The 181,675-nt window shown below is 42.3% G+C and carries 164 protein-coding genes, 1 tRNA gene and 1 pseudogene; 83 read left to right on the top strand and 83 right to left on the bottom strand.

Going from position 1 to position 181,675, the window contains the following annotated elements; all coding sequences use genetic code 11:
• Positions 1-111: 111 nt before the first annotated feature.
• Entirely contained in the window at positions 112-978 is an 867-nt protein-coding gene (locus VB775_RS01630) for a response regulator (RefSeq protein WP_281008547.1), read from the bottom strand.
• A 214-nt stretch (positions 979-1,192) separates the two neighbouring features.
• Between VB775_RS01630 and VB775_RS01625 the strand changes: the two genes are divergently transcribed.
• From VB775_RS01625 to smc, 4 genes are all read left to right on the top strand, one after another.
• The gene (locus VB775_RS01625; RefSeq protein WP_281008546.1) at positions 1,193-1,945 is read left to right on the top strand and encodes a glycosyltransferase; all 753 of its coding nucleotides are present in this window, start codon (positions 1,193-1,195) and stop codon (positions 1,943-1,945) included.
• 252 nt (positions 1,946-2,197) lie between these two features.
• Positions 2,198-3,298, top strand: coding sequence for a murein transglycosylase A (locus tag VB775_RS01620; RefSeq protein ID WP_407072972.1), 1,101 nt, complete (start codon positions 2,198-2,200; stop codon positions 3,296-3,298).
• Between the two features lie 70 nt (positions 3,299-3,368).
• Positions 3,369-3,629: a hypothetical protein gene (locus VB775_RS01615; RefSeq protein WP_281008544.1), complete on the top strand. Its 261-nt coding sequence runs from the start codon at positions 3,369-3,371 to the stop codon at positions 3,627-3,629.
• A 156-nt stretch (positions 3,630-3,785) separates the two neighbouring features.
• The gene (gene smc, locus VB775_RS01610) at positions 3,786-7,397 is read left to right on the top strand and encodes a chromosome segregation protein SMC (RefSeq protein WP_281008543.1); all 3,612 of its coding nucleotides are present in this window, start codon (positions 3,786-3,788) and stop codon (positions 7,395-7,397) included.
• Positions 7,398-7,601: 204 nt separating this feature from the next.
• On the opposite strand, the gene VB775_RS01605 is transcribed toward smc, so the two are convergent.
• Together VB775_RS01605 and VB775_RS01600 are read right to left on the bottom strand one after the other, a co-directional pair.
• A complete protein-coding gene (locus VB775_RS01605) occupies positions 7,602-10,817 on the bottom strand; it encodes an efflux RND transporter permease subunit (protein WP_281008542.1) in 3,216 nt (1,071 codons plus the stop codon).
• A gap of 158 nt (positions 10,818-10,975) precedes the next feature.
• Positions 10,976-12,319, bottom strand: a complete 1,344-nt coding sequence (locus tag VB775_RS01600) for an efflux RND transporter periplasmic adaptor subunit (RefSeq protein ID WP_281008541.1) — start codon at positions 12,317-12,319, stop codon at positions 10,976-10,978.
• Positions 12,320-12,646: 327 nt separating this feature from the next.
• Here VB775_RS01600 and VB775_RS01595 point away from each other — a divergent pair, with 327 nt between their 5' ends.
• The 3 genes from VB775_RS01595 to VB775_RS01585 all read left to right on the top strand — a co-directional run bounded on the left by VB775_RS01595 (position 12,647) and on the right by VB775_RS01585 (position 14,254).
• Positions 12,647-13,483 carry a zinc-dependent peptidase gene (locus VB775_RS01595; RefSeq protein ID WP_281008540.1) on the top strand — a complete coding sequence of 279 codons (837 nt, stop codon included), beginning with the start codon at positions 12,647-12,649 and terminating at the stop codon, positions 13,481-13,483.
• A 61-nt stretch (positions 13,484-13,544) separates the two neighbouring features.
• Complete coding sequence (locus tag VB775_RS01590) at positions 13,545-13,931, top strand: element excision factor XisH family protein (RefSeq protein ID WP_281008539.1); 387 nt, start codon at positions 13,545-13,547, stop codon at positions 13,929-13,931.
• Positions 13,919-14,254 carry a XisI protein gene (locus tag VB775_RS01585; RefSeq protein WP_281008538.1) on the top strand — a complete coding sequence of 112 codons (336 nt, stop codon included), beginning with the start codon at positions 13,919-13,921 and terminating at the stop codon, positions 14,252-14,254. Before VB775_RS01590 ends, VB775_RS01585 begins: the two co-directional genes overlap by 13 nt.
• Positions 14,255-14,471: 217 nt before the next feature.
• On the opposite strand, the gene recQ is transcribed toward VB775_RS01585, so the two are convergent.
• From recQ to VB775_RS01565, 4 genes are all read right to left on the bottom strand, one after another.
• A complete protein-coding gene (recQ, locus tag VB775_RS01580) occupies positions 14,472-16,697 on the bottom strand; it encodes a DNA helicase RecQ (RefSeq protein ID WP_281008537.1) in 2,226 nt (741 codons plus the stop codon).
• Positions 16,698-16,700: 3 nt separating this feature from the next.
• Positions 16,701-17,387 carry a Uma2 family endonuclease gene (locus VB775_RS01575; RefSeq protein ID WP_281008536.1) on the bottom strand — a complete coding sequence of 229 codons (687 nt, stop codon included), beginning with the start codon at positions 17,385-17,387 and terminating at the stop codon, positions 16,701-16,703.
• A 178-nt stretch (positions 17,388-17,565) separates the two neighbouring features.
• Positions 17,566-18,645: a hypothetical protein gene (locus VB775_RS01570; RefSeq protein WP_407072946.1), complete on the bottom strand. Its 1,080-nt coding sequence runs from the start codon at positions 18,643-18,645 to the stop codon at positions 17,566-17,568.
• A 395-nt stretch (positions 18,646-19,040) separates the two neighbouring features.
• The gene (locus VB775_RS01565; protein ID WP_281008534.1) at positions 19,041-20,033 is read right to left on the bottom strand and encodes a permease; all 993 of its coding nucleotides are present in this window, start codon (positions 20,031-20,033) and stop codon (positions 19,041-19,043) included.
• Positions 20,034-20,378: 345 nt separating this feature from the next.
• On the opposite strand from VB775_RS01565, the gene VB775_RS01560 reads away from it, so the two are divergent.
• The 7 genes from VB775_RS01560 (at position 20,379) to VB775_RS01530 (ending at position 26,653) form a co-directional block, all read left to right on the top strand.
• Positions 20,379-21,560, top strand: a complete 1,182-nt coding sequence (locus tag VB775_RS01560) for a HEAT repeat domain-containing protein (protein ID WP_281008533.1) — start codon at positions 20,379-20,381, stop codon at positions 21,558-21,560.
• A 151-nt stretch (positions 21,561-21,711) separates the two neighbouring features.
• Positions 21,712-21,957: a hypothetical protein gene (locus tag VB775_RS01555; RefSeq protein ID WP_281008532.1), complete on the top strand. Its 246-nt coding sequence runs from the start codon at positions 21,712-21,714 to the stop codon at positions 21,955-21,957.
• A gap of 559 nt (positions 21,958-22,516) precedes the next feature.
• Positions 22,517-23,062: a hypothetical protein gene (locus VB775_RS01550; protein WP_281008531.1), complete on the top strand. Its 546-nt coding sequence runs from the start codon at positions 22,517-22,519 to the stop codon at positions 23,060-23,062.
• A 116-nt stretch (positions 23,063-23,178) separates the two neighbouring features.
• Positions 23,179-23,967: a YoaK family protein gene (locus tag VB775_RS01545; protein ID WP_281008530.1), complete on the top strand. Its 789-nt coding sequence runs from the start codon at positions 23,179-23,181 to the stop codon at positions 23,965-23,967.
• A 57-nt stretch (positions 23,968-24,024) separates the two neighbouring features.
• Positions 24,025-24,690, top strand: coding sequence for a hypothetical protein (locus tag VB775_RS01540; RefSeq protein WP_281008529.1), 666 nt, complete (start codon positions 24,025-24,027; stop codon positions 24,688-24,690).
• A 2-nt stretch (positions 24,691-24,692) separates the two neighbouring features.
• Positions 24,693-24,926 (top strand): hypothetical protein, encoded by a 234-nt coding sequence (locus tag VB775_RS01535; RefSeq protein ID WP_281008528.1) that lies wholly within the window; start codon positions 24,693-24,695, stop codon positions 24,924-24,926.
• 293 nt (positions 24,927-25,219) lie between these two features.
• The gene (locus VB775_RS01530) at positions 25,220-26,653 is read left to right on the top strand and encodes a uracil-xanthine permease family protein (RefSeq protein ID WP_281008527.1); all 1,434 of its coding nucleotides are present in this window, start codon (positions 25,220-25,222) and stop codon (positions 26,651-26,653) included.
• A gap of 171 nt (positions 26,654-26,824) precedes the next feature.
• On the opposite strand, the gene VB775_RS01525 is transcribed toward VB775_RS01530, so the two are convergent.
• From VB775_RS01525 to VB775_RS01520, 3 genes are all read right to left on the bottom strand, one after another.
• A complete protein-coding gene (locus VB775_RS01525; RefSeq protein WP_281008526.1) occupies positions 26,825-27,514 on the bottom strand; it encodes a hypothetical protein in 690 nt (229 codons plus the stop codon).
• Between the two features lie 165 nt (positions 27,515-27,679).
• Positions 27,680-27,838: a histidine kinase dimerization/phospho-acceptor domain-containing protein gene (locus VB775_RS26315; protein WP_407072971.1), complete on the bottom strand. Its 159-nt coding sequence runs from the start codon at positions 27,836-27,838 to the stop codon at positions 27,680-27,682.
• A 213-nt stretch (positions 27,839-28,051) separates the two neighbouring features.
• Positions 28,052-28,375, bottom strand: a complete 324-nt coding sequence (locus VB775_RS01520; protein WP_281008525.1) for a thioredoxin family protein — start codon at positions 28,373-28,375, stop codon at positions 28,052-28,054.
• Positions 28,376-28,551: 176 nt separating this feature from the next.
• Between VB775_RS01520 and VB775_RS01515 the strand changes: the two genes are divergently transcribed.
• The 3 genes from VB775_RS01515 to VB775_RS01505 all read left to right on the top strand — a co-directional run bounded on the left by VB775_RS01515 (position 28,552) and on the right by VB775_RS01505 (position 31,060).
• Positions 28,552-28,938 carry a recombinase family protein gene (locus VB775_RS01515; protein ID WP_281008524.1) on the top strand — a complete coding sequence of 129 codons (387 nt, stop codon included), beginning with the start codon at positions 28,552-28,554 and terminating at the stop codon, positions 28,936-28,938.
• Positions 28,939-29,241: 303 nt separating this feature from the next.
• A complete protein-coding gene (locus VB775_RS01510) occupies positions 29,242-30,492 on the top strand; it encodes a CBS domain-containing protein (RefSeq protein WP_281008523.1) in 1,251 nt (416 codons plus the stop codon).
• A 109-nt stretch (positions 30,493-30,601) separates the two neighbouring features.
• Positions 30,602-31,060 carry a pentapeptide repeat-containing protein gene (locus VB775_RS01505; RefSeq protein WP_281008522.1) on the top strand — a complete coding sequence of 153 codons (459 nt, stop codon included), beginning with the start codon at positions 30,602-30,604 and terminating at the stop codon, positions 31,058-31,060.
• On the opposite strand, the gene VB775_RS26310 is transcribed toward VB775_RS01505, so the two are convergent.
• The 3 genes from VB775_RS26310 to VB775_RS01495 form a co-directional block, all read right to left on the bottom strand.
• Positions 31,057-31,173, bottom strand: coding sequence for a DUF6760 family protein (locus tag VB775_RS26310; protein WP_342593574.1), 117 nt, complete (start codon positions 31,171-31,173; stop codon positions 31,057-31,059). The two genes, VB775_RS01505 and VB775_RS26310, sit on opposite strands and share 4 nt — an antisense overlap.
• 17 nt (positions 31,174-31,190) lie before the next feature.
• Positions 31,191-31,499, bottom strand: coding sequence for a phage tail assembly protein (locus tag VB775_RS01500; protein WP_281008521.1), 309 nt, complete (start codon positions 31,497-31,499; stop codon positions 31,191-31,193).
• 128 nt (positions 31,500-31,627) lie between these two features.
• Complete coding sequence (locus tag VB775_RS01495; RefSeq protein ID WP_281008520.1) at positions 31,628-34,528, bottom strand: hypothetical protein; 2,901 nt, start codon at positions 34,526-34,528, stop codon at positions 31,628-31,630.
• Positions 34,529-34,793: 265 nt separating this feature from the next.
• Here VB775_RS01495 and VB775_RS01490 point away from each other — a divergent pair, with 265 nt between their 5' ends.
• Genes VB775_RS01490 through VB775_RS01480 form a run of 3 tightly spaced genes read left to right on the top strand, consistent with a single transcriptional unit; the run spans position 34,794 to position 38,334 of the window.
• Positions 34,794-35,015 carry a hypothetical protein gene (locus VB775_RS01490; RefSeq protein ID WP_281008519.1) on the top strand — a complete coding sequence of 74 codons (222 nt, stop codon included), beginning with the start codon at positions 34,794-34,796 and terminating at the stop codon, positions 35,013-35,015.
• Positions 35,016-35,020: 5 nt separating this feature from the next.
• Entirely contained in the window at positions 35,021-37,021 is a 2,001-nt protein-coding gene (locus tag VB775_RS01485; protein ID WP_281008518.1) for an ATP-binding protein, read from the top strand.
• On the top strand, positions 37,012-38,334 hold the full coding sequence (locus VB775_RS01480; protein ID WP_281008517.1) for a pentapeptide repeat-containing protein: 1,323 nt from the start codon (positions 37,012-37,014) through the stop codon (positions 38,332-38,334). The genes VB775_RS01485 and VB775_RS01480 overlap by 10 nt, the downstream gene beginning before the upstream one ends.
• A gap of 63 nt (positions 38,335-38,397) precedes the next feature.
• Here the strand turns inward: VB775_RS01480 and VB775_RS01475 are convergent, their stop codons facing one another.
• The 3 genes from VB775_RS01475 to VB775_RS01465 all read right to left on the bottom strand — a co-directional run bounded on the left by VB775_RS01475 (position 38,398) and on the right by VB775_RS01465 (position 44,137).
• Positions 38,398-40,815: a CHASE2 domain-containing protein gene (locus VB775_RS01475; protein WP_281008516.1), complete on the bottom strand. Its 2,418-nt coding sequence runs from the start codon at positions 40,813-40,815 to the stop codon at positions 38,398-38,400.
• A gap of 169 nt (positions 40,816-40,984) precedes the next feature.
• Complete coding sequence (locus VB775_RS01470) at positions 40,985-43,303, bottom strand: ATP-dependent helicase (protein WP_281008515.1); 2,319 nt, start codon at positions 43,301-43,303, stop codon at positions 40,985-40,987.
• A 90-nt stretch (positions 43,304-43,393) separates the two neighbouring features.
• On the bottom strand, positions 43,394-44,137 hold the full coding sequence (locus VB775_RS01465) for a tRNA1(Val) (adenine(37)-N6)-methyltransferase (RefSeq protein ID WP_281008514.1): 744 nt from the start codon (positions 44,135-44,137) through the stop codon (positions 43,394-43,396).
• 170 nt (positions 44,138-44,307) lie between these two features.
• Between VB775_RS01465 and VB775_RS01460 the strand changes: the two genes are divergently transcribed.
• From VB775_RS01460 to VB775_RS01445, 4 genes are all read left to right on the top strand, one after another.
• Positions 44,308-45,366: a pentapeptide repeat-containing protein gene (locus VB775_RS01460; protein WP_281008513.1), complete on the top strand. Its 1,059-nt coding sequence runs from the start codon at positions 44,308-44,310 to the stop codon at positions 45,364-45,366.
• Between the two features lie 325 nt (positions 45,367-45,691).
• The gene (locus tag VB775_RS01455) at positions 45,692-48,349 is read left to right on the top strand and encodes a CHAT domain-containing protein (protein ID WP_281008512.1); all 2,658 of its coding nucleotides are present in this window, start codon (positions 45,692-45,694) and stop codon (positions 48,347-48,349) included.
• Positions 48,350-48,649: 300 nt separating this feature from the next.
• Positions 48,650-48,898: a hypothetical protein gene (locus tag VB775_RS01450; protein ID WP_323216618.1), complete on the top strand. Its 249-nt coding sequence runs from the start codon at positions 48,650-48,652 to the stop codon at positions 48,896-48,898.
• 26 nt (positions 48,899-48,924) lie between these two features.
• Positions 48,925-51,357: a CHAT domain-containing protein gene (locus VB775_RS01445; protein ID WP_281008511.1), complete on the top strand. Its 2,433-nt coding sequence runs from the start codon at positions 48,925-48,927 to the stop codon at positions 51,355-51,357.
• Between the two features lie 212 nt (positions 51,358-51,569).
• Here VB775_RS01445 and VB775_RS01440 read toward each other — a convergent pair whose 3' ends face one another.
• Positions 51,570-52,478 (bottom strand): RDD family protein, encoded by a 909-nt coding sequence (locus tag VB775_RS01440; protein ID WP_281008510.1) that lies wholly within the window; start codon positions 52,476-52,478, stop codon positions 51,570-51,572.
• A 296-nt stretch (positions 52,479-52,774) separates the two neighbouring features.
• Here VB775_RS01440 and VB775_RS01435 point away from each other — a divergent pair, with 296 nt between their 5' ends.
• From VB775_RS01435 to VB775_RS01420, 4 genes are read left to right on the top strand one after another with little or no spacing between them, the layout of a single operon-like run.
• Positions 52,775-53,245: a DUF29 domain-containing protein gene (locus tag VB775_RS01435; protein ID WP_281008509.1), complete on the top strand. Its 471-nt coding sequence runs from the start codon at positions 52,775-52,777 to the stop codon at positions 53,243-53,245.
• Positions 53,238-53,972: a type III pantothenate kinase gene (locus VB775_RS01430; protein WP_281008508.1), complete on the top strand. Its 735-nt coding sequence runs from the start codon at positions 53,238-53,240 to the stop codon at positions 53,970-53,972. The genes VB775_RS01435 and VB775_RS01430 overlap by 8 nt, the downstream gene beginning before the upstream one ends.
• Positions 53,941-55,356: an AAA family ATPase gene (locus VB775_RS01425; protein ID WP_281008507.1), complete on the top strand. Its 1,416-nt coding sequence runs from the start codon at positions 53,941-53,943 to the stop codon at positions 55,354-55,356. Before VB775_RS01430 ends, VB775_RS01425 begins: the two co-directional genes overlap by 32 nt.
• Positions 55,353-56,258 (top strand): hypothetical protein, encoded by a 906-nt coding sequence (locus VB775_RS01420; protein ID WP_281008506.1) that lies wholly within the window; start codon positions 55,353-55,355, stop codon positions 56,256-56,258. Before VB775_RS01425 ends, VB775_RS01420 begins: the two co-directional genes overlap by 4 nt.
• Positions 56,259-56,361: 103 nt before the next feature.
• Here the strand turns inward: VB775_RS01420 and VB775_RS01415 are convergent.
• Both VB775_RS01415 and VB775_RS01410 read right to left on the bottom strand, forming a co-directional pair.
• Positions 56,362-56,444, bottom strand: a tRNA-Leu gene (locus tag VB775_RS01415).
• Between the two features lie 220 nt (positions 56,445-56,664).
• Complete coding sequence (locus tag VB775_RS01410; RefSeq protein ID WP_281008505.1) at positions 56,665-57,003, bottom strand: hypothetical protein; 339 nt, start codon at positions 57,001-57,003, stop codon at positions 56,665-56,667.
• 686 nt (positions 57,004-57,689) lie between these two features.
• Between VB775_RS01410 and VB775_RS01405 the strand changes: the two genes are divergently transcribed.
• Positions 57,690-57,905: a Nif11-like leader peptide family natural product precursor gene (locus VB775_RS01405; protein ID WP_009624972.1), complete on the top strand. Its 216-nt coding sequence runs from the start codon at positions 57,690-57,692 to the stop codon at positions 57,903-57,905.
• A gap of 96 nt (positions 57,906-58,001) precedes the next feature.
• Here VB775_RS01405 and VB775_RS01400 read toward each other — a convergent pair whose 3' ends face one another.
• The 7 genes from VB775_RS01400 to VB775_RS01370 form a co-directional block, all read right to left on the bottom strand.
• Positions 58,002-58,190, bottom strand: a complete 189-nt coding sequence (locus VB775_RS01400) for a hypothetical protein (protein WP_281008503.1) — start codon at positions 58,188-58,190, stop codon at positions 58,002-58,004.
• Between the two features lie 45 nt (positions 58,191-58,235).
• On the bottom strand, positions 58,236-58,649 hold the full coding sequence (locus tag VB775_RS01395; protein WP_281008502.1) for a DUF6713 family protein: 414 nt from the start codon (positions 58,647-58,649) through the stop codon (positions 58,236-58,238).
• 7 nt (positions 58,650-58,656) lie between these two features.
• Complete coding sequence (locus tag VB775_RS01390) at positions 58,657-59,205, bottom strand: hypothetical protein (RefSeq protein WP_281008501.1); 549 nt, start codon at positions 59,203-59,205, stop codon at positions 58,657-58,659.
• Positions 59,202-59,753 carry a restriction endonuclease gene (locus VB775_RS01385; protein WP_281008500.1) on the bottom strand — a complete coding sequence of 184 codons (552 nt, stop codon included), beginning with the start codon at positions 59,751-59,753 and terminating at the stop codon, positions 59,202-59,204. The genes VB775_RS01390 and VB775_RS01385 overlap by 4 nt, the downstream gene beginning before the upstream one ends.
• Before the next feature lie 31 nt (positions 59,754-59,784).
• Complete coding sequence (locus VB775_RS01380; protein WP_281008499.1) at positions 59,785-60,747, bottom strand: ParA family protein; 963 nt, start codon at positions 60,745-60,747, stop codon at positions 59,785-59,787.
• A gap of 211 nt (positions 60,748-60,958) precedes the next feature.
• Complete coding sequence (locus tag VB775_RS01375; RefSeq protein ID WP_281008498.1) at positions 60,959-61,513, bottom strand: hypothetical protein; 555 nt, start codon at positions 61,511-61,513, stop codon at positions 60,959-60,961.
• Between the two features lie 51 nt (positions 61,514-61,564).
• Complete coding sequence (locus tag VB775_RS01370) at positions 61,565-62,236, bottom strand: cytochrome b/b6 domain-containing protein (RefSeq protein WP_190575301.1); 672 nt, start codon at positions 62,234-62,236, stop codon at positions 61,565-61,567.
• A 272-nt stretch (positions 62,237-62,508) separates the two neighbouring features.
• Between VB775_RS01370 and VB775_RS01365 the strand changes: the two genes are divergently transcribed.
• The 6 genes from VB775_RS01365 to VB775_RS01340 all read left to right on the top strand — a co-directional run bounded on the left by VB775_RS01365 (position 62,509) and on the right by VB775_RS01340 (position 69,440).
• Entirely contained in the window at positions 62,509-62,694 is a 186-nt protein-coding gene (locus VB775_RS01365) for a hypothetical protein (RefSeq protein ID WP_281008497.1), read from the top strand.
• A 6-nt stretch (positions 62,695-62,700) separates the two neighbouring features.
• Positions 62,701-64,227: a tyrosine-type recombinase/integrase gene (locus VB775_RS01360; RefSeq protein WP_281008496.1), complete on the top strand. Its 1,527-nt coding sequence runs from the start codon at positions 62,701-62,703 to the stop codon at positions 64,225-64,227.
• Between the two features lie 142 nt (positions 64,228-64,369).
• On the top strand, positions 64,370-65,314 hold the full coding sequence (locus tag VB775_RS01355) for a glycosyltransferase family 9 protein (RefSeq protein ID WP_281008495.1): 945 nt from the start codon (positions 64,370-64,372) through the stop codon (positions 65,312-65,314).
• A 201-nt stretch (positions 65,315-65,515) separates the two neighbouring features.
• On the top strand, positions 65,516-66,418 hold the full coding sequence (locus VB775_RS01350) for a hypothetical protein (protein WP_281008494.1): 903 nt from the start codon (positions 65,516-65,518) through the stop codon (positions 66,416-66,418).
• Positions 66,419-66,435: 17 nt separating this feature from the next.
• The gene (locus VB775_RS01345; protein WP_281008493.1) at positions 66,436-67,191 is read left to right on the top strand and encodes a M48 family metallopeptidase; all 756 of its coding nucleotides are present in this window, start codon (positions 66,436-66,438) and stop codon (positions 67,189-67,191) included.
• Positions 67,192-67,688: 497 nt separating this feature from the next.
• Positions 67,689-69,440 carry a DUF3352 domain-containing protein gene (locus VB775_RS01340; RefSeq protein ID WP_281008492.1) on the top strand — a complete coding sequence of 584 codons (1,752 nt, stop codon included), beginning with the start codon at positions 67,689-67,691 and terminating at the stop codon, positions 69,438-69,440.
• A gap of 55 nt (positions 69,441-69,495) precedes the next feature.
• Here the strand turns inward: VB775_RS01340 and VB775_RS01335 are convergent, their stop codons facing one another.
• Positions 69,496-69,876 (bottom strand): winged helix-turn-helix transcriptional regulator, encoded by a 381-nt coding sequence (locus VB775_RS01335; protein WP_190575287.1) that lies wholly within the window; start codon positions 69,874-69,876, stop codon positions 69,496-69,498.
• Between the two features lie 208 nt (positions 69,877-70,084).
• Here VB775_RS01335 and VB775_RS01330 point away from each other — a divergent pair, with 208 nt between their 5' ends.
• Together VB775_RS01330 and VB775_RS01325 are read left to right on the top strand one after the other, a co-directional pair.
• Positions 70,085-70,321 carry a CDGSH iron-sulfur domain-containing protein gene (locus VB775_RS01330; RefSeq protein ID WP_281008491.1) on the top strand — a complete coding sequence of 79 codons (237 nt, stop codon included), beginning with the start codon at positions 70,085-70,087 and terminating at the stop codon, positions 70,319-70,321.
• Between the two features lie 63 nt (positions 70,322-70,384).
• Positions 70,385-71,083 carry a pirin family protein gene (locus VB775_RS01325; protein WP_281008490.1) on the top strand — a complete coding sequence of 233 codons (699 nt, stop codon included), beginning with the start codon at positions 70,385-70,387 and terminating at the stop codon, positions 71,081-71,083.
• 39 nt (positions 71,084-71,122) lie between these two features.
• Here VB775_RS01325 and VB775_RS01320 read toward each other — a convergent pair whose 3' ends face one another.
• Positions 71,123-71,914, bottom strand: coding sequence for a VanW family protein (locus tag VB775_RS01320; protein ID WP_281008489.1), 792 nt, complete (start codon positions 71,912-71,914; stop codon positions 71,123-71,125).
• A 367-nt stretch (positions 71,915-72,281) separates the two neighbouring features.
• Here VB775_RS01320 and VB775_RS01315 point away from each other — a divergent pair, with 367 nt between their 5' ends.
• On the top strand, positions 72,282-73,367 hold the full coding sequence (locus tag VB775_RS01315) for an undecaprenyldiphospho-muramoylpentapeptide beta-N-acetylglucosaminyltransferase (protein ID WP_407072970.1): 1,086 nt from the start codon (positions 72,282-72,284) through the stop codon (positions 73,365-73,367).
• Positions 73,368-73,580: 213 nt separating this feature from the next.
• Here the strand turns inward: VB775_RS01315 and VB775_RS01310 are convergent, their stop codons facing one another.
• The 4 genes from VB775_RS01310 to glpX form a co-directional block, all read right to left on the bottom strand.
• The gene (locus tag VB775_RS01310) at positions 73,581-75,560 is read right to left on the bottom strand and encodes a CHASE2 domain-containing protein (protein ID WP_281008487.1); all 1,980 of its coding nucleotides are present in this window, start codon (positions 75,558-75,560) and stop codon (positions 73,581-73,583) included.
• A 409-nt stretch (positions 75,561-75,969) separates the two neighbouring features.
• The gene (locus tag VB775_RS01305; RefSeq protein ID WP_281008486.1) at positions 75,970-76,404 is read right to left on the bottom strand and encodes an HHL1-like protein; all 435 of its coding nucleotides are present in this window, start codon (positions 76,402-76,404) and stop codon (positions 75,970-75,972) included.
• Positions 76,405-76,631: 227 nt separating this feature from the next.
• The gene (locus VB775_RS01300) at positions 76,632-77,933 is read right to left on the bottom strand and encodes a glutamyl-tRNA reductase (protein WP_281008485.1); all 1,302 of its coding nucleotides are present in this window, start codon (positions 77,931-77,933) and stop codon (positions 76,632-76,634) included.
• A gap of 235 nt (positions 77,934-78,168) precedes the next feature.
• Positions 78,169-79,212, bottom strand: coding sequence for a class II fructose-bisphosphatase (glpX, locus tag VB775_RS01295; RefSeq protein ID WP_281008484.1), 1,044 nt, complete (start codon positions 79,210-79,212; stop codon positions 78,169-78,171).
• A gap of 298 nt (positions 79,213-79,510) precedes the next feature.
• Here glpX and purF point away from each other — a divergent pair, with 298 nt between their 5' ends.
• Together purF and VB775_RS01285 are read left to right on the top strand one after the other, a co-directional pair.
• Entirely contained in the window at positions 79,511-81,034 is a 1,524-nt protein-coding gene (gene purF, locus VB775_RS01290) for an amidophosphoribosyltransferase (protein WP_281008483.1), read from the top strand.
• Positions 81,031-81,492 (top strand): VOC family protein, encoded by a 462-nt coding sequence (locus tag VB775_RS01285; protein WP_281008482.1) that lies wholly within the window; start codon positions 81,031-81,033, stop codon positions 81,490-81,492. The genes purF and VB775_RS01285 overlap by 4 nt, the downstream gene beginning before the upstream one ends.
• Here VB775_RS01285 and VB775_RS01280 read toward each other — a convergent pair.
• Both VB775_RS01280 and VB775_RS01275 read right to left on the bottom strand, forming a co-directional pair.
• Positions 81,489-81,707, bottom strand: a complete 219-nt coding sequence (locus VB775_RS01280; protein ID WP_281008481.1) for a hypothetical protein — start codon at positions 81,705-81,707, stop codon at positions 81,489-81,491. The two genes, VB775_RS01285 and VB775_RS01280, sit on opposite strands and share 4 nt — an antisense overlap.
• Positions 81,708-81,897: 190 nt before the next feature.
• Positions 81,898-82,248, bottom strand: a complete 351-nt coding sequence (locus VB775_RS01275; protein WP_281008480.1) for a Spx/MgsR family RNA polymerase-binding regulatory protein — start codon at positions 82,246-82,248, stop codon at positions 81,898-81,900.
• A 243-nt stretch (positions 82,249-82,491) separates the two neighbouring features.
• On the opposite strand from VB775_RS01275, the gene VB775_RS01270 reads away from it, so the two are divergent.
• The 3 genes from VB775_RS01270 (at position 82,492) to hemH (ending at position 85,051) form a co-directional block, all read left to right on the top strand.
• Entirely contained in the window at positions 82,492-83,457 is a 966-nt protein-coding gene (locus VB775_RS01270) for a DUF362 domain-containing protein (protein WP_281008479.1), read from the top strand.
• Positions 83,444-83,830 carry a response regulator gene (locus tag VB775_RS01265; protein WP_281008478.1) on the top strand — a complete coding sequence of 129 codons (387 nt, stop codon included), beginning with the start codon at positions 83,444-83,446 and terminating at the stop codon, positions 83,828-83,830. The genes VB775_RS01270 and VB775_RS01265 overlap by 14 nt, the downstream gene beginning before the upstream one ends.
• Before the next feature lie 207 nt (positions 83,831-84,037).
• Positions 84,038-85,051, top strand: coding sequence for a ferrochelatase (gene hemH, locus VB775_RS01260; protein ID WP_281008477.1), 1,014 nt, complete (start codon positions 84,038-84,040; stop codon positions 85,049-85,051).
• A 70-nt stretch (positions 85,052-85,121) separates the two neighbouring features.
• Here hemH and VB775_RS01255 read toward each other — a convergent pair whose 3' ends face one another.
• The 4 genes from VB775_RS01255 to VB775_RS01240 form a co-directional block, all read right to left on the bottom strand.
• Positions 85,122-85,673: a DM13 domain-containing protein gene (locus VB775_RS01255; RefSeq protein ID WP_281008476.1), complete on the bottom strand. Its 552-nt coding sequence runs from the start codon at positions 85,671-85,673 to the stop codon at positions 85,122-85,124.
• Between the two features lie 455 nt (positions 85,674-86,128).
• Complete coding sequence (locus VB775_RS01250; protein ID WP_281008475.1) at positions 86,129-86,944, bottom strand: anti-sigma factor; 816 nt, start codon at positions 86,942-86,944, stop codon at positions 86,129-86,131.
• A 5-nt stretch (positions 86,945-86,949) separates the two neighbouring features.
• On the bottom strand, positions 86,950-87,516 hold the full coding sequence (locus VB775_RS01245) for a sigma-70 family RNA polymerase sigma factor (protein ID WP_281008474.1): 567 nt from the start codon (positions 87,514-87,516) through the stop codon (positions 86,950-86,952).
• 105 nt (positions 87,517-87,621) lie between these two features.
• Complete coding sequence (locus VB775_RS01240) at positions 87,622-88,194, bottom strand: Npun_F5749 family FMN-dependent PPOX-type flavoprotein (protein ID WP_281008473.1); 573 nt, start codon at positions 88,192-88,194, stop codon at positions 87,622-87,624.
• A gap of 236 nt (positions 88,195-88,430) precedes the next feature.
• Here VB775_RS01240 and VB775_RS01235 point away from each other — a divergent pair.
• Positions 88,431-88,674 (top strand): annotated as a pseudogene (locus VB775_RS01235) (IS4 family transposase); the annotation flags it as partial.
• A gap of 156 nt (positions 88,675-88,830) precedes the next feature.
• Here VB775_RS01235 and dnaE read toward each other — a convergent pair.
• The 4 genes from dnaE to VB775_RS01215 all read right to left on the bottom strand — a co-directional run bounded on the left by dnaE (position 88,831) and on the right by VB775_RS01215 (position 94,574).
• A complete protein-coding gene (dnaE, locus tag VB775_RS01230; RefSeq protein WP_281008472.1) occupies positions 88,831-91,881 on the bottom strand; it encodes a DNA polymerase III subunit alpha in 3,051 nt (1,016 codons plus the stop codon).
• Positions 91,882-92,010: 129 nt separating this feature from the next.
• The gene (locus VB775_RS01225; protein ID WP_281008471.1) at positions 92,011-93,705 is read right to left on the bottom strand and encodes a CTP synthase; all 1,695 of its coding nucleotides are present in this window, start codon (positions 93,703-93,705) and stop codon (positions 92,011-92,013) included.
• A gap of 391 nt (positions 93,706-94,096) precedes the next feature.
• On the bottom strand, positions 94,097-94,336 hold the full coding sequence (locus VB775_RS01220) for a type II toxin-antitoxin system HicA family toxin (protein WP_190578841.1): 240 nt from the start codon (positions 94,334-94,336) through the stop codon (positions 94,097-94,099).
• The gene (locus tag VB775_RS01215) at positions 94,323-94,574 is read right to left on the bottom strand and encodes a type II toxin-antitoxin system HicB family antitoxin (RefSeq protein ID WP_281008470.1); all 252 of its coding nucleotides are present in this window, start codon (positions 94,572-94,574) and stop codon (positions 94,323-94,325) included. The genes VB775_RS01220 and VB775_RS01215 overlap by 14 nt, the downstream gene beginning before the upstream one ends.
• Positions 94,575-94,906: 332 nt before the next feature.
• On the opposite strand from VB775_RS01215, the gene VB775_RS01210 reads away from it, so the two are divergent.
• Both VB775_RS01210 and VB775_RS01205 read left to right on the top strand, forming a co-directional pair.
• Positions 94,907-96,133 (top strand): ABC transporter permease, encoded by a 1,227-nt coding sequence (locus tag VB775_RS01210; RefSeq protein ID WP_281008469.1) that lies wholly within the window; start codon positions 94,907-94,909, stop codon positions 96,131-96,133.
• Positions 96,134-96,185: 52 nt separating this feature from the next.
• On the top strand, positions 96,186-96,944 hold the full coding sequence (locus VB775_RS01205) for an ABC transporter ATP-binding protein (protein ID WP_281008468.1): 759 nt from the start codon (positions 96,186-96,188) through the stop codon (positions 96,942-96,944).
• Between the two features lie 201 nt (positions 96,945-97,145).
• On the opposite strand, the gene VB775_RS01200 is transcribed toward VB775_RS01205, so the two are convergent.
• Positions 97,146-99,089, bottom strand: coding sequence for a S9 family peptidase (locus tag VB775_RS01200; protein WP_281008467.1), 1,944 nt, complete (start codon positions 99,087-99,089; stop codon positions 97,146-97,148).
• Between the two features lie 332 nt (positions 99,090-99,421).
• Positions 99,422-100,054 (bottom strand): DUF1361 domain-containing protein, encoded by a 633-nt coding sequence (locus VB775_RS01195; RefSeq protein WP_281008466.1) that lies wholly within the window; start codon positions 100,052-100,054, stop codon positions 99,422-99,424.
• Between the two features lie 48 nt (positions 100,055-100,102).
• Between VB775_RS01195 and VB775_RS01190 the strand changes: the two genes are divergently transcribed.
• Together VB775_RS01190 and VB775_RS01185 are read left to right on the top strand one after the other, a co-directional pair.
• Positions 100,103-100,867 (top strand): TIGR00297 family protein, encoded by a 765-nt coding sequence (locus VB775_RS01190; protein WP_281008465.1) that lies wholly within the window; start codon positions 100,103-100,105, stop codon positions 100,865-100,867.
• 196 nt (positions 100,868-101,063) lie between these two features.
• Positions 101,064-101,438, top strand: a complete 375-nt coding sequence (locus VB775_RS01185; RefSeq protein ID WP_281008464.1) for a cyclic nucleotide-binding domain-containing protein — start codon at positions 101,064-101,066, stop codon at positions 101,436-101,438.
• Between the two features lie 205 nt (positions 101,439-101,643).
• Here VB775_RS01185 and VB775_RS01180 read toward each other — a convergent pair whose 3' ends face one another.
• Positions 101,644-103,539 carry a bifunctional serine/threonine-protein kinase/formylglycine-generating enzyme family protein gene (locus VB775_RS01180; RefSeq protein WP_281008463.1) on the bottom strand — a complete coding sequence of 632 codons (1,896 nt, stop codon included), beginning with the start codon at positions 103,537-103,539 and terminating at the stop codon, positions 101,644-101,646.
• Positions 103,540-103,629: 90 nt separating this feature from the next.
• Entirely contained in the window at positions 103,630-104,427 is a 798-nt protein-coding gene (locus tag VB775_RS01175; protein ID WP_281008462.1) for a DUF2993 domain-containing protein, read from the bottom strand.
• A gap of 263 nt (positions 104,428-104,690) precedes the next feature.
• On the opposite strand from VB775_RS01175, the gene VB775_RS01170 reads away from it, so the two are divergent.
• On the top strand, positions 104,691-105,203 hold the full coding sequence (locus tag VB775_RS01170) for a GNAT family N-acetyltransferase (RefSeq protein ID WP_281008461.1): 513 nt from the start codon (positions 104,691-104,693) through the stop codon (positions 105,201-105,203).
• Between the two features lie 75 nt (positions 105,204-105,278).
• Here the strand turns inward: VB775_RS01170 and thiD are convergent, their stop codons facing one another.
• Positions 105,279-106,094: a bifunctional hydroxymethylpyrimidine kinase/phosphomethylpyrimidine kinase gene (thiD, locus tag VB775_RS01165; protein WP_407072969.1), complete on the bottom strand. Its 816-nt coding sequence runs from the start codon at positions 106,092-106,094 to the stop codon at positions 105,279-105,281.
• A 463-nt stretch (positions 106,095-106,557) separates the two neighbouring features.
• On the opposite strand from thiD, the gene rpsN reads away from it, so the two are divergent.
• Positions 106,558-106,863, top strand: a complete 306-nt coding sequence (rpsN, locus tag VB775_RS01160; RefSeq protein ID WP_094531335.1) for a 30S ribosomal protein S14 — start codon at positions 106,558-106,560, stop codon at positions 106,861-106,863.
• 208 nt (positions 106,864-107,071) lie between these two features.
• On the opposite strand, the gene VB775_RS01155 is transcribed toward rpsN, so the two are convergent.
• The 13 genes from VB775_RS01155 to VB775_RS01095 form a co-directional block, all read right to left on the bottom strand.
• The gene (locus VB775_RS01155; RefSeq protein ID WP_281008460.1) at positions 107,072-107,467 is read right to left on the bottom strand and encodes a VOC family protein; all 396 of its coding nucleotides are present in this window, start codon (positions 107,465-107,467) and stop codon (positions 107,072-107,074) included.
• Positions 107,468-107,470: 3 nt separating this feature from the next.
• The gene (locus VB775_RS01150; RefSeq protein ID WP_281008459.1) at positions 107,471-108,232 is read right to left on the bottom strand and encodes a WecB/TagA/CpsF family glycosyltransferase; all 762 of its coding nucleotides are present in this window, start codon (positions 108,230-108,232) and stop codon (positions 107,471-107,473) included.
• A gap of 182 nt (positions 108,233-108,414) precedes the next feature.
• Positions 108,415-109,824 (bottom strand): DUF3370 domain-containing protein, encoded by a 1,410-nt coding sequence (locus tag VB775_RS01145; protein ID WP_281008458.1) that lies wholly within the window; start codon positions 109,822-109,824, stop codon positions 108,415-108,417.
• Positions 109,825-110,022: 198 nt separating this feature from the next.
• The gene (locus VB775_RS01140; RefSeq protein ID WP_281008457.1) at positions 110,023-110,211 is read right to left on the bottom strand and encodes a hypothetical protein; all 189 of its coding nucleotides are present in this window, start codon (positions 110,209-110,211) and stop codon (positions 110,023-110,025) included.
• Positions 110,212-110,397, bottom strand: a complete 186-nt coding sequence (locus VB775_RS01135; protein WP_281008456.1) for a type II toxin-antitoxin system HicB family antitoxin — start codon at positions 110,395-110,397, stop codon at positions 110,212-110,214.
• An 8-nt stretch (positions 110,398-110,405) separates the two neighbouring features.
• Positions 110,406-110,678, bottom strand: a complete 273-nt coding sequence (locus VB775_RS01130; RefSeq protein ID WP_281008455.1) for a type II toxin-antitoxin system RelE family toxin — start codon at positions 110,676-110,678, stop codon at positions 110,406-110,408.
• Entirely contained in the window at positions 110,665-110,877 is a 213-nt protein-coding gene (locus VB775_RS01125; protein ID WP_281008454.1) for a hypothetical protein, read from the bottom strand. The genes VB775_RS01130 and VB775_RS01125 overlap by 14 nt, the downstream gene beginning before the upstream one ends.
• A 98-nt stretch (positions 110,878-110,975) precedes the next feature.
• Positions 110,976-111,311, bottom strand: a complete 336-nt coding sequence (locus tag VB775_RS01120) for a ribulose bisphosphate carboxylase small subunit (RefSeq protein ID WP_281008453.1) — start codon at positions 111,309-111,311, stop codon at positions 110,976-110,978.
• 27 nt (positions 111,312-111,338) lie between these two features.
• Complete coding sequence (locus tag VB775_RS01115) at positions 111,339-111,860, bottom strand: chaperonin family protein RbcX (protein ID WP_281008452.1); 522 nt, start codon at positions 111,858-111,860, stop codon at positions 111,339-111,341.
• Between the two features lie 67 nt (positions 111,861-111,927).
• Positions 111,928-113,358 (bottom strand): form I ribulose bisphosphate carboxylase large subunit, encoded by a 1,431-nt coding sequence (locus tag VB775_RS01110; protein ID WP_103666300.1) that lies wholly within the window; start codon positions 113,356-113,358, stop codon positions 111,928-111,930.
• Between the two features lie 699 nt (positions 113,359-114,057).
• Positions 114,058-114,819 (bottom strand): DUF1350 family protein, encoded by a 762-nt coding sequence (locus VB775_RS01105; RefSeq protein WP_281008451.1) that lies wholly within the window; start codon positions 114,817-114,819, stop codon positions 114,058-114,060.
• A 116-nt stretch (positions 114,820-114,935) separates the two neighbouring features.
• On the bottom strand, positions 114,936-115,553 hold the full coding sequence (locus tag VB775_RS01100) for a DUF3611 family protein (protein WP_281008450.1): 618 nt from the start codon (positions 115,551-115,553) through the stop codon (positions 114,936-114,938).
• 327 nt (positions 115,554-115,880) lie between these two features.
• Entirely contained in the window at positions 115,881-117,377 is a 1,497-nt protein-coding gene (locus VB775_RS01095) for an AAA family ATPase (protein ID WP_281008449.1), read from the bottom strand.
• Positions 117,378-117,487: 110 nt separating this feature from the next.
• Here VB775_RS01095 and VB775_RS01090 point away from each other — a divergent pair, with 110 nt between their 5' ends.
• The 4 genes from VB775_RS01090 (at position 117,488) to VB775_RS01075 (ending at position 121,918) form a co-directional block, all read left to right on the top strand.
• Entirely contained in the window at positions 117,488-117,691 is a 204-nt protein-coding gene (locus tag VB775_RS01090) for a hypothetical protein (protein WP_281008448.1), read from the top strand.
• Complete coding sequence (locus VB775_RS01085; RefSeq protein ID WP_281008447.1) at positions 117,688-118,230, top strand: hypothetical protein; 543 nt, start codon at positions 117,688-117,690, stop codon at positions 118,228-118,230. Before VB775_RS01090 ends, VB775_RS01085 begins: the two co-directional genes overlap by 4 nt.
• A 160-nt stretch (positions 118,231-118,390) precedes the next feature.
• Positions 118,391-120,316: a biosynthetic arginine decarboxylase gene (gene speA / locus VB775_RS01080; protein WP_281008446.1), complete on the top strand. Its 1,926-nt coding sequence runs from the start codon at positions 118,391-118,393 to the stop codon at positions 120,314-120,316.
• A 390-nt stretch (positions 120,317-120,706) separates the two neighbouring features.
• Complete coding sequence (locus tag VB775_RS01075) at positions 120,707-121,918, top strand: lipid-A-disaccharide synthase-related protein (RefSeq protein WP_281008445.1); 1,212 nt, start codon at positions 120,707-120,709, stop codon at positions 121,916-121,918.
• On the opposite strand, the gene VB775_RS01070 is transcribed toward VB775_RS01075, so the two are convergent.
• Positions 121,910-123,043, bottom strand: coding sequence for a hypothetical protein (locus tag VB775_RS01070; protein WP_281008444.1), 1,134 nt, complete (start codon positions 123,041-123,043; stop codon positions 121,910-121,912). The two genes, VB775_RS01075 and VB775_RS01070, sit on opposite strands and share 9 nt — an antisense overlap.
• Positions 123,044-123,129: 86 nt before the next feature.
• The gene (locus VB775_RS01065; RefSeq protein ID WP_281008443.1) at positions 123,130-125,667 is read right to left on the bottom strand and encodes an O-antigen ligase family protein; all 2,538 of its coding nucleotides are present in this window, start codon (positions 125,665-125,667) and stop codon (positions 123,130-123,132) included.
• A 67-nt stretch (positions 125,668-125,734) separates the two neighbouring features.
• On the opposite strand from VB775_RS01065, the gene VB775_RS01060 reads away from it, so the two are divergent.
• Both VB775_RS01060 and VB775_RS01055 read left to right on the top strand, forming a co-directional pair.
• A complete protein-coding gene (locus VB775_RS01060; RefSeq protein ID WP_281008442.1) occupies positions 125,735-125,932 on the top strand; it encodes a hypothetical protein in 198 nt (65 codons plus the stop codon).
• Positions 125,933-125,938: 6 nt separating this feature from the next.
• Positions 125,939-127,123: a GAF domain-containing protein gene (locus VB775_RS01055; protein WP_281008441.1), complete on the top strand. Its 1,185-nt coding sequence runs from the start codon at positions 125,939-125,941 to the stop codon at positions 127,121-127,123.
• 82 nt (positions 127,124-127,205) lie between these two features.
• Here VB775_RS01055 and VB775_RS01050 read toward each other — a convergent pair whose 3' ends face one another.
• Positions 127,206-127,403 (bottom strand): hypothetical protein, encoded by a 198-nt coding sequence (locus tag VB775_RS01050; protein ID WP_281008440.1) that lies wholly within the window; start codon positions 127,401-127,403, stop codon positions 127,206-127,208.
• A gap of 225 nt (positions 127,404-127,628) precedes the next feature.
• Here VB775_RS01050 and pdhA point away from each other — a divergent pair, with 225 nt between their 5' ends.
• The 6 genes from pdhA to ureC all read left to right on the top strand — a co-directional run bounded on the left by pdhA (position 127,629) and on the right by ureC (position 132,805).
• Positions 127,629-128,657: a pyruvate dehydrogenase (acetyl-transferring) E1 component subunit alpha gene (gene pdhA, locus VB775_RS01045; RefSeq protein WP_281008439.1), complete on the top strand. Its 1,029-nt coding sequence runs from the start codon at positions 127,629-127,631 to the stop codon at positions 128,655-128,657.
• Between the two features lie 213 nt (positions 128,658-128,870).
• Complete coding sequence (locus VB775_RS01040) at positions 128,871-129,695, top strand: urease accessory protein UreD (protein WP_281008438.1); 825 nt, start codon at positions 128,871-128,873, stop codon at positions 129,693-129,695.
• Positions 129,696-129,764: 69 nt separating this feature from the next.
• On the top strand, positions 129,765-130,067 hold the full coding sequence (gene ureA, locus VB775_RS01035) for an urease subunit gamma (protein ID WP_281008437.1): 303 nt from the start codon (positions 129,765-129,767) through the stop codon (positions 130,065-130,067).
• Positions 130,068-130,139: 72 nt separating this feature from the next.
• Positions 130,140-130,451, top strand: coding sequence for an urease subunit beta (locus VB775_RS01030; RefSeq protein WP_281008436.1), 312 nt, complete (start codon positions 130,140-130,142; stop codon positions 130,449-130,451).
• A 3-nt stretch (positions 130,452-130,454) separates the two neighbouring features.
• Positions 130,455-131,078 carry a restriction endonuclease subunit R gene (locus VB775_RS01025; protein WP_281008435.1) on the top strand — a complete coding sequence of 208 codons (624 nt, stop codon included), beginning with the start codon at positions 130,455-130,457 and terminating at the stop codon, positions 131,076-131,078.
• Between the two features lie 11 nt (positions 131,079-131,089).
• A complete protein-coding gene (gene ureC / locus VB775_RS01020; RefSeq protein ID WP_281008434.1) occupies positions 131,090-132,805 on the top strand; it encodes an urease subunit alpha in 1,716 nt (571 codons plus the stop codon).
• Positions 132,806-132,919: 114 nt separating this feature from the next.
• Here the strand turns inward: ureC and VB775_RS01015 are convergent, their stop codons facing one another.
• From VB775_RS01015 to VB775_RS01005, 3 genes are all read right to left on the bottom strand, one after another.
• Positions 132,920-133,996 (bottom strand): CobW family GTP-binding protein, encoded by a 1,077-nt coding sequence (locus VB775_RS01015; RefSeq protein WP_281008433.1) that lies wholly within the window; start codon positions 133,994-133,996, stop codon positions 132,920-132,922.
• A gap of 238 nt (positions 133,997-134,234) precedes the next feature.
• Positions 134,235-134,759: a hypothetical protein gene (locus VB775_RS01010; protein WP_323216614.1), complete on the bottom strand. Its 525-nt coding sequence runs from the start codon at positions 134,757-134,759 to the stop codon at positions 134,235-134,237.
• Positions 134,760-134,818: 59 nt separating this feature from the next.
• On the bottom strand, positions 134,819-137,326 hold the full coding sequence (locus VB775_RS01005) for an HAD-IC family P-type ATPase (protein ID WP_281008431.1): 2,508 nt from the start codon (positions 137,324-137,326) through the stop codon (positions 134,819-134,821).
• Between the two features lie 80 nt (positions 137,327-137,406).
• Between VB775_RS01005 and thiS the strand changes: the two genes are divergently transcribed.
• The 4 genes from thiS to VB775_RS00985 all read left to right on the top strand — a co-directional run bounded on the left by thiS (position 137,407) and on the right by VB775_RS00985 (position 141,295).
• Positions 137,407-137,610 carry a sulfur carrier protein ThiS gene (gene thiS, locus VB775_RS01000; RefSeq protein ID WP_281008430.1) on the top strand — a complete coding sequence of 68 codons (204 nt, stop codon included), beginning with the start codon at positions 137,407-137,409 and terminating at the stop codon, positions 137,608-137,610.
• Positions 137,611-137,812: 202 nt separating this feature from the next.
• A complete protein-coding gene (locus VB775_RS00995; RefSeq protein WP_281008429.1) occupies positions 137,813-138,691 on the top strand; it encodes a glycosyltransferase family 2 protein in 879 nt (292 codons plus the stop codon).
• Positions 138,688-139,881: a glycosyltransferase family 4 protein gene (locus tag VB775_RS00990; RefSeq protein ID WP_281008428.1), complete on the top strand. Its 1,194-nt coding sequence runs from the start codon at positions 138,688-138,690 to the stop codon at positions 139,879-139,881. The genes VB775_RS00995 and VB775_RS00990 overlap by 4 nt, the downstream gene beginning before the upstream one ends.
• On the top strand, positions 139,871-141,295 hold the full coding sequence (locus tag VB775_RS00985; RefSeq protein WP_281008427.1) for a hypothetical protein: 1,425 nt from the start codon (positions 139,871-139,873) through the stop codon (positions 141,293-141,295). The genes VB775_RS00990 and VB775_RS00985 overlap by 11 nt, the downstream gene beginning before the upstream one ends.
• A gap of 436 nt (positions 141,296-141,731) precedes the next feature.
• Here the strand turns inward: VB775_RS00985 and ispG are convergent, their stop codons facing one another.
• From ispG to VB775_RS00960, 5 genes are all read right to left on the bottom strand, one after another.
• Positions 141,732-142,994 (bottom strand): (E)-4-hydroxy-3-methylbut-2-enyl-diphosphate synthase, encoded by a 1,263-nt coding sequence (gene ispG / locus VB775_RS00980; protein WP_281008426.1) that lies wholly within the window; start codon positions 142,992-142,994, stop codon positions 141,732-141,734.
• Between the two features lie 153 nt (positions 142,995-143,147).
• On the bottom strand, positions 143,148-143,429 hold the full coding sequence (locus VB775_RS00975; protein ID WP_094534262.1) for a hypothetical protein: 282 nt from the start codon (positions 143,427-143,429) through the stop codon (positions 143,148-143,150).
• Between the two features lie 113 nt (positions 143,430-143,542).
• Positions 143,543-145,255 carry a diflavin flavoprotein gene (locus VB775_RS00970; protein ID WP_281008425.1) on the bottom strand — a complete coding sequence of 571 codons (1,713 nt, stop codon included), beginning with the start codon at positions 145,253-145,255 and terminating at the stop codon, positions 143,543-143,545.
• Positions 145,256-145,603: 348 nt separating this feature from the next.
• A complete protein-coding gene (gene bchI / locus VB775_RS00965) occupies positions 145,604-146,677 on the bottom strand; it encodes a magnesium chelatase ATPase subunit I (protein ID WP_281008424.1) in 1,074 nt (357 codons plus the stop codon).
• A 231-nt stretch (positions 146,678-146,908) separates the two neighbouring features.
• A complete protein-coding gene (locus VB775_RS00960; RefSeq protein WP_407072968.1) occupies positions 146,909-147,556 on the bottom strand; it encodes a DUF938 domain-containing protein in 648 nt (215 codons plus the stop codon).
• 321 nt (positions 147,557-147,877) lie between these two features.
• Between VB775_RS00960 and VB775_RS00955 the strand changes: the two genes are divergently transcribed.
• The 4 genes from VB775_RS00955 (at position 147,878) to VB775_RS00940 (ending at position 151,874) form a co-directional block, all read left to right on the top strand.
• Entirely contained in the window at positions 147,878-148,399 is a 522-nt protein-coding gene (locus VB775_RS00955) for a glyoxalase-like domain protein (protein WP_281008422.1), read from the top strand.
• Between the two features lie 482 nt (positions 148,400-148,881).
• Entirely contained in the window at positions 148,882-149,910 is a 1,029-nt protein-coding gene (locus VB775_RS00950) for an anthranilate phosphoribosyltransferase family protein (RefSeq protein ID WP_281008421.1), read from the top strand.
• Between the two features lie 251 nt (positions 149,911-150,161).
• A complete protein-coding gene (locus VB775_RS00945; protein WP_407072967.1) occupies positions 150,162-151,358 on the top strand; it encodes a pyridoxal phosphate-dependent aminotransferase in 1,197 nt (398 codons plus the stop codon).
• 84 nt (positions 151,359-151,442) lie between these two features.
• A complete protein-coding gene (locus VB775_RS00940) occupies positions 151,443-151,874 on the top strand; it encodes an Hpt domain-containing protein (RefSeq protein ID WP_281008419.1) in 432 nt (143 codons plus the stop codon).
• A gap of 112 nt (positions 151,875-151,986) precedes the next feature.
• Here the strand turns inward: VB775_RS00940 and VB775_RS00935 are convergent, their stop codons facing one another.
• Both VB775_RS00935 and VB775_RS00930 read right to left on the bottom strand, forming a co-directional pair.
• Positions 151,987-152,970: a glycosyltransferase family 2 protein gene (locus VB775_RS00935; protein ID WP_281008418.1), complete on the bottom strand. Its 984-nt coding sequence runs from the start codon at positions 152,968-152,970 to the stop codon at positions 151,987-151,989.
• Between the two features lie 51 nt (positions 152,971-153,021).
• Positions 153,022-154,026: a glycosyltransferase family 2 protein gene (locus VB775_RS00930; protein ID WP_281008417.1), complete on the bottom strand. Its 1,005-nt coding sequence runs from the start codon at positions 154,024-154,026 to the stop codon at positions 153,022-153,024.
• Between the two features lie 397 nt (positions 154,027-154,423).
• Between VB775_RS00930 and tgt the strand changes: the two genes are divergently transcribed.
• From tgt to VB775_RS00880, 10 genes are all read left to right on the top strand, one after another.
• Positions 154,424-155,560 (top strand): tRNA guanosine(34) transglycosylase Tgt, encoded by a 1,137-nt coding sequence (gene tgt / locus VB775_RS00925; RefSeq protein ID WP_281009377.1) that lies wholly within the window; start codon positions 154,424-154,426, stop codon positions 155,558-155,560.
• Positions 155,557-155,925: a LapA family protein gene (locus VB775_RS00920; RefSeq protein ID WP_281008416.1), complete on the top strand. Its 369-nt coding sequence runs from the start codon at positions 155,557-155,559 to the stop codon at positions 155,923-155,925. Before tgt ends, VB775_RS00920 begins: the two co-directional genes overlap by 4 nt.
• A gap of 160 nt (positions 155,926-156,085) precedes the next feature.
• A complete protein-coding gene (locus VB775_RS00915; RefSeq protein WP_281008415.1) occupies positions 156,086-157,816 on the top strand; it encodes an iron uptake porin in 1,731 nt (576 codons plus the stop codon).
• A 202-nt stretch (positions 157,817-158,018) separates the two neighbouring features.
• A complete protein-coding gene (locus VB775_RS00910) occupies positions 158,019-159,203 on the top strand; it encodes a BMP family ABC transporter substrate-binding protein (protein WP_281008414.1) in 1,185 nt (394 codons plus the stop codon).
• A gap of 80 nt (positions 159,204-159,283) precedes the next feature.
• Entirely contained in the window at positions 159,284-160,372 is a 1,089-nt protein-coding gene (locus VB775_RS00905) for an ABC transporter permease (protein ID WP_281008413.1), read from the top strand.
• A 142-nt stretch (positions 160,373-160,514) separates the two neighbouring features.
• Positions 160,515-161,441 carry an ABC transporter permease gene (locus VB775_RS00900; RefSeq protein ID WP_281008412.1) on the top strand — a complete coding sequence of 309 codons (927 nt, stop codon included), beginning with the start codon at positions 160,515-160,517 and terminating at the stop codon, positions 161,439-161,441.
• 392 nt (positions 161,442-161,833) lie between these two features.
• Positions 161,834-163,123: a DNA cytosine methyltransferase gene (locus VB775_RS00895; protein ID WP_281008411.1), complete on the top strand. Its 1,290-nt coding sequence runs from the start codon at positions 161,834-161,836 to the stop codon at positions 163,121-163,123.
• Positions 163,124-163,689: 566 nt separating this feature from the next.
• Positions 163,690-166,329, top strand: a complete 2,640-nt coding sequence (locus tag VB775_RS00890; RefSeq protein WP_281008410.1) for a M1 family metallopeptidase — start codon at positions 163,690-163,692, stop codon at positions 166,327-166,329.
• Positions 166,330-166,551: 222 nt separating this feature from the next.
• Entirely contained in the window at positions 166,552-167,265 is a 714-nt protein-coding gene (locus tag VB775_RS00885) for a Uma2 family endonuclease (RefSeq protein ID WP_281008409.1), read from the top strand.
• Positions 167,266-167,313: 48 nt separating this feature from the next.
• Positions 167,314-168,060: a Uma2 family endonuclease gene (locus VB775_RS00880; RefSeq protein WP_281008408.1), complete on the top strand. Its 747-nt coding sequence runs from the start codon at positions 167,314-167,316 to the stop codon at positions 168,058-168,060.
• Between the two features lie 49 nt (positions 168,061-168,109).
• On the opposite strand, the gene VB775_RS00875 is transcribed toward VB775_RS00880, so the two are convergent.
• From VB775_RS00875 to metK, 4 genes are all read right to left on the bottom strand, one after another.
• Complete coding sequence (locus tag VB775_RS00875; protein ID WP_281008407.1) at positions 168,110-169,921, bottom strand: phosphodiester glycosidase family protein; 1,812 nt, start codon at positions 169,919-169,921, stop codon at positions 168,110-168,112.
• Positions 169,922-169,954: 33 nt separating this feature from the next.
• On the bottom strand, positions 169,955-170,116 hold the full coding sequence (locus tag VB775_RS00870) for a hypothetical protein (RefSeq protein WP_281008406.1): 162 nt from the start codon (positions 170,114-170,116) through the stop codon (positions 169,955-169,957).
• Between the two features lie 116 nt (positions 170,117-170,232).
• Entirely contained in the window at positions 170,233-171,285 is a 1,053-nt protein-coding gene (locus VB775_RS00865) for an NADP(H)-dependent aldo-keto reductase (protein ID WP_281008405.1), read from the bottom strand.
• 85 nt (positions 171,286-171,370) lie between these two features.
• Positions 171,371-172,609 (bottom strand): methionine adenosyltransferase, encoded by a 1,239-nt coding sequence (gene metK, locus VB775_RS00860; RefSeq protein WP_281008404.1) that lies wholly within the window; start codon positions 172,607-172,609, stop codon positions 171,371-171,373.
• A gap of 335 nt (positions 172,610-172,944) precedes the next feature.
• Here metK and VB775_RS00855 point away from each other — a divergent pair, with 335 nt between their 5' ends.
• Together VB775_RS00855 and VB775_RS00850 are read left to right on the top strand one after the other, a co-directional pair.
• A complete protein-coding gene (locus VB775_RS00855) occupies positions 172,945-173,421 on the top strand; it encodes a T3SS (YopN, CesT) and YbjN peptide-binding chaperone 1 (RefSeq protein WP_281008403.1) in 477 nt (158 codons plus the stop codon).
• Between the two features lie 195 nt (positions 173,422-173,616).
• Complete coding sequence (locus VB775_RS00850; protein WP_281008402.1) at positions 173,617-174,783, top strand: homocysteine biosynthesis protein; 1,167 nt, start codon at positions 173,617-173,619, stop codon at positions 174,781-174,783.
• 205 nt (positions 174,784-174,988) lie between these two features.
• Here VB775_RS00850 and VB775_RS00845 read toward each other — a convergent pair whose 3' ends face one another.
• Positions 174,989-176,227 carry a Zn-dependent hydrolase gene (locus VB775_RS00845; protein WP_281008401.1) on the bottom strand — a complete coding sequence of 413 codons (1,239 nt, stop codon included), beginning with the start codon at positions 176,225-176,227 and terminating at the stop codon, positions 174,989-174,991.
• Between the two features lie 552 nt (positions 176,228-176,779).
• On the opposite strand from VB775_RS00845, the gene VB775_RS00840 reads away from it, so the two are divergent.
• The gene (locus VB775_RS00840; protein ID WP_281008400.1) at positions 176,780-177,478 is read left to right on the top strand and encodes a GntR family transcriptional regulator; all 699 of its coding nucleotides are present in this window, start codon (positions 176,780-176,782) and stop codon (positions 177,476-177,478) included.
• Between the two features lie 662 nt (positions 177,479-178,140).
• Here VB775_RS00840 and VB775_RS00835 read toward each other — a convergent pair.
• From VB775_RS00835 to VB775_RS00815, 5 genes are all read right to left on the bottom strand, one after another.
• Entirely contained in the window at positions 178,141-178,593 is a 453-nt protein-coding gene (locus tag VB775_RS00835) for a hypothetical protein (protein ID WP_281008399.1), read from the bottom strand.
• A 31-nt stretch (positions 178,594-178,624) separates the two neighbouring features.
• Entirely contained in the window at positions 178,625-178,831 is a 207-nt protein-coding gene (locus VB775_RS00830; RefSeq protein WP_342593573.1) for a chlorophyll a/b-binding protein, read from the bottom strand.
• Between the two features lie 132 nt (positions 178,832-178,963).
• Entirely contained in the window at positions 178,964-179,419 is a 456-nt protein-coding gene (locus VB775_RS00825; RefSeq protein WP_281008398.1) for a BON domain-containing protein, read from the bottom strand.
• A gap of 115 nt (positions 179,420-179,534) precedes the next feature.
• Positions 179,535-180,146 carry a signal transduction histidine kinase (STHK), LytS gene (locus tag VB775_RS00820; RefSeq protein ID WP_281008397.1) on the bottom strand — a complete coding sequence of 204 codons (612 nt, stop codon included), beginning with the start codon at positions 180,144-180,146 and terminating at the stop codon, positions 179,535-179,537.
• Between the two features lie 193 nt (positions 180,147-180,339).
• Positions 180,340-181,047 (bottom strand): manganese catalase family protein, encoded by a 708-nt coding sequence (locus VB775_RS00815; RefSeq protein WP_281008396.1) that lies wholly within the window; start codon positions 181,045-181,047, stop codon positions 180,340-180,342.
• Between the last annotated feature and the right edge of the window lie 628 nt (positions 181,048-181,675).

Below are 181,675 nucleotides of genomic sequence, written 5' to 3'. Positions count from 1 at the left end.
GAGTAGTTGTTTGACAATCTTAGGGAAGTTAGATAACATTGTTAACATTATTTTTTGTTTTGACGCTTCTAATTTATCAAATTAGAAGCGTGTTTTTCTAGCTTTTTTCTATCATTCAACACTTCTGCTTGAAGATATGTATATAGATGAATTAAGAGTATAGTCTTGGGCAAAAGTCCTTTGCATCTGACGTAGAATTTGACTACAAAAGCTTAAAAGGTCAAATTGAATAAGAGTTAGTTTTGCTTTATTGGTATTACTTCGACTCAGAAATAATACATCTTCCATCAGAGCCGTCATATGCTTAACTTCTGATTGAATTTGATGCAGTTGTTCTACCTGTTCTTGTTTTGTCCATTCGTAATATTCTAGAAGCTCTGATGCACTTTGAATCGTTGTTAGCGGTGTCCGAAATTCATGGGAAACTACGGATATAAAGTCTGTTTTCATTTGACTAAGTTCGCGCTCATGCTTAAGCGATCGCGACAATACCTCCGCCGAAAGTTGTAACTGTTCATTCTGCTCTTGTAGCTTTTTTTGTAATGAACATAGGCGCAAATGGGTTTCGATACGAGCTAAAACTTCAATTAGCTGAAACGGTTTACTAATATAGTCTACCCCACCTACAGAGAATGCTTCTACTTTTTCAGATGGCTCTTCGATTGAGCTAATAAAAATAATTGGGATATCTTTAGTTGCTGGATTAGTTTTTAATCTTGTGCATACTTCATAGCCATTTAAGTCTGGCATCCGAATATCTAGTAAAATTATGTCAGGTAATTGTTCATTAACTTTATCTAATGCTTCTAACCCACTAGTAGCTTGTTGTACTTTATAGCCTTGTCTAATTAACATCAACGATAAAAGTTGGATATTATAAATAGTATCGTCAACGATGAGAATAGAGGCATTACCAACCTGTTGAGAATCTTCAGATTGCTCAATCGATTCGGTTTGCATTAAGTTTTGATTTGTCATAATAAACATCTATTTAACGTTGTTGTTATCATATATATAGCACTCCTAAATGAGTTGTAAGATTTTGAGGGTTGTGAGAGAGCGCCCCTTCGGGGCGCTCTCTCACAACCTATTTAGGATTGCTATAGTGATCACTATATATAAGATTATTCCCCGTTTTTGGCGACAGAATAATCTCGTACTTAATTAGTTTGAGATTTGCTATATAAACTATATGCGCTTGTCCATAATTCTGCCTTGTCTCAATGAAATTCGGCATGGGTATTTAGACCGAATTCTCGACAACTTAGTTAATCAATTAGTTCCCCCAAATTGTGAAAAAGAAATTATTGCAGTGGTCAGTGCCAGTAATGATGGAACTGAGCTAATTTTAGAAAATTATGCAGCCCGATCGCCTGAAATCCAAGTTGTGCGATCGCTTGCCAACAACCGCGCCCAAAGACTAAATGAGGGGATTGCTGTCAGTACAGGGGATATTATTTTGTTACATCATCCTGCAACACTTTTGCCAGAAAGTATAGCTATACAACTAATTGAGCAGAGTTTAGGCTCTGGTGGTGATTGGGGTGCATTTTGTCATAGTTTTGATTTTTCCCATTGGTTACTGCATTTTACGTCTTGGTACTCTAATCATGTGCGTGTTAAGCAAAAAGGGATTGTCTATCTCGATCATTGCCCATTTATTAATCGTCGAGTTTTAGCTGAAATTGGAAATGTCCCTGATCTAGATATTTTTGAGGACACGGTGTTAAGTGATCGCCTCAGCAAATTCTCGAAGCCTGTAATGGCTCAAGGTAAGGTGATTACCTCAGCAAGACGATTTCACCAGAGGGGAATATATCGTCATGCTATGCTCAATCAGTTGCTAAAAATGTGCTATCACTTCAACATTGATCCCAGTTGGCTCAATCGTTTGTATGAACAAAAGGCTAGTATTAACGTCAAGTATGATGAGCAAGTCAAATAAAACCCGAATATTAAATGAGTGCTTTACGCTCATTTAATATTCGGGTTTTGGATTGTTGATTAGCAAAGACTATTTAATGAGGAGTTTTTAAGGGTGATTGGTTCTCATAGTTTCGGCAAAAATAAATATGACCAATTAGGCAAGACCAAGCGATCGCCAAAGCAGAGGTCTTGGAGATCGACCTTATATCGGGGTGGGGATATCTTATTTGCAACTTGGGTCGGGCTGATCTGTGCCGTGCCACCTTGCTATATGCAAGCCCATTTTCAAAGCCCTGCCGAAGCAGCCGAGCTGAAACTTGCCCAAGCCATAGTGCCGATGTCTCCACGGGCGGTTAATCCGCTTACCCTTGATATTACGGACGATCTTTTAGAAAGCGATCGCCAAAATCTGTTGCAAGCGATCGATCACAGCATTCAATATATTCGTACTCCATCGGCTGCTAAACGTTATCCTGTGGCAGGAATTAGTCAAGATCTGATGGAGCGTAGTTTGGTGAGATTTCGCCGCCTCGTGCAGGTATCTCGCACTGCTAAAGATTTACAGCAAGCCGTGAATCGTGAATTTGATCTCTATCAGTCTGTTGGACGTGATGGCAAAGGCAGCGTACAGTTTACGGGCTATTACGAAGCAGTTTACAAGGCGAGTCGTACTCGCACTGAGGAGTTTAAATATCCTCTTTATCGTCTGCCTGCTGACTTTGCTCAATGGCGATCGCCCCATCCCACCCGCGCCATGCTCGAAGGTAGTAAGCGGTTAGCAGGATTGGAAATAGCATGGTTAAGCGATCGCTTTCAGGCTTTCTTAGTACATGTGCAAGGATCGGCGAGATTTGAATTACCCGATGGCAACCTATTGACCGTGGGCTATGCGGGTAAAACTAATCAACCCTATCGCTCTGTTGGGGCTGAGCTAGTCCGTGATGGCAAAATGCGTCTCGAAGATGTGACTTTACAAACCATGCTCGAATATTTCCAAAAAAATCCCCAAGATTTAGTCATGTACCTAAATCGCAATCCTAGTTTTGTCTTTTTTCGCGAGACCAATGGCAGACCAGCAACTGGCAGTATAGGAACGCCCGTCATTACCGAGCGATCAATTGCCACCGACAAAAAGATTTTCCCCTCTGGAGGTATTGCCTTGATCCGTACCGAAATTCCCTTTGAAAATCCCGCCACTGGCAAACTTGAACTCCGACAAGTACAGCGCTTTGTCCTTGATCAAGATACTGGCGGCGCAATTCGGGGAGCGGGGCGTGTGGATATTTTTATGGGTACTGGCGATCGGGCTAAACAAAGGGCTGGACTGATCAAGGGTGACGGTGAGTTGTATTATCTGGTATTAAAAAAATAAGTAATGAAGTGCGGCGCTCCGCGCCACACTTCATTAAAGTATCGCCTGTTATGGATGGATGGAGAATTTTATGCCACAAGTCAATCCTTTTACAATCAGAATGCAAGTTGCAAGAATGTTTGAGCAAGGTCAATCATTATTTGCAGAACTAAAAGTTCAAGACTGGCTCAAAGAGCGCAATCATAATTCTAAGGATTATGTAATTCGCTTCCATCAAAAAATGGCTCCCGTCGGCTCCAATTTTCCAGTAATCATAGAAATAGAACTTACTCGTAAAGATGGTCAGCCAGTTGACGAATGGTTATTACAAGAAATTAATCGTCAGAGCTAAAGCATCTCAAAACCCAAAAGAGTAATGACAACGCGAAGCGTTGTCATTACTCTTTTGGGTTTTGAGAATATCTATGCCATTTTTGCCAAGTTGTGATAACGTATTGGCACTTTCTTTCAGACCAAAACTCGCATATCACTATCGCGTATATTGCATATGTACATTAAAAATGTAGAACTCACCAGATTTAAGTCCTTTGGCTCAACTGTGTCCATCCCATTGATGACTGGGTTTACGGTTGTTTCAGGTCCCAATGGTTCGGGTAAGTCAAATATTCTTGATGCATTGCTGTTTGCGCTAGGACTTGCAGGTTCAAAGGGGATGCGAGCCGATCGCTTACCAGACTTAGTAAACCAAGCCCATAGTAAAAAAGGTCGAATGGTCGAGGCGATCGTTACGGTTACCTTTGCTCTTGAAGAGGCTGAAGTGACGGCTTTACAGGCTGAAGGCGTAGAAATACCTACAGCAGAGGGGCAGTCTGTGGGTGAATGGACGGTGATGCGAAAGTTACGGGTTACTAGTCAGGGGACTTACACTTCTACTTATTACATCAATGGAACTCCTTGTAATTTAAGTGAGTTACATGAACAATTAGCTAAATTCCGTATTTATCCTGAAGGTTATAACGTTGTTTTACAGGGGGATGTAACGGGCATTATCTCGATGAATTCACGAGAGCGTCGAGAAATTATTGACGAATTAGCAGGAGTGGGTGAATTTGATCGCAAAATTGCTACCGCCAAAGATAAGTTGGATGATGTCAAAGCTCAGGAAGAGCGATTTCGGATAGTTGAGCAAGAACTAATTGCCAATAAAGAGAAACTAAAAGGCGATCGCGTTAAAGCTGAAAAATATAAGGCGCTACGACTAGAATACGAACGGATGGAAGCTTCGGAGGCAGTTCTTCAACAGCGTGAGATCCTCTATCAGCAATCGCTTCGCAATGTTGAACTGGTTAATAATAAGGAACAATGCAGCAATTTAGAAAAGTCTCTAGCCGAACTATCGCAGGTGATTGAGACAGGCACTGTCCAACTTAATGAATTAAGCGATCGCGTCCATACTCTCGGTGAAGAAGAATACCTCTCGGTTTCTAGTAACTTATCGGCACAACAGGCGGAACTACGCGGTTTACAACGTCAGCAGCAATCTCTGACTAGCTCCTATCAAAACAATCAAAACCATATTGTCAGCACCCAAGAGGAAATTGATCGACTCTTGCGTGAAGCTGAAGAACTAGAATCACAAAAGCAATTTAAAGAAGAATCGGTAATTACTACCGAAAAATCCCGTGATCAACAGTCATCGATTGTTTCACAATATCGCAAGGAAGTTCAAGCGATCGCCTCGGCTTCATCGGAATGGGTGCGCCAACAAACACAATTGCGTCAGGATGTCGATCAAGCCCAAGCAGAACTCGATCCCCAAAAGCAAGAGCAAACTCGACTTCGAGAAGTTCTTAACCAACGCTCTATTCAATTGGAATCACAGGAGCGTGAACTGCAAGAAGTCATGGCTGGCGAAGGTCGCTATGCAGTTGACATGTTGTCCAACCAGTCCCTTGAAGATGCTCTACGCCTGCAAGAAGTAGAAGTAAGTGGAGCCGAGACTTTAGTACAGACTCTAGCCAAAAATCTTGCCGAGGCTCAATTAGAAGTACAACTTCAAAATGAGACTATTGACCGAATTACTCAAGAACAGCGCGTCAAAACTCGCCAACTTGATAAATTGGAGGCTCAAGTACAGGCTAGCCGCGAAGTACAGGGAACAAAAGCTTCACAGGTAGTAATCGAAGCGGATCTGTCGGGGGTATATGGATTAGTCGCTCAGTTGGGACTGGTGGAACCTCGCTATCAATTGGCTCTAGAAATCTGTGCAGGTGGACGCTTAGGAAACTTGGTGGTTGAAAATGATGCGGTTGCTGCCGAGGCGATCGCACTGCTTAAACGCGAACGCGCAGGTCGAGCTACCTTCTTACCTCTAAACAAATTACAATCCGCTAGGTTTCCTTCGCGTACTGAAGCACAAAAGCTAGGGGCGATCGACTACGCCTTCAATCTGGTCACCTACGAAGATCGCTATCAAGATGTATTCTCCTTCGTATTTGGGAATACCCTTGTATTTGAGCATCTTGACCAAGCGCGATTTCATATCGGTAAATACCGTATGGTGACATTAGAAGGAGAAATTCTGGAAACATCAGGCGCGATGACAGGTGGTAGCGCTCCCCTACATACCAGTCTTCATTTTGGCAATACTAAACCTGCGGAATCTTCGGAAACAAAGCAACTACGCGATCGCCTGTTGGAAATCGATCAGATGTTAGCGCGACTGAACCAACGTTTGCGTGGTGCATTAACGGGAATTGCTAAATATGAAGAGCAATTGCAAGCAGCAAGGACGACTCATCGCGAAGCCCAACTCCAACGCGATCGCATCTACGAACAAATCGAACGCAACAGTCGCGATCGCTCTCGCTTACAAGATCAAATTCAAAAAACCCGCGCCGCCATTGAAATTGGACAGTCCCAATTAAGTACCCTTGATGGCAATATTGCTGAACTAGAAGCAAAACTTTTAGTCAAGCGTGCCGAACTTACGGAACTCGAAAAATCGGGAACCCATACCCGTTGGCTCCAAGCTCAAGATGCTCTACAAGGTCAAGAAGCTCTGCTCAATAGTGCGGAAATTGAACTGCGGACAGCCAAGCAACAGCTAGGAGAATTAGAAAATCAGCATAAATTAGCATTGGAGAAAATGGCGCAACGTCAAACTCGTCTCCAAGAATTACGCAGCACCCAAGCCGAACTAATTAATAGCACTTCACAAATTCAGCATCAAATCAAACAAACTGAAGCAGCGATCGCCTCCTATCAATCTCGCTTGGAAGTTCTCGAACAAACCATTGGCTCCGCCAAACAAGAACGTGATGCCTGTGAGCGATCGCTGCGTACTCAGCAACAACAACAACAACAGCAGCAATGGCAACTCCAAAAAAATCGCGAACGTCAAACTGAACTCGAACAGCAAATTGTTCAATTCACGGAACAACTCGATCAAATAGAACTTCCTGACATTGTTCCTGAAGTTCCTGAAACCATGACTCTCGAACAGTTACAACTAGAGCAACGTCGATTGCTCAAGCGCATTCAGTCCATGGAGCCAGTCAATATGATGGCGATCTCTGAATACGAAGCGACATCCCAACGCCTTGAGGAACTTAGTAACCGTCTGGAAACCCTTAATCAAGAACGTACTGAACTTTTAATCAGAATTGAGAACTTCACAACTTTACGTCAACGCGCTTTCATGCAAGCCTTTGATGCTGTCAATGGTCATTTCAAAGAGATCTTTGCCGAACTTTCCGACGGTGATGGCTATCTGCAACTAGAAAATCCCAATGCGCCTCTGAGTGGTGGGCTGACTCTCGTTGCTCATCCCAAAGGCAAACAAGTTCAGCATCTTGCATCTATGTCTGGAGGCGAAAAGTCTCTCACTGCCCTCAGCTTTATCTTCGCTTTGCAACGCTATCGCCCGTCCCCCTTCTATGCCTTTGATGAGGTAGATATGTTCCTCGATGGCTCGAATGTGGAACGTCTATCGAAGATGGTACGGAAGCAAGCTAACCTCGCCCAATTTATCGTGGTCAGTCTGCGCCGCCCAATGATCGAAGCCTCAGAACGAACTATTGGGGTAACTCAAGCAAGGGGTGAGCATACGCAAGTTTTGGGATTAGAACTGCGATCGCCTTCAATCGCAACTTCATAAGCAAAGCAGAAAATGACTTATCCATTTTCTGCTTTGCTATTGTTATGACTGAAGTCACATAGCAATGCAAGATATAGTGAGTTCGATATTGCCATTTGCGTCGTGCGAAGCACGACGCAAATGGCAATATCGAACTGGCGTTAAGTTAGAAAGAGGGCTTGGAGACCAAGCCCCAATCTCATCTTTTGTCGAACTGACGTTGAATTAATCTCTTGATGAGGTCTTAATTGGTACTAACTTACTCACTTTTGCCCAGCTAAACTCATGCAAAAGCACATAGGAGCAAGGAATTAGAAATAAGGTCAGCACTGTGGCAAGGGCTAAACCTGAGAAAATCACAATTCCTAGAGGTTGCAAAAACTCGCCGCCATCGCCACCCCCTAGAGCTAGCGGAAATGCACCAACTACAGTTGTAATCGTAGTCATCAGGATCGGGCGGAGGCGTGTAGGTGCAGCTTTTAACATGGCTTGAATCCGACTACATTTTTCCTCTTCACGGATTTGGTTCGCCAATTCAACTAGGACGATCGCATTGTTAACCACAATCCCGATCAGCAAGATTACGCCGATGACTACCATCACATTGATCGAGCTATTGGTCACGTATAGACCCACAACACCGCCAGCCAGTGCAAGGGGAATTGTCAGCATGATCACAAGTGGATCGAGCAATGAGTTGTACTGTACTGCCATCACCACAAATACGAGGAATGAGGCAAGTAATCCTAATACTCCAAAGGATTTTGATAAATTTTCATTAGCAGCTTTGGCAGAACTAGGTAATACGGTGACACCATCGGGCAACTTAATTTCCGCGATCGCCTGTTCAGTTTGTTTGAGAGCGTCACTCAGACTTGCGCCGCGCTCCACACTACCGAGAACTAGGTAAACCTGACGTTGGTTAATTCGTTGAATCTCTCCTGGGGCGCGACCTTCCCGCAAAGTTGCCACATCAGCGAGGCGGACTGGACGATTATTGCTGACAAACAAAGGGACTTGCTGCAATTGCGAAGAGTTTTTGCGTAACTCAGGATCAAGCTGTACCCGCACATCGACAAGGCGATCGCCGCGTTGTAATTGCGTTGGGACTGAACCTGTAATTGCAGTTTGCAGAATGGAACCGATCGCTTGGGTGGATAGTCCTAATGCTTGCAGACGTTCCCAATCAGGAACAATTTGGACTTCAGGCTGACGAGCATCGGTATCAGGACGGAAGGTTGCGCCTTTGACTGACTTCTCTAAGGCTCCTAGAACTTCTAAACCTGCTTGCGTCAATATATCTGGATTACTACCTTGCAAAACGACATCAATATCCGTTCTGGGTACAGGGGAATTGTTGACGATAATCCCGCGCACTTGCCCAGGATTAACCCGTACTCTTATGCCTGCGAGATTGAGTTTGGCAATTTCTCGATTAACGTTACGCACAAAGCCAGTCAGGTTAGCTTTTGGCTTAAGTGTAACTGTGCTTCCACTACGCAAAGGATTAGCAGTAACGTTATTGCCAAATGAACCACCACCAATAGTTGCGAATGAGTAGGCTGTTTCAGGTTGCTTGAGCAAAATCTCATCAACTAGCTCCATCACCTTAATGTTCTGGGCAAGGGTTGTCCCTGCTGGAAATTGAGCATTGACACTGACATCACCTGTTTTAACTTGAGGGATGATTTCTTGGGGAAGTTGTCGCGCCATCAAAAAGCCGCCACCGCCAAGGATCGCAAACAATGCAATTACAACCAAGAGACGATAATGGACAATCCTTGCTAAAAATCCTGCATAGCCCAGAGTAGCTGCCGCAAAACGACGCTCAAATCCGCGCATAAACCAAGATTCATTTAAACGACTCGACCAAGGGATTGCTAATAGTCGCGAAGCTAGCATTGGTACAACAGTTACCGCAATCACAATCGAAGCACCTACGGCAAAGCTAATGGTAAGAATTAGTTCATTGAATAGTAGAGAGAGAAATCCACCTAACAGTAAGAATGGGAAAATTACGACAAGGTTGGTGCTAGTAGAAGCAATTAGGGCTGATTCAATTTCTGTACTATTCGCCTGTGATTGGTCAATAATTTCGTCAAAACCAACTTCACCACCATTACGCTTGCGGATTTTGGCAATGCCGACGGTAATGTTCTCTAACATCACAATCGAGTTATCCACGACAATACCCACGCCGAGAGCGAGTCCTCCTAAACTGAATAGGTTCAGAGAGAAACCAAAAATACCCATACAGATGACCGCCGCAAGGGTCGCTAAGGGAATTGCAAGAGAAATAATTAATGTCTGGCGTAACGATCCTAGAAATAAAAATACCGCGATCGCTGCTAAGCCCGCTCCAATAATCCCCGACCAAGCCACGTTGGTGACCGAAGCCCTGATCAGTCTTGACTCATCAATGGTGGCTGTTAGTTCAGCATCACTGGGAATCAAGCCATTTTCCTGAAGTGTGGCAATCTTTTCCTTGACGCGATCAACGACCTCAATCGTATTTGCGTCGGGTTGCTTAGTTACTAGTAGCCGCACCGCTTCCTGTCCATTTAAAGTAGTGAAAACCCTCTGTTCTTCAGTACTATCAATGATTTCCGCAAAGTCTCGCAAATAGACTTGCCTAGGCGGGGTCGTAGCTGTAGGATTACTGACAACAAAGGATAAATTTTCTAGTTCTTTAGCATTTTTAAACTTACCGATCGCCCGAGTCAGTGGCTCCACTGCACCATTGCGTAACCGCCCACCCGAAACATCAATATTGCGATCGCGCAATGCGTTCAAAACATCATTAACGCTGACACCTGCTGACTGTAATCGTGGCAGATCGAGATTCACCTTTACTTCTTCCTTTACCCCACCAACCACGTCAACACCTGCAACCCCAGGTACGATTGCCAGTTCCCGCCCCAACTCCTCATCCGCGAATAGCCGCAACTCTGGCAATGACAAGGAAGGTGATGTGAGTGCAAACTCATAGATCGGAAGTTGGGACGGATCAAATTTAAAAATTCTTTCATTCTCAACCACATCAGGGAGACGACTCCGCCCACGGTTGAAACTAGCAACAGCGTCATTAAGAGCCTGATCAACATCACTACCTGCTTCAAAAAACAAATCAACTCGCACTTGTCCTTCGCGAGTACGCGAAAAAAGCTGATTCACACCTTCAGTAAGGGCCAGCGATTCTTCTAGAGGTTTGGTGACTTCGGTAATGGCGACCTCTGGAGACACCCCCGGAACATCAATCTGTACGCCGATACGGGGATAAACAATTGATGGTAGCAAATCCACTTGTAATCGCGTTACATAAAATGCGCCCATCACAAAAATAGCGATCGTCAGCATCAGCGTCCCGATGTGGCGGCGAATTGCTGTGGCGCTGATACTAAATCCTGTCGGCTTGGGACTGGACGAGTTTTGGTTGCTCATAGTTACCTTCTAAAAATAATGATGTAAGAAACTGTTTAAGAATTACTTCCTATAGTCAAAAGCTCTAAGAGATCCCCCTCAATCCCCCTTGTAAAGGGGGAAGAAGAAAATTCAGTTGATTCTCCCCCCTTTACAAGGGGGGCTGGGGGGGATCTAAATTACTTAGAAGATTCCGATAACACGCTGAGCTTGACAGCATCACCATCCTGTAACTTGCCACCACTCCTAACCACAATGCGATCGCCTTCTTGCAAGCCAGAGAGAATCACAACTTTGCCATCACGGCGATCGCCAAGAGTAACCTTCCGCGCCGCCACTTTTGGCTCTTTCGGATCACCCGTAATCACAAAAACTGAGCCAGTTTTCGGCTTTCCTTTTTCAGCACCATTAGCATTAGACTTGGTATCTGTTTTCGGCCTTGCTTGTTGATTAGGCTGGGTATTTGCATCTTTAGGTGCTTGAGTCGGTCGTCCTGCTGCTTCTAGAGCAGTTTCGGCGATCACAATCTGGCGAGCCTGACTACTTGAAAACTGCACTCTCGCTAATTGACCGCTACCCAGTTTATTGTCACGGTTAGGAACTACAACTTCCACTGGGATGAGACGGGCTACGGGATCAGCTACTGGTGAAATCCTTCTTACTGTTCCTGTAAACTTTTGATTGGGGAATGTGTCAAATCGCACGTCAACCGATTGATTTAAACGAACCTTACTAATTTCCAGTTCCGAAATCAGCACAATTACCTTAACTTGACTAAAATCACCTAATTTTATAACGTCATTCCCTGCGAATAGAAGATTGCCAGTTTCACTTACTCGCTCTAACACAACACCACTAATTGGTGCAGTAATCGTAGTATAGGATTGACGCTCCTGTTCCCTTAATCTGATGGCTTCTTGAGCTAGAACTCTTTGTGAACTTGCTCCCACCGTTTGTTGCTGAAGACTGACTTGCTGCTCCGCCGATCGCAATGATTGCTCGGCAGTTCGCGCACGGGTAATTGCAGTTTCCGCAGTTTGGGAAGATACGGCTCCATCTTTAGCCAATTGGGTGAAGCGATTCGCATCAGCTTGTGCTTGTTGATATTCCAGTCTGGCTCGTTCTACTTGGGCGCGAGCATTTCCCACACCCGCACTTGCTTGCGACACTTCTGCTTCCCTTGCCGCAACTTCTGCTTCAGCTTGTAGCACAGTTGCAGATAGAACTGCATCATCCAATTGGGCGATTGCTTGTCCTGCGGCAACGCGATCGCCGACATCTACATTTAAATCTAGCAAACGCCCTTCCAATCGCGATTTGACCGACACTTCTCTGATTGGTGCAGTTGTGCCTGTGTACTCTGTCCCAGCTTGGAGAGTATCAAACTTAGCGATCGCCACATCTACGGCTGTAGATGGTTTTTGGCTTTGGGTCTGGGCTTGAGTTGCATCTTTAGCTGCACCACAGCTAGTAATTCCAACTGATAAGCCTGTGATCGCCGCTAACATCCAAATAGCTTTCATAGGTGTGATGGCAAATGTTTAGTTTTCTAAAGTCATTCTAAGCGATGTTACTTTATTTTGCGCGAGATTCCCACGATAAATCTTTTAGTTAATAAACGCTTGTTGTCATCAATACCTAGTGACTAGCAGTAAAATAAAGAACTAATTCTTTACCTAGTGACTAGCAGTAAAATAAAGAACTAATTCTTTACCTAGTGACTAGCAGTAAAATAAAGAACTAATTCTTTACCTAGTGACTAGCAGTAAAATAAAGAACTAATTCTTTGTGGCGCGGCTACGCCGCGCCACAAAGAATTAGTTCTTTATTTTTTAACTAATTTCACCTCAGTGGTTCCTCCAAATGTTGTAGCAATTATCTTTTCTATTGTGATCAGTGCGATCGCCATAGGAATTTTGTGCTATCCATTGTTTGTGAAGTGGCAACGCGATCGCCTCATGGCGCAGCAATTTCCTAAGTCATGGTTAAGCATTATCGAAAGTAATCTTTCTATTTATAGGGATTTGACTTCTGAGCAGCAAAAAGAATTACTCGGCTATATACAAGTATTTCTGAAAGAGAAGCAATTTATTGGCTGTCTAGGATTGCAAATTACAGAAGAGATTAAAGTCACGATCGCCGCGATCGCTTGTTTGTTGTTATTTGGCGATCGCAAAACTTACTTCCCCAACCTGCGATCGATTCTCGTATATCCCCATGCTTATATTGTAAATGAGCTAACAATGAATAGCTATGTGGTAGAAGAACGTCGTGTCGCCAGATTAGGAGAGTCATGGACAAGGGATCAATTAGTTCTCTCTTGGGAACAAGTTCAGCAAGATATTCGCAATTGGAAAGATGGACATAACGTGATTTTGCATGAGTTCGCGCATCAGCTTGATCAAGAGGATGGGCAAGCGGAAGGTGTGCCAATTTTAGCGCGAGCATTGGATTATGAGATATGGAAGCAGGTAATGTCGGCGGAATATTTGCAACTATGCGATCGCGTCGAAAATGGTCAAAAGACAATCCTCGATAGTTATGGTGCAACTAATCCTGCGGAGTTTTTTGCAGTGGCAACGGAGACATTCTTCGAGAAGCCAAAACAGTTAAGCCAAAAGCATCCATCTCTTTATGAACTCCTACAAAGATACTATCGCCTCGATCCTCAACAATGGCAGAATTAGAGCTATAATTCCATCTATATACATAGGTTCTAAAGTGGCAAAAAACATTTACCATAGTACTGTGAGAACAGCTTTACAAAAGGATGGTTGGCAGATTACAAACGATCCTCTGACTTTGAAAATTGGTCGTCGGAAAGCTTTAGTAGATTTAGGTGCAGAGAAATTATTAGCAGCCGAACGAGAGGGACAAAAAATTGCTATTGAAATTAAGAGATTCCTTAATCCATCACCACTTCATGATTTAGAACAGGCTGTAGGACAATTTATACTGTATTCCAAAGTTTTAGCTCAGCAAGAACCAGACAGGGTAATATATTTAGCAATAACTCGCCTTGTGTTTAGCGAAATTTTCTCGGAAGAAATTGGTCAGCTTATGCTTAATGAAACTGACTTGAGGCTAGTCATATTTGATTCAGAAAAGGAGGAGATAGTACAATGGAAACTCTAGTTGAATACCAAAATCTTTTAAAAAAGATCCTCGAGCAATATACTCAGATACCCTATCGATATGGAGATATCACAACAACTCTTATTATCAGCGAAGATCACAATCAATTTTTACTAATGGATCAAGGCTGGGAAAAAGGATTAAGAGTGCATGGTTGTTTATTCCATGGACAAATTATCAATGATAAGATCTGGATTCATTATGATGGAATTGAAGATAGTATAACTGAGGAGTTAGTAGCAGCAGGTGTCCCGAAAGACAAGATTGTTTTAGGGTTTTATCCGCCTGATGTAAGGAAGCATACAGGCTATGCTGTTGTGTAGATACTTGGAATAGGGTAACGATTGAAAAATTAATCGTGAGATTGATTGGTTTGTTTTGGAAGATGGAAAATATATTTTGATGCAATCTGATGAGCAGGGAATCTTTCGCAGTCAGGAGGTTGCGGGATTGTGGCTAAATGTAGGGGCTTTATTAGCAGGAGATATGTAAACAGTTTTGAAGACTTTGCAAGAAGGTATGCTTAAAGATGCTTAAGGTCTATAACGGTTCTTTTTCGTTTTGCCAAATGGCGCGAATGATTTTAATTTCATCGTAGGTATATTCCTCGCGCAGGTGATCAAAGAGATTGCGTAAGGAATCCCCACCGATCGCATCTAGTGCTTCATAAATTACAGTTTGACGCTCAGGTGGCACAAGGCGATCGCAGTTAATTGCATAACCAGCTTCAATTAATTGGACGAGATGCGTCCAGACTGTTGCGGGTTTAAGTCCGCGATCGCGAGCTATTTCATCGATATCTAAGCCATTCTCATACATAGCTAGGGTTTCACGCTGTGTACTCGCTTTTGATAGTTTTGATTTTGGTGTAGATTCCTGTTTAACTCTAGATGCAGTTGATTCAGTAGGTTCCGCAGGAGGATATTTGAGATGATGTTCGAGAATAATCGCGATGAAGTCATCAGCATATTGCTCTAGCTTCTTTGCACCAACCCCTGACAATTTAGCGAAATCTTTGCGATCAGTGGGTTGCTGCTCAGCCATTTGATTAAGAGTCGCATTACTAAAAATCACATAGGGCGGTACTTCCTGCTCATCGGCAAGATTTTTGCGTAATAGTCGCAATCTCTCAAAGAGAATATCCACATCAACGGATCTTTCTTTTACGCTTTCGCGATCAGCAACAGATGTAGGCTCAGTATCGCGTTCTATTGGTAACAATACATTCCGCTGGTTTCGCATTACTTCCCAACTGCGATCATTGAGTTTGAGAATGCCATAGCCATCAGTGGTTTGGGTTAATAGCCCTTGATGAATTAGCGATCGCCCTAATTGCCGCCATTCATCAAGACTGCGATCTTTACCAATACCATAGGTTGAGAGGTTCTCATGACCATGCTGCAATACCTTCTCTTTGCGCGAACCTCGCAATACATCAATAATATGCCCTGCGCCAAATCGCTCTTTTGTCCTTGCCACACAGGACAGGAATTTCTGAGATTCCACTGTCCAGTCTTCCATAGGCTTAGGTGTGAGGCAATTATCACAATTAGCACAATCACCTTGAAAATGTTCGCCAAAATAGCGCAGGAGAATTGTACGGCGACAGGCGACACCTTCGGCATAGTCTACAACTTGACGGAGTTGCTGTTGAGCAATTCTCTGTTCTGCTTCTAATGGCTCATTAGTGTGCGGATCGACCTTTTGAGCGATGAGATACTTGATCGTTTCTAGATCTCCATAGCCCAAAAATAAAGTACAGTGAGAATCCTCACCATCACGTCCCGCCCGTCCAGATTCTTGATAATATCCTTCAATATTTCGCGGTAAATCGTAATGAATTACAAACCTTACATCAGGTTTATTGATTCCCATTCCAAAAGCAACAGTTGCGACCATTACCTGTACATCGTCGCGAATCCATCGAGTTTGATTTTCTTCCCGTTCTTTATTTCCCAGTCCTGCGTGATAGGGAATTGCTTCGATACCATCTTCTTGGAGACGGCTAGCTATTTCATCGACGCGCTTGCGACTGAGGCAATAAACTATGCCTGAACCCTGTAGGCGCTTGATTTGACGTAAGAGATTGACATAGGTTTGCTCATTACCTTGCTTCGGAACAACTTCATAATAGAGATTAGACCGATTGAAACTGGCAACATGAATATAGGGATTTTTTAGTTCTAACTGCTGGCTAATATCTTCGCGGACTCTTTCGGTTGCCGTAGCAGTCAATCCAATCATCGGTACATCGGGAAATATTTGCCGAATTCGACTGAGTTGACGGTATTCGGGGCGAAAATCATGTCCCCATTCGGAGACACAATGAGCCTCATCGATCGCAAATCCTGCAATCCCAATTTTGTTTTTAATAATATTCAGAAATTCGAGAAACTGTTCCGCAAATAGACGTTCGGGAGCAACATAAATTAACTTAATCGCTCCATTTAAAATAGCTTGCGATCGCTGATTAGTCTCTCTTCCTGATAAAGTACTATTGAGAAAAGTTGCGCCAATGCCATTTTCTTTGAGCGCCGTAACTTGATCTTGCATTAAAGCAATCAATGGTGAAACGACGATTGTTACACCAGTTTTGAGCAAGGCAGGTAATTGAAAACAAATCGATTTACCGCCACCCGTGGGCATAATTGCCAAAGTGTCGCGCCCCGCCATGCTTGCTTCAATAATCTCGCGCTGCCCTGCCCGAAAAGATTCGTACCCAAAATATTGTTTCAGCGCTTGCTGTAGAGAATCGCTATTTGTCATAGATCAAGATTTGGCAAAAGTCTGAAATATCCATTTTGTAATTGCACCATCATCTTGCACATAACTTAGCTGTAATGCTTCCTCAACTTTAGATATATCTAGCCCTTTGAGAACTCGTGACTCTGTAATTCTACCACTACGACCATCAGCGATCGCAAAAGCAAATACCTCTGATGTACTAGCATTTACTGCCCAGTATTCCTGAATTCCTAAACGTTCGTATAGCAACCTCTTGTAACCTAAATCATCTTGAATAGTTGTAGCGGAAATTTCTACAACTAGACTCGGTAAATCAAACTCATTCACATCAACTATGGCATTATTTCTAGGGGGGATTTTTAACCCATTGCCAAGATAGAAAACCATATCAGGCTGAAATTCAGCATCACCATTTTTCCTGAAACTACAATTTAAATACTCATAAATACAAATATCTGCAAACGATGCAAATATGCTAATTACTTTATAAACAACTCCATTCTCATGAGCGTGAATTGGTCCAACGGGTGACATTTCAATCCTCATTAAATTCTGGTCGTAGTAAAATCGAGCCTTATCTAAGCTTGGATCTTCAGTAAGAGCTAGAAATTTATCCCAAGATGCTTTTAACCAAACATCAGACTCAATTTCTGGCTTGAATTCTACGCTATTTTGGGGATCGTTTGCCTTTGCGCTAACCGTAATAGTCATAATTAACTCAGTTAGGTTTGATTGTTGATGATTTTAACATAGCGGTTTTCAAGAGCGCTTTCGCATTTGGCAATGGCTTAAACAATGCGGTTTTCAACTGAGACTCTGCCAAAGGCAGAGTCTCACACAATTACCTGAAGATTTGATCGAAAAAAGTCGAGAATCTCTATCTCCACATCTATTGATCTTCTTCGGTGATTTGCAAGCGAATTGTGCGCCCTGAGCGATCGCTCCCAATCTGTACCGCGACATTTTGACTAGCTAACGAATCAAGGGAATTAAGTAAATCGATTAAATTGGGTGTGCTTGCACCCGCCTCCACATATAACTGATCGGCCGATGTCGAGACACGCTTCCATGTGCTGTACAGCTTAGCGATCGCCTGTTCCAGTTGTGAGGCTTGGCTAACTAAATCCGAGGCAAGTTTGAGGCATCCCAATCTGAGGGCTTCTTCGAGGGCAAGATCGATATTAACTGAACGGTTAGCGATCGCTTGGACTTGACCAGTATTATTCAAATATTTAGTCAGCCTTTGAGCATCAGCCGTGACAAGTTTAATATTATCCAAATCAGAACCATCAGCGATCGCTTGTTTGAGTGGAGTTTGATAAGCTTCAGGCAGTTTATCGATTTCGCGTACTAGGGGTGCAACGTAGCGAGTGGGAATTGTATGGGCGGCAATTTTTTCTTTTAGCTCATCGGGAAGATGCTCAGAACTCATGGATGTCCATTCATCGGAAAGTTGCCGAACTTCGCGACGAGTAATCTTTTCGCCATTTCTCGCCGCATCAACAATCAATTGCTGTACTTCCGTAGAAGCTTGGGCAGTTTCCAAAAAAGCTCTCTTACTAAATTGACGGATATCATCAGCATCTAGCTGACCATCCGCCATTAAGGTATCGGCACTATTAGCTAGTTGAATCCATGAATAAGCCTGAGACTTGCTAATTTCCCGTTCTTGCAACCATTTTAAAAATCCTGTACCTCGCCCTTCTCCATTTGCTTTTTCGCGATCGCGTACAGTCCGTAAAATTCTGCCGCGCCAAATATCGGTCTGCAAATCAAAGCGATCGCACACTTGCCAAGCCTGATCGACTTCAGCTAAAAATTGACCTTCAGCCAACCCTTCATCATTAGGATCGGGCAAGTTAAGCGAAAAATCTGTTAGATCGAGGCTGGCTAAAGCTTCATTTGGAAAAATTTCACTGGGAATAGAAGCAACGGAGATAGTTTCGAGTACAGATTCGCTCACGGACACAAACAACCTTTGATTTAATAACTTTGGAACAAAAGCAACATAAAAGTTGCCCATCTCATATAGTAACTCACCTTACGCAGAGCGAAGATTTGTCCTCAGCCCCAAGTCCTTTCTCTCTATCACACACATGGCGAACGCCATGCACAGGCTAAGAGCGTGTTTGAGAAGTTTTTACCCCCTCTAACTCCCCCTTGCAAAGGGGGAGGATCTGAGTATCCCCCCTTGCAAAGGGGGGATTAAGGGGGGGAAAAGCAGAAATTTACTCTAAATAAAAGACTTCTCAAACACTCTCTAAGAGCTAAAACCCGTTGAAACGGGTTAAACGGGTTGATTTTGTTCAGTCATCTAAAGATGACTTTAGCTTTTAGCCAAGAACTTGAGTTCTTGGCTTTTCTTTAGCGAATCTGAAAGTTGATGAATAGGCAGCTTAAAAATGTTAGCTGGGCGGTCAGTAAAAATATATAGATCACCGCTCGTTTTTTGAAAATAGTCAAAATCAAGCCGATCGCCTTGAGATCGATGATTGGGCCAAAAACGAGAAATGCAAGCAATGAGCCACCCGTAAAGGTAGCGGCAAAGGATAGAGCAAAAAATGCATCCACCGTTGAGCAGATCGAAACGATCGCTGCTAAAGTCATCATCGCTAAAATCGAACTAACGGGACCCTGACCTAAACCCACAATAATATCGCGTGGAACCCAGACTTGGATAATGGCAGCGATCGCACTACCCATGACTAGGATCGCCCCTAATTCTCTCATTTCTGCAAGGGTATTATCTAATAAAAGATTTAAGCGATCGGGCAAAGACTTTGTGATGATTTGTTGATTGTTTGATGATAGATAACTCGCAAAATCTAAAGGTTGACTGCGATCTTCACCTAAAAAGAATGTCCCCACAGGTACTGCACCTGCTTTTACCTTTGGGGCTGGTAAGGCGATCGCAATGTTTGGTTGCAAAATAGCCCGTACATCCTTTTGAGAGCTAAATACCATCGCCACGATGTTAGCAATCATAAATGACAGCACAACTCGTAAAACTGCGATTTCAGGCTGATCGCGAAAGGCTGTCCAAGTTGCCCAAATCACCACAGGATTAATCGTTGGAGCGGCCATTAAAAAACTTACCGCCACCGAAATTGGCGCACCTTGCGAGATGAGCCGCCTTGCCACAGGTACATTGCCACATTCGCACACAGGAAACATAAATCCCAGTAAACTACCTGCCAATGCACCGAGAAAGGGACTTTTAGGCAAAAGTTCGATGAGTTTGCGCTCATCTACAAATATTAGTAAAGCCCCTGATAGCAAAACCCCCATCAACAAAAATGGTATCGCTTCCACAAGAAGGCTTATAAACAAAGTAAAGGCACTGAGAATTTGATTCATAGTTGCGCTATTTGACATTCCCAGAGATTATTAAGGACGCATACTGTTCCTTTAATTTTTAGGATTTAAGGCGATCGATAAATTATTAACTTTTAGCTTAACAATTATAGAAGCTTATCCAGTCCTTTATAAAATCTCTATAACTATCAAAGTTATCGACGAAACCTCTATAATTGCTGTCTTTTGACGATTCTCTGAGTTTACAATCATCATAAAGCACTAGGCATTTTAAAATTTTTTGGGACTCTTCTCGTAAAATGTAAAGCTAAAGCAGTAAAACTCAAGTTTACTGCTATGGGTAACGGGACTAAACCATGCACCAATGCTTAATAGGACACAGCCACTATGACCGCACCAGATCCGCAACTACCCGCAATCCCTACTCCTTCTAAACTCACTCCACCTAAGTTAGAAGATTATCGGATTCCTGTGTCTCCCGGATATGCGCTTCCCGAAGATCGTTATGTAATGTCTGCGCCTGATTTGGGTGGGGAATCAGCAATTTTGGCTGAGTTTGACGCAGCAGTGCGTTCTGACCAATTTTCATTAGCTTTACAGAAACTGATTCGTTGCCGTGACAATGTTTTACCTGCGTTGCTAGAGCGTCTCGAAAGCGATGAAGTTGCCATATCCAAAAAAGCGGCGATCGCCTTGGGTTATTTGCGATCGCCTGTAGCGATCGCCCCTTTGATTGCTGCCACCAAAAATCCTCATCGGCAAATTCACTGGCAAGCCGCCGCTGCCCTGAGTTGGATTGGTAGTTCAGAAGCCATCAGTGCTTTAGTCCAGTTATTACGTCATCCATCCATTCAAGTTCAAGCAGCTAGCGCCAAAGCTCTTAGTCGAGCAAGTTTACCTGCGGTATCGCCCCTAGTTGAAGCTTTAAAACGTAGTGACGACATGGTAAAAGTTCATGCTGCTCACTCCCTTGGTCAAATTAGCTCTCCCCTCGCTGTTACCGCCTTAATCGAAGCCCTTGAGCATGGTAGTAAATCAGTTCGTTTTGAAGCAGCTTGGGCGCTAGGTCAGATTAAATCCCCTCTATCAGCGAATTCCCTAGCAAAGTTACTCACTGACAATGATATTAGTGTTCAGTCTCAAGCGGTGCAAGCCCTCAAGAATATTGGTGGACCTGCAATTTCGCCTGTAGCAAAAATGCTCAGCAATCCTTCTAGTCATACCCGCAGCGTCGCCGCCCGTACTCTAGGACAAATTGGCATGGAGGAGGTCGTACCGATGCTTGCTCAAGTCCTACGAGATGACGAATATGCATATGTGCGTTGTGACGCAGCACTAGCCTTGGGGGAAATTGGCACTCATGATGCTGTCTTCTATCTTTCTCAATCCCTAAAAGATCGCGATCGCTCAGTTCGCAGCGCTATTTTAAGAGCCTTAGCGCAGGTAAATTCACCTGAAGCACAAGAAATTTTGCATAGTATCAAGCATACAGTTGCTATCCCGAACTATTCCGTCTCTAATCTCAGGGATTTTGGCGACGAGTCAGACTTTACGACAATTCAGTGCTAAACGCACTACCTAACCAAAAAGAATAAAGGCGACGCAAAGCGTCGCCTTTATTCTTTTTGGCTAAATATTGCCATATCAACTTTTTATGTATACAGTATACATAGACTATCTAGGTAAATTATGCCAAAACACAAAATAGCGAAGCCATTTTATGTTTTTAAGATCCTTACTGGGTTTGGGTTTTAACTCACGAAAGTATTGCTACATCTTCGTGAATTGGTATTACTACCTCCTAATTGATAATGGGCAGCTTGAAGCAGCTCTTACTATCAATGCTCTGATTAGACGGATTGGCGACATTTGTGATGATTTCCATTCCTCAGCCTTTGCAGACGATAGAGACATTATTCTTAGTGTTTTTACTTGGCAATTACTTACTGTCTTAAATATTGTGTAGTGAATTTTAGCTCAAATGACAAAACTATCTGGAGATGATAATTCTAATAGCTATTTAGGCTTGAAATGTAGCAGCTTTCAATAATTTATAAAATTGCAATCATTAGATCATTAACATGATTTGTATTTATATCTATCGCAGAAAAAAGTATTTAAGATTAATGAATGCTATTTCAAATTATTGATTAACAAGTAAATCACCTAAAGTTAATCTGTATAAAATCAATTTTCAATAAAATCATAAAAAATCAGTTAATAGCAACTACTTCCAAAAGTCTGCCTGTAAACAAATTTTAAAACGCTAATGTAATTAGTCAATTTAACAAAAAAGTAGTTTAGAATACCAATATTGTGTGGATATACTGTTGTAATAGAATTTGCGTGACAAATCAAGTACATTGATTTAATGTTTTATTTTTGTCATGCAATAAATTTTTAATCTATTTCACATTGACATTTTTTCAACAGTATTAATGTTGGTGAGTAAGTAGTGTAATCGCTACCTTTAGATTGAGTTTATTAGTTAATTTCGGTACTCAAAAAATCAGTGGAGCAAAAGTATGCTTAAAAACAAATTCATGAAGATGTTTAAATCACCTAGTCCTGAACTAATTACTAGATTTAGCAGTCTGTGCTTATCATTAGTTCTGATGTTGAGTGTGTTTTTCGGCAATCCTATTTATGCACAAGCATCTGTAACAAAATCAATTCAATTGACTGAAAATGGTGCTATTTTTGTTGGCTTAGTTGCAGATGCAGTTGTAGAAACTGAAGCAACTGCTGAAACTCCTGAAGCAAAAGCTGCCGCCAAACTGGAAGCAAAAAAAGCAAAAGCTGCCGCCAAACTAGAAGCAAAAAAACTGAAGGAAGCAGCCGATCTAGAAGCAGCAGAGGCTAAAGCTTTGGAAAAAGCCGCTAAGAAAGCCGCTAAGCTAGAAGCTAAGAAAGCCAAGGAATCCGCTAAGCTAGAAGCCAAGAAAGCCAAAGAAGCAGAAAAAGAAGCGGCTGAAGAAGTTGCTGAAGAGAAATTGAAAGAGACTGAAGAAACAGTTACAGAGCCATCAACAGATTCACATGTAGAGAGTGAACCTACTGTTAGCCCTTAGTCTTACAACTGAGTTTTTATTTGCATTCTAAATTGAGTGCTAGGGATAGAAGGACTTACCAGCTTCACCTAGCACTTGATAAATAATCTATTCAGATCTAAATTCAAGGCAAGAAAATGACTTCGGCAATTCCGCGATCGCAATCTAAATTTAACCTTAGTGCTTACTTAATCAGCGACGGACCAGCAGGATTTCTATTGAGTTGGGTAGCTGGTTTCGTTGATACTTCGGCATTTATCATCTTGTTTGGATTGTTCACAGCCCATGTGACTGGCAACATTGCGCTAGCTGGATCTTCGTTTGTTAGTGCTGACACTGAGACAACCATTACTCGTTTGTTAATGCTACCCACATTTGTATTAACTGTCGCTTTAACATCTCTACTAGCTCGGTATTCTCGTCGTCAGCAATGGTGCGTCTTTGGAGTTTTGCTGACTGCTGAGGCGATCGCCCTAGCAATTTTTCTTTCGCTGGGCATGACCCTTTCACCTGCGCTTCTACTCGATGTCCAAGAAGAATTAATCTTGCCCATTGGTATCTCTGGCGTAATTGCTATGGCGATTCAAAATGCCCTGATGAAGGAAGCAAAAGGAGTGTTTAAGAGCTACATTCCCACCACAGTTATGACTGGAAATACTACGCAACTAACCATTGATGTGGTGCAGTTTTTTAGTGCGAAGTTGGCAAAGTCTCAAACAGAAGCTACGGAAACAGAAGCATCGGAATCTTTGGAAAGAATTAGTCGCTTTATTCCCACGATCGCAGGTTTTGCTTTGGGTGGATTACTTGCCGCTTGCTTTGTTTTAGTCTCTGAGTCTTGGTGGAGCCTGTCTCTGCCTTTGGTTATCATTACAGTTTTAGCGATCGCTGCATTTGTCGATCATAGTCGCAGAACTGCATTATAAATTTCAACTAAACCGCTTAGCTTATCGACCAAGCCTTTAGATTCCATAGGAAAAATAATGAAACAACGTCTACTAGCAATTTGTATCACCTTAATAGTTCTTTTAGGATTGTTTACTGGAAATAGTGTCCAAGCTAATCCGCTCTCTTCGCATTTAACAACTCTCATCGCTGTAGCAGATATTTCTGAATCTCCCGCAGAGACTGAAGTATCTGAACCAGTGGCTGAAGTATCTGAACCAGTGGCTGAAGTATCTGAACCTGTGGCTGAAGTTAAAGCTTCTGAACCTGTGGCTGTATCTGCGCCTAAAGTTGTTGATGAATCAACGAACTTACTTAAGCAATTAGAGACTGAGATTTTACCTCAAATTGAGAGTGTCTTGACCCCAGAGCAACAGGAAGAGTTTGCGGCTAAAATTGCCGCAGGAACTAGTTTCCGTAAAGCTTTTAAGGCAATTACTCTCACCCCTGCCCAAAAAACTAAGCTAAGTACTGTATTCAAAGCTATCCCTAAAAAAGATATCTTCGCTACCCTTACCCCTGCTCAAAAGAAACAACTATTTCTGAAAAATAAACAGCTATTTATTCCTAGTTCCGCAGAGATTGGGGCGAAAATAACTGCTGGTATGCAAATGGCAAAGGATAAGTCACCCTTAGCTCCATCGGCTGAGTCAATAGTCGAAAAAGTTACTGCCAAAATGAAGGCTATTGAGGAAAAGGAATAAACATGGATAGCTTTTTGTCACATCGGCTTACCGATTGGCTATTTTTGGTTGCGGCAATAGTTGCCTCTATGGTCATTTTTTCGTCGCTAGAGAAGGTTTCGCGATCGCTGTTCGTTCCATTTGTAGTTATTGCGATCGGGCTTATTGCTGCCAAAGTTGCTTTTGGGCTTACCCCTCAACATCTTTGGCATGAGTCAGTTCATTTAATTCGGAGATTAGGCGCAGGTTTTTATTAGCTTTCATAGCAATGTAAGTTTTGTTGACTCCCCTGCCAGAAAAGGATTAGCGGTATGGTGCAAAGCACCATACCGCTAATCCTTTTTGTGTTTTTAAAAACCTTACTCCGTTTGTTTTTTACAATAATTCCCAAAAGTGTGGTCACACTTTTGGGAATTATTGTAAAAAACGAATATGGATGACATTTATATATTGCGATTCCTCATTTTGTATTGATTCTAGCGGAATTATCTTGAAAGTTTGTATACAGTATACAAACTTTCAAGCAATAAATAAAAATAAGCAGTAAGTTATGGACGCAGATAAAGAATTAAATATAGATATCGATATTGATGAGGCTTCAGTAACAGGCAAATCATCTTTAATCTACGGCTTAAACGATGTTCCTCCGATGGGAGAAGCTATTTTTGTTGCCTTTCAGCATGTTCTTGCTGCGTTTGTGGGGATTATTACCCCTCCGATTATTATTTGTGCCAGCCTAGGATTAGATTCTGAGAATACGAGTTTCTTAATTAGTATGTCGCTCTTTGCATCTGGAGTTTGTACTTTTATTCAATGCAAAAGAATTGGTCCTGTTGGTTCAGGATTACTCAGTCTCCAAGGTACAAGCTTTGCCTTCCTTGGACCAATTCTGGGGATTGGTGCTGCTGTAAAAGCTGGTGGCGGCTCTCCTGAACAAGCTTTAGCACTAATCTTTGGAGTCTGTTTATTTGGTTCATTTGTTGAAATTATTTTGAGCCGTTTTTTGCATCTTCTAGACAAAGTTATTACTCCTGTCGTATCTGGAACAGTTGTAATGATTATTGGTTTAGGCTTAATCAAAACTGGCATGATTAGTTTGGCTGGAGGAGCAGCGGCGCTCGCAAAAAATGACGGTTCCTTCGGGAGTGTTCAAAACCTCGCGCTTGGCGGTACTGTTCTATTAATTGTGGTTATACTTACACTTTCTAAAAATCGTTTTCTGAGAATGGGATCAATTGCGATCGGTCTAGCCGTTGGATTTATTATTTCCCTATTTCTTGGAATCGTTAACTTTAGTTCTTTAGGTCAGCTTCCCTTCTTTAGAGTTCCTATGCCATTCCGTTTTGGTATTAGTTTCGATTTTGCTACTTTTTTACCATTTATCTTGTTGTATGTACTAACAGCAATTGAAACAGTTGGCGACTTGACAGCAACTTCTGCGGTATCTGGAGAACCAGTCAAAGGTGGAGTTTATCTACGCCGTATCAAGGGTGGTGTTTTAGGTGATGGCATTAACTCCTTAATCGCATCAGTTCTAAATACATTTCCAAATACTACCTTTAGTCAAAACAATGGCGTAATTCAAATGACAGGTGTTGGCAGCCGTTATGTTGGCTTCTTTGTTGCTGGTATCTTTGTAATTTTAGGTCTGCTACCTGTAGTTGGTGGTGTATTTCAGGCGCTTCCACAATCTGTCTTAGGTGGTGCAACTCTGGTTATGTTTGGTTCTATAGCTGTAGCTGGGTTAAACATTGTTGTCTCAGCAGGGCTAGATCGACGTTCGATGATTATTGTTGCAGTTTCCCTTGGTCTAGGCTTAGGAGTTGTATTTGCTCCTGAAGTTTTTGCTAATAAGCCTGCAATTTTCAGAAACTTGTTTGGATCAGCAATCTCTACTGGAGGACTAACAGCTATCTTGCTAAGTTGGCTATTACCTCGGATTGATGAACCAGTTGTTACAGTCGCTCAGGAAAGCGCTGTTTAATACAAAAGCACAAAATGGAATAGCCATTTTGTGCTTTTAAAAAACCTGCTTGGTTTGGGTTTCAATTCATAAAAGTGTCCTCACGCTTTTGAGAATTGTGACAAGATTCTCAAAATGCACAAATAAAAAACGACGTAAAACGTCGTTTTTTATTTGTGCATTTTGAGACATTTACTTTGTCAAGCTCAAAATGCCGTTAAAGATGATTAACATTATCCCTAAGCTAGCTAATACTATGACTGCACCCCTTAAATCATTCTTGCGTGGTATCGGTAGATAGGCTGGTTGTAGCCAAAATCTCAAACGTTGAGAGACAAAAGGCATCACAAATAGGCTCAAGATTACCGAGGTAATCAAATTATTGACGATCATTGAGCTAGCAAGTGACCAAGATTGCATGACTCTCAGTGCTGAAAAGAGAATAGTTTGAATCATCACGACAGGATATAGTCCTAAAACAACTGATAGAATCTGTTTCCATCTAGGTGGCCCCAAACCTTGATTTTCTGAAGAACCTGAATGCATCGAGAACCAGCCTTCTAAACCTGTGGTAAAAGATTTGAAGCGATAGGCTGAAAATATTTCCTGACCTGATTCTAATAACTGTGCGCGATCGCCCGACTTCATCCATTGCTCAAGATGCTCAGGCGAATCAAAATGAATAATGTAATACCATTTCACAACTGAATCTTTGCACCTAAGTGGTGGACATAGATCGCAGCGTAGAAAGCCCTCATAGTGTTGGGCAACTTCCACCAGATGATTATGCCATTTCTTAAAAGCGAAGTCACCATCTTTAGGCACAATATATTCAGTAACTAGACTAGAGTAAAAAAGTTGTTCTAAAGGTGATTTTGGCATATTGGCATATTTTCGGGACTAGTCAGTATTTGAGATTGCGATCGCTCTGAGTGTTAGAGTGATTCTAGCCTATCAGGATAAATACTTCTAAAAAACTAGAAGCTGTCCCGCCCGCTATGCGGGCGGGACAGCTTCTAGTTTTTTAGTGTACTTATGCCTAGGTACTTATAAATACCCAGCATCAGCCTTAGAGAAATTTAAAATGTCATTGATTAGTTTTAATAGATGATTTTCTCCATTTTCAATTGTCTGTAAGGCTCTAATCTGTTTTTGATTGAGAGGGCCATATACCTCTTCCTGCAAATTTTCTACTAATCCTAAAATAACGTGAGTTCGATATAGCTATTTGCGTCGTGCGAAGCACGACGCAAATGGCTATATCGAACTCACGTTAAAAAAGTTACAAAGAAGATAAAACGCCAGATATGCAAAAAATACTAAATCTTTTCTAAAAAATACAAGGGGATAAAAACCTTTGTTATGAGCTTTATTTCCCCACAATTAATTTAGGATTGCGATATTGAGAGGGTGGGCAGATTATAGATATTTATCTAAAGTTTTACTAAACTCTTCATAGGTCTTGACTCCAATCATTGTCTCGACCAATTCTCCGTCTTTAAAGAATAAGACGGCAGGGATACTCTTCAGTCCAAATTCCTTTGCCAAGGGTTTATTTGCATCAATGTCTAATTTCATGACTTGAGCGCGATCGCTATAGTTTGCCGCCAGTTGATCGATGAATGGCGCAATTACCTTACAGGGACCACACCAAGTCGCCGTGCAATCTATAACAAGTAGAGATGTCTTAGCACGTAAGATTTCAAATTCAGTTTGGTCTTGAATAAACACTGCTGTATTCATATTGCTTTTAATGGTTTTTAGGAGAAAAATAAATTAAGACAGTTTATTATTGTGTCAAAAAGTGGGTTAAACTGGGATGGAAAGAGGGGGAAATATTGTCTTTAAACGAAAATATTCGTTACAACTATTTTTTTACGAATAAAATAAATTCACTTAGTTATTTGATTTAGGTAGCTATGACAGAAAACGGTTTAGAAGGACTGTCTGTTTGGGAAAGACTAGAACGCGGTAGAAGAGCTAAGGCTGCATTAGGGGGATATGCAGGTTACGGTTCTCCTGCCTTTGGACAACGATCGCTGGATGGAGAGTTGGTGGAAGATCCTGAAGAGGTTCAAGTAGTTGAACTAATTCGCCGCCACCATAAATCAGGCAAGTCGTTACAGAAGATCGCTGACTGGTTAAACCAACAGGGCTATACCACTAAACGAGGACAAACATGGAAGCGTATTTCCGTAAAGCGAGTTTTAGATCGCCTATATGGAAAAACTTCCAGAATTTCTGAAGTCTCAACTCAAACTGATAACCAATCCTGTCAGTCAAACATCGATTCACCACTATCATAATATAAACTATACACAGAAATAAACCCGCCAATTTTATTGTAACATCTGTGAATAATATACCGAGACAGGCTTAAATTCAATATAGCGTTTAACAATCTAGTGAAGTACGGGTTTGTTTCCCCGCCTTCGGCGGGGAAACAAACCTTTGTACCTCGCTTGCTCGAAAAACGCTATATAAACAATGCCCCCAGCATGGTTAAAGCCCCAAACTATCCCTGTGTCAACGTTACAGAAATCTAGATTTTTTAAGGCGTTTACTTAGCTACTTATTTGACAGCCTATCCGATCGCAATTAATTTGATCATGCAATTCGACACTCCCCTTGATTGGATTCCTAGTTTAACTAGCGTAATTGAATACTCTCCTTTGATCGTGACACCGCAGACGCTTCTAGTTGAGGCGATCGCCATGATTAGCCAAGCACACTATCCTAGTTGTTCCCTAATTAATTCAGATATTGCTGAAACTCCATCTAGCCCACTAAATTCATTTTCTCAATTGATGCAACTTGAGGTTAGGACAAGTTGCGTTTTGGTTAAGCAAGATCAAGATTTAGTTGGTATTTTAACGGCGCGAGACGTGGTGAGACTGACTGCCCAAGAAATTGACTTCCAAAATGCTACGGTTGGGGATTTCATGACGACACCAATTGTCACGATGCCACAACGATCCGTAGGAGATATATTTGCTGTACTATTTCTATTTCGCCGCTACCAAATTCGACATTTGCCTTTAGTAGATGATCAAGGTGAATTGATCGGTGTAGTTTCCCATGAGGGTATTCAGCATATTCTCCGTCCTGCCAATCTTCTCCGTTTTCGACGGGTTGCAGATGTGATGACTACTGAGGTAATCTATGCACCTATAGATACTTCCGTTTTAGATCTAGCCTATTTAATGTCAAATCATCGCGTTAGCTGTGTGGTCATCACTCAGATCGATGAAGAAGCCAATCAACGTCCTGTGGGAATTGTTACTGAGCGAGATATTGTCCAGTTCCATGCTTTTCAGATTAATCTAGCCACCACACAGGCGCAAACGGTGATGAGTTCGCCACTTTTTTTGCTCAGTCCCGATGATTCATTGTGGACAGCCCATCAAGAAATGAAAAAACGTCGCGTCGGTCGAATGGTTGTCTCATGGAACTGGGGACAAAGCATAGGAATTGTTACCCAAACGAGTTTATTAAAGATATTTGATCCGATGGAAATGTACGGCGTAATTGAGAATATGCAAAAAACAATTCAACAACTACAAACAGAATCTCCCGAATCTGCGGAAACAGTTCCGCCTATAGTTAACAACCAATCAAAATCTTTGTCTAGTACGTCTGTTGTGAGTTCAGTGGATCGCACTGATTCAGTAATAGCGCGTGTCTATACAACGATTCAACAGTTGATCAATAATTGTGATTTATCAAATGAAGAAATGCGATCGCAACTTAATGCAGTTCTTGATGATCTCCAACCTTTGAGACCATCATCTTTGACTGCTATCCTCGAAAAAGAAACTGAAAAGAGTTTTCCTCCTTTGCAATCTAGTATATTGTTTTAGAAACTCCACCGTAAAACAAGGAACTAATTTTTGATGGCGCGGCGAAGCTGCGCCATCAAAAATTAGTTCCCTATCAAATTGCAGAATCCTAGACTGTGTAGGAATGCCAATGTTACATAATTACTTTTTGTTGGGTGCGATCGCCTTACCCCTATATTTTTCATTAGCTCAAGCAGCGATCGCTGATCCTGTGAGCCAATTACTAGAAACTAGAGCCTGTCCAGAATGTGAGTTAAGTAATGCTAATCTCTCTGAGGCTAAACTTAACGGAGCAAATCTGAGCTTAGCAAAAATGCGAGCCGCAGATTTGCGTAAGGCAAACTTAATTGGGGCAAATCTGATCGGCGCATATTTAAAGGATGCCAATTTTCAGGACGCAAATCTGCGTTGGGCTAACTTCACTAATGCTGACTTAGAGAATGTGGACTTTCGCGGTGCAGACTTACGGGGAGCCAAGTTTAGTGCGGCTTTATTAAAGGATATTAATGCTCAAAAAAGTATTTTTTGTCGCACGATTATGTCTGACGGTAAGCTGAATAATCGCGATTGTCGATTATCTGGTGATTAGCGTAGGCGCATAATCTCATTGACCCAACGCAGGCGTTCGGCATGGGTAAGGTTGAGAATGTCAGCCCTTGACCAATGGAAGTAAAAAGCAATGAAGGCTACCTCCTCGTACAACCGTTCCGAGGGGTAGCCTATAACTCCCCCGATGTATTTATGTTCTGGGGTTGCAAACTCCCAAATAGATTTTGTAAATAGAGAAAGTCGGGCAAAAATAGTTGCTCTAGTTGTTGGGCGGTAACTCTATTTAAAGTACCTAATTTAGCGATCGCTTGAACCAACAATAAAAAGACGAGATCAGTATCGGGATTCTGTCTAGACAGATCCTGCACAATCATCTCATCTTGAGCTGTCAACAGTTTCATCTTGCCCTGATTGTGTACTTCTCCATTGGCATCAATTAATCCTTTGGGCAACGTAAAATCAAATTCTTCAACGATCATAATTAATTAATTTCAAAGATACTATCTACGTTTTAAGGTTTAGATCCCCCCAGCCCCCCTTGTAAAGGGGGGAGAATTTTCTTCTTCCCCCTTTACAAGGGGGATTGAGGGGGATCTTTAGTAGCATTTTATTTTTGGCTTGGTGGAACCTCCGAAGGGGTGAGTATGCCACCAGATCGCTGATTTGGAGATGTGTTTGGAATTAACGGAGAGTCAATCTCAGGAACATCGGGAGGTAAGGCGATCGGAGGAGTTTCTTCAGGTTTAGGAGCAGGTGGTGGCGCGATCGTTTGGATAATGAAGGAGCGCATAATCATCTGTCCATCAGGATTGGTAACTCTTAAGATATAGGTTACTTCTGCGGACTTGGGACTTAAGGGTAAGGCTAACTGTCCGACAGCAGCAACATTTCCAGGAGCAGGAAGTAGATCGATTTTTGCCGCAGCCGAAGCTTCGATTTTCCAAGATAAAGTAATAATGGTGGGAATATCGGGATTGAGATTGAAGGAATATTGCGGTAATGCATCCTGTCCATTTACTTTCAACTCAAGAATCTTGGCAGGATAGGGCGCGATTTTGGTAATCTCAGTTTTTTTAGTGACAGGGACTGCCTTGGGATCTACAGGTGGCTTGCTCGGTACGATCGCTAACTCAAAAATGTAATTACCTGAGGCCTTGGCTTCAGTTGGTACATTTTTACAAATCATTTGATCGTTGGAAATAGTGCAGTAGGGACGTAGCGATCGCGGTAATCCCTCTGTGAGTACAAAACGCAATGGTGGACTCTTGACTTCACCTTCAGGGGATCTGCCTACGAGGGTTAACTCCCTAACTTGGCTAGTGTTAGATATGCTCCAGTTGAGTCGAACTTCGTTATCAAGATCAGGTTTAGGTCTGACTATTCTTGGTTTTGCTGCACCTTGAGCAATCCCCACGGCTGTAAAAAACACCTGTTTTTCCAAAGCGATCGCGATCGAACTTGGCTCAGTGAAATTAGGAGTTGGGGCAACATTTTCAGGTTTAGGAGGGGTTGGTGCAGGAGGCGCAGGCACACTTCCCGTTGGTGCAGCTTGGACAGGTGCTGGGACAATGGTGGGTAAAACTGGCTTGGATTCTGTGTAGAGAGGTTTAGTTGAGGCAAACTCCAAAATCTCAGCCTGTGGAACTGGCTCTACTAAAATCTTGGTAGTTTTAACCAAGGGAATAGTGCGAGTTTTCGGGTTTTTCGATGATAGATTCATCTGAAAAATATACTGACTAGGCTTGCGTGCATCAGTTGGCACGTTTTGACATAGTAATTCGCGATCAATCACACAATAGTCTTTTAATTCTGGAGGAATTCCCTTACTAAAGTTATAAACTACAGGCTGACTGAGGAGTTTTTCATCGGCTGACAGTCCCTCCACTCGGATTTCACTTAACAACTCAGGATAGGTGATCCGCCAACGCAGGCGAATTGCCTCATTAGCTGCTTCTTGATAGGTGGATGACTCGGATGTGAACTCAATCGCCTGCGGCACGTCAGGTGGTCTAAAGAAGAACCACCAAATCAAAAAGATAACGGTTCCAATTAACCCCAAAATTCCAATAATCAGTAAAACAAACTGCCACCATGGACGGGCGGGTAACAACAGACTACCGAGATAGCGATCGTTGGGCAGTAGTGCTCCCTGTCTATCTTCAACTTCGATCATGAAGTTGAGATAGCGATCGCCTAAAAAGCGGGGCTTACATTTTTTTGTAGGTTCGACTTCGATGTTGATCCTTACAGTTCCATAGGGCGCGATTTTAACTTCTTCATTGGTCAAGGTATAGAGCAACAATCCATCTTGCTCAGGGCTACTAGTTCTGAGGATTAATTCACGTGCAATGTTGCCATTACTTTTAAAGCGCATTTCATAAAGGGAAGGTCGTTTGGCTACCCTCGTCAGCAATGTCACTAGTTGAATATCTAGTTGATAGGTTGGCAGAATCTCAAAATAAGCAATATCTAATAAGGTTAAATCTGGATTGTTATCCGAATGAACGCGAATTGTCGGCGCATAAATTCCCGCCCAAACATCCATAGGCGGCTTGAAAATTATCGTGACTTGTCCTTGAGTATCAGGATTAAGTGGTAAACCTTCTGCGGCTTCGACCACACCCACGAGCGCTAAGCCTTCGGGATAGTAAATGGAAACCCATTTCGGATCGAGATCGGGAACTGCAACCCGAAAGCGATCGACCCGTTCGGAACGATTGGAGATGGAAATGAGAACTTGCCATATCTCACCCGATCGCAGGGGATGGGGATTGTCAGATGAAGTGCGCGGCAGAGTGACAAAGGTCGGATCATTAACTCTGACTACTTCTTGGATTGATGGGAGAACAATGACCTTACCTTTGTACTGGATTGGGGTATGTTCTGGATAATGCTGAGGTGCATCAATAATTAAGGTGTAGTTATACTCATCGGGGAAGGTTGTCGGTGGTACTTGAATCAGGAATACCACTTCGCAGCTTTGCCCCACACTCAGTGCCAAGCTCTCTGACGGAAAAGCGCTCCAAGGATAAATCGAGCTAGAGTCTTGATCGAGCGCCACACTAATGACAGCACTGCGATCGCCTTGATTAGTGACTGTGACACACAACTCAAAACTTTCGCCCGTAGTAATTGATACTGTCCCTGATGGGTTGAGGATGATCGATAACGGTCGGATTGCCGATGAGACCGACGACATTGCTTCTAAGGTTTCATTACTTTGTTGCCGACGAAAATCAATTTCGTAGTAGGTAATACCCTGTATCTGGCGTGCTTCAACAAAGCCTTGGCTGATTAAATCTGTAACCTCAGCACGGGTCTCTTCTATTTCCGCTTCAATATAAGCCGCGATCGCTTCCAACGTGGACTGGCGTTGGCGCATAATCCAATTAATAATTTGTTGTTGCCGAGTAGATAGTGTCAGTATATCCACCATACCCATTCCTGCATTCCGCTCGGTGTCGCTATTATCAGCATTTGAGGCAAATATGGCTGGCTCACTCCTCATATTTTATGCAGGTTCTTTTATGAATTATGACAAAGGTTGTACTAAGGATACAACCCAATGTATTCTGAAAAGTTTAAGTAATGACAAATTGTCAAATTGAGTCGAATTGATAGGGTACATAGGCACTAATGATACAACTATATTACAGTTAAACAAAGTCATAATTTGCCATAAGATTATGATGCAAAAATTGAGATTTGCTGACAATCTATTGATCCATATCAAACGAACCACAAGTATTTGGGAAAATTGAGTAGAGACAACCATGAATGAAGATGAACTTAGACAACGCCTAGATCTGGAAATGGAGACGATCAGTGTCAATAAGCTCACAGAATTGGGAAACCTTGCCGTATCCATGGGCTTAATTGCTGGACATGGATTTCATGGGGGTAAATATGAGATTTTGCGACAGGGAGAGGCGATTTTGCTACCAGTTAATGAGGCGGAAACCTATCTGGAGCAAATCATCAAAACGGTAACTTAAGAAGCATGATCGTATCGCCCCATACCACTATCACCACCAAGTGGCTCAAGCAAAGTCAACAGGTTCTATTTTCAGCGATCGCCAAGATCCGCTCAATTTTAGAGCAGAAAATTGCGACAAAAAAAGGTGAGATTTTAGAAGATCCAGTTGCATCTAATCTTCTAAACCGCCAACTTGATAGTCATCTGCGACGACTATGTGAAAATTTTAGTCTTTCGGATTTTGAAAGAGATGTGCTGCTGCTATGTGCAGGCATGGAATTTGATCCAAATTGGGGAATGCTTTGTGCTGAAATTGCCAATGACCCCAAACTAGCCTATCCCACTTTTAGTTTAGCAATGTCACTCCTAGATCATGCCGATTGGTCAGCCCTCTCCCCAGCCGCCAATTTACGTCGATGGCATTTAGTAGAGATTGGGGCAGGGAATGCGCTGACATCTAGTCCCTTGCGAATTAATGAACGGATTTTGCATTGTTTAATGGGAGATCAGCATCTTGATGAACGCTTACTCAGACTGTTAGAACCTGTAGTTGCTAATTCTGTCCAGATTGATTCCCATCAACAAATCCTGAAACAAACGATCGCTACTTGGGTAAATGCTTCTGAGGATGAGAGATTAGAAGTTCTACCAGTTTTGCAACTCTGTGGCGAAGATGTAGCTAGCAAAATGGCGATCGCTGCTAATGTTTGTCTAGATTTAGGACTAAACCTCTATAAAATACCTGCCAGTCTTCTACCCCATGATTTAAGTAATCTTCAGCTTATTGCTCAGCTATGCGATCGCGAATATACGCTGAATGACATGGCGCTATTACTGGACTGCGATCGCGATGAAGCTCCTAATCAAAATCAAGATATGGCGATCGGCTATCTGATCGAAATTCTGCGATGTCCGATGATTATTAGCAGTCAAAGCCGTCGCCGCCAACACCAAAGGACAATCATCACCTTTGATGTGCAATCTCCTTCCATTAATGAGCAGCAAACACTGTGGGAAGAATCTCTCCGCGATCTAGATAGCGACATCAAAGAGTCCCTCAATGGCTCCATTCATGAACTCGTCTCTTATTTCAATCTCTCACCCACGCATATTTACAACGCATCTCTCAAAGCTAAAAGCTCACACAAACTGCAATCTAACCATACCTTTCATCAAACTCTCTGGAACGCCTGTCGCGCTCAATCACGCCCCCGCCTCGATGAACTTGCTCAAAGCGTGGAAACAACTGCAACTTGGGACGATCTGATTTTGCCACCTAAGGAAAAATTTGTACTGCATGACATTGCTGCCCATGTACGTCAACGCTTAACAGTCTACGAAAAATGGGGTTTTGCAGGTAGGAGTCGGCGCGGATTGGGAATTAGCGCTCTGTTTGCAGGTACAAGCGGCACTGGTAAAACGATGGCGGCGGAAGTGTTGGGCAATGAATTACAGCTTGATGTCTATCGGATTGATCTCAGTTCAGTAATCGATAAGTATATTGGTGAAACCGAGAAAAATCTCAAACGTATTTTTGATGCTGCGGAAGGTGGCGGCGTGATTCTGCTCTTTGATGAAGCCGACGCTCTCTTTGGCAAGCGCACCGAGGTCAAGGACAGTCACGATCGCCATGCCAATGTCGGGGTTAGCTATCTGCTGCAAAGAATGGAAGCCTATCGCGGATTAGCTGTACTCACTACTAATTTGAAAAACTCCCTCGATCAAGCGTTTTTAAGGCGGTTACGTTTTGTAATTCAGTTTCCCTTTCCCGATGCGGAGCAACGTGCTGAAATTTGGCGGAGAGCTTTTCCTGAGAAAACACCCATACTGGATCTGGATTATGTGAAACTTGGTAAACTCAGTGTTGCGGGTGGTAATATTCGCAATATTGCCCTTAACTCAGCTTTTATTGCGGCGGATCACAATGAAGCTGTACAGATGAAACATATTTTGCAAGCTGCAAAAATTGAGTATATTAAACTCGAAAAACCAATGATGGATGCGGAGATAAAAGGATGGGTATAGGCAAAAGGGTGATCGCTATTTCTACTCTCATCGTCATTACGACAGCAACATCAGTATTTGCTGCTAATCAGAGCCATGTCGATCAACTGATCAAAACTAAAGAATGTTCAGAATGTGATCTGCCCGATGCCAGACTCGCAGGAGCCGACCTAATCAATGCCAATATTCGGGATGCTGACCTTCGCAAAGCTGATATGCGTGGGGCAAAGTTGGATGGCGCGAAGTTTATGCGAGCAAACATGCTGGGGGCGGATCTACGGTTTGCACTGTTGTCGGGAGCCGATTTTTTAAATGCTAATTTGCTTGAAGCCAAGCTCGAAGGTGCAAATCTATTTAGAGCAAATTTGAAATATGCCAATCTCGAACGCGCTATTCTCAATCAAGCTTCTCTAAAAAATGCAGACTTACAATTTGCGAAACTAATTAGCGCCAAAATCGACGGTGCTAATTTTGAAAATGCCAATTTAGGACTAGCTGATTTGGAAAAAGCCGATCTCACTAATTCGCGTCTCAAACGTGCCAATCTTCGCCGCGCCAACTTTAGTGAAGTTAATTTGACTAGAGCAAATCTAGAAGGAACTAGTTTACAAGGAACAACCTTTGCAGGAGCAAATTTATTCCATACCGATTTGCGATCGAGCAAAATTGATAGTGATACCTTTTTTGATCCTAAGTGGTTTCTGGTTTGGAAAATTGTCAATCAGCGTGTTGATGGTCAAACTCTAGTAGCAGCAGATTTGTCGGGTGGGAATTTTGAGAAGGCGAATCTTGCAGGGGTTAATTTAGAAGATGCGAACTTCACCCAAGCCTATCTATTCATCACGAATCTCAGGCGCAGTAATCTAGTGCGGGTCAAGTTCAATGATGCCAATCTCCGCTATGCCGATTTAACCAAGGCAAATCTCATGGAAGCTGACTTTAAAGGAGCGCAACTTTCCGATGCCAAGCTAGAAGGAGCGAATCTCCGCCTTGCTAATTTGCGAGAAAGCATCATCAATGAAGAAACAATTCTCGATCACAAATGGCGTGTAGTTTGGCAAATCGTCAATCGTGGCGGCGAAGATCGAAATCTCAGAGGCTTTGATCTATCTGGTGCGAATTTACGTTTAGCTAGGTTGCGAGGAGCGCAGTTAGTGGATGCCGATCTCAATCAATCAGACTTACGTGGTGCAGATTTTGTCGGAGCGAATTTACAACGAGCCAATCTCGCAGGTGCTAATCTTACGGGTGCGAATCTGCGGGGCGCGGTATTGCAAGGGGCTAATTTTTGTGGAGCGACGATGCCCGATGGCTCTGTGGGTAAATGTAAATAGGGCGTTGTAAAAGTCTAGTCAAAAACTTTGATATAGATAAAATATTAGGCAGTACAGAAAGCGTTATAAGTTGACTGGTAAAGCGATCGTAAACTTTGTCCCTAAACCAACTTCACTTTCACAGAGAATCGTTCCCTTAAGATTTTGGGTCACAAGATTATAAATAATATGCAATCCTAATCCGCTACCACCCTTATTCCTAGCTGTCGTGTAAAAAGGCTCAAAAATCCTATCTAATCTTTCAGCAGGAATGCCTTTGCCATCATCAGAGTAAGTAATAATCACCTTATCATCTTGTTGAATAAATTCAAATTGCAACTGCCCACCTTTATCTAAATCAGTATAAGCATGAGTCAAAGAATTCATTACTAAATTAGTAACAATTTGGGAAAAAGCACCTGGGTAACCGTATATCACGATCGCACTATCTCCATAGACTTTGATAGTATGAGGTGTAAGTTGAATTTGAGGCGCTAAACTCATCAAAATTGTTTCAATATAATCTTTTACTGGAAAACTGCGATGTTCTAGGCTTGATTGATCGACAGCAACTTGCTTAAAATTTTGAATAAGTTCAGCCGCACGGTGTAAATTGACGAGTAGGATCTCACTACTGCTTTTGGCTTTTTCTAAATAAGCCTGTAAGCTCGACTTTTTGAGTTCGCCACAATCAAAAAATTCCTTAAACTTATTGGTCGCATTATCTAATATGGAAGCTGCCATTAAACTATTGCCAATAGGTGTATTCACTTCATGGGCAACTCCAGCGACCATGCTACCAAGGGCGGCATACTTTTCTGACTCAATCAGTTGCTTTTGAGTCGTTTTCAGTTCATCTAATGTACTAGCTAATTCCGCATTCTTTTTATAAATTGCTAATTCCGCTTGCTTGCGATCGCTAATATTGCGAATCATAAATAGCACTTCATTGCGACCACTCACAACAATACGCACTTCCTCTTCTTGGCAAACATTATTTATACAGATTTGCTGTTCATAAATCTGGAGCTTTCCTGTGGTCAAAGCCTGCCGAATATGATAAAGGTGGCGATCGCTAATTTCGGTCGGTAGCATTTGAGAAAGATGCTTGCCAATATTCTCCAAGTCAGGAATAGCTAACTTGATCGTACTCTCATAGTTAATCAGCCCTAGATAAATACCATCGCCGCTAACATTGAACATCAAATCAGGTATAACTGAAAGAATAGCCCGTCTACGGGCTTCGTTTGCACTGAGGGCTGTATAACCTGTAACTACGATCGACGAGCTAATCAGAGCTAACAAAGACGGTACGACAGGAATCCACCATCCCCATAAAAAAACAATATAGCTTGTGGTGAATAGGCTTGCCCCCAGAAAGATGATCGCTAGAGTCCCCCAAGGTAGGCGCAAAGGAATTTTTGATTGAGTAATTGGTCTCGCATAACGACTATTCCAGCACAATAGACCACCAGCAATCGCAAACATAGCAATCCACAAAATCTCTATGGGTTTTGTCCAAACTTTTAAGGTTGGCAGTCCGTCAATAGCCTTGGCAATTAATTGGCTGGTAATACTAGCATGAAGTTCTACTCCACTAGTGGATGAGAAGGAACCTCTCACAATTGTACTGTTGTATGGAGTGATAAAGTAATCACTAATGCTTTCTGCCGTGATACCAATCAAAACAACGCGATCGCGAAATATATTCCGAGGAATATTTCCATTGAGTACATTAGTTAGTGAAACCCTCTGAAAATCACCCTGAAAATTCCGAAAGTTTGATAATATTTGATAGCCTCCCAAGACTTCGTTTGTATAGCCGCCATCATGTTCCTGAAGGGGTGAAAATATGGCTTTACCTAATTTATATTTCTGTACTTGGGGATCAATAACTTCCAGATTAATATTTCCCTTTTGAAGGTAGCGAATAGCTAAGGCTGCACTCAAACTAGGAATTGTCTTACCTTGCTTATTTTTTAGAGAGAGAAGTATACGGCGAACTTTACCATCACCATCTAACGAAAAGTCGTTGGCAGCTACTTGATTAAGCTTTTCGAGAACTGGAGAAGCAGCTACATCGCTACCATTCTGATTAGCAACTACTTTGCGAATGCCAATCAGATTTGGTGTAGATTCAAATATATTCACTAATTCTTGATATTCAGAGCCATACTTTTTAGGAACTGGTAAATCGCGATAGATATCTAGCCCAATGACTCTGGGTTGTTGCTGCTTAATTAAAGTGAGGAGTCTCGCAAGGGTATCGTCAGGAATAGGAGAACCAAAAGTCTTGATATCTGATTCCTCGATCGCCACAATCACAATGCGTTCGTCAATTGGGTCTGAAGGTCGCCACTGAAAAAATAAATCATATACAGCCAGTTCTAATGGTTGCAGGATTCCCATAAAGCGAATCCACAGTAAAATTCCTGTTGTTGCGGGGATGACGAAAAAGACCCCACGCCATTTCACAATTCGCCTTTTTAGATTGATCCACATAGGTAAATTTTACCGTACATTCTAAAAGAGGTTAGCAACTATTAAAAAATAAATCGATCAAAGCAAAGTCCCACTAAGTACCGAAGCAAACTAAAAACCTAGAAAGCTGTCCCGCCCGCTACGCGGGCAGGACAGCTTCTGGTTTTAGGTTTTAATTATGGTGAGCTACTTACCATGAGACAAATTCAGGAAATTTCTTAGCTAGTTCTGTAATCACAGGACAAATGGCAGCATTTTCAGTGCGATTTTCTAAGGTGTTCCAACTGAAGGGAGCGGATTGAGCCGCCGATAGCCATAATAATCGCTTAGCACGGGTCATGCCAACATAGAGTAAACGAAACTCCTCGGCTTGTTTGAGGTAACTGCATTGTTTCCAAGCCTCTTCCGCATTGGGAAGGCGATCGCTATGGACGATCGCTCTAATTTGCGCCCTTGTCACTTCAGGTAAGCCAAAGTCCCCTAAAAACTTAACCGATTCAGGAATATAAGCTTCCCCCGGACAAATACGTTTATGCAAGAATGGCATGAAGACTACATCCCAATCTAGTCCTTTGGCTTTATGCAGACTGATCAGCGTTACCTGTCCCCCTGTCATATAGCGCCCTTCCAGATTTTCATCTTCGACTGCTTCAAAGTTCTCTGATTCGACGATTTCCCTTAGCGATTCGATTACAGTTTGCATGGAATAGCTGCCTACTAGTTGCTGATTGAGGCGATCGCCTAATTTGTCAGCAGTTGCCAATAGTCCTGCCTCTTCGTCGTAGATAGTAAAGGCGATAAAGGGAATTAGGTTATATAACGGAAGTTCGATTTTGGCGCGTAGTAAACCGATGCATTTAGCTTGGGTTTCTTGTGCAAGGGTTGATAAAGCTGGATCTAGCAAAGTCGGATAGAGAAACTTTTCGGGATTACTGGCGAGGGCATTGAGATCTTGCTGTGATGAGATTTTCTGGCGATCCTTGAGAACTTCTAACGCTGATTTAAGATTGTCGGGGGAGTGGGGACGTTCCATAAACTGCAAAATCGCCAACATATCCATGGGCACTCGCGATCGCCGATCGCTTTGTTCGACATCATAGATTTTAATCTCATGCTCCTTGGTCAGCCACGCAAGAGACTCGGCAACAAAGCGCCCCTGATTATGTTGACGCACCAAAATCGCGATACTCAGTTTGGGATCTTGAGCAAGTAATTGCTTGATGCGATCGCCGATCATCGTCATCTCATGCTCAATATCATCGATAGTATTGGGTAAATAGATTTCTACTCCTTTGCCAATGGGTTCGGGATTAGCATTTTTTTGCGGATCATCAGCATCTACTGGATGGATTCTTTGCTGACGGAACGGCTTCTCAATCTTGGCATATTCGGAATGATTGACCCAATGCAGCATATAGTTTGCAGCTCGCATCACATTTCTGGTACTGCGTCCTGCTTGATCAAGGGTTGAGAGTTGCGAATTAAGACTACAGCGATCGCAAAATTCATTAAAAAAGCGTGGATCAGCAGGGGTAAAAGTGGAGTTAATCGCTTGGTTAGGATCACCAACCCGCATCAGGTTTTTAATACCCTCACCCCCAGCCCCTCTCCCTGAGGGAGAGGGGAGGAAGATTTCTGACTCCCCCTCTCCCTCAGGGAGAGGGGGCTGGGGGGTGAGGGCGAGAATCTCTAACAACTCCGTTTGCAACGGTGAAGAATCCTGTGCTTCATCTTCAAATACAGCAAAAATTCTCTCTTGCCAATATTTGCGAACACCTTCATTTCTTAAGACCCGTAACGCGCCCAAAATCATATCGTCATAGTCGATCGCCTCTTCTTGCCGCAACAGTCGTTCGTAGGTCTCATAAAGTCCCGCCGCGATCGCTAAGATGTCGCCACCATCGGGAGCTTCCGCTTCGCGCAATTCTGTTGCGCTCAAACCTGAACTCTTGGCTGTTGCGATCGCCTCTCTCGCTAAACTGGGCAATACATCGGTGCGTAATACCGTCTGTCGTCGCAAGCGTTCCGTATCTTCTCCGTCAAAGTTTTTCCCTTCTAGCAATAGGTCATACAATTTGGGATTCTCTTTTACCCAGATATTTGTGGCATTGCGAATTAACTTCTGCTTGAGAGATTCCGAAATAATTTTAGTTTCCCCTGCCCCAAATCCTGATAGTTCTCGATGAGTGCTGGCAATGTTATAAGCCAAGCTATGCAACGTACTAACTGTAAAAGAGCTTTGCGGTAAGCGCAGATTTTTGAGATGCTCGGATACTTTTTTGCGAATGTTGCTCACCGCCGATCGCGTAAAGGTGACGATTACTAATTGTTTTTGGCGATGTAGGTTAAAATTGGCGATCGCGATCGCGGCGGCTACCGCCATTCCCGTGGATTTGCCAGCCCCTGGCACTGCGGACACGGCAAGCTCACCACCCTGCCAGTCCGCCATTGTTTGTTGCCCTTTGCGGAGGGTTGTGCGTAATTGATTGAGAGCTTCAGGGGTGACCATGACAACTTTGGCGGATGTACATCACGCATTTTATCGCAAAGCCAAAGAAAAGGAGGGCGGCGCTTCGCGCCGCCCTCCTTTTCTTTGGCTTTATAAATTTAGATAAAAGTCTTTTACTAAAGCAATGTAGTCTTGCGTGTACAGGTGTTTGCTCTCTTCGATGGTGAGCATCGTTGTTTGAGCGGCATATTGAGTGGGGCTTAATTCTAGTAATATCCGTTTGACTGGACTTTGAGGAGTTGGTTTGACTTGAACTTGGCGATCGCAAAATAAATTAAAACTCTGAGCTTTAGCGAGAAAATTATTAGCTAAATCGGTAGGATAAATAACTGCTAAATGTCCATTTGGTTTTAACAATTGTGTTGCGATTTGGAGAAGATCAGTTTGGGAAAGGCTGTCACTATGTCTGGCTAAGGTTCTAGAATTTTGTGAAGGTTTAAAGGCGTTCTCAAAAAATGGCGGATTAGAAATAATCAAGTCATATTGCTGAGAACAAGCGATCGCCCAGTCTTGAATACTGGCATGATCGATATTAATGCGATCGCGCCAAGGCGAACTCTCAATATTCTCTTTAGCCTGTTGATAAGCATCATGATCAATTTCCACTGCATCAATAAATGTATTGGGGAATATATTGGGAAATGTATTTGATGATTGCGATCGCTGCGCCAACATTAGGGCTAGCAAGCCTGTACCTGTGCCAATATCCAGAATTTGAGCATTTTCAGGCAGCTTTGTCCATGCACCCAACAAAATGCCATCTGTTCCTACTTTCATCGCACATTTGTCTTGAGCGATCGCAAATTGTTTAAAGTAAAAACAGGAATTTCGCATTTCTTTATTGCTAACCGCTATGATCTTGCCATACAGCAATTACCATTCAAACGAACCACAATATATGTTTTGAAAGTATTGCAAAGCAATACTTTCAAAACATATATTGGTTTGGGTTTGAGCGCAAAGCGCTGTAATTTATCCCAATTCAACGAAAGTGTAACAACACGATGGATGCAGCACTTACTTCTCAAGATATTTTGCGCCGCTATGCACAGGGCGATCGCGACTTTAGCGGGCTTAATCTGAATGGCATCAAACTTAGCGGTGCAAATCTGAGTCGTACCGATTGGCTAGATGTTAACTTGTCTAAAGCCTATCTCAATAGTACCGTCTTCACCTTTGCTTGCCTGACTCGTGCGAATATGCGCGGAGCCTTAATGGTGGGGGCAAATCTCTGTGGTGCAAATCTTAATCAAGCAAGCATGAGTAATGTCAATCTATCCAATGCGGATTTGCATGGAGCTAGTTTGCAAGGAACGACGTTATTTGGAGCTAATCTTAGTCTTGCTAATTTAATGGATGCAAACTTAATTGATGCGGATATGCGAACCGTGAACTTGAGTGGGGCGAACCTCGTCGGTGCTTGTATGAAAGGTGCAAATCTCAGACAAGAAAGAGCGATCGGCGATCAACATGAAATTGATGCTGGTAAAAAGAAGCGCAGCACTGCGAATCTAACGGGGGCAAATCTATCTGGGGCGGATTTGCGCGGTGCAAATTTATCTGGGGCAGATTTACACAAAGCGGATTTAAGGGGAGCAAATCTGCAAGAAGCAACTCTCAGTGGGGCTAATCTGATTGAAGCGAAGTTAAATAATGCCAATATGCAAGGGGTCTTTCTTTCGGAGGCTAATCTCAGTTGTGCCATGCTTTCAGGTGCGATTTTAAATAATGCCAAACTGGAACGCGCCATCTTAATTGATGCAGACTTTAATGGAGTTTCATTGCGAAGTGCGGTTATGGCAGATATTAAGGCAAGTCGCGTGCAGATGAAAGGAACTGATCTCACGGATGTTAAATTGACTCGAGCCGATCTCAGCCGCGCTAATCTTCATGGGGCAATTATGGTTCGCACTAATCTTATTGAAGCTTATCTGGCGCGGACAAATCTCGCTAATGCTGACCTGACCGACGCGATTCTCAATCGTGCTGAATTAAGTAGCGCTAATCTTGTTGGCGCGATTCTCAAGGGTGCGACCCTTCCTGATGGCAAAGTCCATAAATAAATGGACTTACGCAAAACCAAAACTGCCCTCATCAAGCCTAGTTAAGTCAACAATTAATCGCCCCCTAACCCCCAATTCTGGGGGAACAAGATAATAAAATCCTTTCAAAGTCCCCCAGAATTGGGGGATTTAGGGGGCTTAGATACATTGAAACAAAAACGGAGAGGCTTGTGTTTACACCGTAGCCTACTGGGAGAAGGTCTAGGGGTGAGGGTTTTAGGGATTTATGCGTAAACTCTAAATAAATCTAAACGGTAAGATTAGATGGGCAAAGCCCATCCTAAATATACTAAATATAATTGTTGTAAAACTTGAGGATAAGGTCATGACTTCTCGGTTCTATGCGCTGACGCTTGTATTGACAACTGGGTTTGGTGGAATCTTACTACCACCTGATCCGTCCTTTGTGAACGCTCAAACGCAAACAACTCAAACTCGCAAAGCAGAAGCGGATCGACTGTTGGATTTGGGAACTCAGCAATATAAACTTAGCCAGTTTGAACCCGCATTGCAGTCATGGCAACAAGCCTTAGTCATCTATCAAGAAATCAAAGATCGTCAGAAAGAGGGAATATTACATGGAAATCTAGGCAAAATATATGAATCACTGGGGCGCTACGATCAAGCGATCGCTTCTCATCGCCAGAGTTTAGCGATCGCTCAGGAGCTAGGCGATCGCCGTAGCGAAGGAGAGTCTCTGATCAATCTCGGCGTTGTCTACCGCGCTCTGGGGAACTACTCACAAGCGATCGCCCACCATGAGCAAAGCTTAGTGATTACCCGTGAGACTGGCAATCGCCGTGGTGAAGGATCAGCTTTGGGTAATTTGGGAATGAATTACTATGCTCAGGGCGACTATGTGAAAGCGATCGCATTTCACGAGCAGCGTTTAGCCATTGCCCTCGAAATCAAAGACCGTCAAGGGGAAGGCAATGCTATGGGTAATCTCGGCAATGCCTATCGCGCTCAGGGTAACTTTGCTAAAGCCATTGAGTATCAAGAAAAGCGTTTAGCAATTACCCGTGAGATCAAAGAAATACGCGGAGAAGGACAGGCTCTTGGCTTTTTAGGACTGGTTTATCGCTCCCTTGGGGACTATCCCAAATCGATCAGCTATTACAAGCAGAGCTTAGCGATCGCTACTAAAATCAATGATCGACTGAGCAGAGCCAAGTCCCTCGGTTACTTAGGCAATGCCTACTACGATCAGGGTAACTATCAGGAGGCAGTTAAATATCATCAGTCGAGTTTAGATGCGGCGCGAGAAATTAACGATCGCCGTGGTGAAGGGAAGTCACTGGGATATTTAGGGAATGCTTACGAAGCGCAGGGTAATTATGATGAAGCGATCAGATACTATGCGTCAAGCTTAAAAATTGCCCGTGAAGTCAATGATCGCCGTGGTGAAGGGAAAACACTGGGTTCTATGGGAAGTGCCTATTATGCCCTTGGTAACTATGGGAAAGCGATCGACTACCATAACGCAGGATTAGAAATTGCCCGTAAGATCAAAAACCGTGATGGCGAAAGAATGGCTCTAAATCAGATCGGCTTGACCCTTGAAAAACAAAAACAAACGGATTTGTCCATCGTCTTCTACAAGCAATCAGTCAACATCAGTGAATCGATCCGTAAAGATATTCGTAAACTTGATCGAGATTTACAAAATTCCTATTTAAGTAATGTGGAAGGTTCTTACCGTCGCCTTGCCGACCTATTACTCCAACAAGGTCGAGTCATGGAAGCTCTGCAAGTTCTCGATCTCCTCAAGGTGCAGGAACTAGAGGACTATCTTAAAAACATTAAAGGCAGCGATCGCACTGCTCAAGGGGTAAGGATTTTAGAACCAGAGAAAGCGATTAGCAATAAGCTGTTAGCGGTTAGCTTTGAAAATAGTCCTGAAATTAACGACCTACTTGCTAAGCAGATCCAACAGCTTCCCAAATCAGAAATTAACAAAGTCCCCGACTATCTCCAACAAATCCCACAGGGAACTGTGCTACTTTATCCTCTGATTTTAAGCGATCGCCTTGAAATCATCCTCTTCTCACCCAACACACTCCCCATCAGCCGCACGGTGAAAATTCCCAAGGATAAACTAGAAGCTTTAATTTCTAACTTTAGGGATGGAGTTCGTGATGTTAGTTCCGATGATGTCAAAGATCCTGCCACTGCACTCTATACTCTGCTGATTAAACCCATCGAAACGGAACTTACTCAAGCCAAAGCTCAAACTATCCTCTATGCTCCTGATGGACAACTACGCTATGTTCCCCTCGCCGCTCTCTACAATGGCAGGCAATGGCTAGTGGAGAAATATCGAATTAGCAATCTCATCGCCTATAGCCTTTCTGACTTTTCACTCCAACCCAAAACTAAACCCAGTATCTTAGCAGGAGCATTTGGCGGAAGAGAAGGAGAGCAGAAGTTTGGACAAGTTGCTTTACCTGCGACACTGACCGAGGTCAAAACGATCGCTAACAAATTTCAAAACTCTGTTGCTTTAACTGAAAATGACTTTAGTCGCCAAGCGATCGAATCGAAGTTAAAGAATCATAATATTATTCACCTTGCCACCCATGCAGAATTCAATACGGGTGCGCCAGACAATTCCTTTATTATTTTTGGTAATGGCGACAAAATCCGCCTTCATGAAATCACGGATTGGCAAATTCCCAATGTGGATTTGATCATCTTAAGTGCCTGTCAGACTGGATTAGGTGCTTTCGGTAGTGGCGTAGAAATCTTAGGTTTTGGTTATCAAGTTCAGAAAGCAGGGGCAAAAAATGCGATCGCTTCTCTGTGGTCGGTTAATGATGTGGGGACAGGTTCGCTGATGACTGCTTTTTATGCTGAATTGCAAAAAGAGAATGTGGCGATCGCTGAGTCATTAAGGCGATCTCAAATTGCTTTGATAAATTCCCCAGACTATAACCATCCCTACTTTTGGTCAGCATTTTTTGCGATCGGTAATGGGTTGTAGACATATACTGCTTTAGACGATTCCCATTTGCATCACACAGACAGATCCCCGACTTTTTTTGTGAATTTGCAAATCCCTTCAGCTTGAGCAGAAAAAGTCGGGGATCTCTAGATTGTTGGCTCCCGCCGATCGCTTGTGGCTGCGTTGTGGGGTTTGGGCGAAGCATTACCGTTTGATAATTTGTGGTGATATGCGATAAATGGTGGCGGTAATGCTTCGCCCCTACGAAATTTTTTTGTATTGTGATCATAGATCGCCAACAACAGCCAACAACAGCAAAAAACTGTAGGGGTTTAGCATTTGCGCCACAATATTCAAACTCCTCACAAAAAATCTCGATCTGCAAATGCTAAACCCTCTTTAACTCTCGCCGATCGCTTGTCTCTGCGTTGTGGGGTTTGGGCGAAGCATTACCGTTTGATGATTGGTGTGATATGCGTAAATGGTGGCGGTAATGCTGCGCCCCTAAGAGATTTTTTCCTTTTTCCTTTTAACTTTTTCCTTGATAAAACTGCATATGGTCGGTGGGATGATATGTATGTAGAATAGTAAGCACGCAAATCGGTGATATGGCTATGAATCTACGCTCACGGACGGCTATTTCTCTGGTTGTTTGTCCTTTGTTGGTGTCTGTTGTAACTTTGCCAGAGGGTGTTTTTGGGGCTGAGGTGCAGGAGGGAAGTAGTTATACAAGCTTGATTTCTGCTGGTATAACTACTAAAGAGGAACAAAGTGAGAAGATAGCTAAAAAAATTGCTTATTATGAACGAATTCTTGTAATTTTTAAGAAGCTAGGATATAAGAATATTGAACTAATAGCTCTCAAAAATCTTGGCGAAGTATACGAATTAATCGAAATCAAAAAAGCATTTGATTACTACAAGCAAGCTTTATCTATTGCTGAGCAGCTAGGAGATTTCAAAAGTAAAGATGAAGTAATAATAAGCCTCAATGATATTGCGTGGGAAGCTAGTAGTGCTGGAGATAGTGCTTATAGTTCTCTCAATCTAGCTGAAGCACTAAAATTTCACCATCAAGCTCTAGAAATTTATAAATTTTTGAATAACAAATATCGTGAAAGCTATAACTTAGCTTATCTTGGGAACACCTATGACATACTAGGACAACATACTAAAGCACTTCAATTACTCCTTGAAGCATTAGATATTACGAGAGAGAAAAATTATTCTAGAAACGAATTTCTTATTCTTGGGTTCTTAGGAGAGCTACACCACTATAGCTTAAGACAATATTCTAAAGCACTGGAATATCATCAGCAAGCTTTGGCAATTTCTCAAAAATTAGGATATGACAATATTTCAAGTTTTAACCTTAGTAATATGGGACTCGCCTTTATAGAATTAAATGAACCATCTCGCGCATTAGAATCCTTTCAAAAGGCATTAAATATAACGTCTAATGACTCTGCCAAAAGCTATGCATTGTATGGGCTTGGCATGACTTACTCTAAACTAGGTAGATCCTTAGAAGCCATTAATATCCTGTTACAAAGTATATCTACCAGTAGAAAAGCTAAAAATATTTGGGTTGAAAGAGAATCCCTCTCGACTATTGGAGATTTATTAAATCAACAAAAGCAGATAGAGTTATCAATCATTTTCTACAAAGAAGCTGTAAATACTACAGAAAGAATACGCAAAAACTTACGTGTGTTAAGTCGTGAAGAACAGCAAACTTATACAAAAACAGTTGAAAATACCTACCGCAACCTCGCCGATCGCCTCCTCCAACAAAACCGCATCATCGAAGCTCTCCAAGTCCTCGACCTCCTCAAAGTCCAAGAACTCGAAGACTACCTCAAAAACATCAAAGGCAGCGACAGATCCGCACAGGGAGTCAGACTATTAGCACCAGAATTAGCTATTAGCGATAAGCTGTTAGCTATTAGCCCAGACAATAGCCAAGACATCAACAATCAACTTGCAAATCAAATCCAACAACTTACCAAATCCGAAATCAACAAAGTTCCCGACTATCTCAACCAAATCCCACAGGGAACCGTATTACTCTATCCATTCATCTTAGGCGATCGCCTCGAAATCATCCTCTTTGCCCCCAACAACCTCCCCATCCGCCGCACCACCACAATCTCCAAAGACCAACTAGAAACCCTAATTAGGGACTATAGAGTAGGACTCCTTGATCCTAGTTCCGAAGACTTCAAAGAGCCATCAATCCAACTCTATAACCTCCTGATTAAACCCATCGAAGCCGAACTCGTTCAATTCAACACCAAAACGATTCTCTATGCACCCGATGGACAACTCCGCTACATTCCCATCGCCGCACTCTATGACGGTAAACAATTGTTAGTTGAGAAATACCAGATTAGTAACCTCATCGCCTATACCCTCTCCGACTTTACCCCACAACCCCAAAACGCACCCAACATCCTCGCAGGAGCCTTTGGTGGTAAAGCAGGCGATCGCAAGTTTGGACAAACAGCCTTACCCGCAACCGTCAGAGAAGTCCAAGCGATCGCCAACTCCTTCCAAAACTCAGTCACCCTCATCGAAGAGCAATTTAGTCGTAAAGCGATCGAATCGAAATTTAAAAACCATAATATTCTCCACCTTGCCACCCATGCCGAATTTAATGTTGGCTCTCCCGATCAGTCCTTCATCATCTTCGGCAATGGCGACAAAATCCGTCTCAATGAAATTGCTGATTGGCAAATGCCCAATATCGATTTAATTATCCTAAGTGCCTGTCAGACTGGTTTAGGGATACTCGGCAGTGGTGTAGAAATCCTAGGCTTTGGCTATCAAGTGCAAAAGGCTGGAGCAAAACAGGCGATCGCATCCCTCTGGAAAGTCGATGACAATAAGACAAGTGTACTGATGACAGCATTTTATGCAGAACTGCAAAAGGGAAATGTCACTGCAACTGAGGCGCTACGCCGCGCTCAAGTATCACTGATCAAATCCAAAGACTACAATCACCCCTATTACTGGGCAGCCTTCTTTGCGATCGGTAATGGGTTGTAAATTTTGCTGTATATAAAACCAGAATCAGTGGGGCGGCTCCGCCGCCCCACTGATTCTGGAAAATCTGGATTGGGATCTTATTTTCTTGCAAATACCAATTCACGAAAGTGTGGTCACACTTTTGTGAATTAAAACCCAAACCCAGTAAGGGTTTTCAAAGCAGAAAATGGCGTAGCCATTTTCTGCTTTGGTACAATCTTGTCAAACGATAACTATCTACGTCTAGGACGACGAGCCGATCGCTTAATTGGTGGTTCGTCTTGATATGGCTCTTGATATGAATCTGAGCGATCGCCAAAATCATCACGGTAATCATCTTTATCCCAATTATCAAAACCATCAACATCACCTTTATAAGAATTTTTGGGCGGATCTAAAGGCTCAGCATAGGGATCGTCTTGATAGGAGCGATCAAAATTACTTTCTCGATCAAAATTAAAGTCTTGGGGTGGGCGTGATTTTGTACGGGGTCGGCGCTTAGGTTTGGGACGAGGGGCGCTATATTCATCTTCATATAAATCACGCTCTTGACGACTTTGATAGAGCTTAGTTGCTTGCTGACCTGCTCGATTAAAAAGTTTGCCTAACTTTTCATCGATCGCAAAGCCTTTGCGGGTTTGAATAGAAATTGTGCCGCTAATGCGATCGTGGAAGGCTTGGCGCTTTTCGTTATCAACGATCGCAAAGGCAGCATCGGCAACAAAGGGAATCCATGCAAAGACGATCAGGGTCGTGGTGATGGTTTTAATCAGAAAAATGGAGCAGATAAATACAAATATCTCCCGCTTCATAAATGCACCTAATCCAGCCGTTTTGCCATATTCCGCATCAATCACCCGAATGCTGATCAGCCATCTGCCAAAGCTCTGCCCCTGTGCGCGTGCGGAGATAAATACGCGAAAGACAAACCATGTCGATATGAAGATAAACAGATGCAGGGGATTAGCAGGGTCAATCGATAGGATCGATACGGTTAATTCGGAAATAAACCAACAACTTAAAAAGTCTACGATGAGCGCTCCGAGGCGTTGATTGACCGTAGCAAGGGGATAGCGGCTATAAGCTGGCTCGAAGTCCATTGTAATTGCTTGTTGTAATTGCTTGATTCGTGATGAAGGCACAGAGTTATATTCTATGCCTTTATAACTCACCTTACGCAGATAGAAGACTTACCCTCACCCCCAGCACCCTCTCCCGCAAGGCGAGGGGGTGCAAGATTTAATTATTTTCTTGTTCCCCTCTCCCACAGGAGAGGGGCTAGGGGTGAGGGCTTTGCTAACCTTCTGCGTAACATCAGTTTATAATTACACTTACAGCACGAAGCGCTGAAGCAAAATCCACAGACATTTTTGAAAGAGCCGCTTCGCGGCTCTTTCAAAAATGTCTGTGGGCTTTATAGCAAAGGAGCTACATCAAAATGACACAGGCGATAACTCGTAAATCTCTCAATGCCTCTCTATATGAAACAGACTTTTTGCTATGGACTGAAGAAACTGTAGCCAAGCTCAAGGCTAGGGATTTTGACCATGTAGACTTGGAAAACTTGATAGAGGAGATCGAGAGCTTGGGTAAATCAGATAAAAAAGAAATAAGAAGTCGCCTCACAACCTTGATTGCCCATTTGCTTAAGCGCATATATGTCAATATGCCTCAAGAGTTTAATGGTTGGGAACGGACGATTAGAAATCAAAGAACTGATCTTGAGTTGGCGCTGATGGATTCTCCCAGCTTAAAAACTATATGGAATGATGCTTTTGATGTTGCTTTTCGGCTTGCATTGCGAGATGTTAGGGATGAATATGAGAAAAAAGGCTATCAAATTCCTGAGCAATGGCAGTTTAGCCGCGACATTGAAGCCATGTTGAGCGTTAAGTTTTGGGATGAATAATAATTCAAATAATCATTTAGCGATCGCCATAGGCAACACCAGAATTAAGGCAGTTATTTTTGGTAGCGATCGCCAAATTCTTGAGGAATATGCCTATACCTATGACCAATTACCAATCTTAGAAGCAAAACTTGCGAATCGATATTTTGCAAATATAGCGATCGCCTCAGTTGTCCCTGAGCTAATCACTATCTGGCATGATTTACCACAAACCAAAATTATTAAAACTGCTGATGTGCCTTTGCGTGGTTTGTACGCAACAATGGGATGCGATCGGGCTTTGGCAGCGTATGGTGCAGGGGAGATTTATGACTATCCTGTCTTAGTGATTGATGCGGGGACAGCGATTACTATAACGGGAATTAATGTGAATAAAGCTTTTGTCGGTGGGGCAATTGTGGCTGGCTTGCGATCGCATTTTTCTATTTTGCATCAAAATACGGCGGCGCTACCCGATCTCAATATTCCTGAAGCCTTACCAACTCGATGGGGGACAGATACTCCTAGCTCAATTCAAGGGGGAATTGCTCACATCTTATTAGCAGGTTTGCAAGCTTATATCGATGATTGGCGATCGCGATTTCCCGATAGCAAGGTGATAATTACTGGGGGAGATGGCGAACATTTAGTGAAATGGGGACTACAAGTAGATATAATTGATAAGTATCTAATTTTTTGGGGATTATGGCACTGCTGTGAGTTTCAATCCAAAGCTTTGTCGCAATGAGAGCGAAGTCGAAAGTAAATTAATTGTCCAGTATCTTTTGCCTACACTTGGTTATGACGCTAGTAAATGGCATCAGGAAGTTGCTTTAGGGAGCATTCGCTTAGATTTTTTAGCATTGACTTCTCAGGTATTTCCGAGCATTACTGACTCTGCGCCCAAGGTTTGTGTGGTGATGGAGGCGAAACACCCGAAGCACAATCTTGACTCCCATGTGCGACGGTTGAGTCGTTATTTAACGCGCTTACATGTTGTGTATGGGGTGTTAACCAATGGTAAGGATTTTCGGATTTATGAGCTTGTGGGCGATCAGGTCAAGCTAAATTTTCAATGCCAAGGTACAGAAATTACCGACAATATCGAAAAAATCAAGGATATTATTGGCAGAGATAAATTAGCTGAAATTAAACCTAAAAATGCTAGTTCCGCCGATAAATCCAGTTCACCTCCACAGCAATCAGTTGATATCACGCCGCCACAATCTCTACAAACTACAATTGCTATTCCTAACCCAAAAGTAAGAATCATGAAAACGATCGCGATCTATCACAATAAAGGTGGTGTCGGTAAAACCACGACTACCATTAATCTCGCTGCTGCCATTAGTCGTAAGGGGTTAAAAGTTCTCATTATTGACCTCGACAGTCAGGCGAATACTACCTATGCCGCAGGTTTAATGAAGTTTGATACTGAAGAAGAAGATACGCTCAAAGATAGCAATATTTATAATGTTGTCTTCTATCCCAAATCTAACTATATTCCTGAAATCGCACTCAAGAGTACCTTTACTTATCCCCCAGTCGATGTCATTCCCGCGCATATTAATTTGATTTGGCAAGAGGCTAGATTAGTTGATAAGGATAGTTCTAAAACGCATCTAGTCAAGAAATTGGAACTGGTGAAGGATGACTATGATGTAGTTCTGATTGATACGCCGCCATCTCTAAATCTCTATGCCAAAATTGCACTAATCGCCTGTGATTATTTGATCATTCCCTCCGACCTCAAACCTTTTGCTAATGAAGGTTTACGCAATGTCAAAAACTTTGTTGAGGAAATTGATGAGTTTCGTACTTTCATCAATAAACCTGCGATCTCGATTTTAGGTGTATTACCTTCCAAAATCTTGACCAATGCTAATTACATTAAAGCAACTTTGCCTAAACAAGAAAAAGTTGTCGAAGAGCGTTATGGATTCCCTGTGTTGGAAACCAGAATTTTTCAGCGTGAAGACTTATCAAGGGCTATTGATAATTTTATATTTGAAGGCGATCGCCAAATTCCTGATCCTAAGTCAATTTTTGACTTTAAGCCCGACTCGATATCTGCTGCCGAGTTTGAAGAGTTAGCTAATGAAGTTCTTGAAAAAGTAGGATTAAGTGCATGAGTCTATTAACTTCTTCCATCGATCTCGATACAATCACACCGCCCGCAGTATCTAGTTCTCAATTTCCAGCCCATCAAGTTGAGAATCTTGCTAACTTATTTTTAAAGGCTGGTGATACCGTTAGTCCTATACTTGTCCGCAAAGTTTCACCGATCGCTTTTGAAGTTTTGAAAGGTCATTTTGAATATTACGCAGCAATTAAAGCGCAGGAAATAGATGAGCAGTTTACAGCAATCCGCGCCTATGTCGTACCACCTGATTTAGAGTCAACGATTCTTGAGCAATATAATTTTTTGCGATCGCCAACACCTATTCCCAGTCCTCCACAAGTGAATCATGAAACCTCTCCAGATTTAGCAAAAATCGAAGAAGCGATCGCCAATCGATTAGAGCAAAAACTAACTGCGGCGATCGAGAAAACCATTGAAGAACGAATCAGTGCTAGTTTGCAAACAATTGTAGGTCAAGTGACCAAACAACTGGATGCTCATTTAACCGATTTTCGTCAGTCATTATCCCTTGTTCCTATTCATACAGTCCTTGGCACTAGTAATCAACCTACTAATCTAGTTCCAGAACCGTTACCAGAAAAAATTAGTAAATCTAAGACCACACCCAAATCTAAAACTACTCCTAAATCTAAAACAACAAGTAAAGCTAAAAATATTGACAATACCAATCCAAAAGTCTTACAGGTACTTGATGACTTGAATAACCTTAATTTTGCTGAATTGCAGAATAAGTTAGCAAAATCAGCGAAAACTAATATCAAGTTTGCTCGTCCTATTGATGAACTAAGATTACAGCAACCAAATCAGAAATTTCTGTCAATTCAAGATGTAATTATTAATGTACAGGGACTTGCTGAAAAGACTATGCAGAAAATTATTGATGCATGGTAACTAAATCAAAAAAGAGACTACTGTGCAAAGCACAGTAGTCTCTTTTTTTGATTTAGGAAGTATTGCGAAGCAATACTATTGATCGTAAATCGATCTTATGAAGTGGGGGTAAAGGGACTTGAACCCTTACGACCTTACGATCAACGGATTTTAAGTCCGTAGCGTCTACCATTCCGCCATACCCCCAAAGGGCTTTGCTATTCTAACGCGAAATGGGTGAATTTATGATCATAATTTTAAAATTATTGCGATCGCTCAAAAAAGTGTTGTCACACTTTCGTGAATTAGTATTACTGGCTATAGTTTTTTGAGCAATTACCAATCAAACGAATCATTGGGGATTTTGTGAAAGTCTTGCTTTGCAAGACTTTCACAAAATCCCCAGATTTGCAAGGCGCTGTAAAATTTAGTCGGTTTCCTCGTCGTCCCATTTTTCTGGAGTATAGCCAAGCTGCGTTGCGGCTGCTTGTTCTTCACTGGTCAGATCTTCCCAAAGCTTTTCGGCTGATTCAGGAATGTCATCTTCTCCTTCCCAGCTAGCCTGACTCCAACCGAGGATACCCCACAATTTTTTATCTTCGCTAGACAAGTCATCCCATTCAGGAAAATCCTCCTCCTCATCCCAGCTTTCCTCAGTCCAACCTAATTGAGTCCAGACCGCTTGCTCGTCACTGGTGAGATCAGCCCAGCTTAGCTCACTCCAGAATTCATTTGGGTCACCTGTTACTTCACGAATATCAGCCATGGAAATTTTCTCGCAAATTAGAACTTACATTAGATTTCATCATAGGTTTGTCTAGGTTTGAGAAGCAACAGCTAAAATTTAACCTTTCAAAAGCCAAATAAAAGCGTTGCAATGCACCGCTTTTATTTGATTAAAAGTCTATACCGCCTTTCAAGCAAGCGAGGTACAAAGGTTTGTTTCTCCACCGAAGGCGCAGAAACAAACCTTTGTACCTCATTTCATATTTATTCTTAAGAGAATTTTCTTTACCTAATATTGAGAGTCTGCGTCTTATTTCTAGACCCAATAAAAGACAGAATATCTCACTACTAGACTGATTTTGCTGTCAGGGACAGACAAAAAAATCTTGCTTTTAGGCTTGATGAAATACCCGCAGTGTTGAAGTTGAATTAAAGCTTACGAATTTACTTGAAACCCTTGCTGGATATGTATGCTTACGATAATGGTTATTTACATAAGCTAATCAATTTCGTAATCTTATAACAATGTAACCCTGTAACAAAATAAGTTCTAAGTTCCTAGCCAACAAAAAAGCACCAGTCCCTAATTCGTGGGTTTGGTGCTTGCGTCGAGATAATCATCTTTCCCCCGAATCTTGATAACCTTGTGCTGCTAGTCTTAAAGAATATACTGCTGTTTTTCTTTATATAGCATTTTCAGTCTAGTGAAGTATGGGAATTTTAAATATGGCTTTTGAGCAAATCGAAGCATTTTTAAAGAAAATGCAGTCTGAACCTGAACTTAAAAACGAGGTGGTCGCAGCATCAACCGCAGATGATGTTGCACGAATAGCACTAAAGCTTGGTTTTGAATTTTCAGGTGATGAATTATTGAGAATGTCAGGTCAGAAGGTTGACAGGGTTACTGTTAGAAAAACTGATATTCCTGGAGAGTACAACTAATTGCTTTGCGAGAATCATAATGCATTAAATAAAGATTTGATACTGCGGAGCCTTAAATTTATAAACTCTAGAAAACAGGTGATCGCCTGCTTCTAACTACTCCGCAAAATTATCAGATTCAATTTTTCCTTTCCCATGGCAAAATGAGCAATTTTCTTCTCGCTGAATTTCTCCAGAACAGTCTCGCAGTTCTATGTAGCCTTTGCCTTCACAGTGATGACAAGGTTTCGTTTTTTGTGTAGATGATAGGCGATCGCTTTCTAATTTTTGGATATGATTATGCATAGTTTTAAGGTCATAGTTCAACGAGATAATGTGATGTAGCACTTTTTAATTAACGGAGTCTTGGGTTTCAGATTTTGTGGGGTAAGCAAATCTCTCCCCAATTAGAGCCATTAAGTACAGCAAACCAATTAATCCTGCTCCAAAAATCAAACATTTTGAAATCAGTGAGTTAAAAGTATATAGAGGATGATTTTCGAGGGCTTTATGTAATCCTGCATGAATAATCAAAAACAAGCTAAAGATAATTCTTGCCCACTTCTTAACTTTAGGATTATCGTTAAATCCCAACCCAAAAATAATCGTAAATAATGGAACGTGAAGAACTACAAAAGTGTTTGCTGCAATTTGTTCTGGGAGGTTGTTCAAAATATAGAGAAGATGCCACTCTGACTGAGTAACCGCATCTAACTCATGGGTGGAAAGTGTTGCTAAGCCTAAATTAAAAAGCAGATTTTTCATTGCTTTATTAAACTTTGACAAGTTTATTGACTGACTGAAGAAAATCAATTAGCTCTTGAATAGCAGGATCGTTTCTTAAATAGTTAATATTTTCATTAGCTATTTGGTTAATGATTTGACTCCGATCACAAACTTTTTCAGATTTAGCAAGCAATTGTTCTAATACTTTACGTGGTTGCAAAATTGCCAAGTTAAGCTCTTCCTGAGAAGGGTCATATCCTAACAACCTTGACAGTAATAGAGGATCTCGGAAAAAGATGATTTCTATCTCAGGCACAAAAAGTACTACTTTGACAGGCGTATTAACAGATACACTTTCAACTATGTCGGTAATTTCTCCAATACGCATTTTAACTAATTCTGGTACTGTAGAATCCGAATCAACAACTATTACAACTGGCGTTTGTCTACGAACAACTAGAGAACGTGCAATTGATTTTACAGAAGATATTCCACCACCAACAACAATTTCTACTTGATTTAAAGAAGCTTCTGGTAGAAGAGTTTGTAGTATTCTTTTGTCATCAATTCCTTCACAGATAATATATGCAATCATGGAATATTCCTCGTTGTAATGTTGTAATCAGGTAGTCCATCTTCTATACATACACGATATTTTAAGATTAGTAGTTCACAAAGTTTTTCATTGTCTAACGCATACTCTATCTCGTCGCCATCCCATAGAAGAATTGCTTGTGGCGACAAAAAACGGGAAAGAGTGCGGGCAGGATCTGTAAACCCAGTTCTACTAAATACTAAGCCAACTGTTGCTATGGGACGACGTAAAAGTTGATTACGAAGTTTAGCTATCGGTGCGATATCAACTTTCTTTTCTGTAAAGTCTTTGCTTTCTACAAGACAGGAAAAACCAGCGATGTGGACTGCTCCATCGATCTGCTCAATTTCTTCCTCAAATAGCCTAACTTTATAAGGATATCGTACCTCTGCTCCATCAAGTTCAAATGCCCGTATTACTAAGTATTCAAAAGCCTTGCCAGATTCCCAACTTGGGGTATCACGCTTTGCTATTTCATACCATAGAGATCTTAATCCATCCCATTGCAGCGACTTGATGATACTTTCGTATTCTGCTGCGGTAGCCAACTTTATTCTTTCAACCTCTCTTAACTTAGTATTATTCTAAATCAACTAGACTTAATCTTGAGGTTTGTTCTTTCTTGCCTAGAGAAACTTCTAGCTTTTTCAAAAGCTCGATAGTTACTTCAGCAAAAGCTTTTGCACCGCCTGAATTGGGATTTGCTAAGGAAGCAGGAACGAAATTATCTACAGCTTTAGCGATGTTGACATCATTGGGAATTTTAGTTTTAAAAATCTTGGCGGTGCTAAAGTCCGCCGCCACTCGATCCATTACTTTTTGGTAATATCTGCTCAGGGTAAAGCCAGCCGACATGCTGAACACAATACCTAAGAGTTGAATATTAACCGAATTGTCTTCTCGATAGACTTCACGTAGTCGTTCAATACGTCTTTCTAATAGCTGGATACCGACTACAGACAGAGGCTCAGGTCTGGCGGGCATTATATAAAAGTCACTTGCCACAATACTACTGCGCGTAATTAGGTTATAACCAGGGGCGCAATCGAGAATGATAAAGTCATAACTTTTCAGCGCAGGAGCAAGGATTCCTTTAATTAAAGTCTGCTCGAACTTACTCCAAGTTTGCTGAAAGGTTTGCTTTTCTTCGTATAGGAGCGATCGGTTATAGAGCATTTCCGACACTAGAAACTCATCGTATAGATCGATATCACCAACTAAGAGATCTAAGCCTTGAACTTTGCAAACATGGGGAATTACGAGATCTTTGATTTGGTAGACTTTTTCTTCTGGGTCATTAATCTGGACACCGTAACGCGCGATCGCCTGACTAACTAGATTTCGCAAGGTGCGATTTTCTTTGCGACATTTAGCAAACTCGGCTGGGGAAATCATGCTAAGCGTGGCACTGATTTGGGTATCTAAATCAACGACTAAAACCTTTTTGCGGTGGATTTTCGCCAAGCAGGTGGCAATATTGACAGTTAAGGTGGTTTTACCGACCCCACCTTTCATATTTACTGTTGCTATTACTTTTCCCATTACTTTGAATATCCGCAAAAATATAGTTTTAAAAAGTTTTAAAGTGAGGCTGACTGAGCCTAAAACCTGAGCCTAGACTATGCGTGCCTTTACTTTTCAATCATTTTGAGTGAATTAACAATACACTATTAGACCGCCAAGTAATCGGTAAAAAATCATCACTATATCTAGATTTATTCCCAGAGTTACCTCTATTCGTTTTCTAGTGGTTCTAGTTTAAATTTGGATTAACTACCTGTCCTCTAGTAGGATCAGGAATAAATAAGCCAAGTCGTAGCGATCGCAATACTACTTCCCATACTTGGCGCATCTGTTCTTCGCCTTCCGTCCAATAGTCAAAGGTGAAGAGGACTTGGACATTACCACCAATACCAATCAGGATGCGAGAGGTGGCTTCCCGCTTCTCGGTTGCATCAATGTAGCGCAAATCTGTCCATACGAGCTTCATGCCATCTCGGTTAGCGCTAGTGATTTTACCTTTGGCTAGAATTTCGCGATCGTCATCATCAAGGATTTGTTGCAGGGCTTTTTTGAGGGGAAATGTATTCCAATCGTGAGGAGGTAAGCGATTAAAGGACATTTCTAACGCGCCTGTATCATCAGTTGGCTCAAAGTCATGGAAGCTAACGGACTTTTCTTTAAACTTAACAATCCAATCTTTGGGAAAATCAAATCGTACCGCTCCACGATCAGCAACAAAGATTTTGTAGCCTTCTTCTGACTCCCAGTTATGATCGCTGCGTAAAGTTAAGTCTTTTTTTCTCATGTTTTTGCATAAAAGTAGAGGAGGTCGCATTGCGACCTCCTCTACTTTATTTTATTTTTGGGAGAATGCGGGTAAAACAAAGGCGATCGCAATTCCACCGATAACAAGTATTTCAAAAATTAATAGAATCGTGCTAGATGGTTTGATTTGAAATCCTTTAAACCAAGAATTCGGCATATCTTCAGCACGGACTTTCCAATTGTAGATAGAGAGCAATAGTGGGAATCCACCTACCTTAGCGCTCATCAATAGATGCATTGCTATACCAACAATCATTAATACCCATGAAATCAAATGTCCGATATACCAAGCATGGTTCAATTCTTCACTAGGTAGCCAGATCTCTTGCATCATTCGACCTGTAATCACTGCAAAGGTCGCAGATAGAAGAATAAGAGTATTGGTGAGACGCTGTAGAGATATCCACCAAACTGGTTTACCCACTTCTGCAAGCTGTTTAAGTGATTGCTCCTGAACTAAGCGTCGTGAGCCTAGATGGAAGCAATATATAGCAAAAATTGGTAAGAGAATTAAGAATGTTAAAGCGATCGTACCGTGAATCCCTTGAGTATTAGGGACTATAGGTAAGTTAAGAGTTCCAAACCGCTTATCAAATCGGTCATAGACCATAAAACCTGTAATTAAAGAAGCGAAGACTAAGATGGCGATCGCACTATGCAATAACCGCAAAAGAATGGGCTGGTATGGGGCAGTACGCGACATAAACTTTTTGTTATGATTATGTGTGAATTACAGACAAAGTAGGAATGAATAAAAACCTAACAAGCAAAATTTTAGCCAATTTTAGCCATTGGTTTTACTGATCTTGTATTTAATATTATGATGCGTTTCACCGAGGGCACTGCTATTAGTGGTTCATTCATCGCTCAATCTCTAAAATGCCTGAGTTTTGGTAGTGGTGGGCTAATCACACTGATCTGTATTGCATTTGTAGCGGACTCATTTTTAAAAAGGATTCTTTAGGAGATAGAACGATGCTCAAGTTTATTATGTATTTCACAATGTTTGTAGGGGCGCTGGCGATCGCAGCATGGGTATCCCGTGAGGCTAGCTACTTCTTTAATAGCTTGTTCTATTATGTTCGCTACCATTGGCTGCCTTTTTTAGGCGGTGTAGTTTTAATCGCGATTGCCTACAAAGTCCTTAGCAGCAAGTCATGATCCAACATGGTAGATAACCTAAAGCGAATTCTCATGGCTTGCGATCGCCACACATTAGCAGGTCAACGCGATTATGCAATTTTGCAATTATTGATCGAGAATTCGCTAAAGCGGCAACAGGTAGCGGCAATTAGCATTGGCGATTTGGATTATAGGGGGCGATCGCTTCAGGTTCAGCGTCGCTATAAACGTCAGGGGCAACAAAATCAAGCGGAAATTATTAGTCTTAGTTTGGACACAGCCAACGCACTACAAGACTGGCTAAATTTGATTCATATTGAAGCTGAGAACGAGGAAGATTCTCAAGCACCACTATTTATATCTCTGGATCGTGCGAGTTATGGTCATAGACTGACGGGAACTGCCATCTATGGCATAGTCAAACGCGCCGCAGCTAATGCAGGGCTTAGCGACGCGATCGCTCCCGAACAATTGAGATTTAGCCAAGCAAAACACGCCTTAAATCAAGATTTTGAGACACAAAATAAGACTATAGTTGCGACGCATGAGACTCAGTTGAGATCAAGCAGTGTATTAAGATTAGAATATGAGAATCAAAATAGGACTTATTTAGATACTAGTGAGACTCAAATAAGCAAGGTTCCTTATGCTCTAACAGAATTTAATCCAGACATTCTCACTTCTCTCCTAGCCGACAAACGGAGTCTTAACACCAGACGCGCCTATGAGAAGGATTTGCGCTACTTTTTTCTTGCCGCCTATGGACAGAAGCCCACGGAGCCAGTGATTGCTCAGTTTTTGCAGTTAAATCGATTTGAGGCGATCTCGATCGTGTTGCGATATAAATCCGACTTAATAGCTCAAGGCTTAAAGGAATCGACAATTAACCGTCGCTTGTCTGCTCTCAAGTCCTTGGTAAACTTCGCCGCTAAGTTAGGGAAATGCAATTGGAACCTCGATGATATCCAAACTGAGACAGTCCAAACCTATCGCGATACGACGGGGATTAAGCCCGATGGTATTCGCACAATGCTGTTACAAATAGATAGAACTACTATCAAAGGCATACGTGATTTTGCGATTTTGCGACTACTTTGGGACAATGCCCTACGTCGTAATGAAGTTGTTAGTGCGAATATCGGTGATTTTGATTTTGAAGGGCGATCGCTCCAAATTTTAGGTAAGGGACGTGGCTCTCAAAAGAGTCTCATTAGTCTTAGTATGGGAACGACTAACGCAATTCAAGACTGGTTATCTCAACTTAAGACAAGAAATAGCGATCGCCCCTTATTTCAATCTCTCGATCCAGTCAATCACGGGCATCGATTGACTGGCACAGCGATTTACCAAATTGTCGATCAACTTGCACGAGACTCAGGAATTACTAAAAAAATGTCTCCCCACCGTATCCGCCATTCTGCGATTACAGCAGCCCTTGATGCAACTAACGGCAATGTTCGCAAAGTCCAGAAACTATCCCGACACAAAAAACTTGATACCCTCATGCTCTACGACGACAATCGCACCAATATGCAAGGCGAAGTATCGAGTTTGTTGGGCGATTTGATCTAGCTAAGCGCAATTAAATAAAACCTGTGGCGCACGCTGCGCGTGCGCCACAGGTTTTGGCTTAGAGTTTGTATTAAGGCTATCTGTATCAACTCCCAAAAACAAAGTAATATTACTTACGGTCTTCGTCTAGAGATGTATAAATATGATGCGAATACTGGCCTTGGTTCCTGGTGGAACTGGCGATCAGTTACTATTTTTCCCGACACTGGATACCCTCAAACAACAGTATCCTAATGCCGAGATTGATGTGATAGTCGAGCCTCGCTCAATGGCAGCTTATCGCGTTTGCCAATCTGTGAACCGAGTCCTCAAGTTTGATTTCAAAGATCGCAACTCTTTGGCTGATTTTGGTAACTTGCTTGGGACAATTCGCGATCGCGAATACGATGCAGCAATCATTACTCAGCCTAGTTTCTCAGTCAATATCTTGTTATGGTTAAGCGGTATTCCCAAGCGAATATCGTTTGCGGGACAGGGTGACTTTTTGCTAACGGATATTATTACTGCCGATCCTGAAGAATATGCCGCAGTCCAAAAGCATAACTTGCTAATGGCAATCAATATCCAAAAGCTTTGTCCAACCATTAAGGTTACTTTGCCCAAAAATGATTTGGATTGGGCTGCTAGCGAACAAAAACGTCTTGGCGTTCAACAAAGTGGGTTTATTCTGCTGAATTGCGGTGCTTTTGCCAATTATCCTGCGGAGAGTTGGGCTACGATCGCACTGGATATGCAGACTAAACTACCTAACTTACCAATTGTGGCGATCGATAGCGTTAATAATGCCGATTTACTGAAGAACTTAACTGCTAAGGTTCCTAATCTCTTGATTACTAGTCCGACCGATATCGGCAAACTAACCGCTTTTATTGCTTCGGCAAATCTATTTATTTGTGCTGAAGGCGATGCTATGCAACTGGGAGTTGCAGTTGGTACGGCTCTAGTGGCGATTTTAGGAGCAAATACGATCGCTGGTACATTACTGCCAATCGCTGAAAAGCGGATCAAATATGTGCAGGCGATCGCAGGGCAGCCCCTCAATGCGATTTCACCACAGACAGTCCTAGCCAAAATTTGGGAAGGATAATTAATTCATCAAAAAGGCTCGCAACGCGAGCCTTTTTGATGTTTGCCCAAAAGCTTTAAATTAAGCCCGAAAAAAGTTTGCTCTAGTCATGACAATTCACAGCATATAGTGGTATATCTCAACTATTGAAGACAAATTGGTGGGCAAAAAGGTGATCAAGATGATCAAAATGATCGCTCTAAAGACAATAGGTTTATCAACATGAAACCGTTAAGACTTCCTAGCAGATCTGCATGGGCGATCGCCGCCAATTATGTCGCTAGCACTATTGTTATAACTAGCTTTTCTCTAATAACCGATAGTTTAGGCAATCAATCAATGGTGATCGCCCAAACTATAAATCCTGCAATTACTTGCCCACAGATCACAAATCGACGCTATGTCGTCATGCTGGATCGCCCTGCCAACGCACTGCCCCAGTTGCCAGAATTTCTCGCGATCGCCGCCGTACCATGTAATTATCTCAATGCCTCCATGACTTTTTTTGGAGGTTTTGACAATGCCCAAGCTTCGACATTTCGCGCCAACCAACTACGAGCATTAGGGCTAGATGCAGTTGTACATTCTTTCTCTGCAAAGGTGAAAGACATTCCTGCAAACCTACAGGCGGCTGTGATTTTGGTGGAACTGAACAAAGAGCCAAATATGGCAATTCAACAGGTGCAATCCCTATCTGGAAAGAGTGCAGTTCTTGCCACGTTTAGTAATCGCTCCGTACTTTTAGCAGCTCCACTAGCAAGTCAACAAAGTGCCAATGCGATCGCATCAAAGTTGCGTGGACAAGGATTGGCAGCCCAAGTAATTGGCGCTTCGTTAATTGCCTCTCCTATTGCGTCATCAAATCGTTCTGTCCCTACAAATTCCGTCCCAACTTCCACAACCACTAAGCCCAGTTCTAATGCCACGATTTATCGAGTGCTAGTTCCCAATACAAATGCTAATACCTTAAAACAAGTCCGTGAATTTGCTCCCGACGCTTTCGTAACTATTTTTAAAGGGAGATCCTATGTGCAAGTGCGAACCTATCGAGATCGTGGCAATGCTCATCGTGAACGAAATCGCTTAAATGCTCGCTTTGCAGGAACTATTTTGATTCAAGATTAAAGCTCAAAATTAAACCTATGGCTTCTGGTTCCAAATCTTTAACTAGTAATGATGATTTGCCAGCCTACACTGTACGTGTAAGCGATCGCGCCAAGTCTGTACGTATTTCACTTTCCGTAGAAGCAGGTTTAGAAGTAGTTATTCCTGCTGATTACGATCATCACAAGGTTCCTGAACTGATCCAAAAAAAGCGTGATTGGATTGTTCGCAATCAACTCAAACTTGAGCAGCGTGAAGCTTTTTTTCAGTCACAGGCTCCCCATGAGTTGCCTGATCACATCAATTTGCGATCGCTGGGCGAAGAATGGCAGATTGAGTATCAACAGGTTTCGACAAAATCAAGGGCGATCGCCATCCAAGAAAAGAAATCTGAACTAAAGCTAGTCGTAAAAGGCAATATTACCGATATCGAAGCTTGCAAATTTTTTCTAAAGCAATGGTTGATGCAAAAGGCGGAAAAACATTTATTCAGTTGGTTACGCAAAGTCAGTACCCACGCTAAGTTGCCCTATCGCACTACCGCCGTGCGTAGTCAAAAGACTTTATGGGGTAGCTGCTCTGGCAATCGGAATATTAGTCTCAATTACAAACTACTTTTTCTTGAAGCTAATGTTGTTGAATATGTCCTAATTCATGAGCTATGTCACACAGTTCACATGAATCATTCCGATAAGTTTTGGAAATTGGTCAGTAAATTTGAGCCGAATTATAAAATATTAGATAAATCTCTTAATCAGGCATGGCAAATTATTCCAGCATGGCTAGATTTTTAACCAGCAAAGAATTGCTGGCTTGGGTTTGATTGCCCAAGAATAGGGTTGCGGTGTACATACAAGTTATCAGCTATAGCGTGAGTTACTAATGATCCCCCCCCCAGCCCCCCTTAAAAAGGGGGGAGAATTTAATTCTTCCCCCTTTTTAAGGGGGATTGAGGGGATCTAAACCCTCAATCGTAGACAGAGAAACTTGTGTGTACAAGGTAGATTCTTGGAAAGGAAGGAAGGAGATATTTTTTAAAGTTGCTGAATTTTTAAGACTCATCCTTTAGGGAGATTTTCTATTTATTTACTTTTGATTAGTTGGCGATCAGAATACTTACTTAAAAGTGTCACCCCATAAGTAAATAGGGGATTTGGTTAATGCGCTAAAATGCTCCTTAAATGAGATTGATGTGAGCGAACTCACAATACATAGGTGAATCGTGTCTATGGGGATTTTAAGTTAAGCACTATACTGTCATATTGAAATTGACAAGTGTGAGGTATGCATTATGACTGAAACAAAACCAAATTTACTACCAATTATTGGTGGTGCGGCTGTAGTAGTAGCTGGGGGCGTAGGTGCTTATTTCTTCTTCAATAAGCCGTCGATCCTTCCCACGGCTAGTAGTACATCGGGAACACTTACGGTTGTTCCAAAGCAATCTTTGATGGCTATGTCTATCTCCACCGATGAAGCCGCACTGTCCAAAATAGAGCAGTTCCTGTCTCCAGAAACCAAAAAACTCTACGATCAAGCGATCGCTGAAGTCAGGAAAAATCTCTCCTCAGGTGACGTTGACTACGACAAAGATATTAAGCCTTGGGTCGGTAAAAGTATAACTTTCGCAATTTTACCTTCAGAGAAAACGGCTAGCCTTGTACCAAGAAAATCACAAGCGGCTATTCAAAATCGCTATGTACCGATGAGCGATACAGGTTCGATTCAGTTTGTACAGGACAAAGCTGCTCCTGAAACCCCTGAAGCAAAAACTATTCCTAATATTTTGATCGTGGTTGAGGTTAAAGACAAGGCTGGTGCTGAGAAGTTTTTGACCGAGAAAATCAAAACTAAGGCAGGTGGCAAAGAAAAGCAGTCTGACTATAAAGGTGTGAAGATCACCCAATATGGCGAAGGTAGTCAGGGTAGTGTAACCGCCATGGTTGGTGATTATCTGATTGTTACCCCTCAAGAACAAACAACTCAGAAAGCGATCGATACCTTTAAAGGTGAAGCTTCGTTAGCAAGTGCCGCAAGTGCCGATGATCTCAAAATTCAAAACCCTGTTGCTCAAGTTTACATTCCTAACTTCGGCACATCAATTGTAGAGCTAGCAGCACTAAATCCTGAAGCTCAGACCATTCCCCCAGAGTCACTGGAACAATTGAAGCAGGTCAAATCTGTGAATATGGGATTTGGCATTGATGATGCAGGTATTCGCTTCAAAGCCCTTGGTAAGTTTGATCCTGCGGCAATTGCTGCCCTCAAAAACTCACCTAATAAGGTTATGAGTCAGATTCCTTCCCAAGCGTTTATGGTAACCACGGGCTTTAATATCAAGAGTTCATGGGAGCAATTTGTAAAGTCGGCAGATAAAAATCCTGAAATCAAGAAAGGGCTTGATGAAGTCAGAGCGCAACTGAAGTCTTCTCCATTGGCGATCGATCTCGACAAAGATATCTTTGGATGGATGGATGGCGAGTTTGCCCTAGCTTCTGTAGCTGGTAAGACCGAAGGAATTTTGGCGCAAACTCAAGGGCTTGCACCTTTACTAATGCTGCAAACTACAAACCGTGCTGCTGCTGAATCTTTGTTCAAGAAACTGGATGATTTTGCGAAGCAGAATGGTGCAACGGTAGCCCAAAAAGATGTCGGTGGAGTTTCTGTTACTGAATGGTCTGCGGCTGGGGCTGGTGCGATCATAGCCCATGGTTGGAGTCAGCCAGACACTATCTTCCTAACTGCTTCTCCGATTGTGTCACTGTTTGTACCCAAACCTGCAACTGCACTCGATGCTGATGCTACCTATAAGTCAGTAATTAGTACTTTACCTGCTAACAATGTTGGCTATTTCTATATTGATGCCGATCGCACATGGAGTATTGTTCAAAGCTTCATGCCTGCTGCTGAGAAAGAAAAGACTCCTCCTGAAGCAAAAGCTTTGATCGAGTCTATCCGAGGTATTGCGGCAACTGCGACCTATCCAAATCCAGATACTGCTGAATTTGAAGTGATCTTGGCTCTCAAGAAAGGCGGTAAGTAAATAAAGCACAAAGTGCTTTCTAAGCAATAAAAAAGACGCACTTTGTGCGTCTTTTTTATTGCTGTTCTAAATATTTTTTACCCCAAAGATGCATTGCATCCAATACAGGCTGTAAGGTTTTGCCTAAATCCGTGAGCGAATATTCAACCTTGGGCGGAACTTGCATATATACTTCGCGATGAATTAAACCATCATGCTCCATTTCTCGTAGTTGTTGAGTCAGCATTTTTTGAGTAATGCCACGTAAACTGCGATGCAATTCACCAAAGCGCCTTGTGCCATTAAATAATTCGTGCAAAATCAAAACCTTCCAGCGTCCGCCGATCGCATCAAGGGTAGCCTCCACTGGACAACTAGGGCGATCGCTCTGGTAAGTAGCGATACAATCCACTTCAGATAAGGAATTTAGGGTAAAAGTATCAGAATAATTTTCCATAGTATCTTTTTGGTATGTACCTTACAAAAAAGTGCATACTTTACTTAAAGAGTGTGAGTCAATTATATTTGATTTATAGATGTCGCCACCTAATATTTGGACAAATCAAAACCCAAAAAGGAGGCGATCCTCGCCTCCTTTTTGGGTTTTATGTCCTAACAAACTTGGCGACAGACATATTATTAACCAACGCATTTGGACAGAACTCATGAGTGAACCTAAGATTGCTGACAAGAAACCTGTTGTATTGGAATTAGAGCCTAAAACTTATTACTGGTGTACCTGTGGAGAATCTACCAACCAACCTTACTGTAATGGCGCACATAAAGGAACAGAATTTACCCCTCTTGCCTTTGAAGTGAGCGAAACTAAGAAAGTTGCACTTTGTCTATGCAAACATACAGGCAATGCTCCATTCTGTGATGGAGCGCATACAAAACTTTAATTCATAATTTGCAGCGCCTTTGGCGCTGCAAATTATGAAAAACAACTATCAGAGATAAAAATTATGTTGACTATTCGTAAATCAGAAGAAAGAGGACATGCCAATCACGGTTGGCTCGATAGTTATCACACCTTCTCCTTCGCTAACTATTACGATCCGCAGCATATGGCTTTTCGCTCATTGCGCGTAATTAACCAAGATCAGATTGCTGGTGGCAAAGGCTTTGGAACCCATCCCCATCGCGACATGGAAATCATTACCTATATGCTCGATGGAGCTTTAGAGCATAAGGACAGCATGGGCAATGGCTCAGTGATTCGTGTGGGTGATGTGCAAAGAATGAGCGCAGGCACAGGAATTACCCACAGTGAGTTTAATCCTTCAGCAACAGAATCTGCTCATCTATTACAAATATGGATTTTACCGAATCAAGAAAGTGTCAAGCCCAGCTATGAACAAGTTTTTTTCTCAAGGGAAGAAAAGCTCAATCAGTTAAGGTTGATCGTTTCACCCGATGGACGCGATCGCTCCGTCAAAATCTATCAAGAGGCCTATGTTTATGCTTCCATTCTCGAAGATGGTGCAGAAGTTGTGCATACAGTTAATCAAAATCGCTATCCATGGATACAAGTAGCAAAGGGTAGTGTATTAGTAGGCGATCGCTTGCTAAATGCTGGTGATGCTATTTCAAGCGATCGGGTTGGCGATTTAAAATTGATTGGTAAAGGTGATGCGGAAATTCTAGTTTTTGATTTGGCTTAATCCCATAGGAAGAAAGGCGGCGCTTCGCGCCGCCTTTCGTTATGACTTGACACATGGCTGATAACAGCTAACAGTTTGATAATCACTTTGCCATGTAGATAATGGCTCTAATTCGTTTTTGATATAGCGCGAGGTTTTCACAACCCAACCCGATAGATACTGTGGATTTGGTGGATGTAATTGTTTAATTATTTGGGAATTTACTTTTATTTGCCAAGGTTTTGGTGCAGACCCCCAAAGACTTGACTCAACTTTACCTTCCTCTGCTAATACTTGAAATCGCAGTTGCAAAGGGATTTGGCTATGATTACGAATGATCAGATCCTTATATCCATTTGCGACTGCGGCATCTTGACCTAATTCGTAAAATCTTGATTCTCCATAGGCATCAATACTATGGCAATGCCGTTCTAAAATCTCACATCCTGCGTACAGAAAGGTATTAAAAACATTAGTAGCAATCAGACACAAGCCTCCGCCCACGTCAGTTAGCACCTGACCACGCACAAATACAGGAGCTTCTCGAAACCCATTGGCTCTAGTTGGTTCGCCAATGCGATCGCTAAAACTAAAAATCTTTTGAGGAGCAATATGAAGACAATGAATCCTTTGAGCCGCAAGTCGTAAGTTCCAAATTCGATTAGCACGAATCTCTAATGTGCCGCGATCGGGAATAGGCGTAATAGATTCTATCCATTTATGCTGGTATTGGTCAGCAACATCAGGATTTTGGCAATTAGCATAATGGAATGGATAACCTTTGACTAAAGCTTTGGCATATTTGAGACCATTACGAATTGGCTTTTTGAAATTTTGCCAGACTTGGTTCATGTCCTAAACTCTTTAGATTTGAGTTTTATGTGTCCTAACCAATTTTCACATAAAATCTATTCAAATATTGCAATTATAGAAAAGCAAGTTTTGCTTAGGATATAAAGCCCAAGAAGTGAGTGGCGGCGCGAAGCGCCGCCACTCACTTCTTGGGCTTTGGTAGGGTAGCGCTTTGCGCTCAAATCAAAACCCAGAAATTTTTTAAAAGTGTTGCAAAGCAACACTTTTAAAAAATTTCTGGGTTTTGATTAATCTATAATTGCTATAAAAATCCAATATTCTCAATATCTAGAGACAAATAATAACTGTGGGCGCAAATAATCAGACCAAAGATCAGCCAAACTTACTATCAGATCATCAACAATTAATAAAGAAACCCAAAATTGTATTGACAGGCGGCGGTACTGCTGGTCATGTTAGCCCCAATCTTGCTTTACTTTCGAGTTTGAAAGCTGATGGCTGGGAAGTTATATATATTGGTTCTAATCATGGGATTGAGAAACAACTTGTTGCCGAAGTTGGTATTCCCTATCACGGTATTTCGTCGGGTAAATTGCGCCGCTACTTTTCTTGGCAGAACTTCATCGATCCTTTTAAAGTAATTAAGGGCATATTTGATGCTTTTTTTGCGATCGCCAAAATCAAGCCTCAAGTAGTATTTTCTAAAGGTGGATTTGTCACGGTTCCCGTTATTTTTGCAAGTTGGCTACAACGGATTCCTGTGATTATTCATGAATCAGACTTTTCTTCTGGTTTAGCCAATCGTCTATCAATTCCCTTTGCAACTAAAGTCTGTGTCACTTTTCCTGAAACTGCTAAACATTTAGCAAAGTATGCTCCCAAGGTTACACATACAGGCTTACCAATTCGTCCTGATATTCTCCTAGGAAATGGAGAAAGAGGAAGAGCATTTTGTGGATTTAATGCTGATGATCCAGTTCTATTTGTGGTCGGTGGCAGTACAGGTTCCACAAAAATCAACCAATCTATCCGTGCTGTTTTAGCTGAGCTTACACAAAAGTATCAAGTTGTTCATGCTTGTGGCAAAGGCAATCTTGATATCAATCTCAATGTAAATCCACGCTATCAACAATTTGAGTATTTAGGAACAGAACTTGCCGATATTTTAGCGATCGCTGATTTAGTCGTGTCACGTTCAGGAGCCAATGCTGTATTTGAGTTTCTGACTTTACGCAAACCGAATTTACTAATTCCTCTATCAAAATTATCCAGTCGCGGCGACCAGATCCTCAATGCCAAGTCTTTTCAAGCCCGTGGTTATAGTGCTGTTCTGTTTGAAGAAGATTTGACGAGTGAGAGTTTACTCAAGGCGATCGCTGATCTTGATCAGCGTCGTGATGAATATATTCAGAATATGCACCAAAGCGAAGATGCCAATGCGATCGCTCAAATTGTACAGATTATTAAAAGCGTGGCTTCGCCACGCTTTTAATAATCTGTGATGTTTACGGAACGCTGAGAGTGTGGCTTGGAGACCAAGCCCCTACCTTTACAAATATGTAGGGATTTGGTCTCCAAATCCTCTTTTACAGCCATTTCCGATCAAACGAACCACAAGAATAAATTTGAAAGCGTTGCGAAGCAACGCTTTCAAATTTATTCTTGGTTCGGGTTTGAACGCAAAGCGTTGTAAGGTTAATAATCTTTATTCGCGACGTGTTGGTAACTGACCTTTTTTGAGAATATCGATCACTGCTGTATGGCGCTTAAGATCATTGTGGACTTGTTCATAAATTTTGCGATCGCTACCTTTAAGCCCAATCACACCATATAGCCGTACATTCCCAACTCTACCCTTAAGCGCATGTTCTCCAAAACCAACAACATCGATTTCGTCCTTGACAATTTCGTAAAGCGCTTCTGTAATAACAATATCTGTCTCCAATTCCTTAGTCATACCTTCAACACGACTTGCCACGTTGACCGTATCGCCAATAACCGCATATTCAAGACGACGAGAGGAGCCAATATTGCCGACAGTTACTTCCCCATAGTTAATACCAATCCCATTCGAGAAAGGGATCATATTTTCAGTTTGCCAAACTTTACGCAGTTCCATTAGAGCCAATCGCATATTTAGAGCAGCATTGATCGCATTCATTGCATCGGCTTTCTCTCCTCGCGAAACAGGTGAGCCAAACTCCGCCATAATCGCATCACCAATGAACTTGTCAATTGTGCCTTGATACTCCAAAATCGCATCCACCATACCACCCAGATAAGTATTTAGTTGATGGATTAGCACTTTGGCAGGAAGGCGACTAGATAGCGTCGTAAAGCCACGAATATCGGAAAACAGCACCGCAGCTTTGATTGTGCGCCCCTCTAGAAGATCGCGAAAACTGTCAGGTTGATTGACAATCTCTTCCACAATTGGCGCAGCGACATAACGCTCAAGGGTGCGACGCAGCAAGATTTTATCAAATTGAGCAGCTATCGAACCTGTCGTCAAAAGAGCCACTCCATTTAAGCCGATCGCGATTGCAGGAATTGCTACAGGTAAAATCGTACTGGCGTAAATGAAGCAGACATAACCAATCCCAAACCAAGCGATCGCCATGCCAAAAGCGCCTAATATCTGCATCAGTGGTCGCTTAAATCGGCAGAGAATACCACCTGAGATTCCCACTAGCAAAAGGGTGAAAATACCCTGCTGGATTGGATTAGCAAATAGCCCTGCCATGCTTTTACCTTGCATGAGCGTAGCGATCGCATTGGCATGAATCTCAATTCCCGGCATTCGCCCCATCGCTGAGTTTTGGATATCCTGCTTTGAAGCTGCCGTTGCCCCGATCAAAACAATTTTGTCTTTAAAAAATTTACCACCCTGAAGTTGTTCACTATTCCAATTATATGGATCAACCACATAATAAAATGGAATCTGTTGTTGAGCATTTGTCCATGTATCAGCCCCCCCAAAAAAATAAATCCCATCACCTTTAGGTTTGGGATAACTAATCTGGGCGACATTCAAAATCGCTGCCGCGAAAGTTGGCATAATGGGCAAGCCGCTGTCTAATGGTGGCTGCACACCCAAACGGTGAATATTGCCTGTAACTTCAGGTTGAAAATTAATTAATCCTAGGGTATTTGGTTTTATTTGAAAAATTCCATCAGGTGAGGCAAGTTGCATAATATTTGCTTCACCAATTTGCGTAAATTCATAACTAGCCGCAAATACGGCGCGTTCTCCATACTTAGTGATCGCCGATTGAAATTTGTCATCATCAGCAGTCCCATGGTCGCCGGGAGTCACGAATAAAATATCGAAGGCTACTACTTTTGCGCCAGCTTTAACCAGTTTTTCTAGAACTTGAGCATAGACAATGCGCTTCCATGTAGTTGTGCGAAATGGTTCCAAAAATGGGCGAGTCTGAGGATCGTAAAATTCACCTTGGCGTAGTGAAAGATCATCGATCGCTAGAATCACAATATCCTTGGGAGGAGCGATCGGTCCACGCCAGTTAAAAAATGCCGATTGGGTCTGGCGTTCAAGGTTCTGCACTTCGCTTAGTTCTAAGCCCGTAGCGATCGCGCTGAGTAAGGCGATCGCCCCAACTAATGCATAGCCAACGAACTTAGGACTTGATAATGCTTTGAACTTCTTTTTGATATTGGCTTTCATCACATTTTTTCGATTTACTCACTCAAAATCTTAATACTAATTTTAAAATTGAGGGTAGATCTAAATTGGTTAGTTTTTTTTGATTTTTATAGATATCACATTCCCCTACCCAAAGATCCGTCTCTAAGAAACCATTTAAGCATCTCACCATAATTAAAACTAAAAACTTAGAAAGCTGTCCCGTCCGCATAGCGGACGGGACAGCTTTCTAAGTTTTTAGTTTACTTAGGAACTTTCTAGATCACCATCCCAGATTCCCCCGCAATAAGTTTTGCTTAGCAAAAAGATGAGTGGCGGTGCGAAGCTCCGCCACTCATCTTTTTGGTATTGAAAGATGGAAGAATTTTCTACTTCCACCTTTTTAAGGGGAATTGATAGAGAGCTTTAGTAACTTGCGCTTCTACTTAGACTACTTTTTCTTTGTAATGCTGTTGAAATATTCCTTAGCCTTAGTGAAAGCATACTGAAACTTATCGCCAATAGTAGGCTCTGGAAGTACCGCAACTGTGATTTCCTCATCAGGAAATTCCTTCAAACGATAACCATATTCAAGATTTTCTTTATACTGCCGCAGAATAGGGTAGAGACGAATTGCCCCCTTAAGCAGAGAATCTTCCTGTTGGAAAATGGCGCGACTAATGAGGTTACTGCGTTCCACTGCCATCGAACCCGCAGGAACCCAATCTTTTCCCTTGATGCGAATGTAAATATTGAACTCAGGCAAACCTTTCTCTTTCATCTCGTCGTATTTATTAGCAGCGACTTGATGCTTGTTGGGAGCTTTTTTCTTTAGCTTGGGCTGTCCCGTACTTTTTGCAAATCCAGTCGATTTAGTTACAGACATAGCTTTACCTTTGATTTTTAAAAATAGTTTTTAAGAATTTGATATATGATGCTTTGCAACGCCTATCAAACTTTTATAGTTATTAAGTGTATTTACAAAAGTTTACTTTAGTAGAGGATGTAAGCACAATCATTCTTTAGGCAAACAATTTTCGAGATATTCACCATCGGACAAAAGTGTTGTCACGCTTTCGTTAATAAAAAAGCCGTCCTAGGGCGGCTTTTTTATTACCCTTCTTTCAATTGGCTAGAGGGTGAATCTAGGTCAAAGAGAACTTGTAACATTTGCATGGCGCGGCGGCGCGTCTCGATGTCCTGTTGAGCGCGAAGCTGCACCATTGGATCATGCAAAATTTTATTGATGATGCCGCGAGTCATGCTCTCGATCACATCTTGATGCTTATCAGCAAAATCATTGCCGAGTCGAGATAGCGCTTTTTCCATCTCCTGCTCACGGATGATTTCCATCTTTTGACGCAGCTTGCTGATCGTGGGGACAGTCTCAAGCGATCGCCACCAGCTATCAAACTCCGCCACACAACCTTCCAGCAAAACCTCAGCTTGCATCGCCATTTGACGACGACTTTCTTGATTCTCGGCAACTACGGCTTGCAAATCATCAACGTTGTAGGCTCTGGTATTCGGCAACTCGTTGACATCAGAACTAATATTGCGCGGTACAGAAATATCAACGAGAGTTAAGCCAGTGTGATTTGAAGCGATCGCTTCAAGATTTTTACGACTCAGAATTACCTCTGTAGAAGCAGTACTCGTAAACACAAGATCAGAAATTGCTACACAATCCAGCATTTGATCCAGTGGACGGATATCGAACTCAGCATTGCTAGTTTCAAATTCCTTAAGCATGGCCGCAGCGCGATCGCGCGATCGATTAACGATCGCAATCTTTTGAGCACCCTTAGAAATTAAATGCTTGACTAACAGGCGGGACATCTTGCCAGCGCCAATGATCGTAGTGTGTTTATCCGATAAATTTTGCAGCTTAATTTGAGCGAGTTCTACTGCCGCCGAACTAATTGACACTGCACCCGTACCAATTTCAGTCTCAGTACGGACGCGCTTACCTGCTGAAAGAGCTTGTTTAAAAAGTTGATTAAGAATCCGACCTGCACCATTGTATTGCTGGGCGATACGATGGGTATTTTTGACCTGAGCGAGAATTTGACCTTCACCAAGTACCAGACTATCTAAGCCAGACGCAACCCGCATCAGGTGAGTTACGGCATCTTGGCGGAGCAGAATAAACAGATAACGACGTAGGTACTGTAGAGGTAGTTGGCTAAATTCCGAAAGAAACTGCATAATTTCACGAATACCACCTTCGGCTTCGCTAGTAACTACATACAACTCTAAGCGGTTACAAGTGCTTAAAATTGCAGCTTCTTCAATATTCGGATAGCTCATCAGTTGAGCGATCGCTGCTTCCATGCGATCTTCGGGAATACTCAACTTTTCCCGTACTTCCACAGTCGCCGTTTTATGACTCAAGCCAACAACTGCAATATTCATATCGTAAATGCGTTTCTTATTTAGGACTGGAAATAATTATCTTATTGGATGAGCTTATCAGGAGATAGCTACCAGTGTAGTAGGTACTTATTACTCCTTAACGTTCTGTAATATAGCTGCCGTCATTCTCTAAGCCCCTCAAAAAAGTAAAGGAAAGCGCGAAGCGCTTTCCTTTACTTTTTTGAGGGGCTTAGAATTACTAGCACCATAGATGCTAGTAATTCTAACTAAGTTATTAACGCAAATTAATAGTCTTAGGAGCATCACCAGTCAAGTGAATGGTGTCAACAAAGCGAGCAGTCTTCGATTGAGTTGAGATAACCAAAGACTGAGTACGGCAACCACCACCAAAGAAGCGGACACCTTCCATCAATGTACCTGGGGTAATACCACAGCCAGCAAACAATACATCTTTACCACAAGCTAATTCATTGGCATCATAGACCTTATCGCCATCTTCGATACCCATTTCCTTGAGGCGAGCCAAGTTACCTTCACGAGTCCACTTAGCGCTCTCAGGAGTGTTAACTTCGGCTGGGTCATAAACTAGACGACCTTGGAAATGTCCACCCAAGCAACGCATTGCGGCTGCCGAAATAACACCTTCAGGAGCAGCACCAATACCCATCAGAGCATGGATGTTTGTACCAGCGAAACCACAGCAAATTGCAGCAGATACGTCACCATCACTGATCAAACGGACACGAGCGCCTGCGGCACGGATTTCAGAAATCAAACCCTTGTGACGAGGACGATCCATAACTACGACGACCAATTCTTCGATCGAGCGATTTAAACATTCCGAAAGAATTTTCAGATTTTGGGTAGGTGTTTTGCGGATATCGACGTGACCCTTCGCAGCAGGAGGTGCAGCTAGTTTGTCCATATAAAAGTCAGGAGCGCGGAACAAGCCATTGCGTTCAGAAATAGCCAAAACTGCCATCGAACCATTTTGACCATAGGCGACAAGGTTTGTGCCTTCGCAAGGGTCAACAGCGATATCAATTTCTTGTAATTCTTCGATGGTGCAGAATTCGGCAGCATTTGGCTGTGTGCAGATACCAACTTCTTCACCGATATAGAGCATGGGTGCTTCGTCACGTTCGCCTTCACCGATAACAATGCGTCCACGCATATGAATTTTGTTCATGCGTTCGCGCATTGCTTCAACCGCTGCTTCGTCGGCTTCATCTTTTTTACCCAAGCCCATCCACCGAGAAGATGCGATCGCTGCCTGTTCAACGACCTCAATAATCTCAAGGCTGATTGTATTATCCATGCGTAGGAATCCTTACTTGTCTAAATTTTATAACTATTAAGCCTTTGTTATGCCCCAGAAAATTTCCAGAAACAGAAAACAAAATTAAGTTAGTTGTGACTTACTACACAACCTCGTAATTAAGTTTACAGGGCAGAAGGACAAATTAAAACCCAGAAGGAGGATGGCAACCCAGAGAGCCTACTTCATCCTTCTGGGGTTGCTTTGCTAATTTTGGTTAAGAAATGCTTAACACTGGTACGATCTATAGAGTGGGCTTTTCTCTTCTACCCAAACTAATGTATTGCGTATAACTGCTATGTTGCCAGACCATTCTGACCATTCTGTTTTTGCTGATGAGATGCCTAAGAACCTTATAAATCAACCCGATTTTGATGATCTAGATTTTAACAATGACATTGAGACGGATAAACCACAGGAAGCTTGTGGTGTTTTCGGGGTACTAGCAGCAGAAGGGGATGTTGCTAAACTTGTTTATTTTGGATTGTATGCCTTACAGCATCGTGGGCAGGAATCAGCAGGGATTACTGTCTACGACGATCGCGGCACGACCCATACTCACAAAGCGATGGGACTAGTTGCCCAAGTATTTAATGAAACGATCCTCTCAGAAATGAAAGGAGCTTTAGGGATTGGGCATAACCGCTATTCGACCACAGGTTCGAGTAAGGTTTGTAACGCTCAGCCAATTATCATTAATACGAGATTGGGCGATTTTGCGCTTGCCCACAATGGCAACTTAGTCAATGCTACTGAATTACGTGGCGAACTGTCAGCGCAAGGTCATGCCCTCGAATCAACTACCGATTCTGAAGGAATAGCCTTTGCGGTAAGCGAAGCCGTAGAGGAGGGTAAAAACTGGCAAGGGGCGATCGTTACGGCTCTGAAGCGCTGCCATGGTGCATTCAGCCTAGTGATGGCAACTCCCAATGCGCTTATCGGTGCTAGGGATGCCTATGGTGTCCGTCCTTTGGTGATTGGCAAAACCCCTGATGGCTCCTATGTCTTGTCTTCAGAAACCTGCGGCTTAGATATTATCGGTGCAGAATATGTACGTGAGGTCAAAGCTGGAGAGCTAGTGATCATTACCATGGACAAAGGGATTGAGTCTTGGCAATGGGAAGAATCACAGCCGAAGCTCTGTGTTTTTGAGATGATTTATTTTGCAAGACCCGATAGTGTCATGCATGATGAAAGTCTTTATACATACAGATTGCGAATTGGGCGAGAATTAGCTAAAGAAAATTTTGTGGAAGCCGATATTGTGATTGGCGTGCCAGATTCAGGCATTCCTGCGGCGATCGGGTTTTCACGAGAGTCAGGGATTCCCTACGGAGAGGCTCTGATCAAAAATCGCTATGTGGGGCGAACTTTTATTCAGCCCACCCAAGCCATGCGGGAGTCTGGCATCCGTATGAAGCTGAATACCCTTAAGGATGTTTTGCAGGGTAAACGGGTAATTGTGATCGATGATTCGATCGTAAGAGGAACGACGAGTCGTAAAATAGTAAGAGCATTGCGTGAGGCTGGTGCAACTGAGGTACATATGCGTATTTCTTCGCCTCCTGTTACTCACCCTTGTTTTTATGGTATTGATACGGACTCGCAAGATCATTTGATCGCAGCGCAGAAATCTGTCGATGCGATCGCCAAACAGATTGAGGTTGATACGCTTGCGTATCTCAGTCACGACGCAATGTTAAAGGCGACACAAATTGATACCACGCATTTTTGCACGGCTTGTTTTACAGGAAAATATCCGATTGAAGTTCCTGATAAACTCAAGCGCACCAAACTTATGCTAGAAAATACGGCAACATGACCAAGATCCTCTTTCATCTCGCATTTCCAGTCAAAGATATTGCAAGCACCAAAGCTTTTTATATTGATGGTTTGGGTTGTTTGGCAGGACGCGAGTCAAGTGACTCGCTGATCATGAGTTTGTATGGTCACCAGTTGGTAGCGCACGTTGTTCATGAATCTCTTGAATCGCAACGTGGTATTTATCCGCGCCATTTCGGATTAGTATTTTATTCCGAAAATAACTGGATGGCTTTATTAGAAAAAGTCCATGATAAGCGCCTTAAGTTTTATCAAAAGCCAAAAGTTCGCTTTGTGGATACACCTTTGGAACATCGAACTTTTTTCTTAGCTGATCATTCAGGAAATATTTTAGAGTTCAAGCATTACAAGTTTGAAACTGCCATTTTTGGTGAGACTGATTTTCACGAAGTTGGTGATGCTGACTTTGCTCAGCAGGTTCCTGTAGTTACGCACTAGCCGAAAGGAAGTTGCTTTGCAACTTCCTCTGAAAACCAAAAAGAGATGGCGCTAGCGCCATCTCTTTTTGCTTGGGTATTAATACCTTCTTTTAATTTTTTACGAAGCATTTGCAGTTGTTTTTTCTTTTGGCGTTGGCGTGCTGAGCCACCTTTACCTTTATCATTTCTACCTTCTTTGCGTGGTGATTCCCATCGCTTTAGTCTTTGGCTCATTACTATTTTTACCCATGTGATTGAATTTTTTGGAAATAACTTATCAATTAGTAAATTAAAAATTGATAATTAGTAATTGATAATTACCAGTTCGTAATTACCAATTCAATATACGTTAGCTCACCTAGAAATTACTATCACTCTTTGGAATGAGTATGTGTGGTTGCAAGAAGCATCATTCAAGCTGATTTTAAGCTAATTTTTGTTTGATTTCTTCAGGGTTTCTAAAGCCGATCGCGATCGCCTTACCATCTTTAACAAATAAAGGACGCTTGAGCAGCATCGAATCCTTGGCATAGGCTTCAATCCATTGAATATGTGACCATGTTTCTTTTTCAGAGCCAAGCGATCGGTAGGATTGTCCAGAGGTATTTCGCATTACTCTTTCTCCTAATGCATTTACCCATTCAGCGATCGCCGTGCGAGTTGGGGGATAGTCTTTAGTATTGATAAATTCGTAGGCAATTCCTTGATTGTCTAACCAAGCGATCGCTTTTTTGCAAGTCCCACAATTGGGTATGCCATAGATTTGAATAGACATAAATTTACTCAGATTATGACTTAAAAAAATATAAGAATAAAAAATACAGGAATATGTAAGCCCACTCTTTCAGTTTTTTTGGCTATCTATAGCTATTGTATGGCAAGAAATTATAAACCCCAAATAAATGGCGGCGGCACTTCACACCGCACAACTAATTCTTGAGTGGGAAGGGAGTAAGACATAGTTACTAGGTTATATTTTTAAATAGCTTGCTGACCCACCACCTTCTAGATATAATTCATGAAACCAATCGTCAGTCTTCTACATACCTCTAGCTACGAAACTGCATCCTTGATGACAGCACTAGAGACCGTACTTGCACCCCTAGGAGGTATGTCCAGCATCGTCAAAGCAGGCGATCGCGTTCTCCTCAAGCCCAACTTACTCACAGGCTCACGACCCACCAAAGAATGTACCACTCGCCCCGAATTGGTGTATTGTGTCGCTAAAATGGTACAAGAAGCAGGCGGGAAACCATTTTTAGGAGATAGCCCTGCCTTTGGTAGTGCTAAAGGAATTGCCAAGGCGAATGGCTTATTACCCCTTGCCGAAGAATTGGGCTTACCAATTATCGAGTTTCATGGCAAACGCTACGCAACCGAAGGCGAAGGTGAACTGCAACATTTGCGTCTAAGTAAAGAAGCGATGGATGCAGATGTGGTAATTAACTTACCTAAGGTCAAGTCACATATGCAACTGACCCTAACCCTCGGTGTCAAAAATCTATTTGGTTGCGTCCCAGGCAAGATGAAAGCTTGGTGGCATATGGAAGCTGGTAAAGATGTCGAGCGATTCGCACAAATGCTCATCGAAACAGCAAGAGCAATTAATCCTGAACTGACAATCCTTGATGGTATTGTCGGACATGAAGGGAATGGTCCTAGCGCTGGAGAACCAAAAGAATTAGGGGTTTTAGCGGCTTCCTGTGATGTTTTTGCACTGGATCGCGTTATGGTGGAGATCCTTGGAGTTAAACCTCTCGATGTACCGACAGTTGCCGCCGCGATCCGCACAGGACTTTGTAGCGATCTTGATGCAATTGACATCATCGGCGATCCGATCGCTCAATTGCAAAGCAGAGATTGGAAACTACCAGAAACGATGATGGCGATCGACTTTGGAATGCCCAGAGTCTTGAAATCGACCTTTAAACATCTCTATATCAAGTTCATCAAAGAACCGCTCAGCACCTATGCCCGCACTTAACAGCCCACCGCTAATCTTAGTGGTCGAAGATGCCCCTGACAACCAAGTTTTGGTAGAACAGGTGTTTCTAGATTCAGGCTATCGCGTCACTTGCATCCAAGATGGTCAATCAGCGCTAGATTGGCTAGTAACTAATCATCCTGATCTGATTTTGCTAGATTTATCTTTGCCAGAAATCGATGGATGGGAAGTAGCCCGACAACTCAAAGCGAGCGATCGCACAGCTAATATCCCTATAATTGCGGTCACGGCTCATGCGATGAAAGGAGATAAAGAATCAGCGATCGCTTCTGGTTGTGATGATTATCTGACAAAGCCATTAGACATTGATTTGTTGGAAGCCTGTGTGAAGCGATGGCTAGATAAGCAATAGGGTTAGGGGGTAGCTCTGTGACACACTACCTTATGCATAGGTATCCCAAAACAAAAGCTTATACTTATCAATAACTTAGACTAAGATTTAGACAGCGTTTTAAAATTTCACTTAATAAAATAATCCATTTATTCATCATTGTGAGCGAAGCTTTGCTTCATTCATATTCATTAAATTATCAACTTATCAAATTTAGGAAATTGCTTTATGTCTGGTCGCGTTGGAGTAATGCTATTAAACTTAGGAGGCCCTGAAAAGCTAGAAGATGTCTATCTTTTCTTGTATAACCTATTCGCCGATCCAGAAATCATTCGCCTCCCCTTTCCTTTTTTACAAAAGCCGATCGCCTCATTGATCGCTGCTAGTCGCGCCCCCATCAGTCAAGAAAATTACCGTATGATCGGCGGTGGTTCACCATTGCTCCAAATTACCAAAGAGCAAGGTGAAAATATTGAGAATGTCTTGCAACGACATGGTGTCGATGCAAAGGTCTATGTCGCCATGCGCTATTGGCATCCCTACACCGAAGAAACGATCGCCCAAATCAAACAGGATGGCATTACCAGACTTGTGGTGTTGCCTCTATATCCACAATATTCCATCAGCACCAGTGGTTCGAGCATTAAGCAACTTGATGCACTTTGGGAAAATGACCCCGAACTTCAAGCGATCGAGAAAATTACGATTAAGTCTTGGTATGAGCGCACTGGCTACATTCGCGCCATGAATGATTTAATCAATTCTAAATTGCAAGATTTTGCCGATCCTGAGAATGTGCATATTTTCTTCAGCGCTCACGGTGTCCCTGTGAAATATGTGACCAAATACGGCGATCCCTATCAATCAGAAATGGAAAACTGTGTTGACGGGATTATGAAGGCTTTGCGCCGAGACTATCAACGCTATAACGCGCATACTCTCGCTTATCAGAGTCGTGTTGGTCCCGTCGAATGGCTCCAGCCCTATACTGAGGAAGCAATTAAGAATTTAGCAAAGCGTGGCGTTAACGATCTTTTAGTTGTGCCGATTAGTTTTGTGTCGGAACATATTGAGACTTTGCAAGAAATCGATATTGAGTATCGTGAAGTTGCAGAAGAAGCGGGGATTCACAACTTTGATCGCGTTCCTGCTTTAAATAGTCATCCAATTTTTATCAACGACCTCGCGGAATTGGTAATGGAATCACTCGGTACAACTAAAGCTGCTGCGATCGCTGCTTAGCGAGTTTATATAAGAGAGATGATGATGTGCGTCATCTCTCTTATGGCTACAGCTATAAATCCCCTGAGTCTCAAGACAAAGGAGCAAAACCGAAAGTAGCATTAAACATGCGACACCAGACCGCTATTGATTGGTATTTGTCGATTTGTATATCCTTAGGGATTGCATAGCGTTGCTTGCCATTAAAACTCTTGAGAGGCGCAATCACTGTATAGTCTGCTTCAGCGATCGCATAAGCTGGTGGCTTCGATATATTCAAAATATTAGGCGATCGATGCAAAATCACGAATAGGTCGGGACCATTCTCTGAGGTCTTAAAACCTTCGTCAAGTTCAATAAAATAATTTCCATTTTCCTGTGCAATGCGAGCCTTACCTTTAGTGGGATGCTCTGCACTGATAAAACTTCCAGATCTTGATGTTGTGGGGGCTGACACATTAGCAGATTTGCCATCCTTCATAGCGTCGCCTTTCATAGCATCATTCTTAATCGTGTCAGCAGGCTTGGTTGCAGAGGTAGATGCGGGAGTTGCTTCAGTTGTTGTGGTGGATGTAGCGGAACATGAAATAATTGCCGCAGTCAAAGTCAACCCAGCAATAAGTCCCATAAATCTATAGTTCATTGTTGTAAGCTCTCTTCCCAAAATTGATGTGAAGTAATCCTTTTGAAGTTTACTTATTGGATATACGGATGAGTTGGCACATTGGATGAAGTAATTTTAACGTCAGTTCGACGAAAGCAAAAAATGGTAAGAATCGCTAAGCGATTCTTACCATTTTTTGCCATTTGTGGCGTGCGAAGCACGCCGCAAATGGCTATATCGAACTCACGTTAATTTTATAGCTAAAGTAACTTGTCTTCGGACAAATCAAAAACCAAGAATTGATTGGCGGCGCTCCGCGCCGCCAATCAATTCTTGGTTATTACACTTATAGCGTGTTAGAGAAGTTTTTACCCCCCCTTAATCCCCCCTTTGCAAGGGGGGATTAAGGGGGGGTAAAAGCAGGAATTTACGCTAACTTCTCAAACACGCTCTTAGCGCTTTTACAGCAAACCTTTTATTGCTATGTATAAAAGCTAAACTTCCCCTTTCATGACCATTTCGCCTTTGGGTTCGGGCATATCTTTATTTGGCTCAATCGTAATAATTAATGTTGTAGATTGTTTAAGAGCGCTAGCTAATGGAATCTTCATAAAGACTTTGCCTTGCTCATCAGGACGGAACTGAGCGCAATCAAACTTTTTGCCATCAACGATCGCCCAAAGCCGATAACTATTGTCCTGAGGAATTTGCCTCAGATTCTGAATGCTGATCATCGCAGCTTTTTCAGTTGGCGCAATCATTACACTTCCCGAAGCAGCAGGAATTGCTCCCATGCCTTTGAGCGAGATCATGCGATTGTCGGAACCTTGTAACATCGCAATTGTTGCACGATGTTTTTGTAACTCGATTTGATTAGAGGCGATTTGTTGACGCATTTGGTAATTGTCTAAGCCAAGGGCAATTAGGGCGATCGCACCAATACTACTTAAACCAATTGTGGCTAATTTCCAGAGATTTTTGCGACGAGGAGATCGCTTGGGTGATGCTAAAGGAGCGATTACAGAATCTATGGATGAATCGAGAGGCTCTACTATGAGAGATTCAACATTATTGGGAATAACCACCGCCGCAATGCGATCGCGCAGACTACTAGCTGGATGAGTTTCACTTAAGCCAAGCGGAAGCATCGCTAACGTATCTTGTAGATAATCGATTTCTGTAACTATTTCTGGATGCTCTGCAATCAGTTGATGCATCTCGGTTACTTCTTCAGGATCGAGATCTCCTAAAACATATCCTGCTAATAATTCTTCCCATTCACAGGGATATTTATTTTGTGGTGTTGTCATAATAATCACTCCAAAGCATCTTGCAAACTTTCTCTCAATCGAATCAATCCACTTCTCGCCCAAGACTTTACCGTTCCCAAAGGAGTATCTAGAGCTTTAGCAATTTCAGTTTGGCTAAGTCCATCAAAATATGCCATTTCTAATACTTGGCAATGCTTTTCAGGCAAATTGGCTAGCGCTAATTTTACTTTTTCTGAACGTTCAGTAAGTGACGCATTTTCCATAAGTGATGAGTTTCTGATGTCATGTTCTGAAGAAATGCTCTGTTCCCATTTTTGGAGATGCTGTTGTTGCGATCGCGTTTTACGAATACGATCAATTGCTCGCGATCGGGTCAAAACTGACAAAAAAGTAGTGATTGAACCTCTTTTACTGTCGTAGGTACTATTCCGACTTAGCAAAATAAATATCTCTTGAGTCAGATCTTCCGCTTCTTGGGGGCTACCTAAGATCCTTAATGATATTCGGTAAACCAACTCACCATAGCGATCGTAGAAGATGCCAAAAGCTTGACTGCTTCCCGATCGCCAAGCTTGCAGTATTTCTACATCGGTTTGCTCGGAGAGTTTCATAGCGAGAGTAAATAAGCATCATTACTATACATACGCATCCTAAGCCAGAACGGATGAGTTATCAACCTTAGCCTTGCACTCAAGTGCGGGCTAATCATCCGAAAGTTATGGGTTAACTTCTTGCTCTTTCCAATTTCCTTGCTTATCCCGTAGATAGACCCAGCGATTTTGGGGCGTACCTCGTAATTCAAGGCGATCAACTTCAATGGGTTGTAGCAATAGTAAACAAAAAGAAGTCAGTGGTTGTATAGGATCAGGTGGGGACACTTCGAGAAACTCAACTCGCGGCTCTCTTGGATGCGCCCATGTAAACTGTGTTCTAGCAGGTTCTGAAAGAGCTTGCCACGCCTCTACGCGCACTTGCTGGAGTTCTAAATCTGATTCACTATCAATTAATAGCAGTTTGCCAAGTATCCGAAATTGCGATCGCGTTTTTGTGAAATACCAACTTATCTCCGCCCAAGGGTTTGCAGATATTTGGTCAATCTTTTGACTACGCGCATCGGTCACGATTTTTAAACAGTCTTGAAAGCGATCGCTATTTTCGAGAAACCCACGAAATACGACGGTTCGATTGCGTGGACGCTGCTCCAAATCAATCGTAGCGAGTTGTAAAAATCTTGCTTCGGGTTGGTTGCGGTGCTGATGTAAACTTCGAGCTAGATGCGATCGCCACATAAAAACGTTGCAGAAGTGATGAGAGGGTTAAGTTTGCTAAGCCGCTTGTATAGTCTACCGATGACTAAAACAGGCATCTGATTTAATGACAATCCGATCTAATCCCATAGTTTTCACCTTAGAGGTGCAGAAAAGCCTGAAAAGCGTTACTAGGCATAGAATCTCATCATGAGACAAGATGCAAAAAGGGACAAGAGATGAGATACTCAAGTTCCTCAACAAAAGATCTTAAACAAATGCCCCACTTATATCTTCAGCTACAACAACAACTGCGTCAATGGATCAATCCCAAGGATAAACGACATCTTCAAGGATTTGCAGAGTCTGTAGCCGCGATATTGCAGTCAGGCAGTGCAAGTTTGAGTCATTGGTTGCCCTAGCCATCGAGAGTGCCAAGCCAGAAGCCAGATGGAAAGACTAAGCTACTTTGTGCATAATCCGCATATCATCACCGAAACATTCTATAACCCAATTGATAAATTTCTGCGTGAATGCTATGCCCCTACAGGTTTCTATTAACAATCCAATTTTTCCTTTTTCCTTTTTCCTTGTCACTGGCAGCAGAGATCCCCGACTTTTTCTTTGCTATCAAAGGGAATTGACAAGTTCACAAAAAAAGTCGGGGATCTGGTTACTTTAGTTCCACAATTTTAGATTATTGTAACAGAGCAACTCTAACCCTTTCTCAAAAATCTCATCGATCGCTAGCATCTCACCATCAAGAGTCATGAACTTGTGATCCTTAGTAGCTCTAAGGCGATCGCCATTTTCTAGCTCATATTCAAAGACTTCTTGATTACCGCGATCGTGCCACTGGGCAATGGATTGGGTATAGACAAAGCCATTCTCATCAACACTGTAAACCTGACATTCGATTTGATGCTCTACGATTTTACCGATGGGCATCAAACCATATTCGACAGTTCGCACCAAAGTATCGTAACTGAGACAATACTCTGCAAAAATCACCATCTGATCGAATAGATCATTAGAAATCTCCGACCTAATTCCATTCTTAGCACAACCATCAAGAAAAATAGAACGCTGCTTTTCCATTTCTTCAGGCTTCTTTTTACCCATCGCCCGACGCAATAAATCCGCAGCGCCGAGGGAATATCCTGCCAAATCCTGCGCCATTTTCATAATTTGCTCTTGATAGCAATTATGAGTAACAATTCCATTTGCCAAGAAATAGGGAGCGGTTTGGTCTACCATTTCAATGTCGAAACATTCACTAGTTCCCCAGTCTTCAATAGATGCCACAAATACAGGACGAACATCTTTCAAGGAATTAGAATCTAATTCAAAAAGGAATGATCTATAAGTGATAGTGTCTCCAGTTTCATTTAGAGGTTTTAACTCATGGGCAAACTGATCTCCCTGTGGTGTGAGAAAGCGATGTTCTGGCGTACAGTAAATCTCTGTACCTGTTGATAGCGTGATTTTGACAATGGACTTGATACCACTTTGCCATTGCTTTGCAACCTTTGCTGACCATACGCGCTTACCATCAGACGAGAGAATTACATCACCCTTACGGATATTCTCAATTGGTGTGCTTGTGCCATCAGGTTTCGCAATTAAAGTTCCTTTAGCTAAGCATAATACTCCATAGGTATTATTTAGAATTGGTTCTAAGGTATGGTGCTGATACTCGATCGCTTCTCTGCCATGCTTACGATTAATAAACTTTGGAATTAGCCCAGCATCCAATGGACCAGGACGATAAAGTGCCAGAATTGAAGAAATATCTTCAATATTGGAAGGCTTGAGATCTTTGACGATCTGCTTCATGCCTGAAGATTCTAATTGGAAGACTCCTTCTAGATCACCTTTTTCCAATAGCTTATAGGTTTTTTGATTTGCCTCCGTAGACATGTCGGGGGCGATCGCATCAATATGGAAATTTGGATCTTGATTGTTGCGAATTAGCTTACTCGTATGCTCAATGGTTGTCAGGTTTCGTAGTCCTAAGAAGTCCATTTTTAGCAAGCCAAGGGATTCCAAATCCTCCATCGTGTATTGCGTGACCACTTGACCTTCATTACTACGCTGCAATGGTACAACCTCATCCAATGGAAATGGTGAAATCACCACACCCGCCGCGTGAACACCTGAACTTTTGTTCACCCCTTCGATACGCATCGCCATGTCCAGCCATTCAAATACTTTCGCATCTTGTTTGTAGCGATCGCGAAATTCGGGTGCAGGGGACTCCTCGGAAATCATCACCTTCAGCTTGGCTGGCTTACCGCGAGAAACAGGAATCATCTTCGCCATTTTGTCGGATTCACTGTAGGACACATCTAGTACTCGCGCCACATCCTTGAGAACTGCCTTAGAGGTTAAGCGGTTAAAGGTGACAATTTGAGCAACTCGTTCTTGTCCATAGCGTTGTGTTACATAATCAATCAATTCACTACGGTGATCGATACAGAAGTCCGTATCAATATCAGGCATCGACTTCCGTTCAGGATTGAGAAATCTTTCAAACAGAAGTCCATGATGGATCGGGTCAATATTCGTAATTCCCAAAGAATAGGCAACCAAAGAACCTGCGGCACTACCCCGTCCTGGCCCCACAGGAATCTGCTTGTCTCTTGCGTATTTGATGTAGTCCCAAACCACCAAAAAGTAAGTAGAGAAACCCATCTGCATAATGATGCCTAGCTCAAAACGCAAACGCTCTTGATATTCGGCAGAAATCTCGGCATGGGTCTTGGCATTAAATCTTTGGAGTAAGCCTTGCCATGTCACCTCTTCAAAATAAGTATCGGCAGTATGCCCTTCAGGAATGGGATAATCCGCAGCACGGGGATCGCGCATGAGGTCGTAGGGCTTAACTTTGGCGGCAGCATGGAGAGTATTCGCTAGAGCTTCTTCGATCACATCATCTTCCAAATGATCCCGAAATAACTGCCGCATCTCATCATAGGATTTAAAATATTCCATTCCGCTATAACGCAGACGCTTTTCATCAGAAATTAATTTGCCAGTTTGGATGCAGAGTAATGCATCATGGGCTTCCACATCCATGCAAGAGGTAAAGTGGGAGTCGTTTGTGGCAATTACTCTGATCTCTAGTTCCTTGGCAATCTTGCAAATTTCCACATTTACAACGCGATCTTCAGGATAACCATGATCTTGAATTTCTAGATAATAATCATCGCCAAAATGTTCTTTATACCAAGCCGCCACTTCTCTCGCGAGTTTCGGATCACCATTCATAATTGCTTGAGGAACTTCTCCTGCTAAGCAACCAGAAGTGAGCATTAAGCCTTCTTTATATTGCAGTAAATATTCTTTATTAATGCAAGGACGGGCGAAAATCCCTTTGCCTTGATAGCCTTGCAAATGGGAAATGGTGGTGAGTTTAACCAGATTGCGATAACCCTGCGTATCTTTAGCGAGAACGCATTGGTGATATTTTTTCTTTTTATCTTCTCTTTTATACTGGATGGTAATGTCGCCATTGAGGACATACATTTCATTACCAATGATTGGCTTAATTCCTTTAGATTTGCAGATCTTGATTAGCTCGATCGCTCCATACATCACCCCATGATCGGTTAAGGCGATCGCAGGCATTCCCAGTTCGACGGCGCGATTGACCATATCAGGGATTTGGCTTGCCCCATCAAGCAAACTATATTCAGTATGAACGTGCAGCCCAACAAATCCAGTCATAGTGATCTACAAAATCAAATTCAAACAGTCAGGTTAACATGATCCATCATAAATTTTTAAAAAGTATGGCTTCGCCATACTTTTTAAAAATTTATGATGGTGCGGCTTCTTACAACAAAGCTCTAAGTTTTAGGCAGATGTTGCTGAAGCTAACTCTTGCTTCTGCTCATTAAGTTGTTCAAGAATTGGAGAACTCTCTAACTCAGAGCTGCTGGCAAGACGTTGTTTTTGCAAATCCAGAGCCGCTTTAATTAAGCCTTGGAAAAGTGGATGGGGACGACTTGGGCGAGATTGGAACTCAGGATGGAATTGTGTAGCGATAAAGTATGGATGGCTAGGAAACTCGATCGCTTCGACTAAACGCCCATCGGGAGAAGTACCACTAATCACATAACCTGACTCCAGAAATAGCGATCGATAGGCATTATTAAACTCATAACGATGGCGATGACGTTCATAAATTACTGACTCTTTATAGAGATCACCAACTAGGGTGTTCGGCGCAAGACGACAGGCGTATAGACCTAAACGCATTGTGCCGCCGAGATTAACTACATCTTGCTGTTCGGGTAGGAGGTGAATGACAGGATTTTTGGATTCTGGATCAAACTCGGCACTATTGGCATCGCCTAATTGTCCGACATTTCTCGCCCAATCAATCACCGCACATTGCATTCCTAAACATAATCCTAGGAATGGAATCTGATGATCGCGGGCATATTTCACAGCGGCAACTTTGCCATCAACGCCACGATGACCAAATCCACCAGGAACCACGATCGCATGGACATCTTTGAGGAATTTCTCTGCGCCATAGGCTTCGATGTCTTCGGAGTTGATCCATCGCAAATTCACATTGCTGTTAACGGCGATCGCGCCATGTTTAAGGGCTTCGATCACCGAAAGATAGGCATCGGTTAAGCGCACATACTTACCCACGATCGCTACTTCTACTTGATGCTCAGAGCGATAGAGACGCTCGACAAGGGTTTGCCAACTGCGAAGATCGGGTTGACGTTGTTGCATACCGAGGAGTCGCAATACTTGCTCCGCTAAGCCTTCTCGCTCCATCGCTAGCGGTACTTCGTAGATGCTCTTCACATCTTGTCCTGTCATTACGCATTCTGGCAGGACGTTGCAAAATTCGGAGATTTTATCCTTGATGTTTTGAGGTAAGGGGCGATCGCTACGACAAACTAAAATATCGGGCTGAATCCCTACGGATTGCAATTCCTTAACTGAGTGTTGTGTGGGCTTAGTTTTCATCTCCCCTGCGGAGGCAATCCAAGGCATGAGCGTAACGTGCATGTACACCACATTTTGCCGCCCCACATCCTTACGAAACTGACGAATTGCTTCGATAAATGGTAGGGATTCAATATCGCCAACCGTACCGCCAATTTCGACAATCACGAGATCGGGATTACCATTATTCGCTACCCGATGAATTCGTTCTTTAATTTCATTGGTGATATGGGGGATCACCTGCACCGTGCCACCTTGATAGTCGCCGCGCCGCTCTTTATTGATCACACCTTGATAGATCGCGCCTGTGGTGACATTGCTCAGCTTTGACATCGAAGTATCAGTAAAGCGCTCATAATGTCCCAAATCGAGATCGGTCTCAGCGCCATCTTCGGTAACAAAAACTTCCCCATGTTGAAAAGGACTCATCGTCCCAGGATCAACGTTGATATAGGGATCAAGTTTCAGAATTGCGATCGAATAATCCCTAGATTTAAGTAATCGTCCCAAACTTGCGGCAACGATGCCCTTCCCAATGCTAGAGACAACACCGCCAGTCACAAAGATATACTTAGCCATAAAAATTTCGTTATTAGGGTGCATTGTTTTATCGTTTCGTAAACAATGCTTAACAAAGTGATTATATAGCAGGAGCTTACGCTCAGATATTTGAGAATAAAGCAATCCTAAATGTTTTGTGAGAATGTGTTATGGCTATAGCCAGCCAAGTCAGGACATAAAACCCAAAAGAGAGTTGCGGCGCGAAGCGCCGCAACTCTCTTTTGGGTTTTGGCTTTGTCTTAACATTGATGTCTATAGCTATACTTAGTGGCAGATTCTCACAAAACATTTAATATCACAAATAGATCAGAATTGTAATAGGTATTTCAGAGTACGTAGCGAAATAAGCGTGATACTGCTCTACTTTAATCCCAGAATAGCCTCAAGTTTTAGATCAATGAAGATAAATTTATTCATAGAAGTATGGAAATAATTCTGATTCTAGAATATAGCGAGTAGCTTGACGAAATAGAGCTTGACAAGTACCAGTTGCTAGTTCGCGATGGTTAGGAATAGTTAAAGTTTCTTTGCCAAGAGAAGTGATACGACGCAGTTTAATATGACTACCTCTTTGACTATGAACTTCAAACCCAAATCTCTTAAAAATAGCGATCGCATCTGCGCCAGATAGTCGTTTAAGCTTTGACATATTCAGGTTGTAGTTCAAAGGTAACCAAAATTGATGGATTAGGAACTAAACCGAAATCTTCAGGGTTTTCATCTTCTAAATGTAATCCAACTGCTTCTATGAGATTCTCGACAACTTCATCCAGAGTACTTCCCTGTGTTACTACTGAGATTCCCAAACATTCCGCGACATAGCCACCCTCTAAATTTGAGCGAATAAAAGAATTAATATTTTGCTGAAGTTTAATATGGCTTTTCATTTATCTATGTCTCTTAACCTTTTGGCGGTATTAAATTTAGAAGTTTAGATTAGTTTCATTTCAAGCCCTACACAATTGACTGTAGGCTAACTATTTTTAATTGTATTACAGCTTTTATGACCAATTATACCCATTCCTAAAAGTGTCGCCCCACTCTTGGGAATTAAAACCAATTCTAGTGATGGTTTTAAAAACACAAAATGGTCTAGCCGTTTTGTGTTTTGGGATTACCCCAAATACCGCCCAATGGTTGAAGTCAGGATTTAGTTTTAACCATACAATAGAGTTAAGTTTTGCAAAGTTTAGAGCAGACACATTAGGAAATTTTAAGGATGGATACTTGGGAAAGCTTTCGGATGGCGGGCAAAACCCTTGCGGCTAATCGCTTGCGTAGTACATTAACGATGCTCGGTATCATTATCGGTAATGCTTCCGTAATTTTGATGGTGGGAATTGGGCAAGGGGCGCAAAAGTACGCTGCTGAGCAGTTTCAGTCCCTTGGTACGGATGTCATCTTTGTGATTACTGGTACTGACAATGCGCGTCGGAATGTAATCGCACCGCCCAATCGCCTAGTACTAGCCGATGCCGAGGCGATCGCCACCCAAGTCCCCACCGTTCGCAGTGTTGCACCGCAGATTAACGGCTCGGAGCTAGCGATCGCAGGTAACAATACTAAACGCGCCACGCTAATCGGTACGACCGATACCTATGCGATCGTTCGCAATGCGGAAGTTAGTGTGGGCAGATTTTTTAATGAGGAAGACCTTAAGCGAAATGCAAGGGTAATCACGATTGGGGCAGCGATCGCTAAGGAATTATTTCCACAGGGATCGCCTGTCGGTCAAACAGTACGAATCCGAGGCACTAGCTATGAAGTAATCGGACTCATGTCAGAAAAAGGCGCGTTTCTGGGCACAAACCAAGATGACACGATTTTTCTGCCAATTACGACGATGACTAGCCAACTTACGGGTAAAACTTCTCCCTATGGTGTGGCTGTCGCCGTAATTAATGTGTCAGCGACAAGCAATGCCAATGTGGACGCAGCGCAATTCCAAATTTCTAACCTATTGCGACTGCGTCACCGCACTTCTGATGTGAATGCTGACGATACATTTACAGTGCGTACCCAACAGGATGCTCTAGAAATCGTCGGTAATATTACAGGCGCATTGACGATCATGCTGGCGGCGATCGCAGGGATTTCGCTGCTAGTTGGGGGCATTGGCATTATGAATATTATGCTGGTATCAGTCACCGAGCGCACCAGCGAAATCGGACTCCGCAAAGCGATCGGCGCTTCACCCAGCGATATTCTCACCCAGTTCACGATCGAGGCAGTGATTTTGTCATTGCTAGGAGGAGCGATCGGTACAGGGATTGGGGTTAGTGGCATTTTATTCATCGCCGCAGTTTCACCTTTGCAAGCGGGGGTATCGGTTGCAGCAATTTGTCTAGCCGTCGGTGTTTCGGGTGGAATTGGTTTGTTCTTTGGGATTTTCCCCGCCCGACAAGCATCCAGACTCGATCCCATTGTGGCTTTGAGAAGTATTTAGCAAAAGCATAGGAGGCAGCGCGAAGCGCTGCCTCTCATTAGAAAATAAATTTATGATTACTACCAACGCGATCGCATCTATTCCCGAAATATCTGATGATTCCAGACGAGAAATCGTCCGTCTGAATAATGTCTGTAAATTCTATGGTCAAGACGATACCCTCGTAAAAGCCCTAGATGATGTTAGCTTTGTGATTAAAGAAGGCGAATATTGCGCGATTATGGGTGCTTCTGGTTCAGGCAAATCCACTTGCATGAATATTATTGGCTGTCTGGATAGCAGTACATCGGGGCAATATTTTCTGGATGAACAAGATGTCTCTCATATGGAGGAAGGCGATCTTGCGAGAGTCCGCAATCTCAAAATTGGCTTTATCTTTCAGCAATATCATCTCTTGTCACAACTCACAGCAATGGAGAATGTGATGTTACCGATGGCGTATGCCAATATTCGTCCTAAAGAACAAAAAGAACGAGCGGCGGCGGCTCTAGAACGGGTTGCCATGGGACATCGGTTAAATAATCGACCTAACCAAATGTCAGGTGGACAGCAACAAAGGGTGGCGATCGCGAGGGCGATCGTGAATAATCCTGTGATGTTGCTTGCCGATGAACCTACAGGGGCGCTAGATTCGCATACTACGCAGGAAGTAATGGAGTTATTTGGTGAGTTAAATGCGAGTGGGATTACGGTGGTGATGGTCACCCATGAAGCCGATGTTGCTAGAAGTTCGCGACGGATTATTTGGTTTCGTGATGGTCAAATTATTCATGATCATCTATCTCCCTCGGATTTGAATCATGTTATTTAATAGAAAGGCGGCGCTTCGCGCCGCCTTTCTATTAAATAACTGATATTACGTGAAAGTCTCCAAGACCCTCACCCCTAGCCCCTCTCCCAGAGGGAGAGGGGAACAAGAAAGAATCCATAAACTCTCTTGCTCCCCTTCTCCCAATGGGAGAAGGGGCTGGGGGATGAGGGCAGATCTTTACTCCGAGTAAAGTGCGTTAGATCATTTATTTTCGATCGCGATCGCCTCAATCTCATCGGCAGGTTTAAATCCAAAAATTTGGGAATAGAAATAGAACTCACCATCAAGGGCGCGTTTAATATTCTCGGCTTTACGGAAGCCATGTTGTTCGCCTTCAAAGGGAACATAGGCAACGGGCAAACCTTTTTTGCGTAGAGCATCCACCATCATTTCTGCTTGATTCGGGGGGACGACTTTATCTTCTAAACCTTGGAAGAAGGCGATTGCACAGGATAGCTTATCGGTGAAGTGAATTGGCGATCGCTGGATATAGAGATCCTTTTGTTCAGGATATTTACCAATCAAACTATCGAGATAACGTGACTCAAATTTATGGGTATCCGTCGCAAGAGCTTCAAGATCACAGATTCCATAATGACTTGCACCTGCTTTGAAATCATCGCGAAATGTCAAAGCGCAAAGGGTCGTGTAACCGCCAGCACTGCCTCCCGAAATCGCCAAGCGATCGCCATCTACTAAACCTTTATCGGCGAGAAATTTCGCACCATTAGCGCAGTCATCGACATCGACGATGCCCCAATTACCTTTGAGGCGATCGCGATATTCGCGTCCATAACCAGTGCTGCCGCCGTAGTTGACATCTAGCACCGCAAAGCCGCGACTTGTCCAATATTGAATACCTAGACTCAGGCTTCCTGATGTTGAAGCTGTGGGACCACCATGACTTTTGACCAGCAAAGGTGGTTTTTCAGAGTCATCTGCTTGGAAATCCTTGTTTTTAGGAGGATAAAATAATCCATAGGCTGTTTTCCCATTCTCTGTGGGAAATTCTATGGACTGAGCGGCGGAAATATAGTCTGGGTCAAGTTGTAAATCAGAAGCAACACGGATTTTTTGCCAAGTGCCCGTTTGTAAATCTAGCAAGACGATCGCCGTTGGTTCCGTGGCTGAACCACCATGAAACACAGCGCGATCGCCTTCGCAATGCAATCCTGAAATCGAAGTAAAGGGAGTAGAAATTGATTGTAAACCTGTTCCTAAATTAGCAGGATCGAGAATTGCTAAATGGGATTTGCCATGCTCTGTATAGGAACAGAGGATTTTGCCATCACCTGTAAAGTCATAGTTAGTCATCCCAAATACCCACTGCGGCAACCCAAATTCGGCGGATTTGGGACAGAGCGATTCAATAGTAATAGCTTCTACGGAAGTACGATAAAGATTCCACCAACCAGTGCGATCGCTTACAAAGTAGAGATTGCCATCGGGCGACCATTCTGGCTGAAATATTGACTCTTCAATACCACCTGTGACCAGTTGCGGATTTTGAATTGTGATCACTCCAGTCTCTGATTCCACAAGATCAGCAACCCAAAGTTCGGTTCCATCCCAAGGCATATTGGGGTGATCCCAGCTAATCCATGCGAGTTTATCACCAGTGGCATTTAATCGTGGCGAAGCGTAAAAATCTGCACCTGTAACCAACACATGAATATCTTCACCATTGCTAGTATTTACAGCAACTATGGTATTGATTGGTTCGCCGCCGCCTGTATGATCTTCGCGCACACAGATCAATTTGCCATAAATCCGATTCCAGACAAAATCAGCATAGCGATAGGCACTTTCGGTCGTTAAGGGTTTGCATGAACTACCGCCAATTTTGCGATAAATGCAGCGATCGCTAAAGTTAGAGAAATAAATGCGTCCATCTTCTACTAGATATTCGCCGCCACCATATTCATGGACTAGCGATCGCACGTTGAGGGATGCGGGTGTCATTTCGCGATAATTGCCATCCATGTCATAGCGCATAATCACGTTGCGCCCACCTTCTGTTGGTCTGCCTTCATTCCAATAGACATTCTCCCCATCAATGGCGATCGCGCCGAGGCGAATACTACTAGAAACGATCAAATCAGAACTAATTGGTGATTTCCAAGAACCGTAAGGGGCAGCAGACATAAGTTTATGGTAAGGATTGCAATCTTGATTATATCGCAAGAAAAGATTGGAAAGCGAACCCTGCGGATTCGCTTTCCAATCTTTTCTTGTTACTGATGTTACGTGGAACTAAGATGAAGAATCTCTTGTTGCTAGCACGACAGGGCAACCACGGGGGGATTGCCCCTACCCCAATAATTTAGATTTTGTAGGGACTGTGCCCCCGTGCCAGCCCTAGACTTAGATGATCGTAGGCATTCCATCCACATAACATCAGTTGTTAGACAATTGGTGCGGATAGTAGGGGCTTGGTCTCCAAGCCCAAATTTCTATTTCTATGTAACATTAGTAAGTTATACAGGAACTCGGTTAGAGCGATTTTGCCAATAGAAGAAAATGGCAATATTAATCCATTTGAAAATGTAATAAAGACTAGTAAAGATAACGAAAAATATAACTGTACCTAGGAAAAAATTAGGATTCCCTAGGTTGCGAATGGCATCTTGGATCACACTTTGCGGATTGGTGAACACATCCCAACTATTTAAGCGATTCACTCTTCCCCAATACACGCCGATCGCACAGATAAAGTTTATGCTTACTTCCAGCAAAGTTATCTTTCTAGTCAGTTTGAGCCAATCTACATATTGAACCAGCTTAATTAAAGAAATCACATAGCACTGGAAGCCCATCATTATAAAGGCGATATATTGAGGAATCAGCACAAAAATAAGACCATTGTCAGAAACATCGGAGCGCATATCCCTGACAAAATGAATTATGTCAGTAATCACATAGGGAGCATTGGGCAGAAATAATATAAAAACTACTAGCCCAAACCACCACAGAGGATTAATAGGTAATCGCCTTGGCGATCGCTTGGCAAATAAAATAAAACTAAGTACGCAGGGAATCATTGCTAAGAAAAGATTCCAAGCCATAAAACTATCAAGATTTTGCCAAAACAACTCGATTGCTGCTGCCATTGTTTTTACTCCGTAGTATGTTGATTAAGTTACCTAAGATTAACTTCTATGATAAATAGTTTCCCAATTTCACAGGGCTGGTTAATAGCGATCGTCCTCAATACGATCCTTGGTGCGATCGCTTTACTATTACCTCGCAAAGTCTTAACCACCGCAGGTATTTGCCATGCATGGGCATTAGGAATAACGGTCTGGGGCTGTCTGGGATGGCAAGGTTATCTTGTCATTTTAAGCTATCTGATCGTCGGTTCGGGGGTAACTCGCATCGGTAAGGACATCAAAGAAGCGAAAGGTATTGCCGAGAAACGTGACGGTGCAAGAGGTCCTGAAAATCTTTGGGGTTCGGCTGCTACAGGTGCGGTTTGCGCGATCGGTCAGGTGATCGCTCCCAATCCCTTGTGGTTATTAGCCTATGTCGCTAGTCTCAGCACCAAACTTGCGGATACGACGGCCAGTGAAATTGGCAAGGCTTACGGTAAAAGTACATTTTTGATCACCACACTCAAGCCAGTTGCCGCAGGTACAGAGGGCGCTATTAGCTTAGAAGGCACAATCGCAGGAATTATCGGTTCGCTAGTAATCGCCGCCATTGGTTGGGCAGTGGGATTATTAACTAGTCCTTGGGATCTGCTTTGGTGTGCGATCGCCGCTTTTATTGCCACCAATATCGAAAGCCTAATCGGAGCCACTTTGCAAGAAAAATATGACTGGCTCACCAATGAGCTTGTTAATGGAATTAACACAACAATTGGAGCAGCGATCGCAGTGTTAATTGTACAGTTATTACAAATATTTAATCTTAAGTTAACGTAGATTTAACCTTATTAGTTAAATTACAAATTTGATTTACTAGGTTTGATTTGATTCCCAAAATCCTTTTTGTTAGCGGATATAGCCAATTATTTTCCAGATTTTAACTAATGGCTAAAATTTCTCACTTTGCAATTACAATAAATAACATATTCCCATTTATTGTTTAATTTACTTTTGTATAAAGTGGAGCTTGATCTTGACTACAATTGACTTGTTTAATAACGCAAAAGACTTTGTGATCTTCCCCGCAGGTCAAGTGATCTTTGAAAAGGGTGGACTCGCTGATCATATGTATGCGATCGTGGAAGGGGAAGTAGAAATTTCGATAGATGGTAAGTTGCTAGACACCACGGCTGCTGGCGGAATCGTTGGGGAAATGGCTCTGATTAGTTCCAGTCCAAGAAGCGCCACCGCGATCGCTAAAACTGAATGTAAGCTAGTTCCTGTCGATCACAAGCGATTTACCTTCTTAGTGCAACAAACTCCTAATTTTGCACTTAATGTGATGAAAATCATGGTTGAAAGAATCAGAAAACTAGATGCTCTTGTCTTATCGATTCAACAAGATTAGAACTTGGACTTACCGCAACGCAAGAAATAGCTAAAGCCCCCTCACTTCTTGGGCTTTAGCGCAAAGCGCTGTATGTCCTATCTATCTCTTGCGTTGCTATATAGCGCTCCTAAATGAGTTGTAAGATTTTGAGTGTTGTGAGAGTGCGCCCCTTCGGGGCGCACTCTCACAACCTATTTAGGATTGCTATACAAGGGGAAAAGCTCTATTGGGTGGTTAAAGTAACGGCAACTCGAAAGCCTGTGCAGCGATCGCCTTGATTGGTTGCATTTTTAAAACGCTTTGCTGAGCGACAATAATGGGCAGGATCGCGCCATGAGCCGCCACGCACTACCCGACAACTGCGATCGCCTCCCTGTGTCCATGCAGTACCGTCCCTCGGCAAAAGGTCATAGTCATCATGCCAATAATCCGCGCACCATTCCCACACATTGCCATGCATATCATGCAGCCCAAAGGCATTGGCTGGATAAGTACCGACTTCAGTAGTTGACGAGTTACTGAGTCCTTGAGGCGCGTATTTGTAAGGACTTGCCCCATTGTAATTCGCTAAATTTGCAGCGATTGTTTCGCCAAAGCCAAAAGCAGTTAAAGTCCCAGCTCGACAGGCATATTCCCATTCTGATTCGCTCGGTAATCGATAAGGTTTCCCAGTTCTCTCTACTAATTTCTGACAAAAGGCTTGGGTATCCTCCCATGACACCATTTCCACGGGGCGATCGCCTTTGCCAATAAACATCGCAGGATTATTATCCATTACGACTTTCCATTGCCTCTGAGTAATGGGAAATCGCGACATAAAGAAAGCAGGAATATTCACAATATGGCGGGGAGTTTCTTCATCGCTACGTTCTACTTCACTAACTGGTGAACCAATTTGAAATTTCCCTGCGGGAATAAATACCATTTCTAAGCCAATCGGTTTCCCTTGGACATTACCTAGCGTCTCAATATAGATTCTTCCTGTTTTCTGTCTAGTACTAATTTGCAATTGATGTTTGATGAGTTTGCCAATCCCTAACCGATGAACTGCAACGATCGCCGTTTCAAAGGAAAATTGTGATAACGGCGGTGAGATCGCCTGAATTGGTTGAGCTTTAGGTGTGCCGATCGGTGTAATCTGAGTTTTGGCAGTAGCCTTGGCATAACCCGATCTTTGGAATCTTGGGGTGTAAGCTTGATGGGATGGAGAAGTTAAATTTTTAAGATCATTTAAAACTGCTTGAGCTGTCTGATAGCGCTGACTGGGAGCCACCGCAATCATGCGATCGAGAATCTGACCAAGTGCGGGGCTAACAGAAGTATTTTCTAAAAAATCGCGCCATATCCATGATCCATCCATGTCCATTAACTCGAAAGGAGAGGCACAGGTGAGCAGATGAATGCAGGTCACTCCCAAACTATAGATATCACTGGCAAAAATGGCTTTTCCTCGCACTTGTTCGGGTGCAACATATATGGCACTTCCGATGCGAGTTCCTGTTTCCATTAATGCTGCCGATGTTACAAATTTTGCTGCCCCAAAATCAACTAAAACATGACTGCCAGTTACCACAGAGCCAGATAAAGAACCAGAGATACTTGGCGATCGCCGACGGATAATATTTTCAGGCTTGATGTCGCGATGAATCACATTGCGTTCATGAATAAACTGCAAAACTGGAAGTAGATCCCCCAGCAACATCCGAATCTTGGCTTCACTAAAAGCACCTTGCTCTTGCAGTTCCTTTAACAGATCCTGCCCATCTATAAATTCTTGAATCAGATATTGGCGACCATCATGTTCTAAATGGGCAAATAATGTTGGTATTTGCGGATTTTTCCCCAAATCATCAAGGCGAATTGCTTCCTGTTGAAATAACTCGGCTGCCTTCACCGCACTATTAAGATCGGCAGGAAAGAACTGTTTGATCACACAGTGTGGATGGGAAGGAAGTGCTTCATCTATGCCCATAAAAGCTTTTCCAAATCCACCTTGACCGAGAATGGCGATCGCTCGATAGCGATCGCCAATCTTCAATTTTGACCCACATTGACTACAAAAAATCAGTGCAGGATCGGGGTTTTGGTAATTGCAGTTAGGGTTGAGGCACTGACTCATACAGACTATCTAGATATTATGTAGTACAGAGAAGTTTTAAAAAGCTTGCAAAGCAAGCTTTTTAAAACTTCTCTGGGTTTTGAGTTGCAACTATTGTTCGGGCAGAGCATCCATTTTGGCAAAACCAATGACTTGCATTTTCCCTTCCGTAAGTTCCAATCTGATCACTCGCGCCGTAATACCTTTACTTTCCAATTGACGCAAATCTAGAACTTTATTCAATCCCTCGGTAAAAGCTTTAGCAATTCGCTCAGGGACTGGTGTACCTGACAATTCAATTTTAGGATTAATAATTTGCAGTCTTGTACCACCGATAGTTTTTAGTTCTGCATTTATAGAAACATCAAGTTTGCTGGGGTTGGGCTTAGCAGGAGTCGGTTTCGACTGGAGGGAAGCAGCCAGACGGAGGCGATCGCCTTCCAAAAAAGTTATTTCAGGATCGATCAAATCCAAAATTTCGGGATTTTTATTAGTTCCTGTAATGTCAATGCTGAGATTTTTAAAGGAAGTTTGGACGTTAGGCGATCGCAGGGCTGTATTCACATCTTCAGAGCGCATGACGACGCGCACAGCCGCCTGTAATGGACGACGTAAAACAACTTTGCCCGATTGCAACACGTTGGGATCGATGCTAATCGGATCGGTTTCTAGGTCAATCTGATCAATTCGCAAAAATTCTAAGATGTAAACACCACGACCTGCTACACGAACGCGATCGACGTTCCCTAAAAGGACTTGATAGTTAGGAGCGTTATCAACGCGCACTTCTAGGACATCAGCCCTTACAATTTGCCCACGCAAAAAATCCGTCGCAATTTTATCGATCGCAATTCCGGGCGAGCCTGCCAAACCTAAAACCGTCGTAAGTAAGCCAGCAAATAATTCCATAAAAAGGAGATAACTACCTTACTCATCATAAACCAAAACCCAGAATTAAAAGCAGCGCTACATGCTGCTTTTGTCGCATTTTGAACTGAGATAGAAACCAACACTTTTGTTAAAAGTGTTGCCAAGTAACACTTTTAACAAAAATGTTGTAATTTACTTAGTTGCAAATTACGGTAATGTATGAGTTTTGTTGACACAATTTTGTGTGGCGCGGCTTTGCCGCACAAAACGATTTTGGTGGGACTATTAGGGAGTATTGTTTTATGCAAATTCGGTTGGCATTAGAGGCTGACTTACCCGCAATTATTGAAATTTATAATGCTGCTATTCCCAGCCGTCTTGCCACTGCCGATCTGGAACCTATCTCCGTCGAGAGCCGCCGTGCTTGGTTTCGATCGCATGGCGATCGTTATCCTGTCTGGGTAATAGCAATTGGTAGTCACGATATTCAAAGCGATCAAAACGAGCAGATTCTGGGCTGGCTCAGTTTACAGATGTTTTATGGTCGTCCCGCCTATCATAAAACCGCCGAAGTCAGTATCTATATAGATCCTAAATCTCAAGGCAAGGGTATCGGCAAAAAATTGCTTGGTCATGCGATCGCCCAATGTTCCTCGTTAAATATTTCTAAACTAGTCGGCTTTATATTTGCTCACAATACAGCCAGTCGCAGGTTATTTGAAAACTTTGGTTTTACAGAATGGGGATTTTTGCCTGAAGTTGCCGAATTAGACGGACAAGAGCAAAGTTTAGTAATTTTTGGCAAAATTATTTGAGCCGTCTAAAAGCTGTAGGGGTAGCGCCCCCGTGCCTACCCTCTAGAGATCTGGGCAACCACGGGGGGATTGCCCCTACTTTAACAAGGGAAAGAAATGTCCAACTGGCCCCTGTCCTTTGCCGATCGCTAGGGCATATTTCAAAGCTTCAGTCACATAGTTTTTTGCTTCCTGAACTGCTTGAAAACGTGGTTTTCCTAATGCGAGATTGGCAGCGATCGCGGCTGAGAGTGTGCAACCTGTGCCATGAGTATGGTTTGTATCAATTACCTCAGTCTGCAAAACCTCAAGGCGATCGCCATCAAACCAAACATCAACAGCCTTAAGAGCGCCCGTCATCCCTCCGCCTTTCACCAAAACAGATCGCGTACCTAATTTATAAATATTTTGAGCCGCCGTTTGCATATCTTCGAGAGTGTGAATATCCATATTGGCGAGAATTTGCGCCTCGTAGCGATTGGGCGTAGAGATCGCTGCAAGGGGAATTAATACATCCCGCATCGTTTTTATCGCCTCGTCATCAATTAGCTGCGCCCCAGTCCGCGACACCATCACAGGATCGACCACCACATTCCCAAATCCAAAGGCAACTAGCTTCTTCGCCACAGTTTTAATAATCTCTTGATTGAGCAACATCCCCGTTTTGATGGCTCCAATTCGCATATCAATCATTACGGCTTCAAATTGTGCGGTTACGGATTCAGGCGACATCGCATCTACCCGCGTTACTCCCTGCGTATTCTGGGCGGTGATGCAGGTGAGGACATTAGTTCCATGGACACAATGAAAAGCAAAGGTGCGTAAATCAGCCTGTATGCCTGCGCCACCGCCACTATCAGAACCAGCGATCGTCATAGCGATCGGAATTTGTGAGCTATGGAAATTGGTCATAATATGAGTTAATTCTAAAAACAGGTTTTGCTTTGCCCAAATTTTAGCCCATCCCAATTCACAAAAGTAATACCAATCCGCAAAAGTGTTGTCACACTTTTGCGAATTAAAAGCCCAACCCAGTAAGTGTTTTCCAAACACAAAATGGCTACACTATTTTGTGTTTGGGTATGGTTATAAAGCAATCCTAAATGGGTTGTGAGAGTGCGCCCCGAAGGGGCGCACTCTCACAACCCTCCAAATCTTACAAATCATTTAGGATCGCTATAGTAAGGATAATCGGCTCGAAGCACCGCCCATCCTTACCTATCTATCTCTACCAAAAATCGGTTTCAAAATGAGAATTGCTGACAAAATGAAAAATTATGCTCAATAAAATGGTTATTTAGGTTATGATCGATAACTGTCGCGAATTGTATTAAATTTTTAGACTTTTACCTCTACATCACCTGATAGAACCGCAATGGCTAAGAAAAGCATGATCGAGCGCGAGAAAAAACGCGCTAAGTTAGTTGAAAAATATGCAACTAAGCTCGAAGCACTCAAAGAAAAGTTTGCCAGTCCTGAACTGACACAACAACAAAAAGTTGCCGTACATCGTGAAATCCAACAAATTCCTCGTAACGCCAACCCTACCCGTCACCGTAATCGTTGCTGGGCAACAGGTCGTCCTCGCGGCTATTACAAGGATTTCGGCTTATGCCGCAACGTTTTGCGTGAGATGGCTCACCAAGGCTTGTTGCCAGGTGTAGTTAAATCTAGCTGGTAGTTTTTGGAAAACAAAAAAGCCGTCACCAATTGGTGACGGCTTTTTTGTTACTGTACTTTCTTTCTGATGTGTTAACGTGAGTTCGATATAGCCATTTGCGGCGTGCGAAGCACGCCGCAAATGGCGAAAGATGGTAAGAATCGCTTAGCGATTCTTACCATCTTTCGCTGTCGTCGAACTGACGTTGAGTTAAGACTGCAAAGCAAATTCAATCTTGTCTCTCCATTAGCTCAATTGGCAATCCATCAGGATCAGCGACAAAGGCAACTTGATAGGTGCGATCGCCTATGGTTTGTTCTTGCGGTGGCAATAACAATTTAACTTTTCCTAGTTTATTTACTAGATCTAGCAAAAAAACTTGTAAATTTTCTACATGAAAAGATAGGTGATAGTACCCCACATAATGCTCATCACCAAATGGATTAGATACATTTTTCGGTTCAGGAACCTGCATGAGTTCGAGATTAGTCCCTGCACCCTGCATCCAACAAGCGAGCGTAATTCCTGCCGTAAAGCGCTCAGTCACCTCAAAGCCTAAAGCTTCATAAAAGGCGATCGCCCGAAAAATATCCGCAGTTTTAATCGAAGTGTGGTGATGTTGCATTTCCTACACTTTTTTGGGTCTGAATATAGAATCTTTGGTGACACACCAGACAAAATGCGGTAGGGAAAGCATTCTTCTCCAGCGCCAAGGCTCTTGATAGAGTCGATATAGCCATTCTAAATTGTTATTACCAAACCATTCGGGAGCGCGAGTTTTCAGCCCTGACCAAACATCAAAGCTACCACCTACGCCGATCCACACAGCATTAGGACAAAGATAGCGATATTTTTGAATCCATAGCTCTTGACGTGGTACTCCAAGCCCTACAAGGATTAGATCGGGTTGTGTGCTTTGTAACTGTTCGCAGATTTGCTGTTCGAGCATGTCATCAAAATACCCGTGATGCATTCCTGCGATCGCCATATCTCTCCATTTTTGCTGCCAAATATTGACCACACTATCCACAACATTGGGAGCGCCCCCAATTAAGAAAATGCGCCATTGCTGTTCGGCTGCAACCTGTACAATCTGCTCCGACAGTTCAATTCCTGGGCATCGGTTGATTTTTTGACCCTGCGATCGTAGATAAAGCACAATGCCTGAACCATCTGGCACAACTAACTCAGCCTGCTTAATGACACTTGCCAAGTCAGGATTTTTCCTAGCCTGCATGGTCATTTCTGCATTTATGGTGACTACATGTGTGCCTTGGCTAGACTGTAGTCTTTGAGCTAACCAATCACGATAGTTTTCATGAATATGTACGGGCAGACCAAGCACACCAAACTGACGCAAAATAAACATCTCCAAATACTGCGTAGTCATCAATTTATCATCTTACAGCTGCTTTCATTTTGACTTAGGCAAAATGAAAACCACAAGCCCTTGGTTCTAAGGAACTTGTAAGAAAATAAGATACCAATCCAGATTTTCCAGAATCAATTGGGCGGCGAAGCCCCCCAATTGATTCTGGTTTTATATTTGGTATTTTATTAAGTCGCAAGTTCCTAAGGTGTAGTTGTTACTGTTAACACCTGTGGAGGCGTAGCATCCGCAGGATAGAGGAAATCAAACTGGACGACACGGCGATCGCTTGGTGGCATAGTTAATGTCACCAAAGGTTTACCTCTTTCTCCTCGACGCAACTTTAAATGTACATAGCGCGTTTGTGCTAAGCCCCTGTCATCGCGAAATCTCACTCTTACCGAACCACGGAAAAATACATCATCGGGTAAAGGTTCAAAAAATTGCAACCCGCCAACAGGTTTATCGTATTTGATTGGATTTTGAAATGTGAGAACGACGGTTTGGGTCTCGCTGGTAGGGTTATGCAGAGGCATCGTCAAATTGTACTGCACTCCATAATTGCCGTGAGCAGAATAAGCAGTATCAGGATAGCGAACCTTTAGCGGTGCTGTTTGTACTTGTCCCGTTCCCATCGTGCCATATTGCAACAGACTCAAACCATAGGAATAGGATTCGCCACGTTTGGGAATGGCTAGATCATTACTATCTTTATCGGTCAAATTCCCAAACCATTGGGAACCTAGCTGCACACCAGCTACACGGCTATATTCAAATCTTCCTTCCGTCAAATCAGGTGGCGTAGGCACGACATCGCGAGGTTTAGATAACTCTCCTTTTTTGAGAATCTCTTCCCATTCTGCAAGATCAGGAGCGCGTTCGGTTCCATCAGCATTAAGACGCGCATAGAGTGCAAGCGTCGCCATATAGACCTTGCCATCACTACGTAACCGCGATAAGCCCGATCGCCCATTTAAGGGTGGCTCTAATTCCTTTACAGGAATCGGCACATTCATTAACATGCGGCTTTGCTTGGGTGGAATCACAATCTGAGCAGGGAAAATAGCCTGACGACGACCGCGTAAAATATCGAGCATGGCGCGATCTCCAGGACCTCGATACACTTCGCCATTGTTGTTTAGAGAGTAGTTCGGCGCATCGTAAAAAGGTGCATCGGGCTGGCTGAGATAGCTAGCGCCTTGCAATATATCGATTTTTACGGGTTGATCGGTTGGATTATAGGCGATCGCGCCAATATACAAAGTCCTTAAGTCTTCTGGTGGTGGAGCTTTGGAAATATGGTGTGTAAATAAATCGAACCGTCCTTGAAAGGGAAAGTTTAAATGCGCTTTGGGATGAGCCATCCCTTCAGGTGGAAAAGCTGACAGCAAAATCCCTTCTGTTTGCACGATCTCAGGACTGTTGCTATTAAACATTGGTACATCGTCAAGTTGTCCCATAAGGGGACGCATTTCTTGGCGATCTAGGATAATTTGGCGTTGGCTGGCAGCTTGAGCAACTTTATGAGTGACATTAGGACTGTTTACTGGGTTTACTGTAGGCGAAACTGGTGTAATTGGAGTTAATAGCGACACTAAAAAAGCTGTCAACATAGGCTTGTATTATCCAAGGATTGAGGCATGAGGCAAGTTTATCTAATAATCGCGATTATAGATCAATCCTAAATGAGTCGTGAAAATCTCAGCTTATAACAAGAGGCTTAAGTCCCTTGCCTTTTTTAATTATTTAGGATTGCTATTGAATAAACCACAACAAAAGTTTTTGATAACAATATCAAAAACCAGTAAAATTCACGGATTTTTAGATTTCCTTAACAAGGGGTCGTCTAATTGTGATGAATTTTGCTTAATTAATCGCATTAGCAATCTTAGTCCTTCATTGACTGATCCTGAATTGGGGAATAATTTGGCAACATCAGGATCTAGGGTGACGGTGACAGCGCTTTTCGTTCTTCCCTGACCACGAGCAACAACGGTCATTTAGGTAGAAGGCTTAGGAATTTCTAGCCCTTCTTCTATAAGACCATCGATATGAAACGCGATCGCCTCTTGCATATTTTCATTAACTTCTTCCAGCGTTGCCCCTGTAGATACACAACCCAAAATATCGGGTGAGTATGCGGAATAACCTGTTTGAGTCTCTTCTATAACTACAAGGTACTTCATATTTTATCCTACGGGAAAATTCTATATATTTCTCGGCGATGAGCCACTCTCTGACAAATTATTTGCTTGAGAGATACATCTATAGAAATACCAATCCTGTAATCACCCACACGAATTTTATATTTGTCAGGATAGCCCTTCATCTTTTCAATATAACCGAGATTAAACGGATTTTCTGACTTTAGCTCGTGAAAAATGATATTTTCAATTCGTCCTTGCACATTATCTGGAAGTTGAGCAAGCTCTTTCAGAAAGCGCTTAGTATACTCAACTTTCCACATTTTGTAATTTTAAGGATTGATAGTACGAGTAAGCCTCATCACCAGAAAGCAACTCATCATCTTCTACTTCCTGCATTAACTTAGCTAGACCAAAGTTTTCTAAAATTTCTTCGATTTGATTATATATAGCTATGGGGATTTGCACCGCAAGAGGACGGTGCTGCTCATCAAAAACATATTGCTTTGGGATATCAATCATTAATCCACCTTATTTTTTTATGATTTTATATCATCTGATATCCAGTATAACAAAACAAAAAAGCCCCGCAATGCGGGGCTTTTTTGTTTTGTTAAAGCTTAGTAACGAGCAGCGTTAGGCTTGTGGACGATGAAGCTTTGGACTTGGCACTGCTTGATGTTGTCGAAAGCAACAACACGGATGAAGCTACCAGGATAGCTAGAGCGGCAAGCTTGAACTTCGCTCAAAACTTCTTGAGGAGTTCTGGCGTTGAACAAGGGCAACTTCCAAAGAGTCCAGTAGTGGATTGCAGGATCGGAATCTTCGTTAAATTCGATCGCAGGATAGAAACCTTGCTTCAAGGTGTACTCGATTTGACGAGTGATTTGAGCATCGCTCAAAGGGGGAAGGTAAGAAAGAGTTTCGTAACGACGCTCTTTTGGTAAAGTTTGCATTATTTCCTCGCGATTGAAATTATATTGCTATTGATTTTGTTGAGTGGTAGCGCGATCGGCATCAACATCTGAATCTGCAATCGATTCTAAAGGTTCTTCTGAGAGACTTTCGAGATTAACTTCTAAACTAGATTCTGGATTGCTTTTCTGATCAACCTCAGTATCTAACCTATTATCAAGATTCTCGCATTCTGCATATCCCTCAGAAGCCTGAACATTCATGATGCGTTCAAAATGCTGACGACGAAGTTGCATATTTGATTGTTGGATGCCAGTACGAGTCATTTCAGGCAAAAATTCTAAAATTTCATTAGCCAAATGCTCTCGAACTGTCATTACTCGAAAAGCCATTTCTTGGTTAACCTCAAAAAGGTCTTTAATATAAAGTTCACCATTTTGGAGTCTCTCGCGCGTCGAGAATTGATTAAACCAAAGAGCTTTTAACTTATCGGTTTCCTGCAATTGCTCACCAATTGTCTTAACAGCCTCGAAGGTCAAAAAGTTGATCAACATTTTGGCTGTGGACTTAGTACTGCGCTTAATATCCATAGGCTGAACTTAACCAAGAGTTTTTTTGTGAGAGTGGGCGTAGCCCATTCTCACAATAGCAAATCGATTAGACGGTATCCATTGCTTCAAATTCAAACTTGATTTCTTTCCAGAGTTCAAGAGCAACGTTCAACTCTGGAGACCAACGACCAGCTTCACGAAGGATGTCGCCACCTTCACGCATCATGTCGCGACCTTCGTTACGTGCTTGTACGCAAGCTTCGAGCGCAACGCGGTTAGCGGTTGCACCAGGAGCAGCACCCCATGGGTGACCCAAAGTACCACCACCAAACTGTAAGCAAGAGTCGTCACCGAAGATTTCGACGAGCGCAGGCATGTGCCATACGTGGATACCACCCGAAGCAACGGGCATAACACCAGGCATAGAAGCCCAATCTTGAGTGAAGTAGATACCACGTTCACGGTCGAGTTCGATGTGATCTTCACGCATTAGGTCAACAAAGCCCATGGTGATACCTTTTTCGCCTTCGAGCTTACCAACAACGGTTCCAGAGTGGAGGTGATCGCCACCAGACATACGCAGACACTTAGCCAAAACGCGGAAGTGAATCCCGTGGGTTTTTTGACGGTCGATAACTGCGTGCATAGCGCGGTGAATGTGCAATAGCAAGCCATTGTCACGGCAGTACTTAGCAAGAGTGGTGTTAGCTGTAAAACCACCAGTCAAGAAGTCATGCATGATGATTGGTGTGCCGATTTCCTTTGCGAAAGCTGCACGTTCCATCATTTGCTCACAGGTTGGAGCAGTTACGTTGAGGTAGTGGCCCTTAACTTCGCCAGTTTCAGCTTGAGCTTTTTCGATTGCTTCTTGTACAAACAGGAAGCGATCGCGCCAGCGCATGAAAGGCTGAGAGTTGATGTTTTCGTCGTCTTTCGTGAAGTCCAAACCGCCGCGTAAACATTCGTATACTGCACGACCGTAGTTCTTAGCAGATAGACCCAATTTAGGCTTAATGGTACAACCCAATAGAGGACGACCATACTTGTTCAACTTGTCGCGTTCAACTTGAATACCGTGAGGAGGACCTTGGAATGTCTTCAAGTATGCAATAGGAACACGGATGTCTTCTAGACGAAGTGCGCGAAGAGCTTTGAAACCAAATACGTTGCCAACCAATGAAGTTAGCAAGTTGGTTACAGAACCTTCTTCGAACAAGTCAAGAGGATATGCGATGTAAGCAATATATTGATTGTCTTCGTTGGCTACTGGTTCGACATCATAGCAACGACCTTTGTAGCGATCGAGGTCGGTCAACAAGTCTGTCCATACAGTTGTCCATGTACCTGTAGAAGATTCAGCAGCTACCGCAGCAGCAGCTTCTTCTGGAGGTACGCCTGGTTGAGGCACGAAACGAAAAGCGGCGAGAAGGTCAGTATCTCTGGGGGTGTAATCGGGGGTATAGTACTTTAGTTTATAGTCCTGAACACCTGCGTCGTACCCAGCCTTAGCTTTAGACTGTGTTTTTGAGTAAGACATTAATATCTCCTTACTAGATTTAAATGAGAATCAGTAAACTGCACGAAGCTCTGCAAAAAAAACTTAAGAGTCAGAGTCAATAGTCAAATCGAAAATTAAAGAAAGATTAAAAATCTATTAAAAATCTAATTAGCCCTTTGATGTCTGCTTCTTCGTTGAAATACTTTTTTGCTTTATATAAGTTAATCCTATCAGGAATCCTTCGTGTGAATTCCTTGAGCGATGTCTCTAATTTAAACATAAAGTGCGTATCCACATTTACTTTTTTTGTAAAAAAATTTTTGAAATTTGCTATTTTTGACAACAAATTCATATAAAAAATTTATATAACTCTAATAAGCTAGATATATCCCCTAGTACTTGTTTTTGCGAGATATTCCTAAATCATTAACCTCAAAGGCTTGATTAATAAGGATTTACGGATAAGTCTGGTTATAAGTTTATGTTAAGAAAAATAGCAATCTCGCAATCTATTTTAGCGATCGCCTGATACATACCTACACAAAAACTAATATGAATAGTTAGGAATTTTAATAAGATTAAAACAATATTAGAAATCCTAATGACTTATATATAAATACAAAATCAATTGGTTTTGATCTGACTTTGTTGTTATCTTATCTATTGATTTAAATAGAGTATTTTTACTCATTGCTATTATTGCTAAAAAAAGTAGGGGGGCTTTGCCCCCCTACTTTTTTAGACGATTTGCTGTGTCAGCCATGCTAGTAAGACTAGTTCTAAGCTCTGATTATTTTTGTGCATTTCTTGCTTGACCCATTGCGCGATCGCATCGATCGCCGAAAAACTAGATCCTGCTTGCCATTTCACATCCAGCCCCATAGATGTGAGATGAGTACCTTCGAGGGTTTGTAAACTGATAGTTTTAGGAAATTTTTGTTTGAGTAGTTGAGCAAGGGTGGAAATTTCATCAATACCATCGTCCACAAATTTGACTAATAAATTATTTGCGGTCTGATAGTTGGCAGTAATTAGCTGTTCAGTTTCCTTTGGTGTGGGGGTGAAATCCATTGACGACATTTCGGGAATCTTACCAGCTAGTTCTTTGAAGAACGGAATTGAGCGATCGGCGCTGTAGTTGTTGTAGGCGATGTAGATGTTGCCAGCACGGGTAGGCTTGTACAGGCTATTAATTAATAGATGGATTTTGCAGCCCATGCTATGTCCCATCCCAAATACAGGGAAATAATCGAGAAATAGTTTGCTGCGTACCTTGCGAAATGAAGTGTGGACTTCGCGAGCAATTTGACGATGATCGAAGGTGTTATTTAAAAATGGGGTAGCGACGATCGCATAATCATTTTTAGCAAGTTGCTCTAGGACTCGACCATAGGCAACATGGGGGGCAGCCGCAAAGAATGCTCCCCCCAAAAAGTGAATTACGCCTTTGGGTTTGGGTGGTGTCAATACCCAATTTTCTTCAATTTGCTTCCACTCCATCAGTTTTGCCACTCTTTACATTTCTTTATATTCATTCTACTGCTAAAAAAGGAGAGGGGATGCATCGCATCCCCTCTCCTTTTTTAGCAGTAGAACAAGGGGCTTAAGCCCCTTGTTTATTCCCGATTAGGTTTGTCGGCGGCACGGTTTAGTAGCAAGAGAGATGCGACTAAACCAACAAAGTGGGCAAAGATAATATTGAAACTAGCTTGAATAATTTGAAAGTCGAGGGGCTGAATTACAGAGTTAAAGCTACCTGCACCAGGTAATATTGCTTGTCCTTGTCCTGCCCTTAGAGTTAACGCACCAATAATCGCAAAGGCTCCCAGTAAAGTGACGAACATCCCAATCAGATTAATAATCAATCCGATTTTGATTTGAAATATAGTTTGGCTTTTGGTTGGGCGATCAGGCGATCGCAGCTTTTTTGCCATTTGCGTATAACGATAATTCCAGAAAATACTTGCGCCTAATACTGCCACGCCTACCCAAGCAAAGCTTAGCCCTGGGAGTGTCGCGGGACTAGTATCTAAACCTGTGGGACTAGCTACTTGACCAGTCCTAGGAAATAAAAAAAGTTGCAGTAAGACAACGGATGAAACTACACACAAAACAACTTGCGTCCAAAAGGCAGTCCAGCCCCAACGCCGAAATGCTAAAACAACGCGCAACACATTGGGTGAGACATCGCTATTATCGTCTTCATTTTTGGCATTTTTTAGTTCTCTGGGCATTTTTTTAGTGGGGCTGCTAATAAAATCAGTAAATACTATAGCGTTTTCCGCTTTCTTCCAAAAAAGTAATAAAGGTACAAAGTGCCTTTATTAAGTAGCTAGGCATGAGTAAAATAAAAACCTAGAAAGCTTTCTCACCCTCTAAGCGGACGGGACAGATTCTGGTTTTAGGTTTTAATTATGCCTAGCTACTTAATATATCAATGTAAGTTTTGCTTAGGACATAAAACCCAAATAGTGTGAGGCGGCGCTTCGCGCCGCCTCACACTATTTGGGTTTTGAGTTTGTCCTGATACAGGTGGCTATAGCTATACGTGAAATCATCAATTATTTATTGAAAACATTTTGTCTGGAAGCAAGTCTAGCTTTACCTGATGCAGCCCATTCTTGAAGAACTTGAATTTCCTGCTGAGCCGTTTGAGCTAGTGGCACGATTTGACTAGCCGCTTCGAGGATATCATCGGTGGTGAAGTCACGATTTTGGCTGAAGCCAATGTGCATGGCTTCGATGATGCCCTGTTCGATTTCGGCACCTGAAAAATCTGGAGTTTCATAGGCGAGGCGATCGATGTCATAGGCGCGAGTATTGTGGGGACGGTATTTGCTCAAATGCACTGCAAAAATCTGCGATCGCTCCTCTTGGTTTGGCAAACCAACGAAGAACACCTCATCGAATCGACCTTTACGCAAGAGTTCAGGGGGCAAAGCGCGAATATTATTTGCCGTAGCCACCACAAATACAGGCGAAGTCTTTTCCGCCATCCATGTTAAGAAAGTCCCAAAAACACGATTCGTCGTTCCTGAATCACCACGACCTTCAACACCTGAGAATGCTTTGTCAATCTCATCAATCCACAATACGCAGGGAGAGAGCGCTTCCGCTAGCTGAATCATTTGCCTTGTGCGGGACTCACTCTCACCGACTAGTCCCGCAAATAGACGACCAACATCAAGACGCAATAGCGGCAAATGCCAATGGTGAGAAATCGCCTTTGCGGTGAGAGACTTGCCAGTACCTTGAATTCCTGCTAAGAGCAAACCTCTGGGATGTGGTAAGCCATACTTACGGGCGCGATCGCTAAAGGCGCTCCCTCGACGCAATAGCCACTCTTTGAGATTATCCAAGCCCCCAATATCACTAATTTCCGTAGTTGATGGATAGAATTCTAAAATCTGCGTTTGACGAATACTTTGGCGCTTTTCTTCGAGGATTAGCTCTACATCTTCGGGGCGCAAGCAGTTGTTTTCAGCGATCGCTTTGGCTAATACTCGTCTGATGCGCTCTAGAGATAAACCTTGGCTAGCACGGACTAAATCATCGATCGCCTGTTTATTTAATTGCAGATCATTGGCTGAGTTTGTCGAATTGGCGATTTGTTCAATTTCTATTTTCAGTTCGCTAGGATTGGGAAGCGGAAATTCGAGAATCGAGAAAAATTCACTGAGGCTATCGGGAATATTAATTTGTGAGGCAAGCACAATAATATTTTGGGCTTCGCTTTTGAGCTTGCGGGCAAGGTTTTTTAGCTTACGGGCGATCGCCACATCATCAAGAAAGCGATCGTAATCTCGCAACACAAACACCGCTCCCTTGGGGACTTTATCCACAAATTCTAAAGCTTGGAGGGGATTGCGTTTACCTGCGCCTGCATCGGTGGGATTGGACTGATAGCCATCGACAAAATCCCAAATAAAAACGCTACGACCGAGGGATTTTGCTACATTAGTAATCACGGCTTCGATCCGTTCCTCTTCGGCTGAAGGTATGTATATCAAGGGATAACGGGCGCGGAGGGTGAGATTTAAGTCAGCTTCAAAATTCATTGATCAGCAAGCCATGAGTAAAACGCTAGAATATCTACAGCCTATAATCTACAGCAAACTATAGCAATAGTGGCAATAGCATAGGTTTTCACAGATTGTGACTGTAACTAATGGGAAGAAAACCTGATATTCAACAAATTGAGGCGATCGCTAGAGAGTTTAAGATGTACAAACGGCTCCGAGAAGATTTTGGAGATTTTATTGAGCAGGAAAAAGCAGATGGTCATCGCGGTAGTTTAAATGACAAGGGTGACTTTACTTATGCAGAACTTCGTCAAAAGGCAAAAGAGTTTCTAGGAGAAATAAAACCATGATCATTTCTACAAAAATACCTGATACAACCAACCCAAATATCCAAATATCTCAAGAAATTGTAAATGTTATAAATATTTTAACTGAGCAATTAATTGGAGAGATTTGCCATCAAGTTCGCTTTAGTTATGGAGATGAACTACATCTTGACTTTGGAGAAATGTCAAGATGTGACCATCCTAAGTTAAGAAATTTACTGAAAGGAAACTGGCAGTTTGGAGCAAGGGCAACGCCTTGGCTATTAAAAAAATCAGGGCAACTTTTGCTTAAGTCTGAAGAACCTGAGACTGATGCCGAAATCAAGAATGCTAAACAACTTACTAGAGAAAGTTTAGAAAATAAGAAAATCCTTAAATTTGAAGTTAATCCAGAGAATTTAGAGTTGCAATTATTATTTGAAGAAGATTATGAATTGATTTTGCAACCAGATTTAGAGGATTTAGATTTATCCTATTGGGACTTATTTATGCCCAATGACAAAGTTTTAGAAGTGGGAGCAGGTTACTTTTGGTCTTGTAGATCTGTATATGATAGATGCTAAGGCTTAGATCGGTGGCTTTATTTTTGGCTTGTTCAAAAAGATCTAGACGAATTACGGGCTTAGCACCTAGATTTAGTTGATAGTGCTAAAGTTGATAGGGTCAGCTTAAAGCGCCGATGATTCCAGCTATGTAGATCAAGGTTTGTAGGGTTTATTAACAATGTTGCAAGAGATTCAGTTACCTGTCGTTGCCGATACCAAAAAGTGGACAATTCAAGATAGTGAGACCCTTTATCGCATCAATGGCTGGGGTGAACCTTATTTTAGTATTAACGAGGCTGGTCACGTAACTGTCTCCCCCAAAGGCGATCGCGGTGGCTGTATTGACCTGTTTGAACTGGTGAATGATCTCAAACAAAGGGGATTGCGATCGCCGATCCTAGTCAGATTTTCGGATATTCTCGCTGATCGCATTGAACGGCTTAATTCCACCTTTGCCAAGGCGATCGCCCGTTATAACTACAATGGCGTTTATCGTGGCGTTTTTCCTGTCAAAGTCAATCAGCAACGGCAATTGGTGGAAGAAATAGCCAAGTATGGGAAACCCTTCCAATTTGGGCTAGAAGCAGGTTCTAAACCCGAATTATTAATTGCCCTTGCTACCTTACGCACTCCCGGTTCACTACTGATTTGTAATGGTTACAAAGATGCTGAATATATTGAAACAGCTCTACTAGCTCGAAAATTGGGACAAAATACGATCATTGTGATCGAGCAGTTGGAAGAAGTGGAAATGATCATCCGTGCTGCAACGAAGTTGGGAATTGCGCCTGTGGTTGGTGTCCGCGCTAAACTAAGTGCTAAGGGACTAGGACATTGGGAAGACTCCACAGGTGATCGCGCTAAGTTTGGTTTGAGCATGTGGGAAATTCTCGAAACCGTTGAACAATTGGAAGCAGCAAATATGCTGGATTCTCTAAAATTGTTGCATTTTCATATCGGTTCCCAAATCAGCAATATCAGCACAATTAAAGATGCTTTGCGCGAAGCAGGTCAAATCTATGTGCAGCTTACGACCCTAGGCGCACCAATGGGACATCTCGATGTTGGTGGTGGTTTGGGCGTAGATTACGACGGTTCTAAAACGAATTTCTACGCTTCTAAAAACTACAGTATGCAGAATTATGCCTACGATATCGTGGCAGCAATTAAGGATGCATGTGCGGAGAAAGGTGTGGCTGTACCAACACTGACCAGCGAGAGTGGTCGGGCGATCGCTTCTCATCAGTCAGTTCTAATTTTCGATGTCGTGGGTATTAGTGGAATTCCAAATCAAGCGATTGAGCCACTACAAGAAGATGAACATTTAATTATCCGCAATCTCTTTGAGACTCTAGAAAACATCAATGAAAATAACTATCAAGAGATTTATCATGATGCCGTTCAATTCAATCAAGAGGCGATTAGTCTGTTTACCTTTGGCTACCTCACCCTCAGACAACGCGCTAGAGTAGAACGCCTATTCTGGGAATGTTGCGATCGCATTCTCAAGGTGACTCGCAAACTTAACTATGTCCCCGATGATCTCGAAGATCTAGAAAAAGCGATGGCGCTGACTTATTACTGCAATTTCTCAGTATTTCAGTCTGCTCCCGATAGTTGGGCGATCGATCAACTATTTCCGATTATGCCGATCCATCGACTCAATGAGGAACCTAACTGTCGCGGCACGATCGCCGACCTTACTTGTGACAGTGATGGCAAAATTGATCGCTTTATCGATTTGCGTGATGTCAAATCCACTTTAGAGCTACATCCTTTCATTGCGGAAGAGCCTTACTTTTTAGCTTTATTCCTTGGTGGAGCCTATCAAGAAATTCTTGGCGATTTGCATAATTTGTTTGGTGATACTGATGCCGTACATATTCATGCAACGCCTACTGGCTATAAGGTTGAGCATGTAATTAAGGGGGACTCTATGACTGAGGTATTAGCCTATGTCCAGTACAATCGTGACTCGATGCTAGAGAATATTCGCCAAGAAACTGAACGTGCTCTCCAAGAAAAGCAAATCACTCTCGATGAAGCAAGGTTGTTTTTACAAAAGTACGAGCATTGCCTAAATGGTTACACCTATTTAAGCTAAGCCAAACCCCAAATCAAGAAATGGCTACGCCATTTCTTGATTTAAAAACCCTTACTGGGTTTGCTTTTCAATTCACGAAAGTGTGACAACCCTTTCGTGAATTGCTATTAAGCATAATGTCGCAGTTTCTACTAAAGTTACATTAGCCCAATAATGATTTGCCGTACTCTTAGCACAGTAAACCATTAACTGATGTTACGCAGGATATAGATGATGAATCTCTTGCTGGTAGCGAAGCAGGGCTGGCACGGGGGGATTGCCCCTACCTGAATAATTCATGTTCTGTAGGGGCAATCCCCCCGTGCCAGCCCTAAAACTCAGCTATCAAAGTTCTATCTGTGTAAGGTGAGTCATTAACTCAGAATTGTAAATTAGATTGTTTGGTAAAACGTGGAAATTTTATGTATCAGCAACGGACATGGTGAAGATATCATCGCAGCCCGTATCTGCATTGAATTGGAAAAATTAGGATTTTCAGCGATCGCCTTGCCGCTTGTGGGTGTGGGACATGCCTATGCTAAAGCAAATATCCCGATTGTCGAAAAGTTTACACAGGCAATGCCATCGGGGGGATTTGTCCGCATGGATAGTCGTCAGTTAGCCCGTGATGTTAAAAGTGGATTGGTGGGGCTAACCCGTAAACAATTGGGCTTTGTGTGGAAATGGTCGCGTGAAAACCGTAGAACCAAGCGGCTAATTTTAGCGGTGGGTGATATTGTGCCATTGCTATTTGCATGGTTGCCATCGCAGTTTGGCGGTTGTAATTTTGTGTTTGTCGCCACAGCCAAGTCCGAATATTATTGGCGCGATCGCAAAAGTAATTTACCCCATGTCAAAAAGCCTTTTGGCGGCTCGATCTTTTTTCCTTGGGAACGCGCTTTGATGAATAGCGATCGCTGTAAGGCGGTATTTGTCCGAGATCTGCTAACAGCCGAGATCTTAAATCAAGATTTTAAACTACCTGCGGTTTATCTCGGTAACTCGATGATGGATGGGCTAGAACCTAAGGGGCTTAATTTTGGTATTGGTGAAGATGAATGGGCGGTAGCAATCTTACCTGGTTCGAGATCGCCTGAAGCCTACGAAAACTGGATGACCTTGATGCTTTGCGCTCAAGTTGTTTCCCGTGCGATTCCCCATAATGTGCATTTCCTAGTCGCGATCGCCCCAGATTTGGATATAGAAGTCATTGGACAGAGCATCATTCAAAAGGGTTGGCTACGCATTGATGAAACTACTTTTAAGGTACAGAATGCGCGACTGATTCTCTTGCAGGATGGCTTTAGTGATTGTCTGCATCAATGTCATTTAGGTTTGGCTATGGCGGGAACTGCGACGGAGCAGATGGTGGGTTTAGGTAAGCCTGTAATTACGATCGCTGGAAATGGCCCCCAATTTACGCGCAAATTCGCCGAAGAACAAACGGATTTATTAGGATGTTCGATTAACTTGATCGAAAAACCAGCTCAAGTTGCCGATGTTCTCAATGAGATTTTGCAAGATCCTGATTACTTCCAAGCAGTAAGTCGCAATGGCGAAGAGCGCATGGGGCAAGCAGGAGCATCAGCTCGAATCGCTAAATATATTAGTGATTTAAGCTAAGAAACTCACCCCAAAAAAAATAAAACCTAAAAGTAAGCTGGTGACATTAGTAAGTAAACTGAGTAATCCAGCTTGCTTTAGGGATAATTGCCCCAGACTTAGAGTGGATATCAACCATGCTTCATAGACTACCGCAAAAACTTCAGAAATTGGCAACGTAAAACGATAGGGAATTCCTTCAGCGATCGGAGTGCGATTTCCGTAACCAAACCAAAGCGCGAAAAAACCGCCGAGGATATTCATAGTGACAAAAATAAGCAAAGAGAAGAAGACAATTTTTTTAGAGGAAGATTGGCGCTTTACATGCATAGCCAAACCATAGAACATAGCTACAAATAAGGAGCTAATTCCAAAGTACCTTCCTAAGAGAATTTGAAATGGTTCTAAAGATGGAAAAAATGACCAAACTACAGGATAGCTAAATAGATTGACCATCGCGATCGCTATCAATACTCTAAAAATCTTTGACTGGGATGCTTTGCGCCACCATAAAACAATTGCACCTACCAATAGTTCAGAGGCAATTGTCAGAAGCCATCCAGTCAAAAACATCTGACTTGTATATTCTTGAAGAGGCGTTAAAATAAAATACGCAAGTTTATCCTCTTCCTGAATTACTTGTAAAGAGTCCTGAGTAACTTGCACTTGCCAAACACCACTATGGGGGAAAGATGCAGTTTTTTCTCGCGAATCTTTTAATGTGGGAGAGCTTAGCCGCAAGCGATCTGAGAACTGACCAATTAGTCTAAACCATCTATTTGGATCATCTTGAGGTTTAGTTTTATCTATTGGGAAAGTATTAACCCGATCGCTAAGCAATAAGCAGCGATCGCTAGCACAGGTAAATCGATAGCTTTGATCTATGTTCAAGGCAACGGCTGGGGATTTTAAACAGCCCACATCGCGACATTCACCATATTGAATAAACAACCTTGGCTGCTCACAGGTAGCTGTATTACATTCAACTATCTGTAAGCCTTGCAGGGTTTGTTGACCTACTGGATAAGAGAATGTGAACCAGTTCATTGGAGGTGGAGGTGGAGCATTAGCGCTAGCGGTAGAAGCGAATAAGACAATCATTGCGATCGCCAAAACTCCGATCAATTTCGACAACTTCCATTTCATAGATTAATAGCCTAGTTTTGCTAAAATCAGAAACTCAGAAAAGCAAAAGAGAGTTACGGTATAACTCTCTTTAGAGTATAGCGATCTCAAGAAAATAAATCTTTAAGAAAAAGCGATATTTCCGCTCGTTCCCTCACATTAAAGAAGTCAAGGGGAACTACTCCATCCCCATGACGACTAACTACACCAAAGCCTAATCTTGCTCGACGATAGGTTATGACTAACGGACTATTCGCTGGTACAGGTAGTCGGAACCAAGCATCAAAATTCGGAGACTGCGCCATGCGATCGCTCATTGCTTTGACGATGGCTGCTGAGCGCTCATCAGGTAAACTACTCGTCGCAAATACATAGGCGCGTTCCAATAACTTGTCTCGCAAATTAGGATTTAACCATGCGGAAATGACCATCTCCAAAGGGGTTTGGGGATTTTGTTTGACCGATTGCAAAGCATTGGTGTCATTGGCGATCGCCTTAGCGAGTAGAACTGCGGTGGGATTACCCGTTTGCTGGAGTTCGTTAACTACATTAGGATTACCATTCCACCATTGTAAGGCAGCAAAATTTAATGTTTTTTGGGGATTACCACGATAGCTCGTTTCTAGATTGGCTAATACTTGCAGATAAATACTTTGATAGAGCGCATCTTTCCAAATTGGACTAGTAATAAAAATAGGATCGTTAATTACTTCCGTCGTCATGGCGGCGATCGCTTCAGCTTGTTTTCCTTGGCGCAATAGACTTATACCTAAACCGAAGGAAAGCGATCGCTTATTAGGAACAAGTTCTAAACCTCGGCGGAAATAAGTTTCTGCTGCTTGAGCCGCGCTGGTTTCAGTTTCTCGGAGACTGAGCCATGCAGCAGCGTTATACCCTGCTTCGTTATAAGGATTAGAGGCGAGCGCTGTTTTAATCCATGTCAAACCTTCCTTTTGCCATGCGGATGATTGCGGTAAATTTGGATAGTCGCCCGCGAGATCGGCTAAATTCCAACCCAACTGATAGGAATAGTAGGGTTCCCAAGGAGCCAGTTGATGCGCGAATTTAAGGCGATCTTGGAACTTGTCAACGGCAGCGATCGCTTCAGATAAAAATTCTGGTTTGGCGGTTGCTAAATCTACTCTCACTGTTGATAGATAGATGAATCCTATACTTGATGCTTGCCAAGCGATATTCACAGGAACCAGCCAAGCGATCGCGGCTACCAAATAAACTGTGGCAGTAACGGCTAACCAGAGTCGGGGCTGTTTTTGATGACCGAGACTAATTAACTCCCGCGTATGTACTTGCCCTAAATAAGCAAGACAAGCAAATATAATCACCAAGCTGCCACTAATCGCAGGTACATCAAGCTGATAGTCAGTAATCGCTAACATGCCATAACCGATCAGACTACCGAATAAGCCATAGGCGATCGCCTGATCCTGTAGACTAGCTTGCCAACTGCGAGATTTATGCAATTTGATGAACAGAGAAATGATGGCGGCTAGTAAAAACACAAAGGTAATTACTGCACCGATTCCCAATTCTGCCCAAAGATGCACAGGCGTACTATGTAACTGAAATAAAAGTTCGGCTTCGCGTCCAGCCCATTGGGGGCGATATTGCTGATAGAGCATGACTGCTGAGCCTGCGCCCGCGCCAAATAGCCAATGCTCTAAACCAATCCGCCAACCCACATCCGCCGCGATCGCTCTAAATAGTAACTCTCCCGATCCTTGAGTGGGATTAGCAAAACTAGAGATTAGTCCTGATATAAGCGATCGCAAGCGATTATTTGTAGAAATTAAAAATGCTACCAAAGCGATCGCCCCACCACCACCTAAAGCCACCAAACCGCGATGACTACGATTGCGAAAAAATGCCACGATAATTCCATACAAAACAATTGCTCCCAGTCCTAAAAATCCGCCCCGCGAACTGGTGGTATACAAATCAATTAACCCTAAGCCGATCGCCGTTAACCATAGCGATCGCCACATTCCCCTCTGTGCGATCGCCAAACTTGCAAAAATCGGCAAAACGAGTATCAAAAATCCCGCCACATAGTTTTGATGTCCCATTGGAGCCCAATTGCGGGACTGCAAATCTGAAAAATCATAACTAAGATTTAGTCCCCATTGATTTAGCTTGGCAAAATTAGTTAACTGTGGCAGCCATGATTGGGTAATCCACAGAAATAAACTTACAATAATTACTGCAAAGCCTAATAAGCCCTGAAATCGTATAATTTTGAACAATTTCTCCCGCACCATTGGCGGGGGAGAAATTGCTGGAGATGACGCGACATGCAAAAAATTATTGGTCACATATAGAGCAGTAAAGTATCCAAAGGCAGTTAGGCTATACCACATACCCTGATTTGGAAATCGAGAAAACATGGTCGATAAGCACAGCGTTACCAAGCCAGAACCGATCGCCCAGTCAAAGCCGCTACCTAATAAATAAAATGGGTTCTCGCGCCGCCATAGATTTAGTAAACCTGCGATCGCAAAGCATAGCAATCCCACTTGCCATAGCAACACCCAAGGGAAAGTCACCATCTGGGTACTACTATCGGGTAGCAGAGTGAATAAAATATAGGCTGCAAAACCTAACTGGACGATTAACCGACCTGTACTCATAAAATTTGACGAACTAGTTTCACGAAATAATCAGTAACTGATACTGTGAACGGTACAAGCTTAAATTATGTCAGCAATTCTCATTATGAAAACGATTTTGGTGTTTCCAGTGCCGCAGGCACTGGAAACACCAAAATCGTTTTTTGAGAGCAAGCCTTGGGCTTGCTCTCAAAAAACGATTTTTATGACTAGAATTGCCATAGATTCGATTTCATTGGTACGAAAAATCCTAAAAAGAGATATTATGGCGATCGCTGATACTTAGCAACTTATGAACGGGGTTCCGAATTTTTTTGATCCTAATGAAAAACTGGAATGTGAATCAATTGCTACAGCAATGTTCTCCAGCAATAGCCCTGAAGAGTTGTTAAAAATTTTTTTAACTAGTTTAGGCGATCGCTTGGATGTCAGTCGAGCAGCAATTTATCAATTCACCAATCAAGAACAGGGAATTGTATTAGTAGATGCAATTTTGCCTAATATCCAGAGCATTAAAAATCAAATATATCCAATTTCATATTTTGGAGTAGACTCCCTTAAGAACTATCCTCGTGATCGCCCTGTAAAGTTATCAGATGTTGCTCAAATACCTGAAGTCCTCAGAGTCCATCAATGCTGGCAAAGTACGCAAGTTAAGGCGATGTTGTCAGCTCCAATTTTTTTTGATTCATTGGGAGTGTTTAACCAAATCTGGGGAATAGCATTGGTCCAACAATGCGATCGCCCAAGACAATGGGAACCTCAAGAAGCTTGTTTTTTATTTGAGTTATCCCAAGTTTTAGGGCAATGTTTGCAGTCTTGGGAATTAAGTTTGCGATCACCCATATCCTCAAAATCATCTCTTAAGAGTGATCTGCTTTTTGATGAACCCTTTGAAACAGAAGATTTTACGGTCAGGCGAGTAGAGCTATCTGAAGAGTCAGAAGTAGCAGAAGCCCAGCCAGAGTCAACCATTGATGGTATAGCCCTATCTAACAACTTCATTTTGTCAGATGGTGAAGAGAATGAAATATTAGATAGAAGTCGTATCAGAAATAGTGAGACTTCTATTAATCAAGCCATTAATCTTGCTATGCAAAGACTAGACCAAAAAAATTTGTATAACTCTAGTCCCTATCCACATGTTTTTGCAGTGATCGATGAGCCAGAGGACATCTACGGTGTTGATTTGGAATCCACAACTCTAGAGGATGTTCTAGAAAGTTGCACCCAAGATCCAGTTCAAGTTCAACCGCAGACTAAGGTTGATTACTTACAACAACGAGTTGGTGAACTGATCGAAAACATGCAACAAAAACTAGATGAAATTGCCGAGCTTCAGCAACAAGTGCAAGAATTAACTGCATCTCAACAGGAATTTCGGAAAATATTGCTGGATTTGCAATCTGAAAATTTAACTCAAAACATCAAAGATGCGGTTGTCGAAATGTATCGCGCCCTAACATCAAACCAATAAAACTTTGAGAAAGTATCGCTTCGCGATACTTTCTCAAAGTTTTATTGTAGGGGCTTGGTCTCCAAGCCCCTACATTTGTTATTTAATTGCGAGTGACGACCGCCTCAATATGAGCCGTTTGAGTTTTTACATTTGTCTTAGCATCAACTTGACTCTCAACAGAGGCGATCGCCCAACGTAGTGGTTCACCATGTTTGGCTAGTTCCTGCTCGACAGTTTTAGCGATCGTTTCTTGATTTTCATTAATCTCAATTTCCGCAGTAATAAAATGGGTAGTCATTGTGTTTGATCTTTATAATTTGATAGGTAAGTATGTATGGAGACTTGGCTGCCACACAACTTTATTAATGGATAGAATTGTATAGCGCATCGAACCACGCAAACTAGGAGATGAGTGTCGGCGCGAAGCGCCGACACTCATCTCCAACAAAACTAGCGACAGCTATACATTCACTGCTAGACTAAACAAAAGAAAAATTTAACGATTAGCACATTTACTGAATCGATGCCTCAAGACACTGTTGCGACTGTTTCGACTTCTGCTCCCAATATCACCACAGACGAAGCTCTAACCATTTACGAAGACATGGTATTAGGGCGTACTTTCGAGGATAAGTGCGCGGAAATGTATTATCGCGGAAGAATGTTTGGATTTGTGCATTTGTATAACGGTCAAGAAGCCGTTGCTACTGGTGTAATCAAAGCAATGCGTCCCGATGACTACGTATGCAGCACCTACCGCGACCATGTTCATGCACTCAGCGCAGGTGTCACCGCCAATGAAGTCATGGCTGAACTGTTTGGCAAAGAGACAGGATGCAGTAAAGGTCGCGGCGGCTCAATGCATATTTTTTCAGCAAAAAATAATTTCTTAGGGGGCTATGCCTTTGTCGCAGAGGGGATTCCCGTTGCCTCAGGAGCAGCATTTCAGTCCAAATATCGCCGCGAAGTGATGGGCGATCCCAATGCTGACCAAGTAACGGCTTGCTTCTTTGGTGATGGGGCAAGTAATAACGGTCAATTTTATGAAACCCTGAATATGGCGGCTTTGTGGAATTTACCAATCATTTTTGTGATCGAAAATAACGATTGGGCGATCGGCATGAAGCACCATCGTGCTACTTCTGATGTGCGGATTCATAAGAAGGCAGAAGCTTTTGGGATGCCGGGGTTTGAAGTTGATGGGATGGATGTTTTGGCGGTTAGGGAACTGGCTCAGGAAGCAATCCGTCGTGGTCGTGCTGGTGAAGGCCCCACTGTTTTAGAATGCATGACCTATCGCTTTAGAGGGCACTCCCTAGCCGATCCTGACGAGTTACGGAGTAAGGAAGATAAGGACAAATGGTTTGGTCGCGATCCAATTAAAATTTTTGCTAGTCGCGTTCTGGAGCATGGCTTAGTAGAAGAAAGTCAGTTGAAAGCGATCGACAAAAAGATCCGTGATGTAGTTGAGGAATGTGTCCGCTTTGCTGAAACATCACCTGAGCCAGATCCTAAGGATCTATTCCGATATCAATTTGCTGAAGACGAGTAATAATTCAGTTCGTTGTTTTAGAGAGTGTTTGAGAAGCACATACGCGAGTGCGAGATAATCTAAAATGTTTTTTGAGAGAGGGTTTGCTACGCAAACCCTCTCTCAAAAAACTGATTTTTATAACGAGAATTACTGAAAAACTATGACAATACTTTTGTGAATTGGTATTTGATGCTATGTTTCCTATTACACAGACTCAAATAAAATATTCCTATGGTTGCACCTTGGGCAGGAGAGCTAGAACTAGAATTTGCAAAAAGGCATCAGCAAACTTTACTTGCTCGTAGCTATACCGTAGCTCCTTGGAGAATACAGCGATCGCTATATCCCGAAGGTGAAGAAGTTTGTCATTGCATTCTATTGCATACCGCAGGTGGACTAGTGGGGGGGGATCGCCTATCTGCGAAAATCCATCTTCAACCCCACACTCAAGCCCTGATCACTACAGCAACCGCCAGCAAGATTTATCGCAGCACGGGGGCAGAGTCCCTCCAAAATATCCATATTCGCATTGATGAAGGGGCAAGTTTAGAATGGTTTCCCCAAGAAACGATCGCCTTTGCCGAAGCCAAATATCGTCAAACCACAAGAATAGACCTTGCTTCAGAGGCTACCTGTACTCTGTGGGAAATCGTCAGGTTTGGACGCACAGCAAGAGGCGAGAAATTTCTAGATGGTAATTGGAGATCGCATACGGAGGTATGGCGAGATCAAACTCCTCTATGGATTGATCGGCAATATCTAAATGGGAATTCGGAAATGTTAGGAAGCCCTAATGGATTAAATAACTATGCGATCGCTGCTAATTTCATTTTTGTGGGTAAAACAATTGAGCCTGAACTAATTAACTGCATTCGCTCTACTTGGGAGCAGGGTAATTATCAGGGAGTCTCAGGAGTGACGCGATCGCTAACAGGTTTAGTCTGTCGATATTTTGGTGATTCTTCTAGCGATGCGCGTAAATGGTTTCAGCAAATTTGGCAGCTTTTGCGTGTATCCTATAGAAATAGAACGATTTGCGTACCGCGAGTTTGGTAACTTTTTAATTTTGTCAAAGGCAATATTTAAGAAGTAAGTAAATGCGTACCTAAAATTTGGTAACTATCCATGCAACTTACGCCTCAAGAAAAAGATAAATTGCTGATTTTCACAGCCGCTCTGTTAGCTGAACGGCGCAAAGCTAAAGGTTTGAAGTTAAACTATCCTGAAGCGATCGCTTTTATTAGTGCCGAAATTATGGAAGGGGCGCGAGAAGGGCGCACGGTTGCTGATTTGATGTCATACGGTGCGACTTTGCTAACCCGTGATGATGTAATGGAAGGCATCCCCGAAATGATCCATGATGTGCAAGTGGAAGCAACTTTTCCCGATGGCACAAAACTGGTTACAGTGCATAATCCTATTCGCTAATTTAGCTGTGGAGGTTTGAGATGATTGCGATCGCGGAAACACATCCTATCAATCAACAATGGAGGCAAAACAATGATAGTTGGTGAAATCATTACCCAAGAAGGGGATATTGAATTAAATGCTGGGCGGGAAGTAATTACAATCAAGGTTGCCAATTCAGGAGATCGCCCCATCCAAGTGGGTTCCCATTATCATTTTTATGAAACTAATCGAGCTTTAATCTTTGATCGCGATCGCACCAAAGGCACACACCTCGATATTCCTGCGGGAACCGCAGTTCGTTTTGAGCCAGGAGATGAGAAGGAGGTTAATCTAGTTCCCTATGTAGGCGATCGCGAAGTTTATGGATTTAATGCACTGGTTGAAGGCAAGTTAGAGGACTAGTTTATGGTTACTACATTTGCTGCGGAAAAATTGACACTCTATGATTTGGAAAAGTCTTTTGATTTGACTTTGTGCGATCACGCTGACTTTTTCCCAGAATGGAATATTGAGACTTTAACAATATCAGGCAAAGAAAAAGAGCAATTAGACCGTATCAAAACTAATTACATCCATTTGTCTAAGCGTCCAATGCTTGAAGAAATGGTAAAAATGGTTGTGTTGTCACCACTTCTAGACATCGCAGGATTTTATCAATCTCCATTTTATTCTGTTGCCGAAAAATCTGTTAAGGTTTCCGTTAAAGATGAGAACTTAACAATTCGCGGCAAAATTGATGTCTTGGTACTGCAAGATCGGTTTTGGATTTTAGTAATTGAATCCAAACAAGTCGGAGTTTCGTTACAAAAAGGGATTCCTCAAGCACTAGCCTATATGTTGGCTAATCCTAATCCAGCAAAAGATGTTTACGGAATGGTTACAAATGGCAGTAATTTTATTTTCTTGAAACTAGCATGGCGAGATAAACCTATTTATGGAATTTCCGATGAATATACATTAATGCGTCATGAGAACGATCTATACGAGATCTTGCAAATATTAAAAACTATTGGAACCATAATCATTTAGGACTTAGAACTATGAGCTACAGAATGTCTCGTCGTGCTTACGCAGAAACCTATGGACCAACCGTTGGCGATCGCGTGCGCTTAGCAGACACAGAACTATTTATCGAAGTGGAACGCGATTACACCACCTATGGCGATGAAGTCAAGTTTGGCGGCGGCAAAGTGATCCGTGATGGCATGGGACAATCACCAATCACGCGAGAAGGCGGTGCGGTGGATGTAGTGATTACAAATGCGCTAATCCTTGATTGGTGGGGAATTGTCAAGGCAGATGTGGGCATTAAAGACGGCAAAATTGTGGCGCTCGGCAAGGCGGGAAATCCCTATATTCAGGACAATATCGATATCATTATCGGAGCTAGTACCGAGGTAATCGCAGGGGAAGGACGCATTCTCACCGCAGGTGGTATTGATTCGCATATTCACTTTATCTCACCACAGCAAATTGAAGTAGCGATCGCTTCGGGAGTTACGACCATGATTGGCGGCGGCACAGGTCCTGCCACTGGCACTAATGCCACCACCTGTACACCTGGGGCTTGGAATATGGCGCGAATGTTAGAATCCGCCGAAGCTTTCCCCATGAATTTAGGTTTCTTAGGTAAAGGCAATAGTAGCAAGCCCGAAGGCTTAGTAGAACAGATAGAATCAGGAGCGATGGGTTTAAAACTCCATGAAGATTGGGGAACCACCCCTGCCACGATTGATACTTGTTTGGGTGTTGCTGATGAGTATGATGTGCAGGTTGCCATTCACACCGATACTCTCAACGAGGCGGGTTTTGTGGAAGATACGATCGCTGCCTTCAAGAACCGCGTGATCCATACCTATCATACTGAAGGTGCAGGCGGCGGTCATGCACCTGACATTATCAAAATTTGTGGTGAAGCGAATGTATTGCCTTCTTCCACTAATCCCACTCGTCCATATACTTTAAATACTTTAGACGAACATTTGGATATGCTGATGGTCTGTCACCATCTTGATCCGAGCATTCCTGAAGATGTCTCTTTTGCAGAGTCACGTATTCGCCGCGAAACGATCGCTGCTGAAGATATTCTCCATGACCTTGGTGCATTCAGTATGATATCTTCCGATTCGCAAGCAATGGGAAGAGTTGGAGAAGTAATTACGAGAACTTGGCAAACTGCCCACAAGATGAAAGTCCAGCGCGGTGTGTTAGCAGATGTGGAAGGACTAAATCGTGCTGATAACTTCCGTGCGCGGCGCTATGTGGCTAAATATACGATCAATCCTGCGATCGCTCACGGTATTTCCGAATATGTGGGTTCCATTGAAGTTGGTAAAATCGCTGATCTCTGTTTGTGGTCACCAGCCTTTTTTGGTGTGAAACCTGAAATAGTGCTTAAGGGTGGTTTCATTGCATGGGCGCAGATGGGTGATGCCAATGCTAGTATTCCTACGCCGCAGCCTGTGCATATGCGTCCCATGTTTGGCAGTTACGGCAGCACGATCTCCAAGACCTCTTTTACTTTTATGTCCCAAATTGCGATCGAGCGCGGTATTCCCCAGCAGCTAGGATTACAAAAACAGGTATTGGCAACTAAGGGAAATCGCAACATTAGCAAGCGTGATTTGAAGCTTAATGATGCTTTACCACGCATCGAAGTTGATTCGGAAACCTATGAAGTCCGTGCCGATGGTGAACTATTAACCTGTGAACCTGCTTCAGTGTTGCCAATGGCTCAGCGATATTTTTTGTTTTAAGGCACTTTTTAAGCAAGTCTGGTAAAAGGTTTGTTTCCCCGCCTTCGGCGGGGAAACAAATCCATACTGCACTAGATTGGTAAACGCCCTAGTAGGTGATCGCCAAATAATTGGCTAAACCAAGCAACCCATAAAACCTTCACGCAGCTTGTCGCCATCTAAATGTCTGCCGATGAAGACCAATTGATTCTTGCGAAGTTCATTGTCTTTCCAGAGACGATCGCGGTTTGCCTCAAACTGCATATGCACACCTTGAAATACTAAACGCTCCTCCGAACCAGAAAGATTGAGGATTCCTTTAGAACGGAAAATATCTTGACCTTGAGTTTTCAATAATTCACTAATCCATACTTGGAACTTGTAAGGATTGACGGCTCCTGCTTCTAAAATGCTGACCGAACCAACTTCCTCATCATGGATATGGTGGTGATGATCATGGTGTTCATGCTCATGATGGTGGTGTTCATGCTCATGATGATCGTGGTCGTGGTCATGGGCATGATCATGTTCTTCTTGGGCTTGAGCAGCGAGAAATTCTGGGTTCTTTTCAAGAATGCGATTGAGGTCAAATCCGCCAACATTGAGAACCTTATTAATGCTGTTCTCGATATTCTCAGTGTTGGTTTGATTTAACTGGACGCGATCAACTCTGGCTAAAATATTGAGATGTTTGATTTTTGCTTCTAATTCCACTAATTCCGCTTCAGTCACCAAATCAGTTTTATTCAGTAAAATTATATCGGCAAAACCAATTTGTTCAAGAACTTCGCGATCGCCCCAATGTTGTTGGACATGCTTAGCGTCAACTACTGTCACCACAGCATCAAGCTCAACTTGTTTATGAATATCTTCATCCATAAAGAAAGTTTGAATCACAGGACCGGGATCAGCTAATCCCGTGGTTTCGATCAAGAGATGATCAAATTTATTGCGGCGGCGCATCAGGTTCCCAATAATCCGAATCAGGTCACCACGGACTGTGCAGCAAATGCAACCATTATTCATTTCAAAAATTTCTTCGTCAGCACCGATGACCAGTTGCTGATCGATACCTACTTCGCCAAATTCATTGACAATCACAGCAACTTTCTTACCATGCTCAGCCGTGAGGATATGATTTAGTAAGGTGGTTTTGCCTGCGCCGAGGAAGCCTGTTAGGACGGTAGCGGGGATTTGTGATGTTGCAATCATAGATTAGGCCAAACGCTGGTGATGTCTACAAAAAATTTACTAAAAATGATTATAGCGCCCTTAACTTTCAAAAACCTGAGAGATGATGGCAGATGGCAGTACGCTGTGTTACAGCAATTACCGATCAAACCAAACCAAGAAAATTTTTGAAAGCGTTGCTTTGCAACGCTTTCAAAAATTTTCTTGTGGTTCGTTTGATCGGTAATTGCTGTAATTATGGTTAGATACTTAGAAATATTTATTCTTCTGAATTGGTAGAAATATGTTGAACTCTAAAAGCTTTTATGATCGCAGGGGTAAGCAAAATAGCAATGGCGATCGCGCAGCCAAGAGCAATATATGGGTTGAGAATAATTAGACGGGAGGTTGGTACTGAGGCATCTACACTAAAAACATCATCAAAAACCGTAGGAATTTCCAGCATATTATCGGCAGATGGCGGTGAGATCCAATTTAGAGAAGCGGCGATCGCAGGAAACATGATGGAACTAAAAAGACACAAACTCAGAAATCTTGCCCAAGATTTTAAATACCACAATCCGATCGCCAATAAAATTGGCACAATGCTAAATCCTAGAAAAGCAATATTAGAAACTAATTGCAAATTAATTGAATTGCTATCTACCAAAGGAACATTGCTTTCTAATAAGCGATAGATATAAAAATTAAGAATGCGATCGCAAATCAAGACAATACTCATCCCCAACATCGTAGTTGCAAGAGTGGTAATTGCGATTGGGCGTTTGACAGTTTTAGATTTCATCATGCTCATAGTGTGAGTTTTAGATTGAGAAGGAGCTTCGTGCAGTGACAATCTTTCGATTAGGGTTGGCTGAGATAGCGTGGCAAATGGCGAAACAACTTGCTAGACTGCATCATACGGAAGGTGTAAAAACTAGCAGTTGGCAAAAAGATAATCATCGACCAACCAAACTGATCGGGGACTTCTATTTGAAAAAATGTGGGGAAGGCTAACATCAAAACTGTTGAAATGCCAACCGATAAACAACCCAGAATAAAAGCAGTCAAGTTTTTGAAAAGAGTTTGTACTTTCCATATCGATATATTTGTAATATGCCAAAATACAAAGAGACAGAAAAGCATCCCAATAAAAGTACTAACACATTGCGCTTGACCCCTAGCAATATCCGCAAAAGCCTCTGTGTTAATCACAGTTGAACTATAGGGAACCTTTAGCAAAGCCCAACCACTGATGTAATAGGAAAAGACATAGCCGATGGTCATCGTGATCGCCCCAAAAATACCAGCAATACAGCTATAGCCCAAGACATCGCGTAAGAAGTTCTCAAGTCTCACAGGTTTTAGCCAGCCAAAGGCAATCCAAATCGTCGGGAAGCCAACTACAGCCATAGTTAAAACTGTCATGTGACGAGGTTCGACGGGAAAGGGAAGTTGCACAAATCCTGCAAAGGAAATTGTCAGAATCACCATAATATTTTTGGTGAGATAGAGCAGAGCCGTAGAGAGAATCTTCTGTTTAATGTCATCTCCTGCGCTAAAGGCTTGCGGTAGAGCAGAAAGATTATTGTCAAGTAGAACGATATCCGCCACATCTTTACTGATCTGTGCGCCATCATTCATCGCGATCGCTAGTTGCGCTTCCTTAAAGGCGGGTACATCGTTGACCCCATCCCCAACCATCCCCACATAGCCGCCACGCTTCACCATTGATGAAATTAAACGACGTTTCATGTCGGGGGTAATTCTGCCAAAGACTGCACCAGAAGCGGCGGCTCGGCTAAAGGTGGGTGCATCCATCGCTTCTAACGTCTTTTGGGTAAACACCGCATCATCGGGAACCGCAATTCCTGCCTGACGGGCGATCGAGGCAACAGTTTCGACACTATCGCCTGAAATTACTTTGAGGCGAATATTTTTGTTTTGCAATTCGGCGATCGTCTCGATTACATCAGGACGGAGACTATCTTCAAGCAAGACCAATCCGCGATCGCGTCGATTATTAGGTAAGGCGGGATTTTTTTCAGAAGTATCAAAGCTATCTTCGCTGGTAACCACAGCGATCGCCCGCAATCCTTGTCTTCCGTATTGCTTAGCTCTTTCCTGCATTTCAGGATTGGCAAATAAGATTTCGGGCGCACCAACCATGATTGTTGTGCCGATATCAATCGCGATCGCCCCCCATTTACGTCCAGAACTAAAGGGAACTTCGCTAACAAATTTGGCTGGAGATCGGGGCTTATCCGTAAAAGTTGCCATCGCCTTGGCACTACTATTCTGAGAACCCATCAGATTTGTATAGAGAGCAATTAACTCGCGAAGCGAATCCTCATCAGTATCTCCCAAAGGCACAATCTCTTTAACGACAAGCTTGTTTTGGGTCAGCGTACCCGTTTTGTCAGTACAGAGAATCCGCACACTATTCATCGAATCAACAGCATTGATCTTTTGAATCAAGGTGCGCCGCTTACTAATTTCCACCGCACCGATCGCAAAGGCTACGCTAATCGATAGGATTAAACCTGCTGGCACAAAGCTATTGATGATTACCGAAGCATAGCGAATCGTGTCCACCATCGTCCGCCCCGAATTGAGGCTGGATGCAACATGCAAAAAGGCAGCCACAATCAGCACTAGCACAAAAATTTCGACGAGAACATCAATCTTTTTCTGTAAAGGTGTAAAGACTCGCTTATATACTCGCGAAGACTGCGATAGCTTCACCGCATAGCTTTCATTGCCAATTTTGTCGGCACGAAATACGCAACTTCCTGCTAAACAGAAGGAACCCGACAGCACAATGTCATCAATTTGTTTAGCCACAGGATCGGATTCCCCTGTGAGCAGTGATTCATCCATTTCTACATTTTGGGATACCAACACTGCGCCATCCACGGGAGCGCGATCGCCTGGATTCAGTTCGATCAGATCATCACGTACCACCTCACCTACAGGAATCTCCTTCGATTCACCATCTCGCCGCACCTTCACCTTCTGCACTGACAGTAGAGCTAGCTTATCTAGCGTCAGCTTGGCTTGAATTTCTTGGGCTACACCCACAAGAATATTCATAAATACTGAAAATCCTGAAAAGATCGCATCGGTAATTTGTCCGAGCGCCATCATCAAGATTAAGACCACACCAAAAGTAACGTTAAATAATGTAAAAACGTTTTCCTGAAAAATGTCCTTAAAGGTGCGGCTTGATCGCATCACTACGACATTAATATCGCCGCGCCGTCTTCTATCAGCGACTTCAGCTTCACTAAGTCCTATGTCGGGATTGAGTGAAATATTTGGTGAGGCGTTCTCAGGCGAGTCTGATGTATTTGCTGATGTAGATTGTGGCATAGACACACAGGTATCATTTTTAGTAAGCAGTATAAGATCTCTAAGTCAATATTGAAAATCAGAGTTTAAACTTAATTTCTATGATTACGTTGCAAGTAAATGGTGACGATCGCACCTGTGAGTCAAATCTCACGATGATCGAATTACTGAAATATTTAGGAATGAATCCTCGCCTAGTGGCGGTGGAATACAACGGTGAGATTTTACATCGTCAACTATGGGAAAACACGATTATCCAAAATAGCGATCAACTAGAAATTGTAACTATCGTAGGTGGTGGTTAAATTGAGATATGAGTTTGTATTCTCAACTAACAGCGCTTTGCGCTCAAACCCAAACTAAGAAAATTTTTGAAAGCGTTGCAAAGCAACGCTTTCAAAAATTTTCTTGTGGTTAGTTTGATCGGTAATTTAGGATAATGAAGAATATTCTACGGCGCACTCTCACAACCTATTTAGGATTGCTATATTGCTCAAAAACAAGAAAATGAGATTATCTATCATTATTCCTACGATCAATCGTTATCATGACTTAAATAATACTTTGTCGGATCTTAGTCAGCAAAGTTATAAAGATTTTGAGGTTATTATCATTGACCAAACACCAATTACGGAATTCCAAGTAATTACGAACAATGAGTTAGTGCTCTACCACTATCACTCTGAAATTCCCTCAGCTTCAGCAGCACGTAATATAGGAATACAGAAAGCCAAAGGAGAGATCATTCTATTTTTAGATGATGATGTCATCATTGAGAACAATGACTTTATTCATAATCATATTCGCCATTATATCGATCCAAGAGTCTCAGGAGTTGCTGGTCTAATTTTGGCTCAAAATCAGGTTAAGCGTTATACCCGACACTGGATGAGTTATAGACCTGATGTTGGTTGGCTTTACTTCCCCAGAAACTATGGTTGCGCCTGTTTGGTGGATGGTGGCGGCTCTGGTAATTTATCGGTACGTCGGCAAGTAGCCTTAGATGTTGGTGGTATGGATGAAAACTATATTAAGGGAGCGCATCGAGAAGAGTCTGACTTTTGTCTTAGAGTGAAGCAAAGATATGGTCAGTTTGTTTATGATCCAGATGCGGATTTAGTCCACATTGGTAATCCTCAAGGTGGTTGTCGTACTTGGATTAGTAATCAGCAGGTTATGCCAGATCATCACTTCTTTGGCTGTGCTTATTTTATATTAAAAAATATACCTCTTACCCAATACCCAGATCATTTATTTTGTGCATTACGCTACTTTGTATTTAACAATAAAAACATAAAAAATCCTTGGTTAATAGGAGTTTCCATTGTTAAATTATTCAATGGATTTAATCAAGCACAGAAAACTCTTAAATCTCAAAATAGATGAAAATTATTTTTATTTCTGAACATTATGAGCCAATCTTAGGAGGAACTACTACCTATGTAAAGTCTGTTTGTGAACAGATATCAACTCTAGGTCATTCAGTAGAGTTGATCGCACCTCAAAATACAACTATTGGCAAATTAAATATCGTACAAATTCATTCCAACTGGAGAATCCACTATATCGGATTAGGCTGTAATCTTACTAGTATTCCTCGAAATTTGCGATTTAAATTTGTTGAAAATGTCAATATTTATCTACATCAAATTGTTGATGAATTAAAGCCAGACATCATTCATCTACTTTTTGGTATGTTCTTACTAGAAAGACTTAAAATTGAAGAATTTAAGATTCCATTTTGTGTAACTATACACAATATTCCACCAAGGGAGTGCGGGACTTCTTGGTTAGGAGATAGTCATTGGAGATATGTTACAGATATTTTAAGGAAAAAAGCTGTAGGCTGGATTAATTATCGGAGGCTGCTAATCCATAATTATGACACTTATATTACAGTTAGCGCTCAGACAAAACAGATTTTGTCAGCAATATTGCCAGAAAGAAAGATTGTAGAAATTCAACTTGGAGCAAAATCACCCAACCCTATAGAACCTTATAAACCTAAACTTATCAATGATCAGAAGTGTCAAATACTAACAGTTGGTGGATATGTTCCTCACAAGGGACACCATTTATCTTTAAAAGTAGCTTCGCAATTATTGGGTGATAACTTTCAGTTCTTTTGGACAATAATTGGAGTAATTCGCAATCAAAGATATTATAACTATTTGCAAGATAGGATTACAGAATTAGGGTTAAATGAGGTAGTTAATCTTAGGGTCAATGTAACTGAACAAGAATTGCAGTTAGCATATTATAATAGCCACATTTATGTACAACCTTCTTTAGAAGAGGGGTTTTGCCTTGCCACGCTAGATGCTGCCTTTTATGGAATACCAATTATAGGTACACCTCAAGGAGCTATTCCTGAGATTATTAAGCAGGCTAAAGGAGTGCTAACAGAGGCATATTCACCTTCAATTGCTAATGCAATTACTCATACATGGAATCTACTTCCTGAATATGTCTACAACGAGGATACACTCACTACTATTAGACAAAAATATTCATGGCAGCGAGTAGGACAGGAAATGATAGAAACCTACAAAATATTGACTACTAATGCAATCTGAATCACTTCAATTATATGGACAAGGTATTTGGGACTATATTGTTCTTGCAATTTTTGCTGCTGTAACTATATGGATAGCATTCACTAAACCTTATCGAATTATTTATATTTTGCCAGCTTGTTTAACTTTTTACTTTTTTATTGAAATGGGGACTAGGTGGACTCCTGAGAAAATAGTCCCCCCAATATTTATACTTTCACTAATATTAAATCCGCATGTGAAATTCAATCTAGAAATATTTAAAGACTCTTGGTTTAGGTCGTTTTTAATAGTAGTATTTATGGCTACTATCTGGGGGCTATTTAGTAGTGAAAATTACGCCATTTTAGAAGGGAAAAATTTTAGTTTTCAATCTCCATTTTTTAGAACAATAATTCAAATGTTTACATATTTGAATTACTTACTGATTTATTCAATTATTTGGTATAACTCCCAAAATATTGATAGAGTATTGTCATTTTTTAGATTTTATATAGGTACTACAACTTTTTTATGTTTGTATGCGGGCTATCAAATCCTTGCATATAATATCAGTCTGCCGTTTAGGGGGATTGTTTATAATGCTGACAAGGTAGGTATTGGAGCTTTTAAATCTGCTGAAGATTTGATTTTTAGAGTTAATTCATTTTGTATTGAACCGAAGCAATTTTCTATAACTCTTGCTATTTCTATAATTTTACTAATAGTCAGCTTGGACATACACCAAAAACAATTTGAAATTAAATTGTTTTCTAGGAATTTTCTATCTTACTTTTTAATACTCATTCATAGTATTTGTTTTTTTCTGACTTATTCCTCTTCAACATATATTTCTGTATCTATATTTGTCATTTTTTATCTAATGATAAACATCTCAAAAAATGGATTTAGTAAATCTGTCAATTTAATAATGTTATGTATTGTCGGTTTTCTAATTATTTATTTATTATTTGATCTGAAATTTTTTGATGATATATTTCAGTCTCGTATCAGCAATCAGCTTAACACAAGAAGGCTTGAGTACTATGCTTTAGATCTCATATTAAGAAAGCCTGAATTAATTGTATTTGGTGTAGGCTTAGGTAACTATAATTTTCTACTGAATCAAGAATTCGCTGGAAGTGCTGGGGTTTTTGAAGGTGGTTTTTTAGATGTTTTAAGTTCCCATCTTTTGACAATCTTATTTGATATTGGACTCGTAGGAGCTAGTATTTTGTGGTTTCCTGCATTAAAGCTTGTATTAAATTACACTAATCGTCTGTTCGATTCTTATAAGAATAATTCGATATATATTTATGATATTTTTTCCTACTTATTCTTAGGACTTTTTTTTATTGCTATATTTCTAAATCCTACTTCTACTTATCTAGCTTTTCTGGCTGCTTTTAGAAGTTTGAATGGCAGAAGACTTTTTCCAAGTAGCAATAATTATTAATCCTCTAAGAAGTCTTTTTTTGTAGCTGTAGCCAGACCCAAGAGATGAGTAGCGGCGCTTTGCGCCACTACTCATCTCTTGGGTTTTATGTCCTAATTGCTATAGCTATAGCTATAGCAATCCTAAATAGGTTGTGAGAGTGCGCCCCGAAGGGGCGCACCTCTCAACCCTCAAAATCTTACAACTCATTTAGGAGCGCTATATAAGAAATGATGTTACATAGAACGCTGAGAATGGGTCTTGGAGACCAAGCCCCTACAACCAATATGTAGGGATTTGGTCTCCAAATCATCTTTTAAAATGATATAGAAACGGTATGGCGATCTTTTTTCTACGTAACATCAGTTAAGAAATAACGTAGACATTTCTTAACTTGATATTAATCCTCAATAAACTGTAAAAGAAGGTAGTGCTTTGTGCGGTCTTCTTTTATAGCTTATTGAGGAGGATCAACCCAGCGATCGTCGGATTTAATTAGTGCGATTAACTGTTCTACACCCTCGGCTTCAGGCACACGCTTGATTTCTTCTTTGCCACGATAAAGTGAAATTATGCCGGGGGTTTTGCCGACATAGCCATAGTCAGCATCTGCCATTTCTCCAGGTCCATTGACGATGCAACCCATAACCGCAATGTCTAACCCAACTAGGTGACTGGTGGCTTCACGAACTTTATGCAAGACTTCTTCGAGGTTAAATAGAGTCCGACCGCAAGATGGACAGGCGACATATTCCACCATGGTTTTGCGGAGTCCGAGGGACTGCAAAATACTGTAGCAAACTGGAATCTCTTTTTCAGGCGCTTCGGTGAGAGAGACGCGGATAGTGTCACCGATTCCTTGGGCGAGTAATGTAGCAATACCAGCAGTGGACTTGATCCGACCATATTCGCCGTCGCCTGCCTCGGTTACACCTAAATGTAAGGGATAGTCCATACCAAGTTGATCCATGCGCTTGACCATCAATTGATAGGCGGCAATCATCACAGGGACGCGGGAAGCTTTCATAGAAATGACGATATTTCTAAAGTCAAGATCTTCACAAATGCGAATAAACTCGATCGCTGATTCGACCATACCCTGAGGGGTGTCACCATAGGTAAAGAGCATCCGCTCCGCGAGGGAGCCATGATTGACCCCGATCCGCATTGCTTTACCTTGTTCTTTGAGGGACAAAACTAGCGGCTTGAGGGTGTCACGGACTTTTTCAGCAATTTCATCAAATTCTGATTGGGTGTATTCGGTGCGGTTTGCTTTGGGTTTCTCGAATACATAAAGTCCGGGGTTGATACGGACTTTATGTATGTGCTTGGCGACTTCGAGGGCAATTTTCATACCGTTGTGGTGGACATCGGCAACCAGAGGCACATCAAGGTAAGTACGTTTGAGCTTTTGACGAATTTCTGAGAGAGCTGCAGCGTGAGCCATGCTGGGGACAGTAACGCGCACAATTTCGCAGCCAATTTCATGCAATCGGCGAATTCCAGCAACGGAGCCATCAATATCGAGGGTGTCCTCATTAATCATCGACTGCACCACGACAGGAGCGCTGCCGCCAATGGTGATATTGCCCACTTGCACTGGTCGGGTTTTGCGTCTGATGATTACACCAAGATTTTCACTGCCATCGATAATCGGCTCAGCCTTAGCACTTTGTGTGCCATTTTGTGCAATTTTCAGATTCTCAGAAACAGTCGCCATAACACTTTTAGTTACTTTCAGTTATTAGTTTATCTGAAGTCGGTGACAGTAGCTTTGTTTTTATGGTTTTAAAGCTACTCCTCTTTACTACTCCTCTTTGCTACTTTCAAAGCAACACTTTCAAAAAATCTATTGCAACTGCTAGCCTTTTAGTCAATTAGCGACTGATCCCACCTGTGAAAACAGAGAAGAAACGGCTTGTATTAATTGTCCAACACTTGATATAACTACCTGTCCAAAATCCGTCAGACTTAGCCAAATATCCACCCCAACATAAACCTTTAAGTAAATTGCTACTAATACTAGTGATATCGCTGCGATCGCAAATTTACCGACTAATTTCGCTAGAAGTTCTAAAATTGCGGAAGTTGCCCAGATAGCCGCGCCAAGTGCGATCGCCCCAAGAATCAAGCTAAGAGTTTGGTTTGTTTCCATGGGAAAAGAGATCTCCTGTTTAGACAAGTGTAGCGGTCTTGAATTTAGCTTAGGCATAGGTATACCAACATTAAGAAGTAATAGTAAAGTGCGATGCACTTTACTATTACTTCTTAATAATTGCTAGCCGTTTTACGGTGATGGATTGCAGTTAAACCATTAGATTGTAATAGCTTGCCATTCTCGACGATCGCATAGACAATCCAGTGATCGCCACATTCCATGCGCTGGGCAACACGGCATTCTAAATAAGCCAATCCATCAGGCAGAATCAGCCCACCTTCTGTCGGCTCCACTAGTACATCCTTAAAACGATCTTCCCCAGGTGCAAATTTTTTCATGAAGTACTTGCGGAGTTGCTTGCCCTGCTCGAGGATATTCAACACAAAACGATCGCCTTCATACAAGTAGGACTCGATCGCCCGATCCTTGGCAACAGCGATCGTTAAACCAGGGGGATTAAAGGTGGCTTGAGAAACCCAAGAGGCAAGCATCGCCGTGGAGATTTCGCCTCGCTTTGCGGTTAATACACATAGAGAGCCAACAATCCGTCCTACTGCTTGCTCGACGGTACTACCTGGATTAAGTGTTGTGCGAACTTTCTTGGATTTTTTTAAAGCTTGAGCAAAATCGGTTCCCGTCTCTTCGCAAACCTGTAACGTTGCTTCAGTGGGTGTGAACTTAATCCGAATTGGCTCAAAGGCAAGGGTATAGCCAGCATCCTTTAACTTTCCAGCAATAATATCGACAGCTTCACCACTCCATCCATAGGAGCCAAATACACCTGCTTGATAGCTCTTAGTGGCAGTTGATAAAACTATGCCCAGAGCCGTTTGCACCTGTGTTGGCAGATGTCCTCCTAGAGTTGGTGAACCAATTAAGAAACCTGAAGACTTCTCGATCGCCGCTTTGATTTCCTCTGGTTCCGCATTTTCACAATTAATTAGCTCAACTGCAACCCCTGCCTTGGTAATCCCTCTAGCTAAGGCATTGGCGATCGTTGTCGTATTCCCATAAGCTGAAGCAAATAATAGGGCTACAGAAATATTTTGTTGCTTCTGAGCTTCGCTCCATTGACGATAGAGATTAACTAGTTCATGCAGGCCATGCTTTAACATTGGTCCATGTCCAGGGGCATAAAAAACCGCAGGAAAATCAGTTAACTTATCTAAAGCCGCCTCAACCTGACGGACTTGGTTCGCCATCGTACTATCAAAGTAGTAGCGGCGATCGCCTAAGAGATAGCTCCAACCTTCATCAAATACCTGATCGCCACAGATATGCGCCCCAAAGAATTTATCGGTGTATAAAACCTGAGTTTTCGAGTCGTAAGTGCAAAGCTCGTCAGGATGACGGGGTGTAGAGGTGGGAATAAATTTGAGAATGTGTCCTTTGCCGAGGTCAAGGGCTTCTTCACCCCGCACAACTTGAATTTTGAGATTTTCTCCAAATTTTTCTTCTAAACTCTGACGTAAGGCGATCGCCCCTGGGTTAGTACAAACAAAGGTGATACGGCTATTAATTTCCAGTAAAGCCTTGAGAGTCTCAATACGGTTTTGGTTAACATGACCAAGAATCACATAACTAATATCACCAATGTTAATGCGTTTACGTAATTCATCCAGATAAATGGCTGTAAAGGTTTCACCAGGAGGATCGATCAGTGCTAGCAATTTACCTTGAATTAAGAACGAGTTTGCTGTTGTCCCCTTTTCAAGAGCATATTCAATTTCAAAGCGTAGACGATTCCAACTGCGCGATCGCAAGGCAAAGGTTTCTGCGGCAATATAGATTGCTTGTACATCGCGGGGTTTATTTTTAAGCACGATCGCTGTCTCCAAACTATTAAGCTGACGACTTTGCTATGACTCTATAAGCAAATTTCGCTATTTCAATCATAGCGATCAAGTGATCGTAGACGCTGAATTAAGTAGCTAGGAATAAGTAAACCTAAAACCTAGAAAGCTGTCCCGCCCGCTTAGCGGACGGGACAGCTTTCTAGGTTTTAGGTTTTAACTGATGTTACGTAGAACAAAGAACGCCATACTGTTTCTATACCATCTTAAAAGAGGATTTGGAGACCAAATCCCTACATATTGGTGGTTGTAGGGGCTTGGTCTCCAAGCCCCATTCTCAGCTAAAAAGAGTGAAGCAACGCTTCACTCTTTTTAGTTCTATTCTTCTTCGATGCCAAAAACTTGATTAAAGGTTTTGAGAACCTTATAACCAGTGTCAATGGACTCCAGAGGATCTTTGCGGAGTCGGTGACGCAAGCATAGACCGATAACTCGTTTAATATCGTCTACTTCTACTTCTTTACGTCCCTCAAAAGCAGCGATCGCTCTAGCCGCACGATTACTAACGATATCACCACGCAACCCGTCAACATTAAGCTCAGAGCAAACCCTAGAGATATTCAAGCGCAGATCTTGAGGAATATCAACTTCACTGAGAAGAGTTTGCGCTCTCACGATTTTGGCTTGGAGTTCTTCTTGTTGAGTGGCATAGTCTTTGAGAAATCCATGGGGATTACCATCAAAATTAGTGCGTTCTTCCACAACGCGTACACGTAGTTCTGGTTCGCGCACGGTGCGAATTTCAGCATACATACCAAAGCGATCGAGCAATTGGGGCCGTAATTCGCCTTCTTCAGGGTTACCCGAACCAACTAACACAAATCTGGCAGGGTGACGAATCGAGATACCTTCACGCTCAACCGTGTTCCATCCTGAGGCAGCAGAGTCCAGCAACACATCAACAAGGTGATCGTCAAGGAGGTTAACTTCATCAATGTAGAGAATGCCGCGATTTGCCTTGGCTAGTAGTCCAAGTTCAAAGGCTTTAACACCTTCTGATAGAGCCTTTTCAATATCGATTGTGCCGCATACACGGTCTTCTGTTGCGCCGAGAGGCAAGTCCACCATAATTACTTGTTTGGTGCTTACAGGTAGTGTTTCTCCATTGGCAACACGACGGCGCACTTCTTCGCTTTGGAGATCGCCATCGGTGGGATGGCTGCTAAAGGGATCGTCAGCAACAACTTCGATTTCGGGAAGGAGGTCGGCAAGGGCGCGAACGGTGGTGGATTTGCCCGTACCGCGATCGCCCATGACCATCACCCCACCGATTTTGGGATCGATGACGTTGAGCAACAGGGCGAGCTTCATTTCTTCCTGTCCGATCACGGCGGTGAAAGGAAATACAGGTCGTCTTGTCGTTACATTTGGTTTAATGGGAGTTGCAATCAAGGTTTTTTAAATTTTGTATCGATAAACATGTCACTTTAGCCAATATACAACTTTTCACAACCCAAAAGTAAACGCTCATATTCCTAACCGCAATTCTCATTATGAAAACGATTTTGGTGTTTCCATCGCCTGCGGCGATGGAAACACCAAAATCGTTTTTTTTTGAAAGCACGCCTACGGCGTGCTTTCAAAAACCCCAAATAGTAATGGCGGCGCTTCGTGCCGCCATTACTATTTGGGGTTTTGGTTTGAGCTTTTCTGGAAAATCACTGATAGATTATTGGCTGGCATGGGCTGCACTGCTTTGAGGACAAGATTTTGTTGGCCAGCCACCGCAATCACTTCATCAAGATCGCGAACTCCCCATTCTGGATTTTGATTGCGTAGACTAACATCAAAGTCAGCATTGCTAGGAGACGTATGTTTGCCATTTTGTTTGTATGCACCATATAGATAAAGCAGTCCATCCTCTGGTAGTAACTTATTTGTCCCCGACAGCAGACCTAAACAAGCAGCCCAAGGCGCAATATGAATCATGTTGATATTGACGATCACCTGAATGTCTTGATTTGGTAACTGTGGATGTCCTTGCCAATCGGGTTCAGTCACATCAATCGTGAGTGGTGCAAGGAGGTTAGGCGATGGATAATATTTTTGCCAAGCACTGATGCTGGAAATTGCGATCGGGTTAGGGTCAGTGGGTATCCATTGGCGCGGTTGAAGGTGTGGCGCGAAGTAGACAGCATGTTCACCAGTGCCGCTAGAGATTTCAAGAATATTTCCTGTGGGCGGTAAAATTTGCAATAGTGTTTCTAAGATCGCTTCACGATTTCTCAATGTAGCTGGCGCATATTGTCTAGCATCTTGCATAGTTTCGATTTAGGGATGATAGTGATGGGTGAGGCAAAATCATCATATTGCGCGATCGCTGTCGTTAAACTTTTAATCAAGCATCGTTATAGCTATAGCCACCTTCAGGACAAATCAAAACCCAAATAGTGCGAAGCGCCGCCTCATACTATTTGGGTTTTATGTCCTAACAAGAATGGCTACAGCCATACCATTAAACACTGTAAGGCGTAAGGCTAAAAGAAAGATATGCTTTCATACTTTTTGGTAGATCGTGTAGTTTGTGACTTAAACCCATGACAGTTGCGTTAAACTAAAAGCCTAAGTCTCTTAATATGTAGTTGCTTTACGATGGAGTCAATTTTTTCTACTCAAGGCATCATGGTTATGCTCCTCGGTGCATACGCTGTTGCCATGTGGATGTTTCTCACCAGCGCACCGAAAGTACACACGATCATGGTTTCTAACCTCGATCAAGCACGATATTTTTACGAAGGCGAAATGAAACTGCCGATCGCCGACGTGCCGCTACATTATTACTATGGCTACGAATATGGCATGGGCGCACCTGCCGATCCCATTTATATTCCTGCTGAAGCTAGGCGATCGCGATCGCAGCAATATTCAGCAGATATGGAAGGCGCATGGTATCTGCTCAAGAAAAACGTTCAACTGCATGTCGTCCCTGGAGCAAATGTTACTGATGCAAATCGAGGACGGCATATTTGCTTTAATCGTGACTGTGTGGAGCAGATTTTATTACAAATTCAGATTAAGGGGATCAAACATAAAGTTCGCAGCGAGAAGCCACTTAACTTTTTGGTCAAAGATCCTGACGGGCAAGTAATTGAAATCGCTGAAGTTATTAGCTAAACATGGTTTGTCTGTATTTTCTCTTTTTAATTGATAGAAATCTCTCCTTTTTTAACGTGAGTTCGATATAGCCATTTGCGGCGTGCTTCGCACGACGCAAATGGCGAAAAATGGTAAGAATCGCTAAGCGATTCTTACCATTTTTCACAGTCGTCGAACTGACGTTTTTTTAACGTAACGATCTGTTTTTTGCGTGGATTTCATTTCTCTTTCCCCTGTCGTGAATAATGCAGGCTATATCGAATTCACGTTAAGTAACCTAAAAATCTAGAAAGCTGTCCCGCCCGCGTAGCGGGCGGGACAGCTTTCTAGATTTTTAGGTTTTAATTGTTATAATGCAGAACCTAACCGACTTTTGCATTACAGCGCTTCGCGCTCAAATCCAAATCAAGGAAATTTTAAATGTGTTGCGAAACAACACTTTTTAAAATTTCCTTGTGGTTTGGTTGATCGGTAATTGCTGTAAATTCCCCCATAGAGTAATGAGTAAAGAATTTCGCGAATTTTTGCGTAAAGTTGGTAGTGGTACACATACCAGCAAAAGCTTGACGCGCCAAGAGGCTGAGGCTGCCACGACCATGATGTTGCAAGGAATTGCTACTCCTGCTCAGATCGGTGCATTTATGATCGCCCATCGGATTAAACGTCCATCTAGTGAGGAATTAGCAGGGATGCTTGATGCTTACAAACTGATGGGGGCAAAGCTTGCACCGATCGCATCCCATAAACAAGTTTTAGTATTGGGATCGCCCTACGATGGCAGATCGAAGACTGCACCCGTTAGTCCTGTAACGGCGATTGTCTTGGCATCGGCAGGTATTCCGATTTTGATGCATGGTGGCGATCGGATGCCAACTAAAGAAGGTTTACCTTTTATCGAAATTTGGCAAGCTTTGGGGCTAAATTGGCAAGATCTGACTATCGATCAAGTGCAGCAAAATCTAGAAATCCAAAATTTGGGTTTTGTCTACTTACCTAAACATTTTCCCCTAGCCCAAGGGCTAGTTCCCTATCGCGAGCAAATTGGCAAACGACCACCCTTTGCAACTCTTGAGCTAATGTGGTCACCCTATCAAGGCAAACAATTCATCGTCTCAGGGTTTGTCCATCCGCCTACCGAAACTAATATTCGCGAAGCCTTTGCTCAGCATGGGCTTACCGAATTTGCTACTGTTAAAGGCTGGGAGGGGAGTGTGGACTTACCGCGATCGCGTACAGCGATTATCGGCATCAATCATGGAGATAACTTTGAGCGCTTAACTCTATCCGCAAGAAACTATGGATTTAGCTCTGAAGATCCTGCGATCGTTGATGCTTCGGAAATGGCAATAAAAATCCTCTCTGCTCTCAAAGCCGAACCTTCCGAATACCTTAATTCCGTATTATGGAACTGTGGATTTTATCTCTGGCTCTATGGACTACATGACGAAATTAACGATGCGATCGCCCATGTCCAAGAAATCATCAGCAGTGGTAGAGCATTCCAGAAATTAGAGGATTTACGTACTTAACTTCTCAAAGTCAAAAAAGATTTATATTACTGATGTTACGTGGAAGGAATTCTTGCGATGGCGTAAGTCTAGGGCTTGCCCTGTGGCACAGCCCCTACGAAACAGGAATTATTCAGGTAGGGGCAATCCCCCCGTGGTTGCCCTGCTTCGCTATCAGCAAGAGATTCATCGTCTGCGTTCTGCGTAACATCAATGCTGTAAGTCTTGACCAGTTATGGCGATTTCGCTTAGGATTGAGTAAAGGCGGCGCAATGCGTCGCTTTTACTTTTTGAAGCTTAGAGATATTACATTGACTACTGTTTCGCTATCACATCGCGCTATTCAAATTAAAGAATCCCAAATTCGCGAAGCCTCCCGTTACTGCGAAAAGTTTGGCGCAATTAATCTTGCTCAAGGTTTACCTGACTTTCCTGCGCCAGAAGCAATCAAAGAATCCGCAAGAGCAGCGATCGCCTCAGACTTTAACCAATATGCAGATAGTTGGGGTTGGGACAAGTTACGTGTGGAGATCGCTGAAAAAATGCAGCGTGATAACCAAATTGCTGTTGATCCTGATACGGAAGTAACGGTCTGCTGCGGCGCAACCGAAGGGCTAAATATTGCCCTGATGACCTTAATCAATCAAGGCGATCGCGTTTTAATTTTTGAACCATTTTACGAGAATTACATTCCGAATCTAGCGACAGTGGGCGGGATTCCTGAATTTATTACCCTGCAACCACCACAATGGGAAATCACTCAAGAAATTCTTGAGCCTGCTTTTAAAAAAGGAATTAAGGCGGTAATTATTAACAGCCCTGCTAATCCTACGGGTAAGGTCTGGACACGCACAGAACTAGAACTAATCGCTAAACTCTGCCAGCAATATGATGTCTATGCGATTACCGATGAAATTTACGAATACATCATCTATGAAGGCGAACATATTAGCCTGATGAGTATTGAAGGAATGCGCGATCGCACAATCGTCGTGAATGGGTTCTCAAAAACCTTTTGTATCACGGGCTGGCGGTTAGGTTATACTGTGGCAAGCCCTGAACTAACAGCCGCAATGCGGCGGATTCATGACTTTATTACGATTTGCGCTCCTGCACCTTTGCAACATGCCGCATTAACGGCGATGCAGTTTGGAAGGGACTATTTTACCAAGTTAGCGCTAGATTACAAACGTAAGCGCGATATGCTTTACCCTGCTTTGGTGGAGCTAGGTTTGTCCCCTGTACTGCCGAGAGGCGCATACTACATCTGGACTGATAGTTCCGCGATCGCCCCAGATGCTGACAGTGCAGCCTTTCGCTTAGCTAAAGAAGCCTTAGTTGCTGCTGTCCCTGGTAGTTGCTTCAGTCATCCTGAGCGTGACAAGGTAAATGGCTTAAGATTCTGTTTTGCTAAGAAAGATAGCACAATTGAAGCAGCGGTCAAAAATTTGCGTAAACTCAAACTATAGACTGTTTGGAAGCATTAATAATATTTGGCTAAATTGCAAGGTTCGTCAAATATTATTTAATTCCGATGGTCGGGAGTTAAGATCATGTTTGAGAATCTAGAAACTAATGCGATCGCCAAAGAATCTGAGCTATTTCAAGATCATCCAGAGTTTATGTATTTACAAACTCTGGATATTGCTACGTTTCAAGAACTGCGGGAGACAATTGGTGACGATATAATTTTTTCTGATTTAATTACGATTTACCTTAATTCAGCCGAGAATTTAATTGGGTCAATTCAGTCTGCATTTACAGAGCAAGATGCGAATAAATTTGCACTGGCTTCACATTCTCTAAAATCTACTAGTGCTAGCATTGGCGCAACGAGACTCTCTCTAATATCCAAGTATCTAGAGAAAATTGGTCGAGCTGGAGAAATTACGATTTCTTCTGAATTTTTAGACTTCCTCAATAATGAATATAATGAGGTAATTAAGGCAATCAAAGTTTGTATCCTTGAGTTTATTTCACAATAATCGTTAGTCCTGCAAAGGAAGGGATTTGAATGGGTAGTCCGAAGGCTGCGCTTCACGCAGCCTTCGGACTACCAAATAATCACACCTTCGCTAGTTTACTTTGCTATAATGCCTATTTATTGGGAAAGAAGGAAGTATGCTTCTGATATCTCAATCGATAATAGAGTCTCTGAAGAATCACCGCAGCTTTCCATCCTAAAATATCACGGATGATTTTAAACATAATTCCTCCATTGGACTTGAGATCGCAGCCTCCCAAAGTGCGGATTTGCTCTTCCGCACTTGATATCAAGTCTGGAGCTTGTGGATATGACGTAAACACAAATCTCTGCCAGTAGCAAGCTGAAGCATAGCGAGTACGATAACTATCTTCATCCATTAATAGTCTTTCAGTAATGAGTTTAACAGATTCATAATAAGATAAAAAAGCTTGCTTAGATCGTTGCTTACTTAAACTGTTTGGTAATCCAGAACGATAGTAGCTCCTTGCTCCCACACAAAATCTGACCCCTTTGCTAGCTAAAATTACTCGGCAAAAATACTCGCCATCATCATTCAAAGAAAGATTTTCATTCCACTTTCCCGCTTGATTAGCAATATTACGTGGAATTAACCAACTATGTAGAGGCATCATTCCTGCAGTTTGCCAACAACAGATTAACCAATCGATGGAAGACATGTCTTGCCAGAGTTCCTGTTTGACAAACTTAGTTTCTATTCGAGAAGTATAAAACACTCCCCATTCTCCTGCAATTAGATAATCTTTATAGCTATTTTTCACCAGATTTACTTGACGTTCTATTTTGTCAATCGCTAATAGATCATCGGCATCTAAATATTGAATAAAATCCCCTTGTGAATGTATCAATGCTTGGTTTCTAGCAGCACTAGCTCCTCTGTTTTCTTGACTGATAACCTTGACGTTTTTGGATTCAAAAGTTTTTGCGATCGCTAAACTACTATCTGTCGAACCATCATCAACAATAATAATTTCGATATTCTTCCAAGTCTGATCTACAGCAGAGTTTATGCTTTCTGACAACCACTTTTCAGCGTTGTAACAGGGTATCAGAATAGAAACAAGAGGTTGATACATAAATTGTCGTTATAGTTAAACATGTAAGATGAGAGGCTTATTTGTTTCAAACTAGATATCAGATATTAGCAATCTACGAATAGCACCTAATGTAAATCGAGAGATTCTAATATTAGGTTCTTCACACGCATATTGAATGATTTGGAGTATTTTTTTTTGCTTGCTTAATTCTAGTGAAGTAGTAATTTTCTTAAGATCAGAATACCATAATTGAGTTTTTAGATAGGCTTCAATATACTTATCTAGTTTTTTGTATTGCCCATCACACAAAATGTTAGCTAGAGAGATAGTTCTTTCTTTGAGAATCTCACTGTAGTCAATATTTGTTTTAGACTTTGAATGCAACCTAAAATTAACTAAAACACTTTTGGTATAAGTTACGTTAGGGAAATGTGTAAGATACCTAATTGTTAATTCCCAATCGAAACTAAGATGGAGTTCCTCCCTAAAAACATCTATTTTCCTGATTGCTTCTGTACGCAACCATATACCTGGCTGATGATAAGGACATTTACTTTGGATTAAATTGATTGCAGATAAATTATGATGAATATGTATTTGTTCTGGCTTGTTGATTTCTCTAAAGTCTTTTACTTTTCCTGCTAGAACATCAAAATTTTTAAATTCTGTAGAAATATTTTGTAATACACCTATCTCTAAAAAATCATCTGAATTAATCCAATTAAAAATTTCTCCCGTACATTTTTCTAAACCTTTATTAATTGCATTGGATTGCCCTTGATCTTTCTCACTTATCCAATAGGCTAACCAAGTTTCATATTTTTTAATTATCTCAATAGAATTATCTGTACTTCCTCCGTCAATAATTATGTACTCAAGATTGGGATATCCTTGCAACAAAACTGAACGTATAGTTTCTTCGATAAAATGCCCATAGTTATAATTTGGGGTAACAACACTAATACGTGACCAATCAGAACCATCGGGCATCTTGTCTGGTAGTACTTCTGTCTGCTCTGTCCACGGCCATCCTGTTTTACCTTCTGGTGGAGCAGGTAAATCTTGTAATGTCAAAGCAGTATTTACAAGAGCCATGTTGTTAAATCAGAAAATCAAGATTACAAAATTTGTTCGTATAGTTTAATCTGTTTTGAGGGTGAATTTCCCAATGTTCTCCTGTTAAAAGACCTACAGCAATTACCGATCAAACGAACCACAAGAAAAAATATGAAAGCGTTGCTTCGCAACGCTTTCATATTTTTTCTTGGTTTGGTTTTGATCGCAAAGCGCTGTAAGAGCCGAAAAAACTTACGGCGGCTTGCACTCAAACCCAAGCAAAGAAATTTCTTGAAAGTGTTGCGTAGCAACACTTTCAAGAAATTTCTTCTGGTTCGTTTGATCGGTAATTGCTGTAAGAGTATTTAGCCCTTATCAATGAGTGCGATACAATTAAGAACTGTTTGAATTTGTACATAAATTAGGATTGTAAGCTCTGAATAACTTTACTTTTAAATTAGAGTGTCGGTGTGGTAGCACTGATGCCAGAGTTGGACAATTCCATACACCCCATGGAGTTGTCCATACCCCTCGTTTTATGCCCGTTGGCACATTAGCGAATGTAAAAACTGTCACGCCTGCACAGCTTAAAGACTGCAAAGCTGAAATGGTCTTGGCAAATACCTATCATCTCCATCTCCAACCAGGCGAGGATATTGTTGCCGAAGCAGGGGGACTACATAAATTTATGAACTGGGATGGTCCAATCCTGACTGATTCAGGCGGATTTCAGGTTTTTAGTCTGAGTGAGATCCGTTCAATTAGTGAAGAAGGAGTCCAGTTTCGATCGCCTCGTGATGGCAATATGATTAATCTCACGCCAGAAAAATCGATTCAAATTCAGAATCAATTGGGTGCAGATGTAATCATGGCTTTTGATGAATGCGCTCCCTATCCCGCCACCTACGAGGCGATTAAACTAGCAGGACAACGCACTACTCGATGGCTAGAGCGATGCATTAAGGCTCACGATCGCCAAAACGATCAAGCTTTATTTGGGATTGTCCAAGGTGGGGTTTATTTAGATTTACGCCAACAATCAGCGCGAGAACTGATTGAGTTTGATTTACCAGGTTATGCGATCGGCGGTGTAAGTGTTGGAGAACCTCCAGAATTAATCGAAAAAATTGTTAAAGCTACAACCCCACTTTTGCCAGCCGACAAGCCTCGCTATCTCATGGGTGTTGGTACATATAAAGAAATGGCTCAAGCCGTAGCCGCAGGAATAGACCTGTTTGATTGTGTCATTCCCACAAGATTTGCAAGGCACAGTGTTGCGCTGGTCAGAGGTGAGCGCTGGAATCTCAAAAACCAAAAATTTAAGCGTGATTTCACACCCATAGATCGCGATTGTAATTGCTACGCTTGCCAAAATTTCTCACGGGCTTATATTAGCCATTTAGTGCGATCGCAAGAAATTTTAGGCTATACGTTACTTTCGATTCATAACATTACGGAACTAATTCGATTCACTCAACAAATGCGCCAAGCGATCATTGACAATCAATTTGTCGAAAAATTTGGTCATTATCTCTCGGAGTCTTCGCCTTTTGCAGAGGAGCGCAGCTCATGATTCGCTTATCTCTCTATATTTTTCTATGGGTTGCTTCAATGGCGATCGCTATTTTTGCGACCCAAAATACTAGTTTAGTAAACTTGAAACTATTTTCCTTTGAGTCCATCAAGTTACCTCTAGGGCTATTATTAATTTTCTGCGCTGGTTTCGGAGCTATATGTATTACTTTTGGGCAAACCTTAATAGGTTTTGAATTGCCAACAGTACCGAAATTTTCTGTTTTTCCTACTGGAAATAATGCTTCAAAACGTCAAACTGTGGTTCAACCTTCAACAGCAAAGAAAGATGTTTCTAAGACAAATAATAGAAATAACAATGTTAAAGATGATTTTGATGATGACTGGGATGATGACTGGGGATAGAATGTATTCGCGAATACATTTATGATTAACTGATTTTGTTAGCGTCCAATATATGCATCCAGACAAAAGTAGCCTAAGTTATTAAGTTTATTAAATATTAAAGTTTAGTAAATTACTTGGTTATACTTGTTTAAACGTATTTCTTTTATGGTGTGAAGGAATGAAAAAAGTCAGTAATCTCTCAGTAATATTAGGCTTGAGCTTGTTAGCTACAGCTACAGGCGCAAACGCTGAGACGCAAAATCCAGTACAAGTTGAATCTCCATCTTCTGCTGTTCCAGTAATGCAATCATCGCTACCTGTAACAGAAGTTAAGTTGAGCGAATCCGAAACAATTCGAGCAATTAACACGGAATTAACCCGTCCCAAGACTGTAGCTCAAAACGTTACTTCCGTATCTCAATTGAGTGATGTGAAGCCTACAGATTGGGCATTCACTGCTTTACAGTCTTTAGTCGAGCGCTATGGTTGTATTGCTGGTTATCCTGACAGTACTTTTCGTGGTAGACAAGCGACTAGTCGCTATGAATTTGCTGCTGGTTTGAATGCTTGTTTAGACAAGATCAACGAAATTATTTCCGCAGGTTTGGCAGATAAGGTCAGCAAAGAAGATCTCGCAACTCTGCAAAAGCTTCAAGAAGAGTTTGCGGCTGAACTCGCTACCCTACGCGGTCGTGTTGATGCCCTAGATGCCAAAACTGCTAAGCTAGAAGCTCAGCAGTTCTCTACAACCACTAAGCTCAGTGGACTTGCCTTCTTTAACGTTACAGGTGCTTCAGGCTCTAATGTAAGAAGAGATCCTGTGGGATCACCAGTCGGGAATGCACCAAACACAACTATGAGTGGCTTGGTATGGTTGACTCTAAACACCTCATTTACAGGCAAAGATAGCTTAATAACTCAACTCGCTGTTGGTAATGGTAATTCACCTTACTCCAATGCCTATGGTTCAGGTGGATTCTTTAATACCACAGCTACAACTTTTACTAATCAAACGTCTGGAGAAAACCCTAATGTTTTCGTCTTACGTGAGCTTTCCTATACCTTCCCAGTATTTGAAAAAGCGAGCTTAGTAGTTGGTCCCCGCCTTAACTTCTACAAATACTTTGACGGAAACCGATTCCTCTATCCTTGGAACACAACTTTTGCATCTATCAACAACTCTTTGTTGAGCGATGCTAAGCGTGGTGCTGGCGCAGTATTCATGACTCCTCTGGGAGATATGTTTGACTTCAAAGTTGGCTACTTGGCAGAAAGCAATGAATTTTTCCCCGGAGCCATATCTTCAGCAGCAAACCCAGCTAGAGGTTTGTTTGGTGGAACCAATAATTTAACAGCAGAACTTGGCTTCAAACCAAGCGATGCATTTAAGCTGCGACTCATCTATAGCCGTGGAAATATTGATGGAAATGGCGGTCCTACCATTGGAGGTACTCCATCTTTCCAAGGTACTGCAACGGTTGCAACTGGGATAAACAACGCACAGTCAGATGTTTTTGCTGCTAACTTTGATTGGTTGGTCACCAAAGGCTTTGGTCTGTTTGGTAGATACGGATACGGAACTACTAACATCAACCTGACTGCTGGTGGCTCCACCAGTGTCAACCAATACACCTTCCAAGTTGGAGCTGCTTTCCCTGATTTGTTTAAAGAAGGTGCTCTCGGCTTGATCTCCTTTGCTGTACCATATAAGTTTGGTGACAGTAACAATGTAATTACTTCTGGTCGAGGTAATGATGGTACTCAACTCGATCTTGAAGTGTCTTATGTGTATCCTGTCACTAAGAATATTTCTCTAGTTCCTTCTGCTTACTTCATCTTTAGTCCTAATAACTTCTCCGACAATCCAACCGTATTTGTTGGTAACTTGCAAGCAGTGTTTAGCTTCTAATCACGAGGCGTAAACTTCCAAATACAAAAGGGTGTGCTAAGCACGCCCTTTTGTATTTGGAAGGAGAGATTGCTAATTAGCTCAAGTAGTTAGTGATACATTTGTTACAAATAATGTTTGCTAAGTTCTAATTCAGTGTAGATTTTTCCTAATCAGTTTTTCTTAACTCGCGGTACATTCAATCTTTCTAAGGTGTGAAGGCATGAGTCCAATCTATATTCCCCGTCGCAAGTTTATCAGAGGCGCGATCGCTACAGCTGCTTTTGGTGCAACTTCTCAACTCTGGGTGGGCTGCACAGAGCAAACTCCCACAACAGGCAACACAGGTTCTCCTACCACAGCAGGAGCGACCCTATTGAATATTGGATTTATCTATGTTGGTCCAAAAGATGATTTCGGCTATAGTCAAGCTCACTTTGAAGGTGAAACGGCGATCGCCAAGATTCCTGACGTTAAAACATACAGTGAAGCAAGTGTTGCGGAAACTGCTGTAGTTCAAGAAACTATGCTCGGCATGATCAACCAAAATGGGGTCACAGCTCTTTTCCCCACATCTTTTGGCTACTTCGATCCGCACATTCTCAAATTAGCGCCAGAGAATCCCAAGGTGCAATTCTTCCATTGCGGTGGACTGTACACAGAAGGTAAAACTCCCAAAAACATCGGAAGTTACTATGGCTACATTGATGAAGCACAATATGTTGCTGGGGTCGTTGCAGGACTATCAACTAAGTCTGGTAAGCTAGGATTTGTAGCTGCTAAGCCAATTCCGCAGGTGGTTCGCAATATCAATAGCTACACCCTAGGCGCTCGTAGCGTTAATCCTAAAGCTACAGTTCAAGTAATCTTCACAGGTGATTGGTCAGTTCCAGTCAAAGAAGCTGAAGCCTCTAACAGCATGATCGATCAAGGTGTAGATGTCTTAACCTGTCACGTAGACAGTCCAAAAGTTGTGATGGAGACGGCAGAAAAACGGAAAATATTCTGCACAGGCTATCACACTAATCAAGCATCACTTGCTCCGAATGGATATCTAACTGGTGCAGAATGGGATTGGACTAATGTTTACACCAAGTATGTAGAGCTGCTCAAATCAGGTAAGACGCTTATGGATGGAGGTATTCCTCACATTTTGCGCGGTGGGCTTAAGGAAGGATTCTGTAAGGTGTCGCCATTTGGTAGTGCCGTTAGTGATGCGGCTAAGAAGGAAGCTGAAACCGTAATGGCTAAGTTCAAAGATGGCAGCATGATCATTTATGCTGGTGAAATGAAAGATAACACTGGCAAAGTTGTAATTGCTAAGGGCAAGGAATACAAACAGACAGATCCCGATCTGGAAAAGATGGATTGGTTTGTTGAAGGTGTAATCGGAAGCGTTAAAGGCTAAACCAAATAAAAGGATTTAAGACTTACTTCGCAAGTTTTAAATCCTTTTATTTGTATATCATTCATTTGAGAACTAACTATATGAATATACGCGATCGCTGGCGTTCAACATCTGAGAATTTTCTGCTTCCCTTAGGAGCCTTACTTGCTTCCTTAGTCATTTTCGGGATTTTTTGTGCCGTCCAAGGGAAAAATCCAATCGCAATTTATGGAACAATTTATTCATCTGCGTTTGGTAATAGCTTCTCTTGGCAAGGAACCTTAATTCGAGCAGCTCCTTTAATGCTTACCTGTTTATGCACGGCTCTACCAGCGATGCTGGGATTGACGATAATTGGCAATGAAGGAGCTTTAATTGTTGGTGGACTGGGCGCGATCGCTGTTGGTCTATCGGTCGCTTCTTTACCCTCTATTCTGGTACAGATTGGAATGGCGATGGGCGGTATTATTGCGGGTGGTCTATGGATTATGTTTGTAGGTGCGATTAAGTACTATCGCGGTGTTAATGAAACTATTAGTAGTTTGTTGATGAATTACATTGCGATCGCAGTGCTTAACACCTTAGTAGAAGGACCAATGCGCGATCCTTCCACCTTAAATAAACCCTCTAGCTTTCCACTTTCGGCAATTAATATGCTGCAAAGTATTCCCAATACCAGAGTGCATTACGGTCTAATTTATGGATTAGTTGCCTGTGCGATCGCTTATTTTTTGATTCATCGCACCACTTTTGGATTTTCAGTACGCACCGTCGGCGGCAATATTCGCGCTGCTAAAATCGCAGGCTTACCAGTTGGCAAACTTACATTAATCGTCAGTTTCTTGGGAGGTTCCTGTGCTGGTCTGGCAGGCATGGTGGAAGTAGCCGCTATTCATGGCAGTGCAAATGCCTCACTAATTTCTGGCTATGGCTATAGCGGTATTTTAGTTGCATTTATCGCCAGACAAAATCCCTTAGTTGCGGTACTTGTTGCTGTATTGATGGGAGGTATTCTGGCAAGTGGAAGCGCTCTACAGAGATCGTTTGGACTTCCAGATGCTACGGTTTTGCTATTTCAAGGCATCGTATTCTTAGCTATTCTCTTTAGTGAATCTCTTTATGGTCGCTTTGACTTCTTTAAAGATAGAGAACCAGAAGTTAAGATTGACGCATCTGCAACTGTTGTTTAAATGGCAGTTAGCTATTAGCGATTAGCTTCTAAAAAAATTTTTAAAATTATTTAAAATTATTAAAGGCTAACAGCTAATCCCTAACTACTAATCGCTGAATTAATCGCTGAATCAAAAATCGCTAATTGCTAAATTCAAAACTATGTCAGATACTTCACTAGGCTGGATGAGCGTACCTCTGGCGATCATCGCAGGTACACTCAGAGGAAGCGCACCATTTCTATTTGTTAGTTTAGGTGAATGTCTTACTGAAAAAGCTGGCAAGATTAATCTTGGTCTAGAAGGAACACTGCTCACTGGGGCAATGACCGCATATGCAGTTTCTTTTTTGACCAAATCACCTTGGTTAGGAGTCTTAGCGGCTGGTTTGTCAGGTGTTGGACTGGGATTAATTCATGCATGGTTATCGCAACGCCCTAAGGTAAGCGATGTCGCTGTTGGTATTGCGATGATTATTTTTGGTAGTGGAATTGCGTTCTTCTTTGGCAAAGCCTTTATTCAACCCAAAGCGATTCCGTTGCCTGTACTTGAGTGGGGCAATTGGAGCAGCTTTCCTCAAGTTCAAGCCGCTCTGAAAGTGAGTCCATTGCTATTAATTGGTATTGCGATCGCACCATTAATGCAATGGTTTTTTAGCTCGACACGGTGGGGTTTATATGTACGTGCTGTAGGTGATAGCCCCAGTGCAGCCAGAGCAATGGGAATTTCCGTTGTGGGTGTGCGTACCTGCGCGATCGTCGCAGGTAGCTTTCTGGCTGGTATCGGTGGCGCAAGTTTATCGCTGTATTTCCCCGGACTTTGGGCTGAGAATATTTCAAGTGGTCAAGGATTAATGGCGGTTGCTCTTGTAATTTTTGCCAGATGGCAGCCAATTCATTGTCTATGGGCAGCTTTGCTGTTTGGTGGAGCGCAAGCTATCGGACCAGCTCTTCAGGCAGTTGGATTTGATTCTTACTATTACTTATTCAATGCCATGCCCTACATTATGACTTTAATCATCACGATCGCTACTTGTTCGCCACGAAGGACATTAACTGGTTCTCCAGGAGCGTTAGGTACAAATGAATAATTAAAACTTTAAAAGCATTGCCTTGCAATGCTTTTAAAGTTTTATGACAATTTTTGAAAATGCAAATACACTAAATACCAATTAACAAAAGTGTGACGACACTTTTGTTAACGAAAAACCAAACCCAGTAAGAATTTTAAAAACACAAAATACTTAGCTATTTTGTGTTTCGCTATAGAGATCCTAAATGATTTGTAAGATTTGGAGGTTTGTGAGAGTGTAACCCTTCAGGTCGCACTCTCACAAACTATTTAGAATTGCTATATAAAAAACCAAAAGATAAGTTGCGGGGCGAATCATCCCTACTTTTCTTTTGGTTTTTATACACTAATCAAAACTTTCATTGCTATACAATAGATTTTCTGTGCTGATATCTAAAAGCTTTGTGGATTATGGGAAATCAACGACCGATCGCTGTAGATTTATTTGCGGGTGTGGGTGGTATGACGCTTGGTTTTGAGCAAGCGGGATTTGATGTACTAGCTTCTGTGGAGATCGATCCCATTCATAGCGCCACCCATGAATATAATTTCCCAATGTGGGCTGCTATCTGCGCCAGTGTTACGGAGATATCAGGTGATGATATTCGGCAAAGATCAAAAATAGGCGATCGCGAGGTTGATGTAGTTTTTGGGGGACCACCTTGCCAAGGTTTTTCGATGATGGGGAAACGCGCCTTTGACGATCCGCGCAATCAATTGGTTTCACATTTTATGCGTCTAGTTAAAGAACTCAACGCTAATTACTTTGTAATGGAAAATGTTAAAGGTCTGACTTTAGGCAATCATCGACAGTTTCTAGATGAAGTGATTGATAACTTCAAAGCAAATGGTTATGAGATTCTCAGTCCTTACAAAGTACTTGATGCTTCTCATTTTGGAGTACCTCAACATCGTGAAAGATTATTTCTGATCGGTTGTCGTCAAGGTTTACCGCTTCCGAATTATCCATCACCAATTACCAAACCAGCTAAAGCAAAACGCATTGCTAAAGAGCTTGCGAATTTGCCTGATAGTCCGACGGTAAAAGATGCGATCGCAGACTTACCCGATATTTCTCAATATCCTGAGTTAATGAAACAGGATAATTTACAAGTAGAATTTGGGCAGTTCAGTGAATATGTAAAGCTAATCAATAATTTAGGCAAATCACACTTTAGTTATAAAAGAGAATATGACAAAAAATTATTAACTTCTAGCCTGATGTCAAAACATCAGGCTACATCAATAAAGCGTTTTAGTGATACAGTTCAGGGAGAAGTAGAAATCATTAGTAGATTTTACAAGCTAGCTTTAGATGGAATTAGTAATACACTAAGAGCGGGGACATCCAGCAATCGTGGTGCTTTTACGGCTCCTCGTCCCATACATCCGATTACTCCAAGATGTATAACTGTCCGAGAAGCGGCTAGATTACATAGCTACCCAGATTGGTTTTGCTTTCATAGGACAATTTGGCATGGTTTTAGACAAGTTGGCAATTCAGTACCACCGATGTTAGCTAAAGCTGTCGCTTCCCAAATCATTAAAACAATGAATGTTTCACCCACTTTAAGTGAGAAAATACTTTCTATGGGAGAGAGACCATTATTAGAATTCAATATGACAAAAGCATCTCAGTACTACAAGGTTAGTCCTTACACAATTGAGCAACGAACTAAAAAAATGTTCATAAAGAATTAAAGCAAAGCAGGGCAACCACGGGGGGATTGCCCCTACCTCAATATTAGATTTTGTAGGGGCAATCCCCGTGCTAGCACTAGACTTAGATAATTGCAGAAATTCCATCCACGTAGCATTAGTTACTTACTGATATACTACAAAGATGAGTGGCGGCGCTTTGCGCCGCCACTCATCTTTTTGGTTTTATGTTCTAAGTAAAACTTACATTGCTATATATCATCTTAAAAGAGGCTTTGGAGACCAAATCCCTACATATTGGTTGTAGGGGCTTGGTCTCCAAGCCCCATTCTCAGCGTTCCACGTAACATCAGTTACTTAAATGATTGTATTGAGACTAATGTAACGTGAGTTCGATATCGCCATTTGCGGCGTGCGAAGCACGCCGCAAATGGTGAAAAATGGTAAGAATCGCTTAGCGATTCTTACCATTTTTCGCCTTCATCGAACTGACGTTAATGTAGAAAATTTTAGCAATATAGCCATCTACCATTAAACTATATTTTCCCAACTTTTTTGAGATTGCTATACTATGGTGAAATCAAGGCACGTATTAGAGATCGAGTTTTATGACCCGCAAATCTTGGGATAGCTATTTAGAATTAGCCTCAGAATTAGGATTTTGGGATGGCGATAGTGACAAATCGAAAAAACACAAGTCTTTTCACCTACCAGGAGCCAAGCCACATTACAACCCCGATCGCCCAGGACAGGTGGAGCATATTGCCCTAGATTTGGTGCTTGATATTCCACAGCAAGCGATCGCGGGTACTTGTAAGATTCGTTTGCGACCTGTGCGTGATGGAATTAATGATTTGAATTTGGATGCAGTCAGTTTGCGGATTGATCATGTCGCCATTACTGAGCAAATAGAAGCGAAGCCCGATCCAGACAAGACTAAGTGCAAGTTTGATTATGATGGCGAATTTCTGAAGATTTATTTGAATCAGCCAACGAAGGCAGGTGTACCGATCGAAATTGCGATCGCCTATGCTGCTGAGCAACCTCAACGTGGTATTTACTTTGTCCAACCGACAGAACATCAACCTGATAAACCTACGCAAGTCTGGACACAGGGCGAAGATGAAGACTCGCGCTATTGGTTTCCTTGTTTTGATTATCCTGGACAACTGGCGACTTCAGAGATTCGGATTAAGGTTCCTAAGGACTTGATGGTGATTTCCAATGGAGAATTGATTGATGTCAAGGAACAAAAAAAAGAGAAGATTTATCATTGGTCACAGAAAGAAGTTCATCCTAGCTATCTGATGACTTTAGCGATCGGTGATTTTATCGAAGTAAAAGATGAATGGAAAGGGAAGCCTGTCACTTACTATGTCGATAAGTCCCGTACTGCCGAAGAAGCGATCCTGACGATGGGCAAAACGCCGCAGATGATCGAATTCTTCAGTGAGAAGTATGGCTATGACTATGCGTTTCCTAAATATGCACAGGTTTGTGTTGCTGACTTCATTTTTGGCGGCATGGAAAACACTTCCACGACACTATTAACTGATCGCTGTGTCTTAGATAGCAGAGCCGCACTGGATAATCGCTCTAGTGAAAGTTTAGTAGCTCATGAGTTGGCGCACCAATGGTTTGGAGATTTATTGGTAATTAAGCATTGGTCTCATGCTTGGGTCAAGGAAGGCGCAGCCACATACGCAGAAGTACTATGGACAGATCATGAATATGGAGACGAAGAAGCTGCTTATTACTTGCTGGGTGAAGCGCGTCGCTATATTTCTGAAGATAAGGATCGCTATCGTCGTCCGATGGTGACCCATGTTTATCGGGAAGCGATCGAGCTATACGATCGCCATATCTACGAGAAGGGCGGCTGTGTGTATCATATGCTTCGCACCGAGTTAGGCGACGATTTATTCTGGAAAGCAATTCATCATTTTGTGAGGACTAATGCTCATAAGACCGTTGAGACGATTGATCTGCTGAGAGCGATCGAGGAAGCGACGGGCAAAAACTGCATGTTCCTTTTTGATCAATATGTATTTCGTGGTGGACATCCAGAATATAAGATTGGCTATAGCTGGGATGGAGATAATAACTTGGCGAAGGTCACAGTTACGCAAACTCAAGATGAATTGTTTGATTTGAAGATTCCCATTGGCTTTGGCTTTGAAGAAGTAGCCTCGAATCAAGCTTTCACAGTGCGCGTATTTGAGAAGGAGCAATCTTTTTACTTCCCTTTAAAACAGAAGCCCAAATACATCAGTTTTGATCGCGGTAATAACTATCTCAAGCAAGTCAGTCTCGAATATGGTGTTGCTGAACTCAAAGCTGGCTTACAGTCTGATCCCGATCCGATCGCCAGAATTCAATGTGCCGAAGCCTTAGCTAAAAAAGGTGGCTTGGAAGCGGTAAAAGCGCTCGGACAAGCCCTTATCGATGAGAAATTCTGGGGTGTGCGTGTGGAGATTGCTGAAAATCTTGCGGCGATTAAACTTGATCAAGCTTTTGAGGCTTTGGCTAAGGGATTAGAAGATCCAGATGCCAAGGTGAGAATGGCAGTAATTAATGGTTTAGCCCAAAACAAGGTACAGAAGAGTTTGGATCTGATCAAACCTTTCATCAAAAAAGGCGATCCTAGCTACAATGTGGAAGCTACTGCCGCAAGACTGACAGGGGACTTGGCGGCAGCTTTAAGTTCAGAGCGAGAACCTTCTAAGGTAGTGAAGCTACTACAGACAGTTCTCAAAGAGAGAGCAGGTTGGAATGAAGTGGTGAGATCGGGCGCGATCGCGGGTTTGTCCAAACTCAAAGATTCCGATGAGGCTCTAGAAACAGTTCTCAAATATACGGAGCCTGATGTCCCACAGCCATTGCGTTTAGCTTCAATTCGAGCTTTAGGTGCAATGGGCAAATCCCAATCGAAACCAAAGACTGAGAAGATTCTCAATCGTCTAAAAGTAATTGCTCAAGAAACTTTCTTTTTAACCCAGATGGCTGTTGTCGGCGCTCTTGGGCAAGTCGATAGTGCAGCAGCCATCGGCGTATTGCGATCGCTCTCTGATTCTACGCCTGATGGAAGGGTGCGCCGTGTTGCCGATGAAGCCGTTCAACGAGTCCAGAGAGCGATCGGTAAGGATGCAGGATTGAAGCAACTACGTGAAGAGCTTGATCAAGTTCGCAAAGACAATCAGGATTTGAAGAGTCGTCTAGAAGCGATCGAGGCTAAAGCCAAACCATAAAAGAAAAAGCACCCTTTGGGTGCTTTTTCTTTTATGGTTTCAGTGAACTACCGTCTTAAAAAATCGCGATATATAGCTATAGCAACCTGTATCAGGACAATTCAAAGCCCAAATAGTGTGAGGCGGCGCAAAGCGCCGCCTCACACTATTTGGGCTTTATGTCCTAACAAGAATGGCGACAGCTATAATAAGAAATCTCCATACGTTCGGGAGCCAAAAACTATGGTCGGTCAACTGAGCAAAACTGAAATTATTTATCCCGAAAGTGACGGGAAACCGATGGCAGATAATACCAAGCAGTTTCGATGGATTTTGACAATTCAGCAAAATATTGACTGGCTATACGCTAACGATCCTCAAGTATTTGTTGCTGGCGACTTGTTGTGGTATCCCGTTGAAGGACAAACTCAAATTGCGGCGGCTCCTGACACGATGGTGGTTTTTGGTCGTCCAAAGGGTGATCGCGGCTCTTATAAGCAATGGGAAGAAGCAAATATTGCGCCTCAAGTTGTCTTTGAGATTCTTTCGCCTAGTAATAAATCTGTAGAGATGGCAAAAAAGCTGCTTTTTTACGATCGCTATAATGTCGAAGAGTACTACATCTATAACCCTACGAATGACAATCTAGAAATCTGGGCTAGAAATCGTAATGGTTTGGATAGTATTTCTGAATCTCATAATTGGGTCAGTCCTAGGTTGGGGATTCGTTTCGATCTTTCTGGTGAAGAACTTCAAATTTATCGTCCTGATGGCACTAAGTTCTATTCTTATATCGAAATCAATAGAATGTTGGAGCAGGAAAGCTTAAGAGCAGAGCATGAATCTGTACGCGCCGAACAAGAGTACCAGCGTGCCGAACAAGCTTCACAACAACTTAAAGAGATGGAGGCAATGCTAAAACAATATCGCGATCGCTTTGGCGAATTGCCTCAGTAAAAATCGCTGTACAATAAAAATAACTAATAAGTTCAGGAGCCAAAGCCAATGGTCAGCCAACTGAGCCAAAAACAACTAGCCCAACCCGAAATTACCTATCCCGAAAGTGACGGGAAACCGATGGCAGATAATACCAAGCAGTTTCGATGGATTTTGACAATTCAGCAAAATATTGACTGGCTATACGCTAACGATCCTCAAGTATTTGTTGCTGGCGACTTGTTGTGGTATCCCGTTGAAGGACAAACTCAAATTGCGGCGGCTCCTGACACGATGGTGGTTTTTGGTCGTCCAAAGGGTGATCGCGGCTCTTATAAGCAATGGGAAGAAGCAAATATTGCGCCTCAAGTTGTCTTTGAGATTCTTTCGCCTAGTAATAAATCTGTAGAGATGGCAAAAAAGCTGATTTTTTATGATCGCTATGGCGTTGAGGAATATTACATTTACAATCCTACCAACAACAATCTTGAGGTTTTGATTAGGAATGCAGGGAGTTTGGATACCATTCCCGAATCCCATGATTGGGTCAGCCCTCGATTGGGTATTCGCTTTAATCTCACTGATGAGTTGCAAATCTATCGTCCTGATGGAACTAAGTTTTATTCTTATATCGAAATTAATACCATGCTGGAGGAGGAATGCTTACGCGCAAATAAGGAGCGTCTGCGGGCTGAGCAAGAGTTCTTACGGGCTGAGCAAGAACATCAACGTGCGGAGCAAACAGCAGTAAAGCTTGATGAGATGGAGGCAATGCTGCAAAAATATCGTGATCGCTTCGGTGAACTGCTTGAATGAAATAAGGTTTTGGGGTTTGCATTTTGCCTATGGCAAAATGCAAATAGGTTTAGAATTGCGGTTTAGCTGGTGGTGGAGTAATGAAAATGGCGATCGCATTATGTACAGGAGCAATTGCTGTTATTGGACGATTGAGAATTTCCCCACCTAAAAATAAGCTCGAAGAACTACCACCATCAAGATTAAGCGCATCAACTGCTCCCATCTTTTTGAGAACTTCCGCAGTTTGCAAGAGATTAGGAGCAACGCCTTCAGGTGCAGCTTGAACAGTGGCAAGGATTAGTTTACCTTTCTCTTTTGTAGTAGCGATCGCACTACGATTAGCCGCTTGAGTATCAAATCCTGCTTGAAATTGTTCTAATTTTCCATCTAAGGATAGACTTCCATTTTTAAGTAGTAAGGGGCCAGCACCAATTAAGTTAGGGAAATTCGCAAACTTATCAGGAATGAAAGCCTGACGACCACGGACAGTCATACCAACAGGTAATTGTTTAGCCGCTTCAGGCGTTTGTCTCGCTACTAAAACATAGCCGTCGTTAGGAATGGTGATTTGCCCCACACCCACTGCACCGCCTTGATATTGAGCCACGACGCGATCGCCTCGAACTACAATTAAAAGTTCATTTTCGGTAAGTGGTGAATATACACTTCCCCAATTAGGTGTATAACGAGCAATTCCTCTCTGAACATAGCCACTATTGAGATTAGTCAGCGCAATCGTGATTTGACTGGCGGTACTGATTTCCTCTTTGAAATTTAGGCGATCAATCAGCGTTTCACCCTTCTCATTCCAAGCGATCGCTCCTCTTACTAGCGCCGTTCCTGCTAACCAACGATTTCCTTCCCGAATTGCGCCAACGGGTAACTTCCGAATCCGATTAAAAAATCCGCCATTAATCGCCCCTACCGCTTGCGCCTGTTGCACCATTTGCGGCAGAGGCATCAAACCTAAGATTCCGTTAGGAGAGCCATCGGGATTACTCCAGATAGCGCGTAATTTTAATTGTGGAGATTTCAAATCAACTTCTAGAGCCGTTACCGCAAACTTAATTGTTTTCGGATCTTTATCATTCTTTGGTTTGTTGGGAATTTCCACCACTCGTTCAATTCTTCGCAATCCTTCCGCCCATTGCACAGTTAAACTTGGTGGTACATAATCACGTCGTAAATCGATCACAATCTTAGGTGTCGGACTACTAAGCATCTCGATCGCAGGATTAATCGGCGCATTCGTTTGAATCTGAATCTGGGTTAATTTGCCCTGTGGCTGCACATTAACCGACTTGACTAAATTACCTGTGATCGCATTTGTGCCAATGGGTAAATCCGCAGCTACCTCAGCCGATACAATTACCGTAATCACATTGCCCTGCTGATTAACGCGCCAAGGAGTCCGCCGATTCAAATCGATCACAAGGCGATCGCCCCAAGGCTGTTTACTTCGCCGCACAGCTTGCATGGTCGCATCGGGGGTGTAAATATTCAGGGAATTTCCTGCTATTTCTGTCCGCCATTGCTCAGCGAAAGGCGCAAGATCGAGATAGCGAAATCGACCTGTATTATCAAAGGCAACTCGCGAAAATGTAGGACTCGAAAACCATCGCAATCTTTGGCGATCGGCTTTGTCCGAATCCAGCATCTGCACACCTAAGCCACCTGTTAGCCAATCTTCCTGCACATAGAAGCTTTGTTGCCCTTGCTCCACTCTTCTAATCCAACGTCCTGACCAAGGCTGTCCATTTAATTGAATTACATTTCCACTATCAGGTATGGTTGCTGAAGGTGCGCTGTCAGCAATCAGGATTTGACAGCTAACGGCAGCAAGAAAGGAAATTAGCGTTTTACGGGATGTTATTTTCATGGGGCTAAACAGGTACTATAGTTTGAATAATGTTTAGACATAATTAGCTAGATCAGCAATTCTCATTATAAAAATCGGTTTTTTGAAAGCCCGCCAACGGCGGGCTTTCAAAAAACCGATTTTGGTGTTTTCAGCGCCGAAGGCGCTGAAAACACCAAAATCGGTTTCATAATGAAAATTTCTGTAGCTAGACATAATTAATGACAAAGCAAAACCTATAAAGTTGCGCTCTTGCAGAGCGCAACTTTATAGGTTTTGGTAATTTATTTTGCACAAGTACATAAAGTGTCTAAACATTATTCAGAGATAACCTAAGATACTGGATTAAAGTAGCGAGAGTGAACGTTGTCAATTTCCACCAAAATCTCCGCATCTAATTGAATATTAGCACTGTCAATATTTTCCTTAAGCTGGGCCATCTTCGTCGCACCAATAATTGTACTTGCCACAAACCAACGACTTCTCACAAAAGCTAAAGCTAATTGCGTCGATGATAGATTATATTTTTGAGCGATCGCCACGTACTTTTCTGTGGCTTCATTGACATTAACTTTTTGATAGCGCTGTCCAAAGGTCGGGAATAGAGATATACGTGTATTTTCTGCTGTACCTTGAACATATTTACCAGACAAATGTCCAAAGGCTAGTGGACTATAGGCAAGCAAACTTACTTCTTCTCGATAACAGGCCTCCGCAAGGTGGCTATCAAAAGTGCGGTTAAGCAAACTATAAGCATTTTGAATCGATACAATTCTTGGTAAACCTAATCTCTTCGCTGCATGACTAAATTCACAGATGCCCCATGCAGTTTCATTACTGACCCCCAAGCAGCGAATTTTACCTGCCTGAATTAATTTAGCAAAGGTTTCTAGTTGCTCTACAATACTGACCATCTCTCGCTCTTGCTCAGGATCAAAGTCCACCTGTCCAAACATTGGTACATTACGATCAGGCCAGTGAATTTGATAGAGATCGATGTAGTCAGTTTGTAAGCGTTTCAAGCTATTATCTACAGCTTGTAAAATATTTTTACGACTTAGAGCAGCACTTGAATCATCTCGCAGCCATTTGTAATTACGACCCGAACCAATAATTTTGGTAGCAATAATTAATTTATCGCGCTGCTGCTTAATGTGTGGTTGTGATAGCCATTCACCAATATATTTCTCAGTTCTGCCTTGGGTTTCAGAGTTGGGTGGTACAGGATACATCTCGGCAGTATCAATAAAATTGATCCCTTGAGAGATCGCATAGTCTAGTTGTTCATGGGCTTCGGCGATCGTGTTTTGTTGTCCATAGGTCATTGTTCCTAGGCAAATTTCGGACACCAAGAGTTCACTTGTACCTAGTCTTCTATATTCCATGTTGAATGCATGTATACCACAAACATAACAATACCATCGCATAAAGAAGAAAGGCTCGCTTAGCGAACCTTTCTTCTTTATAAAATTAAGCGTTATTTTTCAGGATTTCTACTTTGTCTAGACGTTCCCAAGGGAGGTCTAGATCATTGCGTCCCATGTGACCATAGGCAGCCACATCTTGATAGAAACGCCCCTTGCGATCGCTTGGTAAATTTTGCAAATCAAAATTCTTGATAATTGCCGCAGGGCGCAAATCAAAATTGTCCTTGACTAAGCGTAGTAGAGTTTCCTCATCAACCTTGCCTGTGCCGAATGTCTCGATGTGCATACTGGTAGGACGCGCCACACCGATCGCATAGCTGATTTGTAACTCGCACTTACTGGCAAGCCCAGCCGCCACAATATTTTTAGCAGCATGACGAGCTGCATAGGCGGCACTGCGATCGACTTTTGTGGGATCTTTGCCTGAGAAAGCACCGCCACCATGACGTGCATAGCCGCCGTAAGTATCAACAATAATTTTGCGTCCCGTCAGACCCGAGTCGCCTTGTGGTCCACCAATTACAAATTTACCTGTGGGGTTAACCAAATAGCGAGTTTGGTCATTGGGCTTAACTGAAGTATCGGCAAAGCTAGGCAAAACTACATGTTTCCAGAGATCAGCTTTGATCCTTTCTTGGACTTTGGCTTCATCACTAATGCCATCGATCGCCGCATCATGTTGAGTCGAGATCAGGATCGTATCGATCGCCACAGGCTTGTCACCTTCATAAACCACGGTGACTTGAGTTTTACCATCGGGACGCAAATAAGCCAAAGTGCCATTTTTACGAACCACTGATAACTGACGCGCTAAGCGGTGAGCGATCGCGATCGGCATGGGCATAAACTCAGGGGTTTCGTCGCAAGCAAATCCAAACATAATCCCTTGATCACCAGCGCCAACTGCTTCGAGGGCGGCATCTTCTTCTGCACCAGTGCGGGCTTCAAGTGCTACGTTTACGCCTTGAGCAATGTCTGGAGATTGTTCGTCAAGCGCGACCATTACCGCACAGCTATTTGCCGAAAAGCCATTATCAGCATTGGTATAACCAATTTCTGCAATTTTTTTACGAGCAATATCGACGTAGTTGACATGCGCTTTAGTTGTGATTTCCCCTGTGATCAAGACTAGACCCGTGTTAACTACAACCTCGGCTGCGACACGCGATCGCGGATCTTGAGCCAATAAGGTATCGAGAATCGTATCGGAAATTTGATCACAAATTTTATCAGGGTGACCTTCCGTAACTGATTCAGATGTAAATAAGAAGCGACTAGCCAACTATGTTTCCTCCTAAACGTAAGAAGTGATAAGGCAAAATTTTTGTATCTCTTAAGATTTATCCATCATAGTACAAGGCGTTATAATGAAACCCCAAAAATGGGATGTAGTGCTTCGCGCCGCATCCCATTTTTGGGGTTTCATTTGAAAATGTGGCTGTGTATAGGTATAGTCTGATTAATCTAATTAAGGACGCGCAGTAAAATAAAGAACCAATTGTTTGTGGCGCGGCGAAGCCGCGCCACAAACAATTGGTTCTTTATTAAATCGCAAAACCCCTACTACTATTGATTGCCAAAATCACAAAGTGTTTTCAAACCATGGAGGCTAATAACTTGAAATTTCAAACTACTGCTCAAGAAGCCTGTTATGAAAAAGTAGTAACGTGGATGCAAGAGATATTTGGCAAATGTCCTTGCGCTCGTCAAGATATACCAGGATTAGGCATATTTATGGGATCGGCACTAGTGGAGGTGCTAATTTTTCCTTGGGACGAAGATGATGCAATTATTAATACACGCTCTTATGTAGTAGTTGGAGCCGAGTTAAAGCCAGACTTAATGCGATATTTACTCGAAGAAAATGCCAAAATGATTTTTGGAGCCTTTGGGATATCGCCCGATAGTGAAATTCTTTTTGAGCATTCAATTGTTGGCTCGACTTGTGACATGAAAGAACTAGAGTCCTCAGTGAGAGCCGTGATGGAAATTGCTGACGAATATGACGATAAAATTGTCGATCGCTGGGGTGGTAAACGAGCCTTAGATCGCATTCATGCAGGTACGTTATCCAGTAACGGCTGGTCATTATAAAAAACTAAAGGGGATGCTTAGCATCCCCTTTAGTTTTTTATGAGAGCGCAAATCGCTATATTCTAGATAGTATCAATTCACGAAAGTGTTGTCACACTTTCGTGAATTAAAAAAACAAACCCAGTGTGGGTTTTCAAGTTAAGAAATGGCTACGCTATTTTCTAACTTGATGTAACTGCCATTTAGCAAAGTCCTATGCCTCAAACGATCGCTGATATTAATGCCAAAATCAAAGCTGGTAAGGCTAAAGTCCTCACGGCTACCGAACTTAAAGCCCTTGTCGCTGATATCGGTGTCACCCAAGCTGCCAAACAAGTTGATGTGATCGTGACAGGCACATTTGAGCCGATGGAATCATCGGGGGCAATTCTGAATCTAGGACATACAGATCCACCAATTAAAATTCGTACTTGTTGGATTGATGGTGTACCAGCCTACGCGGGGTTTGGGGCTGTTGACATTTATTTAGGTGCAACCCAAGAAGCTGATCCTACGGATGAAGCACCCCTATATCGTGGTGGTGGGCATGTAATTGCAGATTTAATCGCAGGGAAGACGGTGAGCTTTAAGGCGATCGGGCATCCCAATGATTGCTATCCTCGCGCCAATTTTGAAACAACGATTACCAAAGAATCAATTAATCAATTCTATCTATTTAATCCTCGCAATCTCTATCAGAATTTTATTGTTGGTGTAAATGGAGGTGAGGAGACTCTCTATACTTATTTAGGTCCCCTGCAACCCCGTTTAGGTAATGCTGTTTACTCCAATCCAGGGGCAATTTCACCGTTATGGAATGATCCCGATTTGCAATTAATTGGGATTGGTACACGCATTTTCATGGGCGGAGGGATTGGCTATGTGGCGTGGGAAGGAACCCAACATTTCCCATTGCAAAAGCGTTTAGAGAACCGTACTCCGATTGGTCCTGCGGCGACACTTGCTCTGATTGGTGATGCTAAACAAATGACTTCTGAATGGGTGCGTGGCTGCTATTTCCGTAATTATGGGGCATCTTTGATGATGGGTGTAGCTGTACCATTACCTGTAATTAACGAAGAAGTTGTTGCAAGAGCCTCCGTACTAGATGAAGAATTAGTTGCACCTGTGATTGACTTCTCAATTCCGAGGCGAGTACGTCCGATTTTTGGTTCTGTTTCCTATGCTCAACTCAAGTCTGGCAAGATCACGATCTCTGGTTCAACGGTTCGCACAGCACCTCTAGCAAGCCTACATTTATCAGAAGAAGCAGCTAAAACTCTGAAGGATTGGATTGTGAAAGGTGATTTTACGTTGACAGAACCTGTTGCGATGTTGCCAAGCGATCGCGCTTTTTTACCGCAAGATGTACGTGGATTTTAGTTTGAAAAAATCAAAACCCAAAAGAGAATGACGGTGCTAAGCACCGTCATTCTCTTTTGGGTTTTATGTCCTATGCTTTGGTGTAATTTAACGTGAGTTCGATATAGCCATTTGCGGCGTGCTTCGCACGAAGCAAATGGCGAAAAATGGTAAGAATCGCTAAGCGATTCTTACCATTTTTCGCTTTCGTCGAACTGACGTTAATTTACAGCAATTTATCGATCGCTAAAAGAGTATGTAATAAAACATTCGCTCCCTGAGCGCATTGTTCAGGAGAGGTATATTCATCTTGAGAATGGCTAATACCATCACGACTTGGCACAAAAATCATCGCCATATCCGTAATGCGACCAATCTCTTGTGCGTCATGCCCTGCACGGCTGGGTAGATAGTCATAACTAAGTTTGAGTTCTTGACATACATTGGCGATCGCCTCCATTAATTCAGGTTTGGCTGGAGTTGGCAGCACATGAAGTTTCTGCTCAATGTTGATTTCTGTACCTGTGCTTCGGGCGATCGCTTCACATTCTTTTTCAATTTGTGCGATTAAATAGAGAAGATTTTCTTCGGAGAGGTCACGCAAATCGATACTCAGATCCACTCGCGCAGGCACAACATTAGTAGCATTAGGTGATACTGTCATATGTCCTACTGTTGCTACTTGTTCACCCTTTGTTTCGACACCAAGACGATTGATGGCGAGGACGAGTTGAGAAGCCGCTACAAGAGCATCTTTTCGCATATGCATCGGTGTGGTCCCTGCATGATTTGGGCGACCGATAATTGTCACCATGAAGCGATATTGACCGACTATTCCTGTGACTACACCAATTTGTTTATCTAAGGCTTCAAGTACACCACCTTGCTCCACATGGAGTTCGATAAAAGCGGCGATTTCGTGACGATCGCGTTTGGCTGTATGCAGCTTTTCCCAATCACCACTAACATTTTTTAAGCAGTCTTGAATTGAAGTGCCATCTTTGCGACGGTATCGTTCAGGATCGATGGGGGCATTGCCTGCGATCGCTTTACAGCCAATCACACTATTTTCTTCGTCAGAAAAAACTATTACCTCAAAGGGATGACACATCCGCACCTGATTTTCCTGTAACACTCGCGCCACTTCGATTCCCGCCAAAACGCCCAAGCAACCGTCGTAGCGTCCTCCAACGGGTACGGTATCGATGTGAGAGCCTGTCGCCAAAGCAGCTTTTGATTCTGTTCCTGCATAAGTACCAATAATGTTTCCAACTGCATCACTACGCACTGACATACCAGCTTCTTGCATCCAAGATGTAACTAATGCACGGGCTTGAATGTCTTCTTTTGAAAAAGCTAGCCGACATACCCCACCATTGGGCAGTTTGCCAATTTCGGCAAGTTCAGTAAGACTGCGATCAAGGCGATCGCAATTGATCGCCAGTTTGGGGAGTAGCGCTATCATGACTCAGATTATTCCTTGAAGATATATTAAGTAATAGACTATGAATACAATATACTGTATACACATGTTTATGATTAATACATGCGTTATTTATAAGTAGTTAGATATATTTAAAACTAGAGTCAAAATCTGTGGCGTAGGCACAGCCAGCACTACAGATCTTGGGGTTTTATATTTAATTTTACCTAGCTACTTGGCAACTAAAATGTATTGAAAAATTGAGGAACAATGGGATTAAGCCCATTGTCTGTTTAGAGATTAGTCATGGTCGCTATGATCCAATCTTTAAGGTGCAACTTCTAAGAAATCATTTAAGAATTGTTTAGATCCCCCCAGCCCCCTTAAAAAGAGGGGAGAATTTGAACTCTTCCCCCTTATAAAAGGTGGATTGAGTGGGATCTCTTAGAACTTTTGACCGCAGAAAGTAATTCTTAAATGGTTTCTAAGGCAAAACAAATAAGGCAAATCAAATAAAACTTTCATAATTTCTGCTGATCTGGTTATAGTTAAAATCATAGAAAATTATTCATACAGATTTTAGGAGATTTCTGATTGTTGCTCTCTTCACCACGTCCTATCCAGCGTTCGCAATCTTTACGTGAGCAAACCTATCAGGTTTTGCGCTCAGCTATATTGTCAGGGGAATTTTTAGCTGGCTCACGTTTAGTAGAAACTCAAATTGCCGAGAAATTGCAAGTTAGTCGTACACCGATCCGTGAAGCTCTACAGCAATTGCAACAAGAACAGCTTGTCGTTGCTGATGACAATGGTAATTTGCGAGTGGTTAGTTTTTCAACGGCTGATGCAAAACATCTCTATCGTTGCCGCTTGGTACTAGAACAAGAATCAGTACTAGAAGCCTGCAAAAATGCTAATAGTGAGCAGTTGGGAAAAATCGAGTTGGCTATTCAACAGGCGGAAAAGGCGATCGCTCAGCAACCAAATCAACTAACTAGTTACCAGTTACTACATATTGATTATCAATTTCATCGGGCGATCGCTGAATGTTCTGGTAATCCTTGGTTAGCGCTTTTGCTGGATCAGCTATTTGACAAGATGGCTTTATTGCGAATGCAGACGGTGCAGCAAAATCTCAAGGTTTTAGAGATCAGATCAGAGCATCGTCAAATATATGAAGCGATCGTACAGCGTAATCATGAAGAAGCTTTCACGGCTCTAAGCAATCACTTAATGTCTAGTCAAGCCAGAGTTATTCACGAAATTGAGCAACTACAAAATCAACAAAGCTAATCATCAGATTTAAACCTCTAACAATTGCAATTAATTGCAATTGTTTCAACCAACTAACTATAGCGTTCCTAATTCACGTCACGTTAAAACTAAAAAAGAAGAGTGGCGGCGCTTCGCGCCGCCACTCTTCTTTTTGGTTTGTCCAAACCTAGAAATCTGTCCCGCCCGCGTAGCGGGCGGGACAGATTCTCTATGGTGATCTACTTACAATAAATTCAATGCATAATCTTCCAATCACAACTAATATAACTGATATTACGTGGAACTCAGATAATGAACCTCTTGCTGATAGCGAAGCAGGGCAACCACGGGGGGATTGCCCCTACCCCAATAATTTAGATTTTTGTAGGGGCTGCTCGAGTTTATCTCTGCCTTTGCTTGTTGGATCTTAGTAAAGATTTTATCCTTTACTTTTCTTCCTAGATACAAGGGGCTGTGCCCCCGTGCCAGCCCTAGACTTTTGCTATCACAGAAATTCTTTCTTCCACATAACACCAGTTATCACAGTAAAGTTGGGCGCGGCGGAGCTATAGCGTTTATCAGTCTAGTGAAGTACGGGTTTGTTTCCCCGCCTTCGGTGGGGAAACAAACTTTTGTACCTCGCTTAGTTGAAAAGCGCTATACGCACAACTTTAACTGGTAGAAAGTAAGTCCTAATCTGTTTAAGATTTAACTTTGTTTTTGATTGCTTTAGCGGTATCCGAAGCTTTGTCAGTCAAGGTGTTCAGAGCCTCTCCTGCCTTGTCTTTTACATAGCTAGCTGCATCGCCAGCTTTGTTTAAGGAGTCATCTGTAGCAGAGTTAATTTGATCACCAGCTTTATCAAGAGCCTTTCCAACTTGCTTTACAACAGGTAGTGTATTTTCATTGGAAGTTCGCTTCATTTTATTGAAATCAGCAGTTCCTTGAATCTCATTTAAACCTTGATTTGACGCATCACCAGATGTGTATTCTGGATTAGTATTGTAGGGACTAGTTTTTAATATCTCTTCAGATTTTTTCTGAATGTTCGGCATAGTCAGGTTGTCAATGATTTGGTTGTCCTGAGATGCGATCGCAGGAGTGACATTAGCAAAAGCGATTAAGCCACAGACAACTTTGTGATGGCGCGGCAAAGCCGCGCCATCACAAATTGGTTCTTTAAGTTTACGAACCTGGAACTACACCTGACGAAAGGATGCCCCAAAAATGGAGAACACCTTGATGTGTAAATAGTTCGATCGCGATCGCTGAGACAAATCCAATCATCGCAAGACGACCGTTCCAGAGTTCAGCTTGTGGTGTAAATCCTGAAATCCAAGCATTGCGCTGCATAACTTCTGCTGCTTCAGCTTGTGGTGTATTAGTTTGCATAGTAGTTCTCCAAATAATTATTGTCTAATCAATCTGATGACTTCTGAGAAAATCCCATGCTGATGATGGAGATCATGGTTCAGAACGACTTATGTTAATTAGTAGGGGCAATTCATGAATTGTCCCTACTAATTAGTTCATTGTTGCTTTAACCTCGACGGTTTTAACACCCTTGATTTCCATTGCTAAACTCTTGATTCTCTCAAGTTCCTCAGCAGAAGAAACGGTTCCTGACACGACAACATTTGCATCTTTGGACTCTACAGTTAAAATCCCTCTAGGAATATTCGCTTCCAATTTGCTGCGAACTTCACTAGCCAGATCACTATCTGGTCGCATTGCTGTATCACCCATTGCGTCATTGCGTTGCTCACGCGCACGAATGTTAGATTCCAACTGCCTCTTACGAGTTTCATCTTGAGCATCATCCACAGCCGCTTGAGTGTTTTGGGGCGAGGCGGTAGGGTTACTAGTGCTGTAGTTTGCGTTAGGCTCAGGAGCATCAGATGAAGTTCGAGCATCGGTGCAAGATACTACTGTAATTAAAAGAGAACTCGTTAGTAGCAGGGAAGCAATTTTTTTATTCATAGCAAGAATTCCTCAATTTGATACAGTCTGTTTAGGGCTCATGAAGCAGAGCAATTTCCAAAAAGATTGCATCGCAATCTTTTTGGAAATTGCATTTAATTGGTGAGTCAGTTACTTATCTCAAAGAGACATCACCTGTTCTGGTAGAAGCATTATCAGAGTTGTAAATGCCCCATTCACGGATACCGTTACGTTGGAAAATCTCTTCAGCTTGGCGAATCTCTTGATCATTGCCGTCAACCATTACCAAGTAATCTCCTTGATCTACGCGATCGCTATAGACTTTGGCACGGTCTTTGGGAATACCCAAACCAACCAATCCTCCTACGAGACCACCTGCGGCTGCGCCGATCGCACCACCAGTGAGAGTCGTCGCCAAAGCCGTAGCCGCCGCACCAGCCAACATCACAGGGCCAACTCCAGGGATGGCAACAAGTCCCAATCCTACGAGCAAGCCAGTTAGTCCTCCAACTGCACCACCAGAGGCAGCCCCTGTAGCAGCACCTTCACCCACTTTGTTGTCAATATCTTTATTGTCAAGATCATTAAGGTGTTCACCTTTTTGAGCGCCAGCCATATCAGAATTGCGATTAACATTGTTACCAATGATCGAAATTTGATCCATATTGAATTCGCTACTTCTCAATTCACCCAAAGCTGATTCAGCGTCGTGGTGAGTCGAGAATGTACCTGTAGCACGTCTGTTTTGTCCAATTTGTCCAATCATAATCTTTTAATCCGTTAATAAATTGATGGTTTAGTTGTTTACTCAGTGCATACAGAAGTTAGCTAAAACTCTCACCCCTAGCCCTTCTCCTACAGGAGAGGGGAACTAGAAAGCATTAGCAATCTTGCTCCCCTTCTCCCGCAGGAGAAGGGGCTGAGGGATGAGGGCAGATTTTCACTCTGCATAACACTAGTTACTTAGAAGCTGATTTAGAGGAGTGATTTAGTGGGTCTGCAATGTACTCAAAGTCAGGCTCTGAATTCCAAGATCCCCTTTCGTCTTTACCACTACCGTCAGATGACAGGTTGTAGTACAGCTTCACAGTTTCGTCAGGCTGAATATTCCCAAAGAAAGGATCAGTTAACTTGTCAAGAGAATCCAAAGCTTTCATGAACATCTGCGTATGAGAAATCTCTCTGGTCAGCAGGTGATGTAATGTTTTTAAAGTTCCATCATCCGTTGCGAGTTTAATCAAAGCTTCGTAGGTTTGGCGAGCGCCTGCCTCTGCGGCAATGTTGGCTCTGAGGTCACGCACTACATCGCCTCCTTCATTTAAGTAGGTGGCAGTCCAAGCACTACCTTGACTATCCAGAAAGTGCGGTCCCATGCCTTTCACTGCAAAAAGAGTGCTTTTATAGGCTTCCGTTTGATCAACATCTTTGGTATGGATTTCAATCAGCTTTCCTACCATTTCTAAGTGTCCAAACTCTTCAATGGCGATGTCTTGCAACATATCTTTGATGCCTGGAAGCTCAATATGAAATGACTGTACCCAGTATTGTAAAGCTGCGGAAAGCTCGCCTGTTGCTCCGCCAAATTGCTCTAATAAGAGTTGAGCAAAACGAGGATCAGCCTTATCGACTTGTACAGTATGAATGGGATCTTTCTTGTGGAAAAACATAATTTGACACTCAATTATTTTGTGTAATTTATGTAGGTGTAAGTGTTACTAAGTAAGTAGCCTCAATTAATTGTTAAACCCTAAAACCTAGATTTATAGAGTCAGCATAGGTTTTAAATTCGGTTCTTAGTTATATTGAGACACTTAAATACTTGCGATTGATTCCATTGAATAAACAGAGTATCAATCAGTAATTTACTCACTGCAACTATCTTTACACTTGCATGTCATAAATCGTGTATAGACGAATATTACAAATTGAATGAATTGCATGAGATGGGTTAAAACTATTTAAATTGTTACAGTAAACACTTATATTAAATGTATTTAGAGGATTTTCTAGTAGCGATCGCCAAAAGTACAACCAGAAGATATAACAGGTACAATGAATGTTTTTTGACTTAATCAAAGCTTTAAAACTCGAAGATTTTATAGTAAAGATTTATTTGCATTTAGTACAATTCACTCAAGTTATACATCACTTAATCATGAGATCAAACACAGAAGTGTTGAATGATAGAAAAAAGCTAGAAAAACACGCTTCTAATTTGATAAATTAGAAGCGTCAAAACAAAAAATAATGTTAACAATGTTATCTAACTTCCCTAAGATTGTCAAACAACTACTC

This window comes from Pseudanabaena sp. CCNP1317 (assembly GCF_034931345.1).
GTDB lineage: Bacteria > Cyanobacteriota > Cyanobacteriia > Pseudanabaenales > Pseudanabaenaceae > Pseudanabaena > Pseudanabaena galeata.
The sequence above is the reverse complement of the archived record's forward strand: the minus strand, read 5'-3'. Positions and strand labels throughout refer to the sequence as shown.

Excerpts from the sequence above, each read along its gene's own strand:
- thiS (WP_281008430.1), top strand. The coding sequence starts at position 137,407 with ATGATTACGTTGCAAGTAAATGGTGACGATCGCACCTGTGAGTCAAAT.
- VB775_RS01445 (WP_281008511.1), top strand. The coding sequence starts at position 48,925 with ATGAATCTACGCTCACGGACGGCTATTTCTCTGGTTGTTTGTCCTTTG.
- VB775_RS01500 (WP_281008521.1), bottom strand. The coding sequence starts at position 31,499 with ATGATCGTTGAAGAATTTGATTTTACGTTGCCCAAAGGATTAATTGAT.
- VB775_RS01120 (WP_281008453.1), bottom strand. The coding sequence starts at position 111,311 with ATGCAAACTTTACCAAAAGAGCGTCGTTACGAAACTCTTTCTTACCTT.
- VB775_RS01475 (WP_281008516.1), bottom strand. The coding sequence starts at position 40,815 with ATGTGGATCAATCTAAAAAGGCGAATTGTGAAATGGCGTGGGGTCTTT.
- VB775_RS01525 (WP_281008526.1), bottom strand. The coding sequence starts at position 27,514 with ATGCCAAAATCACCTTTAGAACAACTTTTTTACTCTAGTCTAGTTACT.
- VB775_RS01320 (WP_281008489.1), bottom strand. The coding sequence starts at position 71,914 with ATGAACCAAGTCTGGCAAAATTTCAAAAAGCCAATTCGTAATGGTCTC.
- VB775_RS00880 (WP_281008408.1), top strand. The coding sequence starts at position 167,314 with ATGGTCAGCCAACTGAGCCAAAAACAACTAGCCCAACCCGAAATTACC.
- VB775_RS01545 (WP_281008530.1), top strand. The coding sequence starts at position 23,179 with ATGACTTCGGCAATTCCGCGATCGCAATCTAAATTTAACCTTAGTGCT.
- VB775_RS01195 (WP_281008466.1), bottom strand. The coding sequence starts at position 100,054 with ATGGCAGCAGCAATCGAGTTGTTTTGGCAAAATCTTGATAGTTTTATG.
- smc (WP_281008543.1), top strand. The coding sequence starts at position 3,786 with ATGTACATTAAAAATGTAGAACTCACCAGATTTAAGTCCTTTGGCTCA.
- VB775_RS01240 (WP_281008473.1), bottom strand. The coding sequence starts at position 88,194 with ATGTGGCGATCGCATCTAGCTCGAAGTTTACATCAGCACCGCAACCAA.
- VB775_RS01115 (WP_281008452.1), bottom strand. The coding sequence starts at position 111,860 with ATGGATATTAAGCGCAGTACTAAGTCCACAGCCAAAATGTTGATCAAC.
- VB775_RS00975 (WP_094534262.1), bottom strand. The coding sequence starts at position 143,429 with ATGGAAACAAACCAAACTCTTAGCTTGATTCTTGGGGCGATCGCACTT.
- ispG (WP_281008426.1), bottom strand. The coding sequence starts at position 142,994 with ATGGCGACTGTTTCTGAGAATCTGAAAATTGCACAAAATGGCACACAA.
- VB775_RS01550 (WP_281008531.1), top strand. The coding sequence starts at position 22,517 with ATGCTTAAAAACAAATTCATGAAGATGTTTAAATCACCTAGTCCTGAA.
- VB775_RS00985 (WP_281008427.1), top strand. The coding sequence starts at position 139,871 with ATGCAATCTGAATCACTTCAATTATATGGACAAGGTATTTGGGACTAT.
- VB775_RS01540 (WP_281008529.1), top strand. The coding sequence starts at position 24,025 with ATGAAACAACGTCTACTAGCAATTTGTATCACCTTAATAGTTCTTTTA.
- VB775_RS01355 (WP_281008495.1), top strand. The coding sequence starts at position 64,370 with ATGATGCGAATACTGGCCTTGGTTCCTGGTGGAACTGGCGATCAGTTA.
- VB775_RS01605 (WP_281008542.1), bottom strand. The coding sequence starts at position 10,817 with ATGAGCAACCAAAACTCGTCCAGTCCCAAGCCGACAGGATTTAGTATC.
- VB775_RS01010 (WP_323216614.1), bottom strand. The coding sequence starts at position 134,759 with ATGAAATCTAAAACTGTCAAACGCCCAATCGCAATTACCACTCTTGCA.
- VB775_RS01105 (WP_281008451.1), bottom strand. The coding sequence starts at position 114,819 with ATGGAGTGGAAGCAAATTGAAGAAAATTGGGTATTGACACCACCCAAA.
- VB775_RS01085 (WP_281008447.1), top strand. The coding sequence starts at position 117,688 with ATGATCATTTCTACAAAAATACCTGATACAACCAACCCAAATATCCAA.
- VB775_RS01360 (WP_281008496.1), top strand. The coding sequence starts at position 62,701 with ATGGTAGATAACCTAAAGCGAATTCTCATGGCTTGCGATCGCCACACA.
- VB775_RS01305 (WP_281008486.1), bottom strand. The coding sequence starts at position 76,404 with ATGTCTGTAACTAAATCGACTGGATTTGCAAAAAGTACGGGACAGCCC.
- VB775_RS01100 (WP_281008450.1), bottom strand. The coding sequence starts at position 115,553 with ATGCCCAGAGAACTAAAAAATGCCAAAAATGAAGACGATAATAGCGAT.
- VB775_RS00930 (WP_281008417.1), bottom strand. The coding sequence starts at position 154,026 with ATGGCTCTTGTAAATACTGCTTTGACATTACAAGATTTACCTGCTCCA.
- VB775_RS01300 (WP_281008485.1), bottom strand. The coding sequence starts at position 77,933 with ATGAATATTGCAGTTGTTGGCTTGAGTCATAAAACGGCGACTGTGGAA.
- VB775_RS01505 (WP_281008522.1), top strand. The coding sequence starts at position 30,602 with ATGTTACATAATTACTTTTTGTTGGGTGCGATCGCCTTACCCCTATAT.
- ureA (WP_281008437.1), top strand. The coding sequence starts at position 129,765 with ATGCAACTTACGCCTCAAGAAAAAGATAAATTGCTGATTTTCACAGCC.
- VB775_RS01125 (WP_281008454.1), bottom strand. The coding sequence starts at position 110,877 with ATGATTGATATCCCAAAGCAATATGTTTTTGATGAGCAGCACCGTCCT.
- VB775_RS00995 (WP_281008429.1), top strand. The coding sequence starts at position 137,813 with ATGAGATTATCTATCATTATTCCTACGATCAATCGTTATCATGACTTA.
- VB775_RS01435 (WP_281008509.1), top strand. The coding sequence starts at position 52,775 with ATGACACAGGCGATAACTCGTAAATCTCTCAATGCCTCTCTATATGAA.
- VB775_RS01530 (WP_281008527.1), top strand. The coding sequence starts at position 25,220 with ATGGACGCAGATAAAGAATTAAATATAGATATCGATATTGATGAGGCT.
- VB775_RS01285 (WP_281008482.1), top strand. The coding sequence starts at position 81,031 with ATGACCAAGATCCTCTTTCATCTCGCATTTCCAGTCAAAGATATTGCA.
- VB775_RS01495 (WP_281008520.1), bottom strand. The coding sequence starts at position 34,528 with ATGAGGAGTGAGCCAGCCATATTTGCCTCAAATGCTGATAATAGCGAC.
- VB775_RS01565 (WP_281008534.1), bottom strand. The coding sequence starts at position 20,033 with ATGAATCAAATTCTCAGTGCCTTTACTTTGTTTATAAGCCTTCTTGTG.
- VB775_RS01155 (WP_281008460.1), bottom strand. The coding sequence starts at position 107,467 with ATGCAACATCACCACACTTCGATTAAAACTGCGGATATTTTTCGGGCG.
- VB775_RS01025 (WP_281008435.1), top strand. The coding sequence starts at position 130,455 with ATGGTTACTACATTTGCTGCGGAAAAATTGACACTCTATGATTTGGAA.
- ureC (WP_281008434.1), top strand. The coding sequence starts at position 131,090 with ATGAGCTACAGAATGTCTCGTCGTGCTTACGCAGAAACCTATGGACCA.
- VB775_RS01215 (WP_281008470.1), bottom strand. The coding sequence starts at position 94,574 with ATGAAAAGCCATATTAAACTTCAGCAAAATATTAATTCTTTTATTCGC.
- VB775_RS00905 (WP_281008413.1), top strand. The coding sequence starts at position 159,284 with ATGAATATACGCGATCGCTGGCGTTCAACATCTGAGAATTTTCTGCTT.
- VB775_RS01465 (WP_281008514.1), bottom strand. The coding sequence starts at position 44,137 with ATGCGAAATTCCTGTTTTTACTTTAAACAATTTGCGATCGCTCAAGAC.
- VB775_RS01630 (WP_281008547.1), bottom strand. The coding sequence starts at position 978 with ATGACAAATCAAAACTTAATGCAAACCGAATCGATTGAGCAATCTGAA.
- VB775_RS01050 (WP_281008440.1), bottom strand. The coding sequence starts at position 127,403 with ATGACTACCCATTTTATTACTGCGGAAATTGAGATTAATGAAAATCAA.
- VB775_RS00940 (WP_281008419.1), top strand. The coding sequence starts at position 151,443 with ATGTTTGAGAATCTAGAAACTAATGCGATCGCCAAAGAATCTGAGCTA.
- VB775_RS01365 (WP_281008497.1), top strand. The coding sequence starts at position 62,509 with ATGCTCAAGTTTATTATGTATTTCACAATGTTTGTAGGGGCGCTGGCG.
- VB775_RS01205 (WP_281008468.1), top strand. The coding sequence starts at position 96,186 with ATGATTACTACCAACGCGATCGCATCTATTCCCGAAATATCTGATGAT.
- VB775_RS01130 (WP_281008455.1), bottom strand. The coding sequence starts at position 110,678 with ATGTGGAAAGTTGAGTATACTAAGCGCTTTCTGAAAGAGCTTGCTCAA.
- VB775_RS01225 (WP_281008471.1), bottom strand. The coding sequence starts at position 93,705 with ATGGCTAAGTATATCTTTGTGACTGGCGGTGTTGTCTCTAGCATTGGG.
- speA (WP_281008446.1), top strand. The coding sequence starts at position 118,391 with ATGTTGCAAGAGATTCAGTTACCTGTCGTTGCCGATACCAAAAAGTGG.
- dnaE (WP_281008472.1), bottom strand. The coding sequence starts at position 91,881 with ATGACTGGATTTGTTGGGCTGCACGTTCATACTGAATATAGTTTGCTT.
- VB775_RS00850 (WP_281008402.1), top strand. The coding sequence starts at position 173,617 with ATGCCTCAAACGATCGCTGATATTAATGCCAAAATCAAAGCTGGTAAG.
- VB775_RS01390 (WP_281008501.1), bottom strand. The coding sequence starts at position 59,205 with ATGATTGCATATATTATCTGTGAAGGAATTGATGACAAAAGAATACTA.
- VB775_RS01620 (WP_407072972.1), top strand. The coding sequence starts at position 2,198 with ATGCAAGCCCATTTTCAAAGCCCTGCCGAAGCAGCCGAGCTGAAACTT.
- VB775_RS01110 (WP_103666300.1), bottom strand. The coding sequence starts at position 113,358 with ATGTCTTACTCAAAAACACAGTCTAAAGCTAAGGCTGGGTACGACGCA.
- VB775_RS00825 (WP_281008398.1), bottom strand. The coding sequence starts at position 179,419 with ATGAATAAAAAAATTGCTTCCCTGCTACTAACGAGTTCTCTTTTAATT.
- VB775_RS01255 (WP_281008476.1), bottom strand. The coding sequence starts at position 85,673 with ATGAACTATAGATTTATGGGACTTATTGCTGGGTTGACTTTGACTGCG.
- VB775_RS00935 (WP_281008418.1), bottom strand. The coding sequence starts at position 152,970 with ATGTATCAACCTCTTGTTTCTATTCTGATACCCTGTTACAACGCTGAA.
- VB775_RS00815 (WP_281008396.1), bottom strand. The coding sequence starts at position 181,047 with ATGTTTTTCCACAAGAAAGATCCCATTCATACTGTACAAGTCGATAAG.
- VB775_RS01515 (WP_281008524.1), top strand. The coding sequence starts at position 28,552 with ATGACAGAAAACGGTTTAGAAGGACTGTCTGTTTGGGAAAGACTAGAA.
- VB775_RS01470 (WP_281008515.1), bottom strand. The coding sequence starts at position 43,303 with ATGGTCACCCCTGAAGCTCTCAATCAATTACGCACAACCCTCCGCAAA.
- VB775_RS01420 (WP_281008506.1), top strand. The coding sequence starts at position 55,353 with ATGAGTCTATTAACTTCTTCCATCGATCTCGATACAATCACACCGCCC.
- VB775_RS01270 (WP_281008479.1), top strand. The coding sequence starts at position 82,492 with ATGAAACCAATCGTCAGTCTTCTACATACCTCTAGCTACGAAACTGCA.
- VB775_RS00900 (WP_281008412.1), top strand. The coding sequence starts at position 160,515 with ATGTCAGATACTTCACTAGGCTGGATGAGCGTACCTCTGGCGATCATC.
- VB775_RS01460 (WP_281008513.1), top strand. The coding sequence starts at position 44,308 with ATGGATGCAGCACTTACTTCTCAAGATATTTTGCGCCGCTATGCACAG.
- VB775_RS01325 (WP_281008490.1), top strand. The coding sequence starts at position 70,385 with ATGTTGACTATTCGTAAATCAGAAGAAAGAGGACATGCCAATCACGGT.
- VB775_RS01395 (WP_281008502.1), bottom strand. The coding sequence starts at position 58,649 with ATGAAAAATCTGCTTTTTAATTTAGGCTTAGCAACACTTTCCACCCAT.
- VB775_RS01585 (WP_281008538.1), top strand. The coding sequence starts at position 13,919 with ATGGAAACTCTAGTTGAATACCAAAATCTTTTAAAAAAGATCCTCGAG.
- VB775_RS00915 (WP_281008415.1), top strand. The coding sequence starts at position 156,086 with ATGAAAAAAGTCAGTAATCTCTCAGTAATATTAGGCTTGAGCTTGTTA.
- VB775_RS01560 (WP_281008533.1), top strand. The coding sequence starts at position 20,379 with ATGACCGCACCAGATCCGCAACTACCCGCAATCCCTACTCCTTCTAAA.
- VB775_RS01280 (WP_281008481.1), bottom strand. The coding sequence starts at position 81,707 with ATGAGCCAAAGACTAAAGCGATGGGAATCACCACGCAAAGAAGGTAGA.
- VB775_RS01485 (WP_281008518.1), top strand. The coding sequence starts at position 35,021 with ATGATCGTATCGCCCCATACCACTATCACCACCAAGTGGCTCAAGCAA.
- VB775_RS01410 (WP_281008505.1), bottom strand. The coding sequence starts at position 57,003 with ATGGCTGATATTCGTGAAGTAACAGGTGACCCAAATGAATTCTGGAGT.
- VB775_RS01040 (WP_281008438.1), top strand. The coding sequence starts at position 128,871 with ATGGTTGCACCTTGGGCAGGAGAGCTAGAACTAGAATTTGCAAAAAGG.
- VB775_RS00885 (WP_281008409.1), top strand. The coding sequence starts at position 166,552 with ATGGTCGGTCAACTGAGCAAAACTGAAATTATTTATCCCGAAAGTGAC.
- hemH (WP_281008477.1), top strand. The coding sequence starts at position 84,038 with ATGTCTGGTCGCGTTGGAGTAATGCTATTAAACTTAGGAGGCCCTGAA.
- VB775_RS01455 (WP_281008512.1), top strand. The coding sequence starts at position 45,692 with ATGACTTCTCGGTTCTATGCGCTGACGCTTGTATTGACAACTGGGTTT.
- VB775_RS01180 (WP_281008463.1), bottom strand. The coding sequence starts at position 103,539 with ATGAGTCAGTGCCTCAACCCTAACTGCAATTACCAAAACCCCGATCCT.
- VB775_RS01265 (WP_281008478.1), top strand. The coding sequence starts at position 83,444 with ATGCCCGCACTTAACAGCCCACCGCTAATCTTAGTGGTCGAAGATGCC.
- VB775_RS01210 (WP_281008469.1), top strand. The coding sequence starts at position 94,907 with ATGGATACTTGGGAAAGCTTTCGGATGGCGGGCAAAACCCTTGCGGCT.
- VB775_RS00890 (WP_281008410.1), top strand. The coding sequence starts at position 163,690 with ATGACCCGCAAATCTTGGGATAGCTATTTAGAATTAGCCTCAGAATTA.
- VB775_RS01070 (WP_281008444.1), bottom strand. The coding sequence starts at position 123,043 with ATGAAATGGAAGTTGTCGAAATTGATCGGAGTTTTGGCGATCGCAATG.
- VB775_RS01405 (WP_009624972.1), top strand. The coding sequence starts at position 57,690 with ATGGCTTTTGAGCAAATCGAAGCATTTTTAAAGAAAATGCAGTCTGAA.
- VB775_RS00845 (WP_281008401.1), bottom strand. The coding sequence starts at position 176,227 with ATGATAGCGCTACTCCCCAAACTGGCGATCAATTGCGATCGCCTTGAT.
- VB775_RS01005 (WP_281008431.1), bottom strand. The coding sequence starts at position 137,326 with ATGCCACAATCTACATCAGCAAATACATCAGACTCGCCTGAGAACGCC.
- VB775_RS01430 (WP_281008508.1), top strand. The coding sequence starts at position 53,238 with ATGAATAATAATTCAAATAATCATTTAGCGATCGCCATAGGCAACACC.
- VB775_RS01345 (WP_281008493.1), top strand. The coding sequence starts at position 66,436 with ATGGCTTCTGGTTCCAAATCTTTAACTAGTAATGATGATTTGCCAGCC.
- rpsN (WP_094531335.1), top strand. The coding sequence starts at position 106,558 with ATGGCTAAGAAAAGCATGATCGAGCGCGAGAAAAAACGCGCTAAGTTA.
- VB775_RS00820 (WP_281008397.1), bottom strand. The coding sequence starts at position 180,146 with ATGATTGGACAAATTGGACAAAACAGACGTGCTACAGGTACATTCTCG.
- VB775_RS00990 (WP_281008428.1), top strand. The coding sequence starts at position 138,688 with ATGAAAATTATTTTTATTTCTGAACATTATGAGCCAATCTTAGGAGGA.
- recQ (WP_281008537.1), bottom strand. The coding sequence starts at position 16,697 with ATGACAAATAGCGATTCTCTACAGCAAGCGCTGAAACAATATTTTGGG.
- VB775_RS00950 (WP_281008421.1), top strand. The coding sequence starts at position 148,882 with ATGAGTAAAGAATTTCGCGAATTTTTGCGTAAAGTTGGTAGTGGTACA.
- VB775_RS01145 (WP_281008458.1), bottom strand. The coding sequence starts at position 109,824 with ATGTTGACAGCTTTTTTAGTGTCGCTATTAACTCCAATTACACCAGTT.
- VB775_RS01190 (WP_281008465.1), top strand. The coding sequence starts at position 100,103 with ATGATAAATAGTTTCCCAATTTCACAGGGCTGGTTAATAGCGATCGTC.
- VB775_RS01555 (WP_281008532.1), top strand. The coding sequence starts at position 21,712 with ATGTTTTTAAGATCCTTACTGGGTTTGGGTTTTAACTCACGAAAGTAT.
- VB775_RS01250 (WP_281008475.1), bottom strand. The coding sequence starts at position 86,944 with ATGACAACACCACAAAATAAATATCCCTGTGAATGGGAAGAATTATTA.
- VB775_RS01615 (WP_281008544.1), top strand. The coding sequence starts at position 3,369 with ATGCCACAAGTCAATCCTTTTACAATCAGAATGCAAGTTGCAAGAATG.
- VB775_RS01095 (WP_281008449.1), bottom strand. The coding sequence starts at position 117,377 with ATGAATTTTGAAGCTGACTTAAATCTCACCCTCCGCGCCCGTTATCCC.
- VB775_RS01380 (WP_281008499.1), bottom strand. The coding sequence starts at position 60,747 with ATGGGAAAAGTAATAGCAACAGTAAATATGAAAGGTGGGGTCGGTAAA.
- VB775_RS01375 (WP_281008498.1), bottom strand. The coding sequence starts at position 61,513 with ATGAGAAAAAAAGACTTAACTTTACGCAGCGATCATAACTGGGAGTCA.
- VB775_RS01150 (WP_281008459.1), bottom strand. The coding sequence starts at position 108,232 with ATGACTACGCAGTATTTGGAGATGTTTATTTTGCGTCAGTTTGGTGTG.
- VB775_RS00895 (WP_281008411.1), top strand. The coding sequence starts at position 161,834 with ATGGGAAATCAACGACCGATCGCTGTAGATTTATTTGCGGGTGTGGGT.
- VB775_RS00830 (WP_342593573.1), bottom strand. The coding sequence starts at position 178,831 with ATGCAAACTAATACACCACAAGCTGAAGCAGCAGAAGTTATGCAGCGC.
- VB775_RS01310 (WP_281008487.1), bottom strand. The coding sequence starts at position 75,560 with ATGAAAGCCAATATCAAAAAGAAGTTCAAAGCATTATCAAGTCCTAAG.
- VB775_RS01330 (WP_281008491.1), top strand. The coding sequence starts at position 70,085 with ATGAGTGAACCTAAGATTGCTGACAAGAAACCTGTTGTATTGGAATTA.
- VB775_RS00955 (WP_281008422.1), top strand. The coding sequence starts at position 147,878 with ATGGAGTCAATTTTTTCTACTCAAGGCATCATGGTTATGCTCCTCGGT.
- VB775_RS01335 (WP_190575287.1), bottom strand. The coding sequence starts at position 69,876 with ATGGAAAATTATTCTGATACTTTTACCCTAAATTCCTTATCTGAAGTG.
- VB775_RS00910 (WP_281008414.1), top strand. The coding sequence starts at position 158,019 with ATGAGTCCAATCTATATTCCCCGTCGCAAGTTTATCAGAGGCGCGATC.
- VB775_RS01220 (WP_190578841.1), bottom strand. The coding sequence starts at position 94,336 with ATGTCAAAGCTTAAACGACTATCTGGCGCAGATGCGATCGCTATTTTT.
- thiD (WP_407072969.1), bottom strand. The coding sequence starts at position 106,094 with ATGACCAATTTCCATAGCTCACAAATTCCGATCGCTATGACGATCGCT.
- VB775_RS01600 (WP_281008541.1), bottom strand. The coding sequence starts at position 12,319 with ATGAAAGCTATTTGGATGTTAGCGGCGATCACAGGCTTATCAGTTGGA.
- VB775_RS01490 (WP_281008519.1), top strand. The coding sequence starts at position 34,794 with ATGAATGAAGATGAACTTAGACAACGCCTAGATCTGGAAATGGAGACG.
- VB775_RS01015 (WP_281008433.1), bottom strand. The coding sequence starts at position 133,996 with ATGATTGCAACATCACAAATCCCCGCTACCGTCCTAACAGGCTTCCTC.
- pdhA (WP_281008439.1), top strand. The coding sequence starts at position 127,629 with ATGCCTCAAGACACTGTTGCGACTGTTTCGACTTCTGCTCCCAATATC.
- VB775_RS01065 (WP_281008443.1), bottom strand. The coding sequence starts at position 125,667 with ATGAGTACAGGTCGGTTAATCGTCCAGTTAGGTTTTGCAGCCTATATT.
- VB775_RS01480 (WP_281008517.1), top strand. The coding sequence starts at position 37,012 with ATGGGTATAGGCAAAAGGGTGATCGCTATTTCTACTCTCATCGTCATT.
- VB775_RS01245 (WP_281008474.1), bottom strand. The coding sequence starts at position 87,516 with ATGAAACTCTCCGAGCAAACCGATGTAGAAATACTGCAAGCTTGGCGA.
- VB775_RS01200 (WP_281008467.1), bottom strand. The coding sequence starts at position 99,089 with ATGTCTGCTGCCCCTTACGGTTCTTGGAAATCACCAATTAGTTCTGAT.
- VB775_RS01170 (WP_281008461.1), top strand. The coding sequence starts at position 104,691 with ATGCAAATTCGGTTGGCATTAGAGGCTGACTTACCCGCAATTATTGAA.
- VB775_RS01030 (WP_281008436.1), top strand. The coding sequence starts at position 130,140 with ATGATAGTTGGTGAAATCATTACCCAAGAAGGGGATATTGAATTAAAT.
- VB775_RS01510 (WP_281008523.1), top strand. The coding sequence starts at position 29,242 with ATGCAATTCGACACTCCCCTTGATTGGATTCCTAGTTTAACTAGCGTA.
- VB775_RS01055 (WP_281008441.1), top strand. The coding sequence starts at position 125,939 with ATGAACGGGGTTCCGAATTTTTTTGATCCTAATGAAAAACTGGAATGT.
- VB775_RS01350 (WP_281008494.1), top strand. The coding sequence starts at position 65,516 with ATGAAACCGTTAAGACTTCCTAGCAGATCTGCATGGGCGATCGCCGCC.
- VB775_RS00875 (WP_281008407.1), bottom strand. The coding sequence starts at position 169,921 with ATGAAAATAACATCCCGTAAAACGCTAATTTCCTTTCTTGCTGCCGTT.
- purF (WP_281008483.1), top strand. The coding sequence starts at position 79,511 with ATGTTGCCAGACCATTCTGACCATTCTGTTTTTGCTGATGAGATGCCT.
- VB775_RS01535 (WP_281008528.1), top strand. The coding sequence starts at position 24,693 with ATGGATAGCTTTTTGTCACATCGGCTTACCGATTGGCTATTTTTGGTT.
- VB775_RS01370 (WP_190575301.1), bottom strand. The coding sequence starts at position 62,236 with ATGTCGCGTACTGCCCCATACCAGCCCATTCTTTTGCGGTTATTGCAT.
- VB775_RS01090 (WP_281008448.1), top strand. The coding sequence starts at position 117,488 with ATGGGAAGAAAACCTGATATTCAACAAATTGAGGCGATCGCTAGAGAG.
- glpX (WP_281008484.1), bottom strand. The coding sequence starts at position 79,212 with ATGGATAATACAATCAGCCTTGAGATTATTGAGGTCGTTGAACAGGCA.
- VB775_RS01400 (WP_281008503.1), bottom strand. The coding sequence starts at position 58,190 with ATGCATAATCATATCCAAAAATTAGAAAGCGATCGCCTATCATCTACA.
- VB775_RS01575 (WP_281008536.1), bottom strand. The coding sequence starts at position 17,387 with ATGACTATTACGGTTAGCGCAAAGGCAAACGATCCCCAAAATAGCGTA.
- VB775_RS01060 (WP_281008442.1), top strand. The coding sequence starts at position 125,735 with ATGTCAGCAATTCTCATTATGAAAACGATTTTGGTGTTTCCAGTGCCG.
- VB775_RS01340 (WP_281008492.1), top strand. The coding sequence starts at position 67,689 with ATGACTGAAACAAAACCAAATTTACTACCAATTATTGGTGGTGCGGCT.
- VB775_RS01275 (WP_281008480.1), bottom strand. The coding sequence starts at position 82,248 with ATGTCTATTCAAATCTATGGCATACCCAATTGTGGGACTTGCAAAAAA.
- VB775_RS00920 (WP_281008416.1), top strand. The coding sequence starts at position 155,557 with ATGATTCGCTTATCTCTCTATATTTTTCTATGGGTTGCTTCAATGGCG.
- VB775_RS01140 (WP_281008457.1), bottom strand. The coding sequence starts at position 110,211 with ATGACCGTTGTTGCTCGTGGTCAGGGAAGAACGAAAAGCGCTGTCACC.
- VB775_RS00865 (WP_281008405.1), bottom strand. The coding sequence starts at position 171,285 with ATGGAATATAGAAGACTAGGTACAAGTGAACTCTTGGTGTCCGAAATT.
- VB775_RS01625 (WP_281008546.1), top strand. The coding sequence starts at position 1,193 with ATGCGCTTGTCCATAATTCTGCCTTGTCTCAATGAAATTCGGCATGGG.
- VB775_RS01135 (WP_281008456.1), bottom strand. The coding sequence starts at position 110,397 with ATGAAGTACCTTGTAGTTATAGAAGAGACTCAAACAGGTTATTCCGCA.
- VB775_RS00870 (WP_281008406.1), bottom strand. The coding sequence starts at position 170,116 with ATGTCTAGCTACAGAAATTTTCATTATGAAACCGATTTTGGTGTTTTC.
- VB775_RS01520 (WP_281008525.1), bottom strand. The coding sequence starts at position 28,375 with ATGAATACAGCAGTGTTTATTCAAGACCAAACTGAATTTGAAATCTTA.
- VB775_RS00945 (WP_407072967.1), top strand. The coding sequence starts at position 150,162 with ATGCGTCGCTTTTACTTTTTGAAGCTTAGAGATATTACATTGACTACT.
- VB775_RS01175 (WP_281008462.1), bottom strand. The coding sequence starts at position 104,427 with ATGGAATTATTTGCTGGCTTACTTACGACGGTTTTAGGTTTGGCAGGC.